Source organism: Pseudooceanicola nanhaiensis DSM 18065 (assembly GCF_000688295.1).
Taxonomy (GTDB): Bacteria; Pseudomonadota; Alphaproteobacteria; order Rhodobacterales; family Rhodobacteraceae; genus Pseudooceanicola; species Pseudooceanicola nanhaiensis.
Map to the genome: position 1 here is coordinate 111596 of NZ_JHZF01000011.1, position 225371 is coordinate 336966.

Annotated in this window: 208 protein-coding genes, 2 tRNA genes and 1 other RNA gene (2 of these 211 running past the window's edge); 109 read left to right on the forward strand and 102 right to left on the reverse strand. The window is 69.2% G+C overall.

From position 1 onward, the window contains the following. The 6 genes from Q344_RS22865 to recN all read left to right on the forward strand — a co-directional run. Nucleotides 1–599: the 3' portion of a cell division protein FtsQ/DivIB gene (locus Q344_RS22865; RefSeq protein ID WP_036538177.1), read on the forward strand. The gene continues 274 nt to the left of window position 1, outside the view; the window shows 599 of its 873 coding nt (coding positions 275–873); its start codon lies off the left edge, out of view; the stop codon is at nt 597–599. Next, on the forward strand, nt 596–1930 hold the full coding sequence (gene ftsA, locus Q344_RS0101515; protein ID WP_028285088.1) for a cell division protein FtsA: 1335 nt from the start codon (nt 596–598) through the stop codon (nt 1928–1930). Before Q344_RS22865 ends, ftsA begins: the two co-directional genes overlap by 4 nt. Nucleotides 1931–2349: 419 nt before the next feature. Next, nucleotides 2350–3957 (forward strand): cell division protein FtsZ, encoded by a 1608-nt coding sequence (gene ftsZ, locus Q344_RS0101520; protein WP_028285089.1) that lies wholly within the window; start codon nt 2350–2352, stop codon nt 3955–3957. A gap of 226 nt (nt 3958–4183) precedes the next feature. Further along, nucleotides 4184–5104: a UDP-3-O-acyl-N-acetylglucosamine deacetylase gene (gene lpxC / locus Q344_RS0101525; protein ID WP_028285090.1), complete on the forward strand. Its 921-nt coding sequence runs from the start codon at nt 4184–4186 to the stop codon at nt 5102–5104. Between the two features lie 120 nt (nt 5105–5224). Further along, nucleotides 5225–6067, forward strand: a complete 843-nt coding sequence (locus Q344_RS0101530; RefSeq protein WP_156954613.1) for an outer membrane protein assembly factor BamD — start codon at nt 5225–5227, stop codon at nt 6065–6067. 79 nt (nt 6068–6146) lie between these two features. Further along, on the forward strand, nt 6147–7793 hold the full coding sequence (gene recN / locus Q344_RS0101535) for a DNA repair protein RecN (RefSeq protein WP_028285092.1): 1647 nt from the start codon (nt 6147–6149) through the stop codon (nt 7791–7793). 217 nt (nt 7794–8010) lie between these two features. Here the strand turns inward: recN and Q344_RS0101540 are convergent, their stop codons facing one another. Continuing rightward, nucleotides 8011–9801 carry a helix-turn-helix transcriptional regulator gene (locus tag Q344_RS0101540; RefSeq protein ID WP_028285093.1) on the reverse strand — a complete coding sequence of 597 codons (1791 nt, stop codon included), beginning with the start codon at nt 9799–9801 and terminating at the stop codon, nt 8011–8013. Nucleotides 9802–9917: 116 nt separating this feature from the next. Further along, nucleotides 9918–11294 carry an FAD-binding oxidoreductase gene (locus tag Q344_RS0101545; RefSeq protein ID WP_028285094.1) on the reverse strand — a complete coding sequence of 459 codons (1377 nt, stop codon included), beginning with the start codon at nt 11292–11294 and terminating at the stop codon, nt 9918–9920. 157 nt (nt 11295–11451) lie between these two features. Between Q344_RS0101545 and Q344_RS0101550 the strand changes: the two genes are divergently transcribed. Continuing rightward, a complete protein-coding gene (locus Q344_RS0101550) occupies nt 11452–13059 on the forward strand; it encodes a chloride channel protein (RefSeq protein WP_229669174.1) in 1608 nt (535 codons plus the stop codon). Between the two features lie 114 nt (nt 13060–13173). Beyond that, a complete protein-coding gene (locus Q344_RS0101555) occupies nt 13174–14319 on the forward strand; it encodes a glycosyltransferase 61 family protein (RefSeq protein ID WP_028285096.1) in 1146 nt (381 codons plus the stop codon). Here the strand turns inward: Q344_RS0101555 and Q344_RS0101560 are convergent. From Q344_RS0101560 to Q344_RS22870, 5 genes are all read right to left on the reverse strand, one after another. Further along, on the reverse strand, nt 14308–15342 hold the full coding sequence (locus tag Q344_RS0101560; protein ID WP_028285097.1) for an NAD(P)/FAD-dependent oxidoreductase: 1035 nt from the start codon (nt 15340–15342) through the stop codon (nt 14308–14310). The two genes, Q344_RS0101555 and Q344_RS0101560, sit on opposite strands and share 12 nt — an antisense overlap. A gap of 27 nt (nt 15343–15369) precedes the next feature. Continuing rightward, nucleotides 15370–15711, reverse strand: a complete 342-nt coding sequence (locus tag Q344_RS0101565) for a DUF427 domain-containing protein (RefSeq protein WP_028285098.1) — start codon at nt 15709–15711, stop codon at nt 15370–15372. A gap of 118 nt (nt 15712–15829) precedes the next feature. Then, nucleotides 15830–17629 (reverse strand): aminopeptidase P family protein, encoded by a 1800-nt coding sequence (locus tag Q344_RS0101570; protein ID WP_028285099.1) that lies wholly within the window; start codon nt 17627–17629, stop codon nt 15830–15832. 297 nt (nt 17630–17926) lie between these two features. After that, nucleotides 17927–19804 carry a cobaltochelatase subunit CobT gene (gene cobT / locus Q344_RS0101575; RefSeq protein WP_028285100.1) on the reverse strand — a complete coding sequence of 626 codons (1878 nt, stop codon included), beginning with the start codon at nt 19802–19804 and terminating at the stop codon, nt 17927–17929. A gap of 71 nt (nt 19805–19875) precedes the next feature. Beyond that, nucleotides 19876–20325, reverse strand: a complete 450-nt coding sequence (locus tag Q344_RS22870; RefSeq protein ID WP_229669115.1) for a winged helix-turn-helix transcriptional regulator — start codon at nt 20323–20325, stop codon at nt 19876–19878. Nucleotides 20326–20407: 82 nt separating this feature from the next. Here Q344_RS22870 and Q344_RS0101585 point away from each other — a divergent pair, with 82 nt between their 5' ends. Next, complete coding sequence (locus tag Q344_RS0101585; RefSeq protein ID WP_028285101.1) at nt 20408–21010, forward strand: NADPH-dependent FMN reductase; 603 nt, start codon at nt 20408–20410, stop codon at nt 21008–21010. A gap of 218 nt (nt 21011–21228) precedes the next feature. On the opposite strand, the gene Q344_RS0101590 is transcribed toward Q344_RS0101585, so the two are convergent. The 4 genes from Q344_RS0101590 to cobS all read right to left on the reverse strand — a co-directional run bounded on the left by Q344_RS0101590 (nt 21229) and on the right by cobS (nt 24763). Next, nucleotides 21229–21432, reverse strand: coding sequence for a hypothetical protein (locus tag Q344_RS0101590; RefSeq protein ID WP_028285102.1), 204 nt, complete (start codon nt 21430–21432; stop codon nt 21229–21231). Between the two features lie 89 nt (nt 21433–21521). Beyond that, on the reverse strand, nt 21522–21881 hold the full coding sequence (locus Q344_RS0101595) for a hypothetical protein (RefSeq protein WP_028285103.1): 360 nt from the start codon (nt 21879–21881) through the stop codon (nt 21522–21524). 84 nt (nt 21882–21965) lie between these two features. Then, nucleotides 21966–23576 (reverse strand): ABC-F family ATP-binding cassette domain-containing protein, encoded by a 1611-nt coding sequence (locus tag Q344_RS0101600; RefSeq protein WP_028285104.1) that lies wholly within the window; start codon nt 23574–23576, stop codon nt 21966–21968. Between the two features lie 203 nt (nt 23577–23779). Further along, nucleotides 23780–24763, reverse strand: coding sequence for a cobaltochelatase subunit CobS (cobS, locus tag Q344_RS0101605; protein ID WP_028285105.1), 984 nt, complete (start codon nt 24761–24763; stop codon nt 23780–23782). 139 nt (nt 24764–24902) lie between these two features. Here cobS and Q344_RS0101610 point away from each other — a divergent pair, with 139 nt between their 5' ends. The 8 genes from Q344_RS0101610 (at nt 24903) to Q344_RS26000 (ending at nt 30644) form a co-directional block, all read left to right on the forward strand. Beyond that, nucleotides 24903–25445: a sigma-70 family RNA polymerase sigma factor gene (locus Q344_RS0101610; protein ID WP_028285106.1), complete on the forward strand. Its 543-nt coding sequence runs from the start codon at nt 24903–24905 to the stop codon at nt 25443–25445. Then, nucleotides 25442–26134, forward strand: coding sequence for an anti-sigma factor (locus Q344_RS0101615; protein ID WP_028285107.1), 693 nt, complete (start codon nt 25442–25444; stop codon nt 26132–26134). The genes Q344_RS0101610 and Q344_RS0101615 overlap by 4 nt, the downstream gene beginning before the upstream one ends. Before the next feature lie 140 nt (nt 26135–26274). After that, nucleotides 26275–26835: a fasciclin domain-containing protein gene (locus tag Q344_RS0101620; protein ID WP_028285108.1), complete on the forward strand. Its 561-nt coding sequence runs from the start codon at nt 26275–26277 to the stop codon at nt 26833–26835. A gap of 200 nt (nt 26836–27035) precedes the next feature. Beyond that, nucleotides 27036–27506: a peptide-methionine (R)-S-oxide reductase MsrB gene (gene msrB / locus Q344_RS0101625; RefSeq protein ID WP_028285109.1), complete on the forward strand. Its 471-nt coding sequence runs from the start codon at nt 27036–27038 to the stop codon at nt 27504–27506. Nucleotides 27507–27590: 84 nt separating this feature from the next. Beyond that, nucleotides 27591–28013, forward strand: a complete 423-nt coding sequence (locus Q344_RS0101630; protein WP_028285110.1) for an OsmC family protein — start codon at nt 27591–27593, stop codon at nt 28011–28013. A gap of 101 nt (nt 28014–28114) precedes the next feature. After that, nucleotides 28115–29521 (forward strand): cytochrome ubiquinol oxidase subunit I, encoded by a 1407-nt coding sequence (locus Q344_RS0101635; protein ID WP_028285111.1) that lies wholly within the window; start codon nt 28115–28117, stop codon nt 29519–29521. Next, nucleotides 29521–30546, forward strand: coding sequence for a cytochrome d ubiquinol oxidase subunit II (gene cydB, locus Q344_RS0101640; protein ID WP_028285112.1), 1026 nt, complete (start codon nt 29521–29523; stop codon nt 30544–30546). The genes Q344_RS0101635 and cydB overlap by 1 nt, the downstream gene beginning before the upstream one ends. Further along, nucleotides 30546–30644, forward strand: a complete 99-nt coding sequence (locus Q344_RS26000; RefSeq protein ID WP_156954614.1) for a DUF2474 domain-containing protein — start codon at nt 30546–30548, stop codon at nt 30642–30644. Before cydB ends, Q344_RS26000 begins: the two co-directional genes overlap by 1 nt. Nucleotides 30645–30937: 293 nt before the next feature. Here the strand turns inward: Q344_RS26000 and Q344_RS0101650 are convergent, their stop codons facing one another. After that, nucleotides 30938–31561 (reverse strand): J domain-containing protein, encoded by a 624-nt coding sequence (locus Q344_RS0101650; protein ID WP_028285113.1) that lies wholly within the window; start codon nt 31559–31561, stop codon nt 30938–30940. A 74-nt stretch (nt 31562–31635) separates the two neighbouring features. Here Q344_RS0101650 and Q344_RS0101655 point away from each other — a divergent pair, with 74 nt between their 5' ends. Beyond that, complete coding sequence (locus Q344_RS0101655) at nt 31636–31893, forward strand: BolA family protein (protein WP_028285114.1); 258 nt, start codon at nt 31636–31638, stop codon at nt 31891–31893. Here Q344_RS0101655 and Q344_RS26455 read toward each other — a convergent pair whose 3' ends face one another. From Q344_RS26455 to Q344_RS0101670, 3 genes are all read right to left on the reverse strand, one after another. Continuing rightward, complete coding sequence (locus Q344_RS26455; protein WP_051630196.1) at nt 31894–32352, reverse strand: DUF4177 domain-containing protein; 459 nt, start codon at nt 32350–32352, stop codon at nt 31894–31896. A 133-nt stretch (nt 32353–32485) separates the two neighbouring features. Further along, entirely contained in the window at nt 32486–35866 is a 3381-nt protein-coding gene (locus tag Q344_RS22880) for an error-prone DNA polymerase (protein ID WP_084178265.1), read from the reverse strand. Nucleotides 35867–35920: 54 nt separating this feature from the next. Further along, nucleotides 35921–36628, reverse strand: a complete 708-nt coding sequence (locus tag Q344_RS0101670; protein WP_028285115.1) for a DUF1028 domain-containing protein — start codon at nt 36626–36628, stop codon at nt 35921–35923. Between the two features lie 112 nt (nt 36629–36740). Here Q344_RS0101670 and Q344_RS0101675 point away from each other — a divergent pair, with 112 nt between their 5' ends. The 14 genes from Q344_RS0101675 to Q344_RS0101740 all read left to right on the forward strand — a co-directional run bounded on the left by Q344_RS0101675 (nt 36741) and on the right by Q344_RS0101740 (nt 55972). Further along, nucleotides 36741–38324: an ABC transporter substrate-binding protein gene (locus Q344_RS0101675; protein ID WP_028285116.1), complete on the forward strand. Its 1584-nt coding sequence runs from the start codon at nt 36741–36743 to the stop codon at nt 38322–38324. Between the two features lie 135 nt (nt 38325–38459). Next, entirely contained in the window at nt 38460–39407 is a 948-nt protein-coding gene (locus Q344_RS0101680; protein WP_028285117.1) for an ABC transporter permease, read from the forward strand. Nucleotides 39408–39417: 10 nt separating this feature from the next. Next, nucleotides 39418–41301 (forward strand): dipeptide/oligopeptide/nickel ABC transporter permease/ATP-binding protein, encoded by a 1884-nt coding sequence (locus Q344_RS0101685; protein WP_028285118.1) that lies wholly within the window; start codon nt 39418–39420, stop codon nt 41299–41301. Next, on the forward strand, nt 41298–42251 hold the full coding sequence (locus Q344_RS0101690) for an ABC transporter ATP-binding protein (protein ID WP_028285119.1): 954 nt from the start codon (nt 41298–41300) through the stop codon (nt 42249–42251). Before Q344_RS0101685 ends, Q344_RS0101690 begins: the two co-directional genes overlap by 4 nt. Before the next feature lie 125 nt (nt 42252–42376). Then, complete coding sequence (locus Q344_RS0101695; protein ID WP_028285120.1) at nt 42377–42961, forward strand: ANTAR domain-containing response regulator; 585 nt, start codon at nt 42377–42379, stop codon at nt 42959–42961. Further along, nucleotides 42958–44130, forward strand: a complete 1173-nt coding sequence (locus Q344_RS0101700) for a CmpA/NrtA family ABC transporter substrate-binding protein (RefSeq protein ID WP_028285121.1) — start codon at nt 42958–42960, stop codon at nt 44128–44130. The genes Q344_RS0101695 and Q344_RS0101700 overlap by 4 nt, the downstream gene beginning before the upstream one ends. 272 nt (nt 44131–44402) lie before the next feature. Beyond that, entirely contained in the window at nt 44403–45770 is a 1368-nt protein-coding gene (locus Q344_RS0101705; RefSeq protein WP_028285122.1) for a CmpA/NrtA family ABC transporter substrate-binding protein, read from the forward strand. Nucleotides 45771–45858: 88 nt separating this feature from the next. Next, nucleotides 45859–46941, forward strand: coding sequence for an ABC transporter permease (locus tag Q344_RS0101710; protein WP_028285123.1), 1083 nt, complete (start codon nt 45859–45861; stop codon nt 46939–46941). A gap of 43 nt (nt 46942–46984) precedes the next feature. Continuing rightward, nucleotides 46985–48667 (forward strand): ABC transporter ATP-binding protein, encoded by a 1683-nt coding sequence (locus Q344_RS0101715; protein ID WP_028285124.1) that lies wholly within the window; start codon nt 46985–46987, stop codon nt 48665–48667. 35 nt (nt 48668–48702) lie between these two features. Then, on the forward strand, nt 48703–49638 hold the full coding sequence (locus Q344_RS0101720; protein ID WP_229669116.1) for a GAF domain-containing protein: 936 nt from the start codon (nt 48703–48705) through the stop codon (nt 49636–49638). Between the two features lie 10 nt (nt 49639–49648). Continuing rightward, on the forward strand, nt 49649–52078 hold the full coding sequence (gene nirB / locus Q344_RS0101725; RefSeq protein ID WP_028285126.1) for a nitrite reductase large subunit NirB: 2430 nt from the start codon (nt 49649–49651) through the stop codon (nt 52076–52078). After that, the gene (gene nirD, locus Q344_RS0101730; RefSeq protein ID WP_028285127.1) at nt 52075–52404 is read left to right on the forward strand and encodes a nitrite reductase small subunit NirD; all 330 of its coding nucleotides are present in this window, start codon (nt 52075–52077) and stop codon (nt 52402–52404) included. The genes nirB and nirD overlap by 4 nt, the downstream gene beginning before the upstream one ends. Beyond that, nucleotides 52401–55019 carry a nitrate reductase gene (locus Q344_RS0101735; protein ID WP_028285128.1) on the forward strand — a complete coding sequence of 873 codons (2619 nt, stop codon included), beginning with the start codon at nt 52401–52403 and terminating at the stop codon, nt 55017–55019. Before nirD ends, Q344_RS0101735 begins: the two co-directional genes overlap by 4 nt. Beyond that, nucleotides 55016–55972, forward strand: a complete 957-nt coding sequence (locus Q344_RS0101740) for a glycosyl transferase family protein (RefSeq protein ID WP_028285129.1) — start codon at nt 55016–55018, stop codon at nt 55970–55972. The genes Q344_RS0101735 and Q344_RS0101740 overlap by 4 nt, the downstream gene beginning before the upstream one ends. Nucleotides 55973–56075: 103 nt before the next feature. Here the strand turns inward: Q344_RS0101740 and Q344_RS0101745 are convergent, their stop codons facing one another. The 4 genes from Q344_RS0101745 to Q344_RS0101760 form a co-directional block, all read right to left on the reverse strand. Continuing rightward, nucleotides 56076–56276, reverse strand: coding sequence for a YjhX family toxin (locus tag Q344_RS0101745; RefSeq protein ID WP_229669117.1), 201 nt, complete (start codon nt 56274–56276; stop codon nt 56076–56078). A 147-nt stretch (nt 56277–56423) separates the two neighbouring features. After that, entirely contained in the window at nt 56424–57437 is a 1014-nt protein-coding gene (locus Q344_RS0101750) for a YcjF family protein (protein WP_028285131.1), read from the reverse strand. Further along, a complete protein-coding gene (locus Q344_RS0101755; protein WP_028285132.1) occupies nt 57430–57885 on the reverse strand; it encodes a GNAT family N-acetyltransferase in 456 nt (151 codons plus the stop codon). The genes Q344_RS0101750 and Q344_RS0101755 overlap by 8 nt, the downstream gene beginning before the upstream one ends. After that, nucleotides 57882–59297: a YcjX family GTP-binding protein gene (locus tag Q344_RS0101760; protein WP_028285133.1), complete on the reverse strand. Its 1416-nt coding sequence runs from the start codon at nt 59295–59297 to the stop codon at nt 57882–57884. The genes Q344_RS0101755 and Q344_RS0101760 overlap by 4 nt, the downstream gene beginning before the upstream one ends. Nucleotides 59298–59390: 93 nt before the next feature. Here Q344_RS0101760 and truA point away from each other — a divergent pair, with 93 nt between their 5' ends. Next, the gene (gene truA, locus Q344_RS0101765; protein ID WP_028285134.1) at nt 59391–60158 is read left to right on the forward strand and encodes a tRNA pseudouridine(38-40) synthase TruA; all 768 of its coding nucleotides are present in this window, start codon (nt 59391–59393) and stop codon (nt 60156–60158) included. On the opposite strand, the gene Q344_RS22885 is transcribed toward truA, so the two are convergent. Continuing rightward, a complete protein-coding gene (locus Q344_RS22885) occupies nt 60134–61111 on the reverse strand; it encodes a cation diffusion facilitator family transporter (protein WP_084178266.1) in 978 nt (325 codons plus the stop codon). The two genes, truA and Q344_RS22885, sit on opposite strands and share 25 nt — an antisense overlap. A gap of 388 nt (nt 61112–61499) precedes the next feature. Here Q344_RS22885 and ileS point away from each other — a divergent pair, with 388 nt between their 5' ends. Next, the gene (gene ileS / locus Q344_RS0101775) at nt 61500–64496 is read left to right on the forward strand and encodes an isoleucine--tRNA ligase (RefSeq protein WP_028285135.1); all 2997 of its coding nucleotides are present in this window, start codon (nt 61500–61502) and stop codon (nt 64494–64496) included. Nucleotides 64497–65012: 516 nt separating this feature from the next. Continuing rightward, nucleotides 65013–66794 carry a sensor histidine kinase gene (locus Q344_RS22890; protein ID WP_051630198.1) on the forward strand — a complete coding sequence of 594 codons (1782 nt, stop codon included), beginning with the start codon at nt 65013–65015 and terminating at the stop codon, nt 66792–66794. A 13-nt stretch (nt 66795–66807) separates the two neighbouring features. On the opposite strand, the gene Q344_RS0101785 is transcribed toward Q344_RS22890, so the two are convergent. Beyond that, a complete protein-coding gene (locus Q344_RS0101785; protein WP_028285136.1) occupies nt 66808–67773 on the reverse strand; it encodes an aminotransferase class IV in 966 nt (321 codons plus the stop codon). Between the two features lie 63 nt (nt 67774–67836). After that, entirely contained in the window at nt 67837–68595 is a 759-nt protein-coding gene (locus tag Q344_RS0101790) for a DeoR/GlpR family DNA-binding transcription regulator (RefSeq protein WP_028285137.1), read from the reverse strand. A 273-nt stretch (nt 68596–68868) separates the two neighbouring features. Here Q344_RS0101790 and glpD point away from each other — a divergent pair, with 273 nt between their 5' ends. The 8 genes from glpD to Q344_RS0101830 all read left to right on the forward strand — a co-directional run bounded on the left by glpD (nt 68869) and on the right by Q344_RS0101830 (nt 77276). Then, nucleotides 68869–70458 carry a glycerol-3-phosphate dehydrogenase gene (glpD, locus tag Q344_RS0101795; RefSeq protein ID WP_028285138.1) on the forward strand — a complete coding sequence of 530 codons (1590 nt, stop codon included), beginning with the start codon at nt 68869–68871 and terminating at the stop codon, nt 70456–70458. Nucleotides 70459–70488: 30 nt separating this feature from the next. Continuing rightward, a complete protein-coding gene (locus Q344_RS0101800; protein WP_028285139.1) occupies nt 70489–71577 on the forward strand; it encodes an ABC transporter ATP-binding protein in 1089 nt (362 codons plus the stop codon). A gap of 12 nt (nt 71578–71589) precedes the next feature. After that, entirely contained in the window at nt 71590–72672 is a 1083-nt protein-coding gene (locus tag Q344_RS0101805; protein ID WP_028285140.1) for an ABC transporter ATP-binding protein, read from the forward strand. Next, on the forward strand, nt 72672–73541 hold the full coding sequence (locus Q344_RS0101810; RefSeq protein ID WP_028285141.1) for a carbohydrate ABC transporter permease: 870 nt from the start codon (nt 72672–72674) through the stop codon (nt 73539–73541). Before Q344_RS0101805 ends, Q344_RS0101810 begins: the two co-directional genes overlap by 1 nt. Next, nucleotides 73541–74386 carry a carbohydrate ABC transporter permease gene (locus tag Q344_RS0101815; protein ID WP_028285142.1) on the forward strand — a complete coding sequence of 282 codons (846 nt, stop codon included), beginning with the start codon at nt 73541–73543 and terminating at the stop codon, nt 74384–74386. Before Q344_RS0101810 ends, Q344_RS0101815 begins: the two co-directional genes overlap by 1 nt. Before the next feature lie 216 nt (nt 74387–74602). Then, a complete protein-coding gene (locus Q344_RS0101820; protein ID WP_028285143.1) occupies nt 74603–74875 on the forward strand; it encodes a DUF2160 domain-containing protein in 273 nt (90 codons plus the stop codon). Between the two features lie 89 nt (nt 74876–74964). Beyond that, nucleotides 74965–76686 (forward strand): ABC transporter substrate-binding protein, encoded by a 1722-nt coding sequence (locus Q344_RS0101825; protein ID WP_028285144.1) that lies wholly within the window; start codon nt 74965–74967, stop codon nt 76684–76686. A 134-nt stretch (nt 76687–76820) separates the two neighbouring features. Then, nucleotides 76821–77276 (forward strand): methylated-DNA--[protein]-cysteine S-methyltransferase, encoded by a 456-nt coding sequence (locus Q344_RS0101830; RefSeq protein WP_028285145.1) that lies wholly within the window; start codon nt 76821–76823, stop codon nt 77274–77276. Here the strand turns inward: Q344_RS0101830 and Q344_RS0101835 are convergent. The 4 genes from Q344_RS0101835 to Q344_RS0101850 are packed head-to-tail and all read right to left on the reverse strand — an operon-like array spanning nt 77273 to nt 82251. Then, nucleotides 77273–78214, reverse strand: coding sequence for a glycosyltransferase family 2 protein (locus Q344_RS0101835; protein WP_028285146.1), 942 nt, complete (start codon nt 78212–78214; stop codon nt 77273–77275). The two genes, Q344_RS0101830 and Q344_RS0101835, sit on opposite strands and share 4 nt — an antisense overlap. Continuing rightward, on the reverse strand, nt 78211–79971 hold the full coding sequence (locus tag Q344_RS0101840) for a glycosyltransferase family 2 protein (protein ID WP_028285147.1): 1761 nt from the start codon (nt 79969–79971) through the stop codon (nt 78211–78213). The genes Q344_RS0101835 and Q344_RS0101840 overlap by 4 nt, the downstream gene beginning before the upstream one ends. A gap of 55 nt (nt 79972–80026) precedes the next feature. Beyond that, a complete protein-coding gene (locus Q344_RS0101845) occupies nt 80027–80647 on the reverse strand; it encodes a hypothetical protein (RefSeq protein ID WP_028285148.1) in 621 nt (206 codons plus the stop codon). Continuing rightward, nucleotides 80644–82251, reverse strand: a complete 1608-nt coding sequence (locus Q344_RS0101850; protein ID WP_028285149.1) for a peptide chain release factor 3 — start codon at nt 82249–82251, stop codon at nt 80644–80646. Before Q344_RS0101850 ends, Q344_RS0101845 begins: the two co-directional genes overlap by 4 nt. A 123-nt stretch (nt 82252–82374) precedes the next feature. Between Q344_RS0101850 and Q344_RS0101855 the strand changes: the two genes are divergently transcribed. After that, a complete protein-coding gene (locus Q344_RS0101855) occupies nt 82375–82635 on the forward strand; it encodes a DUF7218 family protein (protein WP_028285150.1) in 261 nt (86 codons plus the stop codon). Nucleotides 82636–82672: 37 nt separating this feature from the next. Here the strand turns inward: Q344_RS0101855 and Q344_RS0101860 are convergent, their stop codons facing one another. The 4 genes from Q344_RS0101860 to Q344_RS0101875 all read right to left on the reverse strand — a co-directional run bounded on the left by Q344_RS0101860 (nt 82673) and on the right by Q344_RS0101875 (nt 90703). Then, nucleotides 82673–84016, reverse strand: coding sequence for an HlyD family type I secretion periplasmic adaptor subunit (locus tag Q344_RS0101860; protein WP_028285151.1), 1344 nt, complete (start codon nt 84014–84016; stop codon nt 82673–82675). After that, complete coding sequence (locus tag Q344_RS22895; RefSeq protein WP_229669118.1) at nt 84009–85835, reverse strand: type I secretion system permease/ATPase; 1827 nt, start codon at nt 85833–85835, stop codon at nt 84009–84011. The genes Q344_RS0101860 and Q344_RS22895 overlap by 8 nt, the downstream gene beginning before the upstream one ends. A gap of 451 nt (nt 85836–86286) precedes the next feature. Then, nucleotides 86287–88380, reverse strand: a complete 2094-nt coding sequence (locus tag Q344_RS0101870) for a hypothetical protein (protein WP_028285152.1) — start codon at nt 88378–88380, stop codon at nt 86287–86289. A gap of 115 nt (nt 88381–88495) precedes the next feature. Next, complete coding sequence (locus Q344_RS0101875) at nt 88496–90703, reverse strand: hypothetical protein (protein WP_028285153.1); 2208 nt, start codon at nt 90701–90703, stop codon at nt 88496–88498. Between the two features lie 770 nt (nt 90704–91473). On the opposite strand from Q344_RS0101875, the gene Q344_RS0101880 reads away from it, so the two are divergent. Both Q344_RS0101880 and Q344_RS0101885 read left to right on the forward strand, forming a co-directional pair. Continuing rightward, nucleotides 91474–92103, forward strand: coding sequence for a helix-turn-helix transcriptional regulator (locus tag Q344_RS0101880; protein ID WP_028285154.1), 630 nt, complete (start codon nt 91474–91476; stop codon nt 92101–92103). Further along, a complete protein-coding gene (locus tag Q344_RS0101885) occupies nt 92090–92590 on the forward strand; it encodes a hypothetical protein (RefSeq protein ID WP_028285155.1) in 501 nt (166 codons plus the stop codon). Before Q344_RS0101880 ends, Q344_RS0101885 begins: the two co-directional genes overlap by 14 nt. Nucleotides 92591–92614: 24 nt before the next feature. Here Q344_RS0101885 and Q344_RS0101890 read toward each other — a convergent pair whose 3' ends face one another. Beyond that, nucleotides 92615–93628, reverse strand: coding sequence for a Hint domain-containing protein (locus Q344_RS0101890; protein WP_028285156.1), 1014 nt, complete (start codon nt 93626–93628; stop codon nt 92615–92617). Nucleotides 93629–93781: 153 nt separating this feature from the next. Between Q344_RS0101890 and Q344_RS0101895 the strand changes: the two genes are divergently transcribed. From Q344_RS0101895 to Q344_RS0101905, 3 genes are all read left to right on the forward strand, one after another. Continuing rightward, nucleotides 93782–94561 carry an SDR family oxidoreductase gene (locus tag Q344_RS0101895; RefSeq protein ID WP_028285157.1) on the forward strand — a complete coding sequence of 260 codons (780 nt, stop codon included), beginning with the start codon at nt 93782–93784 and terminating at the stop codon, nt 94559–94561. After that, complete coding sequence (locus tag Q344_RS0101900; protein WP_028285158.1) at nt 94561–95679, forward strand: hypothetical protein; 1119 nt, start codon at nt 94561–94563, stop codon at nt 95677–95679. The genes Q344_RS0101895 and Q344_RS0101900 overlap by 1 nt, the downstream gene beginning before the upstream one ends. Before the next feature lie 77 nt (nt 95680–95756). Then, on the forward strand, nt 95757–96842 hold the full coding sequence (locus tag Q344_RS0101905; RefSeq protein ID WP_084178270.1) for an ABC transporter ATP-binding protein: 1086 nt from the start codon (nt 95757–95759) through the stop codon (nt 96840–96842). 171 nt (nt 96843–97013) lie between these two features. Here the strand turns inward: Q344_RS0101905 and Q344_RS24990 are convergent, their stop codons facing one another. The 9 genes from Q344_RS24990 to Q344_RS0101950 all read right to left on the reverse strand — a co-directional run bounded on the left by Q344_RS24990 (nt 97014) and on the right by Q344_RS0101950 (nt 105309). Continuing rightward, the gene (locus tag Q344_RS24990) at nt 97014–98000 is read right to left on the reverse strand and encodes a type II secretion system F family protein (RefSeq protein WP_028285160.1); all 987 of its coding nucleotides are present in this window, start codon (nt 97998–98000) and stop codon (nt 97014–97016) included. Nucleotides 98001–98010: 10 nt separating this feature from the next. Then, a complete protein-coding gene (locus Q344_RS0101915) occupies nt 98011–98988 on the reverse strand; it encodes a type II secretion system F family protein (RefSeq protein ID WP_028285161.1) in 978 nt (325 codons plus the stop codon). Further along, entirely contained in the window at nt 98985–100364 is a 1380-nt protein-coding gene (locus Q344_RS22905) for a TadA family conjugal transfer-associated ATPase (RefSeq protein ID WP_036538189.1), read from the reverse strand. The genes Q344_RS0101915 and Q344_RS22905 overlap by 4 nt, the downstream gene beginning before the upstream one ends. 9 nt (nt 100365–100373) lie before the next feature. Beyond that, on the reverse strand, nt 100374–101543 hold the full coding sequence (locus Q344_RS0101925) for a CpaE/TadZ family protein (protein WP_028285162.1): 1170 nt from the start codon (nt 101541–101543) through the stop codon (nt 100374–100376). A gap of 10 nt (nt 101544–101553) precedes the next feature. Continuing rightward, complete coding sequence (locus Q344_RS0101930; RefSeq protein ID WP_169739170.1) at nt 101554–102180, reverse strand: TadE/TadG family type IV pilus assembly protein; 627 nt, start codon at nt 102178–102180, stop codon at nt 101554–101556. Nucleotides 102181–102182: 2 nt separating this feature from the next. After that, on the reverse strand, nt 102183–102680 hold the full coding sequence (locus Q344_RS0101935) for a TadE/TadG family type IV pilus assembly protein (RefSeq protein WP_028285164.1): 498 nt from the start codon (nt 102678–102680) through the stop codon (nt 102183–102185). A gap of 4 nt (nt 102681–102684) precedes the next feature. Beyond that, on the reverse strand, nt 102685–104202 hold the full coding sequence (locus tag Q344_RS0101940) for a pilus assembly protein TadG-related protein (protein ID WP_028285165.1): 1518 nt from the start codon (nt 104200–104202) through the stop codon (nt 102685–102687). Continuing rightward, nucleotides 104199–105029: a Flp pilus assembly protein CpaB gene (cpaB, locus tag Q344_RS0101945; protein WP_028285166.1), complete on the reverse strand. Its 831-nt coding sequence runs from the start codon at nt 105027–105029 to the stop codon at nt 104199–104201. Before cpaB ends, Q344_RS0101940 begins: the two co-directional genes overlap by 4 nt. A 91-nt stretch (nt 105030–105120) precedes the next feature. Further along, a complete protein-coding gene (locus tag Q344_RS0101950) occupies nt 105121–105309 on the reverse strand; it encodes a Flp family type IVb pilin (RefSeq protein WP_028285167.1) in 189 nt (62 codons plus the stop codon). Between the two features lie 493 nt (nt 105310–105802). Between Q344_RS0101950 and Q344_RS0101955 the strand changes: the two genes are divergently transcribed. Next, a complete protein-coding gene (locus Q344_RS0101955) occupies nt 105803–106612 on the forward strand; it encodes a helix-turn-helix transcriptional regulator (RefSeq protein WP_156954615.1) in 810 nt (269 codons plus the stop codon). 180 nt (nt 106613–106792) lie between these two features. Here Q344_RS0101955 and Q344_RS0101960 read toward each other — a convergent pair whose 3' ends face one another. The 5 genes from Q344_RS0101960 to Q344_RS22910 all read right to left on the reverse strand — a co-directional run bounded on the left by Q344_RS0101960 (nt 106793) and on the right by Q344_RS22910 (nt 112286). Beyond that, a complete protein-coding gene (locus tag Q344_RS0101960; protein ID WP_211249907.1) occupies nt 106793–107323 on the reverse strand; it encodes a TRAP transporter small permease in 531 nt (176 codons plus the stop codon). 75 nt (nt 107324–107398) lie between these two features. Next, nucleotides 107399–108373, reverse strand: coding sequence for a TRAP transporter substrate-binding protein (locus Q344_RS0101965; protein WP_028285170.1), 975 nt, complete (start codon nt 108371–108373; stop codon nt 107399–107401). A 22-nt stretch (nt 108374–108395) separates the two neighbouring features. Next, entirely contained in the window at nt 108396–109679 is a 1284-nt protein-coding gene (locus Q344_RS0101970) for a TRAP transporter large permease (RefSeq protein ID WP_028285171.1), read from the reverse strand. 11 nt (nt 109680–109690) lie between these two features. Next, nucleotides 109691–111220, reverse strand: coding sequence for an amidase (locus Q344_RS0101975; protein ID WP_028285172.1), 1530 nt, complete (start codon nt 111218–111220; stop codon nt 109691–109693). A 109-nt stretch (nt 111221–111329) separates the two neighbouring features. After that, complete coding sequence (locus tag Q344_RS22910) at nt 111330–112286, reverse strand: LysR family transcriptional regulator (RefSeq protein WP_084178273.1); 957 nt, start codon at nt 112284–112286, stop codon at nt 111330–111332. Nucleotides 112287–112461: 175 nt separating this feature from the next. Between Q344_RS22910 and phnC the strand changes: the two genes are divergently transcribed. The 4 genes from phnC (at nt 112462) to phnE (Q344_RS0102000) (ending at nt 116503) form a co-directional block, all read left to right on the forward strand. Continuing rightward, a complete protein-coding gene (phnC, locus tag Q344_RS0101985; protein ID WP_028285173.1) occupies nt 112462–113286 on the forward strand; it encodes a phosphonate ABC transporter ATP-binding protein in 825 nt (274 codons plus the stop codon). A gap of 64 nt (nt 113287–113350) precedes the next feature. Then, complete coding sequence (phnD, locus tag Q344_RS0101990) at nt 113351–114253, forward strand: phosphonate ABC transporter substrate-binding protein (protein ID WP_028285174.1); 903 nt, start codon at nt 113351–113353, stop codon at nt 114251–114253. Nucleotides 114254–114320: 67 nt separating this feature from the next. Further along, nucleotides 114321–115199 carry a phosphonate ABC transporter, permease protein PhnE gene (gene phnE, locus Q344_RS0101995; RefSeq protein WP_028285175.1) on the forward strand — a complete coding sequence of 293 codons (879 nt, stop codon included), beginning with the start codon at nt 114321–114323 and terminating at the stop codon, nt 115197–115199. After that, entirely contained in the window at nt 115196–116503 is a 1308-nt protein-coding gene (gene phnE / locus Q344_RS0102000; protein WP_028285176.1) for a phosphonate ABC transporter, permease protein PhnE, read from the forward strand. Before phnE (Q344_RS0101995) ends, phnE (Q344_RS0102000) begins: the two co-directional genes overlap by 4 nt. A 201-nt stretch (nt 116504–116704) precedes the next feature. On the opposite strand, the gene Q344_RS0102005 is transcribed toward phnE (Q344_RS0102000), so the two are convergent. The 6 genes from Q344_RS0102005 to Q344_RS0102030 form a co-directional block, all read right to left on the reverse strand. Beyond that, nucleotides 116705–117544 carry an ABC transporter permease gene (locus tag Q344_RS0102005; RefSeq protein ID WP_028285177.1) on the reverse strand — a complete coding sequence of 280 codons (840 nt, stop codon included), beginning with the start codon at nt 117542–117544 and terminating at the stop codon, nt 116705–116707. Continuing rightward, nucleotides 117541–118416, reverse strand: coding sequence for an ABC transporter permease (locus Q344_RS0102010; RefSeq protein ID WP_028285178.1), 876 nt, complete (start codon nt 118414–118416; stop codon nt 117541–117543). The genes Q344_RS0102005 and Q344_RS0102010 overlap by 4 nt, the downstream gene beginning before the upstream one ends. 43 nt (nt 118417–118459) lie before the next feature. Further along, nucleotides 118460–119185: a transporter substrate-binding domain-containing protein gene (locus Q344_RS0102015; RefSeq protein WP_028285179.1), complete on the reverse strand. Its 726-nt coding sequence runs from the start codon at nt 119183–119185 to the stop codon at nt 118460–118462. A 170-nt stretch (nt 119186–119355) separates the two neighbouring features. Beyond that, the gene (locus tag Q344_RS0102020; RefSeq protein WP_028285180.1) at nt 119356–120132 is read right to left on the reverse strand and encodes an ABC transporter ATP-binding protein; all 777 of its coding nucleotides are present in this window, start codon (nt 120130–120132) and stop codon (nt 119356–119358) included. Between the two features lie 101 nt (nt 120133–120233). Further along, nucleotides 120234–121019 carry a phosphate/phosphite/phosphonate ABC transporter substrate-binding protein gene (locus Q344_RS0102025; protein WP_229669120.1) on the reverse strand — a complete coding sequence of 262 codons (786 nt, stop codon included), beginning with the start codon at nt 121017–121019 and terminating at the stop codon, nt 120234–120236. Further along, complete coding sequence (locus Q344_RS0102030) at nt 121016–121453, reverse strand: tellurite resistance TerB family protein (RefSeq protein ID WP_028285182.1); 438 nt, start codon at nt 121451–121453, stop codon at nt 121016–121018. The genes Q344_RS0102025 and Q344_RS0102030 overlap by 4 nt, the downstream gene beginning before the upstream one ends. Before the next feature lie 171 nt (nt 121454–121624). Here Q344_RS0102030 and Q344_RS24995 point away from each other — a divergent pair, with 171 nt between their 5' ends. Beyond that, a complete protein-coding gene (locus Q344_RS24995; protein WP_156954616.1) occupies nt 121625–122161 on the forward strand; it encodes a hypothetical protein in 537 nt (178 codons plus the stop codon). A 19-nt stretch (nt 122162–122180) separates the two neighbouring features. Here the strand turns inward: Q344_RS24995 and ppk2 are convergent, their stop codons facing one another. After that, on the reverse strand, nt 122181–123101 hold the full coding sequence (ppk2, locus tag Q344_RS0102040; protein WP_028285183.1) for a polyphosphate kinase 2: 921 nt from the start codon (nt 123099–123101) through the stop codon (nt 122181–122183). A gap of 167 nt (nt 123102–123268) precedes the next feature. Between ppk2 and Q344_RS22920 the strand changes: the two genes are divergently transcribed. Beyond that, nucleotides 123269–124243, forward strand: coding sequence for a pirin family protein (locus tag Q344_RS22920; RefSeq protein WP_051630201.1), 975 nt, complete (start codon nt 123269–123271; stop codon nt 124241–124243). On the opposite strand, the gene Q344_RS0102050 is transcribed toward Q344_RS22920, so the two are convergent. Then, entirely contained in the window at nt 124240–124752 is a 513-nt protein-coding gene (locus tag Q344_RS0102050; RefSeq protein ID WP_028285184.1) for a DUF421 domain-containing protein, read from the reverse strand. The two genes, Q344_RS22920 and Q344_RS0102050, sit on opposite strands and share 4 nt — an antisense overlap. A gap of 102 nt (nt 124753–124854) precedes the next feature. Between Q344_RS0102050 and Q344_RS0102055 the strand changes: the two genes are divergently transcribed. After that, the gene (locus tag Q344_RS0102055) at nt 124855–125223 is read left to right on the forward strand and encodes an excalibur calcium-binding domain-containing protein (RefSeq protein WP_028285185.1); all 369 of its coding nucleotides are present in this window, start codon (nt 124855–124857) and stop codon (nt 125221–125223) included. A gap of 4 nt (nt 125224–125227) precedes the next feature. On the opposite strand, the gene Q344_RS0102060 is transcribed toward Q344_RS0102055, so the two are convergent. Further along, complete coding sequence (locus Q344_RS0102060; RefSeq protein ID WP_028285186.1) at nt 125228–126871, reverse strand: CTP synthase; 1644 nt, start codon at nt 126869–126871, stop codon at nt 125228–125230. A gap of 182 nt (nt 126872–127053) precedes the next feature. Continuing rightward, entirely contained in the window at nt 127054–127419 is a 366-nt protein-coding gene (gene secG / locus Q344_RS0102065) for a preprotein translocase subunit SecG (RefSeq protein ID WP_028285187.1), read from the reverse strand. A gap of 344 nt (nt 127420–127763) precedes the next feature. On the opposite strand from secG, the gene Q344_RS0102070 reads away from it, so the two are divergent. After that, nucleotides 127764–129095 (forward strand): CapA family protein, encoded by a 1332-nt coding sequence (locus Q344_RS0102070; protein WP_028285188.1) that lies wholly within the window; start codon nt 127764–127766, stop codon nt 129093–129095. Nucleotides 129096–129100: 5 nt separating this feature from the next. Here the strand turns inward: Q344_RS0102070 and Q344_RS0102075 are convergent, their stop codons facing one another. Then, nucleotides 129101–129535 (reverse strand): Lrp/AsnC family transcriptional regulator, encoded by a 435-nt coding sequence (locus tag Q344_RS0102075; protein WP_028285189.1) that lies wholly within the window; start codon nt 129533–129535, stop codon nt 129101–129103. Between the two features lie 112 nt (nt 129536–129647). Between Q344_RS0102075 and Q344_RS0102080 the strand changes: the two genes are divergently transcribed. From Q344_RS0102080 to Q344_RS0102090, 3 genes are all read left to right on the forward strand, one after another. Beyond that, nucleotides 129648–130772, forward strand: a complete 1125-nt coding sequence (locus tag Q344_RS0102080) for a type III PLP-dependent enzyme (protein ID WP_028285190.1) — start codon at nt 129648–129650, stop codon at nt 130770–130772. Between the two features lie 68 nt (nt 130773–130840). Beyond that, nucleotides 130841–133135, forward strand: coding sequence for a xanthine dehydrogenase family protein molybdopterin-binding subunit (locus tag Q344_RS0102085; protein ID WP_028285191.1), 2295 nt, complete (start codon nt 130841–130843; stop codon nt 133133–133135). Further along, nucleotides 133116–134189, forward strand: coding sequence for a DUF2235 domain-containing protein (locus Q344_RS0102090; protein WP_028285192.1), 1074 nt, complete (start codon nt 133116–133118; stop codon nt 134187–134189). Before Q344_RS0102085 ends, Q344_RS0102090 begins: the two co-directional genes overlap by 20 nt. Before the next feature lie 72 nt (nt 134190–134261). Here the strand turns inward: Q344_RS0102090 and metF are convergent, their stop codons facing one another. Beyond that, nucleotides 134262–135128 carry a methylenetetrahydrofolate reductase [NAD(P)H] gene (metF, locus tag Q344_RS0102095; protein WP_028285193.1) on the reverse strand — a complete coding sequence of 289 codons (867 nt, stop codon included), beginning with the start codon at nt 135126–135128 and terminating at the stop codon, nt 134262–134264. A 91-nt stretch (nt 135129–135219) separates the two neighbouring features. Here metF and Q344_RS0102100 point away from each other — a divergent pair, with 91 nt between their 5' ends. Then, on the forward strand, nt 135220–136125 hold the full coding sequence (locus Q344_RS0102100) for a LysR family transcriptional regulator (RefSeq protein ID WP_028285194.1): 906 nt from the start codon (nt 135220–135222) through the stop codon (nt 136123–136125). A gap of 120 nt (nt 136126–136245) precedes the next feature. Next, nucleotides 136246–137034: an inositol monophosphatase family protein gene (locus Q344_RS0102105; protein ID WP_028285195.1), complete on the forward strand. Its 789-nt coding sequence runs from the start codon at nt 136246–136248 to the stop codon at nt 137032–137034. A gap of 202 nt (nt 137035–137236) precedes the next feature. Here the strand turns inward: Q344_RS0102105 and glnT are convergent, their stop codons facing one another. The 5 genes from glnT to Q344_RS0102130 all read right to left on the reverse strand — a co-directional run bounded on the left by glnT (nt 137237) and on the right by Q344_RS0102130 (nt 143542). Then, a complete protein-coding gene (glnT, locus tag Q344_RS0102110) occupies nt 137237–138544 on the reverse strand; it encodes a type III glutamate--ammonia ligase (RefSeq protein WP_028285196.1) in 1308 nt (435 codons plus the stop codon). Between the two features lie 121 nt (nt 138545–138665). Continuing rightward, on the reverse strand, nt 138666–139991 hold the full coding sequence (locus Q344_RS0102115; protein WP_028285197.1) for an FMN-binding glutamate synthase family protein: 1326 nt from the start codon (nt 139989–139991) through the stop codon (nt 138666–138668). Beyond that, nucleotides 139991–140674, reverse strand: coding sequence for a GltB/FmdC/FwdC-like GXGXG domain-containing protein (locus Q344_RS0102120; RefSeq protein ID WP_028285198.1), 684 nt, complete (start codon nt 140672–140674; stop codon nt 139991–139993). Before Q344_RS0102120 ends, Q344_RS0102115 begins: the two co-directional genes overlap by 1 nt. Continuing rightward, the gene (locus Q344_RS0102125) at nt 140674–141543 is read right to left on the reverse strand and encodes a class II glutamine amidotransferase (RefSeq protein ID WP_028285199.1); all 870 of its coding nucleotides are present in this window, start codon (nt 141541–141543) and stop codon (nt 140674–140676) included. Before Q344_RS0102125 ends, Q344_RS0102120 begins: the two co-directional genes overlap by 1 nt. Before the next feature lie 142 nt (nt 141544–141685). Next, a complete protein-coding gene (locus tag Q344_RS0102130; protein WP_051630202.1) occupies nt 141686–143542 on the reverse strand; it encodes a sigma 54-interacting transcriptional regulator in 1857 nt (618 codons plus the stop codon). Between the two features lie 230 nt (nt 143543–143772). Here Q344_RS0102130 and Q344_RS0102135 point away from each other — a divergent pair, with 230 nt between their 5' ends. From Q344_RS0102135 to Q344_RS0102155, 5 genes are all read left to right on the forward strand, one after another. Beyond that, nucleotides 143773–145140: a CmpA/NrtA family ABC transporter substrate-binding protein gene (locus Q344_RS0102135; protein ID WP_028285201.1), complete on the forward strand. Its 1368-nt coding sequence runs from the start codon at nt 143773–143775 to the stop codon at nt 145138–145140. A gap of 3 nt (nt 145141–145143) precedes the next feature. Continuing rightward, nucleotides 145144–145974 carry a nitrate ABC transporter permease gene (gene ntrB / locus Q344_RS0102140; protein WP_028285202.1) on the forward strand — a complete coding sequence of 277 codons (831 nt, stop codon included), beginning with the start codon at nt 145144–145146 and terminating at the stop codon, nt 145972–145974. Nucleotides 145975–146157: 183 nt separating this feature from the next. Then, nucleotides 146158–147066, forward strand: coding sequence for an ABC transporter ATP-binding protein (locus tag Q344_RS0102145; RefSeq protein WP_028285203.1), 909 nt, complete (start codon nt 146158–146160; stop codon nt 147064–147066). 91 nt (nt 147067–147157) lie between these two features. Further along, nucleotides 147158–147628 (forward strand): cyanase, encoded by a 471-nt coding sequence (gene cynS / locus Q344_RS0102150; RefSeq protein WP_036538197.1) that lies wholly within the window; start codon nt 147158–147160, stop codon nt 147626–147628. A gap of 86 nt (nt 147629–147714) precedes the next feature. After that, nucleotides 147715–148176: a nuclear transport factor 2 family protein gene (locus Q344_RS0102155; protein WP_028285205.1), complete on the forward strand. Its 462-nt coding sequence runs from the start codon at nt 147715–147717 to the stop codon at nt 148174–148176. 15 nt (nt 148177–148191) lie between these two features. Here the strand turns inward: Q344_RS0102155 and Q344_RS0102160 are convergent, their stop codons facing one another. The 4 genes from Q344_RS0102160 to Q344_RS22925 form a co-directional block, all read right to left on the reverse strand. Then, a complete protein-coding gene (locus Q344_RS0102160; RefSeq protein ID WP_156954617.1) occupies nt 148192–150204 on the reverse strand; it encodes a capsular polysaccharide biosynthesis protein in 2013 nt (670 codons plus the stop codon). Nucleotide 150205: 1 nt separating this feature from the next. Beyond that, nucleotides 150206–151354, reverse strand: coding sequence for a polysaccharide biosynthesis/export family protein (locus Q344_RS0102165; RefSeq protein WP_188781480.1), 1149 nt, complete (start codon nt 151352–151354; stop codon nt 150206–150208). A gap of 93 nt (nt 151355–151447) precedes the next feature. After that, nucleotides 151448–152740 carry a capsule biosynthesis protein gene (locus Q344_RS0102170; protein WP_028285208.1) on the reverse strand — a complete coding sequence of 431 codons (1293 nt, stop codon included), beginning with the start codon at nt 152738–152740 and terminating at the stop codon, nt 151448–151450. 81 nt (nt 152741–152821) lie between these two features. Beyond that, a complete protein-coding gene (locus tag Q344_RS22925; protein ID WP_051630203.1) occupies nt 152822–153571 on the reverse strand; it encodes a gamma-glutamylcyclotransferase in 750 nt (249 codons plus the stop codon). A 230-nt stretch (nt 153572–153801) separates the two neighbouring features. On the opposite strand from Q344_RS22925, the gene Q344_RS0102180 reads away from it, so the two are divergent. The 5 genes from Q344_RS0102180 (at nt 153802) to nusB (ending at nt 157251) form a co-directional block, all read left to right on the forward strand. Beyond that, nucleotides 153802–154398, forward strand: coding sequence for a riboflavin synthase (locus Q344_RS0102180; RefSeq protein ID WP_028285209.1), 597 nt, complete (start codon nt 153802–153804; stop codon nt 154396–154398). A 5-nt stretch (nt 154399–154403) separates the two neighbouring features. Further along, nucleotides 154404–154964 (forward strand): hypothetical protein, encoded by a 561-nt coding sequence (locus Q344_RS0102185; protein WP_036538199.1) that lies wholly within the window; start codon nt 154404–154406, stop codon nt 154962–154964. A 108-nt stretch (nt 154965–155072) separates the two neighbouring features. Beyond that, nucleotides 155073–156209, forward strand: coding sequence for a 3,4-dihydroxy-2-butanone-4-phosphate synthase (gene ribB / locus Q344_RS0102190; RefSeq protein ID WP_051630204.1), 1137 nt, complete (start codon nt 155073–155075; stop codon nt 156207–156209). Beyond that, nucleotides 156209–156763, forward strand: a complete 555-nt coding sequence (locus Q344_RS22930) for a 6,7-dimethyl-8-ribityllumazine synthase (RefSeq protein ID WP_051630205.1) — start codon at nt 156209–156211, stop codon at nt 156761–156763. The genes ribB and Q344_RS22930 overlap by 1 nt, the downstream gene beginning before the upstream one ends. 5 nt (nt 156764–156768) lie before the next feature. Next, nucleotides 156769–157251 (forward strand): transcription antitermination factor NusB, encoded by a 483-nt coding sequence (gene nusB / locus Q344_RS0102200; protein WP_028285212.1) that lies wholly within the window; start codon nt 156769–156771, stop codon nt 157249–157251. 2 nt (nt 157252–157253) lie between these two features. Here the strand turns inward: nusB and Q344_RS0102205 are convergent, their stop codons facing one another. Then, nucleotides 157254–157616, reverse strand: coding sequence for a hypothetical protein (locus Q344_RS0102205; protein WP_028285213.1), 363 nt, complete (start codon nt 157614–157616; stop codon nt 157254–157256). 415 nt (nt 157617–158031) lie between these two features. Between Q344_RS0102205 and Q344_RS0102210 the strand changes: the two genes are divergently transcribed. Further along, a complete protein-coding gene (locus tag Q344_RS0102210; protein WP_028285214.1) occupies nt 158032–158346 on the forward strand; it encodes a hypothetical protein in 315 nt (104 codons plus the stop codon). A 225-nt stretch (nt 158347–158571) separates the two neighbouring features. Here Q344_RS0102210 and ssrS read toward each other — a convergent pair. The 3 genes from ssrS to Q344_RS0102225 form a co-directional block, all read right to left on the reverse strand. Further along, a non-coding RNA gene (gene ssrS / locus Q344_RS25350) (6S RNA) lies at nt 158572–158726 on the reverse strand. A gap of 306 nt (nt 158727–159032) precedes the next feature. Next, nucleotides 159033–159809, reverse strand: a complete 777-nt coding sequence (locus Q344_RS0102220) for a COG3904 family protein (RefSeq protein WP_028285215.1) — start codon at nt 159807–159809, stop codon at nt 159033–159035. 4 nt (nt 159810–159813) lie between these two features. Continuing rightward, the gene (locus Q344_RS0102225) at nt 159814–161121 is read right to left on the reverse strand and encodes a hypothetical protein (protein WP_028285216.1); all 1308 of its coding nucleotides are present in this window, start codon (nt 161119–161121) and stop codon (nt 159814–159816) included. A 120-nt stretch (nt 161122–161241) separates the two neighbouring features. On the opposite strand from Q344_RS0102225, the gene Q344_RS0102230 reads away from it, so the two are divergent. Beyond that, complete coding sequence (locus Q344_RS0102230; RefSeq protein ID WP_036538204.1) at nt 161242–161703, forward strand: MmcB family DNA repair protein; 462 nt, start codon at nt 161242–161244, stop codon at nt 161701–161703. A gap of 312 nt (nt 161704–162015) precedes the next feature. Here the strand turns inward: Q344_RS0102230 and Q344_RS0102235 are convergent, their stop codons facing one another. Further along, a complete protein-coding gene (locus Q344_RS0102235; RefSeq protein ID WP_028285218.1) occupies nt 162016–162222 on the reverse strand; it encodes a DUF6324 family protein in 207 nt (68 codons plus the stop codon). A gap of 81 nt (nt 162223–162303) precedes the next feature. On the opposite strand from Q344_RS0102235, the gene Q344_RS0102240 reads away from it, so the two are divergent. The 3 genes from Q344_RS0102240 to Q344_RS0102250 all read left to right on the forward strand — a co-directional run bounded on the left by Q344_RS0102240 (nt 162304) and on the right by Q344_RS0102250 (nt 163763). After that, the gene (locus Q344_RS0102240; protein ID WP_028285219.1) at nt 162304–162804 is read left to right on the forward strand and encodes a GNAT family N-acetyltransferase; all 501 of its coding nucleotides are present in this window, start codon (nt 162304–162306) and stop codon (nt 162802–162804) included. A gap of 48 nt (nt 162805–162852) precedes the next feature. Further along, on the forward strand, nt 162853–163593 hold the full coding sequence (locus Q344_RS0102245) for a hypothetical protein (RefSeq protein ID WP_028285220.1): 741 nt from the start codon (nt 162853–162855) through the stop codon (nt 163591–163593). Between the two features lie 93 nt (nt 163594–163686). Then, nucleotides 163687–163763, forward strand: a tRNA-His gene (locus tag Q344_RS0102250). A gap of 42 nt (nt 163764–163805) precedes the next feature. Here Q344_RS0102250 and Q344_RS0102255 read toward each other — a convergent pair. Both Q344_RS0102255 and Q344_RS0102260 read right to left on the reverse strand, forming a co-directional pair. Next, nucleotides 163806–165011, reverse strand: a complete 1206-nt coding sequence (locus Q344_RS0102255; protein WP_028285221.1) for a glycosyltransferase — start codon at nt 165009–165011, stop codon at nt 163806–163808. Further along, a complete protein-coding gene (locus Q344_RS0102260) occupies nt 165008–165307 on the reverse strand; it encodes a DUF6476 family protein (protein ID WP_028285222.1) in 300 nt (99 codons plus the stop codon). The genes Q344_RS0102255 and Q344_RS0102260 overlap by 4 nt, the downstream gene beginning before the upstream one ends. Between Q344_RS0102260 and Q344_RS0102265 the strand changes: the two genes are divergently transcribed. The 3 genes from Q344_RS0102265 (at nt 165306) to Q344_RS0102275 (ending at nt 168269) form a co-directional block, all read left to right on the forward strand. Further along, nucleotides 165306–166322 (forward strand): RluA family pseudouridine synthase, encoded by a 1017-nt coding sequence (locus tag Q344_RS0102265; RefSeq protein ID WP_028285223.1) that lies wholly within the window; start codon nt 165306–165308, stop codon nt 166320–166322. The two genes, Q344_RS0102260 and Q344_RS0102265, sit on opposite strands and share 2 nt — an antisense overlap. Before the next feature lie 188 nt (nt 166323–166510). Beyond that, nucleotides 166511–167407 carry an RNA polymerase sigma factor RpoH gene (gene rpoH / locus Q344_RS0102270; RefSeq protein WP_028285224.1) on the forward strand — a complete coding sequence of 299 codons (897 nt, stop codon included), beginning with the start codon at nt 166511–166513 and terminating at the stop codon, nt 167405–167407. 109 nt (nt 167408–167516) lie between these two features. After that, nucleotides 167517–168269 carry a sulfotransferase family protein gene (locus Q344_RS0102275; RefSeq protein WP_028285225.1) on the forward strand — a complete coding sequence of 251 codons (753 nt, stop codon included), beginning with the start codon at nt 167517–167519 and terminating at the stop codon, nt 168267–168269. A gap of 12 nt (nt 168270–168281) precedes the next feature. Here Q344_RS0102275 and Q344_RS0102280 read toward each other — a convergent pair whose 3' ends face one another. Together Q344_RS0102280 and Q344_RS0102285 are read right to left on the reverse strand one after the other, a co-directional pair. Further along, on the reverse strand, nt 168282–168536 hold the full coding sequence (locus tag Q344_RS0102280; protein ID WP_028285226.1) for a hypothetical protein: 255 nt from the start codon (nt 168534–168536) through the stop codon (nt 168282–168284). Between the two features lie 3 nt (nt 168537–168539). Then, complete coding sequence (locus tag Q344_RS0102285; RefSeq protein ID WP_028285227.1) at nt 168540–170360, reverse strand: M3 family oligoendopeptidase; 1821 nt, start codon at nt 170358–170360, stop codon at nt 168540–168542. Between the two features lie 321 nt (nt 170361–170681). Between Q344_RS0102285 and Q344_RS0102290 the strand changes: the two genes are divergently transcribed. Further along, nucleotides 170682–171509, forward strand: a complete 828-nt coding sequence (locus Q344_RS0102290) for a fumarylacetoacetate hydrolase family protein (protein WP_028285228.1) — start codon at nt 170682–170684, stop codon at nt 171507–171509. Nucleotides 171510–171628: 119 nt separating this feature from the next. Here the strand turns inward: Q344_RS0102290 and Q344_RS0102295 are convergent, their stop codons facing one another. Genes Q344_RS0102295 through Q344_RS0102305 form a run of 3 tightly spaced genes read right to left on the reverse strand, consistent with a single transcriptional unit; the run spans nt 171629 to nt 175423 of the window. Beyond that, nucleotides 171629–173875, reverse strand: coding sequence for a xanthine dehydrogenase family protein molybdopterin-binding subunit (locus Q344_RS0102295; RefSeq protein ID WP_028285229.1), 2247 nt, complete (start codon nt 173873–173875; stop codon nt 171629–171631). Beyond that, a complete protein-coding gene (locus tag Q344_RS0102300; RefSeq protein ID WP_028285230.1) occupies nt 173868–174911 on the reverse strand; it encodes an FAD binding domain-containing protein in 1044 nt (347 codons plus the stop codon). Before Q344_RS0102300 ends, Q344_RS0102295 begins: the two co-directional genes overlap by 8 nt. Further along, nucleotides 174908–175423 (reverse strand): (2Fe-2S)-binding protein, encoded by a 516-nt coding sequence (locus tag Q344_RS0102305; protein ID WP_028285231.1) that lies wholly within the window; start codon nt 175421–175423, stop codon nt 174908–174910. Before Q344_RS0102305 ends, Q344_RS0102300 begins: the two co-directional genes overlap by 4 nt. A gap of 179 nt (nt 175424–175602) precedes the next feature. Here Q344_RS0102305 and Q344_RS0102310 point away from each other — a divergent pair, with 179 nt between their 5' ends. Both Q344_RS0102310 and Q344_RS0102315 read left to right on the forward strand, forming a co-directional pair. Beyond that, nucleotides 175603–176172 (forward strand): TetR/AcrR family transcriptional regulator, encoded by a 570-nt coding sequence (locus Q344_RS0102310; protein ID WP_028285232.1) that lies wholly within the window; start codon nt 175603–175605, stop codon nt 176170–176172. A gap of 177 nt (nt 176173–176349) precedes the next feature. Then, a complete protein-coding gene (locus Q344_RS0102315) occupies nt 176350–176742 on the forward strand; it encodes a GFA family protein (protein WP_028285233.1) in 393 nt (130 codons plus the stop codon). 38 nt (nt 176743–176780) lie between these two features. On the opposite strand, the gene Q344_RS0102320 is transcribed toward Q344_RS0102315, so the two are convergent. Then, entirely contained in the window at nt 176781–177746 is a 966-nt protein-coding gene (locus Q344_RS0102320; protein WP_028285234.1) for an alpha/beta hydrolase, read from the reverse strand. Nucleotides 177747–177759: 13 nt separating this feature from the next. Continuing rightward, entirely contained in the window at nt 177760–178047 is a 288-nt protein-coding gene (locus Q344_RS0102325) for an SCP2 sterol-binding domain-containing protein (protein ID WP_028285235.1), read from the reverse strand. An 85-nt stretch (nt 178048–178132) separates the two neighbouring features. Here Q344_RS0102325 and Q344_RS0102330 point away from each other — a divergent pair, with 85 nt between their 5' ends. The 5 genes from Q344_RS0102330 to Q344_RS0102350 all read left to right on the forward strand — a co-directional run bounded on the left by Q344_RS0102330 (nt 178133) and on the right by Q344_RS0102350 (nt 183342). Continuing rightward, nucleotides 178133–178693, forward strand: a complete 561-nt coding sequence (locus Q344_RS0102330) for a tetratricopeptide repeat protein (protein ID WP_229669121.1) — start codon at nt 178133–178135, stop codon at nt 178691–178693. A gap of 7 nt (nt 178694–178700) precedes the next feature. Beyond that, nucleotides 178701–181703 carry a helicase-related protein gene (locus tag Q344_RS0102335; RefSeq protein WP_028285237.1) on the forward strand — a complete coding sequence of 1001 codons (3003 nt, stop codon included), beginning with the start codon at nt 178701–178703 and terminating at the stop codon, nt 181701–181703. Between the two features lie 19 nt (nt 181704–181722). Further along, entirely contained in the window at nt 181723–182130 is a 408-nt protein-coding gene (locus Q344_RS0102340; protein ID WP_051630207.1) for an RNA-binding S4 domain-containing protein, read from the forward strand. A 56-nt stretch (nt 182131–182186) separates the two neighbouring features. Next, nucleotides 182187–182525, forward strand: a complete 339-nt coding sequence (gene fdxA, locus Q344_RS0102345; RefSeq protein WP_028285239.1) for a ferredoxin FdxA — start codon at nt 182187–182189, stop codon at nt 182523–182525. Nucleotides 182526–182829: 304 nt separating this feature from the next. After that, nucleotides 182830–183342: a CarD family transcriptional regulator gene (locus Q344_RS0102350; RefSeq protein ID WP_028285240.1), complete on the forward strand. Its 513-nt coding sequence runs from the start codon at nt 182830–182832 to the stop codon at nt 183340–183342. 88 nt (nt 183343–183430) lie between these two features. On the opposite strand, the gene arsC is transcribed toward Q344_RS0102350, so the two are convergent. From arsC to Q344_RS0102365, 3 genes are read right to left on the reverse strand one after another with little or no spacing between them, the layout of a single operon-like run. Beyond that, the gene (gene arsC, locus Q344_RS0102355) at nt 183431–183778 is read right to left on the reverse strand and encodes an arsenate reductase (glutaredoxin) (protein ID WP_036538209.1); all 348 of its coding nucleotides are present in this window, start codon (nt 183776–183778) and stop codon (nt 183431–183433) included. Further along, nucleotides 183769–184830, reverse strand: a complete 1062-nt coding sequence (locus Q344_RS0102360) for a quinone-dependent dihydroorotate dehydrogenase (RefSeq protein ID WP_028285242.1) — start codon at nt 184828–184830, stop codon at nt 183769–183771. Before Q344_RS0102360 ends, arsC begins: the two co-directional genes overlap by 10 nt. Then, on the reverse strand, nt 184827–185165 hold the full coding sequence (locus tag Q344_RS0102365; protein ID WP_028285243.1) for a DUF952 domain-containing protein: 339 nt from the start codon (nt 185163–185165) through the stop codon (nt 184827–184829). Before Q344_RS0102365 ends, Q344_RS0102360 begins: the two co-directional genes overlap by 4 nt. A gap of 121 nt (nt 185166–185286) precedes the next feature. Between Q344_RS0102365 and Q344_RS0102370 the strand changes: the two genes are divergently transcribed. Further along, a complete protein-coding gene (locus Q344_RS0102370; RefSeq protein ID WP_028285244.1) occupies nt 185287–186843 on the forward strand; it encodes a bifunctional metallophosphatase/5'-nucleotidase in 1557 nt (518 codons plus the stop codon). 201 nt (nt 186844–187044) lie between these two features. Next, nucleotides 187045–187521, forward strand: coding sequence for a GFA family protein (locus tag Q344_RS0102375; RefSeq protein WP_028285245.1), 477 nt, complete (start codon nt 187045–187047; stop codon nt 187519–187521). A 7-nt stretch (nt 187522–187528) separates the two neighbouring features. On the opposite strand, the gene Q344_RS0102380 is transcribed toward Q344_RS0102375, so the two are convergent. The 4 genes from Q344_RS0102380 to Q344_RS26295 all read right to left on the reverse strand — a co-directional run bounded on the left by Q344_RS0102380 (nt 187529) and on the right by Q344_RS26295 (nt 191536). Further along, on the reverse strand, nt 187529–189325 hold the full coding sequence (locus tag Q344_RS0102380) for an ABC transporter transmembrane domain-containing protein (protein WP_028285246.1): 1797 nt from the start codon (nt 189323–189325) through the stop codon (nt 187529–187531). A 285-nt stretch (nt 189326–189610) separates the two neighbouring features. Further along, a complete protein-coding gene (locus Q344_RS0102385) occupies nt 189611–190084 on the reverse strand; it encodes a DUF2948 family protein (protein WP_028285247.1) in 474 nt (157 codons plus the stop codon). Further along, nucleotides 190081–191349: a UDP-N-acetylglucosamine 1-carboxyvinyltransferase gene (gene murA, locus Q344_RS0102390; RefSeq protein ID WP_028285248.1), complete on the reverse strand. Its 1269-nt coding sequence runs from the start codon at nt 191347–191349 to the stop codon at nt 190081–190083. Before murA ends, Q344_RS0102385 begins: the two co-directional genes overlap by 4 nt. Further along, complete coding sequence (locus Q344_RS26295) at nt 191342–191536, reverse strand: hypothetical protein (RefSeq protein ID WP_036538212.1); 195 nt, start codon at nt 191534–191536, stop codon at nt 191342–191344. The genes murA and Q344_RS26295 overlap by 8 nt, the downstream gene beginning before the upstream one ends. Before the next feature lie 172 nt (nt 191537–191708). Here Q344_RS26295 and Q344_RS0102400 point away from each other — a divergent pair. Beyond that, nucleotides 191709–191783: transfer RNA gene (locus tag Q344_RS0102400), tRNA-Thr, on the forward strand. Between the two features lie 112 nt (nt 191784–191895). On the opposite strand, the gene Q344_RS0102405 is transcribed toward Q344_RS0102400, so the two are convergent. Then, nucleotides 191896–193065, reverse strand: coding sequence for a BaiN/RdsA family NAD(P)/FAD-dependent oxidoreductase (locus Q344_RS0102405; RefSeq protein ID WP_028285249.1), 1170 nt, complete (start codon nt 193063–193065; stop codon nt 191896–191898). A 193-nt stretch (nt 193066–193258) separates the two neighbouring features. Next, nucleotides 193259–193705 carry a VOC family protein gene (locus Q344_RS0102410; RefSeq protein WP_036538213.1) on the reverse strand — a complete coding sequence of 149 codons (447 nt, stop codon included), beginning with the start codon at nt 193703–193705 and terminating at the stop codon, nt 193259–193261. Between the two features lie 91 nt (nt 193706–193796). Here Q344_RS0102410 and Q344_RS0102415 point away from each other — a divergent pair, with 91 nt between their 5' ends. Continuing rightward, nucleotides 193797–194465, forward strand: coding sequence for a winged helix-turn-helix transcriptional regulator (locus Q344_RS0102415; protein ID WP_028285251.1), 669 nt, complete (start codon nt 193797–193799; stop codon nt 194463–194465). Between the two features lie 4 nt (nt 194466–194469). Here Q344_RS0102415 and Q344_RS0102420 read toward each other — a convergent pair whose 3' ends face one another. Then, the gene (locus tag Q344_RS0102420) at nt 194470–195747 is read right to left on the reverse strand and encodes a cytochrome P450 (RefSeq protein WP_028285252.1); all 1278 of its coding nucleotides are present in this window, start codon (nt 195745–195747) and stop codon (nt 194470–194472) included. A gap of 344 nt (nt 195748–196091) precedes the next feature. Continuing rightward, the gene (locus Q344_RS0102425; RefSeq protein WP_028285253.1) at nt 196092–197990 is read right to left on the reverse strand and encodes an acyl-CoA synthetase; all 1899 of its coding nucleotides are present in this window, start codon (nt 197988–197990) and stop codon (nt 196092–196094) included. Nucleotides 197991–198240: 250 nt separating this feature from the next. Between Q344_RS0102425 and Q344_RS0102430 the strand changes: the two genes are divergently transcribed. Beyond that, nucleotides 198241–198849 carry a hypothetical protein gene (locus tag Q344_RS0102430; RefSeq protein ID WP_028285254.1) on the forward strand — a complete coding sequence of 203 codons (609 nt, stop codon included), beginning with the start codon at nt 198241–198243 and terminating at the stop codon, nt 198847–198849. A 6-nt stretch (nt 198850–198855) separates the two neighbouring features. Here the strand turns inward: Q344_RS0102430 and Q344_RS0102435 are convergent, their stop codons facing one another. The 3 genes from Q344_RS0102435 to Q344_RS0102445 form a co-directional block, all read right to left on the reverse strand. Beyond that, nucleotides 198856–199587 (reverse strand): Crp/Fnr family transcriptional regulator, encoded by a 732-nt coding sequence (locus Q344_RS0102435; RefSeq protein ID WP_051630209.1) that lies wholly within the window; start codon nt 199585–199587, stop codon nt 198856–198858. 127 nt (nt 199588–199714) lie between these two features. Then, the gene (locus Q344_RS22940; RefSeq protein ID WP_051630211.1) at nt 199715–200455 is read right to left on the reverse strand and encodes a BUD32 family EKC/KEOPS complex subunit; all 741 of its coding nucleotides are present in this window, start codon (nt 200453–200455) and stop codon (nt 199715–199717) included. Nucleotides 200456–200526: 71 nt separating this feature from the next. Next, nucleotides 200527–200790, reverse strand: coding sequence for a hypothetical protein (locus Q344_RS0102445; protein WP_028285256.1), 264 nt, complete (start codon nt 200788–200790; stop codon nt 200527–200529). A 198-nt stretch (nt 200791–200988) separates the two neighbouring features. Here Q344_RS0102445 and Q344_RS0102450 point away from each other — a divergent pair, with 198 nt between their 5' ends. The 5 genes from Q344_RS0102450 to Q344_RS0102470 all read left to right on the forward strand — a co-directional run bounded on the left by Q344_RS0102450 (nt 200989) and on the right by Q344_RS0102470 (nt 206954). Beyond that, the gene (locus tag Q344_RS0102450) at nt 200989–202293 is read left to right on the forward strand and encodes an amidohydrolase family protein (protein ID WP_028285257.1); all 1305 of its coding nucleotides are present in this window, start codon (nt 200989–200991) and stop codon (nt 202291–202293) included. A 27-nt stretch (nt 202294–202320) separates the two neighbouring features. After that, nucleotides 202321–203307 (forward strand): BMP family protein, encoded by a 987-nt coding sequence (locus Q344_RS0102455; protein ID WP_028285258.1) that lies wholly within the window; start codon nt 202321–202323, stop codon nt 203305–203307. Nucleotides 203308–203465: 158 nt separating this feature from the next. Beyond that, nucleotides 203466–204986 carry an ABC transporter ATP-binding protein gene (locus tag Q344_RS0102460; RefSeq protein ID WP_028285259.1) on the forward strand — a complete coding sequence of 507 codons (1521 nt, stop codon included), beginning with the start codon at nt 203466–203468 and terminating at the stop codon, nt 204984–204986. After that, nucleotides 204976–206019 (forward strand): ABC transporter permease, encoded by a 1044-nt coding sequence (locus tag Q344_RS0102465; protein WP_028285260.1) that lies wholly within the window; start codon nt 204976–204978, stop codon nt 206017–206019. The genes Q344_RS0102460 and Q344_RS0102465 overlap by 11 nt, the downstream gene beginning before the upstream one ends. After that, nucleotides 206016–206954, forward strand: a complete 939-nt coding sequence (locus tag Q344_RS0102470) for an ABC transporter permease (protein ID WP_028285261.1) — start codon at nt 206016–206018, stop codon at nt 206952–206954. Before Q344_RS0102465 ends, Q344_RS0102470 begins: the two co-directional genes overlap by 4 nt. Nucleotides 206955–207009: 55 nt before the next feature. On the opposite strand, the gene Q344_RS0102475 is transcribed toward Q344_RS0102470, so the two are convergent. Genes Q344_RS0102475 through Q344_RS0102490 form a run of 4 tightly spaced genes read right to left on the reverse strand, consistent with a single transcriptional unit; the run spans nt 207010 to nt 210903 of the window. Further along, entirely contained in the window at nt 207010–207771 is a 762-nt protein-coding gene (locus tag Q344_RS0102475) for an SDR family NAD(P)-dependent oxidoreductase (RefSeq protein WP_028285262.1), read from the reverse strand. Continuing rightward, entirely contained in the window at nt 207768–208697 is a 930-nt protein-coding gene (locus tag Q344_RS0102480; RefSeq protein WP_028285263.1) for an SDR family oxidoreductase, read from the reverse strand. Before Q344_RS0102480 ends, Q344_RS0102475 begins: the two co-directional genes overlap by 4 nt. Beyond that, nucleotides 208694–209590 carry a bile acid:sodium symporter family protein gene (locus Q344_RS0102485; protein WP_028285264.1) on the reverse strand — a complete coding sequence of 299 codons (897 nt, stop codon included), beginning with the start codon at nt 209588–209590 and terminating at the stop codon, nt 208694–208696. Before Q344_RS0102485 ends, Q344_RS0102480 begins: the two co-directional genes overlap by 4 nt. Continuing rightward, the gene (locus Q344_RS0102490; protein WP_028285265.1) at nt 209587–210903 is read right to left on the reverse strand and encodes a flavin-containing monooxygenase; all 1317 of its coding nucleotides are present in this window, start codon (nt 210901–210903) and stop codon (nt 209587–209589) included. The genes Q344_RS0102485 and Q344_RS0102490 overlap by 4 nt, the downstream gene beginning before the upstream one ends. Nucleotides 210904–210965: 62 nt before the next feature. On the opposite strand from Q344_RS0102490, the gene Q344_RS0102495 reads away from it, so the two are divergent. Further along, the gene (locus Q344_RS0102495) at nt 210966–211652 is read left to right on the forward strand and encodes a TetR/AcrR family transcriptional regulator (RefSeq protein ID WP_028285266.1); all 687 of its coding nucleotides are present in this window, start codon (nt 210966–210968) and stop codon (nt 211650–211652) included. On the opposite strand, the gene Q344_RS0102500 is transcribed toward Q344_RS0102495, so the two are convergent. After that, nucleotides 211630–213072, reverse strand: a complete 1443-nt coding sequence (locus tag Q344_RS0102500) for a YbaY family lipoprotein (RefSeq protein ID WP_028285267.1) — start codon at nt 213070–213072, stop codon at nt 211630–211632. The genes Q344_RS0102495 and Q344_RS0102500 overlap by 23 nt on opposite strands. Nucleotides 213073–213220: 148 nt before the next feature. Next, nucleotides 213221–214450, reverse strand: a complete 1230-nt coding sequence (locus Q344_RS0102505; RefSeq protein WP_028285268.1) for an amidohydrolase family protein — start codon at nt 214448–214450, stop codon at nt 213221–213223. A 209-nt stretch (nt 214451–214659) separates the two neighbouring features. Between Q344_RS0102505 and Q344_RS22945 the strand changes: the two genes are divergently transcribed. The 9 genes from Q344_RS22945 to Q344_RS0102550 all read left to right on the forward strand — a co-directional run bounded on the left by Q344_RS22945 (nt 214660) and on the right by Q344_RS0102550 (nt 223869). Further along, a complete protein-coding gene (locus Q344_RS22945) occupies nt 214660–215337 on the forward strand; it encodes an HAD family hydrolase (protein ID WP_036538221.1) in 678 nt (225 codons plus the stop codon). 1 nt (nt 215338) lies between these two features. Continuing rightward, nucleotides 215339–216301 carry a sugar-binding transcriptional regulator gene (locus Q344_RS0102515; protein ID WP_028285269.1) on the forward strand — a complete coding sequence of 321 codons (963 nt, stop codon included), beginning with the start codon at nt 215339–215341 and terminating at the stop codon, nt 216299–216301. 115 nt (nt 216302–216416) lie between these two features. After that, complete coding sequence (locus tag Q344_RS0102520) at nt 216417–217727, forward strand: ABC transporter substrate-binding protein (RefSeq protein ID WP_028285270.1); 1311 nt, start codon at nt 216417–216419, stop codon at nt 217725–217727. A gap of 119 nt (nt 217728–217846) precedes the next feature. After that, a complete protein-coding gene (locus tag Q344_RS0102525) occupies nt 217847–218719 on the forward strand; it encodes a carbohydrate ABC transporter permease (protein ID WP_028285271.1) in 873 nt (290 codons plus the stop codon). Between the two features lie 135 nt (nt 218720–218854). Next, nucleotides 218855–219685, forward strand: a complete 831-nt coding sequence (locus tag Q344_RS0102530) for a carbohydrate ABC transporter permease (RefSeq protein ID WP_028285272.1) — start codon at nt 218855–218857, stop codon at nt 219683–219685. 10 nt (nt 219686–219695) lie between these two features. Further along, on the forward strand, nt 219696–220700 hold the full coding sequence (locus Q344_RS0102535) for an ABC transporter ATP-binding protein (protein WP_028285273.1): 1005 nt from the start codon (nt 219696–219698) through the stop codon (nt 220698–220700). Further along, a complete protein-coding gene (locus tag Q344_RS0102540; RefSeq protein WP_028285274.1) occupies nt 220697–221470 on the forward strand; it encodes an L-iditol 2-dehydrogenase in 774 nt (257 codons plus the stop codon). Before Q344_RS0102535 ends, Q344_RS0102540 begins: the two co-directional genes overlap by 4 nt. A gap of 2 nt (nt 221471–221472) precedes the next feature. Beyond that, nucleotides 221473–222939, forward strand: coding sequence for a mannitol dehydrogenase family protein (locus tag Q344_RS0102545; RefSeq protein WP_036538223.1), 1467 nt, complete (start codon nt 221473–221475; stop codon nt 222937–222939). Nucleotides 222940–222942: 3 nt separating this feature from the next. Continuing rightward, complete coding sequence (locus Q344_RS0102550) at nt 222943–223869, forward strand: carbohydrate kinase family protein (protein ID WP_028285275.1); 927 nt, start codon at nt 222943–222945, stop codon at nt 223867–223869. Between the two features lie 39 nt (nt 223870–223908). Here the strand turns inward: Q344_RS0102550 and Q344_RS0102555 are convergent, their stop codons facing one another. Both Q344_RS0102555 and Q344_RS0102560 read right to left on the reverse strand, forming a co-directional pair. Beyond that, the gene (locus Q344_RS0102555; protein ID WP_028285276.1) at nt 223909–224178 is read right to left on the reverse strand and encodes a DksA/TraR family C4-type zinc finger protein; all 270 of its coding nucleotides are present in this window, start codon (nt 224176–224178) and stop codon (nt 223909–223911) included. 59 nt (nt 224179–224237) lie between these two features. Next, a protein-coding gene (locus Q344_RS0102560; protein ID WP_028285277.1) for an OpgC family protein crosses the window boundary here: on the reverse strand, nt 224238–225371 show its 3' portion. Its footprint extends 108 nt past the window's final position; the window shows 1134 of its 1242 coding nt (coding positions 109–1242); its start codon lies off the right edge, out of view; its stop codon occupies nt 224238–224240.

Sequence of the window (225371 nt, forward strand, 5' to 3'; positions counted from 1 at the left end):
TCCGCGAGGTCGCCCAGATCGACTTCCCGGTCTCGTCCTTCGACCTCGACCTGGCCGGGCTGCAGGCCACGATCACCGACATTCCCGCCGTCGCCTCGGCCAGCCTGCGGGTGCGCACCGGCGGCGTCCTCGACGTGCTGGTCCGCGAACGCCGCCCGGTGGTGCTGTGGCGCACCGCGACCGGGCTGGCCCTGGTGGACCGCGAAGGCGTTGTCGTCGGCGGCGTGACCGAACGCAGCAGCCGGGCCGACCTGCCGCTGGTGGTGGGCAAGGGGGCCGACACGGTCGTGCCCGAGGCGCAGGAGATCTTCTCGGCCGCGCGGCCGATCTCGGACCGCGTGCGCGGGCTGGTCCGGGTGGGCGAGCGTCGCTGGGACCTCGTGCTCGACCGCGACCAGCGGATCATGCTGCCGGAAGACGAGCCGGCGCTGGCGCTGGAACGGGTCATCGCGCTGGACCAGGCGCAGGAGATGCTCGACCGCGATCTCGTGACGGTGGACATGCGGCTCGCGCAGCGGCCCACCATCCGGATGAACGAGGGCGCGGTGAAGACCTGGTGGAAGATCAAGGATTTTGTGGCGGAGGCGAACGGGCAATGAGAGATCTATACGAGACGCAGCGGGCGATGCGGAACCTGCGCAAGGCGGCGATGCAGCGCGGCGTGGTGGCGGTGCTGGACGTCGGCAGTTCCAAGATCGCCTGCCTCGTGCTCCGGTTCGACACCTCGGCGCAGCGCATCGGCGGCGACGGCGTCGGCTCGCTTGCCGGGCAGGCCGCCTTCCGGGTGATCGGCGCCGCCACGACCCGGTCGCGGGGCGTGAAATTCGGTGAGATCGAGGCGATGCAGGAGACCGAGCGCGCGATCCGCACCGCCGTTCAGGCCGCGCAGAAGATGGCCAACATCCGCGTCGACCACGTGATCGCCTGCTTCTCGGGCGCAGGTCCCCGCTCCTACGGCCTGTCGGGCCAGGTGGAGGTCGAGGGCCCCGTCGTCAACGAACAGGACGTGAGCCGCGTGCTCGCCGCCTGCGACGTGCCGGATTACGGCGATGGCCGCGAGGTGCTGCACGCCCAGCCGGTGAACTTCGCGCTCGATCATCGTTCGGGCATGAACGATCCGCGCGGCCAGATCGGCACCGAGCTGTCGACCGACATGCACATGCTGACCGTGGACGCGACCGCGATCCAGAACCTTGCCCATTGCGTGAAGCGCTGCGACCTCGAACTCGCGGGTGTCGCCAACTCCGCCTATGTCTCGGGCACCTCGGCGCTGGTCGAGGACGAGCAGGAACTGGGCTCGGCCTGCATCGACATGGGCGGCGGCACGACCGGCATCTCGGTCTTCTGGCGCAAGCACATGATCTATGCCGACGCGGTCCGGATGGGCGGCGACCACGTGACGGGCGACATCTCGATGGCGCTGCAGGTGCCGATGCAGACCGCCGAGCGGATCAAGACGATCTTCGGCGGCGTGCTGGCGACCGGCATGGACGACCGCGAGAAGATCGAGATCGGCGGCGACACCGGCGATTGGGAACACGACCGCCGGACCGTGACGCGCTCCGAGCTGATCGGCATCATGCGGCCCCGGGTCGAGGAGATCCTCGAGGAGGTCCGCCACCGTCTGGATGCCGCGGGCTTCGACCACATGCCCAGCCAGCAGATCGTCCTGACCGGGGGCGCGAGCCAGATCCCCGGGCTCGACGGTCTGGCCAGCCGCATCCTCGGCCAGCAGGTGCGTCTGGGCCGTCCGCTCCGGGTCCACGGCCTGCCGCAGGCCGCCACCGGGCCGGCCTTCGCCTCGGCCGTGGGCATGTGCCTCTTCGCCGCGCATCCGCAGGACGAATGGTGGGATTTCGACCTTCCCATGGACCGTTACCCGGCCCGGTCGCTGAAACGCGCCGTCCGCTGGTTCCGCGATAATTGGTGAGGACGGGGCAGGGCGTGTCCGCGGCCCTGTTACCTTCGCTTAATCCAATGAAAGACAGGCGGAATCCGGCTTGAAGCCGGACGCCGCTGGTGACAATGAGGCAGCGAATCTGTTAATTTATCCACAAGCCCGGAATAGGGCGTTCGGCAGGCGGAGCAGTCGCCCCTGATTTGAAAACGTCGTCCGCGGACAACCGTCGCGGCAACGTCTCGGCCCCCCGGGGACCTGAGCTGCCTCTGTCATGTCTTTGTCACGCCGCAATATCTTGTGGAGTCGCCGATATGACCCAAAAAACACGCAAGAATCCGCCATATATAGTGGTTTTCGGGGTGACGTAGCGCCCGTGCAACGGTATGCTCGGTGAAGTTTATGCGGAAAACCTGCCAACAAGGCCGGACGAGAAACAGGCGGAAACAACGATGACATTGAATTTGACGATGCCGGGGGTCGAAGACCTCAAGCCGCGGATCACGGTGTTCGGCGTGGGCGGTGCAGGTGGAAACGCCGTCAACAACATGATTGAAAAGCAGCTCGACGGTGTCGACTTCGTTGTCGCCAACACCGACGCGCAGGCCCTGGCCCAGAGCCAGTCCCAAAGCCGCATCCAGCTCGGCGTCAAGGTGACCGAGGGTCTGGGCGCAGGGGCCAAGGCCTCGATCGGCGCCGCGGCGGCCGAGGAGAGCATCGAGCAGATCGTCGATCATCTCGCAGGCGCGCACATGTGCTTCATCACGGCCGGCATGGGCGGCGGCACCGGCACCGGAGCGGCCCCGATCATCGCGCAGGCCGCGCGTGAGCTGGGCGTGCTGACCGTCGGCGTCGTGACGAAACCCTTCCAGTTCGAAGGCGCGAAGCGGATGCGCCAGGCGGAAGAGGGCGTCGAGACGCTGCAGCGGATGGTCGACACCCTGATCATCATTCCGAACCAGAACCTGTTCCGGCTCGCCAACGAGAAGACGACCTTCACCGAGGCCTTCTCGATGGCCGACGACGTGCTCTACCAGGGCGTCAAGGGCGTGACCGACCTGATGGTCCGCCCCGGCCTCATCAACCTCGACTTCGCCGACGTCCGCGCCGTGATGGACGAAATGGGCAAGGCGATGATGGGCACCGGCGAGGCCGATGGCGACAACCGCGCGATCCAGGCGGCCGAGAAGGCCATAGCGAACCCGCTGCTGGACGAGATCTCGCTCCGCGGCGCGAAGGGCGTGCTGATCAACATCACCGGCGGCCACGACCTGACGCTGTTCGAGCTCGACGAAGCCGCGAACCGCATCCGCGAGGAAGTCGACCCGGATGCCAACATCATCGTGGGCTCGACGCTCGACACCAGCATGGAAGGCATGATGCGTGTCTCCGTGGTCGCGACCGGCATCGACGCGACCGACAACACCCACGAGGTTCCGGTCCCGCGCCGCAAGCTCTCGCAGCCGCTGAAGCAGCCGGAAGAGGTCGCGCAGGAGGTCGAAGAGGCGCCCGCCATGGTCGCCCAGGTCGCCCCCGCGCCGGTGGAGGCCGCGCCGGTCGCCGCCCGCGCCGAAGAGCCGACCTTCTTCGAGGACCTCGAAGAGCAGGAAGCGACCGCCACCGGCGACATGTTCGCCCCGCGCGCCGTCGCGGGTGACGATCTGCCGCCGCCGGCCTACCAGCCGCGCCCCGAGCCCGACATGCGGGCCGAACCGGCGCCCGAGGAATTCGTCGCGCCGCGCGCGCCGAAACCCGGCACGCCCTCGCCCGAGGCGCTGGCCCGACTGCAGGCCGCCGTGAACCGCACCCCGCGTGCGGTCGAGCAGCCCGCGCCCGCGGCCAGCGAAGGCGAACGCTCGCGCTTCGGCATCAACTCCCTCATCAACCGGATGACCGGCCATGGTGAGGAGCGCGCCCCGGCGCAGGCGGCACGGGCCCAGCCCCGCGTGCAGCCGCCGGTGCAGGCCGCCGAACCGCGCCAGCAGCCCAAGGCCCGCGAGGTCGACCCCGATCAGGAGCGGATCGAGATCCCCGCATTCCTGCGCCGTCAGGCAAACTGAGGGCTGACACGGAAATCGTGACGCTCCGTCACGAGTGAATGCAAGAGGCCGCCGGGCAGGCGGCCTTTTTGTTTCATTCCAAGGGCTTCGCGAATTTCACTCACTCTGCGGTCGGCACCGTTGCAACGTATTACAATCGGTTGCAAAGAGTGAGTTGAGACGAGATAGGCCCGGTCCTACCTAAGGCAAACCAGATTTTCGAAGAATTTGTGACAAGAGGCCAGCCGTGCAGAACACGCTGAAATCCGCAGTGACCTTCTCGGGCGTCGCGCTTCATTCCGGGCGCAACGTCAAGATGGTCGTGCGCCCGGCGGGTCCGCAGCATGGCATCTGGTTCCGCCGCACCGACATCGACCTGGGCGACGTCATGATCCCCGCGCTCTGGGACGCCGTTTCGGACACCACGCTCTGCACCCGGCTCTCGAACGCCGCGGGCGCCAGCGTCAGCACCGTCGAACACGTGATGGCCGCGCTTGCCGGCTGCGGCATCCACAACGCGCTGATCGACGTGGACGGGCCTGAGCTGCCGATCCTCGACGGCTCCTCCGCCCCCTTCGTGCGCGGCTTCCTCGCCCGCGGCGTCCAGGCGCAATCGGTCCCGGTCCGCGCGCTGCAGATCCTGCGGCCCGTCGAGGTTACCGTCGGCAGCGCCAGCGCCCGGCTCGAACCGGCGGCCGATCCCGAGATCGCCTTCCGGATCGAATTCGACGACGCGGCCATCGGCACGCAGGAAAAGTCGCTCGTCATGTCGAATGGCAGCTTCGTGCGCGAGCTTTGCGACAGCCGGACCTTCTGCCGGAATTCGGATGTCGAGGCGATGCGCGCCCGCGGGCTCGCCCTTGGCGGCACCACCGAGAACGCGGTCGTCGTGGACGGCGAAAAGGTGCTCACGCCGGGCGGTCTGCGTCACGCGGATGAACCGGTGCGGCACAAGATGCTCGACGCGCTCGGCGATCTCGCACTGGCCGGGACGCCGATCCTTGGCCGCTATGTCGGCCTGCGCGCCGGTCACGGCGTCACCAACCGCCTGCTGCATGCGCTTTTCGCGGACCCGTCCGCCTATCGCATGGTGACCTGCACCGCGGACCTTTCCGCGCGTCTGCCCGGCAGCGGCATCAGCCGTGCCGAGATTTCCGCAGTCGCCTGAAACCATTCCGGGCATGGCGTTAAGGCGTTTTGCACCGGAATTTTCTGTGCTAGACCGAGCCTCAACGTCCCGCCCCCGTCGGCCGGGGCAGGGAAGAAACGGCAAGAGGTGAGGGTGAGCATGGCAGGCGCTTTCCGGGTGAAGCTGGCAGCCCCTTTGGTCCTGACGATCGGTCTCGCGGCCTGCGGCGGCGTCGAGAAATCGGCGCAGGATCTGCCTCTCGAGAGCTACACCGCAGAACAGATCTACGACCGCGGCGAATTCGAGGTGAATCGCAAACGCTACGAAGAGGCCGCCGGCTTCTTCGCCGAGGTCGAGCGGCTCTATCCCTATTCCGAATGGGCGCGGCGCGCGCTCATCATGACGGCCTTCGCCTATCACAGCGGCGGCATGTATGCCGAGAGCCGGGGCGCCGCGCAGCGGTTCCTCGATCTCTACCCGGCGGACGAGGATGCGGCCTATGCGCAATATCTCCTCGCGCTCAGCTATTACGACCAGATCGACGAGATCGGCCGCGACCAGGGGCTGACCTATCAGGCGCTGCAGGCGCTGCGCGAGGTGATCGAGCGCTATCCCGACAGCGAATATGCGCGGTCGGCGATCCTGAAGTTCGACCTGGCCTTCGACCATCTCGCCGCGAAGGAGATGGAGATCGGGCGCTACTACCTGAAGCGCGAGAACTACGCCGCGGCGATCAACCGCTTCCGTGCCGTGGTCGAGGATTTCCAGACCACGAGCCACACCGCGGAGGCGCTGCACCGCCTGGTGGAGGCCTATCTGAGCCTTGGCCTGACGGACGAGGCGCAGACCGCGGGCGCGATCCTCGGCTACAACTTCCGCTCCACCTCCTGGTACGAGGACAGCTACAAGCTGCTGACCGGTCGCGGGCTGGAACTGAAGGCTGCGGGCGACAACTGGCTGAGCCAGGTCTACCGCCAGATGATTCAGGGCAAGTGGTTGTAACTCCTCGGCCGGGATGTAGGGTGCGTGCTTGCACGCAGCTTCGCGTGCGGGACTGACGATCAGGGGAGAGCGGGCGGCAATGCTGCGCGGTCTGGAAATCCGGGACATGCTCATCATCGACCGGCTGGAGCTCGACTTCCGGCCGGGCCTGAACGCGCTCACGGGGGAAACCGGGGCGGGGAAGTCGATCCTGCTCGACTCGCTCGGCTTCGTGCTGGGCTGGCGCGGCCGCGCGGAGCTGGTGCGCCAGGGCGCGGAGCAGGGCGAGGTCACGGCGGAGTTCGAGCTCGCGGAGGGCCATCCGGCCTGGTCGGTCCTCGAAGAGGCGGGGATCCCCGCGGGGGACGAGCTGATCCTGCGCCGCGTGAACACCGCGGACGGGCGCAAGACGGCGTGGATCAACGACCGCCGCGTCTCGGGCGAGGTGCTGCGCACGCTGTCGGAGCACCTTGTCGAACTGCATGGCCAGCATGACGACCGCGGGCTGCTGAACCCCCGTGGCCACCGCGCGCTGCTCGACGCCTTCGCGGGCCATGACGACCTGCGCGCCGCGGTCCGGTCCGCGTGGCGCGACCGTGCGGCGGCCGACAAGGCGCTGGCGGCGGCGACGGCGGCGCTTTCCGAAGTGCAGGCCGAAGAGGAATTTCTCCGCCATGCCGTCGGCGAGCTGGACAAGCTCGCCCCCGAGCCGGGCGAGGACGAGGCCCTCGACGCGCGCCGCCGCCTGATGCAGGGCGCCGAGAAGCTGCGCGCGGACGTGGCGCGGGCCCATGCCGCGCTCGGCCCGGAGGGGGCCGAGGGCCCCATGGGCGACGCGCTGCGCTGGCTGGAAGGCGCGGCGGACGGCGTCGAGGGGCGGCTCGATGCCGCGCTCGAGGCGCTCGGCCGGGCGCTGTCGGATCTGGGCGAGGCCGCGGACGAGGTGGAGCGCTGCCTCGAGGCGCTGGATTTCGACCCGATGGAACTGGAACGGACGGAGGAGCGGCTCTTCGCGATCCGCGGCCTGGCCCGCAAGCATGACGTGGCCCCAGACGAACTGGCGGAGTTCGCCGCGACACTGTCGGCCCGGCTCTCGGCGCTCGACAACGGTGCGCGCGACATCGCGGCGCTCGAGGCCGCGGCCAGGGCGGCGCGCGCGGCCTACGACACCGCGGCCGGCAGGCTCTCCGCCTCCCGCCGGGCCGCCGCCGGCGCGCTCGACGCCGCGGTGGAGGCGGAGCTCGCGCCCCTCAAGATGGAGCGCGCGCGCTTCGAGACGGCGGTGGTCGCGGCCGAGGCCGGGCCGGAGGGCACCGACGAGGTGTCCTTCACCGTCGCGACCAACCCCGGCGCGCCGGCCGGTCCGCTGGCCAAGATCGCCTCGGGCGGGGAGCTGTCGCGCTTCCTGCTGGCCCTCAAGGTCTGCCTGGCCGGAGACGCGCGCGACGTCACGATGATCTTCGACGAGATCGACCGCGGCGTCGGCGGGGCGACGGCGGATGCCGTCGGCCGCCGCCTGCGCGCCCTGGCCGAGGGCGGGCAGGTGCTGGTCGTCACCCATTCCCCGCAGGTCGCCGCGCTGGCCGCACATCACTGGCGGGTCGAGAAGAGCGTCAGGCAAGACCAGACGCTGTCCACAGTGGTGCCGCTGGATACGGATTCCCGCGTGGACGAGATCGCGCGGATGATTTCGGGTGACGAGGTGACGAAAGAGGCCCGGGCAGCGGCGCGCAGCCTGATCGGCTGATCCCCATGTGCGCTGCCGCCCGGGCCTTGCGACACCAGATAATGTCCAGTGCCTATACCGTGAGCGGTTGGCACCGCCCTTGTCATTTTACGGTTTGAAAACTTGCGCCTCGCGGAGCCTTTCGGCCCTTCGCGATGAGGCGCGACCACTGTAACCGTTCACAGGTCCGAAGCTAGAATCCCTGCCGCTCGGGGGCATCACCCAAATGGGGGACGGCTCACTTTTTCGTTAACACGGTTACAAGATCGAGCACCCTGTCCCAGTGCCGGAAGAGGACGAGACTGCCCGCGCCCTCGAGCTGCTCGAAACGGACCCAGGGGTAATCCCTGGCCCGCTGCGCGACAGTTTCCGGACGGGAATGCAGGTCCTCGGCGCCGTGCAGCATGTGCACCGGGAAATTCCCGCGCAGGTTCTGCATCAGCCGGTCCGAACCGCGCTGGTATCGGAAGCGGAACTCGTCGGCGAGCGCGCGCGGGGTGGCGGGGCACTTCAGGATCTCCTCGGTTCCGGCCAGGATCGCCTCGAGCACCTCCGTCTCGCGCATCAAGGCCTGATCGCACGGGCTTTCGGCCAGCACCGTGCGCAGGAAATCCCCCTCGTCGGTGCGCCGCGCCATGGCGAGCGCCGCGCGGATCATGAAGGGGAGCAGGTTCGGCGTGTAGCGTGCGCTGGAATAGATGAAGCGGTGCCAGCGACCCATGCCCTCGAAATCGTTCGCGTAATCGACGGGCAGCGTGGCGGCGCAGCCGACGACGCCGGTGATCCGGCCGGGAAAGAGGCCGTTCAGCGTCGACGCGTAATTCGCATCCTGCCCCAGCACGACGATCGGGAAGCGCCGGGCGCCCTCGGCATCGGCGATCGCGGCGATGTCGGCCGCCACCGTCTCGAGCCGGGGGGCATCGACGGGCAGGGGGGTCGAGCCCATGTATCCGGGCCGGATGACCGAGATGATCTTCAGCCCCCGGCGGCCCGCCTCGGCCTCGGCCGCGGCAGGCCAGCGCAGCAGGTTGAGGAACGACCCGAGGTAGACCACCGGTTTGCCCTGCGGACAGCCGAGCAGCAGGTAATCCACCTGCCGTCCGTCCGGCCGGCGCAGCGTCCGGAAGGGGAGGCGCTTCAGGGTCGCGCCGCCGCCGCTCCAGCGGGTGCGCGGCACCGTTGCGGGCGTCTCGGAAATCGGGTCGGCCACGTCCATCGCCGACAGCGCGAGCCGCACCAGATCGCCCTGGCTTCGGGTCTCGGTCTTCTGCAGCAGCGACTTGATCTGCGCGCGCACCGTCTCGACCGACCGCTCCCGCCGGTCCGCGATCTCGCGCGGGGACTGGCTCTGCGTCAGGCCGCGGAGCACCTCGATCTCGGAGGCGGTCAGCCCGAAGCTGCGGGCCAACGCCTCGGACAGGCCGGCGGGCCAGCGCAGGTGCGAGGTGACGACAAGGACGAAGGGTTCGCCGATGTCGGGGGTGACGCGGCGGAGACGGAAGAGGATCGCCCGCGTCTCGTCGGGCGCGCCGCGTTCACCGACATGCAGGCGCAGCAGGCGGGACTCGTCCGTGGCTGCGCTGAAGAGCTCGAGAATGCGCTCGCGCAGCTCCTGCAGGTCTTCGGCCACCATCGGCAGCCCGGCCAGTGCGACGCCCCGGTCCAGCCCGTAGATCTCGCGCGCGACGTCGTTCGCGGCGCTCGTCTGGAGAAGGCGGGTGACGCAGAACGCGGCCACCCGGCGATAGGGCGCAAGCGCCTCGTCCTCGGGCCGGGGCCGGTCGTCACGTTCGGCATGGTCGAGGAAATCGGCGAGACGGCGGAAATGCAGCCCCAGATCGGCCCGGGGCAGGCGCAGGGGGCCCTCGCGCCCGGTGCCTTGCCGCACCGGCGCGATGAGCTCTTCCCAGTCGTCGAGGAGATCGCCATAGCTCAATGGATCGAGGGCCACACCGTAGATGCGGCTGACGATCCTGTCTTCGATGCAATCCCCATCGGACGGCTGTCCCGTGACAGTCGCCTTGTTCATTCTGATGTACCCTTCGGGGGGCAATCTGCCCAACCCGACGGTTTGTTGGCAAGAAAAACTAGTTTCGCGTGGCGAAAATCATGCGTTGCCCAGGTCCCGCCGGTCCGGAAGGGGCGTCAGTCCGGCTCGGGCACCAGCTTGCCGGGGTTCATTATGTTGCCCGGATCCATGGCTTTCTTCAGTCGCCCCATCACCGACCAGGCGGCGCCGTGCTCCTGTTCCATGTAGCCGCGCTTGCCGATGCCGATGCCATGCTCGCCGGTCGACGTGCCGCCCAGTTTCAGCGCACGCTCGACCATGCGGGAGGCGGCGGCGGTCGCGCGGGCCTCCTCCTCGGGGTCATTCGGGTCGAACATGAGAATCGCGTGGAAGTTTCCGTCGCCCACATGGCCCAGGATCGGGCCGGTGACCCCGTGGGCCTCCAGATCGGCCGTGGTGGCTTCCACCGCCTCGGCCAGCCGCGAGATCGGGACGCAGACATCCGTCACCACCGACCGGCAGCCGGGGCGCAGCGCGAGGATCGCGTAGAAGGCGTTGTGTCGCATGGTCCAGAGCGCGGAGCGGTCCTCGGGCTTCTGCGCCCAGGCGTAGCCCGAGCCGCCGTGATCCTCGATGATCGCGCCGAAGGCCTCGGCCTGTTCCGCCACCGCGCTGTCCGAACCGTGGAACTCCACCAGCAGATGCGGCTTTTCGGGAAATTCCATCCCGGCATAGGCGTTCACCGCCCGGACCGATGCGGTGTCGATGAACTCGATCCGCGCCATGGGGATGCCCATCTGGATCGTGTCGATCACCGCCGCGACCGCGTCGCCGATCCGCTCGAAGCCGCAGACCGCCGCGCTGATCGCCTCGGGCTGGCCCTGGAGGCGCAGGGTGATCTCGGTGATCAGGCCCAGCGTGCCCTCGGCGCCGACGAAGAGCCCCGTGAGGTCGTAGCCGGCCGAGCTCTTGCGCGCGCGCGTCCCGGTGCGGATCACCTCGCCGTCGGCCAGCACCACCTCGAGCCCCAGCACGTTGTCCCGCATCGTGCCGTAGCGCACCGCCGTGGTGCCCGAGGCCCGCGTCGCCGCCATCCCGCCGAGCGAGGCATTGGCGCCCGGATCGACCGGGAAGAACAGCCCCGTGGCACGCAGCTCGCGGTTCAGTTCCTCGCGGGTGATGCCGGGCTGGATGCGCACGTCCATGTCGGCCTGGTTGACCTCGAGCACCCGGTTCATCCGGCTGAAGTCCACGACGACGCCGCCCCGCACCGCCTGGCTCTGCCCTTCGAGCGAGGTGCCCGTGCCCCAGGCGGTCACCGGGCAGCCGTGGCGCGCGCAGATGCGGACCAGTTCGGAGACCTGCCCGGTCGTCGTGGGGTAGGCGACCGCATCCGGGGGCGTCGGGGGAAAGTGGCTTTCGCTGCGCCCGTGCAGGTCGAGATCCGACTTGGACAGCGTCAGTGCATCGCCTAAGAGGGCGGAAAGTTCTTTCAGGGCGGCGTCATAGGCCATGTGGCGGTTCCCCGGGAGCGTTAAGATCGGGTATGTGTAAGGGATGGCGCGTCCGGGCGAAAGAGCGGGTAAAGACTCGGCGGGAGCGGCCCGGGGCCTGATCCAGGCGCTGTCGGGCCATGCGCTCGCGCATGTGCGGCGCGCCTGGCAGACGCTCATGGAGCGCGGGCCGAGCCAGTTCCAGTTCTGGCTGATCGCGCTGGCCATCGGGATCGCGGCGGGCTTTGCCGCGCTTCTCTTCCGCAAGGGCATCGACCTGCTCCAGCAGACGCTCTACGGGACCGAGGACGTGCACCTGCTGCATTCCTTCGCCGAAACCCTGCCGTGGTACCTGATCCTGCTGATCCCGATCGGCGGCGGGCTGATCGTCGGGCTGATCCTCGACCGCTTCACCCCGGACGGGCGCGTACGTTCCGTCGCCGACGTGATCGAGGGCGCCGCCCTGCGCGAGGGCCGGGTCGAGAGGCGGGCCGGTATCGCCTCGGCCGCGGCGTCCTTCATCACGCTCAGCTCGGGCGGCTCCTCGGGGCGGGAAGGGCCGGTCGTGCACCTGGCGGCGGTGATCTCGACCTGGGTGCTGAACCGGATCCGGGCGGACGGGGTGACCGGGCGCGACCTTCTGGGCTGCGCGGTGGCCGCGGCTGTGTCGGCCTCGTTCAACGCGCCGATTGCCGGGGCGCTCTTCGCGCTCGAGGTGGTGCTGCGGCATTTCGCGATCCATGCCTTCGCCCCCATCGTCATCGCCTCGGTCGCGGGCACGGTGATCAACCGGCTGGAGTTCGGCGGCGTGTCGGAATTCATCCTGCCGCCCGATTCCATGCTGCGCTTCTACGAGGAGCTGCCCGCCTTTCTTCTTCTCGGCCTGATCTGCGGCGTGGTGGCCGGGCTGGTGATGCTGGCGATCTTCGCGGCCGAGGATTTCGCCAGCGACGTCCAGCGGCGCACCCGCCTGCCGCGCTGGCTGCGGCCGACGGTGGCGGGTGCCATGCTGGGGACCATCGCCATCGCCTTCCCGCACATCATCGGCGTGGGCTACGAGACGACCTCGCGCGCGCTGACCGGGGACATGCTGCTGCACGAGGCCATCGTTTTCGCGGCGATCAAGACCGCGGCGGTGGCGATCACCATCGGCGGACGGATGGGCGGCGGGGTCTTCTCGCCCTCGCTGATGGTGGGCGCGCTCACCGGGCTTGCCTTCGGCCAGATCGCGACGGGGCTGTTCCCCGAGGTCTCGGGCTCGGTCACGCTCTATGCGCTGGCGGGCATGGGCGGGGTCGCGGCGGCGGTGCTGGGCGCCCCGATCTCGACCACGATGATCGTCTTCGAACTGACCGGAGACTGGGCGACCGGGCTTGCCGTGCTGGTGACCGTCTCGATCTCGACCGCCATCGGCACCCGGCTGGTCGACCGGAGCTTCTTCCTGACCCAGCTGGAACGGCGCGGCATCCACCTTGCCGCGGGGCCGCAGAAATACCTGCTGTCGATGTTCCGCGCCTCCTCGGTCATGCGTTCGGCCGGATCCGAGCGGGGCGCACCCGAGGCGCGGTGCTGGGAGATGATCGAGGCCGGGACCTACCTCGATGCCGCGGCCACGCTGGAGACCGCGATGCCCGTCTTCGACCGCTCGGGCGAGCCCTTCCTGCCGGTCGTCGGCCTGCAGGGCCCGGGAAAGCCGCCCGAGCTTCTGGGCGCGGTGTTCCTTGTCGACGCGCTGAAGGTCTACAACGGCGCGCTTGCGGCCACCGCGGCCGAGGAACATTCCTGACCCCCGGTGCCGGGAAGGCGCGCCGCGGGCGCAGGGGCGCCGCCGCGATTGGCAGGGCGGACCGGCGCGGCTAGGCTGGCCGGCGACGCGACAGCCCGGAGCGCCGGAGGCGGCATGAGCGACGAGACACCCGATCCGAACGATCCCGCCGGCCAGCCCCTTCCCGGGGGCGGCTGGTCCGAAGCGCTGCTGGAGCTGTCCGGCGCGCTGGTCGTGCCGCCCGTCGAAAGTGCCTTCGTGCAGGAGGCGGGCGTGCTGCATGCCGACGGGCGCTACTGCGCGGAAGGCGCGCTCTGGCGCAAGTGGCGGCCGCTGACCACCGCGCCGGCGGCGCCCACGGGCGATCTGCAGGACCTCGCCGGGACATGGATCTGGGGCGGCGTGCTCTGGCAGCATTTCGGGCATTTCCTGGCCGAAAGCACCGTGCGGTTCTGGGCGATCCCGCAGGTGCCCGGGGCGGCGGGCCTCCTCTTCGTTCCGAAGCGTCCCGGGGTGGGCGATCAGGTCGCAGGCTTCCAGCGCGCCTTCGTGGATCAGATGGCACCGAACATGGAGATCCGCGTGGCCACGGCGCCGGTGCGGGTCGAGCGGCTTGTCGTGCCGGGGCAGGGCTTCGGGCTGGGCCCGATCATCCGCGGCACCCGGGTCTTCCGCGGCGCGGTGCACGAAAGGTTCGGGGCCGGGATCGCAGCGGAGGGGCCCGGGCGGCTCTATGTCTCGCGCTCGGCGCTCGGCACCGGGCGGGGCGGGTTGATCGGCGAGAGCCGGCTCGAGGAGTATCTCGCCGCGGAGGGCTACGAGATATTCCACCCCCAGAAACACCCGATGAAGGTGCAGATCGCCCGCTACAAGGCCGCGCGGCAGGTGATCGGGGCCGAAGGCTCGGCGCTGCACCTGTTCGCCATGCTCGCCCGCCCGCACCAGCAGGTGGCCGTGATCCTGCGGCGCCGTTCGAGCGCGTCGAACTTCATCGAACAGCACATCGAGAGCTTCGGGGGACGGGCGCCGCACGCCGTGCAGGCGCTGCGCCGGATCTGGATGCCGGAGGGCACCACCGCCAAGCGCATGGGGCTGGGCGAGATCGACTTCCCGCAGGTCGAGGCCGAGCTCGCGGCCGCGGGCTTCGTTTCGGGCCGGGCCGGCTGGCGCGACATGACCGACGCGGAGGTCATGGCCCTGATCGGCCGCCGCGCGCAGAAGATGACGCCGCAGCTCACCCGCTCTCGCCGCCAGCGCCGCGCCGCGGCCTCAGTCGAGTAGGCCCGCGATCCGCTCCGCGATGACCGGGGCCAGCGCGACGCCGGGGTGCCCGCAGGCGAGGTAGAGCCCCTCGATCCCCCCGGCCGGCTCGGCAAGGCAGCCGGAGGCGGTGCGCGGCATCGGCCGCGCGGCGATCCCGGCGCTGGCGATCCGCCAGTTGCGCAGGTCGGGGAACCAGCGCTGCGCCACCGCCATCTTCTCGGCCGCCAGCGCGTCGAGCTCGCGCTCCGACTCGGGCCGCCACGTGGCCGCGACAAGGAAATGATCCGCCCGCCGGTCCTTGCGGATCTCGAGCCCCGGGCCGGAGAGCGCCAGAGTCGGCGCGGGCCCCTCGGCATAGAGCGTGATGAGCGCGGATGGCGAGCTGCCGATCTCGGGCGCCGTGACGCCGCCGGGCAGGAGCCGCGCGATGCCGGTCCCCGTGGCAAGGACGACGACCTCGGCGGGCAGAACCGTCTCGGCGGTCCGGAGGCCGGTGACGCGCCCGTTCGCGGTTTCGATCCCCAGCACCGAATGGCCGTAGAGCAGCGATGCGCCATGTTCGCCCGCGTCCTGCGCCAGCCGGGCGGCGGCGAGGCCGGGGCGCAGGAAGATGTCGCGCGGGGCATGGGCGGCGAGCGGGGGCACCTCGTCCAGATGCGGGGCAAGGCGGGCGATGTCCGCGGCATCCAGCGCCTCGACCTCGATCCCGAGCGCGCGGCGCTCGGCGATCATCGCGGCGGTCTCGGACTCGCTCTCCTGCCACGCGATCGCGCCCTCGCCGCTGACGAAGAGCTTGCCGTCGAGCGCGTCGTTCAGCACGTCGTAACCGGCGCGGCCTTCGGCGCGCACCGCCGCCGCCTCGGGCGAGGGCGCGCGGCGGCCGGCGATCTGCGTCAGCCAGCCGAAGGAGCGCCCCGAGACGCCCTGTCCCGCGCTCATCGCCGCGTCGATCAGCGTGATCTCGTGCCGCCCCTCGCGGGCGAGACGATGCGCCAGCACCGCGCCGACGATACCCGCGCCGACGATCGCGACGCGGGCCATGTCAGGAAAGGCCCCGCGCCGGCATGGTCAGACCCGCTCCACGGTCACGCTGTCGGAGGCGTAGAAGGCGAGGTGATCCTTGATCCGCTCGGCCTCGGGCAGGGGGGATTCATAGCTCCAGGCGGCGTTGGTGAGCTCGGAGCTCTTGGTGACGATGGAATAATAGCTGGCGTCGCCCTTCTTCGGGCAATGGGTGGCATGGTCGGTCCGGTCGAGGAAGGCCATCGCGACGTCCTCGCGCGGGAAGTAGATGACGAAGGGATAATCGCCCTCGCTCAGTTCCAGCGCGTCGCGGCTTTCGGCGAGCACGGCGCCGCCGGCGCGCACGGTCCAGGTTCCCTCGGCCTTGCGTATCCTGATGTCGCTCATTTCCTGTGCCCTCCCCTCGGCGTCTCCAAGGCGTCGTGCCTTGTCGGTGTAACAGGCGTATGTCGTGATGGTCGGCCCCCCGCAGGACGCGGCGGCGCTTGCCGGTGCGCCGATCGCGTCAGATCGGCTCGGTGACGCGATGCAACCACATCGCGGTGGCTTCGTCCAGACGCGGCGCAACTTTGTTGCGGACCTGCGCATGGTAGTCGTTGATCCAGCTCCGCTCGGCCTCGGTCAGCAGGGCGGGCTCGATCAGCCGGGTCTCGATGGGCACCCAGGTCAGGGTCTCGAATTCCAGCATCTCGCGGTCGTCCGCGCCTGCAAGCTCTGCGGCCGGCTGCACGACGATGAGGTTCTCGATCCGGATGCCGAAGGCGCCTTCGCGGTAATAGCCGGGTTCGTTCGACAGGATCATCCCTTCCTGCAGCGGCACCCCCGAGATGCGGCTCAGCCGCTGCGGGCCCTCGTGCACGCAGAGATAGGTGCCCACGCCGTGCCCGGTGCCGTGGTCGTAATCGAGCCCGGCCTCCCAGAGCGGGCGCCGCGCGAAGGCGTCGAGGTGCATCCCCGCGAGCCCCTTCGGAAAGCGCAGGCGCGAGATCGCGATCATGCCCTGCAACACGCGGGTATAGCAGGCCTTTTCCTCGGCCCCCGCGTCGCCCACCACGAGGGTGCGGGTGATGTCGGTGGTGCCGTCGAAATACTGCCCGCCCGAGTCGAGCACGATCAGGTCGCCCTCCTGGACCGCCCGGTTGGAGGCTTCACTCACCCGGTAATGCGGCAGCGCGCCGTTCGGGCCCGAACCGCAGATCGTGTCGAACGAGATGTCGAGCAGCGAATTCGTCTCGGCCCGGAAGCCTTCCAGCGCCGTGACGATGTCGATCTCGCGCATCCCGGCCTTCTCGGCCGCCTCGTACCACGCCAGCAGGCGGCACATGGCGGCGGCATCGCGCAGGTGCGCCTCGCGGGTGCCCGCGATCTCGGCCTCGGACTTGCAGGCCTTGGGCAGGATGCAGGGGTCGGAGCCCGTCGCGGTCTCGACCCCGCCCTCGGCCAGTTCGGCCTGCACCCAGACCGGGCAGGACCCGGTGTCGATCCGCACGGGACCCGAGAGGCGGCGCAGCAGCGGGCCGAATTCCTCGACGCCATGCAGCCGGACCCCGGTGCCGAGGTGATCGCGCAGCGCCGCGCCGATCTTGCCGGGGGCGGCCAGCAGGTCGACCGAGGCATCGTCATGCAGCACGGCGAAGCAATGCGGCACCGGGTTGCGCGGGATGTCCGCGCCGCGGATGTTCAGAAGCCACGCGATGCTGTCGGGCAGGGTGATGACCGCCGCCCGGTGCCCGGCGTCCGAGAGCTTCGCGGCGAGCCGCGCGCGCTTCTCGCCATGGGCCTCGCCCGCGAATTCGATGGGGTAGGGGGATATCTCCCCCATGGGCGGGGCGGGCTGGTCGTCCCAGACCCGGTCGACGAGGTTGTCGCAGGCGACCAGCTCGATCCCGGTGCCGTCCAGCGCCGTCCGCAGCGCCTCGACCTCGGAGACGGCGTGCAGCCACGGGTCGAACCCGACCCTGCCCCGCCCGAGCTTGTCCTTCAGCCAGTCGCCCGGCTTGACCTCGGGCCAGTTGACCGGCGTGTAGGCAGAGAGGTCCACCTGTTCCTTGACCTGCACCCGGTAGCGGCCGTCGACGAAGACGCCCGCCACGTCCTTCAGCGCGATGGCGAAGCCGGCCGAGCCGGTGAACCCCGTCAGCCAGGCCAGCCGGGCGTCGTGATCGGCGACGTATTCGCCCTGATGGGGATCCGCACGGGGGATCATGAACCCGTCCAGCCCCTCTGCCGTCATCGCCTCGCGCAGCGCGGCGAGCCGGGCGGCGCCCTTGTCGGTTTCGGAGGCGGTCTCGAAGGTCTGGAACATGTGCAGGCTCTCGGCTGTGGGGATGGGCGCAAGGGACCAGCATATCGGCCTGGGCGCAAGGGGGCGTGAGGGAAGGGCAGGGCGCGCGCCCCGGGCGTCGCCGGTGCGACGTCAGTGCCGCCTCGGGCGGGGCATCACGGCGATCGGCCCGGGCGATGAAGGCCGGGGCCCGCGTGTTCGGGCCCCCGAGCCACGGAGCCGGCCCGCGCATCCGGCCGGGCGTTCAGCGTGGCGGGACGGGACGATCGCGGCGCAGGCGTTCGATGCGGCAATGCCAGCCGGACGGCTGCGCCCGGCTCAGGACGCCTTGCGGATCCCCGCGAAACGGGCGCGGGCCCGGGGGTCGGCGTCGAAGAGCGCGGCGAGCTGTTCGGTCATCGCACCGGCCAGCTGCTCCACGTCGGTGATCGTCACCGCGCGGTCGTAGTAGCGGGTCACGTCGTGGCCGATGCCGATGGCCAGCAGCTCCACCGCCTTGCGCTTCTCGACCATGGAGATCACGTCGCGCAGGTGCTTCTCGAGGTAGTTCGCCGGGTTGACCGAAAGGGTCGAGTCGTCCACCGGCGCCCCGTCCGAGATCACCATCAGGATCTTGCGCGCCTCGCGGCGGCCGATCATCCGCTTGTGCGCCCATTCGAGCGCCTCGCCGTCGATGTTCTCCTTCAGGAGGCCTTCCTTCATCATCAGCCCGAGGTTCGGGCGCGCCCGGCGCCAGGGCGCGTCGGCGGACTTGTAGACGATGTGGCGCAGGTCGTTCAGGCGACCGGGCTGCTGCGGGCGGCCGTCGGCCAGCCATTTCTCGCGGCTCTGCCCGCCCTTCCAGGCGCGGGTGGTGAAGCCGAGGATCTCGACCTTCACGCTGCACCGCTCCAGGGTCCGCGCCAGCACGTCGGCACAGATCGCGGCGATCGAGATCGGGCGGCCCCGCATCGAGCCCGAGTTGTCGAGGAGGAGCGTCACGACCGTGTCGCGGAACTCCATGTCCTTCTCGACCTTGAACGACAGCGGCGTCGTCGGGTTCGCCACGACCCGTGCGAGGCGGCCCGCGTCGAGCACGCCTTCTTCCTTGTCGAATTCCCAGGACCGGTTCTGCTGCGCCTGCAGGCGGCGTTGCAGCTTGTTCGCCAGCCGTCCGACCGCGCCCTTGAGCGGTTCGAGCTGCTGGTCGAGATAGGCGCGCAGGCGCTCCAGCTCGACCGGGTCGGCGAGGTCCTCGGCATTCACCTCCTCGTCGTTCTCGGCGGAATAGACGAGGTAGTTCGGATCGGCCTCGGAGGCGGGCGGCGGCGGCGGCGGCTCGAGCGGCGCCTCGCCGTCGGGCATCTCGGTTTCCTCGCCCATCTCCTCGTCGGCCATGTCGTCCATCGAGACCTGCGCCTCGGTCGGGTCCTGCTGTTCGTCCTGGGACTGCTCGGGGCTGGCCTCCGCGTCCTCGTCCTCCTGCTCGTCATTGCCGGTGGAGTCGGGCTGGTCCTCTTCCTCACCGTCCTCGGTGGCCTCGTCCGGGGCCTCCTCGTCCGAGCCGTCGGGGTCCTCGCCCAGCTGGTCGCCGTAGCCCAGCTCGTCGATGATCTGCCGGGCGAAGCGGGCGAATTCACGCTGGTCGGCCAGCTTGTCGTTCAGGTCTTCCAGCGTGGTGCCGGCCTGGGATTCGATGAACCCGCGCCACAGCTCCATGACGTTCTGCGCGCCCTCGGGCATCTCGCGGCCCGTGGCGAGGTGGCGGACGAGGTAGCCCGCCGCCACCGGCAGGGGCGCGTCGGCGGCCTGCTTGATCTGTTCATAGCCCATCCGCCGCGCCTCGGCGCCGATCTTGGCGTCGATGTTCTTGGCGGTGCCGGGCATGTCGCGCGCGCCCATGGCCTCGCAGCGGGCGGTCTCCATCGCCTCGTAAAGCTCGCGCGCCATCTCGCCCGGGGGGGAATATTTCGCGTGGGTCTTCGCGTCGTGGTAGCGGTGGTGCAGCGCCAGCGCGTCGGCGGTGCCGCGCGCCATCAGCACCTCTTCCTTCGACATCCGGCGGCTCACCTGCGGCAGGCGCACCGTGTCGGCGGTCTTGCCCGAGGGATCGACCGAATAGGTCACGTTCAGCTCGGGGTCATGCGCCATGACCTTGGTGGCCTCGGCCAGGGCCTTCTTGAACGGATCGGCGGGATTGTCGCTGGACTTGCTCATGCGTTTGGTAAAGCACTCCCCAGTGTCATCGGCAAGAGGGGTTCGCCGGGTCCAGCTGTCGCCGAGCCCGCTCACCCGTTCTCCCGGGCATCATAGGCGGCGCGGGCCGCGCTGATCTCGTCCATGTTCGTCACCGTCCAGCAGGCGAGGTGGCTGATCGGCACCAGGAGGTCGCGGCCCAGCCCGGTCAGCGCGTATTCCACCTGCGGCGGGCGCGAGGGCGTGACCGTGCGGCTGACGAAGCCGTCCCGCTCGAGGTTGCGCAGGGTCGAGGTCAGCATCTTCTGCGAGATGTTCCCGATCCCGCGGCGCAGCTCGTTGAACCGCATCGAGTTCTCGCCGAGGTAGGAGACGACCAGCACGGTCCACTTGTCCCCGATCCGGCTGAGCAGGTCGGAGACGGCGGTGCAGCTGCCCTCGGGGCCATGGAAACGCTTGACGCTTTCCTCGCAGGGAGAGGCCTCTGTGTGCACCCGCGCAACCGGTGTGCGGTGAGTGAGGGCGGAATCGAACGGTTTCAAAAAGGTGCCTCCTTGCGACTCGTGGCGGGTTCCATTTTATCCGTGGTTACCAAAAGAAACCATCCCTTCCGGAGATTGTGACATGACCACCAAACCCCGCATCGCCGTCATCGTCGGCACCACCCGCCCGACCCGCTGGGGCGTGAAGCCCGCCGAGTGGATCAAGGGCAAGATCGAACAGGACGGCCGCATGAGCGCGGATATCCTCGACATCGCCTCCTACGACCTGCCGTTCTTCGATGAGCCCGCCTCCAATCGCTGGATGCCGTCGCAGAACCCTCAGGCCGTGAAATGGCAGCGGGATCTCGACCAGTACGACGGATTTGTGTTCGTCGTCGCGGAATACAACCACTCGATCTCCGGCGCGCTGAAGAATGCCTTCGACCAGGCCTTCAACGAATGGAACCGCAAGCCCGCCGCCGTGGTCGGCTATGGTGGCGTCGGCGCGGCGCGCGCGGTCGAGCATCTGCGCGCTATCGCGGTCGAAGTGCACATGGTGAACGTGCCGAGCGCGGTGCATATCGCCGGGGGCGAATTCGTCCGGGTCCACCCGCTGGGTGGCGTCGAGGACGACATCAGCGCGATCGAGGACAAGCTGAACACCAATGCGATGATCGACGATCTCTACTGGTGGACCGACGCGCTGAAGACCGCCCGCGCCGCAACCCGCGCCGAAGCGGCCTGAGCCCTTCCGTCAGTCTCCGGTCAGCAGCGCCTCGCTGCATGACCGGGGGCGGGCGTGACGCCGGGTTTCCGCCCGCAGCGCGCGCCCTTCGTCGGTGACACGGGCGGTGCGGGCGAGGCGGACGCGACCTCCGTCCAGCCGCCGGCCTGCCGGCGTTCAGCATGGGCGGTGTCCAGCCCGCTGTCGCGTGCATCGGCCAGGGCGGTCGTAACGAGCCCCTATTCCAGTTTCCGGCATTCCATCGCGAGCCGATCGAAGAGCATGACGCTCTCCGGGTCTCCGATGACATAGGCTTCGGCGAGCAGCTGCATGTCGCGGCGCAGCTGCGCGATCACGGCCTTGCCTCCCGCACCGGCCATCTTCTCGAACCGCCGGGCGAGCGCCTCGGAATTCTCGGTCTCGCTCAGGTAGCCGGGTATCACCTTGCCCGCGTCGACGACGCCGAACCAGAGGGCGGCGCAGCGGCCGGCGTCCTCGGAAGAGGCGGTCGCGGGCAGGGTGCTGGCGAGTATCAGGACAAGAGCAGCGAAAGACAGGCTGAAAGCGCCCGTTCGGACAGCCGACCGGCCTGTGCCGCGTCGCGCGGATGCGATCCGTTCCGCGCCCGGGTGAGCAGGAGCGCCTGCGCCGTCTTGGCCTCCACGCGCCGGTTCAGGACGGCGCGCCCGTCCGCGGGGTGCATCGTGGCCTCCAAAAGGTCGATCATCCGGGCGCGCTGTTGCCGCGTGCGCTCCGAGGCCGGCGGGTCGACGATCCACTGATGCTCCATGAGCGCCGACAAGCGCCCCGTGCAGGCGGCGAAGTCCATGGTCGGGTTGGCTGCGGTCGCGGGAAGGGCCACCGCCGGTGAGATGGGCAGGAACAGGGCCATGAGGGCCAGACATGTTCGCAAACCGCTCATGATTTGGACAATACGCCATGTGGACCGCCGATCAATCGTGCAAAATGTAAACCTTTAACGGGTGTGGCTCCCGCGAGGGCCCGCGGTGGCTGCCATGGACAACACCCGGTCCACCCCGATTTGTTCCATGAAATAACTATCGTGGCTGACAATTACGAGGGCGCCGTCGTAGCCGAGCAGCGCCGCTTCGAGGGCGGTCAGGGCGTCGAGATCGAGGTGGTTGGTCGGCTCGTCGAGGATCAGCAGCTGCGGCGGCACGGCGCGGCCCAGGGTGCAGGCGAGGCCTGCCCGCAGCCGTTCGCCCCCGCTCAGCGTGCCGACCTGCCGCAGCCCGTCGTCCGCGCGGAAATCGAACCGCGCCAGCGCGGCACGGGCGGCATTGTCGGTGGTCCCGGGATCGAGCCTGCGGACGTTCTCGAGGATCGAGGCGCCGGGGTCGAGCAGGGTCACGCTCTGGTCGAGGCGCGCATGCGGCACGAGGATCTCCGCCCGGCCCGACAGGGGCTGCAGCGCACCCGTCAGCAGCGACAGCAGCGTCGTCTTGCCGCTGCCGTTCGGCCCGGTGACGGCGAGCCGCTCGGGCCCCGTCACGGTGAGGTCGAGACGGCGGACCGGCGGCTCCGCGGGATCATGGCCCCCGGTCAGCGCCTCGGCCCGCAGGACGGTGCGCGCGGCCGGCAGTCCGCTGGCCGGCAGGTCCATCGCCACCGGGCGCAGGATTTCGACCTTCTCGCGCGCGGCGTCGAGCGCGGCCTCGCTCTCGGCTCGCCGGGCGTCGCGGAGCCGGGCATGCGCACCGCCCGAAGCCTCGCTCCGCTCCTTCATCGCGTCGAGCAGGATTTTGGGCTGGTCGCCCCTGGCCCGCTTGCGCTTTCCCGCCCCGTCGCGCCGGGCCTTGCGCTCGGCCGCCTGCCGGGCGCGCCGCGCGGCCTCGTCCCGGCGCTTCGCGGCTTCGGCGAGGTCGTGTTCGGCCGCCTCCAGTTCGACGGCCTTCTGCGCGCGGTAGGCGCCGTAATTGCCGCCGTATCGGATCGCGCCCAGGGCGGAGAGCTCGACGATGGCGTCCATCCGTTCGAGCAATGCGCGGTCGTGGCTGACGACGACGGCGCCCCCGGTCCAGTTTTCGAGGAGCGCGGCCACCGCGTCGCGGCCCGCGCGGTCGAGGTTGTTGGTCGGCTCGTCCAGCAGAAGGAGGTCGGGCGCATCGAAGACCAGCGCCGCCAAGCCCGCGCGGGTTCGCTGCCCGCCCGACAGGGCGGCAAGCGGTGTCTCGGGCGGGATGTCGAGGTCGAACCGGGCGAGGGCGGCGGCGATGCGCTCGGCCAGCGTCCAGTCCGCGCGCTCGAGATCGGCGAGCGAGGCGGTGCCGGCCTCGGCCCGCGCCAGCACCGCCAGCCCCGCGCGGGCGGCGAAGAGGTCGGCGATGGTCCCGCCGGCGGCGCCGGTTTCCTGCCGCAGCAGGCCGATGCGACCGTCGAGCCGGACGACCCCGCGCGCGGGCGCGAGCTCGCCCGCGATCACGCGCAGCAGGGTGGATTTCCCGGTGCCGTTGCGACCGACGAGGCCGCAGCGTTCGGCGCCGAAGCGGAGGGTTATGTCGGAGAGAAGCGGGCTGCCGTCAGGCCGGGTGAGGGACAGCTCGGACAGGGTGATGAGGGAGGGCATGGACGGACTTTCGGTGCGGACGCGGAAGGGCGAAGGCGGCGAAAGTGCGATCCATGTCGAAAATGTCCTCTGGCTTCTGGACCGGGGATCTAGGCGGTGGCGCTGCGAAGTTCAACAGCCACCTCCGCCCGACAGCAGAACGCCGCCCGGGTCACAGGGTCCCGGACGGCGTCTGCAGGTCTCTGATGAAGGGCGGCGGCCCCTCAGCTGGCCATCGAGGCGGCGCTCTCGGGCAGTTCCTCGTCGAAGCAGCGCTGGTAGAACTCGGCCACGGTCTGGCGTTCGAGCTCGTCGCACTTGTTGAGGAAGGTCAGCCGGAAGGCATAGCCGATGGAGCGGAAGATCTCGGCGTTCTGGGCCCAGGTGATGACGGTCCGGGGGCTCATCACGGTCGAGAGGTCGCCGTTCATGAAGGCGGTCCGGGTCAGGTCCGCGACGGTGACCATCTGCTTGACGGTCTTGCGGCCCTTCTCGTTGTTGTAATGCGGCGCCTTGGCGAGGACGATCGCGGTCTCGGCGTCGATGCTGAGGTAGTTCAGCGTCGCGACGAGCGACCAGCGGTCCATCTGCGCCTGGTTGATCTGCTGGGTGCCGTGGTAGAGCCCGGTCGTGTCGCCGAGACCCACGGTGTTCGAGGTCGCAAACAGCCGGAAATACTTGTTCGGCGTGATGATCTCGTTCTGGTCGAGCAGCGTGAGCTTGCCGTCATGCTCCAGCACGCGCTGGATCACGAACATCACGTCGGCGCGGCCGGCGTCGTATTCATCGAAGACGATGGCGACGGGGTTGCGGAGCGCCCAGGGCAGGATGCCTTCGTGGAACTCCGTCACCTGCTTGCCGTCGCGCAGCTTGATCGCGTCCTTGCCGATCAGGTCGATCCGGGAGATGTGGCTGTCGAGGTTCACCCGCACGCAGGGCCAGTTCAGCCGGGCCGCGACCTGTTCGATGTGGGTCGACTTGCCGGTGCCGTGGTAGCCCTGGATCATGACGCGGCGATTGTGGCCGAAGCCCGCGAGGATCGCCATCGTCGTGTCGGGGTCGAACTTGTAGGTGCTGTCGATCTCGGGCACCCGGTCGGTGCGTTCCTCGAAGCCCTTCACCAGCATGTCGCTGTCGATGCCGAAGACATCCCGAACGGAAACTTCGTCAGTCGGTTTGGCGTTGATATCGCTCGATCCGTCCGCCATGCTCGCCATGTCCTTTTCGTCCCACTCGGATTTGCACGGCCCGTGGTGCCTCATATCCAGGGCGGACACAAGAGTGTGGGGCGCAAAACCATAACCCGGGCGGGTCAGAACGGGAAACGAGGGGGAGGTGTCCGGGCGCATGAGCAGCCGGGAAGAAATCGAGGAGCACATCGCGCGCTGTGCGCTCGGCGACCGCGAGGCCTTCGCGGCGCTCTATCGCGCGACCTCGGCGAAACTCTTCGGCGTCTGCCTGCGTGTGTTGAATTCGAGGGCCGAAGCAGAGGACGCGCTACAGGAGATTTACGTCAAGATCTGGCGGAATGCCGACCGCTACAAGGCGGGCGGCTACAGCCCGATGACATGGCTCATCACGATCGCCCGAAACCATGCAATCGACCGGCTCAGGGCGCGGCGCGCCACCGGCGGTCAGATGGAGGAAGCCGAGCTCGTGGCCGATGCCGGCCCGGGACCCGAGGCACTTGCCATCGCCGAGTCCGAGCGCGGCCGGATCGTCACCTGCCTGGCCGAACTGCCCGATGACCGGGCCGAGGCGGTCCGGCTCGCCTACCTGCATGGGGAGACCTATGCGGACCTCGCGGCGCGTTTCGACGTGCCGATCAACACGATGCGGACATGGCTGCGACGCAGCCTGATGAAACTGAAGGAGTGCCTCCTGCGATGAGCGGCGAAGGCGACATGCGCGAGGACGACAGCGTCCAGGCCGGGGAATACGTCCTCGGGCTGATGGACGCCCCGTCCGCGCGGGCCTTCGAGGCCCGGCTCGCCGCCGAACCCGCCCTGCGCGGGCTCGTCGCCGCATGGGAGGACGACTTCGCCGCCCTGGCCGCGGACATCCCCGAGGACGCGCCGCCGCATTCCGTCTGGCACGGCATCACGTCAGAGCTGTTCGACGCGGGCGAGAAGCGCTCGATCTGGGCGCGGATCGGGCTGGGGCAGATCCTCGTGGGCGCGGCCGCCGCCGCGCTGATCGCATTCGCCGTGATGCAGGCCGGGTTGCTGAGCCCCGGCGCCACACCCGAATACCGCGCCGAGGTCGCCGCCGCGGACCAGAGCCTGCTCTTCACCGCCGAGTTCGACAACGAGAGCGGCAGCCTCAGCCTGACCCGCGTGGCGGGGCAGGCGGCGCCGGGACGCTCGCTCGAGATCTGGCTGATCGCGGGCGACGAGGCCCCGGTTTCGGTCATGGTCTGGCCCAGCGACACGGAGACCGAGGAGATCGTGCTCCCGGCCCCGATCGCCGCCGCGCTGCCGGGCGGCACCTTCGCCATATCGGACGAACCCGAAGGCGGCTCTCCGACGGGCGCGCCCACGGGCGACGTGCTGGCGACGGGGCAGGTCGTCCCGATCTGATCGCGGGGGCCGGGCCTCACGCAACGTCACGCAAGTGTGAACCCCGCGGCGATCGAAAAGGAAACCGCTCCGCGTGCCGGCCCGTAACTCCTCCAACCGGGTCAGGAGGCCCGGCCCAGACAATGTGGAGGAAACACCAGATGACTTTCAGAACCGCCCTGACCGCCAGCGCCGCCGCCATCGCGATCGCCACCGGCGCCCTTGCTGCCAGCCACGGCAATCCGATGGTCGGCGGCGCCGAGATGTCGCCGGACAAGACCATCGTCGAGAATGCCAGCGCATCCGCCGACCACACCACGCTCGTTGCCGCCGTTCAGGCCGCCGACCTGGTCGAGACGCTGTCGGGCGAAGGTCCGTTCACCGTCTTCGCGCCGACCAACGCGGCTTTCGAGGCGCTGCCCGAGGGCACGGTCGAGGACCTGCTCAAGCCCGAGAACAAGGAGCAGCTCGCCAAGATCCTGACCTGCCACGTTGTCGCGGCCGAAGCGATGTCGGACGCCATCAAGGGCATGATCGACGATCACAACGGCACCCATCCGGTCGAGACCGTGGGCGGCTGCACGTTGCAGGCGACCTACGAGGGTGACACCATCATGCTCGAGGACGAGACGGGCAACACCGCCACCGTCACCATCGCGGATGTCGACCAGTCGAACGGCGTCGTGCACGTGATCGACGCGGTGATGCTGCCCCAGATGTGAGCCGGACGGGCGGCCGGATACTCCTCTTTCCGGCTCGTCCGCTGCTCGCGGATCGCGGCGGGGTATATACGCCTCCACCCGGGCTCCCGCCGCGGTTTTTCTTGTCACCCCGGTCGCCGCACCGCCATCTCGGGCGGTACGGCAGGGCGCCGCGAAGAGGCGCGCGCCCGGGCCGGCCGATCCGATCCAGGGAGGACATCATGAACCGCAGGACCTTCTCGGCCGCCGCCCTTCTGGCGCCCCTCGCGATCTCGCGCGGCGCCCCGGCCGCCGCAGCCCGCAGTTTCGAGGTGCAGCGCACCGAGGCCGAATGGCGCGCGATGCTGTCGCCGCTGGAATACCGGGTCATGCGACAGGAAGGCACCGAGCGTGCGGGCACCTCGCCGCTCACCGACGAGAAGCGCGCCGGCACCTATCTCTGCCGGGGCTGCGACCTGCCGCTCTACCCGAGCGACACCAAGTACGACAGCGGCACCGGCTGGCCCAGCTTCTGGAAGGCGCTGCCCGAGGCCATCGAGACCAAGCAGGACCGCAAGCTGTTCATGCTGCGGACCGAATGCCACTGCCGCCGCTGCGGATCGCACCTCGGGCACATCTTCGAAGACGGCCCGCAACCCACGGGCAAGCGCCACTGCATCAACGGCGTTTCGCTGAAATTCGTCCCGGCCTGAGCGGAACCGCCCCGACACCCTTCCTGTTGATCCCGGCAGGGCGCGCATCGGGCGCGCCGCCGCAGGACAAGGGAGATTTCAGCGATGAAACGCAGCGGATCCGCCGTCTGGCAAGGTGACCTCAAGACCGGGAAGGGGCATATCTCGTCCCAGTCGGGTGTGCTCGACGACGCGCAATACGGCTTCAACACCCGTTTCGAGGACGGCCCCGGCACCAACCCCGAGGAACTGATCGGCGCCGCGCACGCGGGCTGCTTCTCGATGGCGCTCTCGAACATCATGGGCGAGGACGGGGTGACACCCGATCAGATCGCCACCAAGGCCTCGGTCACGCTCGAGCAGAAGGACGACGGCTTCGCGATCACCAAGGTGCATCTTGACGTGACCGCCGCCGTTCCGGGCATGTCGGAGCAGGATTTCCAGGCCGCGGCCGAGAAGGCGAAGTCGGGCTGCCCCGTCTCCAAGCTGCTGAATGCCGAGATCACGATGGACGCGCGCCTCGCCTGACGGCACGGCCCGGGGCGCGGCCCAATGGTCGCACCCCACTTGGTTTACGCCGCACATGCATTACCCTCTCGCAAGACCTTCACCTTGCGAGGGGTTCCGCGATGGACACGTTTCTGGGCTTTGACGCGATCCTGCTGGCACGCATGCAGTTCGCCTTCACCGTCGCGTTCCACTTCATCTTCCCGGCCTTCTCGATCGGTCTTGCCTCCTACCTGGCCGTGCTGAACGCGCTCTGGCTGCGCTCGCGCGACGAGATCTGGCTGCGGCTCTTCAATTACTGGGTCAAGATCTTCGCCGTGGTCTTCGCCATGGGCGTCGTATCCGGCATCGTCATGTCTTACCAGTTCGGCACCAACTGGTCCGTCTTCTCGGACCTGGCGGGGCCGGTCATCGGTCCGCTGATGGCCTACGAGGTCATGACCGCCTTCTTCCTCGAGGCCGGGTTCCTCGGGATCATGCTCTTCGGCCGCCAGAAGGTGGGGGACGGGCTGCACATGATGGCGACCGCCCTGGTCGCCATCGGCACCGCGATCTCGGCCACGTGGATCCTGTCGGTCAATTCCTGGATGCACACGCCGCAGGGCCACATCATCGGCGAGAACGGGCAGTTCCTGCCCGCCGACTGGATCGCGATCATCTTCTCGCCCTCCTTCCCCTACCGCCTCGCGCATGCGCTGACCGCGGCCTATCTCACCACGGCCTTCGTGGTCGGCGGGGTGGCGGCCTGGCACCTGCTGCGCGGCAGCCACGACAACCGCGGGGTGCGGCGGATGTTCTCGATGGCCATGGGCATGGCCGCCGTCGTCGCGCCGCTGCAGATCTACATCGGCGACGCCCACGGGCTGAACACCTACGAGCACCAGCCCGTGAAGGTCATGGCGATGGAGGGACATTTCGAGAGCCATCCCGACGGGGCGCCGCTGATCCTCTTCGGCATCCCCGACCAGGAGGCCGGTGTGATGCGCTATTCCATCGAGATTCCAAAGCTCTCCTCCCTGATCCTCGAGCATGACCCGAACGCGCCCATGGCCGGGCTCGACACCGTGCCGGCCGAGGAGGAGCCCCCCGTGGCGGTGGTCTTCTGGGCCTTCCGGATCATGGTCGGGATCGGCTTCGCGATGCTGGGCGTGGGCATGTGGGCGCTCTGGGCGCGGTTCCGCGGGCGGCTCTACGATTCGCCCTGGCTGCTGCGCTCGGCGGTGGTCATGGGGCCCTCGGGCTTCGTCGCGGTGACGGCGGGCTGGTTCACGACCGAGGTCGGCCGCCAGCCCTACACGATCTACGGCCTGCTCCGGACGGTCGACAGCGCCTCGCCGCTCGGCGCCTCGGCCGTGGGAATGTCGCTCATCGCCTTCATCTGCGTCTATTTCGCCGTCTTCGGGGCCGGGGTGCTCTACCTGCTGCGGCTGATGGCGCATCCGCCGGAACCGGGCGAGCCGGAGGCGGACGAGGTGCCGGGACCGATCCGGACCGGCGGCATGAGCGCGGCGCAGCAGGAGGGCATGTGATGGGACTGGGCGTCGATTTCGACCTGACCGTGGCCTGGGCGCTGGTGCTGGCGCTGGCGGTCTGGATCTACGTGGTGCTCGACGGGTTCGACCTGGGGATCGGCATCCTCTACCCGCTCTTCCCGAAGAAGCGCTCGCGCGACCTGATGATGAACGCGGTCGCCCCGGTCTGGGACGGCAACGAGACCTGGCTGGTCCTGGGCGGCGGCGGGCTGATGGCGGCCTTCCCGTTGGCCTACGCGATCCTCCTGCCCGCGCTCTACCCGCCGATCGTGGCGATGCTGCTGGCGCTCGTCTTCCGCGGCGTGGCCTTCGAGTTCCGCTGGAAGACCACGAGCCGCTTCGGCCGGCGGTTCTGGGACATGGCCTTCTTCGGCGGCTCGCTGGTGGCGGCGCTGGCGCAGGGGATCACGCTGGGCGCGCTGCTGCAGGGCATCGAGGTCGAGGGACGCGCCTATGCCGGCGGCTGGTGGGACTGGCTGACGCCCTTCTCGCTGCTCTGCGGGGCGGCGGTGGCGGCGGGCTATGCCTTCCTCGGCGCCTGCTGGCTGGTGCTGAAGCTCGAGGGCGAGGACCAGACGCCCTTCCGCCATCTCGCGCGGGTGCTGGGGCTGGTGACGGTGGGCTTCATCGCCGCCGTCTCGCTGGCGACGCCGTTCCTCGAGGCCGATTACTACCAGCGCTGGTTCACCTGGCCGCAGATGCTGGCCGCGGCCCCCGTGCCGATCGCGGTGGCGGCGATCACGCTGCTGCTGGCGCGCTCGCTCCTGCACGAGGGCCGCGACTGGCTGCCCTTCGTGCTGGGCCTCGCGCTCTTCGGGCTGTGCTTCCTGGGGCTCGGGCTCTCGATGTGGCCCAATGTCATCCCGCCCGACGTGACGATCTGGGACGCCGCGGCACCCGAGAAGAGCCAGGTCTTCATGGGGGTGGGCGCCTTGGTGCTGCTGCCGATCATCCTCGGCTACACGGGCTATGCCTACTGGGTCTTCCGCGGCAAGCTCGACCCGGAGAAAGGCTACCACTGATGTGGAGCCGTCGCCTCCTGTGGTTCGTGGCGCTCTGGGTGGCCTCCGTCTCGGTCCTCGGCCTGATCGCCTACGCGATCCGCTCCGTCATCCTCTGAGCCCGACGCGCGCCGCTCGTGCCTGACGGCACGTCGCCCCGCCCGCCGTCCCGCAGACCGCGCCCCCGCCTTCCTCTGGTCAATCTATCCTCGGGGGGGTGAGGCGCCGGAGAGCGGGCTTCCAGTGGAAGCCCGCGGCGCCGAACGGGCGGAGCCCCGGGAATTTCGACGCCCCTGCTTCCTCTTGCCGAAAATATCCTCGGGGGGTGAATTGGCCGCAGGCCAAGAGGGGGGCAGACAGCCCCCCTTTCCGCGGCCGGCCGCGCGCGCGGCCGGCGACCGCTTTCGCAGTCCTACTTGAAGTTCCGGCTGTCCTTGATCTGGTCCCAGGCCCAGACCACCTGCTGGAGCTGCTCCTCCTGGCTCCGGTCGCCGCCGTTCATGTCCGGATGCAGCACCTTGATCAGCGCCTTGTAGGCCTTGCGCACCTCGGCCTTGGTCCAGTGGTCCTTCGCCTCGAGGATCTCGATCGCCTGGCGCTCCTTCGGCGGCAGCCGCCGCCCCGCGCCGCCGCCCTTGCCGGGGTTGCGGGTCGCGTTCTCGCCCAGCACCTGGTGCGGGTCCTCGATGCCGAGCCGCGCCCAGGCCCGCGCCTCCGGATCGCCCATGGGCTTGGTCTGCCGGTCCCAGACCCGGTCCTTCGACTGCTGCGCGTTGATCTCGGCCTCGGTGGTGCCGTCGAAGAAGTTCCACTTCGTGTTGTACTCGCGCACGTGCTCGCGGCAGAACCAGTAATATTCGTCCAGCACGTCCGGCGCCTTGGGCGCACGGTACTTGCCAGCTTCCTGGCAGCCGGGATGTTCGCAGAGCCGCGTCGAGGTCTCGGAGGCCCCCGACATGCCGCGACGGCCCCGGGTGTTCTTCTTCTTCGCCGATGATACGGACATGTCGAATCCGAAGGGATCTGGCTTGGGCATCGCGCTTCCTTTCCGAGTCAGGCCGTGCAGTTTAAGCTCTTGGCACCGAGATTGAAGGGGTGAGACAGAAAAATATGTCCAGAACGGCAGAGATCCGCGGCCGCCTCGAGGCGGCCTTCGACCCGCGTGAGCTGGAGGTGATCGACGACAGCGAAAGCCACCGGGGCCACGCCGGGTATCAGGAAGGCGGCGAGAGCCACTTCAAGGTCAGGATGCGCGCCGAGGCGCTTGGCCGGATGGGCCGGGTCCAGCGGCACCGGGCGGTGCATGCGGCGATCGGATCGGACCTCATGGCCCGGATCCACGCGCTGGCGCTGGACCTCGGCGCCTGATCACTCGGACCGGGGCGAGGGGGCCGGGTTCTCCGGCACCTCGGCCTCGGGCAGGACGGGGGCGTCTGGTCCGGCTCCGGCCTCGGGGTCCGCGGCGGGCGCAGGCGCGGCTGCCGGTTTCGCCCGGCTGAGCACCGGCTCGGCCGGGGTCGGCCTCCGGGTCTCGGCGCGCGCCTCCGGCTCAGGCGCGGTCTCGAGCAGCTTCGGCTGGAAGGCGTCGAGGCCCTCTTCCGCAGGCCGGCGGAAGACCAGCAGCGTCCGGAACGCCTGGCTGGTCGAGGTCAGCCCCTGGCGCTCTTCCGAGGGCAGGGTGTCGGCGCGCAGGTATTCCCAGCCCTCGTCGGCAAGCTCGTTCATCACGGTCTCGATCGCATGGGCGAAACGGGCCTCGGGGGTCTTCAGCCCCTTGGCCTTCTGTCCGCGGGTCGGGGCGGGGATGACCCGGTAGTGATAGCGCATCGACGGTCCTTCGTTGCCGTGGGGCCGGGTGGCCCGGCGTGGCGCCCAGAATGACGCGCCGCCGCGCGGGGTTCAACTGGCTGCGTGGCGCACCGGCGCCGGCGTGCCGTTCCGGTCACTGGCGCGCGCCCGGTCAGCGGCGCTCCGGTCCCGATCCCGATCCCGACCCCTGCTCCGGGCCGGGCAGGGGGGCCGTCTCCATCCCCGGGGTCAGCATCGGGCGCAGCAGCGCCAGCGGATGCGCCTTGAGCGACAGGCGGAGGGCGACGAAATCCTCCACCACCTCCTCGCCCAGCGTCATCTGCGGCAGGAGGGCGGCGGGCTCGGCGATCCCCTCGCCGTCGATGTCGCCCGAGAACAGCGGCAGCTCCCGGCCCGGGGCCAGCGCCTTGGCCTCCCAGAGCGCCTCGCGCCGCGACAGCCTGAGCGCGGCGAAGGCATCGGCCTCGGCCAGCCGTTCCAGCATCGCGGGCGAGACCCCGGCCCGCCGCCAGACGTCGCTCACCGAGCGGTAGCCGTTGCCGCGGGCGGCGGCGATCCAGGCGGCTTCCTCCTCGGCCATGCCCTTGATCTGGCGGAAGCCGAGGCGCAGCGCGAGATCGCCCCGCCCGGTGCGCTCCATCGCGTTGTCCCAGTAGGAGGCGTTGATGTCCACGGGCCGCACCTCCACCCCGTGCTCGCGGGCATCGCGGACGATCTGGGCGGGCGCGTAGAACCCCATCGGCTGGGAGTTCAGCAGCGCGCAGGCGAAGATGCCGGGATGGTGGCGCTTGATCCAGCTCGAGGCATAGACCAGCAGCGCGAAGGAGGCGGCGTGGCTTTCGGGGAAGCCGTAGGACCCGAAGCCCTCGATCTGGGAGAAGCAGCGTTCCGAGAAATCCGCGTCATAGCCGTTCCGCGCCATGCCGCGCATGAAGCGGCTCCGGAACTCGCTGACGTTGCCGTGCTTCTTGAAGGTGGCAAGCGCCCGGCGCAGGCGGTCGGCCTCCTCGGGCGTGAAGCCCGCGCCGATGATCGCGATCTGCATCGCCTGTTCCTGGAAGAGCGGCACGCCGAGGGTCTTGGACAGCACGCGGCCCAGCTCGTCCGAGGGGAATTCGACTTTCTCCTCGCCGTTCCGGCGGCGGATGTAGGGATGCACCATGTCGCCCTGGATCGGACCGGGGCGGATGATCGCGACCTCGATGACGAGGTCGTAGAAGCAGCGCGGCCGCATCCGGGGCAGGAAGTTCATCTGGGCCCGCGACTCGACCTGGAAGACGCCCACCGTGTCGGCCTTGCAGAGCATGTCGTAGACCCGCGGATCCTCGGGCGGGATGGAGGCCAGCGTGTGGTCGATCCCCTCGTGGCTCGCCAGCAGGTCGAACGCCTTGCGGATGCAGGTCAGCATCCCGAGCGCCAGCACGTCGACCTTGAGGATGCCCAGCGTGTCGATGTCGTCCTTGTCCCAGCAGATGACCGTGCGGTCCTCCATCGTCGCGTTCTCGATCGGCACCAGCTCGTCCAGCCTGCCTTCGGTGATGACGAAGCCGCCGACGTGCTGGGAGAGGTGGCGGGGGAAGCCCTCGATCTCGTGCACGAGCTGCATGGTCTGCATCAGCCGCGGATCGCGCGGGTCGAGCCCGATCTCGCGGAAGCGCTCCTCGGCCACCGCGTCGGCCGAGAAGAAGCCCCAGAGCTGGGAGGACATCGCCGAAATGGTGTCCTGGGTGAGCCCCATGGCGGCGCCCACCTCGCGGATCGCGCGCTTGCCGCGGTAGTGGATGACGGTCGCGCAGAGGCCCGCCCGGTGGCGGCCGTAGCGGTCGTAGATGTGCTGGATGACCTCCTCGCGGCGCTCGTGCTCGAAATCCACGTCGATGTCGGGGGGCTCGTCGCGCGCCTCGGAGACGAAGCGCTCGAAGACCATGGTGCCGACTTCCGGAGAGACCTCGGTCACGCCGAGGCAGTAGCAGACGACCGAATTGGCCGCCGACCCCCGGCCCTGGCAGAGGATGTCGCGCGACCGGGCGAATTGCACGATGTCGTGGACGGTCAGGAAGTAGGGCTCGTATTTCAGCTTGCCGATCAGGGCGAGCTCATGGGCCAGCAGGTCCTTCACCTTCTGCGGCGCGCCGTGCGGGTAGCGCCATTTCATCCCGGCGTGGGAGAGCCGGGCGAGCCGGTCGGCGGGCGTCTCGCCGCCCGCGATCTCGGAGGGGTATTCGTAGCGCAGCTCGTCGAGCGAGAAGGTCAGCCGTTCGGCCAGGGCCCCGGCCCGGTCGACGGCGTCCTCGTGGCCGCGGAAGATGCGCCGCATCTCGGCTTCCGGGCGCAGCCGCTGCTCGGCATTGGCCAGCGCCCCGCGGCCGAGCGCCTCGACCCGGGTGTGCAGGCGGATCGCGGTCAGCACGTCGGCCATCCGGCGGCGGGCGGCGACATGCATCACCGGGCGGGCCGAGGCGAGGGTGGGCAGGCCGAGCCGCTCCGCCTCGCGCGTGAGCGCGGCAAAGCGGGCGCTGTCCTCGCCTTCGTAGCGGGGGGAGAGCAGGAGGTGCAGGCGCCCCGGGAAGAGCGCCGAGAGGCGGGCGGCATGGCGGCGCCAGGCGGGGAGGGTGATGCTTTCCTGCCTCTCCAGGCCGGGGCCCTCATCCTCCGCCATGCCGGGAATGTCCGTTGTTCCTCGTTGCTCCGATCCGCTCGCGCCGGTGATGTCGGTGCCACGATCGTCCCGATCGTGCTTCAGGGGGCTGTCGGTCCCACCCTCGACGCCGCCCTCGGGGCCGGGCGCGATCCGATGTTGCGCTTGCGGGCAGGGCGGGGCGGGGGATTGAGCAGGCATAATCCCGACCTCCGCGGGCCGCACCCTCCCCGATCCGGGGGCCTGCTGCTCACGCAAGCCCCCCCTCCAGCCCCCCCGCGCGACAGGTTCCCTCTCCCCGCCGGGGAGAGGGTCGGGGTGAGGCCGGTCTGTTGCCGCCCCGGCCCGAGCTGCGGGCATCTCCCGGCCGTCAGGGTGAGAGGGGGGCGCGCCATCGCCGCCATCCCCCGTCCGCCCCGCCTCGACCGGGTGCAGCAGCGCCTCCAGCCCCTCGGTTCCGATCTCGGCAAGGTCCGCGAGCCGCACCAGGCAGCTGCCCTTCTCGGCCCGGAGACGCCCGCGCGAGATCAGGCGGCAGAGCCGGCCCCAGCCCGCCCGGTCGGCGGCGAGCAGCGTCACCTCGACCCCCTCCTCGAAGCGCATCCGGGCGCCGGGAATCAGCCGCGGCACCACCATCTCGGGTGGCGGGGGAAACCCCTCGGGCGCGGGCGGACCGATCAGGCCATGCGCGGCGTCGAAGGCCCGGCGCTCCTCGACCCGGCGGCGGATCTCGCGTGCTTCCTGATGGGCGCGGACGATCCCCGCGACCGAGTTCTCGTCCGCGATGGCCACCGCGGCGATCCCCAGCTCGGCCGCGCGCATGACGTATTCCTCGGGATGCGCCGCCCCGGTGAGAAAGGTGAAGTTCGAGGTGATGCAGAGCTCGGCGAACATGCCGCCATTATATTCACCTTTTGTTCTCTTTTGGAGTCCCCTCCGCGGGTGACCTCACGCCTTCGAGGCGGCCTGCTCCGCCAGCACCTCCATCTCCTCGGCGCGCGGGCGCCGGTGCGGGTCGTTCAGCACCGGCACCACGTCGCACCAGCCGGCATAGGGCTGCGATTGCGCGCGCTCGTAGAGCGCGCGGAGCGCGGCGAGCGGCGTCTCGGACATGTCCACCCGCAGCGTCAGCGGCGGCGCATCCGGCGAGACCACCAGCAGCGCGGCCGATTGCAGGCCACGGGAATCACTGCCCGCCGCGGCGCCGGCGTCGAGCGCGGCAAGCAGGCGCTCGGCGAAGGGCAGGGTGCTCGCGAGATAGGCATCGCGGGCCGCCTCCAGCACCTCTTCGCCGGTCAGCAGGTTGCCGGCCACCACCAGACCGTCGCCCTGCCGCGCGCCCGCGGCCGGAACCGAGGCCGCGCCGGTGAAGGCCCCGGTCCCGCCCCGCGCGTCGAGCGCCGAAAGCTGGCGATAATCGCGCCCCGCGTCGGGCGAAACCATTGCGTCGACGGCCTTTTCCGCGCTCGCCCCGTCGCCCATCATCGCCAGCACACCCTCGCCCCAGAGGGTCGAGGGCGCGGTTCCCTGGCTGGCCGACATGCCGACCCCGGCCACCCCGCGCAGCACCCAGCCGCCGACGCAGAGCGAGCCTGTCGCCGCCGCCCCGCCGAGGATGCCCGTTTTCGCGTCACGGGCGAGAATGGAATAGGTCATGGAAGCCTCCGTCGAACCTGCCTCTTGAATTTATCATGACAATTCGCACAACTTCAATTTATCATGATGAATAAGGGGCGAGACCGACGCCCGCTGCCAAGGAGAGAGGCTGATGCAACAGGGAATGCTCAACTGGACACGCCGCGGCGTGCTCGCCGCCGGGGTCGCGATGTCGATGGCCCTGGGCGCGACCGCCCCCGCCACCGCACAGACGCCGCCGGGCGTGCTGATCGTGGGCCAGATCGCCGAGCCGAAGGCGCTGGACCCGGCCGCGGTGACGGCCGTCAACGATTTCCGCATCCTGATGAACGTCTACGACGGGCTGGTGCGCTACAGGGACGGCACGCTCGAGGTCGAACCGGCGCTGGCCACCGCGTGGGAGATCAGCGAGGACGGCACCGAATACACCTTCACCCTGCGCGAGGGCGTGCGCTTCCACGACGGATCCGACTTCAACGCCGAGGCGGTGGTCTTCAACTTCGAGCGGATGCTGAACGAGGATCACCCCTACCACGACACCGGGCCGTTCCCGCTCGCCTTCTTCTTCTCCGCCGTCGAGAGCGTGGAGGCGGTGGACGACCTGACGGTCAGGTTCACCCTGAACGAACCCTACGCGCCCTTCCTGTCGAACCTCGCCTATCCGACCGGGCTGATCGTCTCGCCCGCCGCGGTCGAGCAGCACGGGGCGGATTTCGGCCGGAACCCCTCCGGCACGGGGCCCTTCACCTTCAAGGAATGGCGCTCGAACGAGGCCGTGGTGGTCGAGAAGAACCCCGAGTACTGGGACGGCGCGCCGGAGCTCGACGCCGTGGTCTTCCGCCCGATCACCGACGCCAACACCCGGACGGCCGAGATGCTGGCGGGCGGGATCGACCTGATGGTCGAGGTGCCCCCCGTCTCGCTTTCGGAATTCCAGGGCGAGGGGTTCACGGTGCATGAACAGGCGGGGCCGCACCTGTGGTTCCTGATCCTGAACGCCAAGGAGGGGCCCTTTGCCGACAAGCGGGTCCGGCAGGCCGCGAATTACGCGATCAACAAGACGGCGCTGGTCGACAACGTGCTGGAAGGCACCGCGGATGTGGCCGCCGGCCCCACGCCGCCGGCCTTCGCCTGGGCCTACAACGAGAGCCTCGAGCCCTACCCATACGATCCCGAGAAGGCCAAAGCGCTGCTCGCGGAGGCGGGGGTCGATGACCTCTCGCTCACCTTCTACGTGACCGAGGGCGGCTCGGGGATGCTCGATCCGGTCGCCATGGGGACGGCGATCCAGGCGGACCTGAACGCCGTGGGCTTCGACACCGAGATCGAGACCTACGAGTGGAACACCTTCCTGGGCGAGGTGAACCCCGGGCTCGAGGGCAAGGCCGACATGGCCGAGATGGCGTGGATGACGAACGATCCCGACACGCTGCCCTATCTCGCGCTCCGGACCGACGCATGGCCCGACAAGGGCGGCTTCAACTCGGGCTATTACTCGAACCCCGAGGTCGACAAGCTGCTCGAGGCGGCGCGCGTCGCCACCGACCAGGAGAAACGGGCCGAGCTCTACAAGCGGATGCAGGAGATCGTGCAGGAGGACGCGCCCTGGGTCTTCGTCGCGAACTGGAAGCAGAACGCGGTGACCTCGGAGGCGGTCGAGAATTTCGCGCTCCAGCCGAGCTTCTTCCTGCTGCTCGATGACGTGGTGAAGAACTGAGGGGTTTCGGGCCGGCAGGGCCGGCCCGACCGACGCGCCGGCCTGCGGCCGGCGCGTGCCTCCGGCGGGAGTATTTCCGGAAAGATGAAGCTCGGGGGCGGCGCCCCTGATCGAGGACGGCCCGGGGGAGGGCGAATGGGAAGCTACATCGTCAAGCGGCTCTTGTCGGCCATCCCGGTGCTGCTCGGGATCACCGTGATCGTGTTCCTGATCATGGCGATGATCCCGGGCGACCCGGCGACGGCGATCCTCGGGAGCTACGCGACGCCCGAGAACGTGGCGAAGCTGAACCGGGACCTCGGGCTCGACGAGCCGCTTGTCGCGCGGTATTTCATCTGGCTCGGCAACATGCTGCAGGGGGATTTCGGGCGGTCCTTCTCGCTCAACCGCCCGGTGCTCGACGAGGTGACGGAGCGCTTCATGGCGACGCTGATCCTGGCGGGGACGTCCTTCGTGCTCTGCGCTCTGTTCGGCATCATGGCGGGCGTCGTCTCGGCCGCGCGGCAATATGGCTGGGCGGACCGGGGGATCACCTTCGCGGTGCTCCTGGGGATCTCGATCCCCAGCTTCTTCCTCGGCATGATGATGATCCTGATCTTCGCGGTCCACCTGCGCTGGTTCCCGGTCTCGGGCATGTACGCGATCTATGGCGGGGGCGACCTGGCGGACCTGCTCCATCACCTGGTGATGCCCGCCGTGGCGCTGTCGGTCGTGGCGACGGGCGTCGTGGCACGGCTCGCGCGGTCTGCCATGCTCGAGGTGCTGCGGCAGGATTTCATCCGCACCGCGCGGGCCAAGGGCGTGGGCGAGGGGCGCGTCGTCTGGCGGCATGCGCTGAAGGCGGCGATGGTCTCGATCATCCCGGTGCTGGGGATCCAGGCGGGGTTCGTGCTCTCGGGGGCGGTCTATATCGAGATGGTGTTCCAGTGGCCCGGCGTCGGGCGGATGCTGGTGGACGCGATCCTCAAGCGCGACATCCTGCTGGTGCAGGGCGGCGTGGTGATCGTCGCGGCCTGCTACGTGCTCTTCAACATCGCGGTGGACGTGGCGCAATCGCTGCTCGACCCGCGGATCAAGACGTGAGGGGCCGGGGATGAAGACGGTTCGACTGATCTTCCGCAACCGTCTCGCCGCCGCCGGTCTGGTGGTGCTGGGCATCGTGGTCCTGCTGGCCATCCTGACGCCGATCCTGCCGCTCGCGGATCCGGACGTGACGAACACCGCCAACCGCTTCCGGCCGGTCTTCGCGGAAGGCCATCTCCTCGGCACCGACCACCTCGGGCGGGACCTCCTGTCGCGGCTCCTCTGGGGGACGCGGCTGTCGCTCGCCGTGGGCTTCGCGGCGGCGGTCTTCGCCGCGGTGATCGGCGCGGGGTTCGGGATCGTCTCGGGCTATTTCGGGGGCGCCACGGACAACGTCATCATGCGCGGCATCGACATGCTGATGGCCTTTCCCTACATCCTGCTGGCCCTCGCCATCGTGGCGGCCCTGGGGCCCGGGCTCTTCAACGCGCTGATCGCGGTCGCGGTGGTGAACATCCCCTTCTTCGCGAGAAACATCCGCGGCGTGACGGTGGGGATCGCGCACAAGGAATTCGTCGACGCTGCGCGGCTCGCGGGCCTGTCGCACACCAGGATCATCCTGTCCGAGATCCTGCCCAACGTGATCCCGGTGATCGTCATCGCCATGTCGACGACCATCGGCTGGATGATCCTCGAGACCGCCGGGCTCTCGTTCCTCGGGCTCGGGAGCCAGCCGCCGCAGGCCGACCTCGGTTCGATGCTGGGCGAGGCGCGCGGCGCGCTGATCACCAACCCGCTGACCTCGATCGTGCCGGGGGTGATGATCCTGGTCATCGTCATGAGCATCAACCTGCTGGGCGACGGGGTGCGGGATGCGCTCGACCCCCGGCTGCGGTCCGGCGCGCTGACGCGGCCGAGGGCGGCGACGGTGGTGGACCGCCGCGCGCCGGTGCCCGCGCCCCGTGCGGAAGGGGTGCTGACGATGACCGATCTGGAGACGCAGTTCCACGTGGGCGCGCGGGTCTACAGGGCAGTGAACAAGGTCTCGCTGCATGTCGCGCCGGGGGAATGCCTCGGCGTGATCGGCGAGAGCGGGTCGGGGAAATCCGTCACGGCGCTGTCCGTGATGGGGCTGGTGGCCTCGCCGCCCGGGGTGATCACCGGCGGCTCGGTGCGCTTCCGGGACGCGGAGCTGATCGGCGCGACCTACGGCCGGCTCAGAGAGCTGAGGGGCGACCGGGTGGCCTATATCTTCCAGGACCCGCTGGCGACGCTGCATCCGCTCTACCGGGTGGGCGACCAGCTGGTGGAGGCGATCCGGGTGCATCACAGGATCCCGCGGGCCGAGGCCTGGGATCGTGCGGTGGCGCTCCTGAAACAGGTGCGCATCCCTAACCCCGAGAGCCGGGCGCAGAGCTATCCGCACGAGATGTCCGGCGGCATGCGCCAGCGTGTCGGCATCGCCATGGCGCTGGCCAACGATCCGGACGTCATCATCGCGGACGAGCCGACAACGGCGCTCGACGTGACGGTTCAGGCGCAGATCCTCTCGCTGCTCGACGATCTCAGGCGCGAGCGGGGTCTGGCCATCGTCTTCATCACCCATGATTTCGGCGTGGTGGCGCAGCTCTGCGACCGGGTGGCCGTCATGTATGCCGGCAGGATCGTGGAGGAGGGGCCGACCCGCGCGGTGCTGGACGCGCCCGCGCATCCCTACACCCGGCGGCTCATCGCCTGCGTGCCGGAACTGGGCGCGGGGCGGCGCAGGCTCGAGGCGATCCCGGGCCTGCCCCCGGCGGTGGACCGGCTGGAGCCCGGCTGCGCCTTCGCGCCGCGCTGCCTGAAGACGGAAGCGGTCTGCGTGACCCGCGAGATCGGGCTCGCGCAGGCGGGGAACCGGGCCGTGCGCTGCCTCTTCCCCGAAACGGACCTGAAACGGGAGGCGGCGGAATGACGGATGCGCTGCGGCTGGAGGGCCTGTCGAGGGAGTTCCCGGTGGGCAAGCGGCTCTTCGGCAAGCCGAAGGGGATCGTGCATGCGGTCCGGCCCGTGGACCTGAGCGTGGAGGCGGGCGAGACCCTCGGCATCGTCGGTGAATCGGGCTGCGGGAAATCGACGCTGGCGCGGATGCTCGTGGGGCTCCTGCCGCCGACAACCGGGCGCATCGAGATCGAGGGCAAGCCGCTCGACACCGCCGATCCGGCGGCCTTCGGCAAGCGCATCCAGTATGTCTTTCAGGACCCGATATCCTCGCTGAACCCGCGCAAGACCATCCGGCAGGTGATGGAGGCGCCGCTGAAGCGGTTGCACGGGATGGACCGGGCAGCGCGCGAGAGGCGGATCGCCGAGATTTTCGACAGCGTGAACCTGCGGGAGGAGTTCCTCGACCGCTACCCGCATGAATTCTCGGGCGGGCAGGCGCAGCGGATCGGGATTGCCCGGGCGCTCGCGGCGCAGGCGCGGATCCTGATCCTCGACGAGCCGGTCTCGGCGCTCGACGTCTCGGTGCAGGCGCAGGTGCTGAACCTGCTCGCGGATCTGAAGCGCGAGCTGGGGCTGACCTACCTCTTCATCTCGCATGACCTCGCGGTGGTGGAGGCGGTCTCGACCCGGGTCGCCGTGCTCTACTTCGGCTCGGTGGTCGAGGTCGGGCGGGCGGAGGACATCTTCCGCGCGCCGAAACATCCCTACACGAAGCTCCTCGCCGACAGCGCGCCGGTGGTGGGGCGCCCGCTCTCGGCGCCCGAGGGCCGCGAGACCGAGCTGCCCGATCCCCTGAACCCGCCGCCCGGCTGCCCCTTCGCACCGCGCTGCCCGCGCGCGACCGAGGCCTGCACCGGGGCGATGCCCGCGCTCGAACCGCAGACGGGGCACCGCGTGGCCTGCATCCATCCGCTCGGCTGATCCTGCCGGGCGGGATGCTGCGCTGCCGCATTTTTGGGCTGACCGCACGGAATTCGCGCATCTCACCGGCACGTGGCAGGGCCTCCCGCTTTACTCGAAGCGCGGCGCGCGCTGATGGTGGGGCCATGTCGAACGCCCTCTCCATCATGGTCGTGGAAGCTGATCGCGAGCGCGCGATGCAGATCGTGGACAGCCTGCGCGAGGCGGGCGATTTCGATATCCAGGTCATTTCCGAGCCGACGAGCCTTGCCCGCCAGATCCAGACGAAACAGCCCGACGTGGTGCTGATCGACATCGCCAACCCGTCGCGGGATTCGCTGGAGGAACTGGCGCTGGCCTCAGGTCCGCTCGACCGGCCCGTCGCGATGTTCGTGGACCGCTCGGACGAAGGGCTCTCGGCCGCGGCGATCGAAGCCGGCGTCTCGGCCTACGTGGTCGACGGGATGCAGCCGGCGCGGGTGAAGCCGATCCTCGACGCGGCCATCGCGCGGTTCCGGATGTTCCAGCGGATGCGGCTCGAGCTCGCCGAGACGAAGAAGGCGCTGGAGGAGCGCAAGGTGATCGACCGCGCCAAGGGGATGATCATGAAGGCGCGCGGCGTGGACGAAGACCAGGCCTACGCCATCCTCCGGAAGGCCGCGATGGACCAGAACAGGCGGGTGGCCGACGTGGCGGCCGCGCTCGTTTCGACCGTGGGGCTCCTGTCGTGAGAGCCGCGACGCTTTCGGTGGGCTTCATCCCGCTGGTGGATGCCGCGCCGCTGATCATCGCGCAGGAGATGGGCTTCGCGAGCGAAGAGGGTATCGCGCTCGATCTCCGCCGCGCGCCCTCGTGGTCGTCGCTCCGCGACATGCTGAGTTTCGGGCAGGTGGATGCCGCGCATATGCTGGCGCCTGTCCCGGTGGCCGCGGCGCTCGGGATCGGCGGGGCCGGGGCGGCGCTGGCAGCCGTCTCGGTGCTTTCGGTCAATGGCGACGTAATCGGCGTCAGCCGGGCGCTGGCCGACCGGCTCCGCGAGGTGGGCCACGATTTCGCCTTCGACGATGCCGAGGCCGCGGGGCGCGCCCTGATCGCCGCCGCCGGCGGCCGTCTCAGGATCGGCGTGCCGTTCCCGTTCTCGATGCACGCGGAGCTGGTCTATTACTGGCTTTCCGCCCTCGGACTGCCCGCGCCGCAGGGGATCGACATCCGCACCGTGCCGCCGCCGCTGATGGCCGAGACCATCGAGGCGGGCGAGATCGACGCCTTCTGCGTGGGCGAGCCCTGGGGGTCGAAGGCCGTGGAGAACGGGGTGGGAGAGCTCCTGCTGCCGGGCTCCGCGATCTGGGCCTTCGCGCCCGAGAAGGTGCTGGCGGTGCGCGACGACTGGGCGCGGGCCGAGCCGCAGCTGCTGAGCCGGCTGGTCCGCGCGGTCTGGCGGGCGGGGCGCTGGCTGGCGGACCCGGCCTCGCGGACGCTGACGGCCGAGCTTCTGAGCCGGGCGGAATACCTCGACATCGCGCCGGAGATCCTCGACCGGTCGCTGTCGGGCCGGCTGGTGATCTCTCCGCGCGGCGACATGCGCGAGGTGCCGGGCTTCGTGGAGTTCCACGCGGGCGCGGCGAGCTTCCCCTGGCGCAGCCAGGCGGAATGGATCGGCCAGCAGATGGCCGCGCGCCTCGGCCTCGACCGGGCGGCGGCGGGACGGGCGGCGCGCGGGGTCTTCCGGAGCGACCTGCACCGAGAGGCGCTGGCGGGGACGACGGCGGATCTGCCGGGGGCGTCCTCGAAGCTCGAGGGCGGGTTGGCGCGGGACACGGCCGTCGCCTCGGGCTCGGGGCGGCTGATTCTCCGCCCGGACGGGTTCTTCGATGGCCGGGTTTTTGATCCCGAAGGCTGAAACCTGCCCATCCCTTGTGCAGTCGCGGCATGGGGCGGGGCCGGAGCGGACCAAAAGGGCCCGGTGCACCTGAAAACCTTTGCCTGACGTCTCTGCCTGCGGGAAACAGGACACATCGGCAGGCAACGGGGCCCACCGACCAAGACCCTCCCACCGACCGGGATCATTCTGAGCAAAGCCGCTCGACCGTCCGTTTCATCCGAAACGGAGCGTGTCAGCGGCTTTTTTGTTTTGCCCCGGTCCTGCCGGGATACCGAGACGGAGACCTACCGATGAAGACCATTCTTCTGGGCCTGACCACCGCACTCACCCTGACGGGGCCCGCCTTCGCACAGATGCTGGAGCTCGAAAAGGACGAGCTCACCTTCGGGTTCATCAAGCTGACCGACATGGCGCCGCTCGCGGTCGCCTACGAGCAGGGCTATTTCCTGGACGAGGGGCTTTTCGTGACGCTCGAGGCGCAGGCGAACTGGAAGGTGCTGCTCGACGGCGTGATCGGCGGCACGCTCGACGGCGCGCACATGCTGGCGGGGCAGCCCCTGGCCGCGACCATCGGCTTCGGCACCGAGGCGCATATCGTCACGCCCTTCTCGATGGACCTCAACGGCAACGGGATCACGGTCTCGAACGAGATCTGGGAGCAGATGAAGCCCCATATCCCGACGGATGCCGACGGCAGGCCGCAACACCCGATCAGTGCCTCCGCGATGGCGCCGGTGGTCGAGAAGTACAAGGCGGAAGGCAAGCCCTTCAACATGGGCATGGTCTTCCCGGTCTCCACCCACAATTACGAACTGCGCTACTGGCTGGCCGCCGGCGGGCTGAACCCGGGGTATTACTCGCCCGAGAACATCTCCGGGCAGATCGGGGCGGATGTGCTGCTGTCCGTGACACCGCCGCCGCAGATGCCGGCGACGCTCGAGGCCGGCACGATCTACGGCTATTGCGTGGGCGAGCCGTGGAACCAGCAGGCGGTCTTCAAGGGGATCGGGGTGCCGGTCATCACCGATTACGAGCTCTGGAAGAACAACCCCGAGAAGGTCTTCGGCATCACCGCGGAATTCGCGCAAGAGAACCCCAACACCACGCTCGCCGTCACCAAGGCGCTGATCCGCGCGGCCATCTGGCTGGACGAGAACGACAACGCCAACCGCGAGGCGGCGGTCGAGATCCTGGCGCGGCCCGAATACGTGGGCGCCGATGCCGAGGTGATCGCCAATTCGATGACCGGAACCTTCGAATACGAGAAGGGCGACACCCGCGCGGTGCCCGATTTCAACGTCTTCTTCCGTTATCACGCGACCTATCCGTTCTATTCGGACGCGGTCTGGTACCTGACCCAGATGCGCCGCTGGGGCCAGATCGCCGAGGCGAAGCCCGACAGCTGGTACGACGAGATCGCGAAGTCGGTCTACAAGCCCGAGATCTACCTCGAGGCGGCGCGGATGCTGGTCGACGAGGGGCTCGCCGACGAGGCGGATTTCCCCTGGGACAGCGACGGCTACAAGGCGCCGACGCCCGCCGCCGACATCATCGACGGGATCGCCTACGACGGGAAGGCGCCGAACGCCTATCTCGAGAGCCTGCCCATCGGGCTGAAGGGCGCGCAGATCGTCGTCGGCAACGACATCCAGGGCTGAGGCACGCGGATGGCGGACGGCGCTCGCCCGTGACCGGGCATCGCCCCGCCCGCCGTCCCGTCCTCCCGAGCATCCGAGGGACAGCACCATGACCACCGTCGATCAGACTTTCGCCGAGACGACCGACCGCGCGGCGCGGCGGGCGCGGCTCTTCACCCGCATCAACAAGGCCGACAAATGGTTCCAGGTCCTCGGCCTCGCCTGGATCACGCCGCTCGCCAAGGCCGCGGCCGGAGACAATCCGCGGGCGCAGATGAAGGAGATCTGGCGGCTGCTGGGCATCCCGGTGCTCGCCATCCTGCTCTTCATTGCCGCCTGGGGCCTGCTCGCGCCGAAGGTCGAGACCTCGCTCGGGGCGCTGCCGGGACCGGCACAGGTCTGGGAGGAGGCGGTCAACCTCAACCGCGACGCGCAGGCCAAGGCCGCGAAGGAAGCGAAGTTCGCGGAGATGGTTGAGCGGCGGAACGAGAAGCTGATCGCCGCGGGGCGCGCGGACGAGGTGAAGGACGTGGCCTATACCGGCGCGCCCAGCTATTACGATCAGATCTGGACCTCGATCCAGACCGTCTTCTTCGGCTTCCTGCTGGCGACCGTGGTGGCGGTGCCGCTCGGCATCGCCTCGGGGCTTTCGCCGACGACCAACGCGGCGCTGAACCCGCTGATCCAGATCTTCAAGCCGGTGAGCCCGCTGGCCTGGCTGCCGATCGTGACGATGGTCGTCTCGGCGGTCTACGTGACGAACGACGGGATCTTCGCGAAGAGCTTCCTGATCTCGGCCATCACGGTGACGCTCTGCTCGCTCTGGCCGACGCTGATCAACACCTCGCTGGGGGTGGCCTCGATCGACCGGGATCTGGTGAACGTCTCGCGGGTGCTGAAGATGAACACGCGGACCAAGATCACCAAGCTGGTGCTGCCCTCGGCGCTGCCGCTGATCTTCACCGGGCTGCGGCTGAGCCTCGGGGTGGGCTGGATGGTGCTGATCGCCGCCGAGATGCTGGCGCAGAACCCGGGCCTGGGGAAATTCGTCTGGGACGAGTTCCAGAACGGATCGTCCTCCTCGCTCGCCCGGATCATGGTTGCGGTCTTCACCATCGGGATCATCGGCTTCCTGCTCGACCGGGTGATGTACGCGCTCCAGACCCTCTTCACCTTCTCGAACAACCGGTGAGCGGCGCTCAAGCGGCGCAGCGGTAGCGCAAAGGGAAAAGACCATGGGTATTCTCAAGTTCGACAACGTCTCCAAGAGCTTCGGCGAGGGCCTTCACCGGACCGAGGTGCTGAAGGGCATCGACCTCGAGGTCGCGGAGGGCGAGTTCCTCGTGCTCCTCGGTTTCTCCGGCACGGGCAAGACGACGCTCGTAAACCTGATGGCGGGGCTCGAGCAGCCCTCGGCCGGCAGCGTGACCTTCAAGGGCAAGCCCATCACCGGGCCGGGGCGCGAGCGGGGGGTGATCTTCCAGAACTATTCGCTGATGCCCTGGCTGACGGTGAACGGCAACGTGCGGCTGGCGGTCGACACGGTCTTCCCCGAGCTTCCGAAGGCCGAGCGGCAGGCGAAGGTGGATCACTACGTCTCGATGGTGGGGCTCGCGCACGCCGCCGGCCGGCGTCCGGCGGAGCTGTCGGGCGGCATGCGCCAGCGGGTCAACGTGGCCCGCGCGCTCGCCATGTCGCCGGAGGTTCTGCTGCTCGACGAGCCGCTCTCGGCGCTCGACGCCCTGACGCGGGCGAACCTCGCCGACGAGATCGAAGGGATCTGGGAGGCCGACCGCAAGACCTGCGTGCTGATCACCAACGACGTGGACGAGGCGATCCTGCTCGGCGACCGGATCATCCCGCTGAACCCCGACGGGACGCTGGCGGAGCCCTTCAGGGTGGAGCTTCCGCGCCCCCGTGACCGGGCGGCGATGAACCATGACGAGGCGTTCAAGGCGCTCCGGGCGAAGGTGACGACCTACCTCATGGACGTCGGCATCGAGGCCAAGGTCGAGGGGTCGCGCATCCTGCCCGAGGTCACCCCGATCCACGGCATGCCAAAGGCGCAGGTCGCCGCGCGGCAGGGGATGATCGAGCAGAACTTCCTGAGCTTCGAGCAGCTCCACAAGATCTACCCGACGCCGAAGGGCCCGCTGACGGTGGTCGAGGATTTCAACCTCAAGCTCGACCGGGGCGAGTTCATCTCGCTGATCGGCCATTCGGGCTGCGGCAAGTCCACCGTGCTGACCATGGCCGCGGGGCTCAACGCGATCTCCCAGGGGGTCATCAAGCTCGACGGTTACGAGGTGAAGGGCGCCGACCCCGAGCGCGCGGTGGTCTTCCAGTCGCCCTCGCTCTTCCCGTGGCTGACGGCGAAGGAGAACGTGGCTGTCGGTGTCGACAAGGTCTACCCCAGGGCCAGCCTCTCCGAGCGGCAGGACGTGGTGGAATACTACCTCGAACGGGTGGGGCTCGCCGAGGCGATGGACAAGCCCGCGAGCGAGTTGTCGAACGGGATGCGCCAGCGGGTCGGCATCGCGCGGGCCTTCGCGCTCTCCCCGAAGCTGCTGCTGCTGGACGAGCCCTTCGGCATGCTCGACAGCCTCACCCGCTGGGAGCTGCAGGAGGTGCTGATGGAGGTCTGGGACCGCACCAAGGTCACCGCGATCTGCGTCACGCACGACGTGGACGAGGCGATCCTGCTCGCGGACCGCGTCGTGATGATGACCAACGGGCCGCAGGCGACGATCGGCAAGATCCTCGACGTCGACCTGCCGCGGCCCCGGACCCGCAAGGCGCTGCTCGAGCACCCGGATTACTACCTCTACCGCGAGCAGGTGCTGAATTTCCTCGAGGAATACGAGCACGGCAAGCAGGGCAAGTCCGAAACGGACGCGCGCAAGGCCGAGGCCGCCTGAACCGCCCGACCCACGCCACCACCGCAAAGGAGCGCATGATGGATGTCGCAGCCGACACGACCGAGAAGACCTTCATCCAGATCGCCGAGATCTGGGTCCCCGAGGGCGACCGCCTGGTCCATGGCGGCGGCGATTACGGCGGGCTCGGCGCCTTCGAGGCGACCTCGCGGCGCGAGAGCTTCGCGCAGGGCGAGGGCCTGCCCGGCAAGGCCTGGGCCGAGGCGCGGCCCGTGGTGCTGAAGGGCTTCGACGGATCGTACTTCAAGCGGACCGAGGCCGCGGCCGAGGCGGGGCTGACCGCCGCGGTGGCGATCCCGGTCTTCGCGGGGGCGGTGCTCAAGGCGGTGCTCGTCGTGCTCTGCGGGGACGACGACGCGCGGACCGGGGCGATCGAGATCTGGTCCGAGACGGACGGGCTGATGATGCTCGACGACGGCTATTACGGGGCGGCGAAGCATTTCGAATGGGTCTCGCAGCACACGCATTTCCCGGTCGGGCAGGGGCTGCCCGGCGGGGTCTGGGCGGCGCGGACGCCGATCCTGATGCGCGACCTCGGCTCCGGCTATCGCTTCATCCGGGCCGACAGCGCGGCGAAGGCGGGGCTCACCACCGGACTCGGCCTTCCGATCCCGCTGCCCTCGGGGCGGAGCTGCGTGCTGACGCTGCTCTCGGCCAAGGGCACCCCGATCGCCCGGCGGTTCGAGCTCTGGGACGCCCGCGCCTCACGGGTCGGCAAGGACGGCGGCGCGGTGCTCGCGGATGGCATCTGCGCCCGCGAGGGCCCGCTCTGGGACGAGGACAACCCGCGCCGCGTCACCGCCTGGCAGGGGCTGATCGGCCGCGTTCTGGGCTCGGGCCTGCCGGTGGCGGAAAGCGCTGCGCCCGGCCTTCCCGGGGGCTACGGCGCGATGGTCGCGCTGCCGCTCCATCAGGGCGGAGAACTCGCCCACATCGTCGCCTGGTATGTCTGAGGAGGACGTCATGCAGAAACTGGTCGTCATCGGCGCCGGAATGGCCTCGGGCCGCGTCCTCGAGCACCTGTTCGAGGCGGACCCGGACGCCTACGAGGTCACGCTCTTCAACGCGGAGCCGCGCGGGAACTACAACCGGATCATGCTCTCCCCCGTACTCTCGGGCGAGAAGAGCTATGGCGAGATCGTCACCCATGATGACACGTGGTACGGCCGGAACGACGTGACCTGCCGCTTCGGCGAGAAGGTCGTCGCCGTGGACCGCGCCCGCAAGGTGGTGATCGGCGAGAACGGCGAGGTGCCATATGACAAGCTCGTCTTCGGCACCGGCTCGTCGGCCTTCATCATCCCGTGCCCCGGCCATGACCTGCCGGGCGTGGTGGCGTTCCGCGATCTCGAGGACACCTCGGCCATGACGGAGGCCTCCGCCCGCCCGGGCGCGAAGGCCGTGGTGATCGGCGGCGGGCTCCTCGGGCTCGAAGCCGCCGCCGCGCTGCGGCTGCGCGGGATGGAGGTGACGGTGCTGCACCTCATGGGCCACCTGATGGAGCGGCAGCTCGACGAGGCGGCGGGCTATCTGCTGCGCAAGGACCTCGAGCGGCGCGGGATCACCGTGATGACGCAGGCCTCGACGAAGGAGATCCGGGGGCAGGGCCGGGTGGAGCAGGTGGTGCTGGAGGACGGCACGGTGCTCGAGGCCGACATCGTGGTGATGGCCGTGGGCATCCGCCCGCAGGTGCAGCTGGCGAAGGAGGCCGGGCTGGCGGTCGGCCGCGCGATCCAGGTGGACGCGCAGATGCGGACCTCGGACCCGGACGTCTTCGCGGTCGGCGAATGCGTCGAGTTCGAGGGCCATCTCTTCGGCCTCGTCGCGCCCCTCTACGACCAGGCCAAGGTGCTGGCGAAGACGCTGCTGGACGAGGAGGAGACCTTCGCCGTCAAGGAGCTCTCCACCAAGCTCAAGGTCACCGGCTGCGACCTCTTCTCGGCGGGCGATTTCGCGGAAGGCGACAGCCGCGAGGACATCGTCTTCCGCGACCCCGCGCGCGGGGTCTACAAGCGGCTGGTGCTGGAGGACGACCGGCTGGTCGGCGCGGTCATGTACGGGGACACGGCGGACGGGAACTGGTTCTTCAGCCTCATCAAGGACGGCACCGACGTGTCCGGCATGCGCGACACGCTGATCTTCGGACCGGCCTACCAGGGAGGCGCCTCCGCGGACCCTCTCTCAGCCGTTGCAGCCTTGCCGGATGATGCGGAGATCTGCGGCTGCAACGGCGTGTGCAAGGGAACCATCGTGGCGGCCATCGAAGGGGGCGCCGGGGACCTGCCGTCGCTCAGGGCCAAGACCAAGGCCAGCGCCTCCTGCGGGACCTGCACGGGGCTGGTGGAGCAGCTTCTGGCCGTCACCCTCGGCGACGGCTACGCGGCCCCGGCGGCCCAGCCGGTCTGCGGCTGCTGCGACCTGACCCACGAGGAGGTCCGCCGCCTGATCAGGGCGAAGGAGCTGAAATCGCAACCGGCGGTCTGGCAGGAGCTGGGCTGGAAGACGGTCAACGGCTGCCATGTCTGCCGCCCGGCGGTGAACTTCTACCTGCTCGCCGACTGGCCGCTGGAGTACAGGGACGATCCGCAATCGCGCTTCGTCAACGAACGCAACCACGCCAACATCCAGAAGGACGGCACCTATTCCGTCATGCCCCGGATGTGGGGCGGGATGACCGACGCCAACGAGCTGCGCGCCATCGCCGACGCGGCCGAGAAATACGGCGCGGCGGTGAAGGTCACCGGCGGCCAGCGGATCGACCTGCTGGGCATCCGGAAAGAGGATCTGCCCGCGATCTGGTCCGATCTGAACGACGCGGGCATGGTCTCGGGGCACGCCTATTCCAAGGGGCTCCGGACGGTGAAGACCTGCGTCGGATCGGACTGGTGCCGTTTCGGGACGCAGGATTCGACCGGCCTCGGGATCAGGCTGGAAAAGCGGCTCTGGGGGTCCTGGACGCCGCACAAGGTCAAGCTCGGCGTCTCGGGCTGCCCGCGGAACTGCGCGGAGGCGACCTGCAAGGACATCGGGATCGTCTGCGTCGACTCGGGCTACCAGATCGGCGTCGGCGGCGCGGCGGGGATGGACGTGAAGGAGGTCGAGCGTCTTGCCGAGGCGGCGACCGAGGCCGAGGCGATCGACCTCGTCGTGGCCTTCGTCCAGCTCTACCGCGAGAACGCCAAGTACCTCGACCGGCCCTACAGGTGGATCGCCAAGGTCGGGCTCGACTGGGTGAAGGCGCAGGTGCTGGACCCGGAGGTCCGCGCGGGCCTCATCGCGCGCTTCGACATCTCGCAATCGGTCTATCAGCACGATCCCTGGGCCGATCACGTGCAGACCCGGCGTGCCGCCTATGCGCCGCTCGCCGACCTTTCTCTGGAGGCCGCGGAATGAGCTGGATCGACATCGGCGCACTGGAGGACGTGCCCCTCCGCGGCACCCGGCTGGTCAAGACGAAGCTGGGCTGCATCGGCCTTTTCCGCACCGGCGAGGCCGAGGTCTTTGCCGCCTCCAACACCTGCCCGCACAAGGGCGGGCCGCTGAACGAGGGGATCGTGCACGGCAGGCGGGTGACCTGCCCGCTGCACAACATGGTCTTCGACCTCGAGACCGGCGCCGCGCAGGGCGCCGACGAGGGCCGGATCGAGACCTTCCCGGTCCGGATCGAGGCGGGGCGCATCCTGCTCGACGTCACCGCGCTCGCCCGGAGCGCCGCGTGAGAGCCGCCACCCGCTCCACCTGCGCCTATTGCGGCGTGGGCTGCGGCGTGTTGCTGACCCCCGACGGGCACGGCGGGCTCGACGTGCAGGGCGATCCGGACCACCCCGCGAACCGGGGACGGCTCTGTTCCAAGGGCGCCGCGCTCGGCGAGACCGTGGGGCTCGACGAGCGGCTCCTCGCCCCGCGCCACCACGGCCGGGAGATCGGCTGGGACGCGGCTTTGCAAACCGTCGCCGACCGCTTTGCAAACACGATCGCGCGGCACGGGCCCGACAGCGTCGCCTTCTACGTCTCGGGCCAGCTCCTGACCGAGGATTACTACGTCGCCAACAAGCTGATGAAGGGCTTCATCGGCTCGGCCAACATCGACACGAATTCCCGCCTCTGCATGGCCTCGACCGTTGCGGGCCACCGCCGCGCCTTCGGGACGGACACGGTGCCCGGGACCTACGAGGATCTGGACGAGGCCGACCTCGTGGTGCTCGTGGGCTCCAACCTCGCCTGGTGCCACCCGGTGCTCTACCAGCGGGTGCTGGCGGCGCGGGCCGCGCGCGGGACGAGCATCGTCGTGATCGACCCCCGGAGGACCGCGAGCTGCGAGCAGGCGGACATGCACCTCGCGCTGGCCCCCGGCAGCGACGTGGCGCTCTTCAACGCCCTGCTGGTGGCGCTCCGGGAGGGCGGGGCGCTCGACGAGGGGTTCCTGCGGCATGTCGAGGGGTTCGACGACACGCTGGAGGCGGCGCTCGCGGACGATCCCGCGAAGACGGGGCTGTCGGCGGAGGAGATCGACGCCTTCTGCCGGATGTGGATGGGGACGGAGCGCGTCGTCACCGTGTTCTCGCAGGGCGTGAACCAGAGCGCGCAGGGCAGCGACAAGGTCAACGCGATCCTCAATTGCCACCTCGCCACGGGCCGGATCGGGCGGCCCGGCATGGGCCCCTTCTCGGTCACCGGCCAGCCCAATGCCATGGGCGGGCGCGAGGTGGGCGGGCTGGCGAACACGCTGGCCTGCCATCTCGAGCTGGAGGACCCCGCGCACCGCGCCGCCGTGCAGGCGTTCTGGGAGAGCGGGCCGCTGCCGCAGGCGCCGGGCCTGAAGGCGGTCGAGATGTTCCGCGCCGTGGGGCGGGGCGACATCAGGGCGCTCTGGATCATCCACACCAATCCCGCCGTCTCGATGCCCGACGCCGACGCGGTGAAAGCGGCCATCGCGGGCTGCGACTTCGTCGTGGTGAGCGACGTGACCGGCGCGACCGACACGGCGCGGCTGGCCGACATGCTGCTGCCCGCCACCGCCTGGGCAGAGAAGGACGGCACCGTCACCAATTCCGACCGCACGATCTCGCGCCAGCGGGCGGTCCTGCCCGCCCCGGGCGCGGCGCGTCCCGACTGGGCGATCCTCGCCGAGGTCGGCCGCCGGATGGGCTTCCATGCCGCCTTCGATTACGCGGGCCCGGCGGAGATCTTCCGGGAATACGCCGCGCTTTCGGGGATCGCCGCGCAGATGGGGCGCGATTTCGACATCTCCGGGCTGGGCGCCCTCGACGAGGCGGGCTATGCCGCGCTGCCGCCGACCCGCTGGCCGGTGAGCCCGGGGCGCAGCGGCGGGCGCTTCTTCGGCGACGGGCGGTTCTTCCACCCGGGCGGCAAGGCCCGGATGCTCCCCGTCACGGCCCGGCCCCCCGCCGCCAGGGTCGGCCGGCGCTATCCGTTCCGCCTGAACACCGGCCGGATCCGCGACCAGTGGCACACGATGACGCGGACCGGGCTCTCTCCCCGCCTCTCGGCGCATCTGGCGGAGCCGTTCCTCGACCTCCATCCCGAGGATGCCGCCCGGCTGAAGGTCTCCGCCGCCGACCTCGTCCGGGTGAAAAGCCCCGAGGGGCAGGCGATCCTGCGCGCCCGGATCACCCGCGACGTCGCCCCGGGGCAGGTCTTCGCGCCGATGCACTGGACCGGAGAGACCGCGCCCTCCGCCCGGATCGACGCGCTCGTCGCCGCCGTCACCGACCCGGTGTCGGGCCAGCCCGAAAGCAAGGCCGCCGTCGCCGCGGTCGAGCGGTTCGACGCGGCGTGGTACGGCTTCGCCGTCTCCGCCACGCCGCTCGCGCCGGAGGCCGAGTACTGGGCCCGCGCCCGCACCCCCGCCGGCTGGCGGGCGGAGCTCGCAGGCCGCGCCCCGGTCGCCGACTGGGAGGCCGAGGCGCGCCGCCTTTTCGGACTGCCCGACGCGCCCCTCCAGTCGCTCATGGACGCCCGCCGGGGCTCCGCGCGGCTCGCCTTCCTCGATGGCGACCGGCTGATCGCGGCGCTCTTCGTCTCGCGCGCCCCGGTCGCGGTGATGCGCGACTACCTCGTCACCCTGCCCGGCACGGCCGTGCCCGAGGCGCTGACCGGGCGCACCCCGGCCGACCGGCCGGACCCGGGGCCGGTGCTCTGTTCCTGCTTCGGCGTGGGGGTGAACACGATCCTCACCGCCGTCGAGACGCAGGGGCTGATGAGCGTCGACGCCGTGGGGCAGGCGTTGCAGGCCGGGACGAATTGTGGATCCTGTCGCTCGGAGATCGCGGGCCTGATCGCCCGCGCGCAGACGAAGGAAGCCGCCGAGTGAGCCTTGCCACCCACGTCCGCACCCTGGGAAGGGGCCCCGGCCGCTCCCGCTCGCTGACGCGGGAGGAGGCGGCCGAGGCCATGGCGCTGATGCTCTCGGGCGCGGCCGAGCCCGAGGCGGTCGGCGCGCTCCTGATGCTGCTGCGGATGAAGGGCGAGACGGCGGAGGAGATCGCGGGCTTCACCGAGGCGGCGCAGGGTGCCCTGCCGGACCTGGGGCCGGTGGACCTCGACTGGCCGAGCTATGCCGCCGGGCGGACCCGCGGGCTGCCGTGGTTCCTGCTCTCGGCCCGGCTGGTGGCGGAGGCGGGGCATCGGGTGCTGCTCCACGGCTGGAACGGGCCGGACGGGGCGGTGCGCGACGGGCTGGCCCGGGCCGGCATCGCGGTGGCCGAAGGGCCCGAGGCCGTGCCCGCGCTGCTCGACCGGGACCGGATCGCCTATCTGCCGCTCGAGACGCTGTCGCCCGCCATCTTCCGGCTGCTTGGGCTGCGGCCGGTCTTCGGGCTGCGCTCCTGCATCAACACGACCTGCCGGATGCTGAACCCGGCCCGCGCGGCGGCTTCGGTGCAGGGGGTGTTCCATCCGCCCTACCGGCTGCTGCAATCGGACGCGGCGCGGCTGCTCGGCTGGCGGGCGCTGACCGTCATCAAGGGCGGCGGCGGCGAGTTCGAGCGGCATCCGACGAAGGAGATCGCGCAGTTCGGGCTGCGGGACAGCGCGGCGTGGGAGGCCCCGGCGCCGGCTTTGATGGCGGACACGCGAAGGCTCAACGACGGCCAGGAAGACCCGGGCCTGCTGACGGCGCTCTGGCAGGGCGATCTGCGGGACGCGTTCGCCGAGGCCGTGGTGACCGGCACCGCGGCGCTCGCCCTCGACACGCTGGGCGTGGCCGGGCCGGAGCAGGCGGCGCGCGAGCTCTGGGCCGCGCGCACCCGCTCGCGCGCGGCCTGAGACCGCCCCCGGGACGAACCGGGAGCCGCCGGGGGGCGGAGCCATGGCACCGGCGGGATGGCGCGCCCCGGAGCCGCCGGGCCACGCGCCATGCCGCCTCCCGTCATTCCCTGTTGTCCGCCTGCGCCCGGACCGAGCGGCGGCCGGGCGCCGTGATCCGGCAGGGCCCCGCGTTCCGCGACCCGGTGAGCCGCCGGCGCCGGAGCTTCGCGACGAGCTTGAGGGTGCAGTCGACCGGCAGGCTGCCGTCGCGGATGAAGCAATCCTCCGCGACAAGCCGCCCGTTGGAACCACGTGGATGCAAGTCAGGGATCGCGCCGTTTGCCGCGGGCGATCCTCGTGTCCGTCCCGGCGGGACGGTCAGTGCGTCTGCACAAGCTCCGGCATCTGCAATTCCCGTCTCGGGGTCAGGAGAGACGACTTTCCGCCCGGCGGCCGCGACCGTAAAGCCTCAGCCGTCGCTGCGGCCGAAGAGACCCGTCAACGCCCGCTGGATGATGCCCGCGACCGAAGGGCGGCGCTTGGCGGTGAAGGGCAGGGGGCGGCAGACCTCCATCGCGGCGACACCGACACGGGCGGTCAGCGCGCCGTTCACCACCCCCTCGCCGAAGCGGCGGGAGAGGCGGGCGAGCAGCGTGCCGCCGAGGACCGAGCCGATGGTGTCGTCGCCGACCGCAACCGCGCCGGTGGCGACGAGATGGGTCATCACCGCGCGGGTGAGCCGCCATGAGCCGAGGGTGCCGGAGCGGCCGCCGTAGATCTCGGCGATCCGGCGGATCATCCGCAGGTTCGAGGTCAGCGCCGTCGCCACGTCCGCCAGCGCCAGGGGCACCACGGCGGTCACGGTGGCGACCTGCCGGGCGGCGGCCTCGACCTCGCGCAGGGCAGCGGCATCGAGGGGGGCCAGAAGCTCGGTCTCGGCAAGGCCCAGCACGGCGGCGGCGTCGAATTGTTCACCCTCGCGTTCGCGGAAGCGTTCCAACCCCCATTTCAGCTCGTCCCGGCCCGCGTAGAGCGCGCCGAGGCGTCCGGCCAGGGCGCGCGCGCGCTTGAGATCGGCCGCGACGAGCACCGCCTCGGCCTCGGAATGGAGCTGGTCCATGCGCGAGAGGCGCGAGAAGGCAGCGATCTCCTTCACGACGATGGCAAGGCAGACCAGCAGGAAGACGGCGATCAGCAGCGTGACGGCATAGCCGAGAAGCGGGTAGGCGGCGATCAGCCCCACGACCGCCTGCCAGGCGGCGATGGAGATGAAGGTCGCGAGCAATGCCCCGGCGAGGCTCCAGAACCACCGCGCGAGGCGCGAGGGTTTGCGGGCGGCGAGCACCGCCACGGTCTGCATCGCCCGGCCCTCGGGGCGCGGCGCGGGATCGGGCACCGGGGGCGCCTCGCCGGGGCCAGGGGCCTCGGTGCTGCCGTCGAGGTCGATCAGGACCGGGCCGCGGCGTCTTTCCTCGTCAGCCATGAAGCGCATTCCTTTCCCAGACGAACCGGATGTCCGGCAATCCCTCGTCGTTTCCCCGCCCGTCGGTGCGGTCCGCTTCCCGGAACCCGCGGGCCTGGTAGAAGCCGCGCGCGGTCCGGTTCGCCTGGAAACACCAGAGTGAAAGGCGGTCCGCCTCGGCCTGCGCCGCCGCGATCAGCCGCGTGCCGATGCCGCGGCCCCGCGCGCCGCGGGCGAGGTAGAGCGCATGGATCTCCTCTCCCTGCCGGGCAAGGAAGCCCGAGACCGCGCCCGCATGTTCCGCCACGATGGTCCAGCCGCGGTCGATGAGCGTTTCGGCAAACGCCACCTCCTCGGCGCGGGAATGGATGCGGGGCATCCACTCCGTCTCGTCGATGAAACCCGAGAGGATCCCCGCGACGCTCCCCGCGTCGAGCGGGCGGGCCGGGCGCAGCAGAAGCTCGCTCACAGCCGGTCCCCGATCAGGAACTGCGCCGCCCGGTCAAGCCGGATGTGCGGCGGGCCCTCGCCGGGTTTCAGCCGCAGGGGCGCGGGGGCGAAGGCCATCACGTTGTAATCGGCGTCGAGCCAGTGTTCGGCCAGCGACCGGGCGGGGTTCAGCAGGCGCTTCGGATCCTCGGGCAGCTCGCCCGGATAGAGCGCGGCCTGCCGCCCGGTGGAGAGGAGCCGGCCGCGGACGCAATCGACCTCGGCCCCGTTGTGGCTGACGGTTTCCTCCACCGTGGCGCGGAGGGCGGCGATGGACATCGCCGCGGTCTCGGCCCCGGCGAAGGCCGCGCGGTCGGAGGCGTCGCGCAGCAGCGCCTCCATGATCGCGGTGAGGCGTCCGTGCTGGGTGTGATGCAGGTGGTCGGCCTTGGTGGCGGCGAAGAGGATCTTCTCGACCCGCTTGCCCATCAGGAGGCTCGTCAGGAAGCGGTTCCGACCGGGCCGGAAGGCGCCGAGGATGTCGGCCATGGCGCGGCGCAGCTCCTCGACCGCCTGCGGGCCGCCGTGGATTGCCGAGAGCGCGTCCACCAGCACCACCTGCCGGTCGATGCGGGAGAAATGGTCGCGGAAGAACGGCTTGACCACCCGGTCCTTGTAGGCCTCGAACCGCCGCTCCATCTCGCGCCAGAGGCCCTTGCGGGGGGCGTTCTCCTCCACCGGCAGGGGGGCGAAGGTGAGCGCGGGAGAGCCCTCCATCTCGCCCGGCAGCAGGAACCGGCCCGGGGTGATGTCGGCATGGCCCGCCTCGCGCGCGGCGACGAGGTAGGCCTTGTAGGCGTCCGACAGGGCGCGGGCGTCGGGTTCTTCCCATGTCTCGCGGCCCCGCGCGGCGTCGGCGGCGGCGAGGAAGTCGCGCGCCTCGTCGCGCTTCTCGGCCCAGTCGAGCACGTCGCGGGACCACTTGGCGTAGCTTTTTTCCAGCAGCCCGAGGTCGAGCAGCCATTCGCCGGGGTAATCCACGATGTCGAGGTGGATCGTGCGCGGCCCGGAGAATCCGCCGAGCAGTCCGGTGGGCCGGACCTTCAGTGACAGCCGCAGCTCCGAGACGGTGCGCGTGCTCTCGGGCCAGAACGGCTCGGCCGCGGTGATCGCGGCGAGGTGGGTCTCGTAATCGAAGCGCGGGATCGTGTCGTCGGGCTGGGGCTGCAGGTAGGCGGTCACGATCCGGCCGTCGGCCTGGGCCACCAGCTGGGTCATCCGCGCGCGGTCCATCAGGTTCGCGACCAGCGAGGTGATGAAGACCGTCTTGCCCGACCGCGCGAGGCCCGTCACGCCCAGCCGGATGACGGGTTCGAAGAAGGTGCCCGAGATCGAATCCCCGACAGCCTCGACCCGGCGGGTCACCCCTTCGGCCAATGCGCCTATCACCACGTGCCTGTCCCGTTCCTGCCTGTGCCTTTCGGCACAAGATAGAGGCGGGCGGCGGCACTTGCCAGTGCGGGGGGCGCACGGTAACCGATTGGGATGCCGCGCTACGCCCTGAAGATCGAATACCACGGAGCCCCCTTCGCCGGATGGCAGAGGCAGGCGGACCAGCCCTCGGTGCAGGGCGCGGTGGAGGCGGCGCTTGCGCGGCTTGAGCCCGGGGAGCACAGGATCGCTGCGGCGGGCCGGACCGATGCGGGGGTGCATGCGACGGGGCAGGTGGCCTCGTTCGACCTTGCGAAGGGGTGGGATCCGTTCCGGCTGTCCGAGGCGCTGAACTATCACCTCAAGCCGCAGCCGGTGGCCGTGGTGGCAGCTGCGCGGGTGGCCGATGACTGGCACGCGCGGTTCACGGCGGTGGAGCGGCGGTATGTCTTCCGCCTGTTGATGCGCCGCGCCCCCGCGACCCATGACGCGGGGCTCGTGTGGCAGGTGAAGCAGCCGCTGGACGTCGCGCCGATGCGGGAGGCGGCGGCGCACCTGATCGGCAAGCACGATTTCACCACCTTCCGCAGCTCGATCTGCCAGGCGGCGAGCCCGGTGAAGACGCTGGACGAGATCACCATCGAGGAGGTCGCGGGCTTCTCGGGCCCCGAGCTGCGGTTCTTCCTGCGGGCGCGGTCGTTCCTGCACAACCAGGTGCGCTCCATCGTCGGCACGCTGGAGCGCGTCGGCGCCGGGGCCTGGGCGCCCGGCGACGTGAAGACGGCGCTGGAGGCCGCGGACCGTGCGGCCTGCGGGCCGGTCTGCCCGCCGCAGGGGCTCTACCTGGCGGGTGTGGGTTACCCCGAGGATCCCTTCGGCTGACCGGGGGCCGCGGGGGGCACGCCGATGCCGAAGGGCGCGCCGCTCTGGCTCTCCTTCGCCTGCGCCTCGATGAAGACATGCATGACTTCGGGGAAGGTCTCGCGGATCCGCGTCTCGAGCCGTGAGACCGTCGCCTCCACATCGGCAAGCGAGGCGGTGTCGCGGAAATCGAGGCTGATGTTGGCGAGCACGTTCTGCGGCCCGAGGTGGATCGTCCGCAGCTCGTTCAGCCCCGCGACGCCCGGCTCCTCGCCGATCATTTCGCGGATCGCGTGGCGCGTCTCGCGGGTGGCGGCCTCGCCGATCAGCAGGCTGCGCGTCTCGTAGGCGAGCCCCGCCGCGGCCAATGCCAGCACCACGGCGATTCCGATGGAGGCCGCGCCGTCGGCCGTGTGCCAGCCGAGATGCTGGGACAGGAGCAGGCCGATCATCGCGATGACGAGGCCCAGCAGGGCGGCGCTGTCCTCGAAGAGCACGGTGAAGGTGGTCGGGTCCTTCGAGCGCCGGATCGCCTGCCAGAGCGAGCGCCCGCCACGGGTCTTGTTGAAGGCGCGGAGGGCGACGATCCAGGCCGCGCCCTCGAAGAGGATCGCGAAGCCGAGAACCACGTAGTTGATCGTGTAGCTGGTGATCGGCTCGGGGTGCAGGATGTGCTGGACGCCTTCGTAGAACGAGATGCCGGAGCCCAGGCCGAAGATCAGGATGGCGACGACGAAGGACCAGAAATAGACCTCCATCCCGTAGCCGAAGGGGTGGACCTCGTCCGGGGCGCGGCGCGACCGGCTCAGTCCGAGCAGCAGGAGGCCCTGGTTGCCGGTGTCCACGACCGAGTGGATCGCCTCGGACAGCATCGCGGAGGAGCCGGTATAGGCCGCGGCGATGAACTTGGTGACCGCGATGGCCGCGTTTCCGGCGAGTGCCGCGTAGATGACGAGCTTCGAGTCACCGGCCATGGGGGGATCCTTCGTTCGGGTCGGGTGCGGTCAACCGGCACAGGGCGCGGCGGTTCCGCCCGGGAGCCTAGCGCGGGGGCGGGTCGGGCGCCAGACGAGGTGTGGCGGGCGCTCGATCCCCGGCGCGCGGCGGGGCAGGACGGGCGATACGGCCCCCCCTGCGTTGCCCGCAACGCGCGAGATGCCGGTCGAGGCGCGGCCGCGACCTCCCGCCTCTGGACCCTCGTGACCTCGGCGCGTATAAGCCGCCCCATGGTCCGGGACGTGGCGCATATCCATCGAATTAGCCGCCCGGCGGCCTGACAGCTCGTCGGGACGCCGGGACAAGGCGCATGGGAGCGCCCGCGCCGCTTTCCCCCTCACATCGCGACAAGACGAAGGACCGGACATGTCCGCCGAGACACCCGACTACAAAGACACGCTCAACCTGCCGAAAACCGATTTCCCGATGCGCGCGGGGCTTCCCAAGCGGGAACCCGAATGGCTCGACCGCTGGGCGAGGATCGGCGTCTACGACCGCCTGCGCGAGAAGGAGGGCCGCACGCCCTTCACGCTCCACGACGGCCCGCCCTATGCCAACGGCCACCTCCACATCGGCCATGCGCTGAACAAGATCCTCAAGGACATGATCGTCCGCTCCCGCCAGATGATGGGGCATGACGCGCGCTACATCCCCGGCTGGGACTGCCACGGCCTGCCGATCGAGTGGAAGATCGAGGAGCAGTACCGCGCCAAGGGGCTCGACAAGGACAAGGTCGACGTCGTCGACTTCCGCCAGGAATGCCGCAAGTTCGCGGAGGGCTGGGTCGATATCCAGCGCGAGGAGTTCCAGCGCCTCGGGATCACCGGCAACTGGGCCGAACCCTACCTGACGATGAACTTCCACGCCGAGCGGGTGATCGCCGAGGAATTCATGAAATTCCTGATGAACGGCACGCTCTACCAGGGCTCGAAGCCGGTCATGTGGTCGCCCGTCGAGGAGACCGCGCTGGCCGAGGCCGAGGTCGAGTACCACGACAAGGAAAGCCCCACCATCTGGGTGAAGTTCCGCGTCGCCGAGTTCGAGCTGCCGGACATCGTCCTGTCGGACGAGGAGGCGACCGACGAGAGCCGCGAGGCGGTGGCCGCGGCCGAAGAGAAGGTGTCGGCCGACCTGACCGGCGCCCATGTGGTGATCTGGACCACGACGCCCTGGACCATCCCGTCGAACAAGGCGGTGGTCTATGGCGAGGAGATCGCCTACGGCCTCTACGAGGTCACCGGCACGCCCGAGGAATGCTGGGCCGAGGTGGGCGACCGCTTCATCCTGGCCGACAACCTCGCCGCCGAGGTGATGGGCCGCGCGCGGCTGGAAGAGGGCCAGTACCGCCGCCTCCGCGACGTGCGCCATTCGCAGCTGGCCGGCATGCGCCTGAGCCACCCGCTCGCCGGCGCCGAGGGCGGCGATGGCGAATGGGACGACCTGCGCGACTTCCGCGCGGCCGAATTCGTGACCGACACCGAGGGCACCGGCTTCGTGCATTGCGCGCCGTCCCACGGGATGGAGGAATACGAGCTCTACCGCGACCTCGGGATGCTCGAACAGGTCATCACCTACAACGTGATGGACGACGGCTCCTTCCGCGCGGACCTGCCGTTCTTCGGCGGCAAGCGCATCCTGCGCGCCAAGGCCAAGAACGGGAGCTGGGAGGGCGACGCCAACGCCGCCGTCATCGCCAAGCTGACCGAGGTCGGCGGGCTGCTGGCGCGGGGCCGCATCAAGCACTCCTATCCGCATTCCTGGCGCTCCAAGGCGCCGGTGATCTACCGCAACACGCCGCAATGGTTCGCCGCGATCGACAAGCCGGTCGGCGACGGGCAGGACGAGAACGGCACGACCATCCGCGAGCGCGCGCTGACCTGCATCGACAAGGTGGAATGGACCCCGAAATCGGGCCGCAACCGCCTGCATTCGATGATGGAGGCGCGGCCCGACTGGGTGCTCTCGCGCCAGCGGGCCTGGGGCGTGCCGCTCACCTGCTTCGTGAAGAAGGGGGCGCTGCCGACCGATCCCGGGTTCCTTCTGCGCGACGAGGCGGTCAATGCCCGCATCGCCGAGGCCTTCGAGGCCGAGGGCGCGGATGCGTGGTATCTCGAGGGGGCCAAGGAGCGGTTCCTCGGGGCCGACCACGACCCGGCGGAATGGGAGCAGGTCTTCGACATCCTCGACGTGTGGTTCGACAGCGGCTCGACCCACGCCTTCGTGCTGCGCGACCGCGCCGACGGGACCGAGGACGGGATCGCGGACGTCTACCTTGAAGGCACCGACCAGCACCGCGGCTGGTTCCATTCCTCGCTCCTGCAATCGGTCGGCACCACCGGCCACGCGCCCTACCGCGCCGTCGTGACCCACGGGTTCACGCTGGACGAGAAGGGCAACAAGATGTCGAAGTCGCTCGGCAACACCATCCTCCCCGAGGAGGTGGTGGAGCAATACGGCGCGGACATCCTGCGGCTCTGGGTGGCGCAGGCGGACTTCACCGCCGACCAGCGGATCGGGCCGGAAATCCTGAAGGGCGTGGCCGACGGCTACCGGCGGCTCCGGAACACGATGCGCTTCCTGCTGGGCTCCCTGAGCGATTTCCGCGAGGAGGACCGTGTCGCGCCCGAGGACATGCCCGAGCTGGAACGCTGGGTGCTGCACCGGCTGGCGGAGCTCGATGAGCGGGTCCGGACAGGCTATGAGAGCTACGATTTCCAGGGCGCCTTCCAGGCGGTCTTCAACTTCGCGACGATCGAGCTCTCGGCCTTCTACTTCGATATCCGCAAGGACGCGCTCTATTGCGACGGCGAGACGCTGCGGGCGAAATCCGCGCGCACGGTGCTGGATCTGCTGTTCCACCGGCTCACGACCTGGCTCGCGCCGATCCTCGTCTTCACGATGGAGGAGGTCTGGCTGGAGCGCTTCCCGGGCGAGGACAGCTCGGTCCACCTGACCGACATGCCCGAGACGCCCGCTTCCTGGCGCGACCCGGCGCTGGCGGAGAAATGGGCGCAGGTCCGGGCCGCGCGGCGCGTGGTCACGGCAGCGCTCGAGGTGCAGCGGACCGACAAGGTCATCGGCGCCTCGCTGGAAGCGGCTCCGGTGGTCCATGTCGAGGACGCGGCGATGCGCGAGGCGCTGCAATCGGTGGCCTTCGAGGATGTCTGCATCACCTCGGACATCACGCTGACCGGCGATCCGGCGCCGGCCGAGGCCTACCGCCTGCCGGAGGTCCCCGGGGTCGGTGTGGTCTTCGAGAAGGCCGACGGCGAGAAGTGCCAGCGCTGCTGGAAGATCCTGCCGGACGTCGGCACGCACCGGCATCCGGGCGTCTGCGGACGCTGCGACGAGGCCCTGGGCTGACCCTCGGGCGGCGCGTGATGGCGGATTGAAGAGGGCGGGGGAGACCCCGCCCTTCTTGTTTCGGGCTCGCAATATATCAGGCAATGAATGCGTTTCGGATCGGGAATGACGTGATCCGATCGCCGTTTTGTACAATCCGACTGCCGGACAGTCGGGGAGGGCAGGGCACGGGCCTGCAAAAAGCGCAGTGGCGGCGATGTGTTTCCCGGCATGGCGGAGATGCTTTGCCTGTGCTTTTCTTTTTGCGGGCAAAATCCGGGCGGATCCTGCGGATTTGACCGCCCCCGGTGTCACCGTCCTGCGGGGGTGCGGAAACAATCTTTAAGCATGAAACATATTGTCCATCCCAGATTCATTCAGCATTTGCAACGTGTTACACATAGGCGCCTGTTCTCTTCCCGCGTGCCATAGCCCCTTGACCGTGGCGGCGCCGCAAATTGATAAAGCTCCTGATAGTCTTGCTTCGCCTCGGCGAGTATTTTCACCGGTCAGTCGGGGTCTGGAATGAGTTGCCTTTTGTCGTATCAGAGTGATCGCCTGCTGTTTCCGATCCTCGGCATTGCGGCCTCCGCGGTTCTGGTTCTGCTCTGGCTGCTCCGGTACAACGATTTCGATGGAAAGCGCGATTTCGCGATCGCCTTCGTCGCGATGCTCTGGTGGCTGCTCGCCGGCAGCCGCGAGGTCACGGTGCAGGCGGTCGAGTGCAAGGCGCTCTGGGCCAGCATCTCCTGGCCCGGCCTCGCGCTGGTTCCGGTCGCCTGGTGCTTCTTCGTTTCGACCTACCTGCGCGGCGGCCCCTGGATCGGGGAGCGGCTGCGCGACGTGGTGATGATCACCGTGCCCCTTCTGGCCGGCGCCCTCGCCCTGACGAACCCGTGGCACGGCCTGTTCTACAGCCCGGGCTCGACGCTCGACCCGGCCACGGGGCAGGTGGACTACGACCACGGGCCGCTCTTCTACCTCATGGTCGTGGTCACCTATCCCTTCGTCTTCATCGCGCTCGGCACGACGCTGCTGGCCTTCAAGGGCGCCGCGCCGCGCATCTGGCCGTTCCTCGCGATGCTGGTCCTCGTGACGCTGATCCCCTTCATCGCCAATGCCGCCTATGTCTTCGCGGACTTCACCGTGGCCGGGTTCGACCCGACGCCGCTGACCTTCGCGCTGGCGCTGGTGGTCTTCTCGTGGCTGCTGGCAAACAACCGGATGATGGACAAGGCCGCGCTCGGGCGTGACGTCCTCTATTATACCTCGAGCGAGCCGGTTCTCGTGGCCGACACCAACCGCCGTGTCGTTGCCTGCAATCGGGCGGGCCGGGCGGTGTTGTTCGCCACGCCGCCGGCACCGGGAAACGAGGAGGGCGTCCTGCAGGCGCCCGTCCTGGACGTTATCGAGGGGCTGTCGCAGACGGTGTCCGAGCTGAAGGGCGGCATTGTCGAGATCGGCAACCGCATCTTCGAGCCGCGCGCGGTGCAGGTGCGCGGGCCGATCCGCAGGTATGACCGGATCCTCGGCTGGAGCATCAGCTTCATCGACATCACGGAACGCGAACGGCAGGCGCAGGCGCTGCGCAAGGCGCTGGCCGAGGCCGAGGCGGCGATCGAGGCGAAGGACGAGTTCATCGCGGTGGCCAGCCACGAGCTGCGCACGCCGATGACCTCGCTTCGGGGCGGGGTGGACCTGCTGCTGAGCGGCGTTCTGGGCGAGTTCCCCGAGACCGCGCGCCAGATCCTCGAGCTCGTGCGGCGCAACGGCGACCGGCTGTCCGAACTGATCGAGGCGCTGCTCGACCTGCAGGCGATCGAGAACGGCGCGCTGCGCCACGACCCCGCGCCCACGGACATGCGCGCCCTGATGGCCGAAGCGGTCGAGGAGCACCGTGTGATTGCCGACGCGCAGGGCGTCCGGCTGGAGCTGGTGCCGGGACCGGCGCAGAACGTGATCCACGTGGACGGCCTTCGGCTGCGCCAGATCATCGACAACATGCTGTCGAACGCGGTCAAGTTCTCGGAACCCGGCGGCCGGGTCCGCTGCTACGTCGATTTCGCGGAGTGCGGGGTGCGGCTGTCGGTCGAGGACGAGGGCATCGGCATCCCGGCCGGCGCGGAAGAGGTGGTCTTCGGACGCTTCACCCAGCTCGACCGCGGCTCGACGCGCAAGGCGGACGGGCTGGGGCTCGGCATGAACATCTCGCGCCGGCTGGCCCAGCACATGGGCGGACGGCTGGCCTACGAGCCGGCGCCCGGGGGCGGTACGGTCTTCCATCTGGACCTGCCCGCCGTGCCACCGCAGGCGGCCTGACCCGGCCCGTGGCTCAGGGCTGGGTGCGGCTGTCCGCCGGGGCCGCCCGGCGGGCCGACTGGGCCGCCACGTCCTGCGCCACCATCTCCTTGTAGAGCCGCTGGATCTCGGCCGTGACGGGGCGTTCGCCCGAGCCGATCGGCTTGCCGTCGATCTCGGCCACCGGGGTCTGGGCGCCGAAGGTGCCGGTCAGGAAGGCCTCGGAGGCGCCGTAGGCCTCGTAGAGCGAGAAGTTCTTCTGGTGGATCGGGATGCCGTTCTGCTCGCAGAGTCGGATCACGTTGGCCCGGGTCACCCCGTTCATGCAGTAATCGCCCGTCGAGGTCCAAACCTCGCCCCGCCGGACGATGAAGAAGTTGCAGGCGTTGGTCGTGTTCACGAAGCCATGCGGGTCCAGCATCAGCCCCTCGTCGGCGCCCGCCTGTTCGGCCTGCAGGCAGGCGATCACGCAGTTCAGCTTGGAATGGCTGTTGAGCTTCGGATCCTGGCTCATCGGCAGGCCGCGGACCTGCGGCACGGTGGCAAGCCGGATGCCGCGGGACTGGAGCGCGTTCACCGGCTTCGAATGCTCCATGATGATCACCAGCGTCGGCCCCGACCTGCTGAGGCCCGGGTGCTGGAAGGGCTTCGCCTTGACCCCGCGGGTCAGCATCAGGCGGCAGTGGACGTCGGTTTCCATCCCGTTCGCCTGCGCGGTCTTCTCCAGGGCGGCACGGATGCCGTCGCGGTCCATCCCGACATCGAGGCTCACGCTCCGGCAGCTGTCGAAGAACCGGTCCATATGCGCGTCGAAGAAGGCCCATTCGCCGTCATAGAGGCGCATTCCCTCCCACATGCCGTCGCCCAGCAGGAAGCCGCTGTCGTAGACCGAGACCCTGGCCTCGTCCCGGTGCACCAGTTCGCCGTTCACGTAGATCAGGATATCGCGGTTCCGCGCGTCCTCGTCGGCGTCGTGGGTGGTGTGGGCGCTCTCTGGCATGGGGGCTCCTGGGTTGCTCGGCCGGAGGCTGGCAGCTCGCCCGGGATTGTCAACGAGGCAGGCTCAGGCGACCACGACCTGCGTGCCCCATTCCTCGCAAGAGGCGGCAAGCTCGGCGGTCAGCGGCCGGTCGGTGAAAAAGGTGTCGATCTGCGCGAGCGAGGCGATCCGCGCGGGGGCGGAGCGCGTGAACTTGGAATGGTCGGCCACGAGGAAGGTCCGCCGCGACTGCCGGATGATCGCCTGGCTGACGCCGACCTCCTGGATGTCGAAATCGAGGAAATCTCCGTCCCGGTCCAGTGCGGAGCAGCCGATCACGGCAAGGTCGAACTTGAACTGCCGGATCGTCTCGGAGGCGAGGTTGCCGACGAGCCCGCCGTCGGCGCGCCGCAGGTTGCCCCCGGTCACGAAGATCTCGCAATCCGGGTTGGCCACGAGGATGTTCGCGACGTTCATGTTGTTGGTCACGACCATCAGGTTGCGGCGCCGGACGAGCTCCTGCGCGACCGCCTCGGTGCTGGTGCCGATGTTGAGGAAGAGCGAGATGTCGTCGGGGATCCGCGCGGCGCAGGCCCGGGCGATGGCCGCCTTGGCCTCGGGGTTGAGCGAGCGGCGCTCCTCGTAGCCGATGTTGATCGTGCCGGAGGGCAAAACAGCGCCGCCGTGGACCCGCTCGAGCCGACCGGCATCGGCGAGCTCGGTGAGATCGCGGCGGATGGTCTGCAGCGTCACGCCGAAATGCGCCGCGAGCCCCTCGACGGTGACCTTGCCGTCGCGGCGGACGATTTCGAGGATCTCGGGCTGGCGGAAGGTCTGCGACATCGGGCTTTCGTGTGTTTTCGCCAAGCTGTCAGGTTTGCGCGCTGCGAACAAGCTTGGCCGCCCGGAGCAGGGGCGGGGGGCCTGCGGCTGTTGCGGTGCAGCACGGCAACGAAGGGTGTCGCGCCAGCGCGCATGTGCGAAGCGAACAAGGGTATGGCCATATCTTTCATGGATTTGCGGCGAAACGAACAGAAACGAAAATAAACCATTGCCGAACCGCGTGCGCTTTGCGATAAATCGCAAATGGAGTGAGTCAGGGGGCTCTGTGTGCACATGGCCGAGGCCGGCATCACCGACATCTTCGTCATCGGCGGCGGCATCAACGGATGCGGCATCGCGCGGGACGCGGCGGGGCGGGGCCTCTCCGTCCGGCTGGCCGAGATGGGCGATCTGGCCTCCGCGACCTCCTCGGCCTCGACGAAGCTGTTCCACGGCGGTCTGCGCTACCTCGAGTATTTCGAGTTCCGGCTGGTCCGCGAGGCGCTGATCGAACGCGAAGTGCTGCTGAACATGATGCCGCATATCTCCTGGCCGATGCGTTTCGTGCTGCCCTACCACCGCGGCATGCGCTTCGATGCCTCGGCGCCGGCCTCGCGGCTGCTGGCCGCGGCGATGCCCTGGATGAAGGGGCGGCGGCCCGACTGGCTGATCCGGCTCGGGCTCTTGATGTACGACACGCTCGGCGGGCGGAAAATCCTGCCCGCGACGAAGGTGCTGGACCTTGACGACAGCCCCGAGGGGCGGCCGCTCAAGCCCGAGTTCCACAAGGCCTTCGAATATTCCGACTGCTGGGTCGAGGATTCCCGGCTTGTCGTGCTGAACGCCCGGGACGCGGCGGCGCGCGGGGCGCATGTGATGACCCGCACCCGGGTGATCGAGGCCGCGCCCGAGGACGGGCACTGGCGGATCGAGACCGAGAACACCGAGACCGGCGCGCGGCGGACGCATCACGCGCGGGTCCTCGTCAACGCGGGCGGGCCGTGGGTCGCGGACGTCCTGCGCCACAAGGTCCGGGTGAACGCCAGCGCCGGGGTCCGGCTGGTGCGCGGCTCGCATATCGTGACCCGGCGGCTCTTCGAGCACGACAAGTGCTACTTCCTGCAGGGCGCCGACGGGCGGATCATCTTCGCGATCCCCTACGAGACCGACTTCACGCTGATCGGCACCACGGATGTGGAGCACGCGGATCCGGACAGCGCGCCGGTCTGCACGCCCGAGGAACAGCGCTACCTGCTCGATTTCGCGAACCGTTACCTGCGGGATCCGATCTCGGAGGACGACATCGTCTGGACCTATTCCGGCGTCCGGCCGCTCTACGACGACGGCGCCTCCAGCGCCACGGCGGCGACGCGGGACTACACGCTGACGATGGACAGGGCGGGCGGTGCGCCGGTGCTGAACGTCTTCGGCGGCAAGATCACCACCTATCGGCGGCTCGCCGAAAGCGCGATGGAGAAGATCGGCGCGCATTTTCCCGGCATGCCCGGCCCCTGGACCAGGGGCGCCGTGCTGCCGGGCGGGGATTTTCCGGTCGGCGAGGTCGCGGACCTGATGGCGCGGCTCGGGCAGGACTATCCCTTCCTGACGGATTTCTGGGCGCGGCGGCTGATCCGGGCCTACGGCACCGACGCCTGGCGGCTCCTCGGCGATGCCAGGAGCGCCGCCGATCTGGGGGAGGCGTTCGGTGCAACCTTGACGGGTGCAGAGATCGAGTGGCTCATGTCACATGAATATGCCCGCACCGCCGAGGACGTGATCTGGCGGCGCAGCAAGCTGGGCCTGCGGCTGAGCGACGGGGAGGTCGCGCGGCTGGAGGCCTGGATGGCGGACCGGAGGCAGGCGCTGCCGGCGGCGGCGGAATAGGAACGACTGGCCCGAGGGAGGAGGACCCCGATGGCTCTGGAACTGAAAGGTGTCGCGAAGTCGGTGGAGGGGCAGACCCACATCCACCCGACCGACCTGACGCTCGAGGGCGGCACGATGAACGTGCTGCTCGGGCCGACGCTTGCGGGCAAGACCTCGCTGATGCGGCTGATGGCGGGGCTCGACGTGCCCTCGGAAGGCCGGGTGTTCTGGAACGGCACGGACGTGACCGGCGTGCGGGTGCAGGACCGTGGCGTCGCCATGGTCTACCAGCAGTTCATCAACTACCCGACGATGAGCGTCTACGAGAACATCGCCTCGCCGATGCGGCTGATGGGCGTGAACCGGGTCGACCTCGACCGCCGGGTCCGCGAGACCGCCGAGATGCTGAAGCTGACGCCGATGCTCGACCGCAAGCCGCTGGAGCTGTCGGGCGGCCAGCAGCAGCGCTGCGCGCTGGCCCGCGCGCTGGTGAAGGACGCGGGGCTGGTGCTGCTCGACGAGCCGCTCGCGAACCTCGATTACAAGCTGCGCGAGGAGTTGCGGGTCGAGATCCCGCGGATCTTCGAGGCGTCGGGCGCGATCTTCGTCTATGCCACGACCGAGCCCGAGGAGGCGCTCCTTCTCGGCGGCAACACCGCCACGCTCTGGGAGGGCCGGGTGACCCAGTTCGGACCCACGGCGCAGGTCTATCGCCGGCCCGTGGATGCGACCACCGCGCGCGTCTTCAGCGATCCGCCGATGAACTTCCTGCAGGTGTCGAAGACCGGCGCCCGTCTGATGTTCGGCGACGGGCAGAGCGCGCCGGTCTCCGGCCGGCTGGCTGATCTTCCGGACGGGCGCTACACCGCCGGGTTCCGCCCCAACCACCTCGAGATCCGCCAGCACAGCGCCGAGGCGCTGCGCTTCACCGCGCGGCTGAGCGTGACCGAGCTGACCGGGTCCGAGACCTTCGTGCATCTCGACCACCACGGCGAGCCCTGGGTCGGCGTGGTGCACGGCGTGCACGACCTGCCCCTGGGCGAGGAGATCCCGGTCTGGCTCGATCCGCGGCACGTCTACATCTTCGGCGCCGGAGGCGAGCTGATCGTGCCCGCCGCCTATGCGCTGGCAGCCTGAGGGGAGGGGAGAATGGCCAAGATCACACTCGACAACCTCGCGCATTCCTACCTGCCCCATCCGAAGGGCGAGGCGGATTTCGCGCTGAAGGAGCTGAACCACGATTGGGAGGACGGCGCGGCCTATGCGCTGCTCGGCGCCTCGGGCTGCGGCAAGTCCACGCTGCTGAACATCATCTCGGGGCTGCTGGTGCCCACGCAGGGACGCATCCTCTTCGACGGAAAGGATGTCACCGCGGCGCCGACGGCCGCGCGCAACATCGCGCAGGTGTTCCAGTTCCCGGTGGTCTACGACACGATGAGCGTGCGCGACAACCTGGCCTTCCCGCTTCGCAACCGGGGTCGGGACGAAGCCTATGTCGCGGAACGGGTTCAGGAAATCGCGCGGATGATCGGCATGGAGGACATGCTCGACCGCAAGGCGCGGGGTCTGACGGCGGATGCCAAGCAGAAGATCAGCCTGGGCCGCGGGATGGTGCGCAAGGACGTGAACGCACTGCTGTTCGACGAGCCGCTGACGGTGATCGACCCGCACATGAAATGGGAACTCCGGACCCAGCTCAAGAAGCTGCACGACGATTTCGGGCACACGATGATCTACGTCACCCACGACCAGACCGAGGCGCTGACCTTCGCCGACAAGGTCGTCGTGATGCATGACGGGCGCGTGGTCCAGATCGGCACGCCGGAAGAACTGTTCGAAAGGCCCGAGCACACCTTCGTCGGCTATTTCATCGGCTCGCCGGGCATGAACGTGATCCCGGCGCGGGTCGAGGGGAACCGGGCCTATATCGACGGATCCCACGTCGAGCTGGCGCATGGCTACGGTCCGCTCGGCGGCAAGGTCGAGATCGGCATCCGGCCCGAATATGCGCGGCTCTCCCGCACGGAGGGGTTGCCCGTGAAGGTCCGCCGCGTCGAGGATGTCGGCCGCCACAAGATCATCCGGGCCGAGTTCTTCGGCCACGAGATCAACGTCATCGCCGGCGAGGACGAGGCCATCGGCCCGGACATGACCCGGGTGAGCTTCGATCCCGGGCGCGTGAACGTCTACGCCGACGACTGGCGCGTCGCGCCGCAGGGGAGGGCCGCGTGATGGACAAGACACCGAACAACAAGGCGTGGTTCCTCGTCCTGCCGGTGGCGGTGCTGGTGGCCTTCTCGGCGGTGATCCCGCTGATGACGGTCGTGAACTACTCGGTGCAGGACACCTTCGGCGGCAACCAGTTCTTCTGGGTCGGCCTCGAATGGTACGAGGAGATGCTGCATTCCGAACGGATGTGGAACGCGCTTGGCCGGCAGCTGGCCTTCTCGGCGATCATCCTCGCGATCGAGGTGCCGCTCGGCGTCTTCGTCGCGCTCAACATGCCGAAACGGGGCTTCTGGGCCAGCTTCTGCCTCGTGCTGATGTCCCTGCCGCTGCTGATCCCGTGGAACGTGGTCGGCACGATCTGGCAGATCTTCGGCCGGGTGGACATCGGGCTTCTGGGCCACACGCTCGCCGCGCTCGGGATCGAGTACAATTACACGCAGGACGCGGTGGCGGCCTGGGTCACCGTCATCGTGATGGACGTCTGGCACTGGACCTCGCTGGTGGCGCTGCTGGCCTATGCCGGGCTGCAATCCATCCCCGACGCCTATTACCAGGCCGCGAAGATCGACCAGGCGAGCCGCTGGAAGGTCTTCCGCTACATCCAGCTGCCCAAGATGGCCGGCGTGCTGATGATCGCGATCCTGCTCAGGTTCATGGACAGCTTCATGATCTACACCGAGCCCTTCGTGGTCACCGGCGGCGGCCCCGGCAACGCGACGACATTCCTGTCGATCGACCTCGTCAAGATGGCGCTCGGTCAGTTCGACCTCGGCCCGGCGGCGGCCTTCTCGATCATGTATTTCCTCGTGATCCTGCTGATCTCCTGGGTGTTCTACACCGTCATGACCAATCTCGACCGGGAGGGGCGCTGATGACCGATCTCGCCGTGAACGCGCCCGCCAGCCGCACCCGTGGCCGGGTGAACGGGAAGGCCCTTGTGATGGGGCTCTACCTCACCTTCCTGCTGCTGCCGATCTACTGGCTCGTGAACATGAGCCTGAAGACCAATGCCGAGATCCTCGGCACCTTCTCGCTCTGGCCGCAGAACCCCACGCTGGCGAATTACCGGACGATCCTGACCGATCCGTCGTGGTACATGGGCTACGTCAACTCGCTGATCTTCGTGGTGATGAACACCGTGATCTCGGTCCTCGTGGCGCTTCCGGCGGCCTATGCCTTCAGCCGCTACCGCTTCCTCGGGGACAAGCACTTCTTCTTCTGGCTGCTGACCAACCGGATGGCCCCGCCCGCGGTCTTCGCGCTGCCGTTCTTCCAGCTCTATTCCTCGGTCGGGCTCTTCGACACCCATATCGCGGTGGCGCTGGCGCATTGCCTCTTCAACGTCCCGCTCGCCGTCTGGATCCTCGAGGGCTTCATGCGCGGCGTGCCGAAGGAGATCGACGAGACCGCCTATATCGACGGCTATTCCTTCCCGCGGTTCTTCGTGCGGATCTTCATGCCGCTGATCTCGTCCGGGATCGGGGTCGCGGCATTCTTCTGCTTCATGTTCTCCTGGGTCGAGCTCTTGCTGTCGCGGACGCTGACCAGCGTGGAGGCCAAACCCATTGCCGCGACGATGACCCGCACGGTCTCGGCCTCGGGGCTCGACTGGGGCGTGCTGGCGGCGGCGGGGGTGCTGACCATCGTGCCCGGCGCGCTCGTGATCTACTTCGTGCGGAACTACATCGCCAAGGGCTTCGCCCTGGGGAGGGTGTGATGGGGCGCGCGATGCAGAGCGAAGGGTTGCGCCCTCCCTCGGGCGGGCGCTCCAACCCTCTTTGGTCCGCGAGGCATCGTCACGCGCCTGCCGGGATGTCGGTGCTGAACGATACCAATGCGCCCTCCCGGGGGGGAGGGAGGGCGCGGCCCGGCCTGCGGCGGGGCCAGTCGGCACGAACGAAGCGCCAATACCAAACCGGGGAGGCCCACTGACATGGCATGGATGGCATGGACCTGGCCGACGGCGATCTTCTTCGCCTGCATCGCGGCCCTTCTCATCCTCTTCACGATCCTCGCGATCCGCTCGCCCGAGACGCCCCGCACCGGCGTGCTCCGGATCGAGACGACGCGCGGCGACCGGCTGTTCATCAGCCTTCTGGGCTCCGCCTACATCAACCTCGCGTGGCTGGGCCTGATCGGCGTCTACCAGCCCGCCGCGCTCATCCTTTGCCTCGTCTATGCCGCGGCGGTGTTCCGCTGGGTCTAGATGCAGGTGCCCCCGCGCGCCCCGGAAGGAGGAGACCGGGACGCGAGACAAGCCATCCTCGAAACGAAGGTTCAGCCAGGGAGGACACAATGAACCTGAACTTGAGAAACACGACAGCGATATTCCTGCTGCTCGCCGGACCCGCCTTCGCGGAGATGGAGGACGCGACGGCATTCCTGGACAGCGAGATCGGCGATCTGTCGAGCCTCACCCGCGAGGAGCAGGAGGCCGAGATGCAATGGTTCATCGACGCGGCCAAGCCCTTCGCCGGGATGGACATCAAGGTGGTCTCGGAAACCATCACCACCCATGAATACGAAAGCAAGGTGCTCGCCCCCGCGTTCAGCGCGATCACCGGCATCAACGTCACCCACGACCTGATCGGCGAGGGCGACGTGGTCGAGAAGCTGCAGACGCAGATGCAGTCGGGCGAGAACATCTATGACGCCTACATCAACGACAGCGACCTGATCGGCACCCACTGGCGCTACCAGCAGGCGCGCAACCTGACCGACTGGATGGCGGGCGAGGGGGCCGACGTGACCTCTCCGACGCTCGATCTGGAGGATTTCATCGGCCTGCAGTTCACCACCGGTCCGGACGGCAAGCTCTACCAGCTGCCCGACCAGCAATTCGCGAACCTCTACTGGTTCCGCTACGACTGGTTCACCGACGAAAAGACCATGGCCGATTTCAAGGAGGCCTATGGCTACGACCTGGGCGTGCCGGTCAACTGGTCGGCCTACGAGGACATCGCCGAGTTCTTCACCGGGCGCGACATGTCCTACATGGGCGGACCCGCCTCGGACGTCTACGGCAACATGGACTACGGCAAGAAGGACCCGAGCCTCGGCTGGCGCTTCACCGACGCCTGGATGTCGATGGCCGGGATGGGCGACAAGGGCGAACCGAACGGCCTGCCGGTCGACGAATGGGGCATCCGGGTGAACGAGAACTCCCAGCCGACCGGGTCCTGCGTGGCCCGCGGCGGGGCGACGAACTCTCCGGCGGCGGTCTATGCGATCGAGAAATACACCAAGTGGCTGAACGAGTACACGCCACCGGCCGCGGCGGGCATGACCTTCTCCGAGGCCGGCCCGGTGCCCGCGCAGGGCAACATCGCGCAGCAGATGTTCTGGTACACCGCCTTCACCGCCGACATGGTGGCCGACAGCGCGACCGCGGTGCTGAACGAGGACGGCACGCCGAAATGGCGGATGGCGCCCTCGCCGCACGGGGCCTACTGGGAAGAGGGCATGAAGGTCGGCTACCAGGACGCGGGCTCCTGGACGCTGATGGAAAGCACCCCGGTGGACCGGGCCAAGGCCGCATGGCTCTACGCCCAGTTCGTGACCTCGAAGACGGTGGACGTGAAGAAATCCCATACCGGGCTGACCTTCATCCGCGAGAGCACGATCCAGCACGACAGCTTCAGCGAACGCGCGCCGAAGCTGGGCGGGCTGGTCGAGTTCTACCGCTCTCCGGCCCGTGTCCAGTGGTCGCCCACGGGCACCAACATCCCTGATTACCCGAAGCTGGCGCAGCTCTGGTGGCAGAACATCGGCGACGCCTCCTCGGGCGCGAAATCGGCGCAGGAGGCGCTGGATTCGCTCTGCGAGCAGCAGGAACGGGTGCTGGAGCGGCTTGAGCGCGCCGGCGTGCAGGGCGATCTGGGGCCGAAGCTGAACGAGCCGAAGGACCCGCAGGAATGGCTGGACGCCGAGGGCGCGCCGAAGCCCAAGCTCGACAACGAGGACCCGGAGCCGGAGACCGTCTCCTATGACGAGCTGATCAAGTCCTGGCAGAACTGAGCCGGGGCGCCGCGGCCCTCCGGGGCCCCGGCTCCTTGAAACTTCCGCCGGCCGGGCCCCCCCCGGCCGGCGGATCGCGTGCGGGGGGCGCTCTCGCGCTTGCCGCCGGGGCCCTGCGGGCGCAGGATGCGGGGATGAACGTCATGGTCGTCGAAACCCCCGTCGGACCGCTCAGCCTTCATGAGGAGGACGGGGCCATCACCCGCGTCTCGTGGCGCGGGGCGGCGCCCGCCGGACGCTCCGAGGTGCTGGAAGAGGCCGCCCGGCAGCTCGCGGCGTATTTCGCGGGGACCCGGCGCACCTTCGATCTGCCGCTCGCGGTGCAGGGGAGCGCGCTGCAGCGCGCGGTCTGTGCCGAGATGGCGGCGATCCCCTTCGGCGAGACGGTCACCTACGGCGACATCGCGCGGAGGCTCGGCCGGCCCGCGCAGGCGATCGGCCAGGCCTGCGGCGGCAATCCGATCCCGGTCATCATTCCCTGCCACCGGGTGCTCGGCGCCTCCGGTCTCGGCGGGTTCTCGGGCGAGGGCGGGGTCGAGACCAAGGTGGCGCTGCTGCGCCACGAGGGCGCGGCGGGCCTGCTGATCTAGTCCGGGAACTGCCGCGCGCGCGCGGCGTCGAGGTCGAGGCGCGCCCGGCGGAGCAGCCCTTCGGTCGCGAGCGCCTCGAGCAGGGCCGGTCGGGCGGTGCAGACCTCCTCGAAGAAGGCGCGCAGGCCGGGTTCGCCCGCCTCGGCCTCGATCGCGGCCAGCATCTCGTGCAGGGTCAGCCCGCCCTCATCGGCGGGGCGCGAGGGCTTCAGCTCGGCCCGGTAGGAGCCGCGCGCGAGACGGAAGCGGTAATGCGCGAGCCAGGTGTCGGCGTCGGGCGCATGCATGTGGCAGAGCGCGATCCCGGGCAGTTCCGCATGGCCCGGGTTGCGCGCGCCGTCCCGCAGCAGGTTGTGGATCCGGAACTCCGCCCCGGAGAGCGTCGTGCGCACGAAGAGCTTGCCCGCCACGTGGCTCAGGAACCCGCCGTCGAGCCCGCGGGCATAGGTCGGGAACAGCCGTTCGGTCTGGGCGCGGCGGGTCGGTCGGTCGATGGTCATCGCCTTCAGCGCCCAGTCGGGCGGCGCGATGTCCCCGGCCGGGGCCAGCGCCTCCACGGGCCGCATCCGGGCGGTGAGGGTGGTCTCGGGCAGGGCGCCCAGGATGGCGCCCACCTCGCCCTCGGGCAGCAGGAATTCGTCCACGTCGATATGGCCCAGCCATTCGACCTCCGGCTTGCGCGCCAGCACGCGGCTCGCGTTCACGGATTGGCGGACCTGATGCTTCTCGGGCCGCCGTCCGTGCTTTTCCCAGTATCCCGCGCCGGTCGGTGTGACCCGCACCCTGGGATGGGCCTTGAGCCGCGCGTGAAGCGCCGGGTCGGGCGCATCGAGATGGATGTAGAGCCGGTGCGCGCCCAGCTCGATATGCCAGGCGGCGAAGTTCAGCACCGCGCGCGCGGGCGCCTTCACCGTGGTGACGAGGCCCCAGCGGGTCACGGTGCCTCGGGCGGCAGGTCGCCGAATTCCGCCAGCACCGCGGCGTCGAGGTCCATCTCGCGGGTGATCAGCATGCCGCGCGCCTTGAGCGCCGCGACCAGCGCGGGCCGCGCGGTGCAGACCTCCTCGTAGAAATGCCTCAGGCCGGCTTCTCCCTCCGTCTCCTCGAGATAGGCAAGCACATCGGCGAGGCGGAAATCCTCGGCCTCCTTCTTCCGGTAGGAGCCGCGGTCGAGCCGGAAGCGCATCTTGTCGCGGAAGACCTCCCAGCTTGCCGCGTGGGCGTGACCCAGGCGGACCCCGTCGAGCGGCAGGCTGTTGGCGACCGCGGCGCCGTGGGACAGGGGATGGTGGATCGCCAGGCGGATATCGGGAAGCCCGGTCCGCACGAGGTATTTGCCCTCCAGGTGGCTGATGTAGCCGCCCCTGAGATGCGCGCCGTAGGTCGGGTAGATCTCGGTCAGCACCGCGCTGTCGCGCCCCGCCATCCGCGCCGTGGTCTTGAACCGGGCCGGGGCGGTCGGATCGGTCGCGGCAAGGCGCTCGACGGAGGGCAGGGTGAGCACGGCGGTGCCCGGGTCCACGGCCGCGAGGCTGGTGGCCAGAGGCGCATCGGGCAGGATGAATTCGTCCACGTCGATCTGCGCGAGCCAGTGGAGGTCGGAGCCTGCGTAGACATGGCCCGCGTTGGCGACCTGCCGGATCTGGTGCGCCTTGGGCCGCCGGCCGAGGCGCTGCCAATGGGCGGCATCGCAGAGGATGACCTCGACCGCGGGGTGACGGGCGAGCCATTCGCCCTTGGCGCCGTCCGCATCGTCGAGGCAGAGCGTCACCCGCGCGGCACCGAGCTGCAGGTGCCAGGCGGCGAACCGGGCGAGGTCGGGCAGGGGGGCAAGGGCGGTGGTGACGGTGCCCCATCGAAGCGCCGCCGGGTCGGTTTCGACCCGCGCGGTATCGACGGGCACCGGGCGCGGCGTCTCGGGTGCTGCGGCCGCGGCGGCCTTGCCCGCCCGCTTGGCCTCGCGCGCCTCGCGCATCAGGCGCAGGCGGCGGAAGACGTTCCGGTCATCGGCATTCAGCGCCTCGAGCAGGTGATGCGCGAGCGGGGCGATCACCGGGTCCTCGGCGGCGTCGAGCCAGATGCGGCCCAGCATGTTCACGTCGAGCCCGCCCCCGACGATGGCATAGGCGTCCATCCCGAGCGCCAGCGGTGCATCGGCCCGCCGCGCGGAATGCGGCACGTCGGGCGCGTCGCCCGAGAACAGCCGCTCGGTCTCGTGCAGCTTCATCGTGTTGAAGAGCACGTTCATCGCCGTCCCGGTGACCCGCTGCGCCAGCGTCACGCCGTGATCGCCGAAGGTGGTCACGGACGAGACGAGCCAGCGCGCGTCGAGGTTGTCGATCAGGAATCCGGCGTGATCGGCCCAGAGCTCGACGAAAAGCGCGACGGTGCCGGGCGGCTGGTCCCGGCGGCGGAGGTTCGCGATGAGCATGGCATTCAGCATGCAGATCGCCGGGCGCCCCTCGAATTCTCGGTGCAGTTCCCGTGACTTGGCGGCAAAACCTGATGTGGAGCGCCGGATCGCCGCCGGGGGCTTTCCGACGGTGGCGCGCCGCAGCGGGGTGAGGTCGGTGCCCGGCGCAGGCAGGGCTTCGCCGGGGGCAAAGGTCATCTGGTCGCGCCGGCCCTCCATCTGGGCGAGCACGGCGTCGAAGCCGCCCGGATAGGTCAGCCGCTTTGGCCCTTGGTCCTGCATGGCGGGAAGATGCGGGCTGGCCGTCCGCCGCGCAAGCGGCTCTCGGGCCCGTGGCTCAGGAGGCGGGTCCGGTGGCGCTTTGATGCAACTCGGGGCGGAACCCGTGGCGCAGCGCGGCGATGGTGGGTTCGGGGGTCAGGACCGTCACCATCCCCTCCGGCCGGGTGAGCGGAGCGCCGTAACCCTCCGGGCTGTAAGGATGAATGCCGCGCGCGGTGACGAGGTGGGGCCGATCCTGCCAGAGGAGGAAGGCACCCTCGGGCAGGCTGTCCGCCGCCGCCGCGTGCCGGACCTGGCTGCGGTCGCGGCGAACGCGCGCTTTGTGCAGGCAGGCGTCCATGTCCGGGGCGAAGGCGCGCACTCCGGTCGCCTTTGTCCAAGCCTCGCGCCAGGCGGTGAAGGCCGGACGGCGGCAGTAGGCGCAGGGGCGATGACCGGCCGCGAGCGCGACCGCCTCGTCGAGGAAGAAGAGCTCGGTCCAGCGTCCGGGCGTCATCGGAACGCGGTGGAAATCCTTGAACTGCAAGGCGCAGGTGATCCAGGCCTTGTGCCGCCACCGGGCGGTGCCGAGCCGGCGCTGGTCGTCGTGCAGAACCCCGCGGTTGCCGGTGAAGGTGCCCCGGGCCGGGATGGCCCGGATCTCTCCGGTCGGCAGCACGCGGTTCTGGAGCGTCACACCATCATTTCCTTCGTCGCTGTCAGCGTGATTTCGGGATGGTCGCGTTCCACCCGGTCGATGTCCCATTGCAGCCGGGTCAGGTAGACCGGGTCGCCGTCGTTGTCGTAGGCGATGTGCTGCTTGTTGATATTGGCAAACTTCTCAATGGCTTGCTTGTCGCCCTTGATCCACCGGGCCGAGGTGAACTGCGAGGGCTCGAAGCGCACCGGAAGCCCGTATTCCAGCTCGATCCGGCTGCCCAGCACTTCGAATTGCAGCGCGCCCACGACACCGACGATGAAGCCCGAGCCGATCATCGGCTTGAAGACCTTGGCCGCGCCTTCCTCGGCGAATTGCATCAGCGCCTTCTCCAGGTGCTTGGCCTTCAGCGGATCGCCCGCCCGCACCCCCTGCAGCAGTTCCGGCGCGAAGGACGGGATGCCCGTCACCTTCAGCACCTCGCCTTCCGTCAGCGTGTCTCCGATCCGGAGCTGCCCGTGGTTCGGGATGCCGATGATGTCGCCGGCCCAGCCCTCGTCGGCCAGTTCCCGGTCCGAGGCGAGGAAGAGCACCGGGGCGGAGACCGTCATCGGCTTCTTGGTCCGGACGTGGGTCAGCTTCATCCCGCGGGTGAAATGGCCCGAGGCGAGGCGGACGAAGGCCACCCGGTCGCGGTGCTTGGGGTCCATGTTGGCCTGCACCTTGAACACGAAGCCCGAGACCTTGGTCTCTTCCGGCGCGATCTGGCGGGGCTCCGCGGACTGGATCTGCGGCTCGGGGCCGTAGGTGCCGATCCCGTCCATCAGCTCCTTCACGCCGAAGGAGTTGATCGCGGAGCCGAACCAGATCGGCGTCATGTGTCCTTCCAGCACCGCCTGGGGGTCGAGGGTGGGCAGAAGCTCTCGCGCCATCTCGACCTCTTCGCGGAGCTTCTCGAGCAGCTGCGCGGGGACGTGCCTTTCGAGCAGCGGGTCGTCCATCCCGTTGATCTCGATCGAATCCGCGACCTTGTTGCGGTCCTTGCGGTCGATCAGTTCCAGCCGGTCGCGCAGCAGGTCGTAGCAGCCGATGAAGTCGGACCCCGTCCCGATCGGCCAGGAGGCGGGCGTGACGTCGATCGCGAGGTTTTCCTGGATCTCGTCGATGATGTCGAAGGTGTCGCGGCTTTCCCGGTCCATCTTGTTGCAGAAGGTCAGGATCGGCAGGTCGCGCAGGCGGCAGACCTCGAACAGCTTGCGGGTCTGGCTCTCGACCCCCTTCGCGCCGTCGATGACCATCACCGCCGCATCCACCGCCGTGAGCGTGCGATAGGTGTCCTCGGAGAAGTCCGAGTGGCCGGGCGTGTCGACGAGGTTGAAGCGGAACGTCTTGTAATCGAAGGACATCGCCGAGGCGGAGACGGAGATGCCCCGGTCCTTCTCCATCTGCATGAAGTCCGACCGCGTGCGCCGCGCCTCGCCCTTGGCGCGGACCTGGCCCGCCATCTGGATCGCGCCGCCGAAGAGCAGGAACTTCTCGGTCAGCGTCGTCTTGCCCGCATCCGGATGCGAGATGATCGCGAAGGTGCGGCGACGCGCGATTTCGGGCGGCAGGGCGGGGCGGTTCTGGGCGGTGTCGAGCATGTGGCGCATATAACAGGCCGCCGGAAAACGGCAAGCGGCGGCGTGGCGCCCGGCCGGGTCCGTCATGGGAACCCCGGCGGGGGCGGGATGGTTTTCCCAAGGAGTGAGCCGAGGAGAACGATCATGGCCAAGAACCACGCCAACAGCATCAAGGACGACAAGCTCTACGAGGATCTGCGGGACGAGGGCTATTCCAAGGAGAAGGCCGCCCGCATCGCCAACGCCAAGGCGAACCCGGACCAGCATCCCTCGAAGAAGGGGGGCAAGCAGCCGCCCTACGAGGATTGGACCAAGGAAGAGCTCTACGACCGGGCGCAGGAGATCGGGATCGAAGGGCGTTCGGACATGACGAAGGACGAGCTGATCGACGCGCTCCGGGACTGAGGAGGACCGGCGGGGCGCGCGGCGCCCGCCGGGATGGCTATTGCTCGCGGAAGGCGCGTGAGAAGCTGTCGGTGATCGGTTTCGTCAGGTAGTCGAAGAACGTCCGCTCCTGCGTCTGGATCATCACCTCGACCGGCATCCCCGGCGTGGCGATCATGCCGGGCACGCGCTCCATCTCCTCGGGAGAGATGGTGACGCGGGCCAGGTAGACCTCCTGCGGGATGCCGGCGATCTCCTCCCGGAGAGCATCGGCCGAGACGTAATCCACCACCCCGTTCAGCACCGGCGTCGTGCGGCGGTTGAGCGCCGAAAGCCGCACGATCGCGTCCTGGCCGAGGGTGACGCTGTCGATCTCGGTCCGGGCGATCTGCGTCTCGATGATGAGGGGCGCATCGGCGGGCAGGATCTCGGCGATCGCCTTGCCCGGTTCGATCACGCCGTTCTCCGTATGGTAGTGCAGCCGCACCACGGTCCCCGACACCGGCGCGCGCACCACGGAGCGGTTCAGCACGTTGCGCGCCTTCCGGGACTTTTCCCGCACGCTCTCCAGCTCGGCCGCGATCGGGCCCAGCTCGTCCAGCGCGGCCTCGCGGTGGACCGAGCGGACGCGGTCGATTTCGGATTCGTACTTCAGGATCATCTGGCGCACCTCCTCGACCTCGGATTCCATCCGGGCGAGCTGGCCGTTCGCCTCGGCCTGGGTGCGGCGCAGGGCATTGACCTCGGACTTGCGGACCAGCCCGCCGGCGAGCAGTTCGGATTTCGCGTCGATGTCCTCCTGCAGGATCGCGCTGCGCAATTCCAGCGAGTCGAGCTGGGCGGAGTAGCCGCGGTCGCGGATCTTCAACGCCTCGATGTTGCGCTCGAGCAGCGCGATGTCGTTGAGCATCGACTTGCGGGTGATCTCGAAGGTGAGCTGCTGGCTGTCGAGCAGGGCCGCGATCTCGCCGTCGCTGCGGGCGGCCTCCAGCACGCTCTCCGAGAACAGCAGCCGGTCGACATCGCCGTATTCCGCCAGCAGCCGGTCCGACGTCGCCTGAAGCCGCATCTCGCGCAGGAAGAGCTCGCGCTCGTTGGCCTCGGCCGAGGTCTGGTCGAGCGTCAGCAGCTCGTCCCCGGCCATGACCTTCTGGCCCTCCTGCACGAAGATGCTCTCGATGATGCCGCCCTCGAGGTGCTGGACGATCTTGTTGTGCCCGGTCGCCACGAAGCTGCCCGGCGCGATCACCGCGGCGGCGAGCGGCGCGGTGAAGGACCACCATGCGAAGCCGCCGAAGGCCACGACCATCAGCAGGAGCCCGATCACGGCATGGCGCCGGATCGAGCGCGGCACCTCTCCATACCAGTCCCCGGCGGGATCCTGCAGGGCTAGATCATTCATTGCCAAGTCTCCCCGTCCCGCCGGATCCGCCGACGGGCGGAGCCTTGGGACCGTTCAGTTTCGCCATCACCTGTTCCCGCGCGCCGAAGAGCGCGATGCCGCCGTCGGCCAGCAGCATGATCTTGTCCACGACCGACAGCAGCGCGGGCTTCTGGGTGATCACCACCACCGTGATCCCGTGCGCGCGGGCGTGCTGGACGGCGCGCGCCAGCGCCTTGTCGCCGGCCACGTCGAGGTTCGAGTTCGGCTCGTCCAGCACCACCAGCCGCGGGTTGCCGTAGAAGGCCCGCGCCAGCGCGATCCGCTGCTTCTGCCCGCCCGAAAGCGGCGCGCCATCGGCGGCCACCCGGGTCTCGTAGCCATGCGGCAGCGAGGCGATCATGTTGTGCACGTCGGCCAGCGTCGCGGCGTGGTGGATCGCCTCGTCGGTGGCGTCGGCCCGCATCCGGGCGATGTTGTCCTTGATCGTACCGGGAAAGAGCTGCACGTCCTGCGGCAGGTAGCCGATGCTTTCGCCGAACTGCCGCGGGTCCCAGTTGCGGATGTCCATCAGGTCCAGCCGGACATTGCCCGAGGTGGGCAGGATCGAGCCCACGAGCATCTTGCCCAGCGTCGTCTTCCCGGCGCCGGAATTGCCGATCACCGCCAGCGTCTCGCCGGGGTTGAGCGAGAAGGAGATGCCGTTCAGCACGACCTGCTTCGTGCCGCCGGGCACGTAGAGCAGCCGCTCGACATCCAGCCGGCCCTCGGGGTTGGGCAGGCGGAGCTTCTCGAACTTGTTCTCGGTGGAGCGCATCAGCGTGCCGATCCGCGCGGCCGCGCCCCGGGTCATGATGACGGTGTTCCAGCCCTCGATCGCGCCCTCGATGGGTGAGAAGGCCCGGCCCGCGATGATCGAGGCGGCGATCACCATGCCTCCGGTCAGGTAGCCGTCGAGCGAGAGGTAGGCCCCCCAGCCGAGGATCGCGACCTGGGTCAGCAGGCGCACGGTGCGCGAGACGGCGGCGAAGCTGACGTTGCGGTCCTGTGCCCGGACCTGCGCGGTCAGCGAGGCGGCGGTGTCGCGGCCCCAGATGCGCACGGCCTCGGGGATCATCGCCATCGCGTTGATGACCTGGCTGTTGCGCGCCATGGACTCGAGGTGCTGGTTCGCCTTGGCCTGCGCCATGTTCGCCTCGCCGAAGAGCGCGGCGGTGGCGCGCTGGTTGATCAGCGCGATGACGGCCAGCAGGGCGGCGGTGACCACCACGATCATCCCGAGGTCGGGGTGGATCAGGAAGATCGCGAGGATGAAGAGCGGCGCGAAGGGCACGTCGAGGAGCGCGAGCAGGGTGGGCGAGACGAGGAAGCCCCGCACCGTCTGAAGATCGCCCAGCGTCTGGTATTCGCGCCCGGTTCCGTGCAGCGAGGCATGGGCCGCGGCCTGCAGCACCGGTGCGCCGAGGCGCGAGGCGACCTCGACCGCGGTGCGCATGAGGATGTAGCGGCGGATGGCGTCGAAGATCGACTGGAAGACCACCGCGCCCACGATGATCGCGGTCAGCATGACGAGCGTGTCGGTCGAGCGGCTGGTCAGCACCCGGTCGCTGATCTGGAACAGGTAGATCGGAATGGCGAGGACGAGGACGTTGGTCGCCAGGGTGAGCGCGAAGACGACGAGCAGGTTGCGCGACACCGCGTTGCGGGCCTTGCGCAGCATCCGGTCGTGACGCTCGGGGTCGCGGCGGCGGTGGAAGGGATCGCGGGGATCCCCCGGCCCGCCCGAGCCGGGTGCGCGCTTCATCGGCTGGTTCGCCTTCGCCTCGACCGTCTCGCCCATCCCTGGCACCGGGCGGGCGGGCGCGTCGGGGCCGCGCGCCTCGGGCGTGGCACGCGCGGTGTCGGAGGGGGGCGCCTCGGCGGTGTCCGCGTGAGCCGTCGGGGCGGTCTCTGCCGGCGCTTCGCGCGCTTCGGGTCGGGGGGCTTCCCCTGGGGTGGGCGCTGCCTCGGGGGCTTCCGTCGAGGCGGCGGGCGCCTCTGCAGAGGCGGTCTGCCCGGGCTCAGCGGTGGCGGCAGGTTCGGAACCCGAAGGGGCTCCGGCGGCCGGGGTCTCCGTCGCAGAGGAACCGGCCCGATCGGCGTCTTCCGGTGCAAGGACCGGGTGCTTCAACACCAGGACCGGCCGTGCGGCCCCGGCCCGATCCCGGGCATCGTCTGACGGAGGCTGCGGGTCATCGAGTGACCGCGCGAGGAACTTGCTTGCAGGTGCATTCATGGGGAATTTCCAGTTGTCAGAGGACCGAGCCAGCCATCAGGTCATAGGCGTCCGCGGCGACGTGCTCGGTGGATGGCCCGAACTTGTCGGCCATCTTCTCGGCGATGCCGGCCTTGGTGTCCTCCATCAGGAAGGCGACCGCCTCGCTGGCGAGGCCGGTCTGCGGGGTCTGGGGCAGCTCGGGCTCGTCGATCAGCCCGGCCTGGTGGATCAGGAGCTCGGAATACCCGGTCTCGGACATCACCTGGGAATCGACGCCCCGGGCGGCGATGGTCGCGGCGTTCATCAGCGCGTTCGATCCGGCGACGACCTCCATCCCGGCGGGGGCGCCGGCGATGCCGATGTCGTCGTTGTCCGAGGCCATGATGACCTGCTTGACCGTGTTCGACTGGATCAGGTTGCCCTCGATCTTCAGCACCCGGGCCTGTTCCAGCCCGGCGAGCGCCGGGTCGCTCATCAGGCGGTCCTGCATCTCGCGCAGGCCGATGTCCGGATCGCTCAGAAGTTCGGCCAGCGACGCCGACAGCTCGGCCTGGGTGTCCACGCCGGCCGTGGTCAGCCGGGCCTGGTTCATCAGCAGGTTGTCGGCCGCGCTGTCATGGGCCTCGTCGCCCGCCACGGCCGTCGCGGGCGGGGCCGCGGCCGGGCCGGGCTTGCCGTCGATCAGCACGTCCTTGTCGGCTTGCACCGCGCCGGCCTTGGCGGCGCCGGTGTCCGTCACCATGCCGCCCGAGGCCGCGACCGTCTCCGCGGCCGGACCGATGTCGATCTGATCATCGTCGCGCAGCACGAGGGTCTGCTGGATGGAATCGATCTGAAGGAAGTCGCCGGTGATCAGGATCAGGTCATAGGCGAAGCCGCCGGTGACCAGCGCGCTTGCGTTCACCAGCGTGTTGTCGCCCAGGATGAAGGCGGAATTCGCGGCCCCGACCGCCAGCCCGAACATGTCGTTGTCCATCAGCTGGATGATCTGTTCGACGTAACTCGAGATGTAGAGGTCGCCCTTCACGACATCCATCGTGATCCACTTGGGACCCGCGCCCTCGGGATCGCGGCCCGACTGCCAGGTGGCGGCGCTCGCCGCGGTGTCGACCTGCACGCTCTGGAAGACGGCGCCCGGTGCCGGGCTCGCGCCTGTCCCGGTGTCGTGGTTCCGGTAGGCGGCGACCTGGCTGATGATGTCGTGGCTCATCCACGTGCCGCCGACGGCGATGATCGGGGCGTCGACCAGCGAGATCGAGAGGTGCGCCTCGTTGACGAGGAGGTTGCCGCCGGTGACGAGGCTGTGCCCGTCGGGCATGTCGTCGGGGCTGTGCCCCCGGGGCAGGTCGCGCGCGGCGACCGCTGCCGCCGCGCCGCCGTCCTCGCTGTCGGCGCGGTGGTGGGCGGGCAGGAGGTCATCCCAGGCGGGCAGGGTGGCCGCTTCGTGGCCGTTCAGCAGCCGCAGCGGCATGAGATCGCCGCGCATGAGGACGGTCTCGAACCCCGCGGCCTCGGCGGGGGCGAAGGCGGCCAGTGCGGCGGCCAGCGCGCTCACCGCTTCCGTATCGGGCACCTCGCCCGGGGCGAAGCCGCCAGGGGCGTGCACGGACAGCGAGAGGGCGCCCAGCTCCTGCATCTCGCGCGCGTGCTGGGCGGGGTCGCGGAATGTGCCCTCGCCCAGCCGGTCGTTGTCGGAGAGCCGGACCGACTGGATGACCACGGTGATCATCGAGCCCGGGGCCAGCGGCACCGGGTCGGGGCGGAGGATCTCACTCTCGCCGATCGTCCAGCGGAGCCCGTCGGCCAGGGGCACCTGCGGGACGGCATGGGTGAATTCCAGCGTCCACGGCGCCACCGGATCCTGCGGGACCGAGACGGAATGCAGCGGCGTGAAAAGCTCGCCCCGGAACTCGACCGAGTCCGGGACGGGCATTGGCTTGATTTCGGCTTCGCGCAGCGTGAATTTCTGCTCCACCTCTGCGTCGACGGTGTGGAGCGGACCCAGCTCCACATCGTCCCGCAGCGCCTTGAAGGTGTCGTAAGCCTCGCGTTGACGGAGCTCTTCGATCTTCTGGCCGAAGAGGCCGATGAAATGCGCGATGGCGTCGGATGTCCGGTCTGCGACCATGTTCGGACCCAATCGTTCAGCTACTGGTGCCACGAAATGCGGCGGAAAGGATTTCTTTTCAAAAGCTGCGCCGGGCCCGAAGGCCCGGGCGCTGTTTTTCCGTGAGCAGGCGTCGTCAGCCTTCCGAGTCGTCGCCGGCGTAGGACGAGGTCATCGACCCGCCGACCATCGTCATGTCGACCGTGTTGCCGAGCACGTTGGCGCCCATGACGATCGACTGGTTGAAGGCCGAGGTGTCCACGACCGCGGCGGCCGAGGCGTAGGATTCGCCGGTCACGTAGCCGTCGTCTCCGTTGCTCGAGCCCCAGGTCCCGGCGCTGCCACCGGCGCCACCGGCCCCCGAGTAGGCCCCGTCGGCATCGCCGCCAGCCACGGCGCCGCCGGCGGAATCGCCGCCGTAGGCCGTCGCTGCCGCACCGCCGGTGGTGCCGCCCATGGCGTCGGCGTAGCCGCCTGCGCCGCCCATGCCGCTGTCGTTGTCGGCGCTCGCGTCGCCCGACCCGGCCGAGTTGGCCTCGCCGTCCGCGTCCGCCGCGCCGCCGTAGCCGGCGATCGCTTCCGCCATGCTGTCGGCCGTGCCGTCGGTGTCGGATTGCGAGAAGACGCTGGCGTAGCCGCCATCGCCCGAGGCGCTTGCGACATCGGCTTCACCGGTGCCCGAACCGGCCGAGTCGGCCGCCGAGTCGATGGTGCCGCCTGCGCCGCCGGTGCCGTCGGCCGCCGAGTTCGTCTCGGACGAACCGTCCGCCATGCCGTCCGCGGCGTTCGAGCCGCCGGCCCCGCCGGTCGCCGCCGTGTCCTGCGCGCTGTCGGCCGTGGTCTCGACGTCGCCGCCGTTCTGGGCCACCGAGGGGTCGCCCGTCGACTGGTTGCCGTTGCCGTCGGCCATCTGGTCGCCCCCGGCCGTGCCGCCGGTGCCGTCGCCCGCATCGGTGTCGCCACCGGACGAGCTGCCGCCGCCGCCGGTCTCGGCCGTGCTGTCGCCGCTCGAGAGCTCTTCGTAGAGCGCCGCGATGGCCGCCTCGACCAGGCCGCCGAAGCCGCCGTCCGCACTGTCGCCGCCTTCGCCGTCGGCGTCGTTGTCGGCGGCGTTGCCCACGTTGGCATCGGCGTCGTTGTCACCGCTCGACACGTCGTCGGAATCGGTGGTGCTGTCGCCCATGGCGCCGTTCAGGCCCAGCCCGATCGCACCCGCATCGCCACCGCCGGCGCCGTCGGCGTCGGCATCCGCATCGGCCTGGGTGTCGGTGTCGTTGCTGCTGTCGGTCTCGTTGTCGCCGCCATCGGCTTCGCCGGCGGAGTCGGCACCGGAGAGCCCTGCGCCAAGCCCGAGGCCGATCGCCCCGGAATCGCCGCCGTCGCCCGCGTCGCCCTCGTTATCGGCCATGCTTTCGGCCGTCGCGTCGCTGTTGGCATCCGAGGTGCTGTCGCCCCCTTCGCCGCCGTCGCTGTCGTTGTCGGTCGACGCGCCGGAGAGGCCGACGCCAAGGGCCAGCCCTTCGGCATCGCCGCTGTCGCCGCCGGTGCCGCCATCGGCATCGGCCGCCGCGTCGCCGGTTTCGCCGCCCGCGGCCATGCCCATGCCGCCGATGCTGTTCGCACCCTCGCCTGCGCCGCCTTCGGACCGGCCGCCGTCACCGGAGGCGCCGCCGTCGGACGCCGCACCGATGCCTTCGGCGGCATTGGCGTTGCCGCCGTAGGCGCTGCCGTTCTGGTGGAAGTCGGCATTGTTGGAGACGGTCGCATGGTGCAGCACGTCGTTGTCTTCCAGTTCCGAGGACTGGAAGTTGATCGACGCCATGTCGTTGCCGGCGCCGCCGAGCGAGCCCGACATGTCGATGTCGTCGCCCGGGTTGCTCTCGAGATCACCATTGGCGGTCAGGACGTCCCCGTCGAATTCCGCGTCGTCGCTCAGGTCGATGTCGACCCAATCGTCGTCGCGCGGGATCCATTCGCCGCCGCCGAAGTCGATGTTGACCTCGTTCGCGTTCGAGTTGTCATTGTTGCCGTTGGTGTTGTCGACCGACTGGGCCTGATCCTGGTCCTGGCCTTGTCCCTGGTCCTGACCCTGGCCCTGGTCCTGTCCTTGACCCTGGTCCTGTCCCTGTCCCTGATCCTGGCCTTGTCCCTGGTCCTGACCCTGGCCGTTCGTGTTGGTGTCGGTGGTGTCGACGTTGGTGTCCTGCGACTGTTCCTGAGCGTTCAGGTCCGCGTTCACCTCGGCTTCGTCGACCTCGATGGTCGTCTCGAAGTCCGCGTCGATCGTGTCGATGTTGACTTCCTCGAAGTCGGCGACGTTCACTGTCTGACGGTCTCTACTCATTTTCATATTCCTTGGAAAAAATGGGCCACCGGACCGCAGGTCATCTCTCACGCGGCATGTCGGTCGGCCTGTTTGGTGCGAATCACGGAAGTTGGATGCGACGGACCGCTTCCGCGCCGGTCCGATTCTCTTTGTGGCTGCCCTCCTTTCCCTGCGGACCGCGCCGAAATTGGCCGATCCTGCAGGCGGTGCACCGGCCCGGATCGGACCATCGGCGCAGCTGCCTGGCACTGGAAAAGATCGTGGCGGAAGGTCCGTTCGGTGCCTATTCACCGGACGATTAGGATCTGATTTCCGAAAACATAACGATCTGGAAATTAATCAATTGTTATGAATTCAGCTGGTCCGGGCCGGGCCCTGTCCGGGGCAGAAACCTCAACCAATTGCCAGCATCACCGGCCAACGGAAGGCCTGCGAAACCGCGCCGGGGCCGAGTCTAGACTGAAAGTTCTAGAACCTTGACGTCGGGTGCCATCCAAGGGCGTAATCCTATCACGACGAGCCCGGGCACCCTACGGGATTGCGGCTCAAAGCGGTATTTCAGGCCGTCCCGACCGCCAATCCGTGCCCTGGTGACATCTTTTTCAGCGCCTCATGCGCCTTTGGTTTTTTTGCGCGGATTTCGCGTGCGACATATTGATTTGATCCTGGGGGCCACAATGGATTTCAAACGTGTCCCGTTGCCGGCGGACGTGGCGGATGAAACGCGCCGCGTCGGACTAGCGGTGATCGGCGGAACCCTTTTCTGCACGTCCCAGACATGCAGTCACATGGAGATGGAGTTTCGGACGCGCTGCGTCCAGGCGGTCTCCCTCGACAGGCTGGAGAGCCTTTATCCCGACTATCCCGACCTGCGGCTGCTGATCGTGGACGAGGACCTGGCCGACGACCTGCTCGAACGGGCAGACGCCTACCGGGCGCTGAACCGGACGGCGATGATCGCGCTCGGCTACCGGGACGTGGAGATCGCGCGGCACCATTACGGACGGACGCGGGAGGCCGGCGGCGCGCCGATCGGCTATCTCTCGATGAACGCGCCCATGGAGGTGCTGCTGTCCTCGATGCGGATGCTGTTTCACGGCGAATACTTCCTGCCGCAGGGTCTGCTGGGCATTGCTCCGCCCGGCACGCCGGCTCCGGACACCGCCGCGCCGCCCGCGCCTGCGGCCACCGGCGCCGAGACCTGCGAGAAGCTCTCGCGTCTCACGGGGCGGGAGAAGGAGATCCTCGAGCTGGTCTCGAGCGGCAACAGCAACAAGCAGATCGCGCGGCAGCTGGGCATCACCGAACACACCGTGAAGCTGCACATGCACAACATGTTCGGGAAGTTCGGCGTCTCGAACCGCACCGCCGCGGCGAACATGTATTTCGCGGCCCAGTCCCAAAATGCTCTCCGCTGATCCCAGGCGTCAGTTCGAACGCCTGCTGCTGCGCACCGGCGAGATGAACTACATCTGGACCAACACCGAGAGCCTGCTGATCCACCTGATCGCGGGGCTCGCCGGGGTCGACAAGGAAACCGCGGTGGTGATCTTCCTGACCCTCAACACCACCCGGGCGCGCATCGACCTGGTGGAGCGTCTGGCCAAGATGGACCGCCGCGACGCCGAGGAACGCGACGAGGTGCTGTCGCGGTCGCGCGCGCTGTCGCGGCTGTCGGGCATCCGCAACCACTTCAACCACTGCATCTATTCGTTCGATCCCGAAAGCGGGAATGCTCACACGATCCTGATGCGCATCTCGGACCGCAAGACCGGGCTGAAGATGGGGCGGACGGATCCGGTGGACGATGCGGAACTCGCCCGGATCGAAGGCGCCATCGCGGAGCTTGTGGCGCTGAACCGCGATCTCTGGGGGCTGATCCGCGCGCGGAGCTACCCGGCGTGAGGGCCGGAGCGGGGCAGGGGGCGCCTAGCCCTCCGAGGCCGCGCGCAGCACGCGGGCGACGTCGGGACGGTTCAGGACGTTTTCCTGCACCTCGAAATCCAGATGCGCGGCCTTGGCATGGCTCGGCAGCACCGCCGCGAGCTTCGCGTCGATCTCGGGCGGCAGCGCGGCCCGGGTTCGGGTGTCGACGAGCAGCGTCTCGGCCGCGATCCCCTCGGCATAGATGATCTGGTGCCGGTCGAAGAGCAGCTGGTAATATTCCACGAACCCGCCATCCAGCCGGGTGATCGTCTCGCCGTTCAGGAGGTGCCGGACCTTCACGAGAAGCTCGGACCGGCCCACGCCGAGCGCGTCCTCGCGCTGGTAGACGAAGAGCCGGTGGTCGGGGCTCACGACAAGGTCGTGGTCGTTGTTCAGCGTGCCCGCGCGGATCAGGACCGGCGCGAAATCCCCGGTCGCCCGCACGGTCGAATGGCCGATCCAGCGCACCTGCTGCACGCCGTCGTCGCGGGTCAGGACCCGGTCGCCGACCTCGAGCTCCTCGATCGGCTTCTGCAGGCCCGATCCCATCGTGATATGCGTGCCGCGGGTGAAGGAGACGCAGGCGACCTCGGCAAAGCGGCGGGCCGCGCCGCGGGTGTCGATGCCGACCAGGCGGTAATCGGTCCGTGGGCGCAGCGGCACCAGCGGCAGCGCGAAGACGCGGGCGGCATGGCCGCGGGCGTCGACCTCGACCAGCACCAGCACCTCGGCCGTCTCGCCTGTGTCGGACATGAAGGTGAGGCAGCTGTCGAGGTGCAGCGCATTGCCGGGGCTGCCCGCCTCGGTCGCGGGACCCAGCCGGATCGCGCCGCTCTCGTCGCTCTCGATCTCGACCCGGATGCGTTCGGCATCCTCGGCGATGTGGTAGATGTCGTCGGGGATCAGCTCGGCCGCGAAGCTCAGTTCGTCGCCCATGTTGACGCCGTGCTCGACGGTGAAGTCGGCGGCCCGGTGGACCGGGATGGAGGCGGCGGGTTTGGCGATGGCACTGATCATTCTGTCTGCTCGGATTCTGTCTGTCTCGTCCCGCGCGGGAGCGCTATGCTCCGCGGTGTAACGGCCGAATGCGGCGGGAAACGGGCGAGTTTTCGGAACTTTGCCGTCGCTGCCGTGGCCGGGAAAAGAGAGAAGAACCGAAAGGAACGGTATATGGATCTGGGGATCAAAGGCAAGACGGCGCTGGTCTGCGCGTCGTCCAAGGGGCTGGGCCGCGGCTGCGCGATGGCGCTGGCCGCCGAGGGCGTGAACCTCGTCATCAACGCCCGCGGCGCCGAGGCGCTCGAGGCGACCGCCGAGGAGATCCGCGCGGCGCACGGCGTCGAGGTGACGGCAGTGGCCGCCGACATCACCTCCGAGGAGGGGCGCGCGAAGGTGCTCGAGGCCTGCGGTCAGATCGACATCCTGGTGAACAACGCCGGCGGTCCGCCCCCGGGCTTCTGGCCAGACTGGGAGCGCGAGGATTTCATCGCGGCGCTCGATGCCAACATGCTGACCCCGATCGCGCTGATCAAGGCGCTGGTGCCCGGCATGATCGACCGTGGCTGGGGCCGGGTGGTCAACATCACCTCCGCCTCCGTCCGTTCGCCGATCGCGCAGCTTGGCCTGTCGAACTCGGCCCGCGCCGGGCTGACGGGCTATGTCGCCGGCACCTCGCGTCAGGTCTGCGGCAAGGGTGTCATCATGAACAACCTGCTGCCGGGCAGCCACGACACCGACCGGATCAAGGCGCTGACCGAAAGCACCCGCCAGCGCGAGGGGATCACCATGGACGAGGCCGTCGCCAAGCGGAACGCGGCCAACCCCACGGGCCGGATCGGCACCGCCGAGGAATTCGGCGCGACCTGCGCCTTCATGTGCTCGCAATACGTGGGCTTCATGGTCGGCCAGAACATCCTGCTGGACGGCGGGGCCTTCAACGCGACCCTCTGATGGCCGCGGGCTTCTCGCTGAAGGACCAGCTCTTCAACCCGGCCAAGGTCGCGCGCCTTGGCCGGGAGATACACGCCGCCTGGCCGGCTTTCGACGCCGCGCTCTTCGAGCGGCGGGTCTGCGCCCGCCTGCCGGAGCTCGAGCTCAAGGCCCGCATCGCCTGGATCGCCGCGGTGCTGGACGAGATGCTCCCGCCGCGGTTCGACCACGCGGCCGAGGTGATCGAGGCGGCATTGCCCGACCCGCTCGATCCCGCGCTGACCGACAACGATTTCGGCGAGTTCATCTACGCGCCCTATGGCGAGGTAGCGGTCCTGCGCGGGCTCGAGGAGCATCGCGACCGCCTGCTCGAGCTGCTTGAGGCGATCACGCAGCGCTTCTCGATGGAATACGCGATCCGCCCGGTGCTGAACCGCTGGCCCGACGCCGGTTTCGCCCGGATGCAGGCCTGGGCCGGGCACGGGAACTATCATGTCCGGCGGCTGGCGAGCGAGGGCGCGCGCCCGCGATTGCCATGGGGGATCGGGCTGCGGGGCGACCCCCTCCGCGGCCTGTTGATCCTCGACGCGCTGCACGGCGATCCGACGCGCTACGTGACGCGCTCGGTGGCGAACCATCTCAACGACGTCGCCCGGATCGACCCGGAGGCGGCCCTGGCGCGCGTCGCGGCCTGGCGCAGGGCCGAGCGCCAGAGCCCGGCCGAGCTGGCCTGGATGACCTCCCACGCCCTGCGCGGGCTGGTGAAGGCCGGCCATCCCGGCGCGCTCGGCGTGCTGGGCTTCGATCCGGGCGCCGAGGTCGCCTGCCGGATCGACATGCTGACGCCCGAGGCCGCGATCGGCGGCACGCTGGCCTTCGACGTGACGCTCGAGGCCGGGACGGAGCTGCCGGTGCTCGTCGACTGGCTGATGGAGTTTCCCGCGGGTGGCGGCCGCCGCGGTCCGAAGGTCTTCAAGCTGAAGAAGACCGTGGTCGCCCCCGGGCAGCCGGTCGCGGCACAGGTGCGCTACCGGCTGAAGGGGGATGCGACGACATTCCGGCTGCGCCCCGGTCCCCACGCCGTGGCGGTGCAGGTGAACGGCCGGGTGCTGGCGCGCGCGCCCTTCGCGCTCGGCTGAGACGCCCGGTTGCGCTCCGCCCTCCGCTTGCGTAATCCCGGTCCGACCCCGGAGCCGTTCCGGGAAGGGGGCAAGACGTGACCGGGCAGGCACCGCGACTGGACATCCGCAACCTCACCCGCCGCTACGGCGGGCGCGCGGTCGTGGACGACGTGTCGCTTTCGGTCATGCCGGGGCAGGTGACCTGCCTGCTGGGCCCGTCGGGCTGCGGCAAGTCGACGACGCTGCGGATGATCGCGGGGGTCGAGACGCAGGATTCGGGCGTCGTTCTGGTCGACGGACAGCCGATCTCGGACGGGGTCCGGAACCTGCCGCCCGAACAGCGTCAGATCGGGCTGATGTTCCAGGACTTCGCGCTCTTTCCGCATCTGAGCGTGGCCGACAACGTGGGTTTCGGCCTCAAGGGCCCGAGGGCCGAGGTCCGCGCCCGTGTCGAGGAGATGCTTGCCCGGGTCGATCTCGGCCGTTTCATCGACGCCTGGCCGCACGAGCTCTCGGGCGGCGAACAGCAGCGCGTGGCGCTCGCCCGCGCGCTGGCGCCGCGGCCGCGGATCATGCTGATGGACGAACCCTTCTCGGGGCTCGACAACCGCCTGCGCGACGGCATCCGGGACGAGACGCTGGACGTGCTGAAGGAAGCGGGCACTGCCGTCCTGCTCGTCACCCACGAGCCCGAAGAGGCGATGCGGATGGCCGACGAGATCGCGCTGATGCGCGACGGCCGGATCGTGCAGATGGGCGCGCCCTACAACATCTACAACGCGCCCGTGGACCGCGAGGCGGTGGCCTTCTTCAGCGACATCAACGTGATCCGCGGCGTGGTGCGTGGCGCGCTGACCGAGACGCCCTTCGGCCAGTTCCTCGCCCCGGGCGTGCCCGACGGGGCCGCCGTGGACATCGTGATCCGGCCGCAGCACCTCAAGATCGACTTCGATCGCAACGGCTCCGGCCCGCTGCCGACGGCGCGGGACGGCACCCCCGCCCGCGGCATCGTCCAGCGCGCGCGTTTCATGGGGAACGAGAGCCTCGTGGAATTCCGCATGGATCACGACGGCTCGCTGATCCGCGCCACCGTCCCCAACGTCTTCCTGCCGCGCCCCGGCAAGCCGCTCTGGCTGACCATGCGCCGCGACCGCTGCTTCGTCTTCCCGGCCAAGGCCTGAGACCGCCCGCCTCCCTCCTCTGGTCCATGGATCCCGGGGGAGGCGCCTGACGGCAGCCGTGGCGGCATCGTTCGGGGATCGCCGCAGCAGCGGAGGCTCATGCTGTGCGCAGGACGCGGCCACGCTTTGGCCTCGAAAGCCCACTGCGCGGAGGTCGCAGCGTAGCGTGGCTCACATCACCGTCACCCAGCGGATCGCGATCGGGGTCAGCATGATCAGCAGGAGCACCGGCATCATGAATCCGGCCAGGACGCCCGACATCTTGACGGGAAGCTGGTTGGCCTTGGCCTGGGCCTGGAGCTCGCGGTCGGTGCGCATCTCGGTCGCGTAGGTCTCGAGCGCCTGGGACACCGGGGTGCCGAACTCGGTCGCCTGCTGGATCACGTTGGCGAAGGACGCCATCTCTTCGACCCCGGTCCGGCGTTCGAGCTCCGCAAATGCGCGATCGCGGGGCTTGCCGGCGTGGATCTCGAGCTGGAGGATCGTGAACTCGTCGGCAATCGGGGGGCAGAAGCGGCCGATTTCATGCGCCACGCGGGTCATGGCGGCGTCAAAGCCGAGGCCGGCCTCGATCGCGACCTGCAGCAGGTCGAGCGCGCCGGGCATGCCCCGGCGGATCGCCTTGCGGCGGTCCTTGACCTTCTGCCGCAGCCAGAGGGACGGGCCGTAGAAACCGGCCACGACAAAACCGACCGCGACGAGAAAGACCTGTGCGGTCTCGAGCCGGGAGGCGGGTTCGACAAGCCGCGCGACGGCGGAGGGCAGCGCCGCGCCGAACCAGGCCACCCAGATGAAGAGCGAGGGCAGAATGAACGCGAGCGCCGTTCGGACCATGAAGTAGGTCCGGACCGCGCCGGCACCGTGATACCCCGCCTGCCGCAGCCGCAGGGCGATCTTGCCCCGTTCCTGTCCCGAGCGCGGCACGAAGAGCCGCAGGGCCCCGGTCGGGTCGTTGTCCCAGGGGCGCACGATCTGGCTGCCCGCGCTGTCCGGCGCCGCGGCCCGGATGCGGCGCTGCTGCGGTGTCGGGCCGGACCGGACGGCGGCACCGATCCCCAGGACGGCGATGAACAACCCGGCGCCGACCATGACCTGGACCAGCAGGCGCGGGTCCGACGGGATCCCGAGAGCGGCGAGATAGGTGGTGACCTGGTCCATTGACGTGTCCTCAGAAATCGAAATTCGTCAGCCGGTTCAGGATGACGGCCTGAAGCGCGGTGAGGCCGAGCACGATCGCCGCGACCGGCAGGAAGACCGGGTGATCCTTCACGTCGAGGAAGAAGGACGGCGTCGAGCTGTAGATCGTGCCGAAGATGAGGAAGGGCATCATGGTCAGGATCAGCCCCGAAAGGCGGCCCTCGGACGAGATGGCCCGGATCTTCTTGCGCATGTTCAACCGGTCGCGGATGACGCGCGACAGCACCGTCAAGACGCGGGCCAGGTTGCCGCCGGTGCCGTGCTGGATGCCGACACAGACGCTCAGGTAGTGCGCGTCCTCGCTGTCGACCCGCTCGGCGAATTCCCGGAACGCCGTCGCGAGGTCGACGCCGTGGCGGATGCGGTCCTCGAGCAGGCCGAATTCGCTGCCGACCGGATCGGGCATGTCGCGGGCGACACGGCGCAGGGTGACGTTCAACGGGTGGCCGATCCGCAGCCCCCGCGCCATCATGTCGAGCGCGTCGGGCAGTTGTTGCGACAGCTTGGCCTGCCGGGCGATGGCGATCCGGTCGATGATGGCATAGGGCAGGCCGAGGCCGAGGCCGAGGGCCAGGCTCATCGCTGCGGGCGCGGGCGTCCAGGTCGAGGCGATGAAGAAGATGCCGCAGGCGAGGGCCGCGGAGATCGCCAGAACCGCGCCCGGTCCGAAGGGCAGGTTGGCGCGCGCCAGCGACCTGCGCAGCCCGCCGACGGGGCCGCGGGCGCGCTTGTCGCCCCTGGGCTGGTTGCGCAGCAGGGCCTCGACGATCCTTTCCTCGTCGAGGCCGCGCGCGATCATGCGCATCCTGCGGTTCCGGCTGCGCGCCGCGCCGGCTTCGCCGTTGATCACCTGGCGCACGCCCTCGAACGTCATCAGGCCGCCGAGCAGGATCATCAGGTAGAGCACCACTTCCGACTGGTGCAGGCCATCGAGAAACGCGAAGCTCATGTGGGCATTCCTTCCTGCGCAAAGGTGTCGGCCGACAGCTCGACCCCGTTGGCGACCAGCTTGTCCATGAACTTCGGACGGATGCCGGTGTAGACCATCTCGCCCAGGACCTCGCCGTTCTGGCCCTTGCCGCGTTTGCGGAAGGCGAAGATGTCCTGCATCGTCACGACGTCGCCCTCCATCCCGGTCACTTCCGAGATGCTCATCACGCGCCGGCGGCCGTCGCTGAGGCGGGAGAGCTGGACGATCACGTCGACCGACGAGGCGATCTGCCCGCGGATCGTGCGCATCGGGATGTCGGCGCCCAGCATCGTCACCATCTGCTCGAGCCGGCCGAGCGCATCGCGCGCCGTATTGGCGTGCACCGTGGTCATCGACCCGTCGTGCCCGGTGTTCATCGCCTGCAGCATGTCGAAGCATTCCGAGCCGCGCACCTCGCCCACGATGATCCGGTCGGGCCGCATCCTGAGCGCGTTGCGCACGAGGTCGCGCTGCGTGATCGCGCCGGAGCCCTCGATATTCGGGGGCCGGGTCTCCAGGCGGACGACATGGTCCTGCTGCAATTGCAGCTCGGCCGCGTCCTCGATCGTCACGATGCGCTGGCGCATGTCGATGAAGGAGGACATGGCGTTCAGCATCGTCGTCTTCCCCGACCCGGTGCCGCCCGAGATCAGGACGTTCAGCCGCGCCTCCACCAGGCCGCGCAGCACCTCGGCGGCCCCGGGCGTCAGCGCGCCGGCCTGCACCAGCCGGTCCAGCGAATAGGGCTGGCGCGAGAACTTGCGGATCGACATCGACGGGCCATCGACCGCGCAGGGACGGATGATCGCGTTGACCCGGCTGCCATCGGCCAGGCGGGCGTCGACCCATGGCTGGGATTCGTCGATCCGCCGGCCGATGGACGACACGATCTTGTCGATGATCCGCAGCAAGTGGCGTTCGTCGCGGAACCGGACCTGGGTGCGTTCCAGCATGCCGAAGCGTTCGACGTAGACGTTCTCGTGGCTGTTCACGAGGATGTCGTTGATCGTCGGATCGGCCAGCAGCGGCTCGAGCGGGCCGAGGCCGGTGACCTCGAAGATCAGCTCCTCGACCAGTTTCTGCATCTCGTCCGGCCGCAACGGGCGCCCCTGTTCCGCCAGGAGTTGCGTGACGAGGCCCGCAATCTGCCGCTTCAGTTCTCCGGCCTCGACCTTGTCGATCATCGCCAGGTTCAGCCGGTCCAGAAGCGCCTCGTGCAGGCTGCTCTTGAGTTCGAGCCAGTTCTGCAGCGCGACGTCGATCTCGGGCTGCGCGGGGGCTGCGGGGGCCGCCGGTTTCAGCGGCACGACCTTTGGCCTGTCGTCCTGCTTCCGGCTGAGGAATTCGTTGAACATCTCGCCCCCTTACTCTGCGGTCTTTTTGTTTTCGGTTGCCGAACGCGCGATCAGCCGCGCAAGGCGCCGATAGGCCTTGCGCGACTTTCCACGGCGGCTGGCACTCGGTTGGCCGAGGTCGACCGCCCTCCGTTCGGCGCGGCGATCCTCGTGGTTCCAGAACGCGACCTTCAGCCCCAGCAGGTCTTCGGCATCCTTCAGCATCTCCGAGCCGAAGATCGGCTTCTTTTCGCGGTTCATCACCAGGTCCACCGGCAGCGAGACCGAGGTCTCGCGGTAGAGATCGACGATCCGCTTGGCCTGCCGGATGCAGGGGACCGAGCCGTCGGAGACCAGGACCAGGCGGTCGGCCGCCTCGATGACCGGCGCGATCCAGTCGAGCGTGGCACGCGGCATGTCGATGATGACGTAATCGTAGGCGCCGCGCAGCGCGGCGAGGATCGCCGTCACGAGTTCGGGCGTCATCGAGGTCAGCGGAACGAAGACCGCCGGCGCGGTAATGACGTCGACGCCCAGGCCGCTCGACTGCACGGCGCGCGTGATGCGTCCGGGCTCGGGCAGGCCGTCGAGCGACAGCAGGTCGAGCATCCCGCCATTGTCTTCCAGGTCGAAAAACGTCCCCGCATTGCCGAACTGAAGGTCGAGGTCGAGGAGTGCAACCCGCGGCGGCGGCGCGGTCCGCTTGTGATCGGCGGCCAGCGCCACGGCGAGGTTCGCGGCCACGGTCGTGCCGCCGACGCCGCCCCGGGACTGGGCCACGGCCAGGATGGTTCCGTTGCGTGCGGGGGCGGCCGAGGGGTCGCGGCCCCGGTCGAGAAGCGCCGTCAGGATGTCGGTCAGCGCCGCGCCGTCGACATCGACCGGCAGAACATCGGTGGCCCCGGCCTCTGACAGGGCGCGGGCGCGGGCGAGCGGAAGGTTCTCATCGGCCAGGGCGATGAAGACGGTCCGTCCCCCCGCAGCGGCGACACACGCGGCCAGCGCCTCCAGTTCGTTCTGTGTGCCGTCGGTTTCAAACAGCACGACCGGGTGGCCCGCGACCGTTTCGGGCCCGGCCTTGGCCAGGTCCGAGAGGCTGGGCGTTCCGGCGGCCACGACGGGCATCGCACCGAATTGCGACATCCGCCGGTCGTCGCCGACGAAGAGGATGCTGTTGGAAATGCTGCGTGCGTGGATCATGAGAGGGCTCCTATCCATCGGTCCCGCTGGCGAGGTCCTCGCCCGGCAGTGAAATGCTGATCGTCCGGTACTGCGGCGTGCCGGTGAACCCGCCGGTCCCGCCGCTCAGCATCGTCGCCATGGCGCCGATCGGGGCCGAGAACCGGAAGGCGGGCAGCGTCAGCTCGACGGTCACCTGCGGCACGTAGGGGCCGCCGAGGTAACCGAGGTTCGGGTCCTGGGTGTAGATGAAGGTCAGGTCCGAGATCTGCGTGCCGCCCGGCAGGGCGGGGGAAATCCGGGTCCAGATCTCGTTGGCGGTGGCGTTGCCCGCATCCCCCGCGCAGCTCACGCTCGCCTGCACCGCGCAGGCATTGGCCACCGCACGACAGTTCGTGCCGAAGCGCGGCGCCGGCGAGGCGGTGCCGACGGTGATCCGGTCGGGCACCCCCGCGCAGGCGGCCGGGCGCACGGTGGCGATGCGCGCCGCGACCTGGGTGCTCTTCTCGGCGATCAGGTTGGTCGACGCGAAGATGCCGAAATCGAAGAGCTGGAACAGCATCAGGAAGAACAGCCCGACGACCATCGAGAATTCGACCATCGCCGCGCCGCTGTCGTCGCGCCGGAACCGGGCGAGCCGGTGTATGATGGCCCGCACGCTCATCCGCCGTAAATCCGTGCGCTGTCGGCGACCGTCGTCGTGAGCTTGGTGATCCTGGCGCTGAAGATGTCGAGCACGAAACCCAGCGGAAACTGAAGCGTGACCTGCGCGGCGACCGTGGCCACCGGCGCGGGCGAGGTGCGATAGGTGCCCGCCACGCAGCTGTAGGTGGCGGTCACGGTGTCCACCGTCATCTGTTTCGGCAGGACAGGCGTGCCGGAACGGTCGTTTTCGATCATGGTCTTCAGCGTCGCCTCGTACCCGCTCAGGCTGCCGCCGGTCAGGCAGATGTCGATCGGCGCGATCCGCGCCAGGTAGCGGCTGGCGTCGCGAACGCCGCTGATCGTCGACTGGTAGCCCCAGTAGAGCCGGCCGAATTCGATCATGATGCCGAAGAAGAGGATCATCAGCGGCAGGCAGAGCACGAACTCGACCACGGCCGCGCCGTCTTCGGACCGGCGGAAGCGCTTGAGGAGGGGGGCGAGAGACCAGCGCACGTCGTCACCGGTAAAGCTGCACGACATCGCGGAACACACCGCCCGCGCCGGCCGAGCCGTAGCCCGACACGCCGGCCGTGCCGATGACCTCGACCCAGAGGTCGAATGTCGCCGGGGAGCCGGTCCCGGCCCCGACCGGCTCGGTCATGAACATCTCGACGAATTCCTCGACGGGTACGTTCGTGGTCGTGCCGTTGATCGGGTTCGCGGTGCAGTCGACCGCCGCCGCGATCACCACCCGGCGTTTCGGATCGCTCGACACGTTGGCCGAACACTGGGCGATGCCGGTCTCGTCCCGGCCGTCGAGAATGGCGCCCCCGGTCAGGCCCGCCGTCCTGGCATATTCGATCTCGGCCACGTAGACGCCGTAGCGCGTGCCGGCATAGGCGGCCGGGACATGCGGTGTCAGGTGGGAATCCTCGCCCGCGTCCAGCACGCCGTTGCCGTCGCCATAATTGGTGTCGATGTAGAGGTCGTAATCCCAGGTGCCATCGCCGAACCGGGTGCAGGTGCCGGCGGCAAAGCAATCGTCATGCGGAAGGCCGATGGAGTTGGTGGAGACGTCCGGGTTGTCCTTGAAGCAGCCGCTGGCCTCGGGCGCCAGGCCCGAGATGATGTTGGGCGCGACGGTGTAGTTCGGGTTGTTCCTGTAGCTGTTCATGATGCCGGTGAACTGGTCGAACCGCGTGTTGAAAGCCGAATTCTCGAGCCCCACCTTCTGGCCCGGTTCGGTCGTCACGCCGCGCTGCGAATAACAGCGGGTGACGTTGCCCTCGGCCCCGATCAGGCAGCCGATCAGCTTCGCGCCGGTCAGGCCCGCACAGGTGACGCCGACCGCGCTGGCCGAGATGTCGAGGAAGCCGAAGTCGCCCGGCCCCCAGGCCGCGCCGTTGCCGCCCGAGCGCAGCAGGATGCCGTCGCCGATGGACGACGCCCGGGTCGAACTCCAGCCGGAGGGCACGCAGAACATCAGGGGCGTGACGTCGCAGGCCTCCATGGTGAAGCCGGCGATTGCCTCGGCCGAAACCGTTGCGGTCGCGGGCCCGGTGGCCCCGACCAGCGCCCGCGTCGCCCGCAGGAACAGCGTGTCGATATTCGCGGGCGTCGCCACGACCCAGGCCATCGTCGCCTCGCGCTGGTCCGTGGTGATGAAGGCGGTCGGCGCGACCGTGTCGTCGTTCGGCAGCCCGTCGAGGAAGGTGAGCGTGTAGTCCACCGCGCCCGAGAGAGTCCCGTCGCCGCCGTAGGCCTGCGTGTCCGAAATCATGAGCGCGGCGGCGGCGGTCGCGCGGGTGATGCTGTCGGCGCGGCCGTCCAGCTCTCCGGCGGCGGCCAGGGCCACGCTGTCGGCGAAGCTCTGCAGGTCGCCCTGCGCCACCTGCACCCGGCCGAGGTCGAAGACCAGCGCGACCAGCCCCAGGATCGCGACAAGCGAAGCAATCCAGAGGACCATCACGCTGCCGGCCTCGTCCCGCACGAAGCGGGGGAGCCGGACCGGGTCGTGACGCAGGCGGAAGGTCATTTCAGGAAGACCTCTTCCGCCACGTTGCCACGGCGCACGATGATGCTGGGCCGGCGCGGCGCGGCGGCCGGTTCTGCCTCGACCACGACCTCGGTCAGCGCTTCGGGTTCCGGGTCCTCGGTGTCGAAAAGGTCCGCGAGGTTGATCTGCTCGAGCGGCTCGAGGTCCGCCGCATCGGCTTCCCGAAGGCTGAGGCTCAGACGCCCGGCCCGTTGGGCAAGCGCGAGTTTCTGCCCCTCTTCCGGGCTGATCTCGACGGTGATCGTGCGGGCGACGACCGGCTGATCCTGCTGTTCCTCCGCGGTCTGGTCGATGCCGACCACGCGGACGTTCTGCAGGACGGTCACGGCCCGCATCTCGGCGCCGTTGCCCTCTGTCATCACGATGTCCACCCGGTCTCCGGGCGTGACGAAGCCGCCGACCGCCGTGGCCGCGTCGACGCTGATGGCCATGGCCCGGTGGCCGGGCGTCAGCTTCTGGACGATGGTGACCCGTTCACCGGGGGCGGAGAGCTTGGCCGCGAGGATCGGTTCGCCGGGGAAGATCCGGCCAAGCGCGCGGCGCGGCGCCGCGCCGGTGACGGCGTCGATCCGGGTGTAGAGGCCCGGCATCATCGCGGACCGCGGCCAGGACTGGGTGGTGAGCATGGTCGGCGCGATGGCCTGACCAAAGGGAATTTCGGCCTGGGCGACGACGACGTCGATCATCTCGACATCCGGCATCGCGGTGGCGCTGTCCGGCCCGACCGCAAGGTTCATCGCGGCGAATGAGCCGGCACCGGCCAGCGCGGTTCCCAGGAGGATGGTGGCGAGTGATCTGAACTGCATGGGAGGTCTCCAAACTGCTTGGCGGGCAAGAAGATCTTGGACGAAAAGGTCTTCCGGAAGCCGCGCGGAGGCGGCTTCCGGACGTCGGTGCTCAGCAGGTGCCGTGCGTACCGGCCGGATTGATCGTGCCGCAGGCCTTGGTCGCGTTTGCGCCCGCTGCGGTGCCCATGGTGGAGAAGGTCGCGACGCCAATGCCCGCAGCGACCAAAAGCGCGATGGCGTACTCCACCATGGCCGCGCCGGATTCGTCTTTCTTGAAGCCTTTGATAAACTTGATCATTTTTCCGTGCCCTTTAAGTGTTTGGTTAAATGACGCCTGCAGCGCCCGATCGATTTCGACCGCAGCGGCCGAAAATCTCCATCAGCCTACGCGGCCAAGATCGGCCGGGCATCGGCCCGCAGTGCGAAATTTACAACCAGGGGCTGCGATTGATTTCGTCGACAAACGGCGGTGAGGAGAAAATTAGACGTTCCAGCGAACGCTACGTCCCGCCGCGCGAATCACTGTTTCGGGGTCATTTGCGACGGAGATGCGACAATCCTTAAGATTCGGTTAACCTTGTCTCTCATCCGCCAACACTGCGAGCCGCACCGGCCGACACCTTTCCGAAGCGTAAAATGTAATTTGGATCAATGGTTTGCCCGGCGCGTCCGGCTGCCGCGCCAAGGTCCGGGCACGCGGCTCCGAAAATATCCTTTGTTTGTCCACAAAGTTGCCAACATTCTTTCAGCAGGCACTTAAAGGCGGCTTGGCCGCTTGGAGGCACCCAATTTTGAATACGCATATTACCCAGTTCAGCGGGGAACAGACCCGTGGTTCGCTCAACGTCGTCGCGCTGTGGATGCATGCGACCGGCAGTGGCGCCGCATTCGGCGATGTCCTCTCCGTCTTTCAAACCCTGGTCGGCGCAAGCGGCGCCCAGATCGTCCGGCAGATGCGTCACCCGGCGCAGACCCGCATGATCGCCCGCCACGACCAGAGCGCCGGCAAGCTCTTCGAACGTCCCGTCGTGAGTTTCTGTGCGGCGCTCTTCGGCGACATGTCGCACCACGTGAAGGCGGGCAGCCTATGGCGCCTGACCGACGCGCGGCCGGACCGTGACATCCTGCATAACCTTGAGGAAATGGGCCTCAAGGAAGTCTGCATTCTGGTCCTGAACACAGAGACCGATTTCACCGACTACTTCGAGCTGCACCTGTCGCGCCCCCTGCCGGACCATGATCTCGCCCTGCTGGAGATACTCGGCCCGATCCTGGCCGAGGGCTGGAAGAAGCGGGCTCCGGGCTGCATCGAAGCGGCCATCGCAGGACGCCCGTTCCCGGTCGCGCAACGCGGGCAAGAGGCGAGCCGCCCGCTCCTGGGGTCCAACAACCCGGCCGGGCTGACCCGATCCGAGTTCCGGATCTGCACGCTGATCCAGTCGGGCCGCCTGCCCGACGAGATCTCCGAGATGCTGGGGGTCAGCAAGTCCACGCTCCGGTCGCACATGCGCGCAATCTACCTCAAGACCGGGGCATCGGGGCAGGTCGAACTGGTGCACCTGCTGCACGGGCGCCAGAGCGGGGCAGGGGGGATGACATAGGGCACGGCACGGGACAGGCGATCGTCGCTGCGCCTTGATTGCAGCTCCCGGGAGCACGACGGAGCCCGGGCCCCGAGTCTGCTCACTGCCGATCTTCGCCGGGAGGTTCTGCCTTCGGGTCGGTGAGGCCCACTCACGCACCCAAGCTGCAGTCACCTCATGACCATGACCCGGTGGGCCTCAATCCAGGCCGGCGACGGCATCGGTGGTGTCAGGCGCCTCGAGCCTGTCCTCCGCCCATTGCGCGGCGAGGTGGACCAGGATGATGATCATGGCGATGGGCACGACCACGGCGATCCAGACCATGGCGATGCCCAGGGTATCCGCCGTCAGCCCCGCCTGCCGCGCCAGATAGCCTTTGGCGAGCCCCCCGCGCAGACCCATGAAGGAAAACCAGATGACCGGCAGGATGAAGCTCAGCACCGCGGCCGAGCGGATGGCCTCGGACACCAGCCCCATGAGGGCCGGGCGCGGCGGGAACACGCTCTTCATCAGCACCGCGTCCGAGCGGCCCTTGAACGACAGCGTCGTGCCCAGAAGCCCGGTCCAGACCATCATGTAACGCGCCACGTCCTCGGTCCAGATCGGCGGGGACGAGAAGACGTAGCGCGCCACGACCTGGATCATGACGGTGATGAACATGCCGGCCACGGCACACATGGCGACGCTGCGGGCGACACGGTGCAGGCCGTTGCTGAGGCTGATGATCATATTGCTCAAGGCGTGCAGCTCCGTCTGATCTGCAGAAAAGTCGTGGGGCGCCGGTTGCGGCGCCCCGGCATCGGCTCAGCGGGTGGCGTCGGACAGGTCCGTCCAGACCTTCACGTCATCCGACGGCATCAGGCCGGAATCGTAGACCTGCTTGGACCGCTCGCGGAAAGCGCCGCGCTCCTCGTCGGTCAGGCGCTGCACGGTCACGCCCTTCTCTTCCAGCGCCTCGAGCGAGGTGCTCGAGACCTCGTCAAGCCAGGCCTGCGTGGCCGCATTGCCGGCCGCGATGGCTTCGGTCACCGCGCTCCGCTCCGCGTCCGACAGCCCGTCGTACCACATCTTCGACGCGATCACGGCCCGGATCGGGATGATCGTGCGCGAATCCGAGAAGTTCTTGACGAAATCGGTCTGACCGAAGGAGATCGGCACGAAGGGCGAATTCAGATAGCCGTCGATCACGCCGGTCTGCAGGCCCGCGGGCACTTCGCCCCAGGGCACGACGGTCCCGGTGGAGCCCCAGGCCTTGTACAGCGCGATCTGCGCGTCATCCAGGGCCCGCATCCGCAGATCGGCCATGTCCGCCGGCGTGCGCACGGCGGCATCGGTGGTGATGATGCCCGAGGAGGGGCCGATCGGAACGATGGCCAGCAGCATGACGTCCTGGTCTGCCACGGCCTCGTTCACGCGGTCGAAGATGCTGCCGTCCGCAAGCGCGCGCTGCATATGCGCCGCATCGTCGAACATGTAGGGCAGGCGCAGCCCGTAGATGAACGGATCGACCTGCGCGATGGCGCGCACATCCGACAGCGACAACTCCAGCAGCCCGGTCGAGAGCTGATCGAACTTCTCGGCCTCGTTGCCCACGGAATCCCGCGGCATCTCGCGCACCTTCATCCCGGCCTTCTCCAGAACCTCGCTGAAGCCCATGACCCAGTTGTAGGTGCCCGAAACCTCCGGATCGGGTGCCCCGTCGAGCGCGATCTTCACTTCGGCCGAAGCGGCCGAGGCCGTCGCCATGAGCGCGGCCAGCGCAATATGTTTCAGTTTCATTCTTGGTCCTCCCTGAATGGTGTCAATCGACGGAAAAGCCGGCAAGGCGCGGCAGCCAGAGGCAGAGTTCCGGCCAGTAAGCGAGTGCGAAGAGCAGCAGGACCTGCACCGCCACGAAGGGCAGCGCGGTATAGGCCAGTCGCCAGTAATTGAGGTTGGTCAGCGCCGAGACGACGACCAGGCATTTGCCAAGCGGCGGTGTGATCAGCCCGACACAGAGGTTGAAGCACAGCACGATCCCCAGGTGGGTCGGGTTGATCCCCTGCTCCAGCGCCTGCGGGGCGAACAGCGGGATCAGCAGCGTCAGCGCGACGGGCGTATCCATGAACATGCCCGCGACCAGGAAGATGCAGAGCAGGAAGAACAGGTACTTGGTCCCCGTCAGGCCAAAGCTCGCGACCCAGCCGGCCAGGGCCTCGCTCCAGCCCAGCTGGCCCGCCAGGAACCCGAGGATCGAGATGGCGGCGAGGATGATGAAGATCGTGCCGGTCAACCGTGCGGTCGCCTCAAGCGCGTCCAGGATCATCCCGCGGCTCAGCCCGGTGTAGAACTGCCCCGCGATCAGCGCAAAGAGCACGGCCACCGCAGAGCCTTCGGTCGGCGTCGCGAGGCCCAGCACCAGGCTGCCCAGGATCACCACCGGCAGCAGCAGCGCCGGGGCTGCGCGCAGCAGGCTGGGCCAGAACCTGGGCAGATCCGGCGACGGCCCGCCCGGATGATTGCGCACCCGCGCGATCACCGCGTTCAGCGCCATGAGGGACAGGGCCAGAAGCACGCCGGGAATGACGCCAGCGGTGAAGAGGGCAGCAACGGAGGCCCCGGTCAGACCGCCGTAGATGATCATGATGATCGACGGCGGAATGATCGGCCCGATCATCGACGAGGCCGCGGTGATCGCGCCTGCGTAATAGCGGTCGTAGCCCCGTTCCTCCATCTCGGGCACGAAGGTCCGCGACAAGGCCGCACTGTCCGCGATGGCAGAGCCCGAGATACCGGCGAAGAAGACGCTCGTCAGGATGTTCACGTGCCCCAGCCCGCCGCGCAGCCGCCCGACGATGGACAGGGCAAAGTCGATCAGGCTGCGCGTCACGCCGGCCCGGGTCATGATCTCGGCTGTCAGGATGAACAGCGGCATGGCCATGAAGGCGAAGACATCGAGCTGCGCAAAGATCCGCTGCGGCATCACCGAAAGGAACTGCGCCTTGCCCGCCAGGAGGAAGGCAAAGACCGACACCGCCCCCATGAGGTAGGCGAAGGCCGTGCCGCTGATCAGGAGCAGGACGAAGAGGACGGGGAGCAACCACATGATCGAGGACCTCAGACGGCGGTGCGCACGGACGCGTCTGCGCCGGTGCGTGTCGGGTGAAGGACGGGCGGATGCGTCACGATAGACCGAAGCGCGGGCGTCACGGCCCGCAGCTTCGACAGGTCGGGACGCGGGCGGGCGGTCTCGGGATCGGCCTCGAGGAAGGCTTCCATGCTCCGTGCCACGGCCAGCAGATCGGTGTCGCCGCGCGCGGCCCCCAGCATCTGAAGCCCGAACGGCATTCCCGCCCCGTCCCGCCCGGCGGGCAGCGTGATGGCGGGGCCTCCGCTCAGCGAACCGCGATAGGTCAGCGCCAGCGAGCGGTAATAGATATCCATCTCCTCGCCGTCGACATGGGTCACGTGCGGCGCGCTCCAGGGCCCGGGCGAGACGGGAACTGTCGGCGTGAGGATCGCATCCAGCCCTTCCATCCGTGCGTTGAAGGCGCGCAGGATGCGGGTCTGTTCGGCGTGCGCCCAGCCCCGGTCGGTCAAGGTGAACCGGCGCCCCAGATCGAGATTGGCGTGGATCGTCGCTCCGAAAAGCTCGGGCGCCTCTCGCGCCGGCCCGTCGAACGCCGTCAGGAAGCTTTCGGCGCGCAGGATGTCGAAGACCCGGTCCATGCCGCCGAGGGCCATATCGACTGCGCGGCACTCGGCCACATGCGGCGCGATCGCCTCGATGCGATTGCGGAATGTCGCACGGATATCCGGATCGACGGGGGCACCGCCGAAATCCTCGGAATAGCCCAGACGAAGCGTGTTCAGGGGCCTCTCTGGCAGCCTGTCGAACCGATCCGCGGGATAGGACATCGACAGCGGATCGTTCGGATGGCCCCCATGCACCGCGCGCAACAGCAGGATCAGATCCTCCACATCCCGCGCCATCGGCCCAAGGACCGAGATCCCGGACCACCCGAGCGGCCGCGTCGGATGCGCCACGACGTCGACCGAAGGCCTGTAGCCGACGATGCCGCAGATCGCGGCCGGCAGGCGCAGCGATCCGCCGGTGTCCGAACCGGTGCAGATCGGCAGCAGATCCGCGGCCAGTGCGGCCGCCGACCCCCCCGAGGAGCCGCCGACGGTCAGCGACGGATTGAACGGGTTGCCGGTCGCCCCCCAGACCGGGTTGCGGGTGTTCCCGCCGGCCCCCAGCTCGGGCACGTTGGTCTTGGCCAGCACGATCGCCCCCGCCGCCCGCAGCCGCGCCACCATCGGCAGATCGGTGCCTGGCACATTCGCGACGGCGCGGGGACTGCCATGGGTGGTCAGCAACCCGGCGGTGTCCTGCAAGTCCTTGACCCCGAGCGGCAGACCGTCGAGCGTTCCCCTGGGGGCACCATCCCGCCAGCGCGCCGTGGCCGCGGCAGCTTCGGCCACGGCCCGTTCGGTGTCGAAGGCGGTGAGCGCGTTGATGAAGGGGTTCACGCGCGAAATATGCGAAAGGCAGGCCTCGAGATAGGTGCTTGGGGTCAGTTCCCCCCGCGCAAAGGCAGCCAGAACCATTCGGGCCGAAAGCCCGGTCGGTGTCGCATTGTCCATATTCTCTCCAACCGGCCCTCGCGATGCGTGAGCGCCAGCCTCTCCCTGAAACTCTCGTCAAGGTATGATGAAGGTTTCGGCAACAATAATGAGTTTTTCGCCCGCAACCTTAACCAAACGGAATGGTTTGTCCGTGCTCCGATACCTGGCCCAGACATTTCATGAACAGCGCGAAGGCATTGTTGTTCTGCTGCCCGCCCGTCTTCCAGAAGCATCGCGCTTCGGACAGGAAATCCCCGGTATCCAGTGGCAGCACCACCAGATCGCCCCGCGCGACATGGGCTTTGGCAAGGCTCTGCGGGAACATGCCAAGCGTCGGCATCTGCTGCAGAAGCTCGAGGTTGAGCGACAGGGACAGAGACGAGATGGTATTGCCCGGCGGCGTGACCCCGCGTTCGGCAAACATCGCGTCCACGGCCCGGCGCGCCACCGAATCCGGCTGTGGCAGGATCCAGGGCCAGCGGACCGCTTCGATCCAGGCGATCTCCGCCATCTTCGCCAGCGGATGATTGCGCCCGGCGACGACCACCAGCGGTTCGGTCAGCAGGACCGTCTGGTCGATCCCCTCCAGATCCTGCGGCTGCCATGTCCGGGCAATCAGCAGATCGAACTGCCCCGCATCCAGCCGCGGATAGAGCGAGACAAAATGCCCTTCGGTGATCGACAGGCTCGCATTCGGCGCCGCGTTCTTGAACAGGGTGATGGCCTGGGGCAGCACGATCGGCGCCACGGAACTGACCACGCCGATATTGACGGTGCCTGCAACGCCGCTCGCCATCGCCTGCAGGTCGAACTCGGCCCGGTCCAGCTGGTTGAGCACCTGACGCGCATGATCCGCCAGCCGCCGCCCGACCGGGGTCAGATGCAGCCGATTCCGCTCGCGCCGGATGATCGGGGTGCCGACGATCTCTTCCAGCTCGGCAATCTGCTTGGAGACCGCAGGCTGCGTGACATTCAGCTCCGCCGAGACGCGCGCGACAAGGCGATGCTCGGCCAGGCCGTGGATCACGCGCAGATGGCGGAGCGTCAATTGCCGGACGAGACCCCCGCGTTGCAAATTCGCCATGACCGCTGCTCCCCGTCCCAAGCGCCGACACTATGCCGCCTGCAGCTGCGATTTCAACATCAACGCAGGCTGCCTCGGCCGGGCCGCGCGCGCGGCGTTACAAAACTTTCACCGCGTCTTCACATCCCCGTGTCCGGCCAGCCGTAGCACGCCCCCCAGAACTTGGGGGTTACCTGTGCTGCAGATCGAGCAACTGACGAAGCAATTCGGCCGGAACACGGCCGTGGACCGCGCGACGATCGACGTCGACCGCCCGATGATGATCGGCATCATCGGCCGCTCCGGGGCCGGGAAATCCACCCTCCTGCGGATGCTGAACCGGCTGACCGACCATTCGTCCGGCGCCATCCGTTTCGAGGGCCGCGAGATCACCGCGCTGCGGGGGGCCGAGAAGCGGGCGTGGCAGGCCGAATGTGCGATGATCTTCCAGCAGTTCAACCTCGTGCCGCGGATGGACGTGGTCTCGAACGTGCTGCACGGCACGCTGAACCGCCGCTCGACCTTCGCGACGCTCTTCAACCTCTACCCGGCGCAGGACATTCACCGCGCCATCGACATCCTCGACCGGCTCGGCATCGCCGAGCACGCGCCGAAACGGGCCGAGGCGCTTTCGGGCGGCCAGCAGCAGCGCGTCGCCATCGCACGCGCGCTGATGCAGGATCCGAAGATCATCCTCGCCGACGAGCCGATCGCCTCGCTGGACCCGATGAACGCGCAGGTGGTGATGGACGCGCTCCGCCGCATCCACGAGGAGGACGGCCGGATGGTGATCGCCAACCTCCACACGCTCGACACCGCGCGGCGCTACTGCGACCGGGTGATCGGGATGCGCGACGGGCGGATCGTCTTCGACGGCACGCCCCGGCAGCTCACGACCGGCGCCGCCCGCGACATCTACGGCGCCGATGCCGGCTTCTCCGAGGCCGCGACATCGACCTCCATCGAAAGCCTGAGCCCGGTGCAGATCGCGGAGATCCGCGAGGCCGAGGCGCAGGCCTGACCGAAGAGCTTCCAACCGCCGCGCGGGCAAGGCCCGGCGGCCCATCGAAGAAGGGACACATGACATGAAGACACTGATCGCAGCCGCCCTGGCGACGACCGCCCTGGCCGCGCCGCTGGCCGCCCAGGAGATCTCGGAATTCCGCATCGGCATCCTCGGCGGCGAAAACGCCCAGGACCGGCTGAACAGCCACGAATGCCTGAAGAGCTACACCGAGGAAGCGCTCGGCGTTCCGGTCAAGCTCTTCGCGCCCGCCGATTACAACGGCGTCATCCAGGGCCTGCTCGGCGGCACCATCGACATGGCCTGGCTGGGCGCCTCCGGCTACGCCAAGACCTATCTCGACGATCCCGAGGCGGTGGAGCCGGTGCTGGTGAAGGTCAACCTCGACGGTTCGCACGGCTACCACTCCATCGGCTTCGCCCGGAAGGACAGCGGCATCACCTCGCTCGAGGACATGCAGGGCAAGAAATTCGGCTTCGGTGACCCGAACTCGACCTCCGGCTACCTGATCCCCTCGATCGAGATCCCCGAACAGACCGGCGCCTCGATGGAGAACGGCGACTACTTCGGCGAGGTCGTCTTCACCGGCGGCCACGAGCAGACCATCGTCGCGGTCAACAACGGCGACGTCGACGGCGGCGTGACCTGGGCCGACGGGCAGGGCAACTGGGAAGACGGCTACAACTCGGGCGCGCTGCGCAAGGCCGTGGACGCGGGCCTCGTCGACATGAACGACCTCGTCGAGATCTGGCGCTCCAAGCCGATCCCGGAAGGCCCGGTGGTGCTCCGCAAGGCGCTCCCGCAGGAGGTGAAGGCGACCATGACGGCCCTCGTCGACGGCATGTACGACAAGGACCAGGAATGCACCTACAACATCTCGGCCGGTGAATCGCTGGGCTTCGACCCGATCGACCACGACGCCTATCTCTCGATCATCGCCGCGCGCAAATCGCAGTCGAACTGATCGTGACCTTCGGGCGGGTCTCCCTCGGGACCTGCCCGTTCCATATCTTGCAAGGGGCCCTTCCGCCATGGCAGAGCTTTCGAGCGACGGTCGTCTCGCCGATATCCGCGAAGACTACCTCGCCCTGACACGGCGCAAGCGCCTCTATTCCGGCATCCTGCTGTCGCTCTTCGTGGCGCTGATGGCCTCGGGCTTCATGATCGCGGACGCCCGCAACGCGGGCGGGTTCTGGGACGGCATCGCCAATGTCTTCGTCTTCCCGAAGATCGTGATCGCCGAGGCCTGGGAGAAGCGGGCCGAACTGCCCGCCCATGTCGTCGAGTACTTCCCCGCGCTGCTCGAGACGATCAACATCGCCGCCGTCTCGACCCTGATCGGCACGCTGATCGCGGTCGTGCTGTCGATGCTCTCGACCCGCGGCCTGGCCCGCTGGCCGCGCCTGATCCCGCTGTTCCGGCGGCTGATGGACGTGATGCGCGCGGTGCCCGAGATCGTCATCGCGCTGATCCTGATCTTCGTCCTCGGCGGCGGGCCGGTGCCGGCGATGATCGCCATCGCCTTCCACACCTCGGGCGCGCTCGGCAAGCTGTTCTCGGAGGTGAACGAGAACGCCTCGCTCAAGCCCGTCGAGGGGCTGGCCTCGGTCGGTGCCAACTGGTCCCAGCGGATGGCGCTCGGCGTGGTGCCGCAGGTGTCGCCGAATTACCTGAGCTACGCGCTGCTGCGGTTCGAGATCAACATCCGCGCCTCGGCCATCCTCGGCTTCGTCGGCGCGGGCGGGATCGGCTACGAGCTGAAGAACGCGATGACATGGGGGGCGGGGAAGTACGACGACAGCGCGGCGATCTTCCTGATGCTGTTCCTCACGATCGTCGCGGTGGACCAGGTCTCCTCCGTGGTCCGCAACCGGCTGGCACACGGCCGCGCCTCGGAGATGCTGGCATGAGCATGATCGCCGATACCCCCGCCACCATGAAACCCCGGGCCGAGGCGCTGTTCCGCCGCAAGCGGCTGACGGCGGTCGCGATCCCGGCGCTGGTGCTGCTCTACCTGACCTATGCCTTCTTCGCCTTCGACGTGCCCGGCCTGCTCGGGCGGGCGAGCCTCGACAATGCGCGGGCGCTGGTGGCCGACACCTACAGCTACAAGACCCACGTGACGCGCGACAATGCCGACGGCGGCCTGCGGATCGCCATCGAGGGCGAGCGCAAGGGCACCTACGCGGAGGGCACCGGGCCGGACTGGGTGCAGTTCGGTGACACGACCACCGTCGATCTGGGCGACGGCAGCGTGGTGACCTTCGGCGAGGATGTCTCGATCGACGTGCCGGGCTACGGCATCGTCCGTGCGGAGCCGGGGGCCGGCGGGGTGAACGCGACCTTCCCCGAAGGGCCGATGCCGGACTTCGTCAACGCCTCGAAGAACCGGGTGACGATCACCACGCCGAACGGCCGGCTGACGATCACGCGGCGCGCGTCCGAGGCGTTCCGCTATGCGACGGGCTGGGAGCTGTTCTTCTTCACCCTCGACAGCCCCTACCACGGGCTGAGCTTTGCCCAGCTCGCGGTGAAGACCTGGGAGGGCGAGGGCGGCGCGATCCTGCATGACATCTGGTTCAACCCGATGTGGCGGCATGGCGACGTGGCCTGGGCGCTGTTCGAGACGATCCTGATGGCCTTCCTCGGCACCTTCGGCGCGGCGCTCGTGGCGCTGCCGCTGGCCTTCCTCGCGGCGAAGAACTTCACGCCGCTGGTGCTGGTCCGTCAGGTGGCGCGGCGGCTCTTCGACTTCTGCCGGGGCGTGGACGCGCTGATCTGGACGATCATCCTGGCCCGCGCCTTCGGACCGGGGCCGCTGACGGGGGCGCTGGCGATCCTGGTGACGGATACCGGCAGCTTCGGGAAGATGTTCTCGGAGGCGCTCGAGAATGTCGACGGCAAGCAGATCGAAGGCGTGCAGTCGACGGGCGCGAAGCCGGTCCAGCGCTACCGCTTCGGGGTGATCCCGCAGGTGACGCCGGTGCTGCTGAGCCAGGTGCTCTACTTCTTCGAGAGCAATACCCGCAGCGCCACGATCATCGGCGCGATCACCGGCGGCGGCATCGGGCTCCTGCTGACGCAGGCGATGATCACCCAGAAGGACTGGGAGGAGGTGACCTATTACATCATCCTCGTGATCCTGATGGTCTTCGCCATGGATGCCTTCTCGGGCTGGCTGCGCCGCCGGCTGATTTCGGGCGGGGACAGCTGATCCAGCGGAGCGGCCCGCAGGCGGGCCGCACACGATGCTTTTGCGATCCGGCCGGGGGCCGGATCGCGCTGCCTCCGGCGGGGATATTTGTGGCAAGAGGAAGCAGGGCCGCGGCGCTCCTGCCTTCCTCTGGTCAATGTATCCCGGGGGGAGTCGGGCCGCAGGCCCGACGGGGGGCTGGCCCCCCTCCACCCCCGGGGGTCAGCGCATCGGGAAGAGGCGGGGCCGGATCCGGGCGCGGGTGTTGCTCGGCAGGTGGCTGTTGAGCCGGCGGTTCACCCTGCCGAAGATCCAGATGATCATCAGCGTCAGCGCCATGAAGTAGACCGCGAGCACCGGGTAGGCGATGAAGGGGTTGAAGGTCTTGTCCGCCAGGTAGCTCGCGTAATAGAGCGCGTCGCCCTTCTGCTGCCAGGCCGGGAAGGACGAGAAGAAGACCAGGGTCGTCGCATGGAACAGGAAGATCGCCTCGTTCGTGTAGGCGGGCCAGGCAAGCCGCAGCATGGTGGGCCAGGTGATGCGCCGGAACTTCCGCCAGCCCGAGAAGCCGTAGGCGTCGGCCGCCTCCAGATCGCCCTTCGGGACGGAGCGGAGCGCGCCGTAGAAGATCTCGCCCGAATAGGCGGAGGTGTTCAGGAACAGCACGACCAGCGCCCCGGCCCAGGCGCGGGTGATCCAGGAGGTCGCGATGTTGATCTCGACGATGCCGAGGTTCAGGTCGATCCCGGCGCGGGGCAGGAGCGTGAAGGCCTCGTAGAACAGGAAGAACTGGATGAAGAGCGGCGAGCCGCGGAAGACGAAGGTGAACCACTCGGCCGGCTTGCGCAGGAGCAGGTTCGCGGAATTCCGCGCCAGCGCGATCCCGGTGGCGAAGAAGAAGCCGAGCGCGAGCGCGCAGATCGCGAAATAGAGGTTCCAGATCAGGCCCGAGCCGATCAGCACCACGTGATCGCAGAAGGTGAAGTCCGACCGCGGCAGCAGGCGTTCGCCGAGGCCGATCGAGCGGAGGGCATAGGCCTGGAAGGTCTCGACACAGGTCATGCGCGGCGCATCTCCTCGCCGGCCATGGTGGCCTGCCCGTGGGACAGGCGGCGGGTCAGCCGGGACAGCACGATCTCGGAGACCCTGGTGAGCATCAGGTAGAAGACCAGCAGCGCGAGGAAGTACCACAGCCGCCAGTCGCCATGCGGGTAATCGTAGGCAGAGGTCTTCATCCCGCCGAGTTCCCGGCCCCAGTAGACGATGTCCTCGATCCCGAGGATGAACAGCAGCGGCGTCGCCTTGATCAGCACCATCCAGAGGTTCGACAGCCCGGGCAGGGCGTAGATCCACATCTGCGGCACGAGGATGCGCCACGTGGTCTGGCGCGGGGTCATGCCATAGGCCTCGGCGGTCTCGAGCTGGGCGCGGGGGACCGCGTTCATCGCGCCCGACAGGACGTGGCTCGCGAAGGCGCCGAAGACGAAGGCGAAGGCGGCCACGGCGAGGATGATGCCATAGGTCTCGTGCACCCATTGCGGCGACGAGGAGAGCGGAAGTTTCGCGGCCGAGCAGACGACGAAATCGTTGCCCTGCCGGACGGGCGCGTCCCAGTCGGGGCATTTCACCTGGTGGCGGAGCCACTCCAGCCCCTGGTCGAGGGCGAGCGGCACGAAGAGGAAGAAGGCGATGTCCGGCACGCCGCGCACCAGCGCCGCGTAGCCCTTGCCGAGCCAGCGCAGCGGCGCGATCGAGGACCGCGCGCCGAGCGCGCCGAGAAAGCCCATGGCCAGCGCGCAGGGCACCGTCACGAGCATCAGCCCGATCACGAGAAGGAAGCTCTGATAGAAGAGGAGGTGCTTGCCCGTGGTCAGGTAACAGACCATCCAGCGGGCGCCCTCGAGGCTCTTCGGATCGGCGCAGAATTCGAACATGGCGGAATGCGTCGCGGGGCCCCGGAGGGCCCCGCCTGTCGGCTCAGTAGGTGACGGTGTCTTCGCCGAACCACTTCTTCAGCAGTTCGTTGAGCGAGCCGTCCTCCTTCATCGAGGTGATGGCCGTGTTGAACTTCTCTTTCAGCTCGGTGTCGCTCTCGCGCAGGCCGAGGCCCACGCCGCCGCCGAGCTGGACGTCCTCGCCGACGAAGATCAGCTCGCCGCCCGATTCCTCGACCACCGGCTTGAGGTAGTCCTTGTCGGCGAAGACCGCATCGGCCTCGCCGTTGCGGACGGCCGCGACGGTTTCATCGGGGGTGGCGAACTCGACCAGCGTCGCGCCGCTCTCGGCCACGTGGCCGGCCTGGATCGTCGCGGTCTGCGCGGCCACGACGCCGCCGGTCAGGTCGACGCCCTCGTCCATCGCGACATAGGCGGAGGAGGCCGGCGGGTAGTAGTTCTGGGTGAAGTCGATGACCTCGTCACGCTCGTCGGTGATCGACATGCCCGCGATGATCACGTCGTAGTTGCCCGAGACGAGGTTCGGAATGATCGAATCCCAGTCGTTGGTGACCCATTCGCAGGTCAGCTCGGCGCGCTTGCAGAGCTCGTCGCCGACCTCGCGCTCGAAGCCGCCGACCTCGCCCTTGTCGTCGATCAGGTTGAACGGAGGGTAGGCGCCCTCGGTCCCGAGGCGGATGGTGTCCTGCGCAAGCGCCATCCCGGCGCCGAGCGCCAGCGCGGCGGTGGAGAGGATCAGGGTCTTCATATTCTATACTCCCGTTGAATTGGGCGGCTATTCGTGCCGCTTCTGAGGATCGAGACTTGGCGGATATCGCCGACAACACAAGGTTTTTCTAGCCGGACGCCGGGTCCCTGCCGGGCTGACGATGCGTCAGGGCGCATTCCCGCCCGGGCCGGGCCCGCGGGCCCGGGCGCTCAGCCCGGGGCGGTGGCCGACAGGAAGCCGCGCAGGCGTTCGGTCTGCGGGTTCCCGAACAGCTGATCGGGCGGGCCTTCCTCGATGATCCGGCCCTGGTGGAGGAAGACGACGCCGTCCGAGACATCCGCGGCAAGGCGCATGTCATGGGTGACGAGCAGCATCGTGCGCCCCTCGGAGGCGAGGTCCTTGATGACCTTCACCACCTCCTGCTCCAGCTCGGGATCGAGCGCCGAGGTCGGTTCGTCGAAGAGCAGCGCCTCGGGCTCCATGCAGAGCGCCCGCGCGATGGCGGCCCGCTGCTGCTGGCCGCCGGACAGCTGGGCGGGCCAGGCGTCGGCCTTGTCGGCGATCCCCACCTTGTCCAGGTAATGGCGCGCGCGCTCCTCGACCTCGGCCCGGTCGCGGCCCAGCACCGTCACCGGCGCCTCCATCACGTTCTGCAGGATCGTCATGTGGGACCAGAGGTTGAACTGCTGGAAGACCATCGAGAGGTTCGTGCGGATCCGCAGCACCTGCTTCGCGTCGCCCGGACGCCGCGCCATGCCCTCGCCCTTCCAGTGCACCGCCTCGCCCTTGAAGAGCACCTCGCCCTGCTGGCTGTCCTCCAGCAGGTTGGCGCAGCGCAAGAGGGTGGACTTGCCCGAGCCGGAGGAGCCGATGAGCGACACGACCTCGCCCTGCCGGGCGATCAGGTCGACCCCCTTGAGCACTTCCAGCGCGCCGTAGGATTTGTGGAGTTCGCGGATCTCGATGACGGGGGCGGTCTGTGTCACTGCGGCGGTCTGGTCCGGCTGTTGGCGTTCGGGGGAGTAGGGCGCAGATCGTGGCGAAATGCAACGATCGCGGGGTGATGACGTCGCGCGCCGCCGCGGAATCAGGCAGGCGGCAGGGACGAGGCGGGCGGCGGTTCGGGGATGTCCTTTTCAAGGTAGGCCTCGGGCGGGATCCAGGTGAGGCCGGTGATCCCGATGGTCCTGCGGTCGGCTGCCGGCATGCGCTCGATCGCGCGGCGCACGGCGGCGGCGATGCGCTCGGCCTCGGCGCCCCGGGCAGAGATCAGCGGCAGGCCCGGGGAGGGGGCGGTCCGGCCGATCTCGGTGACCTTCGGGGCGAGGCTGTCCCATAGGCTCATCAGCCGCCAGGTCTGCGCATCGACGAAGCAGATGTCGGCCCGGCCCTCGGCCACCGCCCGGACCGATGCGCGATGCGCGCCGGTCTCGAGGTAATTTCCGAAGCGGGTGCCATGCGCCCGCGCGGTCTCGAGCGCCGCGGCCCAGCCGGATTGCGAGATGGCGTCGTTGAGCGCCAGCGTCAGTCCGGGCCAGTCGGCGCTGTCCGTCCGCGCGTCGTCGGGCCGCATCAGGATGACGGAATTGTAATGCCCCGGCGGGCAGCCCGGCAGCGCGTAATCGGGCGTGCCGATCAGCGTGACGCTGTCGTGCAGCGCCTTGCGGTAGGGCAGGCCGCAGGTCTGCGACAGCACCAGGCCGGGGTGGCGCCAGTGATCCCAGAGCGATCCGGCGCGGGTCAGTTTCTCGGGCGCCTCGATACCGTCCTGCCGGAGGGCGTCGCGAATGGCCCCCCAGAGGGCGTTGGTGGAGCCGGCGATCTCGGCCCGGTCGTACATCGGCAGCGATGCGATCGGGCCCGCGGGGCTCACCGCTCCGCGACCCTGAGCCGGGCCGCGTTGCTGTCCTGATCGGTGATGCCGAGAAGGCTGGCGACGAGGCGCATGATCGCGTCCTCCTCGCTGTCGCGTTCGCCGTCCTCGAGCGCCACGGACCACAGCGCCTCGATCACGCCGATTCGCTCGGACAGCGGGATCGCGTCCTTGATCGACCGGGTGAAGCGCACGGTGTCGGGCGCCTGCGCCTCGAGCGTCTCGGCCTGGGTCACGAGGTCCTCGGCCCCGGGCGCGTCGAGTGCGTAGCGGGCCCGGGCGATCCGCAGGATCCGCCCGCGTTCCGCGGTGTCGTAGCGCCCGTCGCTGCGTGCGATCCGCACGAGCAGGGCGGTGAGTGCAAGCCGGGCATCCCTGTCGGGAAGGCTGTCGGGCTCGGACTGGGTCAGGCGGGAGATCAGATCGGCAAACATGGGCGGAACATAGGCCGCTATCCGGGCGCGGCCAATCCGGAAAACATCACCTCCGCGTCACCCCGGGGGAGGGGGGCGACGGGTCGGCCCTCAATCCGCCACATTCTGTCCGAAAAAATAACCGATTACCTTTGCAATCTGGGATTGCGGGAAATGAGACTGGAGTTGGCGATGCCCCGGAGTATCACGGGTGTTCAGGCTGATCGCGAGGCCGAGATCCTGGACATGCTGAAGGCGCTGTCGCCGAAGGACCTGTGCGATCTCGCGCGGCGGCTCGACCGCTCGACGATGACGCCGGCCGTGCTGAGCTGGATTTCCGCACAGCGCAGCGTCGACCTCGGGACTGCCATGAGCCTGTTCATGAACGCCCAGCCCGACAGTTTCAATCACCTCGAAAAGGACGCCGTGCCCGAGCCTTACCGCAGGCTCTGCGCGGCGCTCGACGCGCTCTGCCAGCGGATCAACTGCGGCTATTACCTGCCCGACCCGCAGCGCCCTCTCGACAAGGTCCGCGATTTCGTCCGCTGGATGGGCGATCAGGAGGCCGACGCGCGCTCCCGCCGCAAGGGTCGCTGGGTCTTCAACCCGGTCACGGTCGCGCCGATGATCTCGGACATCCGCTTCGATGCGCGCCGCCACAAGGCAAAACCCGCGCGGGGCGAGCGTCCGGGCCTCTTCCGCAAGGTCTTCAGCTCCCAGTCGGCCTGACCGCGCGGCGTCGCGGCGCTCAGTATTTCGACGGCACGTAGAGCTCGGGCGGCAGCGTCGAGCGTTCGTAATTCGGGTTGAAGACACGGTCCGGCAGCACCGCGTCCTCGTGCGGCACCTCCTCGTAGGGGAAGAGCGTCAGCAGATGGTCGATGCAGTTCAGCCGCGCCCGCTTCTTGTCGTTGCCGGGCACGATGTACCAGGGCGCCTCGGGGATGTTGGTGCGCTCGAACATCTCTTCCTTGGCCTTGGTGTAATCCTCCCACCTGATGCGGGACTGCAGGTCCATCGGCGACAGCTTCCATTGCTTGAGCGGATCGTGGATCCGGATGAGGAAGCGCATCTGCTGCTCCTCGTCGGTGATCGAGAACCAGTATTTCACCACCTTGATGCCGGAACGGACCAGCATCCTCTCGAATTCGGGCACGTCGCGGAAGAAGTCTTCCACCTGCCTGTCGCTGGCAAAGCCCATGACCCGCTCGACGCCCGCGCGGTTGTACCAGCTGCGGTCGAAGAGGACGATCTCGCCACCCGCCGGCAGGTGCGGCACGTAGCGTTGGAAATACCATTGGCTCATTTCCCGGCTCGAGGGTGCGGGCAGCGCGACGGTGCGCACCACGCGCGGGTCCAGACGCTGGGTGATCCGCTTGATGACGCCGCCCTTGCCGGCGCTGTCGCGCCCCTCGAACAGCACGACGACCTTCTCGCCGCTCGCGACGACCCAGTCCTGCAGCTTGATGAGCTCCGCCTGCAGGTGCAGCAGCGCGCGGAAATACTCCGGCCGCGGGATCGAGGGGCCGTGCGCCTTGCGATAGATCTCGCGGATCTTCATCGAGAGCACCGCGTCCTCCATCTCCAGCTCGACCTCTTCGTCGAACGAGTCCATGAGCTCCGCCTCGAGCCAGTCTTCTGCGGTCTTCTCGGTATCTGCGGGGGACATGCGGGCTCCTCTGGAATGGCGGATGCGGCCCGCGGGCGGGCTGATCTGGCTCCATAGAACATCCTTCCGTAACGCTTTTGTAGCCCCCTCCTGTGCATGGGTGCGGAATTGCCGGAGGGACCGTGCGGCGCCTAGTCTGAGGGCAACCCATCACAGGAGACCGACCGATGAGCTGGAATCCCGCCCTCGACCCGGACTGCCCCAAGGGCGATGCCGTCGACGCGATCGAGACCCTCATCGTGCCGCGCGCCCGCGACCTCGGCGGGTTCGAGGTGCGCCGCGCCCTGCCGGCGCCGCAGCGGCAGATGGTCGGCCCCTTCATCTTCTTCGACCAGATGGGCCCGGCCGAGTTCCTGACCGGGCAGGGGATCGACGTGCGCCCGCATCCGCATATCGGGCTGGCCACCGTCACCTACCTGATGAAGGGCCGCATCCATCACCGCGACAGCCTGGGCACCGACCAGTGGATCGAGCCGGGCGAGGTCAACCTGATGACGGCCGGCTGGGGCATCACCCATTCGGAACGGGTCGACGGGGCGACGCGCGAGAAACCGCATTCGCTCTTCGGCATCCAGACCTGGCTGGCGCTCCCCGAGAAGGAGGAGGAGACCGAGGCCGCCTTCGTCCACGCGCCGAAATCCGACCTGCCGCTGCTGGAAGGCGAGGGGAAGCAGGTCCGCCTGATCCTCGGGGACGCCTGGGGCGAGACGGCGCCGGTGCCGGTCGCCTCCGAGATGGTCTATGCCGATGCGTTGCTCGAGGCCGGCGCCGCGATCCCGCTGCCCGACAACCACGAGGACCGGGGCGTCTACGTCCTGGAGGGTGCGGTCGAGATCGCCGGCCAGGTGTTCGAGCCGGGCCGGATGATGGTCTTCCGCCCCGGCGACAGGATTTCCATGAGGGCCGGGGACAGGGGCGCACGCATCCTGATCCTCGGCGGCGCGACGCTTTCGGGGCCGCGCTACATCTGGTGGAACTTCGTCGCCTCCTCGCGCGAGAAGATCGATGCCGCGAAGGAGGCCTGGCGGGCGGGCGACTGGTCGCATGGCCGCTTCAGGCTGCCGGAGGGGGACGACCAGGACTTCATCCCCGCGCCCGAGGACATTCCCGGCGCCCGGCCCCGCCCGGTGCGCTATCCCTAGGACAGCCGGTCGGGGTGCGGGACATCTTCGTCGGCGTCGAGCACCGAGAACGAGCCGTCGCTTTCGAGGATGATCGCCCCGACTTCCCCGGGCCGTGTGCGCCCGCCATGGGAGCGCAGGACGGTCATCAGCTCGTCCTCGGTCACGCGGACCCGCCGCATCGCGTCCCGGCAGAACTCGCCTTTGCGGAGCAGCATCGTGGGCTCGGACCGCACCACGTTCGCGAAGCCCTGCCAGCGGACCGAGACGAACGCCACCGCGAATTGCAGCGCCGCGAGCAGGGTCAGCGCCGCGATGCCTTCGGCCAGCGCGACGTCGTTCGACAACAGGATCGTCGCGAGGGTCGAGCCGATGGCCACCGTGACCACGAGGTCGAAGGCGTTGAGCTTCGCGAGTGTCCGTTTGCCGGTCACGCGCAGGAGCAGGATGAGGTAGACATAGGCGAGGCTGCCGATGAGCAGCACCCGCCCGACGCCGCTCCAGCCCTGGAAGAAGATGTCTTCGGTCATGGGTGGACAATGGATGGCGGCGGGGGTTGTTCCAGAGCCGCTGTTGTGGCCGGGTCATTTCCCCGCCATGATGTCGCCGAAACCCCGCGTCAAGCTGCACGAATGACCGTCCACCGCTTCGACAGAAACCGCCGCCGTCTCCGCACCGGGACCCCCCGGCCGAACGCGCATCCTGGCGGCCCGACCCGCGCCAGACCCGCTTGGCGGACCCGCGCCGCGGCGATCTTCGTCTGCCTGATGTTCGGATGGCTCGCCTGGCGCGTCGCGGCGGAGCTGCTCGTGCCGCGCCCCTTGCCGGTCATCGTCAACCGCGGCACCGCGGCGGCGGACCTCGATTGCTCGGATTTCGAGACCCGGCTTCAGGTCCTCCGCTTCATGTCCCGGCACGGCGGCGCCGCAGGCAGGCATGGGCTCGACGGGGATGGCGACGGGCTGGCCTGTGAGTGGCTGCCCTGGCTGACGCTCTGGTAGCGGCTCACACCAGCCGCGAGACATCCCTTGCCGCCCGGACGAAATCCCGGAACAGCGGATGCGGATCGAAGGGCTTCGACTTCAGCTCCGGGTGGAACTGGACGCCGATGAACCACGGGTGGTCCTTCACCTCGACGATTTCGGGAAGGCGCCCGTCCGGCGACATGCCGGAGAACGAGAGCCCGCATTCCTCGAGCTTCTTGCGGTACTTCACGTCCACCTCGTAGCGGTGGCGATGCCGCTCTTCGATCGAGGTGTCGCCGTAGACCTCGGCCACCTTCGACCCGTCCGCCAGGGCCGCCGTATAGGCGCCGAGGCGCATGGTGCCGCCCTTGTCGTCGTCCACCTTGCGCTGCACCGCGTGGTTGCCCTGCACCCATTCCTTCAGGTGATAGACCACCGGCTCGAAGCGGCGCTTGCCGGCCTCGTGGTCGAATTCCTCCGACCCCGCCGTCTCGAGCCCCGCGAGGTTCCGCGCGGCCTCGATCACCGCCATCTGCATGCCGAGGCAGATGCCGAGATAGGGGATCTTCCGCTCGCGGGCGAATTGCGCGGCCTTGATCTTGCCTTCCGTGCCCCGCTCGCCGAAGCCGCCGGGCACGAGGATGGCGTGGTAGCCCTCGAGATGCGGCGCCGCGTCCTCGTGGTCGAAGATCTCGGCGTCCACCCATTCGACGTTCACCTTGATCCGGTTGGCCATGCCGCCGTGGGTCAGGGCCTCCTTGATCGACTTGTAGGCGTCCTCGAGCTGCGTGTACTTGCCGACGATGGCGATGTTCACCTCGCCGTCGGTGTTGTGGATCCGGTCGTAGACATCCTGCCAGCGGGCGAGGTCGGGGCGCGGCGCGGGCGAGATCTGGAAGGCGTCCAGAACCGCCTGGTCGAGGCCCTGCTCGTGATAGGCCAGCGGCGCCTCGTAGATCGACTTCAGGTCATAGGCGGGGATGACGGCCTCGGGGCGGACGTTGCAGAACAGCGCGATCTTCTCGCGCTCCTTCTCGGGGATCGGATGTTCCGAGCGGCAGACGAGGATGTCGGGCTGGAGGCCGATGGAGCGCAGCTCCTTCACCGAGTGCTGGGTCGGCTTGGTCTTCAGCTCGCCCGAAGCCGCGAGCCAGGGCAGGAGCGTCAGGTGCATGAAGATGCACTGGCCGCGCGGCTTGTCCTGGGAGAACTGGCGGATCGCCTCGAAGAAGGGCAGGCCCTCGATGTCGCCGACCGTGCCGCCGATCTCGCAGAGCATGAAGTCGACCTCGTCCTCGCCGATCGAGATGAAGTCCTTGATCTCGTTGGTGACGTGCGGAATCACCTGGATCGTCTTGCCGAGGTAATCGCCGCGACGCTCCTTATCGAGCACGTTCTGGTAGATGCGCCCCGAGGAGACGGAGTCCGTCTTGCGCGCCGCCACCCCGGTGAAGCGCTCGTAATGGCCGAGGTCGAGGTCGGTCTCGGCGCCGTCGTCGGTGACGAAGACCTCGCCGTGCTCGAAGGGGCTCATCGTGCCCGGATCGACGTTCAGGTAGGGGTCGAGCTTGCGGAGCCGGACGGTGAAGCCGCGCGCCTGCAGGAGAGAGCCGAGCGCCGCCGAGGCGAGGCCCTTGCCAAGCGACGAGACCACGCCACCCGTGATGAAGATGAACCTAGCCATGTGCTCGAAGCTCCCGTGTATTCTGGCTTGCGTGACCGGACATGCTCGCGAAATCCGGTGCCGGACACGCTTTGAAAAAAGCGCGTACCACGGGATTTAAGAGCTAACAGATTCGCCCGGCCTTGGCAACAAGACCGCAAGATGATGTTGGGGTGGCAGGTCCACCCGCTAGTTTTGGTGGATCAATCGGCCGAGGGCGTCAGCGCGCCGTCATTCGACGACGGCGGCGGCACCAGGCTGCCTGCGCCACCGGGCACGCTGGGCGTGTCGGGCTCTGCCGGGGTCTCCGTCGCGGCCGGGGCCAGGCGGTCGAGGACCGAGCTGCCGGCGCTCTTCTCCGCGGCGATGATCGTCAGGATCATCGAGGTGCAGATGAAGGCCGCCGCAAGGACCCAGGTCACCTTGCCGAGCGCGGAGACCGGCGGACGCCCGCCCGCCGTCGCGGCGCCGCCCATGCCCAGGCCGCCCCCTTCGGAACGCTGGAGCAGCACCACGCCGATCAGCGAAAGCGCGAGGATCAGGTGGACGATGAGGACGACGTTTTCCATGTCTTCGGCCTGTCGGTTCGGGTCGGTGGCACGTCGGTATCACGCCGGAACGCACCGGCATGACCGCCGCGGCGGTATCGGCGCTATCTATGGCAGAGCGCCGCGGGCTGCAACCCCGTAGTCCGCCCCCCGGCCGCTGCGTCAGAAGGCGCCGCGACGCCGTCTTCCGGGCGGGGCCGGAGCCGCGCGCGCGTCCCGTGCAACCCCGGGGAGGCGCCCGTCCGGCTGGCGCAATTGGGCGACATCGGCTGGCGGCCGCCGCGTCACCTGCGAAAATGTCTTTGCAGAACGGCGGGTTCGGGGGAGGTAAGGGGAAGTTGCTGACCCAGTCCCGGACGATGCCCATGCGGATGCCCAAGAGCCTGCCCTTCACTCCCGCCGACGTTCTGCAGGTCGGCATGCGGGCCCGGCGCCCGGTGATCCGGGGTGTCGTCAATCTGGCCGAGCGCTTCGGCTTCTGGAAACGGCCGCGCGCCCGGGGGGCGACGGCGACCGAGGAGATGGGCGCGCTCGACCATCTCAACTGGATCTACAAGTCCCGGAATCCGCTGGAGGAATACGAACAGGCCTTCGGCGACATGCGGATCACGCCCGGCGCGCCGAAGCAGATCGAATTGCCGGGCGGGTTCGACATGATGACCCGGCTCCGGATCGGCGCGGCCGGCGATATCCTGCGTTCGCCCGGGATCGAGGCGTCGCAGGACAGGATCTACGAGCGGATCGAGGATCTGCTCTTCAGCCGCGACATCGCCTATGCCAATTTCGAGTCCCCCGTGACCGACCAGCCGCTGGTGGAGGAGGTGATCGGCGATGCCGGCCCGCCGCTCGAATGCTGTTCGCGCGCGCAGTTCGAGGTGCTCTCGGGCCACAAGGGCCGCCGCTTCGACGTGCTGAACACCGCGAACAACCACGCCTTCGACATGGGGGTCGAGGGGGTCGAGACCACGCGCGAGGTGATGGCCGCGGCCGGGATCCTCGCCGTCGGAACGAACGACACGCCCGACGAACACGGCCGCGCCCGGTTCATCGAGGCGCGGGGGATCAAGGTCGGGCTGGTCTCGGACGGGTTCGGCCTGAACGGTCACGAGCTGCCCGAGGCGGAGCGCTGGCGGATCAACGTCTCGAAACTGCTGTCGAAACGCGCGCCGCCGGACCTGGGCCTGCTCAAGCGGCAGATCGACCATTGCCGGGCCGAGGGCTGCGATTTCATCCTCGCCTCGATCCACTGGGGGCACGAGTTCGAATTCTTCCCGCGCAAGGTGCAGGTCGACACCGCGCGGGACCTGGTCGAATACGGCGCGGACAGCATCCTGTGCCACCACCCCCACGTGGTGCAGCCCTGGGAGGTCTATCGCACGAAGCGCGATCCGAACCGGCAGGCGGTCATCGCCTATTCGCTGGGCAGCCTGACATGGGGTTTCATGGCGCCGCACATCGTGCTGAGCGCGATCATGAACATGCGGCTCGAGAAGGGGCGGATCGGCGGCGAGACGAAGACCTACGTGGCCGCCGCGCGGGTGACACCGGTCGTGCGGACCTACCGGCGCGAGCGGGGCGAGATGGTGACCCGGATCGAGAAGCTGTCCGAGCTCGAGCCCGGGCGCGGCATGCGGGAAGGCTATCTCGAGCGGATCCGGGCCCATGCGGCCCTCGTCTTCGGCGAAGACCAGCTCTGACGCGCTCAGGGCGCGCGGTCGATCTTCGTGGACAGCTGGATGAGGCTCTCGGAAAAGCGCACCCCCGGGGCGTCGCCGATCCGGTCGAGGATCCGGTCCAGCCGTTCGGTATCGGGCGCCGCGATCCGGATCATCAGGTCGTAGCGGCCCGACAGGGTGTGCACCTGTTCGACCTCGGGCATGTCGCGCAGGCGGGTGAGCAGGGCGGGCGTCGCCCGCGCCTCGACCGAGACGAGCGCGGTGGCCCGCAGCGGGGGCGCAAGCGCGCGGCCCCGCCGGATGGTGTAGCCCGCGATCAGCCCCTGCGCCTCGAGCCGTTCGATCCGGGCCTGCACCGTGGTCCGTGCAAGCGACAGGCGCCGGGCGAGGTCGGTGACCGGCAGGCGGGCGTTCTCGGTCAGCAGTGCGAGGAGGGCACGGTCGGTGTCGTCGAGTTGCAAGTCGGCCTCGGCATTATGACGAATCTTCACGACAGTATGGGCAGAACGACCAGAGAAATCGACGTGAATTCGGGTGATCCTGATGCGGAGCAGGATCACGAAGAGGCAACGTATGCGCGATTTCCACATGTCCGACCCCGTGGCCCATCTCCGGCGGATGCAGCCGGACACGGCCGTCATCTACTTCTGCCCCGACGTGCTGCAGGCCACGGCGCGGCGGTTCCTGACCGGGTTTCCGGGCCTTGTGACTTATGCCGTGAAGGCGAACGACCGGACGGAGGTGCTGGAAAACCTCTCCGCCGCCGGGATCGAGGCCTTCGACGTGGCAAGCCCCGCCGAGATGGCCGCGGTGCGCCGGATCGCGCCCGGGGCGGCGCTGCATTACAACAACCCGGTGCGGTCGCGCGACGAGATCGCGGCGGGGCAGGCGGCGGGCGTCGTGTCGTGGTCGGTCGACGATCCGGCAGAGCTCGACAAGATCGCCGTGGCGGCGCAGGGGGCCGAGGTCGCCGTCCGCCTGAAGCTGCCGGTGCCCGGCGCCGCCTACGATTTCGGAGCGAAATTCGGCGCGGCGCCCGATCTGGCCGAGGCCCTGCTGCGGCGCGTGGCCGACCTCGGCCTGCGCCCCGCGATGACCTTCCACCCCGGCACGCAATGCGAGGATCCGGCCGCATGGGTGGCCTATATCCACGCAGCGGCCGAGGTGGCGCAGCGGGCGGGCGTCCGGCTGGCACGGCTCAACGTGGGCGGCGGCTTCCCGGCGCATCGCGGGCGCGCGGCGCCCGAGCTTGAGCGCATCTTCACCGCCATTGCGGAGGCCACGCGCTCAGCTTTCGGCGCGACGCCGCCCGCGCTCGTCTGCGAACCGGGCCGGGCCATGGTGGCCGAGGCCTTCACGCTGGCCGCGCGGGTGAAGGCGGTCCGCGCCGATGGCAGGGTCTACCTGAACGACGGGCTCTACGGCGGGCTGTCCGAGCTGCGCGACATGGGCCCCCTCGACCGGCTGCGGCTGGTCGCGCCCGACGGCACACCGCGCAGCGCTGCGCCCGAGCCCCGCGTCGTCTTCGGGCCGACCTGCGATTCCCTCGACCGGGTGCCGGGCACGCTCGACCTGCCCGGCGATGCGGCCGAGGGCGATTACCTGCTCTTCGCCGGGATGGGGGCCTATTCGCTTTCCATCGCGACGCGGTTCAACGGCTACGGGCTGGGCGATCCGGTGACCGTCGCGGAACTCTGATCCCGCACGCTCTGGACAAGGAGGCGCCAGCCGTTAGGGTCCGGGGAAACGGCAGGAAAGGGCGCGTCATGGAGAAGTTCGGCAAGAGCCAACCGGTCAAGCGGTTCGAGGATCCCCGGCTGGTCTCGGGCCTGGGTGGATACATCGACGACGTGGCTCCCGCGGGCGCGCTGCATGCCGTCGTCGTGCGCTCCCCTGTGGCGCATGGCACGATCACCTCGGTCGATCTGAGCGCCGCGCGCGCGGCCGAGGGCGTGCATCTCGCGATCACCTCGGAAGACCTGCACAAGGGCGGCGTCACCGGCCATCTCAGCGCCACGCGGATGAAGAACCGCGACGGCAGCGAGGCGGCGGGCCCCGAGCATCCGATCCTCGCGGAGGGCAGGGTGCGCTACGTCGGCGAGCCGATCGCGCTGATCGTGGCCGAGACGCTCTCGGCCGCGAAGGACGCGGCCGAGCTGGTCGAGATCGAGATCGACGAACTGCCGGCGCAGATGACCATGACCCGCGGCGACACCGACCTGCACGAGGGCGTGCCCGGCAACCTCGGCGTCGACTGGTCCGAGGGCGACGGGGACAAGGTGGCCGAGGCCCTGAAGGGCGCGGCCCATGTGATGCGCGCCACCGTCATCGACAGCCGCTGCATGGTCGTCGCGATGGAGCCGCGCGGCTGCGTCGCGGAATGGGACGGCACGCGGATGCACCTGTCCTTCGGCGGGCAGGGCGTCTGGGGCCCGAAGAAGGAGGTCGCCACGCTCTTCGGGCTCGAACCCGACAACGTCCGCGTGACCCATCCCGATGTCGGCGGCGGCTTCGGCATGAAGGCCAAGATCTATCCCGAATACATCGCCTGCTGCTTCGCCGCGAAGGAGCTGGGCCGCCCGGTGCGCTGGATCGCGGACCGGACGGAATCGATGCTGTCGGACAACGGGGCGCGGGACCTGGAGCACGAGGTCGAGATGGGCTTCGACGCGGACAACCGCCTCGTCGCCTACCACGTGAAGACCCGCTACAACCTCGGCGCCTACAACTCGAACTTCGGGCAGGCGATCCAGACCTTCCTCTTCGCGCGCGTCTGCACCGGCGTCTACGACATCCAGGACGTCTTCCTCGAGGCCGAGGGCTATTACACCAACACCGCCCAGACCGACGCCTATCGCGGCGCCGGCCGGCCCGAGGCGATCTTCCTGCTGGAACGCTCCATGGATCTCGCGGCGCGCGATCTGGGCGTCGACCCGTGGGAGCTGCGGCGGCGGAATTTCATCGGCAGGGACAAGTTCCCGTACAAGAGCTTCTCGGGCGAGAATTACGATGTCGGCGACTTCAACAGGGTGCTCGACACCGCGGTCGAGAAATCCGGCCTGAAGGGCTTTGCCGAGCGCCGCGCGAAATCCGAGGCCGCGGGCAAGCTGCGTGGCTTGGGGCTTTGTTATTACATCGAGTCTATCCTCGGGGATCCGAACGAGGCCGCACAGGTCGAGTTCACCGAGGAGGGCACCGTGAACATCTACGTCGGGACGCAGTCGAACGGGCAGGGGCATGAAACGGTCCACGCGCAGTTCCTCTCGGACCAGACCGGCATCCCCGCAGAGCTGATCCGCGTGGTGCAGGGCGACAGCGACCGGATCGAGACCGGCGGCGGCACCGGCGGCTCGCGTTCCGTGACCACGCAGTCGAACGCGACGCTCGCGACCGTCTCGACGATGATCGAAGCCTTCACCGGCTTCCTGGCCGAGGTGATGGAGGTCGATCCCGACAAGATCAGCTTCGATGACGAAAGCTTCCGGATCGAAGGCTCGAACGCCGCGCCCTCGATGCTCGACGTCGCGGACTGGGCGCGCGAGAAGGGCCGCAGCGACCTGCTCAGGCACCGCGCCACGGCGAAGCTTCCGGGTCGGTCCTACCCGAACGGCGCGCATGTCGCCGAGGTCGAGATCGATCCCGAGACCGGCAAGACCGACCTCGTCCGCTATACCGTGGTCGACGATTTCGGCAATCTCATCAACCCGATGCTGGCCGAAGGCCAGGTGCATGGCGGCGTCATCCAGGGTGCGGGCCAGGTGCTGATGGAAAAGGTCGCCTTCGACGAGGACGGCCAGCTTCTGACCGCGACCTTCATGGATTACGCCATGCCGCGCGCCCAGGACGTGCCCTTCATCTCGTTCACCAGCGAACCGGTGCCCTCCACCGCGAACCCTATGGGCATGAAGGGCTGCGGCGAGGCCGGGACCGTCGGATCCATGGCCGCCGTGACCAACGCCGTGGCAGATGCGCTGGCCTGCCGGGGCGTGACCCAGGCCGACATGCCCTTCACACCGGACCGTGTCTGGACGATGCTGAACCATGCTGAGGCGGCTGAGTAACAGGATACTCGCCCGGCTCTGGCCGGGATACCTCGAACGGGCGCGGCGTCCGCACAAGGCGCGCGGGCGCGGCCCCGTCACGCATGTGATCATCCTCGACGGCACGATGTCCTCGCTCGCCCCGGGCGAAGAGACGAATGCGGGGCTCACCTACCGGCTGCTGTCGGATCGGGGTGGCGCCGACCTCTCGGTCTATTACGAGGCCGGGATCCAGTGGCAGACATGGCGCCACGCCTGGGACGTGATCGTCGGCAAGGGGATCAACCGCCAGATCCAGCGCGCCTACGGCTACCTCGCCTCGCGCTACCGGCCGGGCGACCGGATCTTCCTGTTCGGATATTCCCGCGGCGCCTTTGCCGTGCGGTCGCTGGCGGGCATCATCGACCGGGTGGGCCTGCTGCGCTCGGGCGCCGCGACCGAGCGGAACGTGCGGACCTGCTACCGCCATTACCGCGCGGGCGCGGTGAGCGAGGCGGCCGAGGCCTTCGGCCGGGCCTATTGCCACGAGGACGTGCAGGTCGAGATGATCGGCGCCTACGACACGGTCAAGGCGCTCGGCATCCGGCTGCCGCTGCTCTGGTGGCTGACCGAGAAGGATCACATGTTCCACAGCCTGCGCCTCGCCGGCTGCGTGAAGGCTGGCTATCAGGCGCTGGCCTACGAGGAGACGCGCGAGGCCTACGAGCCGCTCCTGTGGAACTCGGAAGACGACTGGCCGGGCCGGCTGGAACAGGTCTGGTTCGCGGGAACCCACGGCGATGTCGGCGGACAGCTTGGCGGAGCGCAGGAGGCGCGGGGGCTCTCGAACATTCCGCTGGTCTGGATGCTGACGCAGGCCGAGGCCTCGGGGCTCGACCTGCCGGAGGGCTGGCGGGCGCGCTTCCCGACCGACGCGAATGCGCCCTCGATCGGGACATGGCAGGGGCTGGGCAAGCTCTTCCTGATGCGCAGGCGGCGGACCGTGGGGCTCGACCGGTCGGAGCGCCTGCACGAAACCGCGGTGGCCCGCGGGCTCCGGATGCCGGCGCCGAAGCGCCGTCCCGTGGAAGCCTGACAGGGCGGGGGAAACGGAAAGCGCCCGCCCCCGGGGGGGGGCGGGCGCCTGTCTCATTCGTCCGCGAGTGATTCAGGCAACGTTTTCCAGCCGCATCTCGGGCGTGACGCCGATGGCGTGGCAGACATCGCGCGTCAGTTCGGGCTTGTTCAGCGTGTAGAAGTGAAGGTTTTCCACCCCCTCGGCCATCAGGGTCGAACACATCTCGGTGCAGAGCGCGGTGGCCAGAAGCTCCTCGCGGCCGTCGCGGGCGGCCTTGTCGAAGGCCTCGTCCATCCAGCCGGGCACCGAGGTGCCGCAGTTCAGCGCGAAGCGGCGCATCCCCTTCCAGTTCTCGATCGGCATGATCCCCGGCACGATCGGTCCCGTGATCCCGGCCTTGTCGCAGGCGTCCCGGAAGCGCAGGAAGTGCTCGACGTCGAAGAAGAACTGGGTGATCGCCTCGGAAGCGCCCGCCTCGAACTTGCGCTTCAGGTAGGCGACGTCGGCGGCGCCGTCCGCCGCGTCCGGGTGCTTCTCGGGATAGGCGCCGACACGGAGGGTGAACTTGCCGGTCGCCGCCAGCGCCTCGATCAGCTCGACCGAATTCTCGAACCCGCCCGGGTGGACCGAGAACTGGCCCTCGCCCTTCGGCGGATCGCCCCGGAGCGCGACGATCTCGGTCACGCCGGCGGCGGCGAAGCCCTCGGCGATCTCCATCGTCTCTTCCTTCGTCGCACGCACGCAGGTGAGATGCGCCGCGACGTTCAGGCCGAGGTGCTTGTGCAGCGTGGCCACCGCGTCGCGGGTCAGGTCGCGGGTGGTGCCGCCCGCGCCGTAGGTCACCGAGACGAAGCGCGGTTTCAGCGGCGAGAGCACCTGGACGGTGTCCCAGAGGCGGAACGAGGCCTCGAGGTTCTGGGGCGGGAAGAATTCGAAAGAGACGCGTGGTGCGGACATGGGGATACTCCGGATTTGACCCTCTTGTGGCAAAATCCGCGATGTGAGACAACTTCATCATTCTCATTGAGAATATGAAAAGGGCTCACATATGCACATCGAGCTGCGCCACCTCAGAACGGTGCGGGCCATCGACCAGGCGGGCGGCCTCGCGCGCGCGGCGGACATGCTGAACATCACCCAATCGGCGCTCTCGCACCAGATCAAGGGGCTGGAAGAGCAGACAGGCGTCGAGCTTTTCGTCCGCCGTTCCAAACCCTTGCGGCTTTCGGCGGCGGGTGAGCGCTTCCTGCGCGCGGCCGAGCGGGTGCTGCCCGAGATCGACGCGCTGGCGGCCGAGTTCGAGACCCTGCGCGAGGGCAGCGCGGGCCGGCTGCACATCGCCATCGAGTGCCATGCCTGCTTCGAATGGCTCCTGCCGGTGCTGGAACAGTTCCGCCGCGCCTGGCCCGACGTCGATGTCGACATCCGCCCGGGGCTCGCCTTCACGGCGTTGGATGCGCTGGAGCGGGAATCGGTGGACCTGGTGATTTCCTCCGATCCCGAGGACGTCGCGGGCATCACCTTCGCGCCGCTCTTCGATTATTCCCCCGTCTTCATCGCGGCCGCTGGCCATCCCGCGGCCGAGAAGCCCTATGTCGAGCACGAGGATTTCCGCGGCGAGACCCTGCTGACCTACCCGGTCGACCGTTCGCGCCTCGACGTCTTCACGATGCTGCTGGAACCCCACGGGGTGGAACCCGCCGCGATCCGCCGGGTCGAGCTGACCGAGATGATCCTGCTGCTCGTCGCCTCGGGGCGCGGCGTGGCGGTGCTGCCCGACTGGGTGCTGCGCGAGGTGAAGTATCACAGCGACTACATCACCCGGCCGATCACGGTCAAGGGCCTCACCCGCCGGATGTTCGCGGCAATGCGCGAGGACGACATGGCGAAACCCTACATGGCCCACGTGGTGCGGCTGGCCCGGACCGAGGCGGTGAAGCTGCAGCGGGCGTGAGAGCGGGGGCGGGGCGATCCCCGCCCTTCATCGGTTGACGGGGCGGGGCGCATGGCGCAGACCCTTGGCAAGGCGGAAGGCGCGGTCTATACGCGCCGCCTTGACCCACAGGAGAGCCCGATGCCCGGAAGCGCGAACCTCAACATCATGCTCAAGGCCGCCCGCAAGGCGGGCCGCAGCCTCGTGAAGGATTTCCGCGAGGTCGAGAACCTGCAGGTCTCGATGAAGGGCGCGGGCGATTTCGTCAGCCGCGCCGACATCGCGGCGCAGGCGATCCTGAAGGAGGAGCTCCTGGGGGCCCGGCCGACCTATGGCTGGCTGGCCGAGGAGGAGAAGGAGATCGACGGCGAGGATCCGACCCGCCGCTGGATCGTCGACCCGCTCGACGGGACGACGAACTTCCTGCACGGCCTGCCGCATTGGGCGATCTCGATCGCGCTCGAGCACAAGGGTCAGATCATCTCGGGCGTGGTCTACGACGCCGCCAAGGACGAGATGTTCTTCGCCGAGAAGGGCGAGGGCGCCTGGATGAACGACCAGCGGATCCGCGTTTCGGGGCGGAGCCGCATGATCGAGGCGCTCTTCGCAACGGGCCTGCCCTTCGCGGGCCGCGGCGATCTGCCGGAGGTCCTGCAGGATCTCGCGCGGATCTCGCCGGTCTGCGCCGGGGTGCGCCGCTGGGGCTCGGCCGCGCTCGACATGGCCTATGTCGCCGCGGGCCGTTACGAGGGCTACTGGGAACGCCGCCTGAACGCCTGGGACATCGCCGCGGGCGTGATCATCATGCGCGAGGCCGGCGGCTTCGCCGAGCCGATCGACCCCGAGGGCAACCTCATCGAGGACGGCGCGGTGATCTGCGGCAACTCGAACCTCTTCGACGCTTTCGCCAGGATCATCCGCAAGGGCTGAGGCCCCGCTTCCTCTTGCCCCAAATATCCCCGCCGGAGGCTTCGCCCGCAAGGCGGGCGAAATCCCCGCGTCCCCCGAGGTCTTGCGCTGCCCTTCGGGCATCGCCCGGGAAATCGCGGCCGAATTCCTCCCGCAGGGGGAGGCCTTCGGCCGCGATGCCTCCGGCGGGAGTATTTCCTGAAAGATGAAGCGTGAGGGCGCGTCAGACGTCGAGCGTGTGCGCCTTCTCCCAGGCGGAGAAATGGCCCATGTAGCTGTTCCACTCCTGCATCCTGAGCTTCATGTAGGCCGCGGAGACCTCCGCGCCGAGGGCTTCGGTCAGGGCGGTGTCGGCCTCGAAGGCGCGCAGCGCGTCGAGCAGGTTGAGCGGCAGCCGTGGCGCGTCCTTCGCGAGGTGGCCTTCGGCGTACATGTCGATGTCGAGGCGCGGGCCCGGGTCGGCCCCGGTCTCCAGCCCCGAGAGCCCGGCCGCGATGATCGCGGCCTGCAGCAGGTAGGGGTTGGCGGCGCCGTCGGGCAGGCGCAGCTCGAACCGGCCGGGGCCGGGGACCCGCACCATGTGGGTGCGGTTGTTGCCGGACCAGGTCACCGTGTCGGGCGCCCAGGTGGCGCCGGAATGGGTGACCGGCGCGTTGATCCGCTTGTAGCTGTTCACCGTCGGGTTGGTGATCGCCGTCATGCCGCGGGCATGGGTGACGATGCCGCCGAGGAAGGCCATCCCGCTGGGCGAGAGACCGAGCGCGTCGTCCGCGTCGGCGAAGACGTTCGTGCGGCCCGTCCTGTCCCAGACCGAGATATGCGCGTGGCAGCCGTTCCCGGTGAGCCCCTCGACGGGCTTCGGCATGAAGGTGGCGCGCAGGCCATGCGCCTCGGCCACGGATTTCACCATGAACTTGAAGAAGGAATGGCGGTCGGCGGTGACGAGGGCGTCGTCGAACTCCCAGTTCATCTCGAACTGGCCGTTCGCGTCCTCGTGGTCGTTCTGGTAGGGGCCCCAGCCGAGCGCGAGCATGTGGTCGCAGATCTGGGCCACGACGTCATAGCGGCGCATCAGGGCCTGCTGGTCGTAGCAGGGCTTCTCGGCGGTGTCGTGCGGATCGGAGATCCGGCTGCCGTCGGGCATCAGCAGGAAGAACTCGGCCTCGACCCCGGTCTTCACCCGGTAGCCCGCGGCCGCGGCCTTCGCCACCTGGGCGCGGAGCACGTTGCGCGGGGCCTGCGGGACGGCGTCCCCCTCCATCGTGCAATCGGCGGCCAGCCAGGCGACCTCGGGCTTCCACGGCAGCTGGATGACGGAGGCCGGGTCGGGCACCGCCAGGATGTCGGGATGCGCGGGCGTCAAGTCGAGCCAGGAGGCGAAGCCGGCAAAGCCCGCGCCGTCCTGCTGCATCCCGGCGATGGCCTGCGCGGGCACCAGCTTGGCGCGCTGCGCGCCGAAGAGGTCTGTGTAGGAGATCATGAAGTACTTCACGCCGTTCTTCTCGGCGAACCTGGCGAGGTCCCTGGTCATACGTCGTCCCTTTCCCTGTCGGCGGGGTCGTTTGCCCCCGCGCCCCTGTCGTCGCGCCTTGCCGCGGCATCGTTCGCGCCGGGGGCGGGCCGGGCTTCGGCGCGGCCCCCCCGGTGCGCCCTCACATCCCGCCCTTGCCGGGCCACCAGTCGGTGCCGGCCAGCGGCACCTGCGCCATCGCCGCGGCCTCCATCGTCAGCGCGCAGAGATCCTCGGGCTCGAGGTTGAGCAGGTGGCTCTTGCCGCAGGCGCGGGCGATGGTCTGCGCCTCCAGCGTGAGAACGGCGAGGTAGTTCTGCAAGCGCCGACCCGCTGCCACGGGGTCGAGCCGGGCGGCAAGTGCCTCATTCTGCGTCGTTATGCCCGCCGGATCGCGGCCTTCGTGCCAATCGTCATAGGCGCCCGCGGTGGTGCCGAGGGCGCGATACTCCTCCTCCCACCGGGGGTCGTTGTCGCCGAGCGCCACCAGCGCGGCGGTCCCGATCGAGACGGCGTCGGCGCCGAGCGCCAGCGCCTTCGCGACGTCCGCCCCGGTCCGGATACCGCCCGACACGACCAGCTGCACCTCGCGGTGCAGGCCAAGGTCCTGCAGCGCCCGGACGGCCGGGCGGATGCAGGCCAGCGTCGGCTGGCCGACATGTTCGATGAAGACGTCCTGCGTCGCCGCGGTGCCGCCCTGCATCCCGTCGAGCACCACGACATCCGCCCCCGCCTTCGCGGCGAGCGCGGTGTCGTAATAGGGCCGGGCGCCGCCGATCTTCACGTAGATCGGTTTCTCCCATCCGGTGATCTCGCGCAGCTCGAGGATCTTGATCTCCATGTCGTCCGGTCCGGTCCAGTCCGGATGGCGGCAGGCCGAGCGCTGGTCGATGCCCTGCGGCAGGTCGCGCATGCCGGCGACCCGCTCGGTGATCTTCTGACCCAGCAGCATGCCGCCGCCGCCGGGCTTGGCGCCCTGTCCGACGACGATCTCTATCGCATCCGCACGGCGCAGGTCGTCCGGGTTCATCCCGTAGCGCGAGGGCAGGAGCTGGTAGACCAGCATCGCGGAATGGCCGCGCTCCTCCTCGGTCATGCCGCCGTCGCCGGTGGTGGTCGAGGTCCCGGCCAGCGTCGCGCCGCGGCCGAGGGCTTCCTTCGCCTGCCCGGAGAGGGAGCCGAAGGACATCCCCGCGATGGTGATCGGGATCTTCAGCTCGAGCGGTGTCTTCGCGAAGCGGCTGCCAAGCACGACCCCGGTGCCGCAGGCCTCGCGGTAGCCCTCGAGCGGGTAGCGCGAGATCGAGGCACCAAGGAAGAGCAGGTCGTCGAAATGCGGCACCCGACGTTTCGCGCCGCCGCCGCGGATGTCGTAGATGCCGGTGGCCGCGGCGCGGCGGATCTCGGACATGACCTCGGGGGTGAGGGTCGCGGAATACCGGGGCAGGGTGCGTGGGGTGTCGTCCATCAATAGGCGCCTGCGTTGTCGACGTGGAAATGGTAGAGCTGCCGGGCCGAGCCATAGCGCCGGAAGCTGCCGGGATCGTGGTCAAGCCCGGCGGCCGCCAGCAGGCGTCCGAGCTCGGCGCGGTGGTGGTCGCGCATCTCCTTCTCGACGCAGTCGGCGCCCAGCGATTTTACCGACCCGCGCACGTAGAGCCGCGCCTCGTAGAGCGAATCCCCGAGCGCCTCGCCCGCGTCGCCACAGACCACGAGGCTGCCCTTCTGCGCCATGAAAGCCGACATGTGCCCCACGTTGCCGCCCACCACGATGTCGATGCCCTTCATCGAGATGCCGCAGCGCGAGGCGGCGTTGCCCCGGACCACCAGCAGACCGCCATGGCCCGAGGCGCCCGCGTATTGCGAGGCGTCGCCGTCGATCACCACGGTGCCGGACATCATGTTCTCGGCCACGCCCGGCCCGGCCGAGCCGGTGACATGGATACGGGCCTGCTTGTTCATGCCGGCGCAGTAATAGCCGGTGGAGCCGTTCACGGTGACGTCGATCGGCGCGTCGAGCCCCACGGCGATGGCATGGGCGCCGCGCGGGTTCAGCACCTCCCATTCGGTCTGGTTGGTGTGCGCGGCCTGCGCCTGCAGGGCGGCGTTGAGGCTGCGGAGGTCGTCGGTGGCGAGGTCGTGGCGCTGCATCAGGCTTCCCAGAAATAGACTTGCGCGGGCTCCGGCTCCCACACCCGCGCGGTCTCGATGCCGGGCAGGGCGGCGAGGGCGCGATATTCCGATCCGAAGGCCACGTAATCGTCGGTCTCGGCCATGACGGCGGGCTTGCAGGCGACCGGGTCGCGCAGCACGCCGAAGCCCGTCCGGGTGCCCACCACGAAGGTGAAGAACCCGTCGAGATCGTCGAGCGCCGAGGTCAGCGCCTGGCCGAGGTCCTTGCCCGCGGCCATCTCGCGCGTGAGGTAGGCGGCGGCGACCTCGCTGTCGTTCTCGGACGAGACGGTGACGCCGGACCGGGCCAGGCGGCGGCGCACCGAATTGTGGTTCGAAAGGGATCCGTTGTGCACGAGGCACTGGTCCGGGCCGGTCGAGAAGGGATGCGCGCCGTCGGTCGTCACCGCGCTTTCGGTCGCCATCCGGGTGTGGCCGATCCCGTGGGTCCCCTGCATGCCGTCGAAGCCGAAGCGGCGCGACACGTCGGCGGGGCGGCCCACCTCCTTGAAGATCTCGATGCGGGTGCCGGCGCCCATCACCCGCAGGCCGGGGGTGGCGCGCAGCAGCGCCTCGGCCTCGGGCGCCGCCTCTTCGGGCAGCGTCAGGACGGCGTGGCTGTCGATCACCCGGATCTCCGCACCCGGGATGTCCAGCGCCGAGAGGCGGGCGGGGTCATCCGCCTGCACGGTGATCTTGATCCGGCCCGCGCGTTCCGCGCCGTAGATGGCGAGGCCCGCGCTGTCCGGGCCACGGTCGGACAGCGTGACCAGCATCCCGGACAGGTGCTGTCCGAGCGCCGGGCGCAGCGCCTCGGTCTTGGTGAAGAGGCCGACGATTCCGCACATGACGGGGTTCCTCGAATCGTGGTGTCGAGGCTGAAGGTAAACAGCGGAAAAACCCACTGACAGGGAAAAATGTTTCCCGGTGGGAATTATGCGTCCCGCTGCCGAATGCGTGGGCGCCGCCCCGCACTCCGACCGCCTCCGCTCAGCCGCCCTCGGCTGCCCACATCTCGGGGGTGATCCCGAACTTGCGGATCCGCGAATAGAGGGTCGTCTGGCGCAAGCCCAGCATCTCGGCCGCGCCGCCGGGGCCTGCGACCCGCCCGCCCGTCAGCTTGAGGCAGGCGACGAGGTTTTCCACCTCGGCCGCGCGGAACTCCTGTTCGGTCAGCACCTTGCCGTCCGGCCGCCGGGCGGGCGGCAGAGCGGCGTCCAGCCCCTCGATCCGGAGCTTGTCGCCCGTCGAGACGATGAGGGCCCGTTCGATGACGTTCTCGAGCTCGCGCGCATTGCCGGGCCATGGGTAGGACATGAGCTGCCGGATCGCCCCGGTCGTGATCCGGGGTTCGGCCCGGTTGGTGCGGCGGCAGGCGAGGCGCAGGAAATGGGCGGCCAGCAGGGGAATGTCCTCGGTCCGTTCGCGCAGCGGGGTCAGGGCGATCGGGAAGACGTTCAGGAAGAAGTAGAGGTCTTCGCGGAACCGCCCCGCCATCACCTCGCGCGAGAGGTTGCGGCTGGTGCAGGCGATGATGCGGAGGTTCAGCCGGCGTTGCCGGTCGTCGCCGATCCGGGTGACGGTCTGGTCCCGGAGCGCGTTCAGCAGCCGCCCCTGGAACTCGAGCGGCAGGTCGGCGATCTCTTCCAGAAAGAGTGTCCCGCCATGCGCCAGCTCCAGCCGCCCGGCCTTGTCGATGCCGCGCCCGTTGACGCGGATCTGGCCGAAGAGCTCGGCGTCGATGTTCTCGGGCAGAGCCGCGCAATCGAGGCGGATCATCGAGCGCCGCCGCCGGTCCGACGCCTTGTGCACGGCCGCGGCGATCAGGGATTTGCCGGTGCCGCTCTCGCCGGTGATCAGCACGTTGGCATCCGTCGGCGCGACCAGCTCCACCTGCTTCAGCGTCCGCTGGATGGCGGGCGCCTGGCCCACCACGTCGTAATGCGCCCGGGCCGAGCTGATCTCTTCCTGGAGATAGGCGTTTTCCTGTTCCAGCCGGTCCCGGAGGGCGTCGACCTCGGCCATCGCCTCGTGCAGCCGCCGTTCGCTTTCCTTCCGGTCGGTGATGTCGCGGAAGATTACCACGGCCCCGGCCAGCACCTGACCGTCGTAGATCGGGGTCGAGACGTATTCGACCTGGATCGGCCGGCCGTCCTTGCGCCAGAACACCTCGTCCTCGACCCGGCTGACGCGTTCGTTGCGGAAGGAATGGTAGATCGGGCAGTCGCGGTGGTCGTAGGGATCGCCGTTGAGGTGGCGGTGGTGGATGATCGCATGGGTGTCGCGGCCGAGCAGGTCCTCGGCCGACCAGCCCAGCATCTCCTGCGCGGCGCGGTTGACGAAGGTGGTCTGGCCGTCGGCATTGATGCCGTAGATGCCCTCTCCGGCGGCATCGAGGATCAGCTGGTTCTGGCGCTCGAGCTCGGAAAAGAAGGTCTGGGTGCGCTTCCATTCCAGCAGGCCCGAGCGATGGAGCACGGCGGTTTCCGTCCGGTCCTGCCGCGCCTGCAGCTCGTCCAGCCGCACCAGCGCAACCAGAAGGCGCGAGCCGTCCGGCGTCTCGACGAAGGCGCCGGTGAGCTCGCAGGGGCAGGCGTCTTCGCCCGGGCAGCGCAGCCGGAACTCGCGCGTCCAGTAGCGCCCGTAATGCTGCACGGCATCGGCGAAGACGACGAGCTCGCCCGCGTCTCCATCGAGGAAGGTCAGGAAGCGTTCGCCGACGGCACCGGGACCGAGCAGGCGCGCGGCATCGGCGTTCGCGGCGCAGATGCGGTCGGTCGCGGGGTCCACGCTGAGCGCGGGCCAGGGCCAGAGGTCGAGGATCGAATCGGGGGAGAGGTCCGTCATGCGGAGAGGATACCGCAACGCAGCATCGGCGTTACGAAAATTCATAAATTACGAAAAATCGTAAAAACCGGCTTCGGGAGGATAAGGTCAACTATCTGAATACGTTGGAAAAAGAAGTTCGCACAGCTTCGTCACCTCGGCATTCTCCCCCTCATCAAACCCGTTAACCTGTCTTCATCAAGACGCGGTCACTCACCCAAGGCCGGGCGTCAACACGGGAGACGGAACCTATGAAGAGCTTGGGAAACCCATTCGATCACGCCTCGGACCTGCGCCACGGCGCCGGGTGCAGCTGCGCCGGCTGCAAGCAGACGGCGGCGGCCGGCGCGGCACCCGAGACCACCGACGCGATGCTGGAACGCGCGGTCGAAAGCGCCGTCGTGCGCTCGATGTTCGGCCAGAACGACCTGAGCCGCCGGTCCTTCATGGGCATGGTCGGCGGCGGCACGGTCGCGGCGGCGCTCGCCTCGGTCTTCCCGCTGGACAAGGCCAAGGCCGCGATCCTCGACACTCTCGGCACGCCCGAGAAGACCGACCTCAACATCGGTTTCGTGCCGATCACCTGCGCCACCCCGATCATCATGGCGCAGCCCCTGGGCTTCTACGAGAAATACGGGCTGAATGCGCAGGTCATCAAGACCGCCGGCTGGGCCGTGGCGCGGGACAAGTCGCTGGCGGGCGAATACGACGCCTCGCACATGCTGACGCCGATGCCGCTGGCGATGACACTCGGCGCGGGCTCCACCGCCGCGCCCTACATCATGCCCGCGGTCGAGAACATCAACGGCCAGGCGATCGTCCTGCACAACGACCACAAGGACAAGCGCGACCCCAAGCAGTGGAAGGGCTTCACCTTCGGCGTGCCGTTCGAATATTCGATGCACAACTTCCTGCTGCGCTACTACGTCGCCGAGCACGGGCTCGATCCGGATGTCGACATCCAGATCCGCGTGGTCCCGCCGCCCGAGATGGTCGCGAACCTGAGCGCAGGGAACCTCGACGGCTACCTCTCGCCCGACCCGTTCAACCAACGCGCGGTCTGGGAAGGCATCGGCTTCATCCATGTCCTGACCAAGGAGATCTGGGAGGGCCACCCCTGCTGCGCCTTCGCCGCGCCGCTGTCCTTCGCGGAAGAGCTTCCCAACACCTACGGCGCGCTGCTGAAGTCGATCATCGACGCGACGCAATATGCCCGCGACCCCGCGAACCGGAAGGAGATCTCGGAGGCCATCGCGCCGACGAACTACCTCAACCAGCCGGTCCCCGTCATCGAACAGGTGCTGACCGGCACCTATGCCGACGGCCTGGGCGAGGTGAAGCAGGTGCCCGACCGCATCGATTTCGACCCCTTCCCCTGGCACTCCATGGGCGTCTGGATCCTGACCCAGATGAAACGCTGGGGCTATATCGAGGGCGACGTCGACTACAGGGACGTGGCCGAACGGGTCTACCTCGCCGCCGACTGCCGGAAGATCATGAACGATCTCGGCTACGAGGCGCCGGAGGTCACCTACAAGTCGCACACGATCATGGGCAAGACCTTCGATCCCGCGAACCCGGAGGGCTACGTGAAGTCCTTCGCCATCGGCAAGGGCTGATCCATGACGCTCTCGCTGAACCAGAAGGCAGCGCTCCTGTCGCTTCTCCTGCTGGCGGTCGGCCTCCTCGTGTGGGAGGCCGCCATCCCCGGCCAGAAGCCGCTCTCGGAGATGACGGAATACGAACGTCTCACCGGGGGCGGGGCGCAGAAGGCCGGGGTCCCTCCGCCCTCGCAGGTGATCGCGAAGGCCTGGGAGCAGCTGTCGAACCCGTTCTACGACGCGGGCCCCAACGACAAGGGGATCGGCATCCAGATCGGCTATTCGATCTACCGCGTCCTGACCGGCTATGCGCTCGCCGCCATCGTGGCCCTGCCGCTCGGCTTCCTGATCGGGATGTCGCCGGTGGCCTACCGCGCGCTCAACCCGTTCATCCAGGTGCTGCGCCCGATCTCGCCGCTCGCCTGGATGCCGCTCGCGCTCTTCATCATCCAGGACAGCGAGGCCTCGGCGATCTTCGTCATCTTCATCTGTTCGATCTGGCCCATGCTCATCAACACGGCCTTCGGTGTCGCCGGAGTGCGGTCCGACTGGGTGAACGTCGCGCGCACCCATGAGCTCGGACCGCTCAAGACCGCCTTCACCGTGATCCTGCCGGCCGCCGCGCCGACGATCATCACGGGGATGCGGATTTCCATCGGCATCGCGTGGCTCGTCATCGTCGCGGCCGAGATGCTCGTGGGCGGGACCGGCATCGGCTATTACGTCTGGAACGAGTGGAACAACCTCGACCTCACCTCGGTCATCTTCTCGATCCTCATGATCGGCGTCGTCGGCATGCTGCTGGATTCGGCCTTCGGGGCGCTTCAGCGGGCGGTGGCCTATGCGGAGTGAGATGACAGAGCGAAGGGCGGCGCCGGCCCGCGGGGTGGCGCCAAAGCGCCGGTCGCCGTTGGCGCGCCATTGGTCCGAGCGCCAATGGCGACGGGGGGCGGGCCGGCGCTGCCCGGCGTGCCGCCGGGCGGGAGCCCATCCCGGAGCGCACGCCTCCATCACCCAGAATTCGAGGCATCCGACATGAGCAAACCCTTCCTGAGCGTCGAGAACCTGACCCAGTCCTTCCCGGACGGCAAGGGCGGCACGATGACCGTCTTCGAGAATGCCACCTTCGGCGTGGAGGAGGGCGAGTTCGTCTGCATCCTCGGCCATTCCGGCTGCGGCAAGTCGACGATCATGAACATCCTCGCCGGGCTGGCCGAGCCGACCTCGGGCGTCGTCAAGATGGACGGCTTCGAGGTCTCCGGCCCCTCGCTCGACCGCGGTGTCGTCTTCCAGAACTATTCGCTGCTGCCGTGGCTCTCGGCGCTCCGCAACGTGATGTTCGGCGTCAAGGCGCGCCATCCCGACTGGTCCAAGGCCAAGGTCGCGGAGCATTCGGAGACGTACCTTTCCATGGTGGGCCTCGACGGCGACGCGATCCATCGCAAGCCCGCGCAGCTCTCGGGCGGGATGCGCCAGCGGGTCTCCATCGCGCGGGCCTTTGCCAACCACCCGAAGCTTCTTCTGCTGGACGAACCCTTCGGCGCGCTCGACGCGCTGACCCGGGGCACGATCCAGGAGGAGCTTCTGAAGATCTGGGGCGGGACCAAGCAGACGGTCTTCATGATCACCCACGACATCGACGAGGCGATCCTGCTGGCCGACCGCATCCTCTTGATGACCAACGGCCCGCTCGCCCGCGTGGCGGAATCGGTCGAGATCACCATCGACCGGCCCCGCAGCCGGACCGGGATCGTCGAGCATCCGAACTACTATCCGATCCGCAACCACCTCGTGCACTTCCTCGGCCGCCGGTCGAAGGAACTGGCCGGTCAGCCCTCGAACGGGGCGCCGCAATCGCCCGAGACGGTGCGGATCGATTTCACCTCGCCCGGGCCGGACGATGCCGGGGACGAGAGCCTGCGGCTGCGTGCCGTGACCAACTGACCCCGCGGCCTCCCGCCGCTGTCCCAGACCCGCGGCGGGAGGCCGCGGGACCATGCCGTGCGGCCATGGCCGCGAACCCGAGGAAAGACCCATGAAAGACAATTACGAGGTGCCCAAGATGATGACCAAAGAGGACGTCACCATGATGATCCTGTCGGCCAAGAAACAGGCCGGCATGACCTGGGAGGAGATCGCGGAGAAGATCGGCATGTCGCCCGTCTGGACCCACTCGGCCTGCATGGGCATGAACGCGATGCCCGCGGAGAAGGCCGAGGCGCTGTCCCGCGTCATGTCGCTCCCGCAGGAGGCGGCGAGCGTTCTGGCCGAAAGCCCGACCAAGGTCTGGGAGCAGGCGGTGCCCACCGATCCCTGCATCTATCGCCTCTACGAGATCGTCGGCGTCTACGGCCCCACCATCAAGGCGCTGATCCACGAGAAGTTCGGCGACGGCATCATGTCGGCCATCGATTTCGACATGCAGATCACCCGGGTGCCGAACCCAAAGGGCGATCGCGTGAAGATCGAGATGTCGGGCAAGTATCTCGGCTACAACAGCTGGTAGGCGGGCAGGGCGCGCGTGCCCTGCCTCCCCCCCCTCCGGCCGGGGCGCTCTCGTCCCGGCCGGTCCCCCGATCCGAAGGCCCTGCCATGTCCCGCCCCCCGCTTCCCCCCTTCACCGAAGAGACCGCGCTCCGGAAGGTGCGCATGGCCGAGGACGCGTGGAACACGCGCGATCCGGACCGGGTGGTGCTGGCCTACACCCCGGACACCCGCTGGCGGAACCGCTCCGACTTCCTCGCGGGGCGCGACGAGGTTCACGCCTTCCTCACCCGCAAGTGGCAGCGCGAGCAGGAGTATCGCCTGATCAAGTCGCTCTGGGCCTTCACCGAGGACCGGATCGCCGTCCGTTTCGCCTATGAATGGCACGACGCAGAGGGGCGGTGGTTCCGGTCCCACGGCAACGAGAACTGGCGGTTCGACCCGGGCGGGCTGATGGCCGAGCGTCACGCCTCGATCAACGATGTCCCGATCCGCGAGGGGGAGCGGCTGTTCGCATGGCCCTCCGGCCCCAGGCCGGAGGAGGTCGCGCCGCCGCCGGGCCTGTTCTGAGGGAAGGGGCCGGCCTCAGCGCCAGAGATGCGCGCGCGAGGCCAGAAGGCCCTGCAGCTTCGACAGCAGCCGATTGGCGGCGCCGGGATGGGCGACGCGGCCGGTGGCGAGGCGGTCGATGGCCACTTCGACCGGGCAGGGGCGGCCCGAGACCGGGTCGCGGTAGCGCGGGTAATCGATCAGCGTGGCATGGACGAGACCGGCGAGATCGGGGCGCGCGCGGCGGCGGGGCGGTATCTCGCCGTGGTCGGTGGTCAGGCCCCAGCCCGCGTAGAACGGGGCGCCCGTGGTGTGGACCGGCGTGCCGCGCAGCAGCGCCTCGAACCCCAGCAGGGACGTCATCGTCCAGAGCGCCGCGACATGCGGCAGCAGCGCGATCGGGTCGGCCCGGGCCAGCACGGCATCGGCGAGGCCCTCGAGCGCGTCCTGCGGGATCGCGCCGGGACGCAGCCCCGCCTCGACGTCCGGATGCGGCTTGTAGAGGATCACCGCCCCGGGATTGGCCGCGCGGGCGGCCTGCAGGAGGCCCAGGTTGGTGTTCACCGCGCCCGCGCCGAGCCGGATGGAGGCGTCATCCTCGACCTGTCCGGCGACGAGGATCCGGCGGCCTTCGGGCAGCTCGGGCAGGTCGCCGCCCAGATTGTATTTCGACAGGCCCAGCGAGACGAGGCGCGCGATCAGCCGCTCGGCCCGGTCCTGCTGGTCCGGGCGCAGGGTGGCGCGTTCCGCGATCAGGCGTTCGAGGCGGCTTTCCCGGCCCGGGTCGTAGTAGATGCCGAGATCGTCGAGCACGAGCGACAGCGGCGGCACCAGCTCCGCGCCCAGCCCCCGGGACCGCAGGAAGCCGTCCTCGACCCGCACGACCTCTCCGATCTCGCCGGCGCGGTTGGCCCAGCACATCCGGCGGCGGGGCGGCGCGGGGCGGTCGGCGAAGCTGACGCCCGCGGGCCCGCCGAAGAAATCCCGCAGGACGGGGCGCTTCCAGAGCCGCATGCCCGACGCGACCCAGCCGTGCCGGTCCTCGCGCCAGGCGCGGGTCTCGGCGGCGAGCTGTTCGAGCGCATCCTCGAAGGTGCAGAGCCGGTCGCGCGCGGGATCGTACCAGAGCGGATAGTCGATCATCGCCCCCGCGAAGAGCTGGGCACGGGTGAGCGCCCGGTTCCGGCGCGGGAAGGGCAGGGGGTGGCGGTCGTCGGTGAGGCCCCATCCGGCATAGAAGGGGCGGCCGAAGACGACGGGGCGGTGGCCTGCGAGGATCGCCTCGAACCCCATCTGGGACGACACGACATAGACCGCGACGGCGCCCTCCATCAGCCTCCACGGAGAGACCGGATCGGTGCAGAGCGTGACGCGCTCATTGGCATCGGACGGGCCGAAATAGCCGGGGCGGAAGCCGCCCTGCGTCTCGGGGTGGGTCTTGATGACGATGCGGCCCGCCGGAAAATCCTCCTGCGCCCAGTAGAGCATCTCGCGGAAGGTGTTGCGGTCGGCCCCTCCGAACCGGACCGAGGCGTCGCCCTCGGTCTGGTCGATCACCAGCACGTAGCCGGGGTCCGGGACAGGCGCCTCCGGATCAAAGCCGGTGTATTTCGTCAGGTGCGCCTCTCGCATCCGGGCGATGCCGCCGCGGGCGCGGTCAAGGAGCGCGGTGTCGTCGAAGGGCGCGGTGGCAAGCAGGGTTTCGAGTTCGGTGGCCGCGTCGCCCTCGAAATGTGCGCCGCCGCGATCGGCCACCAGCCCGATCGGCGGGTCTCCGGCGCGGCCCGGGCGGAGCGAGCGGAGGAAGGCGTCCTCCACCCTCAGCAGCCCCGCGCCGCTGCGCGCGGCCATTGCCTCTCCGCGGGCGGCACGGGGGGACCGGCCCCAGACCGCGATCAGGTCCTCGGGCGCGGGTCGGCCGAGCCGCAGGTCATGGCCCGCGAGCCCGAGGATCCGCCGGATGCGCCGTTCCCGCAGGAAGCCCGCGCTGAAATAGCGAAGCCGCCGGGGGGGTGCCCCGGCGGCCGTGTCATCGCGCCGCTCCGGCACGTCAGAGATCGGACAGGTTGGTCCCGGCGTCGCTGATCGTGTTGACCGCCGAGAGCGAGCCGGTCAGTGCCGAGATCGTCTTGTTCCACTGGGTGAAGGGCGCCTCGGTCACGTAGAGCGTGTCGCCGTCGCGGATCACGAAATCCCGAGCCATGAACATGCCGTTCGGCTTGGTGAGGTCGAGCACGTAGACCATCCGCTGCGCCCCGACGAGGTCGTTGCGGCCCAGCACCGTGTTCGCGATCTCGGCCGGCTCGTTGCGGAAGACGAAGACGCCGGTCGGGTCCGAGGAATTCGCCCGCAGGCCGCCGACCTGCGCGATGGCTTCCAGCCCCGACAGGGTCTGGGTCTCGAACGGGACCCGGCTCTGCGAGCCGGTGGCGCCGAGCGCGGTGAAGGAGCGGGTGTCCTCCTCGACGAGGATCCGGTCGCCGCCGCGCAGCGCGATGTCGTATTGCGGGTTGGAATAGAGGTCCTGGAACCAGATCGTCGACCTGTGCCCGCCGCGCAGCACCGTGATCTTGGCGATCTCGGGCGAGACGGTGACACCGCCGGCGCGCGCGATCATGGCCGACAGCGTGCGGGTCGGGCGCTCGATCGCATAGACTCCCTGGCCGCCGACGGCGCCGACAAGCGAGACGGTCGAGCCGTCGCCGGCCACGCGCCGCACCTCGACCTGCGGGTCTGGCGTCTGGTCCTTGAGCTTTTCGGTGATGATGCGGCGGACGGCCTCGGGCGTGTTGCCCGCCGCGCGGACCCGGCCTGCGTAGGGGACGAAGATGAAGCCCGACCCGTCGACCTGCACCTCCTGCAGGACGGTCGCGTTGCTGGTCTCGCCCGCCAGAAGCCCGTCGTCGACGTTTTCCCAGATCGTCAGGCCCAGCGTGTCGCCCGGGTTGATCGTGTCCGACCCGAGCGTGCCGGCATTGATGAAGCCCTGGCTGAAGCCGAGCGCGGGGACGAGCGCGGTGGCGCGCGTCACCCGGTCGTTGACCGAGACCACGAAGGCGTCGCCCTCGCGCTGGACCGAGCCTGCGAAGATCTCGCTCTTGTTGGGACCGACGCGCGGCAGAAGCCCGCAACCCGCCGTGCTTGCGATCACGGCGAAAAGGGCGATGGATCTCGCCCAGCGTTTTGTCAGGTTAAGCACTGCCCGGTCTCCTCGACCTGTTTTTTTGCCTCAGCTTTTTCGGCCAAGGTATCGGGATACGGGCGTTAATGCCAGTCCGGGGGTGGCGGCGCGTCAGGTGATGGCGCGCAACTGTTGCCGCGGGGCCGCGGTGCCGGATTTCAGCGCGTCATAGGGATCCTCGTCCGACAGCATCATGTCGACCACCAGCCTGAGCAGCTGCCGCCGCCCGCGCGAGGAATAGAAACCGCCCGCAACCTGGCTGGTTTCCAGCAGATAACGCCGGTAATCCTGATAGGCGCGGCGGTCCGGACGGGCGGCGCCGGCGAAGAACTCGGGCAGCGGCTGGTCCGAGACGAACTCGGGCTTGGCATAGACCGCGCGGCCGAAGACCTTGAGCGGGATCCCGCGGAAGAGCACCTGCTGCGCGGCGGTCGAGTTCACCGTCACGGCGGTCCGCGCGTCGTCGAGCAGCTGCGCCAGCTTGCCGCCCCGCACGTAATGCACCCGCCCCTCCAGCCCGTGCATCCGGGCCAGGCGCCGGATCTCGCGCCGGATCGGCACGCGCCCGTCCTCCAGCGGATGCGCCTTGATGACGAGGTGATGGTGCATCGGCGCGCCGCGCGCGAAGCCCGTCATCACCAGCTCGAGGAATTCGGTCATCGAGCCGAAGGGCGAATGCTTCCGGAACGAGCTGTCATGTTCGAGCTGCAGCAGCGCGAGGTGATAGGGAAAGCCGCCGCGCCGGATCCGCAGGCTCGCGATGCGGCGGTCGATCGCCTGGAACGGCATCAGCAGGAGACGGCGCAGGTAGAGCTGGAATTCCTTGGTCACCGGCAGGTCGCGGTGCGGGCGGAAATTGCGGTAACCGCCGTTCCGCAGCATCACGAACCAGTGGTAGAGCGCGCCGTAGAAGATGTGCTGGCGCATGTCGCCCCAGCGGGCGGGGGGCAGGGGCGTGTCCATGTCCGAATTCTCGAGCGCGTGGCGCATCTCGGGCACCGACATGGACATCAGACGCGAATTGCCGTTCGAGCCGCCGCGCTCGTAGGTCACCCAGTAGGGCCGCATGTAGCCCTCCTCGAAGACATGCACGCGCAGGCCGGTGGCCCTGGCGCGGGTCACCGCCTCGGCATGGATCGCGCGGGTGTCGCCGTAGAGCACGATGTCGGTCACGCGTTTCCGCGCCACGAGGTCCGAGAAGGTCTCGGGCCAGTCCTCGACCCGGCCGCGGTATGGGATGAAGCTCGCCCGGTCGGACCAGAAGAACTGGTCGCCCGCGTTGAAGCCCACGCGCCACACCTCGGCCCCCGCAAGACGCAGCATGCGGCCCAGCCGGTTGAAATACGGCCCGTGGGGTCCCTGCAGGAACAGGAAGACCCGGTTCTTTCCGGTGATCGCGGTCATGCGTTACCCTACCCGAGTTCAAAGTCCTACGCGTAATCGGGTCGGTTGATAACCACGCGTATTGGCAAAAGTGAGGCCGCCTCAGGGCGATTGTTGCCCGGATGTGTCCGCGCGGTAGCGATCGACCTCGGCCATGAGCGCGCTGAGCTCGGGATCCTCGATCCGCAGCGCCGTGAAATGGTCGAGCATGTTCTTGAGGTAATCGTAGCTCGTGCCCCGGAGGCCCTCTCCGGTGGCGGCGGCGCGGACGATCTCGGCGCGCGTCAGGTCGAGCCGGATCATCTCGGCCGTGGGGTCGGCCACGAAGCCCAGCACCTCGATCTCGCCCGCCGCGGTGCGGGCGGGCAGGAAGGCGGGGATGTAGCAATGCGAGATCATCTCGCGCCGCCAGAGGATCTCGGTCTCCCGGTCGACCGTCCCGGCGGGGATGCGGAAGGCCACGCCCTCGCAGCTGCCGCCCGGGACGAGCCCCGCCATCACGCCGGGCGCGCCGGGGCTGCCGCGCGCACCGAAGGTGTCGTAGAGCACCATGCCCCGGCTGTGCCCGATCACCGTCGCGCGCCGCACCTCGTCAAACAGCAGCGCCGGATCCCACATCAGCGAGCCATAGGCGAAGACCCAGAGGTCGCGGTCCATCCGCCCCGCGAGCGCCGCATGCCGGTTCGCCTCGCGCGTGGCATCCGTATAGCGCCAGTCGGCGGGCCGCCCCATCTCGCGCATCCGCGCGTCCACGTCCTCGGGCATGAAGTCGCGGAAGAACGAGGTCTCGGGGTCCTGGATCATCCCGGCAAGGCCGGGATGGTGGCGGAAGGCGTCGGGGGGAAGGGGCATGGTCACCTGCGGCGGAGTCGGAAGGGCAGGTTGGCGGGTCGCGCGGGGAAAGGAAAGGTGTGATGGGCCGGCGCATGTCCGGCTTGCGCCTCTGGAAACGGCGGATGGCGCATGCAGGCGCGCACCCGGTGGAAGTGGGCGGCCGGGGAGGGGGAGATTGACGCCGCTCCCTTGCCACGCCCGCGCCGCCCGTTTACCTCGGTCCCGAGACCCCAAGGAGCCCGCGTCCCATGTTCACAGGCATCGTCACCGATATCGGCACCATCCGCGAGGTGGAGAAACGCGGCGATCTGCGCGCCCGCATCGCCACCAGCTACGACACCGACGGGATCGAGATCGGCGCCTCGATCGCCTGCGACGGTGTCTGCCTGACCGTCATCGAGACCGGGCCCGACTGGTTCGACGTGGAGATCAGCGCCGAGACCGTCGAGAAGACGACCGTGGGCCACAACGGCTGGCCCGAGGGGCACCGGATCAACCTCGAACGCGCGCTGAAGGTGGGCGACGAGCTGGGCGGGCACATCGTCTCGGGCCACGTCGACGGCGTGGCCGAGGTGATCTCGATGGTGGACGAGGGCGACAGCACCCGGCTGACCTTCCGCGCGCCGCAGGCGCTCGCGAAGTTCATCGCGCCGAAGGGCTCGGTCGCGCTGAACGGCACCTCGCTGACGGTCAACGACGTCTCCGGGGCCGAGTTCGGCGTGAACCTGATCCCGCACACCAAGACGGTGACCACCTGGGGCGACGTGAAGCAGGGCGACGCGGTGAACCTCGAGGTCGACACGATGGCCCGCTACGTCGCCCGCCTGCGCGAGGTCGAAGGCTGAACGCCATGGCCGATCCGCTGCCCGGCATCGGCCACAACAACGGCCCCAGCATGGACGAGGGCCGCGCCTGGCGGGTGCATGCCTGGACCCGCGCGAAGGCGCAGGCGCAGGAGAAACTGCCGGTGGAGATCGTGCGCCTGCGCCTGCGCCGCGCGGCCGAGCTGGGCATGTCCTACCGCGCCTATGCCGCGATCCGCGCCAGCGCGGGCCGGGATCCGGCGGCGCTGGTCTTCTCGTCCAACGCGCTCGGCCTGCATGTCGGTTCCAGCCTCCGCCCCGAGGTCCACGACCGGATCGCCGGTCTGCGTGCCTGCCTGCGGATCGGCCTGCTGACCGCGCCGCTCGATCCGGTGGCGCTGACGGAGGCGCTGCCGCTCGACCGGCTCTACCGCGCGCCCGGCCCCCATGCCCGCTGGCCCGTCCTGCGCGAGACGATGGCGCGGGTGCAGGAGGGCCGGCCCGCCGCCGCCTTCGTGCTCGTCGGCGCGGCCCCCGGAGAGGCCGAATGGGCCGCGGCCGGCAAGCTCGGCGCCTACCTGCCCGCCGAGGCCTATTTCACCGCCTGATGGCCTGCACCCGCGCACAGGCTCTCCGCCACGTGAATTCGCCGCGTAAGACTGGCAAATCTTCGCCCGTTGGATTATCTCGCCCCCAGCATTGACGAGGAGTGTCCCATGCCGGAATCCGCCACCTATGAAACTCCGGGCCCCGTCGAGGAGAACTGGCGCGACGCGATCTCCTCGGTCGAGGAGATCATCGACGACGCGCGCAACGGGCGCATGTTCATCCTGGTCGACCACGAGGACCGCGAGAACGAGGGCGACCTCGTCATCCCGGCGCAGATGTGCACGCCCGACGCGATCAACTTCATGGCCAAGCACGGCCGCGGGCTGATCTGCCTCTCGATGACCGGCGAACGTGTCGACCAGCTGGGCCTGCCGCTGATGGCCTCGCAGAACTCCTCGCGTCACGAGACCGCCTTCACCGTCTCGATCGAGGCGCGCGAGGGCGTCTCCACCGGCATCTCCGCCCATGACCGCGCCCATACCGTCGCCGTCGCCATCGACGCCGCCAAGGGCGCGCAGGACATCGCGACGCCGGGCCACGTCTTCCCGCTCCGCGCCCGCGAGGGCGGCGTGCTGGTGCGCGCGGGCCATACCGAGGCGGCCGTCGACATCTCGCGGCTGGCCGGGCTGAACCCGTCGGGCGTGATCTGCGAGATCATGAACGAGGACGGCACCATGTCCCGGCTGCCCGAGCTCGTCGCCTTCGCGCAGCGGCACGGGATCAAGATCGGCACGATCTCGGACCTGATCGCCTACCGCCGCCGGCACGACAACCTCGTCCGGGTGCGCAGCGAAAGCACCGTCACCTCGGAATTCGGCGGCGAGTGGACGCTGCGGATCTACACCGACTCGACGCAGGGCGCGGAGCACATCGCGCTCATCAAGGGCGAGGTCGAGGGCGACGACCCGGTGCTGGTGCGGATGCACGCGCTTGATCCGCTCAAGGATGTCGCGGGGCTGGGCGGGCCCGGCCGGGCGCATGAATTCGCGGATGCGATGAACGTCATCGCGCGCGAGGGCCGCGGCGTCGTCGTGCTGCTGCGCGACACGCACATGCGTCTCGCCACCGGGGGCGAGGTCAGCCCGCAGGTGCTCAAGCAATACGGTCTCGGGGCGCAGATCCTGTCGTCCCTCGGCATCCACAAGATGGAGCTGCTGACCAATTCGCCCAAGCCCGCGGTCGTTGGGCTCGAGGCCTACGGGCTGGAAATCACCGGCACCCGCCGGATCGAGGGAGACGCCTGATGGCCGGTTCGGAAACCCACTACACCCTGCCGCGCGGCAGCTTCGAGCGGCCCGCCAAGGTGCTGATCGTCGTCGCGCCCTACTACAAGGACATCGCCGACGAGCTGATCGCCGGCGCCCGCGCCGAGATCGAGGCCTGGGGCGCCACGCACGAGCTGATCGAGGTGCCCGGCGCGCTCGAGGTCCCGACGGCCATCGGCATGGCGGCGCGGATGTCGAATTTCGACGCCTTCGTCGCGCTCGGCTGCGTGATCCGCGGCGAGACCACCCATTACGAGACCGTCTGCAACGACAGCTCGCGCGGGCTGATCCTGCTGGGCCTGTCGGGCCACGCGGTCGGCAACGGCATCCTCACGGTCGAGACCCGCGAGCAGGCGCTGGCCCGGGCCCGCGTGGCCGAACAGAACAAGGGCGGCGGTGCCGCCGCGGCGGCCTTGCATCTGCTCGCGCTTTCGCGCAAATGGGGCGCTCCGCGCGCCGGGGTGGGATTCCGCCCCTCCGAACCCATGGGGGAGGACACGGTGATCGCCTCTCTCGACGAGCTCAGGACCTGACGACCATGACCGGTGAAGCCCCTGCCGTTTCCGGCAACCAGAAGCGCAAGATGCGCAGCGCCGCGCGGCTTTACGCCGTGCAGGCGCTGTTCCAGATGGAGGCCGCGGGGCAGACGGTCGACAAGGTGATCGTGGAATTCGAAGACCACCGCTTCGGCGCGGTCTACGAGGGCGACGAGATGCAGGAGGGCGACACGTCGCACTTCCGCAAGGTGATGCGCGACGCGGTCAGCTGGCAGGCGAAGATCGACCAGATGACCGACCGCGCGCTGGTGGCGAAATGGCCGATCGCGCGGATCGACCCGACGCTCCGGGCGCTCTTCCGCGCCGCGGGTGCCGAGTTTGTCGAGGGCGATGCCCCGCCGCGCGTGGTGATCGTGGAATACGTCGACATCGCCAAGGCCTTCTTCCCGGACGGGAAGGAACCCAAGTTCGTCAACGCCGTGCTCGATCACATGGCCCGCGAGGCCCGGCCCGAGGCGTTCTGACCTCACCGCAGCGTCGCGCGCTCCGGCGTACCGCGGCCGCGCTCCGGCACCACGATCATCCGGCTGCCGTCCACCCAGATCTCGTGGCAGTAGGTCCGGGACCGGTCGCCGTCCTTCACCACGTTGAAGCAGTACCACGGTCCGCTCCAGGTCCAGGCCCCGGTGACCGGCGTGCCGTCTGCCAGCGTGCCTGCGAAGGTCCAGTCCCGCCCGATCCGCAGCGCCGCGCCGGCGGTCACGACCGTCCGGCCCGCCACGCGCTCCATGTAGTCACGCTCGCTGCGCACCTGGCGGAATTCGCCGGGCGCAGGGGTGGCGGAAACGGCCACGGCAATCGCAACTGTCACCAGGCTTGCGGATCGCATGGGACCCTCCGCAAATCGAGGACAATCTGGAGGCCGAGCCTATCACGGTTTCGTCGGATGCGACGATCCCCGGGCCGGTCGCGGCGGCGCGCGTTGCGAAAATGCCCCAAGGGCAGGAGCGGCTCGGGCCCGCGCCACTGTTGCCACGGCGGACCCCGTGCAGCGGCTGTCGGCGGCCAGCGTCAGAGGGATCCTCCGGCGGTGTGCCGGGATCCGGAATTGACCTGTTCTTAAGGCTCTTCACCGATCCTGCGACTGCATCCGGATGCGCCGGAGATCGCCAGGTCCATGAAGATGCCGGTCGGCGGATCGCCGCCCGCGGGGGGGCGTCGCCGGGGGGCGCGACACCGGGTCCACTGGTCATCTGCCAGGATCGGCATATCCTGTCATCCGACACACGGCAAAGGAGGGCCCCATGCCCAAGCTCGTCCGTCTCTACATCAACAGCGTCGCCATCGGATTCGCGGTGGCTGCCCTCTTCGCGGCAGCCCTCGTCGGTTTCGACGTCGGCGGTCTCGGCCATCTCGTGCAGGGGGAAAGCGGCTTGCTCGCGCTCTTCCTGCTGTGGTTCTTCAACGGGATCGTCTTCTCGGGCGCGCAGTTCGCCTTCGCCATCATGAGCATGGCCGAACGTCCCGAGCCGCCCCGCCGCGGCCGCGCCATCCGTATCACCGGAGAGCGGGCCCGCATCCGCGTCGCGGCAAAGGCGCCGACCACCCGCCGCCGCTGACGGCCGCGGACGGAAGCCCGGAGACCGCGGCCCCGGCTGCGGGTCCGGCTCCCGTAGCTGTGGATCATCCCGGGCGACCGCGGCGCGGATTCGTTTTGAGAGCCTGCCGTACGCGCAGCCTGCGTCGCACCGGCGTCAGAGCGTGTGTGCGAAATCCCACCCCACGCACGTCGCGTGCCCGGATCCGTTCCGGACACGGCCAAGCCTGAGCTGGGAAGGGAAAGCGGCGGAACCACCACAACCGTTGGTTAGTGCATTCCCGAGGACCTGTATATACAGGTGGGCGCCAGGTAACCGGACCAGGGCCCGGACAGAGCCAGCTCCCTCGGATTTGCTTAAGGCCACCGGAATGTAACCGTACACGGGAAGGGCAGAACCGCCTGAAGCCCATCTAGGCGCGGCCGGGGGGCTCGGCAAGGGGGGATCGGCCCGGAATTCGCCAGGCTCGGCCGGGCAGCGATCCTCCGCCCGGGGCCGGATGGGGCAGGGACCCGCCGAAGAAGACCTCGACCGCCTGCACCCGGCCCGCCGCCACGGGGAAGACCTCGGTGTCGGGGAACCGCCCGCCGTCCGATGCGACAGCTTCGCAGATCACGCAGACGCCTTGCCGATAAGCGCCTCCGCGGCGTCGCGGTCCCCGGACGCCACGGCGGCAAGGACGCGGGCGACGGTATCGCGCGGGTCGGTCATGCGGCGTCCTCGGCGGCGGTGACCAGCCGGAACTTGGTCAGCTCCTCGGGCAGGAGAAGGTAGATCTCGTCCGGCGGGGTCGCGAGGCCCGGGGCCATCATCATCGGATCGACGCCCATCTCGTCGAGATAGCGCATCACCGCGCCCTGGCCGCGCTGGATGTCCGAGACGGCGGTGAAGGCGGGCAGGAGGGTGTTCTCGCCGAAATAGTGCTGGTGCACGCCGATGCGGGCCCCCGCCTCCGCGCGCCGTTCCACGCCGCCCGCGAAGAGATAGGGGCAGGCCGAGAGGCAGATGTCGGTTCCGCGCATCCGCGTGTCGAGCCCGGTGTCCCTGAGCGCCCGCCCGAGCTCCAGCGCGTCCGAGACCGAGCCGCCGGGCGAGTTCAGGATCACCTCGGGCAGACGCCCCTCCCATGTGCCGATCCGCTCGGTGAGCAGCTTCTTCAGCCGCGCCCCGTCGCCCGGCGCGATCGTCCCGGTGAGCAGCAGCGCGCCGCCCTCGGTCTCGAGCGTCAGGCGGTCCGGCATCGGGCCCGAAGGCCGCGTGTCGGGTCCTCCGGGCGCGGGGCGGGTGGCCGGGAAGCTGCCGGGGTCATAGGTGCGGGTCTGGTCGCCCGGCCGCGCCGGCTGGTCGAAATCGGGCACCGCCGGCCCCCGCGACGGCAGCGAGAAGTCGCGCCCGAGATCGCCGAAGACCAGCAGCCCGGCGAGGCCCAGCTGGAAGACGAGTATCGCGGTCAGCGCGCGGCGGGTGGTCGGGGTGGCACGCACCGGATCACGCCTTCCGCGCCGGGGTGGGAACCTCGTGGACCCGCGGGACCTCGTCCGGGGTCGCCGCCGGGGCCGGCGGGCCCTGACGCGCGGGCGGTTCGGGCGGATCGAGCGTCATGTCCACGGCTCGGGCGGCCTGCAGCGCGGCGCGCATCTCGGCCACGGTCATCCGGTCCTCGATCGGCGTGCCCTCCTTCGAGGCGCGGATCGCGCCCTGCGTGACGGCGAGGATCAGGACCAGGACGGCCGGAAGAAGGTCGATCGCGATGGCCCCGGCCCAGGAGGGAATGAAATTCCGGGCGTAGAGGATCACCGCGTCGGCGGCGGAGACGGGGGTGTAGGTCGTCTCGGCCGGGGGCGGCATGGCGATCACCTCGGAGGCCGCGCGGTCGAGCGTCTCCGCGCGCTGCTGAAGCACCTGCAGCACCGAGTCGATGGTCGCGCCCTGCGCCACGCGGTTGTCCTCGGTCGCGCCGTCGAGTTCGGGCAGGACGACGGAGGCCGAGAGATCCTGCGCCGCCCGCTGGACGAGGGGCGCGACGGACAGCTGACGGAGCTGGGTGATGATCCCGGCGAGCCGCACGGCGAGCTCCGAGAACTCGACCGAACGGCCCTCGACCGGGCCGGGCTCCACCGTCAGGGCCCGCATCCGCGACAAAAGCTCGTTGCCCGTCGTGAAGGCTGCCTCGACCTGTTCCGACTGCGCCGCGATCTGCTGTTCGAGCGCCGAGAGCTCGGCCGCCTTCTGGCGCAGGACCCGGAACACCGCCCCGCGGCCCGCAAGGCCCGAAAGCGCGCCCGCGGCTTCCTGCTCCGAGAGATCCTCGAAGCTCTGCCGGGTGCGGGCGACGTCGCGCTCCAGCGCCTGCGCGGTGATGGCGATCTCGTGCGAGCGTTCGAGCGAGCCCTGGTAGTCCTGCACCGTCTCGGCCATGTGCTGTTCGACCGCCGCCGCGCCCGCCAGCGCCGCCGCGTTCAGCCAGGACGACATGGCGACGATGGCCAGACAGCCGAGCCCCATGGCCCCGAAGAGCCCGAAGCGCGCCCGGGTCGTGCGCATCGCGGGCAGCAGCCGCATCATGTAGGACCAGAAGACGAAGATGCCGACCGAAACGGCGGTGGAATAGGCGATGGCCGCGAAGCTCTGCATCGCGCCGTCGCCGTCGAGCAGCGTCGAGACCCCCAGATAGGTGTAGATGCCCGAGGCCACGGCCAGGACCCCGAGCGCGGTGCCGGTGAAGGTGTCGAGATGGCCGAGGTGCCCCTCGAGCTCGCGCGCCTCGTTGGCGCGGCTGTTGGTCCGGTCAGTCATCTGGCCCCCCGCCGTGTGAACAAGCACTTAACATAGGGCGGCGAGGCGGCTTTGGCCAAATCACGGTGCCGCGGGTTGCGTTTGTTCACCTAATGTTCGATATTTCCGGTGATGACGGACATGTCGACCACCCTCTCGCCGGCGCCGCAGCCGGGCCAGATCCTCGCCCGCGGGGTCTGCCGCTTCCTGTCGGACGCGCTCGATTTCGCCTGTCTCGAGGAATTCGTCCCCGAGCGTGGCAAGCGGGTGGACGTGATGGCCTTGGGCCCGAAAGGGGAGCTCTGGGTCGTGGAATGCAAGTCGAGCCGGGCGGACTTCATGTCGGACCTGAAGTGGAACGGCTATCTCGACTGGTGCGACCGGTTTTTCTGGGCGGTCGACGTGGACTTCCCGCTTGAGCTTCTGCCGGAGGAGACCGGGCTGATCATCGCGGACGGATACGGGGCGGAGCTGCTGCGCGAGGCGCCCGAGGTGCCGCTGGCTGCCGCGCGGCGCAAGGTCCTGACCCGGAAGTTCGCCCGCGACGCGGCGCGGCGGCTTCAGGGCTGGCGCGATCCGCGGACGGGCCTGGCGACGGAGTAGGGTCGGGTCGGAGCGGTTGCTCCGCCCTGTCAGGCGTGGTCTTTCGATGGCGGGCACATGCCCGGGCCGGCGCGACGGGCCCGCGTGGCTTTCGGCGCAGGACCGGGCCGGGGCAGGGGATCCCGGCGCGGCAGGTGCCTTTTGCCGATGGCGGGGGGCGGTCTCAAGCCCGGCCTGCCCCTGGCGAGGCGGCAAGTGGCCCGTTCCGAAGGGGACCCGAAAAGATGCAGGCCGGGTTTGACCCCGGCCCTCCTGCGTGCCCGCGAGGCACTCCGGTCTTTCCCGGGGCCCGGGACCTGCGGCGCTCGCCCGTTACCGGCGCTTGCCCTTGCGGGCGCCGTTCTTCCGGGCCGCGTCGGCGGCGGCCTTGATCTCTTCCGCGATCTCGAGCGCCTCGTCCGGTTCGAAATCCATCGGGATCTCGATGCTGCCCGCGTCGATGAACAGCCGCACCATGCCCTGATCGGTCGGCCCGATCTGGAGGTTCGCCTCGATGTCGCGTTCGGTGTCGATGCCCATGGTTTGCTTCCTCTACGAATGGCCGAGCCAGATACGCCGCACGGGGTTGAAATGCAAGCGTGCAGGGGGTGGGATCGCGCCATGACCGGTCCCGCGATCCGCCCCTTCATCCGCGCCGACCTCGACTGGCTGGTGGCCACCCACCACCGGCTCTACGCGCAGGAGGCGGGGTTCGATGAGACCTTCGGCGCGGTGGCGCGCGACGCCGCGCAGCAGCTGCTCGACCGGGCCGACCCGCGCGAACGTGGCTTCGTGGCCGAGGTGGCACAGGCGCGCGTCGGCTCGATCTTCTCGACCCGCCTCGATGACGACACCGGCCAGGTGCGCCTTTTGCTGATCCTGCCGGACTGGCGCGGCAGCGGGCTCGCGCCGCGAATGCTGGCCGCGGCTGAAGGCTTCGCGAGGGCGCAGGGCTGCACCCGGATGCGGCTCTGGACCCACGAAAGCCACGCGGCCGCCTGCGCCCTTTATGCGCGCGAGGGCTGGCGGCGGGGTCCGCGCTGTCCGGTGCACAATTACGGGCACGATCTGGTGGAGGTGAGGTGGGACAAGGACTTGGCTGAAATTGCCTTGCCCGATTGATTGAATCGGTGATGCAAGACGGCCAGCTACGGGATCGGTGAGACGTGGATGACGCTGCAGGCGGCGGAGTTCGTCGACGGCCTGCTGGCCCGCGTCGCCGGGCTCGACACCGGCACCTCGACCGACAGCCTGTCCACGGACGGGCTCTTGAACCTGGTGGGCTTCGGCGAGACGCCACTCACGGACACGACATGGCAGGCACGCAACCTGTCCGCCGACATCGTCTCTCTCGCCCGGGCCGCCCCGAACGTGCTGGAGGCCGCGCTCTTCTCGACCTACGAGCTGCGCGCCGGAGAGAGCTACCGCGTGCGCTGCGACCCGCAGGAGGTGCTCAGGATCGAGGGGCCGCGCAGCCTGCGCAACGTGGCGCTCTATTCCGACTGCCCGATCGAATTCGACGCCGACGTGACGGTCGAGATGGCGCTGATTCTGTCCAACCTCTCGGCGCTGCTCGGCGATCCGGGGCCGTTCGCGCTCTCGGACCGCTTCGCGCTCGACAGCAGCGCGGATTGCCGGCCGGGGGACGGGGCGCGCATCTTCCTCTTTCTCGACACGAAGGTCGCCGCCGGGATCCCGGCGCTGGTCGACCCGGTCTCGCCATTCGGCGCCTACCTGCAGACGACGTGGTACGAGGTGGGCGGGCTGGTGACGCTGGTGCAGGGCACGCTGGCGCCGCTGCTCATCACCCTGTCCGACGCGCTGACCTTGACGGGCGAGGCGCTCGGGCTCGCCAAGGTCTGCCTGCAGCCTCGCATCATGCTCCAGAGCGACACGGTGCAGCTGAAGTAGACCCGTCGCGGCGATTGCCTTTCGGTCAGTGCGAGAGAGCCGCGCCAACCCTCTTGCAATCACCGGCGCGGGGGGCTAAATCGCCCCCCACGTGCCGCCTTAGCTCAGTTGGTTAGAGCGCTGGATTGTGGATCCAGAGGTCCCCTGTTCAAGCCAGGGAGGCGGTACCATCTCCCCCCAGACCCAGACCCAGACCCGGACCGGACCTCACCTCAGACGATGCCGTCGAGGATCGCCGCGAGGCGCTCCGTCGCCGCCTCGATCCGCAGGGGGGCAAGCGCATCGGGATTCCGCGGCCGGTCGGGCTGGCGGCCATGCGCCATGGTCTGCTCGACGATGTCGGCGGCGCGGGCGATCTCGTCCGCGCGCAGCACCTCTCCGGCGCCCGCGGCGGCGTAGAGCGCCTGCAGCTCCGGGTTCGGAACCTGTTCGAAGAGGATCACCGGCCGGCTCGACTGCAGGATGTCGAAGGTCTTGAGCGGCAGCCGCAGGGTCGAGCGCTGCGAGACGGCCAGCAGCATGTCCGCCGATTGCATCAGCGCGCCCATGCCCGCCTGCGGGATCCGGTCGATCACCCGGATCAGCTGCGCCGCGGGCTCATCGGGGTCCGGGCCGCCGCGGGGCTGGGCGGTCAGCACGAGGCGCACCCGGTCGGGTCCGAGGCCGCGGCGGGCCAGTTCGCGCGCCAGTTCCACGATCGGGGTGGCCGAGACGTAGGGCCCGAAGCTGCCGGGATAGAGCAGGGTGAAGACGGGGAAGGGCGCCATCGGCGGACTTGCGAAGATGGCGCCCGAGATGGCGTTGCGGATCGCGTGGAAACGCGCGGGCGACAGCTCGGGATACCATGCGCGGTAGGCGTCGCGTGCGCGTTCGGTGTTCAGGATGACCGCCGCCGCCTGTCGCATCAGGCGCCGTTCGGCCGGCCCTTCCAGCGCCCGGGTCCAGACCGGGCGGCGGGGCCCGCGCTGGTCGCAGGGCATCCACGGGTCGCGGTGGTCGATGACGAGCGGCAGGCCATGGGCCCGCGCCAGCCGCCCGGCGGCGAGGCAGAAGGCGTTCGGGGGCGCGTTCACCATGATCGCGTCGGGCGCATGGGCCCGGATCGCCGCATGGCCCGCGCGGATCATCCGGGGCACCTGCGCCAGCGCCTCGCCGAAGGGCAGCCATTCGGAATGGAACGGCGGATCCACGTTCGGTTCGGGGTCGAGCGGCAGGGGCACGCGGCGGACCGGCGCCGTGGCCGCGGCCTCCGGGGCGGGCGCGCCTGTCAGGACCTCGGGCGTGCCGTCGCGCAGCGTCAGGATCACCGGCGCCCAGCCATGGGCGGGCAGATGCGCGGCGAAGCGGGCGGCCCGGATCGCGCCGGTGGCGCGGGAAGGCGGGTATTCGGGGCAGATGTAGAGGAGCCGCCGGCTCATTCCGCGAGGTCCAGGGTCTGTTTCAGCCGGCCCGTGACGCGGTCGTAGACGAAGAGGCGCCCGTCCGCGCTCACCACCAGCACCATGCCCTCGGCCAGGGTCACGGCCGTCGGCGTCGCGCCGTCGGGCAGCGTGATGTCGGCGGGCAGCGGCGGGGCGGTGTCGCGGAAACGGATGACAATCAGCGCGATGATGAGTATCAGCCCAGCCAGCATCACGCCGGTCAGGACCGTCACCAGCAGCCGCAGGAAACGCAGGTTGGCCGGTTCCGGCACCGGGTCCTCGGAATTGGCCATGAACGACACCCTTACCTTCCGGATCGCCGCCGATCCGCCCGCCCGCCTTGATAAGGCGCTGGCCCGCGATGTGCCAGAGGCCGCATCCCTCTCGCGCACCCGGCTGGCCCGGCTGATCGCCGAGGGGGCGGTGCGCGTGGCGGGCAGCGTCGCCGCCGATCCCAAGGCGAAGGTGGCCGAGGGTGACGAGGTCGAGATCACGCTGGAGCCCGCCGCCGAGGTCACGCTGGCGCCCGAGGCGATCCCGCTCGACATCCGCCACGAGGACGACGACCTGATCGTGGTGATGAAGCCCGCCGGGATGGTCGTGCACCCCGCGCCGGGCTCGCCCGACGGCACGCTGGTGAATGCGCTGCTCGCGCATTGCGGCGACAGCCTCGCCGGGATCGGGGGCGAGCGGCGGCCGGGTATCGTGCACCGCATCGACAAGGAGACGAGCGGCCTGCTGGTCGTCGCCAAGACCGACCTCGCCCATCACGGGCTGGCCGCGCAATTCGCCGACCACTCGGTGGAACGTGCCTATCTCGCGCTCTGCCACGGGGTCCCGGATGCCGGAGAGCCCCGGCTGCGCGGCCTGCGGGGCGTGAGTTTCGAGCCCGGCGCGGTGATGCGGATCGCGACCGAACTGGGACGCCACCGCTTCGACCGCCAGAAACAGGCGGTCATGTGGGCGGGCGGACGCCGCGCTGTCACGCGGGCGCGGGTGCTGGAGCCCTTCGGCACCTCGGCCGCGCTGCTGGAATGCCGGCTCGAGACCGGGCGCACGCACCAGATCCGGGTGCACATGGCCTATACCGGCCACGGCCTGATCGGTGACCCGGTGTATGGCGGCCGCAAGCGCCTGGCCGCGGGCCGGCTGAGCGAGGCGGCGCTGCGCGGCGCCGAGGATTTTCCCCGCCAGGCGCTGCACGCGGCGATCCTGGGCTTCGTCCATCCCCGCAGCGGGCAGGCGCTCCGGTTCGAGGCCGACATGCCCGCCGACATGCAGGCGCTGCTCGACGCGCTCAGGGGATGAAAGATCGCATTCCGTTACCGCTCACACACTTCCGCGTGAGATGGCGGTAACTTTTCGAAACTACCGTCGGAAGTTCGACGTTGGGCCGTTATGAATCAGGACGCAGGGTTCTTGAACGCCTGCCGTCGCCTACCTATCTGGATGTTAAGCCCATAAACATTGGGCGCCAGGGATGAAAAGGACAGGGTGTGAGCAACTACGCAAATCTGCCGGCCCCGACGCCGGAAGGCGGTCTGAACCGCTATCTTCAGGAAATCCGGAAGTTTCCGCTGCTGGAACCGGAAGAGGAATACATGCTGGCGAAACGCTGGGTCGAGGATCAGGACACCTCGGCCGCGCACCAGCTCGTCACCAGCCACCTGCGGCTCGCCGCGAAGATCGCCATGGGCTACCGCGGCTACGGTCTGCCGCAGGCCGAGGTGATCTCGGAGGCCAACGTGGGCCTGATGCAGGCGGTGAAACGCTTCGATCCCGAGAAGGGCTTCCGCCTCGCCACCTACGCGATGTGGTGGATCCGCGCCTCGATCCAGGAATACATCCTGCGGTCGTGGAGTCTCGTGAAACTTGGCACGACCTCGGCGCAGAAGAAGCTTTTCTTCAACCTCCGCAAGGCCAAGGCCCGCATCGGCGCGCTGGAAGAGGGCGATCTGCGCCCGGAGAACGTCAAGCAGATCGCCAACGATCTTGGCGTGACCGAGGACGAGGTGATCTCGATGAACCGGCGGATGTCGGGCGGGGATGCCTCGCTCAACGCGCAGGTCGGGACCGAGGGCGAGAGCTCCATGCAATGGCAGGACTGGCTCGAGGACGAGGACGCCAACCAGGCGGACGATTACGCCGAGCGCGACGAGCTCGACGCGCGGCGCGAGCTGCTGGTCGAGGCGATGGACGTCCTGAACGATCGTGAGCGGGACATCCTGACCAAACGCCGGCTGTCCGAAGAGAACATCACGCTCGAGGACCTGTCGGCCGATTACGGCGTGAGCCGCGAGCGGATCCGCCAGATCGAGGTGCGCGCCTTCGAGAAGCTGCAGAAGCGGATGCGCGACCTTGCGAGCGAGAAGGGCATGATGGCCACGGCCTGAGGCCATGCACAGGGGGCCGGCGCGCATGGTCGTGCCGGCCCGCTCGCGTTAAACACCACGAAAACCGCGCTGCCTATTTCCTCCCCGGGGTCACTCTCGGGGAGTTCACATGTCGGATCGGCATCTCGTCATCGCAGGGCAGGGGCGTGCCGGAAGCACGCTCTTCTACAACATGCTGCGCCACTGCCTGCGCGATTTCCATCTACCGGAGGGCGAGACCAGCGCGGTGAGCTGTCTGAACCGCCCGGGCAACGCCTGCACCAAGCGGCCCTTCGACATTCTCCAGATGCCCCGGATCGCCGCCGCCTTTGCCGGGCGGAAACGACTCGACCTGATCGTCACGCTGCGCGACCCGCGGGACATCCTGACCAGCCGGCACCGCGCGGTCCCGGGGGAGTATTTCTACGGGGCCGACCGATGCTACCACATCTATCCCGACCGGGCGCCCACGCTGACCGCGCCCGGTTTCCTGCAGGTGCACAAGGCCATCCTCGAGACCGCGCGCTCCGGTCTCTTTCCGCAGGGGATATTCTACCTGAAGTATGAAGATCTGGTGGCCCACCCCGAGGCGGTGCAGGACCTCCTGGCCCGCGACTTCGGCCTGCGGTTCGAAGGCGACTTCCGCGCCTTCACCGAACAGGGCGTGACGGCCGAGCTCGACCGTGCGCTCAACGGTCTTCGCCCGCTCGAGGCCGGGCGGATCGCGAAATGGCGCGCGCCCGAACACCGGGCACGGATCGTCGAGCAGTTCACCCGTTTCCCGGTGCTGCACGACATCCTGATCTCACTGGGATACGAGCGCGACCGGAGCTGGTTCGACGCGATCTCGGACGCATCCGCCGCGCAGGCGCCCGGCGTCTAGGGCTGCCGGGCCCTACTCCGACGGCGCGTCTTCGGGCGCCGCCCGCCGGCTGCGACGGGCCTTCAGTCCCCGCCACCAGGGGCCGACGTCAAGCCAGGCCAATGCCGCGCCGAGCGGGATCATCCAGAAGCCGAGGATCGGCAGGAAGCCGAGAAAGCCCAGGCAGATCAGGATGATGCCGAGGACCACGCGGGTCCCCGGCGGCAATGTCCTGCGGGCCTTGACGAGGAAGCGATGCCCTCGGGTCTTGAGGGAACGCTGCGCCACCTGTCAGCCCTCCATCGCCTCGAGCTCGTCGATCATGTCCGAGATCATCGACAGCCCCTTGTCCCAGAACGCCGGATCCGAGGCGTCGAGCCCGAAGGGCGCGAGCAGCTCCTTGTGGTGCTTCGAGCCGCCCGCCTTGAGCATCTCGAAATACTTGTCCTGGAAGCCTTCGGGGCTCTCCCGGTAGACCGCGTAGAGCGCGTTCACCAGCCCGTCGCCGAAGGCATAGGCGTAGACGTAGAAGGGCGAATGGATGAAGTGCGGGATATAGGCCCAGAAGGTCTCGTAGCCCTCCATGAAGTCGAATGCCGGCCCGAGGCTTTCGGCCTGAACCGACATCCAGAGCGCGTTGATGTCGTCGGGGGTCAGTTCCCCGCCGCGCCGGGCCTCGTGCAGCTTGCATTCGAAATCGTAGAAGGCGATCTGGCGCACGACCGTGTTGATCATGTCCTCGACCTTGCCGGCCAGCAGCGTCTTCTTCTCTGCATCGTCCCTGGCGTTGTCGAGAAGGCGGCGGAAGGTCAGCATCTCGCCGAAGACCGAAGCCGTCTCGGCCAGCGTCAGGGGCGTGGAGGACAGCATCTCGCCCTGGTCCGCCGCCAGCACCTGGTGGACGCCGTGTCCCAGCTCATGCGCCAGGGTCATCACGTCGCGCGGTTTGCCGAGGTAGTTGAGCATCACGTAGGGATGCACGTCGGTCACGGTGGGATGGGCGAAGGCGCCCGGGGCCTTGCCGGGCTTCACGCCCGCGTCGATCCAGCCCTTGTCGAAGAAGGGCGTCGCGATCTCGGCCATGCGGGGGTCGAATGCGCCATAGGCGTTCATCACCGTCTCGCGGGCCTCGGTCCAGTTGACCGTCCGGGTCTCTTGCGCGGGCAGCGGCGCGTTGCGGTCCCAGACCTGCATCCGGTCGAGCCCCAGCCATTTCCGCTTCAGCTCGTAATAACGGTGCGACAGCTTGGGGTAGGCGTCCACCACCGCGTTGCGCAGCGCCTCGACCACCTCGGGTTCGACATGGTTCGACAGGTGCCGCGCGGTCTGGGCCGAGGGCATGCCCCGCCAGCGGTCGATGACCTCCTTCTCCTTGGCCTGGGTGTTGTGGACCCGGGCGAAGGTGCGGATGTTCTCGGCGAAGACGGCGGCCAGTTCGCGTGCCGCGGCCTCTCGCAGGTCGCGGTCCTGTTCGGTCAGCAGGTTCAGCGTGCCCTCGATGTTCAGCTCTTCGCCGTTCACGTGGAAGGTCAGCCCGGCGATGGTCTCGTCGAAGAGCTTCTCCCAGGCGTCGCCGACCACGCCGAGGTCGTGCAGGAACTTCTCCAGCTCGTCCGAGAGCTGGTAGGGCTTCATCGCCCGGATGCGGTCGAAGACCGGCTTGTAGCGGGCGAGGTCCGGGTTCTCGGCAAAGAGCGTGTCGAGATGGTTGTCGGGCAGCCGGTTGAGCTCGAGCGTGAAGAACACGAGCGGCGTGGTGAAGGTGGTGATCCTGTCCTGCATGTCGGACATGAACTTCGCCCGGCCCGCGTCGGTGGTCAGCTGGTAATAGCGCAGGCCCGCGTAGGACATGATCCGCCCGGCGACCGACTGGATCCGCTCGTTCCGCTTCACGCAGTCGAGGAAGGCGGGGGCGTCGAGCGTGTCGAGCTTGCCCTCGTAATCGGCCGCGAAGGAGCGGCAGGCCTCCTCCAGCCAGTCGAGGTCACGCTTCACCTCGGCCGCATCGGGCGCGGTGTAGAGGTCCGACAGGTCCCATTCCGGCAGGTCACCCAGGTTCTTGCCCCCGGAACTGGCGTTGGCGTCGCGAAGGGGGAAGGGCAGGGTGAGCATGGGCAGGGTCCTTTCGGTTCTGGTTGAGGCAGAGATAAGGCGGGGAAGGGGGCGCCTCAACCCCGGGGCCGCGCGCAGGCGACGGATCATCGGCCTCGGCCGGGCTCAAGTCCGGCTTCCCCCGCGGTCCCGGGCGCCCGCCCCTCGGCCCCGGCAGGGTGCGCGGCCGCATGCACCCTTCCCCTCGCCACCCCGCTTCGGCGCAGGCGTCAGGCAGGCCGTGGCCGCGCGCCGGACGCCGCCCGAACACGGCATGCCGCGCCCCCTTGCGCTTCCCGCCCCCTTCGGCAACCCTCGCCGCGCAAACCAAGGGAGGGACCCATGAAATTCCTGCGCTACGGCGAGATCGGGGCGGAGAAGCCCGGCGTTCTGGACGCGGAGGGCCGCATCCGCGACCTCTCGGGCGTTCTTCCTGACCTGACCGGAGAGGTCCTGGCCGCCCCGCCCGCCTTCGACATCGACACCCTGCCGCTGGTCGAGGGCAGCCCCCGCCTCGGCGTGCCGGTGGCGCGGATCGGCAAGATGATCTGCATCGGCCTCAATTACTCCGACCACGCCGCCGAGGCCGGGATGCCGATCCCCGCAGAGCCGATCGTCTTCATGAAGGCGACCTCTGCCATCATCGGCCCGAACGATCCCGTCCACCTGCCGCGCGGGGCCACCAAGGGCGACTGGGAGGTCGAGCTGGGCGTCGTCATCGGCAAGACCGCGAAATACGTGAGCGAGGCCGAGGCTTTGTCCCACGTCGCCGGCTACACCATCGTCAACGATGTCTCCGAACGCGCCTTCCAGTCCGAGCGGGGCGGGCAATGGACCAAGGGCAAGAGCTGCGACACCTTCGGCCCCGTCGGCCCCTGGGTCGTCACGCCGGACGAGGTCGGGGACCCGCAGGCGCTGGCGCTGACCTGCGACGTGAACGGGGAGCGGCGGCAGACCGGCTCCACCGCCTCGATGATCTTCGGGGTGGCGCATGTGATCTCCTACCTCAGCCAGATGATGCGGCTGGAGCCCGGCGACGTGATCGCCACCGGGACGCCCCCGGGCGTCGGCATGGGGATGAAGCCGCCGGTCTTCCTCAAGGCGGGCGACGTCATGGAACTGGCGGTCGAGGGGCTCGGCACGCAGCGGCAGGAGGTCTTTGCCGACTGACCCGTCTCCGGCGCGCGCAGCGGCGGGAAGAGGGCAGGGCGGACATCTTTGCAAAGCGGCCGACGTCGGTTTGCAAAGCCCGCGGCGACGGAATACCCCGCCGCCGCGGGCATCCGGGGTCAGGCCCCGGCCAACAGGTCCTCGATCCGGATCGGGAAGCGCCGGACACGTGTCCCGGTCGCATGCCAGATCGCGTTGGCGATGGCGCCGACCGAGCCGGAGATGCCGATCTCGCCCACGCCCTTCACGCCGATCGGGTTCACGTAAGGGTCGTCCTCGTGGACCGTCAGCACCTCGAGCCCGGTCACGTCGGCATTCACCGGGATGTGGTACCCCGCGAAATCGCCGTTCACGATCCGCCCGGTGCGCTTGTCGAAAAGCGCCTCCTCGTGCAGCGCGAAGGAGATCCCCCAGATCATCCCGCCCATGAGCTGGCTCTCGGCCAGCCGGGGATTGATGATCCGCCCTGCCGCGAAGGCCCCGACCATGCGGGTCACGCGGACCTGGAAGAGCTCCGGGTCCACCTTCACCTCGGCGAAGACCGCGCCGTGCGAATACATCGCGTGCCGCGCGGCGTCCTCGGGCGGGCGGGCGGCCTTGCCGGTGCCCACGACCGCCGCGCCGCCGTTCCGGGCGATGATGTCGGCGAAGCTATCGCGCCGGCTGTCGTCCTCTTCCGCAACGAGCCAGCCGTCCCGCGCCACGACGCCGGTGTTGCCGGTGCCGAAGAGCGGGCTGTCGGGGTCGGCCGAGGCGATCCCGGCCAGCTTCGCCACCGCGTCGCCGCCGGCCGCATGCAGCGCGCCGCCGGCGGTCGCGGTGTGGCCCGAGCCGCCCGCCACGCCGCCGTCCGGCAGGTCGGAATGGCCCGAGCGGAACTCCACCCTGTCGAGCGGCAGGCCGAGCGCATACGCCCCGATCTGCGCCAGCGCCGTCCAGGCGCCCTGGCCCATGTCGGCGGCGGCGGTCTCGATCAGGCCGGTGCCGTCGGGCAGGAGCGTCGCACGCGCCTCGGCCGCGAACATCGGCGCGCCGAATAGCGCGGTGCCCATGCCCCAGCCGACAAGCTTTCCGTCCGCGTCCTGCATCCGGCGCGGCTCGAGCGGCCGGCCCTCCCAGCCGAAGCGCTTGGCACCTTCGGCGTAGCATTCCCGCAAGGCCTTGGAGGAATAGGGCTTTCCGGTTCCCGGCTCGGTCTCTGCATAGTTCCGGAGGCGGAAGTCCAGCGGGTCGATCCCGGCCTTCTCGGCCATTTCGTCCATCGCGCTTTCCAGCGCGGCGGACCCCGAGGCTTCGCCCGGTGCGCGCACCGGGCCGGGCGTGCCGGTGTCCACCCGCACCGCCTCGAAGGCCGAACGGAGGGCGCCGGCATTGTAGAGCCCCTGCGAGGCATAGGCGGCGGGCTCGATGAAATCGTCGAACGAGGAGGTCGTCGCCAGCGACTCGTGATCCAGCACGGTCATACGCGCGTCGCCGTCGATCCCGATCCGGATCCGCTGGCGCGTCGCGCCCCGGTGCCCGGTCGGCCCGAACATCTGGTCGCGCCGGAACATCAGCTTCACCGGGCGCCCCAGCTCCCGCGCCGCCATGATGGCGAGGATCTGGGGGCCGTTGGCGATCGCCTTGGAACCGAAACCGCCGCCGAGATAGGGGCTGCGGATGGTGATGTCCCCGGGCGCGATGCCGAAGTAATAGGCGTAGGCGCCGCGGGTCAGCACGACGGCCTGGGTCGGGATGTCGAGTTCGAGCTTGCCGTCCTTCCATTCGGCGACGAGGCAGTGGCTCTCCATCGCGTTGTGGTAATTCTCGGCCGTCTCGTAGGTGGCGTCGAGCGCCTGGTCCGCCGCCGCGTGCCCGGCGGCAACGTCGCCGTGTTCGAAATCCCTGGGCAGGCCGAAGGGCGCGTCGCCCTTGGGCTTGAAGGGCTCGTTTCCGTCCAGTCCGACGCGGGCGGGCTGCGCCTCGTATTGCGGCTTCAGCAGGCGCGCGCCCTCGGTCGCGGCCTCGAGGCTTTCGGCGACGACGAAGGCGACGGGCTGGTTTGAATATCTCACTTCGTCACTTTGCAAAGCCTCGAAGCGGAAGGCGAACATGAAGGGTTTCGCATCGGGATCGCCCGCGAGCGGGGGCCGGTTCCACGGGGTATAGACCGCGACGACGCCGGGATGGGCGAGCGCCGCTTCGGTGTCGAGCGCCGTGACCCTGCCGCGCGCGATGGTGGCCGGGGCGTAGACCGCGTGCAGCATCCGGTCCGGTTGGTTGTCGGCGGCGAAGGTCGCGGTGCCGGTGACCTTGGCGATCCCGTCGCGGCGGGTGGTCGGCTGGCCGGAGTTCGAGCCGAACCTGGGCATGATGACGTCAGGCATGGGCGGGCTCTCCGAAGGTCGAGGCGGGCAGGGCGGGCATCCGCGCGGGTGTTCCGGCGGCGGCCAGCGCCAGCGCGCGGGTGGCGGTGCGGCGGGCGAGGTCGATCTTCCAGGCGTTCTCGCCCGAGGGGGCGGCATCTTGCAGGGCGCGCTCGGCCGCCTGCGAGAAGAGCGCGGCGCCGGGGGGCTGAGCTGTCAGCATCGCCTCGGCCTCGGCCACCCGCCAGGGTTTCGCGGCCACCGCGCCAAGGGCGAAGCGGGCCTCGGCGATCGTGCCGTCCTCGATCCGGAGCGAGGCGGCGCAGGAGGCCAGCGCGAAGGCGAAGGAGGTCCGCTCGCGCACCTTGAGATAGCGGCTGTTGGCCCTGAACGCCCTGGCCCCGGCGGGCAGGCGGATCGCGACGATCAGCTCTCCGGGGGCGAGGGCCGTCTCGGTCTCCGGCGTGTCGCCGGGCAGGTGGTGGAACGCGGCCATGGCGATCTCGCGCTGGCCCGAGGGACCCGCCACCTCGACCACCGCGTCGAGCGCCGCGAGGGGGACGGCGAAATCCGAGGGGTTCGTCGCGATGCACCTGTCCGACCAGCCGATCACCGCGTGGTTGTGGGTCTCGCCGCCGATGGCGGCGCAGCCCGTGCCCGGGTCGCGGCGGTTGCAGGGGCTCCAGGGATCCTGGAAATAGGCGCAGCGGGTGCGCTGGACGAGGTTGCCGCCGACGGTCGCCGCGTTGCGGAGCTGGCCCGAGGCGCCGGAGAGGATGGCCTCGGCCACCATCGGGAAATCGGCGGCGAAGTCGGGATCGTGGGCGAGGGTGGAATTCCTCACCAGCGCCCCGATCCGGGTGCTGCCGTCCGGCAGGCTCTCGATCCCGTCGAGCCCGGGCAGGCGGGTCACGTCGATCACCTTCCCCGGCGCCATGGCCCCGGTCTTCATCAGGTCGACGAGGTTGGTCCCGCCGCCGAGCCAGGCCGCGCCGGGCTCCCAGGCCGAGAGCGCCTCGTCCAGGGAGGCGGGGCGGATGTAGTCGAAGAGGTTCATGCGCTGGCCCTTTCGTCCGCGTCCGAGGCGGTGTCGGCGTCCGCCATCCGGCGGGTGGCGTCGAGCACCGCCTCGGTGATCCCGTGATAGGCGGCGCAGCGGCAGAGGTTGCCGCTCATCCCCTCGCGGATGCGCTCGGGGTCGTCGCCGGCATGGCCCTCCGAGATGAGACCGACGGCCGACATGATCTGACCCGGCGTGCAATAGCCGCACTGAAAGCCGTCATGGTCGATGAAGGCCGCCTGCACCGGGTGCAGCGTGTCGCCGGTGGCGAGGCCCTCGATGGTGGTGACTTCGGCGCCGTCGAGGGTGACGGCGAGGGTCAGGCAGGCGTTGACCCGCCGGTTGTCGATCAGCACCGTGCAGGCGCCGCACTGGCCGCGGTCGCAGCCTTTCTTGGTGCCGGGCAGGGCCATGCGCTCGCGCAAGAGGTCGAGCAGGGTCACCCGCGGGTCGTCGAGCGTTACCGCCCGTGCCTCGCCGTTGACGGTCAGGCTGATGGCGTGGGACATGCATCCTCCATTGGCTTACATTCGGATTGAATCGTCGTGGGATTTCGGGATTTCGGGGCGTGCGCGGCGAAAGCCCGTCAGGTATCGGCCGGGGGCAGAAAGAGGGACTTCGTGTCCTGCCCTCGGGTAAGGAATATACGGAGGCACCCTCCGTTTAGCAAGGGGGACGTTCGGACGTCATGGCAGAGGCCCGCCGAAAGCCGCGCGCGGATGCGCTGAGGAACCGCCGGAGACTGGTCGAGGCGGCCAAGGAGGTGCTGGGCCGCGGCGGGCCGGAGGCGAGCCTGGAGGCCGTCGCAAGGGCCGCGGGCGTGGGGATCGGCACGCTCTACCGCAACTTCCCGACGCGCGAGGCGCTCTTCCAGGCGGTCTACCGGCACGAGGTGGAGCAGCTGATCGCGCTGGCCGGGGATCTGGACAGCGGCGACCGGGTCGCGGACCTGAGGGCATGGACCCATGCGCTGATCGGCCTGGTGGCGACCAAGCGGGGCCTTCTGGGCGCGCTGGCTGTGGTGCCGACGGATGCATCCCGGGCGATGTACGACGAATCGCAGGTGCAGATGAAGGCGGCGGTCGGCGGGCTGATCTCGGCCGGGATCGCCGATGGCGCGCTGCGCGCGGATGCCGAGGTCGAGGACCTGCTCTCGACGATCTACGGGCTCTGCCATGCCAGCCCGCCCGAACCGGGCTGGGAGGCGCGGGTGCTGCGGCTGATCGACATCTTCATCGACGGGCTCAGGGCGCGATGACAGCCGGGCACGCTCCGGGCCTGCGGTTGTGCGGGCGGGGTCCGCGCGACAGTGGGGGCCAGCCCCCACACCCCCGGAGTATTTCGGGAAAGATGAAGCGGGAAGGGCGTCGCGGCGAGCGGCCTGGAGCCCGGGCTGGCGCGCGCTGCCCATGGCCGGATGAGTGAGGAGGCGGGGATGCGAACCTATTCGGGCGGATGCCGTTGCGGCGCGGTGCGGCTGGTGGCGGAAGGAGAGCCCTACCGCGTGGGGCTCTGCCATTGCCTCGACTGCCGCAAGCACCACGGGGCGCTGTTCTACGCGGCGGCGGTCTTCCCCGAGGCGGCCCTGCGCGTCGAGGGCGTGACGGGACAATACGAGGGCCGTCATTTCTGCCCGCGCTGCGGCTCGCCGGTCTTCGCGCGGAGCGGCGACGAGGTGGAGGTCCATCTCGGCACGCTCGACGCACCCGATCAGCTGGTGCCGACCTACGAGACCTGGGTGATCCGCCGGGAGGGCTGGCTGCCGGACGTCCCGCTCGCCCGGCAGTACGACCGGAACCGCGAGGGCGGGGGGCGGTCCGAGGATTGAGGCCGCCGGAGCCCGAGGGGGGGGCGGCGTTGCGCCCGCTAGGCCCGTGCGGCCGTGGTGCGCCGCGCCGCGTTATGGGCGTCGAAATGCGCGGTGATCGCATCGAAGAGGCGGGCCCGGGTCTCGGGCGTGTCCATCATCACCTCGTGATCACCCGCCTGCACCCGGACCAGCCGCCCGCCGGGCCATTTCGCCATCTGCGCCTCGATCGCGGGCACGTCGACGATGGCCTCGTCGCTGCCGACGAAGGCGATGCAGGGCACATCAGGGGCGGGCATCGACGCCAGCGCGGCGGTTTCGGCCAGCGCCTCGCGCAGCCAGCGCAGCGTCGGGCCTGCCAGGGCGACGTCCATATGGGCCCTGGTCTGCCGGATCATGTAATCGTACATGCCCCGGTCCTTGGTGAGATTGTTGCCCTCGAACGGTTCCACCAGCACGTAGGCGTTCCGGACCGTGCCGGGCGCATAGGCGTTGCCGAAGCCGAGCGCGGTCCCGACGGAGGAGAGCACGCGCGCCACGGGGCGCATCGCCGGGGGAATGGCGATGCCCCACATCGGACCGGTGAAGGCCGCGGCATCCACCGGCAGCCCCTCGTGCAGCGCGCGCAGGCCGATGCAGCCGCCCATCGAATGGCCGATGAGGAAGAAGGGGCGCGGCAGGCCCATCTCGGCCACCGCGGCGCGCATCGCCTGCACGTCGAGCTGATAGTCGGAGAAGGCCCCGACATGCCCCTTCAGCGGCGCCTTCACCAGCCGGTCCGCAATGCCCTGGCCGCGCCAGTCCACCGCCGCCGTGGCATAGCCGCGTGCCGCGAGATCGCGGGCGGCGCGGCCGTATTTCTCGATATACTCGGTGCGCCCGGGGAAGAGGAGCACGGTCCCCCGCGCCCCGTCCGCCGGCCATGCGCCGACGCGGATGCGCACCCCGTCCGCGGCCGTCACCCAGAGGGCGCGGCCCCCTTCGGGTCCGTCGTCGACGTCCGAGAAGAACGGGGCGGCTTCCACGCGGGCGATCCGGTCAGCCCAGGGCCGAGCCGAGCGCCATGGCCTTGCCCATGTCGCCGTCCACCGACAGCTTGCCGGTCATGAAGGCCGAGGTCGGGTTCAGCTCGCCCGACATCATGTCCTTGAAGGTCTCCGCATCCGCGGTGAGCGTCACCTCTGCCTCCTCGTCGCCGACCCGGGCGCCGCTCTGGTCGACCATGATCGCGCCTTCGCCGGTGATGACGAATTTCGCGACGCCGTCGAAGCCGCCGTCCAGTTTCTCGTTGAGCATGGCCGCGGCCGCGTTCAAATCTTCGCTCATTTTCGCGTTCCTTCCTCGAAATCGCCGCGTGAGGGCTTACATGAGCCTCGCGGCACGCTACACTGAAATCGTTATGGGCGCGTCTATGCAGTTTATCAAAAGTGCCGTTGCGGCATTCCTCACCATGGCCTGTCTGGCCGGTACGGTCCATGCCCAAGGCACGGCCCCGGGCAGCGAGGAGCCATCGCTGACAGACCAGTTGCAGGTGGCGTCGCCCGAAGACGCGGCGCGGCTCGAACGCGAGATCCGCATGGACTGGGAGAAATCGGGCTCTCCGGCGATGGACCTGCTGCTCAAGCGCGGCAAGGACGCGCTCGAGGCGGGCGAGCTCGAGCTTGCCATCGGTCATCTCTCGGCCCTGACCGACCATGCGCCCGATTTCGCGGAGGGCTGGCACGCCCGTGCCATGGCCTTCTACCAGGAAGAGGAATTCGGCCTCGCGCTCCACGACCTCGAGGTGACGCTGGCGCTGAACCCCCGCCATTTCGCCGCGATCTACGGGCTGGGCGTGGTCATGGAGAGCCTCGGCCGCGACACGGACGCCTACGCGCTTTACACCCGGGTGCTTTCGTTGCATCCCCACCATCAGGATGCGCTGGAAGGGGTCGAACGCCTCAAGGCCCGCGTGAACGGCACCGAGATCTGAGGCCCGGATGACATCGCTGGCCGAACGGGGCGGGATCACTGCGGTCCTCGGCCCCACCAATACCGGCAAGACCACCTACGCCATCGAACGGATGCTGGGCTATCGCACCGGCATCATCGGGCTGCCCCTGCGGCTGCTTGCGCGCGAGGTCTATGACCGCATCGTCGCCCTGCGCGGCCCCTCCGTCGTGGCGCTGGTCACGGGCGAGGAGCGGATCGTGCCGCCGCGCACCCAGTACTGGGTCTGCACCGTCGAGGCGATGCCCGAGGGGATGGGGGCGGATTTCCTCGCCATCGACGAGATCCAGCTCTGCGCCGATCCCGAGCGGGGGCATGTCTTCACCGACCGGCTGCTGCGCGCGCGGGGGCTGAACGAGACACTGTTCCTCGGATCGGACACGATGCGGCCGACGATCGCGGCGCTGGTGCCCAAGGCGCAGTTCATGCGCCGCGAGCGGATGTCGCAGTTGACCTATTCCGGTTCGAAAAAGATAAGCCGGATGCCCGCCCGCAGCGCCATCGTCGGCTTCTCGGTCGAGAATGTCTATGCCATCGCCGAGCTGATCCGTCGCCAGAAGGGCGGTGCGGCGGTCGTCATGGGCGCGCTCAGCCCGCGGACACGCAACGCGCAGGTCGAGCTCTACCAGAACGGCGATGTCGACTTCCTTGTCGCGACCGATGCGATCGGGATGGGGCTGAACCTCGACATCAACCATGTCGCCTTCTCGTCACTGACGAAGTTCGACGGCCGCCGGATGCGCCACCTCGCGCCGAACGAGCTGGCCCAGATCGCCGGCCGCGCCGGGCGGGGGATGACCGACGGCACCTTCGGCGTCACCGGAGAGGCCTCGCCGCTCGAACCCGAGGTGGCCGAGGCGATCATGGACCACCGGTTCACGCCGCTCAGGAAGCTCCAGTGGCGGAATTCCGCGCTCAACTTCGGCACGGTCGACGGGCTGATCCGGTCGCTCGAGGAGGGGCCGGACGACCCAATCCTGGTGAAGGCGCGCGATGCCGACGATCTCATGGCGCTCAAGCACATGGCCGAAAGCGCCGAGGTGCGGGCGCGGGCGGGCACGGCCACCGGGGTCAAGCTGCTGTGGGACGTCTGCCGCGTGCCCGATTTCCGCGGCATCAGCCACGCCGAACACGCCTCTCTGCTGGAGCGGATCTTCGGCTACCTGCACGAGAACGGGCGCATCCCCGACGACTGGATCGCGCGCCAGATCCAGCGGATCGACCGTGTGGACGGCGACATTGATGCGCTTTCGAAACGTTTGGCCTATATTAGGACATGGACCTACGTCGCGCAGCGCGCAGGCTGGGTTTCGGACGAATCCCATTGGCGCGGAGAGACCCGCGCGGTAGAAGACCGCTTGTCGGACGCGCTCCACGCGCGCCTGACTCAGAGATTTGTCGACCGGCGGACGAGCTTGCTCCTGCGCCGGTTGAAGCAGAAGGAGGCCTTGGTGGCCGAAGTGAACGACAAGGGCGAAGTGACGGTCGAAGGCGAATTCGTCGGCCGTTTGGAAGGGTTCCGGTTCCGGCAGGACAAGAGCGCGGAGGGGCAGGAGGCCAAGGCCGTCGCCCAGGCCTCTGCGCAGGCGCTCGCGCCGCATTTCCACCTGCGGGCGGACCGGTTCTACAATGCGCCGGACACCGAGATCGATTTCACCGAACAGGGCGGGCTCATGTGGGGCGCGGACGCGGTCGGCAAGCTGGCTGCGGGCGATGATCCCCTGCGGCCGCAGGTCGTCGCCTTCGTGGACGAGAGCGCCGGGCCCGACGTGGCCCAGAAGGTGCAGCGCCGGCTTCAGCATTTCATCGACCGCAAGATCGCCGCGCTGTTCGAGCCGATGATCGCGATGAGCCGGGACGAGGCGCTGACGGGCATGGCCCGCGGCTTTGCCTTCCAGATGGTCGAAGGTCTGGGCATCATCCCGCGCCAGAAGGTGGCCGAGGACGTGAAATCGCTCGACCAGGACGCCCGCGGCGCGCTGCGCAAGCACGGCGTCCGGTTCGGCCAGTTCACCGTCTTCATGCCGCTCCTGCTGAAGCCCGCGCCGACCCGGCTGCGGCTGGTGCTCTGGTCGCTGGCCAACGGGCTCGACGAATTCCCCGAGGCGCCGCCGCCGGGGCTGGTCACCGTCCCGGTGCATGACGGCGCGCCCGAGGGCTATCACACCATGGCGGGCTACCGCGCCGCCGGGACCCGTGCGATCCGGATCGACATGCTGGAACGCCTGGCGGACATGCTGCGGAACGAGGACAGCCGCGGCGGGTTCGAGGCGAAGGCCGACATGCTCTCGATCACCGGCATGACGCTGGACCAGTTCGCCGACCTGATGCAGGGGCTGGGCTACAAGGCCGAGAAGGGCGAACGCGAGAAGGTGAAGGCCGGGCCTGACGCCACCGAAACGGCCGGGGAGCCCGACGCGGGTGCCGCCGAGGAGCCGGGCGCGAGCGAGGTCGAGGCCACGCCGGACGCCGGGACCACCGAGACCGGGGGCACGCCCGACGAATCCGGTGACACGCCCGCGGGCGAGACCGGCGCGAGCGAGGTCGAGGCGACGCCCGACGCCGCCCCCGCCGACGCGACCCCGCCGGATGCCGCCCCGGCAGAGCCGGTGACGGAGGCGCCCGAGTCCCGCGCACCGGCCGAGGAAGTGCCGGTGACCGAGGCCGCGGGCGAGGCGGCCGAGGCCGCGGATGCCTCCGCCGAAGCGCCCGAGACCGAGGTCTTCTACACCTTCACCTGGTCGCGCCAGCGTCAGGGCGGCGGACGTCCGCAGAACCAGCGCGGCAAGCAGGCGCAGGGCGGCAAGCCCTCCGGCAAGGGCCGTCCGCAGGGCAAGGGCGGGCCGAAGGGCCAGGGCCGCGACCGCGGCAAGGGTCCGAAGCGCGAGCAGGGGCCGAAGAACTTCTCCTCCGGCCCCAAGCCGTCGCGCGACCGGATCGACCCCGACAACCCCTTCGCCGCCGCCCTCATGGGGCTGAAGGACAAGGGCTGAGCCGGGGGGCTGACCGCAGATGAGCTCCGATCCGCAAGAGGGCCGGGCGAAAGAGAAAATCCGTGTGGACAAATGGCTGTGGCAGGCCCGGTTCGTGAAGAGCCGGAGCCTTGCCGCGGCGCTTGCGTCCGGCGGGCATGTGCGCGTCAACGGGGCGAAGATCGCCAAGGCCTCGCACGCGGTCGGGCCGGGCGACGTGCTGACCTTCCCGCAGGCCAACCGGATCCGGGTGGTCCGCATCCTGGCCCCCGGCACCCGGCGCGGACCTGCCCCCGAGGCGCAGGGGCTCTACGACGATCTGGAACCGGCGGCGCCCGGGACCCCGCAGGACAATGTCGCACCGATCGAGCGGATCGAGGGAAATGCGCGCCCCACGAAGCGTGACCGCAGGAAACTCGATCTTGATCGCCGCCGGGCGCTTGAATGATCCGGGCACGCGGGTTAGCTAGCCGGTGACTACCCACCTCCCGGGGCCACGGCAACATGACCTACATCGTCAACGACAACTGCATCGCCTGCAAATACACCGACTGCGTCGAAGTCTGTCCGGTGGACTGCTTCTACGAAGGCGAGAACATGCTGGTGATCCATCCTGACGAATGCATCGACTGTGGCGTCTGCGAGCCGGAATGCCCCGCCGACGCCATCCGTCCGGACACCGAGCCGGACATGGAGAAGTGGGTCGAATTCAACCGCAAGTATTCCGAGATGTGGCCCGTCATCATCACGCGCAAGGACCCTCTGCCCGGGGCCGATGAGCGCGATGGCGAGGAAGGCAAGCTCGAAAAATACTTCAGCGAGGCACCCGGAGAGGGCGGCTGAGCGCGCGGACCACGTAACGGGCGAGTTTCCGCCGACGGACTCGATCAAATCGGGTCACGACGCGGCGATTACCAAGCGAATTCGGGGCGGTAAGGGTGGATGCCCTTCCGCCAAGCCGCGATTCGTGGTATGGTGTAATCCGCAAATGACAAATGCTGCCTGCTCCCCCCGTTCGCGGATGCTGCTGACCGCAAGACGGACATCCTGATATGCACACCATTCGGCGTGGTGGCCCCAAGGGGCTTCGACGTCGGGTTTTGCGTCGCCGATGCCCGCCCGGGTGGACCAGACACGAGGAAGGACTGTGACCAACATGAAGAAGAACGAATTCCGTCCGAACGACTACGTTGTCTATCCCGCGCATGGCGTGGGTCAGATCGTCTCGATCGAGAAACAGGAGATCGCCGGCCTCCAGCTGGAGCTGTTCGTGATCTCCTTCGAGAAGGACAAGATGACCCTGCGCGTGCCGACGAACAAGGCGACAGAGGTCGGGATGCGTTCGCTCTCGAGCCCCGACGTGGTGTCCAAGGCGATGACCACGCTCAAGGGCAAGGCGAAGGTGAAGCGCGCCATGTGGTCGCGCCGGGCGCAGGAATACGAACAGAAGATCAACTCGGGCGACCTGATCGCGATCGCCGAAGTGGTGCGCGACCTGCACCGCAGCGACGACCAGCGTGAGCAGAGCTACTCCGAACGCCAGCTCTACGAAGCGGCGCTGGAGCGTCTGACCCGCGAAGTGGCCGCCGTCTCGGGTGGCGACGAGGTGACCGCCGCGAAGCAGGTGGACGACGTGCTGGTTTCGCGCGCCGCGGCCTGAACGACGGCCTCTCCGACAGCTTTCAACCGCGCCCCCCGGGGCGCGGTTTTTTCGTGACGTGCAGGCCGCGCTTCAGCCCGTCCCCCGCTCAGAGAAGCTCGAGCACCGCTTCCGGCGGACGGCCCAGCACCGCGCGGCCGCCCTTGAAGACCACCGGGCGTTCGATCAGCCGGGGATTGGCGGCCATCGCGGCGAGGACCGCCTCTTCCGGCGCGCCCTTGAGCCCGAGCGCCTTGAACTCGGCCTCGCCCTTGCGGACCAGCCCGGAGGGCGGCAGGCCGAGCGCCTCGAGCGCCGCGTCCAGCTCTGCCGGCGAGGGGGCGTCCTCGAGGTAGAGGCGCAGCTCGGGCTCCACCCCGTTCTCGCGCAGCAGCGCCAGCGTCTGCCGCGACTTGGAGCACCGCGGGTTGTGCCAGATCGTCACCGTCACAGCCATTCCTCCCGCTGGCAGCCGACCGCCTGGGCCACCGTCTCGAAACCGTCGCGTTCCAGCAGACGGTCGAGCCCGCGGACGATCCCGGGCACCAGCGACATGCCGTGGTAGACCAGCGCGGAATAGAGCTGCACCGCCGAGGCGCCCGCGCAGATCTTGGCGTAAGCCTCCTCGGCCGAGGAGACGCCGCCCACGCCGATGAGCGGCACCTTGCCCTCGGTCAGGGCCGAGAGCCGCGCCAGGACGCGGGTCGACATTTCGAAGAGCGGCGCACCCGAGAGCCCGCCCTGCATCCCGGTCGCGCCCTTCGTCTTCAGCCCGTCGCGGCGCAGGGTGGTGTTCGTCGCGATGATCGCATCGACCCCGGTCACGGCGGCGACCTCGGCCACGTCGGCCAGCTCGGCCTCCGAGAGGTCGGGCGCGATCTTCAGGAAGACCGGCAGCGGCCGCCGCAATTCGTCGCGCGCCGCCATCACCCCGAGCAGGAGCTGCATCAGCGCGACCTTGCCCTGCAGGTCGCGCAGCCTCTCGGTGTTGGGCGACGAGACGTTGACGGTCGCGAAATCGAGGTAGGTGCCGCAGCATTGCAGGACCCGCGCGAAATCGCCCATCCGGTCCGCGCTGTCCTTGTTCGCCCCGAGGTTCAGCCCGATCACCGCATCGCGGGGCCGGCGGGCGAGGCGGTCCCGCGCGGCCTCCATGCCGTCGTTGTTGAAGCCGAAACGGTTGATGACGCCTCGGTCCTCGGTCAGCCGGAAGAGCCGCGGCTTCGGGTTGCCGGGCTGGGGCTTCGGCGTGATGGCGCCGACCTCGATAAAGCCGAAACCGGCCCGGGCGAGCGGCGCCAGCGCCTCGGCGTTCTTGTCGAAGCCGGCGGCAAGGCCCACGGGGTTCGGCAGGTGCAGGCCCGCAAGCTCGGTCCGCAGGCGCGGCGAGGTGATCTGGCCGGGCAGGGGGACCAGCCCCTTGCAGAGCGCCTTGAGCGCGAGCCCGTGGCCGGTCTCGGGGTCGATCCGGTGCAGCGCCGTCAGGCCGATCCGCTCGAGAAGGTTCACGCCATGTCCTCCGGGAAGACATGCGCGCCGTTTTCCAGCGGCAGCGGGCGCGCCCAGAGCACGTCCGAGCGCCGCAGCCTGCGGTAGAGATGCGGGAAGAGCGCGCCGCCGCGGGACGGCTCCCACTTCAGGTCGGGGGCAAGCGTGTCTGCGTCGAGCGCGAGCAGCCAGAGGTCGTCCTCACTCGCGAAATGCTTCGCGGCGGTCTCGGCCGCCTGCGCGGCGGTCGAGAAATGCACATAGCCGTCCGCGACGTCGACGGGGGCGCCGTCGGTCTCGCCGTCGGATTGCAGGAGGGCCCATTCGGGGGCGCGGAAAATCTTGTAGATCAGCATGCGATCACTTGCCCGAGCGATTGACCGATGGTCAAGCGCCTGTCTTGGGAATGTCCTTTGACAGGCGCCACGTAAAGGGGCAGCATTTCCTCATCCGGACCCCTGACACGAGGATATTCCCATGACATTCCGTCTGCTTGCGGGCACCGCGGCACTGGCGCTTTCCGCCGGGACCGCACTGGCCGATTTCCCGCTGACCATCCTGCACACGAACGATTTCCACGCGCGGTTCGAGCCGATCAGCAAGTACGACAGCGGCTGCTCGGCCGAGGACAACACGGCCGGGGAATGCTTCGGCGGGTCCGCACGCCTTGTCACCGCGATCAAGGAGGCCCGCGAGCGGGCCGAGAACTCGATCCTCGTGGACGGCGGCGACCAGTTCCAGGGCACGCTGTTCTACACCTATTACAAGGGCAAGCTCGCCGCCGAGATGATGAACAAGCTCGGCTATGACGGCATGACCGTCGGCAACCACGAATTCGACGACGGCCCCGAGGTCCTGCGCGGCTTCATGGACGCGCTCGACTTCCCGATCCTGATGTCGAATGCCGATGTCTCGGGCGAGCCGCTGCTGGCCGACGTGCTGAAGAAGTCGGTCGTGATCGACGTCAACGGCGAGAAGGTCGGCCTGATCGGCCTGACCCCGCAGGACACCGACGAGCTGGCAAGCCCCGGGCCGAACGTGATCTTCACCGATCCCGCCGGGGCGGTGCAGCACGAAGTCGACCGGATGACCGAGGAGGGCGTGAACAAGATCGTCGTGCTCAGCCACTCGGACTACAACGTCGACAAGCGGGTGGCCGAGAACACCACCGGCGTGGATGTCATCGTCGGTGGCCACACCAACACCCTGCTGGGCGACATGGACGGCGCCGAAGGCCCGTACCCGACGATGGTGGGCGACACGGCGATCGTGTCGGCCTATGCCTACGGCAAGTTCCTGGGCGAGCTGAACGTGCTCTTCGACGACGAGGGCAACATCAAGGAAGCCTCCGGCGCGCCGATCATCATGGACGCCGCGGTGACCGAGGATCAGACCACGGTCGACCGCATCGCCGAGGCCGCCAAGCCGCTGGACGAGATCCGCAACAAGGTCGTGGCCGAGACGACCGAGGCGATCGACGGCGACAAGAACGCCTGCCGCACCGGGGAATGCCAGATGGGCAACCTCGTGGCGGACGCGATGCTGGCCCGCGTGAAGGACCAGGGCATCGACGTGGCGATCGCGAACGGCGGCGGGCTGCGCGCCTCCATCGACAGCGGCGAGGTGACCATGGGCGAGGTCCTGACGGTGCTGCCGTTCCAGAACACGCTCTCGACCTTCCAGACCAAGGGTTCGGTGATCGTCGAGGCGCTCGAGAACGGGGTCTCCCAGCTCGAGGACGTGGCGGGCCGCTTCCCGCAGGTCGCGGGGCTGAGCTTCACCTTCGATCCGGCGGCCGAGCCGGGGTCCCGGATCAGCGACGTCATGGTCGACGGCGCGCCGATCGAGCCCGAGAAGACCTATGGCGTGGTGACGAACAACTACGTGCGGAACGGCGGCGACGGCTACGCGATGTTCGTGGCGGGCGAGAATGCCTATGATTACGGCCCCGACCTGGCCGACGTGACCGCCGAATACCTCGCCGCGCAGGGGCCCTACACGCCCTATACGGACGGCCGGATCACCCGCAAGTAACCCGGTCCCGCATCCCATGCGGGAGACCGCATGCGAGAACGCCCGCCATCGCTGAGTGGCGGGCGTTTTTTGTCACGCAGGCGCGGAGCCTGCCGCCCGCGCGTCGGAAATCCCTTCGGCCATACCCTGTTCGGGTTATATGCCGGAAGCTGCACGTCCCGACATGGCGGGGCGCGCAGGACCGGCGCACGGGAGGAGCGGATGGACGGACGATGCACCTGCGGAGAGGTGACCTACAGGCTGACGGACAAGCCGCTGTTCGTCCATTGCTGCCATTGCACCTGGTGCCAGCGCGAGACCGGCAGCGCCTTCGCCGTGAACGCGCTGATCGAGATGGCCTGCTTCGAGGTCGAGGGGCGCACCGTGGCCGTGCACACGCCGTCCGAAAGCGGTCTGGGGCAGATCGTCCACCGCTGTCCGACCTGTCACGTCGCGCTCTGGAGCCATTACCCCGGCATGGGCGAGGATTTCGCCTTCGTGCGGTCCGGGACGATGGCCGTGCCGGGCGCCTATCCGCCGGACATCCACATCTTCACCGAGAGCCGGCAGCCCTGGGTCGCGCTCGACGGGCGGGTGCCGGTGATGGAGCAATATTACCGCCGGTCCGTGCAATGGCCCGACTGGGCGCTGGAGCGCCGCCAGAAGGTCATCGACCGGGCGATGGCCCGGACGGCCTGAGCGGCGCTCACTCCGCGGCGATGCCGTCGGTGAACTGGAGCCGGGCGAGGCGGGCATAGAGCCCGTCCTGCGTGACCAGTTCGTCATGCGTGCCCTGGCCGACGATCCGGCCCTGGTCCATCACGATGATCCGGTCGGCCTTCTTCACCGTGGCAAGGCGGTGCGCGACGATGATCGTGGTGCGGGCCTCGGCCACGCGCTCCACCGCCTCCTGCACCAGCCTCTCGCTCTCGGCGTCCAGCGCCGAGGTCGCCTCGTCCAGCAGCAGGACCGGCGCGTCGCGCAGGATGGCGCGGGCGATGGCGATGCGCTGCTTCTGCCCGCCGGACAGCATCACGCCCCGTTCGCCGAGCTGGCTGTCGTAGCCCATCGGAAGCCGGGTGATGAACTCGTGCGCGGCGGCGGCCTGCGCGGCGGCCTCCACGGCCTCGTCGCTGGCTTCCGGCCAGCCGAAGCGGATGTTCTCGCGCGCCGAGGTGGCGAAGATCACCGGATCCTGCGGCACCAGCGCGACGAGGCGGCGGAACGCCTGCCGGTTCAGTCGCGCGAGGTCGGTGCCGTCGATCAGCACGCGGCCCTGCTGCGGATCGTAGAACCGCAGGATGAGCTGGATGATCGTGGATTTCCCGGCGCCCGAGGGGCCGACCAGCGCCACCGTCTCGCCCGCGCGGATGGTCAGGTCGATGCCCTCCAGCGCGGGGGCGGAGCTTCGCGCGGGATAATGGAAGCGCACCTTCTCGAAGGTGATCTCGCCCCGGGCGGGCGCGGGCAGGGGCAGGGGGGAGGCGGGGTCCTTCACCTCGTCCTCGGCCGAGAGAAGCTCCACCAGCCGTTCGGTGGCGCCCGCGGCGCGCTGCAGCTCTCCCCAGACCTCGCTCAGCGCACCGACGGCGCCCGCGACCATGACGGCATAGATCACGAACTGGATCAGTGCGCCGGTGGACATCACGCCGGTCCGCACGTCCCGGGCCCCGATCCAGAGCACGCAGACGACGCCGGTGAAGATCAGGAAGATCACGATCATCGTCATGACGGCGCGGGTGGTGATCCGCGTGCGGGCCTTGCGGAAGCTCTCTTCCGTGACCTCGTCGAACTCGGCGCGGGAGAGGTCCTCGTGGGTATAGGCCTGCACGGTCTGGGCCGACAGGAGCGCCTCGGACGCCTTGCCGGACGAGGCCGCGATCCAGTCCTGGTTCTCGCGCGAGAGGACGCGGAGGCGCCGGCCCAGCACGAAGATCGGCACGATGACGACCGGCACGATCAGCAGCACGAGCCCCGCCAGCTTGGGCGAGGTGAAGAGCATCAGGGCCAGACCGCCCACGAAGATCAGCGTGTTGCGCAGCGCGATCGAGACCGAGGAGCCGATGACGGATTGCACCAGCGTCGTGTCGGTGGTGATGCGCGAGAGGACCTCGCCGGTCATGACGTTGTCGTAGAAGGCGGGCGACATGCCGATCATCCGGCCGAAGACGGCCTTGCGGATGTCGGCCACGACGCGTTCGCCCAGCCGGGTGACGAGCGCGTAGCGCAGGCCGGTGCCGACGGCGAGCAGGGCGGCGATCAGGATGGCGGCGGCGAAATACTGGTCCAGAAGCTCGCCCGCGCCGCCGCCGAAATTGTCGACCACCCGCCGCACGGCAAGCGGCAGCACCAGCGAGACCGAGGCGGTCAGCACGAGCGCGATCACGGCGAGGGCGAGCATGATCCGGTAGGGCGCGACGAACGGCCAGAGCCGGGCGAGATTGCCGACGCGCTTGGAGGCGGCGCGGTCCTCGGAGCCTTGGGTGATCGGTTGCCGGGCCATGGGACGTCCTTCGGGTAATTTGCCGGGTGTCTAGAAGGGTGCAGGCGGCAGGGTCAAGGCGTCAACCGGACGCGGGGCCGGCGAGGGGGCGCTTGCCGCCTCTTCCGGCCGGGCATCAGCACGGGGTGTGCCGCATGTGGCTCCGGATCGGAGGATCGTCCGGCACGGGCAATTCTGGCCTGCCGTCGTGCCGGAGGCCGGGGCCGGGCGCGCGCCCGGCCTGCATCTCACCCGTCCCGGCAACCGCCCGCCCCGCCGCGGCGGGCCGGGCGTCGGCCCGACAGTCTATTCGTCGTGTTCGGGCGCCTGTCCGGAGGGCGCGCGGTAGGGCTTCGTGACGTCGCGGAGCCGCAGGTCGAGCGCCTCGACCTTCAGGCGGATCGCGCCGTCGCCGGCCAGCGTCATCAGCACATGGCCGCCCGGCGGCTCGGCATCCGGCACGAAGGTCACCGCGAGCAGCGACAGGATCGTGTCGCGGTCCTTCGGGTCGATCCCCTGGCTCGCGACGGCGGTCACGCCCTCGACCACCAGCACCGATTGCACCCGCTCCGCGCCGTGACGCGCGCGGCCCTCGTCCTCCCAGCGGAAGCGGTTGAGCAGGAGCGCGAAGCGGCGCTCGGTCGGCCGCCAGAGCATCTCGGTGGCCGGAAACACCGCGTCCTGCGCGAGGGCTGAGATGACCGTCAGGTCGCTCTCGTCCAGCGCGCCGAGGTTCAGCGGCCGTTCCGCCCCGTCTTCGAACCGTGCGTCCTGGCTCATGCCTCGTGGATCCTCTCGATCTTGGCGCCGACGGCCGAGAGCTTGTCCTCGACATGCTCGTAGCCGCGGTCAAGGTGATAGACCCGGTTCACGATGGTCTCGCCCTCGGCGGCAAGCCCCGCGAGGATCAGCGACACGCTCGCGCGCAGGTCCGTCGCCATCACCGGCGCGCCCTTCAGCTTCTCGACGCCGGTCACCCGGGCGGTGCCGCCGTGCACGTCGATCCTGGCGCCCATGCGTTGCAGTTCGGGCGCGTGCATGAAGCGGTTCTCGAAAATCTTCTCCTCCAGCACCGAGGTCCCCTCGGCGGTGCAGAGCAGTGCCATCATCTGGGCCTGCAGGTCGGTCGGGAAGCCGGGGAAGGGTTCGGTGGTCACGTCCACCGCCTGGGCCCGGCCGTTGTGGCGCGACACCGTGATGCCGTTCTCGCTTTCGCGGACGGTGATCCCCGCCGCGTCGAGCTTCTCGCAGAAGGCGCCGACCAGGTCCATGCGCCCGCCGAGCAGTTCGACCTCGCCGCCGCAGATCGCGGGGGCCAGCATGTAGGTGCCCAGCTCGATCCGGTCGGCGACCACGGGATGGGTCGCGCCGCCCAGCCGGTCGACGCCCTGGATGGTGATCTCCGACGTGCCTTCGCCCTCGATCTGCGCGCCCATGCGGCGCAGGCAATGCACGAGGTCGACGATCTCGGGCTCACGCGCGGCGTTCCTGATGACGGAGGTGCCCTTGGCCAGCACGGCGGCCAGCAGCGCGTTCTCGGTCGCGCCGACCGAGACGATCGGGAAATCGACGATCCCGCCCTTCAGCCCGCCCTTCGCGGTCGCGTGGACATAGCCATCGCGCAAATCCATCTCGGCGCCGAGCGCTTCCATCGCGCGCAGGTGCAGGTCGACGGGCCGCGCACCGATGGCGCAGCCGCCGGGCAGCGAGACGACCGCGTGCCCCTCGCGCGCCAGCATCGGGCCGAGCACGAGGATCGAGGCGCGCATCTTGCGGACGATCTCGTAATCGGCCTTGTGGTTGTCGATGCCGTGGCTCGACATCGCCAGCACCTTGCCGCCCTGCATCGAGGTGATCTCGGTCCCGAGCGAGCGCAGCAGGGCCGACATCGTCGCGATGTCCGACAGCCGCGGCGCGTTGGTCAGGGTCAACGGCTCCTCGCTCAGCAGCGTCGCCGGCATCAGGGTCAGGCAGGCGTTCTTGGCACCCGCGATCGGGATCTGCCCGTTCAGCTGGCCATTGCCAGTCACCACGATTCTATCCATCGCTGCTCTCCTCGGTCTCGCCGTCGGTGTGTGCCTCGTCGTCCCGGGCGCGGGCCTTCGCCTGTGCCTTCCGCCGCGCGATGTTTGCCTTGAGGGCCTGTTTCAGCCGTTCATCGCGCGATTGTCCGGGTTTCGCCTTGTCGCTCATGTCCGAGAAATAAGGCACCCCCCCTGCAACGTCCAGCATGTCGGCAGGGGAAGCCGGATTTCCCGCCGTCCGGGCCATTTCGGCACCCCGCCCGCCGCGCCTCGGGACCCTGCCGCGAGGTTACGGAGAGGCCGGGAAATTTTCCCGGATTTCGCCACTTCAAAGCCCTTGCACTCCCGCGCGCATCCGGTAAAAGGCCCCTCACCTGATCGCCGCAGTAGCTCAGTGGTAGAGCGCACCCTTGGTAAGGGTGAGGTCGGGAGTTCAATCCTCCCCTGCGGCACCAGTATCCTCCCCGACAATGTCAGCTTCGGAATGTCAGGCACTGGCCGGGATTTGCCTCGCCGACCTTCACCCTGGCGAAGCCTCCGCCTGCGCGGAGCGTCCCGTGGCGCCTCTCAGCCCTTGCGGGCGGCGATGGCCTGTCCGCAGGCCGCGCCCGAAGACCATGCCCACTGGAAATTGTAGCCGCCGAGCCAGCCGGTGACGTCGACCGCCTCGCCGATCGCGTAGAGGCCGGGGCAGGACGTCGCCTCCATCGTCTTGGAGGAGAGGCCGGCGGTGTCGATGCCGCCCGCGGTGACCTCGGCCTTGGCATAGCCCTCGGTGCCGGTCGGGTGGAAGGTGAGGGCGGTCAGGGTCGCGGCGGCACGGTCGAGCGCGGTGTCGGACAGGTTGCCGAGTTCCGTCGCGAGACCGATGCGCCGGGCGAGCGCCTCGGCCAGCCGGTTGGGCAGGTGCTCGGCCAGCGCGGCCTTGAGATGGGCGCGGGGCATCCGGCGCCTTGCGTCGCGCAGGAGGCTCGCCGCCTCGGGCAGGATGTCGAGCGACACCGGATCGCCGGGGCGCCAGTAGGACGAGACCTGCAGGATCGCGGGCCCCGAAAGCCCCTTGTGGGTGAAGAGCACGGCCTCGTCGAACCGCGCGCCGTTCACGCTGGCCGTGGCGGGGGTGGCAATGCCCGTGACCTCGGTGAAGAGGTTGTCCTCGGCGCCCAGCGTGAAGGGCACGAGGGCCGGGCGCGGGGCCACGACGCCCAGGCCGAAATCCCGCGCGATGTCATAGGCGCGTCCCGTGGCGCCCATCTTCGGGATCGAGGGGCCGCCGGTCGCGATGACGAGCTGCCGGGCCGAATGGCCCGCCACGTGGAAGAGGCCGTCGGCATGGCGGATGTCGCCCAATGTCGTGGAGAGCCGGATATCGACGCCGCCCCTGGCGCATTCGTCGAGCAGCATCCGCACGATCTGCTTCGCCGAGCCATCGCAGAAAAGCTGACCGAGGGTCTTCTCGTGCCAGGCGATCCCGTGCGCCTCGACCAGGGCGAGGAAATCCCACTGGGTATAGCGGCTGAGCGCGGACTTGGCGAAATGCGGGTTCTCGGAGAGGTAGCACTGCGGCTCGATCCCGAGATTGGTGAAGTTGCACCGCCCGCCGCCCGAGATCAGGATCTTCTTGCCCGCCCTGTCCGCGTGATCGAGCACGAGCACCGTCGCGCCGGCCTGGCCCGCGGTCGCCGCGGCCAGCAGGCCCGCGCCGCCGGCGCCGAGGATGATCGCGTCGTAGTGCATGGGGCGGGCTCCGTCCGGGGTGCGGGCGGGGTTTAGTCGGTCGCGGCGTCTTCGGCAATGGTGGCGCCGGGCTCAGGGTCCGGGCACCGCGCCCGGGCCCTGCGTGGCCTCCGCCGGGGCGCGAGCGGCGTCCCGGACAACCTCCGGTGGACGGTTCCGGCTGCGAAGGGGCGGAGGCCGGTTCGGGCAGGCTCTATGCGGAAGCCGCTTCCGGGGCCCAGGCGGCCATCGCCCTGTCGACATCCATCCACATGATCTCGAACACATGACCGTCGGGGTCCGAGAAGCTGCGGCCGTACATGTAATCGCCCATTTCAATCGTCTTGCCGGTGTCGGTGCCGCCAGAGGCCAGCGCCTTGTCCAGCAATGCGTCCACGGCGGCCCGGCTCTCGCTGCTCAGGCAGATCAGGTGCTGGGCGCTCTCGGCGGGGCTTGAGACCGGGCGCGGGGAGAAGCCCGCGAACTTCTCGTGGGTCAGGATCATCAGGGTGATCGTGTCCGAGATCACCACGCAGGCGCCGCCCTCGTCGCAGAAGCGTTCGTCGAAGGTGAAGCCGAGCCCGGCGTAGAACGCGCGGGAGCGGGCGATATCGGAGACGGGGATATTGAGGAAAATCATCTGCTTGTAGTCGGTGGACATGAGAATCTCCTAGGTTGGATACTTGTATGGTGGCGATTTAAGTTGTAAAAAGCAACCGAACAGTTTTGATAAGCAACCAAATGGGCGGCAAATGGCTGGCAAACGCAGGTACGAGGATGGCTGCGCCTTCGCGCAATCGCTCGACATCGTCGGGGAACGCTGGGCGCTTCTCGTCATCCGGGAGCTCATGTTCGGCCCCAAGCGCTTCACCGACCTGAAGGCCGACCTGCCCGGGATCGCCTCCAACGTGCTGACCCAGCGGCTGGCCGATCTTGAGGACGCGGGGCTCGTCGTCCGGCGCGAGATGCCGCCGCCGCGGAAGGCGCGGCTCTATGATCTGAGCACGTGGGGGCGGGATCTCGGGCCGGTCCTCGAGGCTATGGGACGCTGGGCCGCGCGCTCTCCGCTGCTGGAAGGGGGCTGGCCGCTCTCGGTCAGCGCCGCGATGATGAGCCTCGGCTCGATGTTCCGCAGCGATCTGGCGGGCGATTTCGAAGGCGTGCTGGGGCTTCACCTGTCGTGGCAGGATTTCACCGTCCGGGTGGCGCGCGGCCGGATCGACGTGGAGCCGGTGCGCGCCGCGGCGCCGCAGGTCACGGTCACCGGCGACCAGAACATCCTTCTGGGCGTGCTCTACATGAAGCGGCCGCTCGCCGAGGCGCGGGCGCAGGGTCTGCGGATCGAGGGCGACGAGGCCGTGCTGACCCGCTTCGCCGCCTGTTTCGAGATGCCGGAGCCCGCCCCGCGGTCCCCGGCCTGAGGGCTCAGATCCGCTCGGGAATGCGGACCGGCAGCGTCTCGTAGCCCTTCACGAAGACCGAATGGGTCCGCGTGGGCTCTTCCATCACCTCGATGGTGGGGAAGCGCTTCAGGATCTCCTCCCAGAGGATGGTGAGCTGCAGCTCGGCCACACGGTTGCCGAGGCAGCGGTGGATGCCGAAGCCGAAGGAGAGGTGCGCCTTCCTGATGTCGCGGCCGATCTGGTAATCGTCCGGGCTGTCGATCTTGGTGTCGTCGCGGTTGCCCGAGACGTACCACATCACGACGCGGTCGCCCTTGCGGATGGTCTGCCCGTGCATCTCCACATCCTCCAGCGCGACCCGGGCCATGTGGGCGAGCGGCGTCTGCCAGCGGATCGTTTCCGAGACCATGGCCGGGATCAGCGAGGGATCGGCGCGCAGCCGGTCGTACTGGTCGGGGTGCTTGTTCAGCGCGTAGACCGAACCCGAGAGCGTGTTCCGCGTCGTGTCGTTGCCACCGACGATCAGGAGCACGACGTTGCCGTGAAACTCCTTCTTCGGCATGTCGCGCGTGCCCTCGCCATGGGCGAGCATCGAGATCAGGTCGAAGGAAGGCGGCCTGGCCTTGCGCTCGGCCAGCAGCTCGTCGAAGGCGGTGAAACACTCCATCGTGGTGTAGAACTTCTGGTCCCAGTCAGTCACCGGCCCGAAGCCGGGCGTGTTGGTGATGATGTCGGACCAGTAGGTCAGCTTGCGCCGGTCCTCGAAGGGGAAATCGAAGAGCGTGGCGAGTGTCATCGCCGTGTATTCCTTCGAGACGAGGTCCACCCAGTCGAAGGTCTCGCCCACGGGCAGCGAGTCGAGCAGGTTGCCCGCGCGTTCCCGCAGCAGCCCCTTCAGCTTGTCGAGGCTGGGCGGCGTGAAGGCCGGGGAGACCTGCTTGCGCTGCTGGTTGTGCTGCGGGTTGTCCATCGTGATGAAGCCCGCGCCGTCGGTGCCGCGTTCCAGGGAATGGGCCCGGCTTTCCGGCGTCTGCAGCACGATCCCCTCGGCCGAGGAAAACCGGCGGTGGTCGGTGTCGATGGCGAGGATGTCCTCGTAGCGGGTGATCGACCAATGTGGCTCGTAGGCGCCGGTCTCGGACCAGTGGACGGGCGCCTCTTCGCGCAGGCGCTGGAACCAGGGCCACATGGTGTCGTTCGCGAAGCGGTCGGCCTGGGCGGCGGTGAACTGGTCGAGCGGCGTGCTGTAGGCGGCTTCGCGGCTCTCCTCGAGGGTGTCGGGGCTGATGGCGTCTTTCATTGCTGGCCTCCCTTCCTGCAATTCCCCGCGCTCGGGGGTCGGGGCCAGTGAAACGCCTCCGCGACCTTACGGCAAGGTAAAGCTGCGGGATGTCACAAGGACGTGGCGGCACTTCGCCGCCGGGTCACCGCGCCTGCGGCCGGAGGGCCGCAGGCGCGGCCGCCGACACTTCGGCATGACGAGGGACAGGGTGCCCCGCCCGTGCCGAGATGCAGGCCGGTCTCGGGCGCGGCACGGCCGGGAGGCCCGAACCGTCCGCCCTCCACCGCCCTCGGGTGGGTGTCCCGCCGAACGAAAACGCCCGGCACATGGCCGGGCGCATCGTCGTCACGGTCTGTCGGCGCTCACTTGGCCCATTCCCAGGGCCGCGTGTAGGTCCCGAGCAGAGCCTCCACCGCGGCCTCGTCCGCGCCGTCCGTCTTGGCGAGCTGCGCGGTCAGCCCGCGTTGCTTGTCGTCCACCACCGCGACCACATGCGTCGGCACGCCGGCCTCGGCGAGCGCCGCGTCGTAGACACGGGCGATCGCCATCTTCCGCAGGTCGGGCTTGAACACCTTGCCGACGGCGGTCTTCGGCAGCTCGTCCATGATCTCGATGTGCTTCGGATGCGCCGCCCGCTCGTGGATGTGGCGCTGCGCATGGGTTTCAAGCTCGTCCACCGTCACGCTGGCGCCGGCCACCAGCTCGACGTAGACGCAAGGCAGTTCGCCCGCGCGCGCGTCGGGCTGGCCGATGGCTCCGGCGAAGGCGACGGCGGGGTGGGCCAGCATCGCCTCCTCGATCTCGGCGGGGTCGATGTTGTGACCCCCGCGGATGATCAGGTCCTTCGCGCGGCCGGTGATGAAGATATACCCGTCCGCGTCGATCCGGCCCAGGTCGCCCGTCCGCAGGAACGCCCGGTTCTCGCCCGGCACATGGTGATAGAGGTCACGGTTCTTCGCGTCCTCGGTATAGGTCGCGCCATCCAGCACGCCGGGGTTCGAGACGCAGATCTCGCCGACCTCGTCCGTGCCGCATTCGCGCAGCTCCTTCGAGGTGTGGTCGAAGATCCGCACGTCCGTATAGGGGAAGGCGACGCCGACCGAGCCGATCTTCTTCTCGCCGTCCGAGGGATTGCAGGAGACGAGGCAGGTCGCCTCGGTCAGGCCGTAGCCCTCGATGATCTCGATCCCGGCGGCGCTCTCGAACCGGTGGAACAGCTCGCGCGGCAGCGGTGCGGAGCCCGAGAAGGCGGTCTGCACCGTCGACACATCGGCATCCACGGGGCGCTGCATCAGCGCCGAGATGGCGGTCGGCACGGTGATGATGAAGGTGATCTTCCACCGCTCGCAGAGCTTCCAGAAATTGTCGAACACGCCCTCGCCGCGATAGCCCGCGGGCGTCGGGAAGACCACGTGCGCGCCCGAGGTCACGCAGGCCATCAGGATCACGTGGCAGGCAAAGACGTGGAACAGCGGCAACGGGCAGATGATGTTGTCGTTCTCTGTATAGAGCAGCGTGTGGCACACCCAGCCGTTGTAGATGATGCCCGAATACTTGTGCTGCGCCACCTTCGGCATGCCCGTCGTGCCGCCGGTGTGGAAATAGCAGGCGACCCGGTCGCCCTTGCTGTCCTCGAAGGCGAGCGTCCCGGGCTGGCGCGCCAGCTCGGCGTTGAAATCCTTGACGTCGGCGTGGTGCTTGCCGGGAACCTTGGGCCGGATGAAGGGCACGATCCAGCTTTTCGGCGGGGTCAGATAGCGGTTCAGGTCCACCGTCAGAATCGTCTTCACGTTCGGCGCGTGGCGCACCGCCTCGGCGGTCTTCTGGGCCACGTCGGTCTTCGGGAAGTTCTTCAGCGTGACGACGACCTTGGCATTGGTCTCGCGCAGGATGGCGCCGATCTGTTCGGGTTCGAGCAGCGGGTTGATCGGGTTCACGATCCCCGCGATCGCGCCGCCCAGCGTCGCCAGCACCGTCTCGGTCGCGTTCGGCAGCACCAGCGCCACCACATCGGTCTCGCCGATCCCGAGCGACCGGAAGAGGTTCGCGGCCTGGCAGGTCTTGGCGTGCAGCTCGCCCCAGGTCAGCGTCTCGGCCTTGTCGGTCGGCCCGGATTCGAGCTGGAAGCTGACGGCGTTGTGCGACGGGAACTTCGTTGCGGTCCGTTCGAGCAGCTGGTTGAGCGTGACCGGCAGGTCGCGCTCGGCCCAGGGCATTTCGTTCTGAAGCGCAAGCGCGTCGGCGCGTCCGGTGAATGGCACGGATATCCTCCCCTATGTCCGTTTTCCCGCTATGCGGGATTTTCGGAAAGATGCGCGGTAAGCGGGTGCGATTGCAAGAATTACGCAGCGGCGGTCCGCCGACGCCGGGGCAGCTGTGCGGCCGCGGCACGTCCGGCGCCAGCGATGTGAATTCGGGCGCCGGTCGGGCGTATCGGCGCGGGATCGCGCTAGTCTGGCCGCACCGGCGTCACGCGCCGACAGGATGCGCCAGCGAGAAGGACCGTGCGGGATGACGGAATATCTGACGATCAGGACGGCCCCCAACCGGGCGGCCGGGGTGGGCGAGGCGCTGCGCAGCGCGCGGCTCGCCGGCGGGCAGGCGCGGGCGCTCGGGCTCTTTGCGCCGCAGATCGGGGCCAGCGTGAACACGATCTTCGCCATCGTTTCCGGCGCGTCAGAGGCGCTCGGACAGGCCGGAGACGAGATCGCCGTGATGGCGGATGTCGCCACGGTCGACCGGCAGCCGGTCGAGCCCGCCTCGGAACGCAACCTGGACCTGCTCGAGGACAGTCCGGCCATGTTCACGAACCGCTGGTTCCACGTCCGTTCGGATCGCGCGGCGGATTTCGAGGCGGCGACCGTCCCGGTCTGGGACGGGTTCGAGACCGACACCAAGTGCAAGGTGATCGGCCTCTGGCACGCGCCGCCGCAGGACGGGGTGACGCGCTACCTGCTGGTGGCGAAATACGACGATCTCGCGGCGTGGTCGGCCTCGCGCTACTTCAACCTCGCGCCGGGCAGCCGGAAACCCGAATGGGCCGAGAGCTTCGCGCGCCGCCGGGATTACATGACCGACACCTCGGTGATCGCGACGCGCTGCCTCGGCGGCAGCGCCTGAGCCGGATCAGCGCCGGACCCGCACCACTTCGAGGTAGCCCGGGTCGAAATGCGACATCTTCTTCAGCCGCTCGGGGTCGGGCAGGTGGACGTGGCCGCGTTCCCATTCCAGAAGCCCCGCCGCCCGCAGCTCCTGCACCGAGCGGTTCACGTGGGTGCGCGAGAAGCCGAAGATCCGGGCGAGGTCCTTCTGTTCGAGCCCCATCGGGAAGCCGTCGTCCTTCACGAAGCCGATCATCCCGTAGCGGGTGTGCAGCTCGCAGAGCATGTGGCCGATCCGTTCCTTCGCGCGGAGGGTGGCCGCGGCGGTCAGCCAGGCGCGGCTGATCTTGGCGTCGACGAGCGAGAGCATCCACAGAAGCCGCGTCAGGTGCGGGAAGCGATCGGTGATCTCGACCAGATGCTCGCGCTTGACGAACTGCACCTTGCAGGCGCCCTGGGCGATCACCGCGTGGTCCAGCTGCTCCAGCACGAAGGCGTGCAGATCGACGAAATCGCCGGGAATGTGCAGCGCCGAGACGATGGGCTCGGGCTTGTGCGTGGCCTGCGAGCGCAGGGCCATGCCGCCGACGACCAGGCAGCTTTCGTCGGGCGTGGGCCCCTGCGCGATGATCGTCTCGCCATGCATGAAGGTCACCGACCGCACCGGAAGCGCGGCAAGGGCATCGAGTTCCTCCGGCATGAGCGAATCCCGCTTGCCGAGGACCAGTGAAAGCAGTTCGGAGGTGGTGGTTGACATCGTTTCGGCAGAAAAAGCCGTGGCTTGCGAGCTGTCAACCCCGTCCCGCCCGGTTTCGCCCGACGGTGACGCATCGGCTTTTCCGCCCGAACGACGCATGGAGCCTGCAAAGGAAGGGAACCATGCCCTAAGGCGCGGCGGAATCGGGGCTCAGGAAGGTCCGGAAGACCAGCTGGCCTGCCTTTACGTCATGGCTGTCCCTGAGCTTCGGCAGGCGCGAAACGAGCGGGTCGAGCCAGCGATACCGCCTCAGCATCCGCGCCGCGTCGCCCCAGACGCCGTCGCGGTCGCGGCTGCGATAGGCCGCGAAGGCGTGGTCGATCTCGGGCCGCGGGCCGCCCGCCACGTCGAAGCAGGAATGTGCGAAGAGCAGCAGGTCCATCGCCTTGGCCCGGCGCAGCTCGCGCGTGGCGCCGAACCGTTCGAAATCGATGAAGGCGATCCGTGTCCCGTCCCACATCATGTCGCGGAGCGAGGGGCGCCCGTGGGCCACGTCGGCGTCATGCAGGCTGTGCAGCGCCTCGGCCCCGGCGCTCAGCGCCCGGTCGCGTTCCTCGCGCGGCGCGTCGCCCGCCAGCACCTGCGACAGCGGCGTGCCGGCATCGCGCACGACCAGGTAATCCGGCCCCTCGTCGACGCAATCGGCAACCGGCAGGCCTCGCCCCGCCAGCGCGTGATAGGCGTTGCGTTCGCGTTCCAGTGCCAGCGCCGGATCGCCCTTCTGGATGCGCCACCGCATCGACAGCGTCTCGGGGTGCTTCACCCAATAGGTCGTCCCGTCGAGCTCGATGCGCTGGATGCGCGCCTCCTCCGCGGATCGCATGGCCGCGCGGAGCGCTGTCAGGTCGGGTGGGGCGGGGGGCGTCATGGCGGGGCCGTTACAGGGATGTCATCTTCCTGTCATATCGGCCGCCTGCCACGGGGTTCAACCGTCGCGCGTCAGGCAGGCAGACGCGCGGCGATGCGCAGCCCGTCCGCGCGCCTCTCGATTCGCCAGCGCCTGGCCGCGATCGGGGTTCCGGCACGGGTCCGGTAGGGCGCAACCGTCAGGGTCTCGGCTGCCAGCGTTCCCGAAGCGGTCGAGCCGTCCGCGAAATGCACCACCAGCGCGCCGTCCCCCGGTGCCGCACCCGGCGGCACGCGTGCCGTCGCGCCGGGATAGAAATGGGTGTGATCGGCCTCGATCTCGGTCGCGTCCTGCATGGGGTCCGAACTGGCGCGGGCGCGGGCAAGGTCAATCGCGACCCTCCCGCGCCCTGCGGCATCACGCGACGCTGGACCTGAGTGCTGAAATCTTGATCTAATGGTCAAGAAAGCGACGCGGAACGGCGGGCGGGTGTGCGGGACAGTGGCGTCCCCGGCCGGGCTCTGCAAACGTCGCCGCAAGGCCGGGGGACAGATGTGCTTGATACCGTAATCAGAAACGCCACGCTGCCGGACGGGCGCCGGGGCATGGACATCGCGATCCGCGCAGGACGCATCGCCGAGGTCGCGCCCGGCATCGACGCCGAGGCGGGCGAGGTGATCGACGCGGGCGGGATGCTGGTCACGCCGCCCTTCGTCGATTCGCATTTCCACATGGACGCCACGCTCTCGCTCGGGATGCCGCGGCTGAACCGCTCCGGCACGCTGCTGGAGGGGATCGCCCTCTGGGGCGAGCTGAAGCCGCAGCTCACCGTCGAGGCGATGGTCGAGCGGGCGCTGCGCTATTGCGACCTCGCGGTGACGCGCGGGCTGCTGTCGATCCGCTCGCACGTCGATGTCTCGGACCCCACGCTCCGGACGGCGGAGGCGATGATCGAGGTCCGCGAGACCGTCGCGCCCTACATCGACCTCCAGCTGGTGGCCTTCCCGCAGGACGGCTATCTCCGCGCGCCCGGCGCGGTGGAGCTCATGGACCGCGCGCTCGACATGGGGCTCGACGTGGTCGGCGGCATCCCGCATTTCGAACGCACCATGGGCGAGGGGGCCGAGAGCGTCGCCGCCCTCTGCCGGATCGCGGCCGAACGCGGGCTGCGGGTCGACCTGCATTGCGACGAGAGCGACGATCCGATGTCGCGCCACGTGGAGACCCTGGCGCGGGAGACCCTGCGCCACGGGCTTCAGGGCAGGGTGGCCGGGTCGCACCTGACCTCGATGCATTCGATGGACAATTACTACGTCTCGAAGCTTCTGCCGCTGATGGCCGAGGCCGAGATCGCGGCCATCGCCAACCCGCTGATCAACATCACCCTTCAGGGCCGCCACGATACCTATCCGAAACGCCGGGGCCTGACCCGGGTGCCCGAGATGATGGCCGCGGGGCTCACGGTCGCCTTTGGCCACGATTGCGTCATGGACCCGTGGTATCCGCTGGGCTCCGGCGACATGCTCGAGGTCGCCTCCATGGGCCTGCACGTCGCGCAGATGACGTCCCGCACCGGCATGCGTGAGGTGTTCGACACGGTGACGGTGAACGCCGCGAACGCCATCGGGCTCGAGGGTTACGGGCTCGCGCCGGGCTGCCATGCCGACCTCGTGATCCTTCAGGCCAGCGATCCGGTCGAGGCGATCCGCCTTCGTGCCACCCGCCTCGTCGTGATGCGCCGGGGCCGGGTCGTGGCGCGGTCCGCGCCTGCCGTGGCCGATCTTTTCGTCGAGGGGCGGCCCGGTTCGGTCGACCCCGCGAGCTATGCGCCGAAGGCCGCGGAGGTGGCCGGGGACTGAATGAAGACCAACAGAGAGGGAATTGAAATGACAAGAAAACTGCTCACCACGCGCAGGACGTTCCTGCAAGGCACCGCCGCCACCGGCCTGCTGCTCGCCGCCCCGCCGGTGATCGGTCAGGCGGTGCCGAAGGTCGCGGGCATCCACGGCTCGCCGGTCGAGAACGCCTGGAACTCGCGCCTGCACGGCGCGATGGTGGAGGCGGCTGCCGAGGGCAAGATCGACTACGTCTTCTCCGAGGGCGTGGCCGGCACCGACTATGTCCGCGCGATGCGGGAATACGCCGAGAGCGGCGTCGACCTGATCGTGGGCGAGGTCTACCCGGTCGAGGCCGAGGCCCGCGAGGCCGCCGCCGATTACCCCGAGGTGGGTTTCCTGATGGGCTCCTCCGGGGAGCCCTCGGGCGAGAACTTCGGCACCTTCGGGACCTGGAACCACGAGGCGGCCTACCTCGCCGGGATGCTCGCGGGGCGGATGTCCGAGACCGGCAAGTTCGGCGCCGTCGGCGCGATTCCGATCCCGGAAGTCAATATGCTGATCAACGGGTTCCGCGCCGGTGTTGATGCGGTGCGCCCCGATGCCGAGCACCTGATCGGCTTCATCGGCACCTTCTTCGACCCGCCCAAGGCCCGCGAAGCCGGGCTCGCGCAGATCGACGCCGGGGCGGACATCCTCTTCGGTGAGCGGATCGGCACGGCGGACGCCGCGAAGGAGCGTGGGATCAAGGCGATCGGCTCGCTGATCGACTACACCCCGCGCTACCCCGAGACCGTTTTCGCCAACGCGATGTGGTACTTCCGCCCGCTTCTTGACGCGGCGCTGGCCGACAAGGCGGCGGGTGAGCCGACGGGGCGGAACTACACGCCCTACTGCCTGATGAAGGAAGGCGGGAACGACATCGTCTATTCCGAGGACATGGTGCCGACGGAGGCCATCGGCCCGATGGAAGAGGCCCGCGCCGCGATCAAGGCGGGCGAGCTCGAGGTGCCGATCGACTTCAACGAGCCGACGTAAGTGGTTGTGAGGACGTCGCTTCTCCTGGGTTTTGGCTGGGACGCGCAGCGGCCCGGCCGGCGCCCGTCCGCCCCCCCGGGCGGGCGCTTTCGCGCCCCCCCGCGGACGGGTGCCGGCCTCTGTTCCGCGCGCAACGCCACCAGCCTGCGGCCTCTGCGATGAAGTCACCCGTCCTTTCCCTCGATCACATCTCGAAGCGCTTCGGCGAGACCGTCGCCAATGACGACATCTCGATCAGCCTCGCGCGCGGCGAGGTCCTCGCGCTCCTTGGCGAGAACGGCGCGGGCAAGACGACCCTCATGAACATCCTCTTCGGCCATTACACCCCCGACACGGGCAGCGTGACGGTCGAGGGAAAGGACCTTCCTCTCGGCCGCCCGCGCCATGCCATCGCGGCGGGGGTCGGCATGGTCCACCAGCATTTCACCCTCGCGCCGAACCTCTCGGTTCTCGAGAACGTCATGTGCGGCACCGAGAGCCTCTGGCGCGCCCGCTCGTCCCGCGCGACGGGCCGCGCGCGGCTGGCCGCCCTGTCCGAGCGGTTCGGGCTCACGGCGGACCCCGACGCGATGGTCTCCGACCTCTCGGTGGGCGAGCGGCAGAGGGTCGAGATCCTGAAGGCGCTCTACAACGAGGCGCGGATCCTGATCCTCGATGAACCCTCGGGCGTGCTGACCCGGCCCGAGGCGGAGAAGCTCTTCGAAACGCTCCGGGGCATGGCCCGGGAGGGGCTTTCGATCATCTTCATCTCGCACAAGCTGGGCGAGGTGATGGCCGCCGCCGACCGCGTGGTGATCCTGCGCGGCGGCAGGGTCGCCGCCGAACGGCTGACCTCCGAAACCTCCAAGGAGGAGCTGGCCGAGCTGATGGTCGGCCGCCGCGTCGAACGCCCCATACGCGAGTCGCGCGAGATGGGCGCGCCGGTGGTCGTGGCCGAGGGGATCGACGTCGAGGAGGGCGGGGTGAAGCGGCTCGACGGGGTGGGCTTCACGCTGCACGAGGGCGAGGTGCTGGGGATCATCGGCGTCTCCGGCAACGGGCAGACGGCGCTCGCGCGGCTGTTGTCCGGGCTGGCACGGCCGACGCGCGGCCGGCTGACGCTGGACGGCGCGGAGGCCGGGGGGCTGAGCCCCTCCGAGCTGATCTCGCGCGGTGTCGGCCGCATCCCGGAGGACCGGAACACGGAAGGCGCCGTCGGCGATTTCCCCCTTTGGCAGAATGCGGTGCTGGAACGGCTCCACGAGGCGCGCTTCGCGCGCGCAGGCTTCGTGAAGGCCGCCGCCGCGAAGGCCTTCTGCGCCGAGGTGATCGGGCGTTTCGACGTCCGCGGTGGCGGGCCTGAGACCCAGACCCGGCTCCTTTCGGGCGGCAACATGCAGAAGCTGATCTTCGGCCGGAACCTCATCGCCGCCCCCCGGGTGCTCATCGCCGCCCAGCCGACGCGGGGCCTCGACGAGGGGGCCATTGCCGCCGTACAGGCGGATATTCTCGACGCGCGGTCGAAGGGATGCGCCGTCGTGCTGATCACCGAAGACCTCGACGAGGCCCTCGCGCTCAGCGACCGGGTGCGGGCGATCGTGCAGGGGCGGCTCTCGCCCCCGGTGGCGACCGAGGGGCTCGACGCGCAGCGGCTCGGGCTGATGATGGCGGGCGAATGGGAGGGGCTCGATGCAGTTTGAACGGCGCGCGAAGCCGCCCCTCTGGCTGACCCTCGGGGCGCCGCTGATCGCCGTGGCGGCGGCGCTGGTGCTCTCGGGGCTGCTGATCGCGCTCTCCGGTGCGCCGGTCTTCGAGGCCTACGGCACCATCGTCACCTCGGCCTTCGGCACGCGGCTGGCCTTCACCGAGACGCTGACCCGGACGACGCCCCTGATCCTGACGGGGCTCGCGGCTGCGGTGGCCTTCCGGGCAAGGGTCTGGAACATCGGGGCGGAGGGGCAATTCTACCTCGGCGCCTTCGCGGCGGTGGCCTGCGCGCAATGGCTCGACCTGCCGGGCGTGGTGATGATCCCGGCGCTGATGCTCATGGGGGCGCTCGCGGGGGTGATCCTGCTGGTGATCCCGGTTCTGATGCGGGTGAAGAGCGGGGTGGACGAGGTGGTGACCACGCTGCTTCTGAACTTCATCGTGCTCCTCTTCGTCTCGCTGGCGGTCGAGGGCTTCCTCAAGGACCCGATGGCCTTCGGCTGGCCCAAGTCGGTGCCGTTGCCCGCCGAGGCGAGGCTCGACAAGCTGGTGCCGAAGACAAGGCTCCACGCCGGCCTCTTCGTGGCACTGGCCTGCGCGGTGGCGGTCTGGGTGATCGACCGTTTCTCGACCTTCGGGCTCCGCGCCCGGGCGGCCGGGGCCAGCGCCGAGGCCGCGACCTTCGCAGGCGTGCCGCTGACCGGGACGCTGATCCGGGTGGCCTGCCTTTCGGGCGGGCTCGCGGGGCTGGCGGGCGCGATCGAGGTGATGGGGGTGCGGGGGTATCTCACCACCGACCTCTCGCCGGGCTTCGGCTATTCCGGGATCGTCGTCGCGATGCTCGCGGGGCTGAACGCGCTCGGCGTCGTCGCGGCGGCGCTTTTCGTGGCGGCGGTCTTCGTCGGCACCGACGGCATGTCCCGCGCGCTCGAGGTGCCGAGCTACATCGCGGACGTGACCGTCTCGCTCTCGCTGCTGGCGATGCTGGTGGCGATCTTCTTCAGCCAGTGGAGGATCCGGCGATGAGCATGTGGGAGATCCTCTTCACCGCGGGGCTCTGGGCCTCGGTGCTGCGCATCGCGACGCCCTTGATCTTCGGGACCCTGGGGGCGCTGCTCTGCGAGAGGGTCGGCGTGCTGAACCTCGGGATCGAGGGGATCATGACCTTCGGCGCGATGGCGGGCTGGCTCGCGGTCTTCAACGGGGCGGATCTGTGGACGGGGCTCGCGGTCGCGGCCATCTGCGGCGGGCTCTTCGGGGCGCTGCACGCGGTGCTGACGGTGAGCCTCGGGCTCTCGCAGCACGTGACGGGGCTGGGGATCACGCTTTTCGCCTCGTCCTTCAGCTACTACCTCTTCCGGCTGGTGGTGCCCGTGCAGGGCACGCCACCGACCATCGAGCCCTTCGGCCCGGCCTTCCCCGGGCTCGCGGGGATCCCCGGCATCGGCCCGGTCCTCGCGGCCCAGACGGCGCCGACATGGCTGGCGATCGGCGCGGTGCTGGTGCTGGCCTGGGTGCTGGCGCGCACACCGCTCGGGCTGGCGCTCCGGATGACGGGAGAGAACCCGCACGCGGCCGAGGCGCAGGGGCTCGATCCGATCGCGCTGCGCTACGGGGCGGTGATCTGCGGCTCGGCCCTGATGGCGGTCGGGGGGGCGTTCCTGACGATGTCGGCCTTCAACTCCTTCTTCCCGACGATGGTGCAGGGGCGGGGCTGGGTCTGCATCGCCCTCGTCGTCTTCTCCACCTGGCGGCCGGGCAGGGCGTTGCTCGGCGCGCTGCTCTTCGCGTTCTTCGACGCCTATCAGCTGCGGTTGCAGACCTCGCTCGGCAAGGCCGTGCCGTATCAGCTGTTCCTGATGATGCCCTATGTGCTGTCGATCGTGGCGCTGGTGATCATGTCGCGGCGGGCGCGGGTGCCACAGGCGCTGATGCAGCCGTTCCGGCGGGGGAGCCGGTGAGGGCGGCGGGGCGAGCCCTGCGCGACGCTGCGGCGGTGTCGGCCGGGCTTGAGCCTTACCCCTCGCCGGAGATCTTCCGCCGCATCAGCCGCTGGTAGAGCGCGGGCGAGGCCCGGTTCACCAGGTATGCCAGCCGCGCGACCCGGCCGACCGGGATGAAGTCCCGCCGCCGCGCGAGGCCGCGGAGGATCACCTCCGCCGCCTCCGCTGGCGTCATGTAATCCACCCCGTCCGCCGCGGCTCCCGGCCGGATGATCCCGTCGGCATCGCGCCCAGCCTGGCCGATATTCGTCGCCACGAAGCTTGGCGCGGCGATGCGCACGGCCACCCCGTGCGCCGCCTCCTCCGCCCGGAGCGAGCCGAAGAAGCCCTCCATCGCGTGTTTCGACCCGGCATAGGCCGTGCGGTTGACCAGAGGCGCGAAGCCTGCCACCGACGAGATCGCGAGGTGCGTCCCGCGGCTCTGCCGCAGCGGCGCGAGGAACCCCCGTGCCATGTTCACCGCGGCGAAGTAGTTGATCTCGAAGACCTTCCGGTGGCTCTCCTCCGAGGCGCGCTCGAACGGCCCGATCTGCGAGACGCCGGCATTGTAGACCACCAGGTCGATGCTCGGCCGCGCCGCCACGATGCCGGTGCAGGCGCGGGCGAGGGCGGGACCGTCGGTGAGATCGACCCGCACCGGGGTGAGCGCCGCACCGGCCTCCAGGCCCTCCGTGGCGATGTCGAGCGCCACCACGTGCCAGCCCTGCGCCTGCAGCCCGGCCGTCAGGGCGCGCCCGAGCCCGCCGTTGCCGCCCGAGATGACCGCCGTCTTCACAGTCCGGCCTCCCTCTGCCAGAGTGCGAACACCTGTTCCGTGGTCAGCTCGGGCGTATAGCCGAAGACCTCGATCAGCGCATCGTTCGCAAGCACGGGGCGGTATTGCAGGAAGCGCACCTGTTCCGGCCCGTAGCGCGACAGCCCGAGCGGCCGCGCCAGCCCGAGCGCCGCCTTCAGCGCCCAGGGCGGAACCCGGCGGACAGGCTTGCCCAGCCGGACGGCGATCTCCTCGACCGAGAGCGTGCCGGATCCGGCCACGTTGTAGATCCCCGGCGGTCCGTCGGTTGCCGCGCGTCGCAGGATCCGCGCGAGGTCCTTCGTCCAGATGAAGACGAAGGGGCTCTCCGCGCCCCGCACCGCCAGCAGCGCCTTGCGGTGGAAGAGTGCGGTGATCTGGTTCTCGGTGCCCGCGCCCAGCACGGTGCCGACGCGCAGGACGACCTGCTCCAGCCCGGGGTGCTCGGCCCGGGCCTCAGCCAGCATCTCCTCGACCTGCCGCTTGTGATCGGCATAGGCGAACTCGGGATTGCCGCGGCAGGGATCGCTCTCGCGCAGCGGCACGGGGTTGTCGGCGTGATAGCCGTAGGCCGCGCCCGAGCTCGTGACGACCAGCCGCCGGACGCCGTGCTTCAGGCAGGCCTCGAGCACGTTGCGCGTGCCGGTCACGTCGACCGCGAAGGCCGCCTCCCGCGCCATCCCCGGGGGCGGGGTGACGATCGAGGCGAGGTGGACCACGACCTCGGGCGCCTCCGCCCCGATCACGCGGGCGGGGTCCTTGCCGGTCACGTCCACGGTGCGGAAGCGCACGATGTCGGGCAGGGGGCCGCGGGCAAGGTCGGTCGCGACGATGTCGGTGCCCTGCATCTCGGCCACCAGCGCGCGGCCGACCATGCCGGCCGCGCCGGTGATGAGGATCCTCGTCATCGCGCGGCCTCCGTCCGGTTCATCACCGCGGCCAGGGCGATGCCCGAGACCGCGTGCCAGATGCCCCAGGCCGCGGCGATCACCGCCATCCCGCCCAGGCCCCCGAAGAAGCCGAAGATCAGAACCAGCCCGAGGCCGGAATTCTGGATCCCCGTCTCGATGGTCACCGAGCGGCGGTCGTAGGGTGTCAGCCCGAAGAGCGTGGCGGTCGCGTAGCCGCCGCCGAGGGCCAGCGCGTTGTGCGCGATCACCAGCGCCGCGATGCCGCCCGCATAGGCCAGGAACTGCGCCCAGTTGGCGGCCAGCGCCAGCACGATGAAGAGCGCGAAGATCCCCATCGAGAGCCATTGCAGCGGCTGGCGCAGCCGGGCCGCCACCAGCGGGCGCCAGCTGTTGAGCGCCACGCCCAGCACCAGCGGCAGGATCAGCATCAGCCCCAGGGTGATCGCCACCTGCACCGGGTCGATCTGCGTCTGTTCGAGGATCGCGCGGGACGGCGCGTAGAGGCTGCCCCAGAAGGCGATGTTGACGGGTGTGAGCACGATCGCCCCCACGGTCGCGAAGGCGGTGAGCGACACCGAGAGCGCCGCGTTGCCGCCCGCACGGTAGGTGATGAAGTTCGAGATGTTGCCGCCCGGGCAGGCCGCCACCAGGATCAGGCCGAGCGCGATGGAGGCCTGCGGCTGCACGATCAGCACCATCAGGAAGGTCAGCGCGGGCAGCACGAGGAACTGCGCCACCAGCCCCGCGATCACCGGTTTCGGCCCCCTCAGCAGGACCTGGAAGTCGCGCGGGCGCAGGTCGATGGCGATGGAGAACATCACCACGGCAAGGATCGCGTTCAGAAGCATCAACGAGGCGGGGGAGAAATTGAGGACCGCCCCGTCGATCATGCCCGCGCCCCCCGGAGCGCCGCGATCCAGCGGCCGACGGCCTTCCGGTAGGTGGCCTTGTCGACGTAATAGGCCATCCGGGGAAGCTCGAGATAGGTCATGCCCCCCGTGGCCCGGTCGAAGCCCGCCGCCTTTTCGGCCCTGAGCCGCGCTGCAGCGTCGCTGCCTGCCGCGAGACCCGTGATGTAGCGCACCACCATCTCGGCCTGTTCGTGCCGGCCCTGCCAGCCGAGGCCCGAGGCCTCGACCATGCCCAGCACGAAGAGGTCGTCGCGCTCCGGATGCATCGCGTTCAGGTAGAGATGCGGCGCGTCGCCCTGCCAGTTCAGCAGCGCTTTTTCGATGAACGGATAGTCCAGCTTGTAGCCCGTGGCGGCGAGGATCAGGTCGTATTCGGCCTGCGTGCCGTCCCTGAAATGCACCGTGTGCCCGTCGAGCCGGTCGATGTCGGGCCGGATCCGGATGTCGCCGTGGCCTGCGTGGTAGAGCACGAGGGAATTCACCACCGGGTGGCTTTCGTAGAGCTTGTAATCGGGTTTCGGGAAGCCGTATTTCTGCGGGTCGCCCACGAACCATTTCAGGATCGCCCCGTCGATCACCCGCTTGATCGGCATCGGCAGCCTGATCGCCCCGCCCAAGGTGTCGGCCGGTTTGCCGAAGACGTATTTCGGCACGAAGTAATAGCCCCGCCGCATCGAGAGGTCGCAGAGGCTGCCGTGGTGGATCGCGTCGACCGCGATGTCGCAGCCGGAATTGCCCGCGCCCACCACCAGCACGCGCTTGCCGTCGAACTGGCGGGGCGAGCGGTAATCGGCGGAATGCAGGATCTCGCCCGCGAAGTCTCCGGCGAAGCGCGGCAGGTTCGGGGTGGAGAGCGTGCCGTTGGCGATCATCAGCCCGGCGAAAGCCCGGGTATGCTCACCTTCGGCGTCGCGCCACGTGACCTCCCAGCCGTCGCCCGAGCCGCCGAGCGGGACGCAGCGCAGCACCTCGGCGTTGAAGCGGTAATGGCGGTAGAGGTCGAAATGCGCGGCGAAGTCGCGGAAGTAGCGCTTCAGCTCACGGTGCGAGGGGTAGTCCGCCACCTCGTCCCGCATCGGGAAGTCGGCGAATTCCGTCATCCGCTTGGACGAGATCAGGTGGGCGCTGTCGTACATCGTCGAGCGGGGGCCGTCGATGTCCCAGAGGCCACCGACATCCGAGTGCATCTCGAACCCCTGGAAGGGGACCCCCTGCTCGGAGAGGACCTTGGCCGCCGCCAGACCCATCGGGCCGGCGCCGACCAAGGCGTACTTGTCACGCGTATCACTCATCACATTGTCCTCCCCCTGCGGCTAAACTTGAACATTTGTTCAATATAAGGCAAGCTGATTTGATGCAGACGGAACATCCCTTTGACCGGAAACGACAAAGGGCGCCCTCGAAACGGGCGCTGGCGACCCGTGAGCGGGTGCTGGACGCGGCCGAACGGATATTCGCGGCGCGGGGATTCGACGGCGCGACGATTCGCGACATCGCGGCCGACGCCGGGGAGCCCGTCGGCTCGGTGCATCACCACGGGGGCGGGAAGGAACTGCTCTTCCACCAGGCCGTTGCGCGGCGCTCGGTCGAGCTGTCACAGGCCCGGCGGGACGCGCTCGAGGCGGCGCGGGCCTCCGGTCCGCTGACGCTCGAACGGGTGCTCGACGCCTTCATGCGGCCCTTCTTCGCGCTGGCGGAGGACGAGCCGCGCTGGAGCGATTACGCCCGTCTCGTCGCGCTCGTGTCGGCCGACGACCGCTGGCGCGGCATCGCGGCGGAATGCTTCGACCCGACGGCCGCGCTCTTCCTGTCCGAGCTCGCGGAGCTGGCCCCCGACCTGACCCGGAGGACGCGGGCGCAGGCCTTCGTCTTCTCGGTCTCGGCCATGCTGTCGCTGCTGACCTCGCAGGGCCGGATCGGCGCGCTCGGCGCGGAGGGGACGGAAAACCCCGGCGCGGGCAGGGCCACGCCGGGGCAGGTCGATCACCTTGTCGCCTTCTGTGCCGCGGGCTTCGCCGTCAGCGCAGATGGACGGCGCTGAGCACCGCGATCTCCATCCCCACGTCGTCGTAGAGCACCATCGTCTCGCCGCGGATCTGGTGCTGCGCGACCGCCGCGAGCGTGTCGGTCAATGTCGTCTCCATCGCGTCCAGAGGCGGCGGGCAGGCCATCCGCGTGGTCGCGCCGGGCTGGAAGTTCAGGTGTTCGCCGCTGGCGGCGAAGACGCCGGTGATCCGGTTGCAGCCCGCGGTGGCGACGTAGCGCGGCTCGGAACTGTCGTTGAGCACCATGTAGGGCTCGCGCGCGTCGTCCACGGCCTCGACCGTCTCGCCCCGCAACAGGTCGAAGCGCCAGTAGGTGTTCACCAGCTGGCTGTCCGCGCGCTGCCGCTCGCAGGTCAGGCCGGGGCGGGTGCGGATGAAGTTCTCGGCCACGAGGCTGCGCTTGTCGGGCCCCTCCATCGCGGGGCGCAGCAGAAGGCTGCCCACCGTCTCGACATAGAGCGGCGCGCCGTCGCCGGTTCCCTGGGCAAGGTAGGCTTCCTCGAGCGCGGGGTAATCCTCCTCCATCGCGATCGGGTAGTCCTGCCCGGTGATGCAATCGGTGAAGCTTGCCGCGTCGGCCATGTAGACCATCATCCCGCTCATCAGCAGGTGCTCGATATCGGTCTCGTCCAGCGTGCCGTCGGTGGTCAGGTCGTAGGGCAGGTCCGATTCGATATGCGCGCCCTCCTGGTCGAGCTGGCGCAGCGTGGTGGCGTCGGTCGCCTCGAACTGCAGCGGCGGCTCGTCCGAGCCGTGGAGCGTGATCACGTTGCTGCCGGGCGTCGCCGCCCAGAGCCCGATCGCGTCGCGCCGGATCTCGCTCGCCTCGGCGGTGGCGTCCCGGCCGAGCCACTGGCGGCGCAGGTGGAAGCCGTGGTCCGGCCAGAGGTCGAGGTGATGCGAGATCCCCTCGCAATCGGCGCAGGGCAGGGTGCCGGTGTAGGTCGCGGGCAGCGTCAGCCCGCGGACGTCGCGCTGCGCCTCCTGCGCGGCGGGCGGCACCGGGGCGCCCGCGGCCCCCGCCGGCTGCGCGACGGCGACCATCTGCATCTCGACCGTCGTGGGCGCGCCGCCGGTGATGACCGGGGTGACGGTGTCCGAGGTGAAGAGCAGCGCGCCCCCGGCGTCCCGCAGCGTCGTTCGGACCACGTAGCGGTGCGTCGGGTCGATGGCCGCGGGGTCGTATTCGATCGAGAAGCGGAACGGCGGACCTTCGGGATCGGGCTGCTCGTCCTGCCCGATGTCGACGGCCTTGCCGCCGGTCGAGGACACATCCTGGATCACCGCGAGAAACACCGCGCCGGGCGGCGGCAGGATCCTCTCGCGGTAGGTGGCCGTGCCGGTGACGGCCTCGGCCGAGACCAGCGTGGGCGCGAGGGCGAAGAGGGCGAGGGCGGTGAGACGTGATAGGAACATGGGGGCGGGCTCCGGGTCTGGACCTCTGGGGACGGGCCGGCGGACGGCCCTGCGGGGATGGTGCGCCCCGGTCCCGCCTCTGTCCAGCGCGACGGGCGGCGGCGGGCACCGTCCTGCGCGACCTAGCGCTTGAGCTTTCCGCTTCAAGCTACTGGCCCGGGGGGAAAAGCCGCTCTGCGGGGCGTTCGAAGCTGAGCCGCCCGGCCTTCATCCCCCAGAGCGGGCGGGCGATCTCGGCCACCGCCATCGCGTCGCTCTCGGAGGGCAGCAGGACGAGGTCGGCCACCGTGCCCGGGGCGATCACGGGGTCCCGGCCGAGCAGGCGGCGCGGCGCCTCGGTCACCATCCGGAAACTCCGGGACAGGTCCTCGGCCGCGCCCAGTTGCGCCACGTTGGCGAACAGGTTCGCCATCCGCGGCAGCGACAGGTCGCCGTAGGGCGTGAAGGGGTTCAGCACGTTGTTGGTCGCCACCGTGCAGCAGACCCCCGCGCGGTCGAAGAGATGCGCGGGCGCCACCCCGCGCGGCACCGCGTGATCGCGGTCCCGGCCGGTCATGAAGAGGTCGGTCGCGGGCAGCACGGTCAGCGCGACGCCCGCGTCCCGCATCGCCGTAATGGTCCGGGCCAGCGGCTCGGGCGGCAGCATCGACAGCTTCGTCACATGGCCGACCGTGACCCGCCCGCCCATGCCATGCGCGTCCGTCTGGCGGATCACCGCGTCGAGGTGGCGCCAGCTGGTGTCGAGGTCGAAGTCGAGATGCAGGTCGAGGTCCACGCCGAACTCCCGCGCCATGTCGAAGACACGCGCGATATGGCCGATGGGATCGCGGTCGGTGTAGGGACAGCCGCCCAGCAGATCGGCGCCGTCGTTCAGCGCGTCGCGGAGGAGCGCCTCGGTCCCGGGGAGGTTCAGCAGGCCTTCCTGCGGGAAGACGCAGATCTGCAGCTCGAGCGCCCAGGCGAAATCCGCCTTGAGCTGCCGGACCGCGTGGAACCCGGCAAGGCCCACGATGGGGTCGATCTCGACCTGGGTGCGGATCAGGTTGGTGCCCTGCGCGATCGCCTTCTCCAGCACGTGGGCGCCGCGGGCATAGACATCGGCCTTGGTGAAGTCGCGCTTCGCGGCGCTGACCGCGGCGATGGCGCCCTGCAGCGTGCCCGCGGGATTGGCGGCGCGTTCGAGCAGGCAGGCCTTGTCGAGGTGCAGGTGGCTGTCCGCGAAGCCGCGGATCAGCCGTCCGCCCCGGGCCTCGAGCGCGGGCGCGTCGCTGTCGATCCGCGGCGCGATCGCGGCGATGCGCCCCTCGGCCACCAGCAGATCGACCGGATCGGCCCCGTCGGCGATCCGGGCCTGCCGGATGACACGGGGGCCGCTCACCTCTGCCCCGCCGGGGCTCGCGCGCCCTGCCGTCTGTTCCGCAAAGTCATGACCTGCCTGCCTTTTCCACCCCGAACCGCGGCGCCGAGTTCAGCCGATCCCCTGCGCCCCGGCAAGCCCCGGAGCCCGGAACAGGCCCTGTCGCGCAACGAGACGGTTGTTTTCGCGGCACCGGACGGGATAGCTGCCCCGGAACGGAGGAGCGTCTGATGCTGCCATACGATCTTGTCATCTTCGACTGCGACGGCGTGCTGATCGACAGCGAGGTGATCTCGGCCCGGATGCTGGTCGAGGAACTGAAGGGCCACGGCGTCGAGGTGGATCTCGCCTATGTGGCCCGGCATTTCCTCGGGCGGAGCTATCCGGTGGTGCTGACCCAGATCCGCGCCGATTTCGGCATCGACCTGCCGGACGGGTTCGAAGCCGATTACCGCGCCCGCCTGCTTGCGGCCTTCGACCGGGATCTCGCGGTGATGGCCGGGGTGGAGGCGGTGCTCGACCGCCTCGCCGTGCCGTTCTGCCTTGCGACCAGTTCCAGCCCGGGACGGCTGGCCTTCTCGCTGAAGCGCACCGGGCTTGCGCCGCGGTTCGAGGGGCGGGCGGTGACGGCCTCCGAGGTGAAGCGCGGCAAGCCCGCGCCGGACCTCTTCCTGCACGCGGCCGAGACATTCGGCGCGGCCCCCGTCCGCTGCCTCGTGATCGAGGACAGTTTCGCGGGCATCCGCGCCGGCCTCGCCGCCGGGATGACGGTCTGGCATTTCACCGGCGGCAGCCACCTGCGCGGGCTCGACCTGCGGGCCGATCCGATGGCCGTGCCGGACGCGGCGCTTGCGTCTTTCGACGAATTCTTCAACCTTTGTCCCCACTTGAGAACGGAGACCGCCTGACATGGCCGGACGGAAGGATGACGACCGCGACGTCTCGCCCCGCGATTTCGCGGCGCGGGCGGCCTGGATGTCCTTCGTGGGCGGGCTGACGCAGGACCAGATCGCGCAGGAGCTCGGCATCTCGCGCCAGCGCGCGCAGCGGCTGGTGGCGCGGGCCACGGCCGAGGGGCTGGTGCGGGTGCGCATCGCCCACCCGATCGCCACCTGTCTCGAGCTGGAGCGCGCGCTCAAGGCGCGGTTCGGACTGGACGGCGCCTGGGTCTCGCCCCGTGCCGGCGGCTCGGCCGATGTGCTGGAGGGGCTCGCGAGCTTCGCCGCGCCGGTGCTGGAGCGCGTCTTCCGCGCCGAGGCACCGCAGACCATCGCGGTCGGCACCGGGCGGACGCTCCGTGCGGTGATCGAGCATGTCGAGAAGCTCGACGGCGCGCATCACAAGCTGGTCGCGCTCAATGGCAACGTCGCGCCCGACGGCTCGGCCACGGCCTACGAGGTCATCGTCCGGCTGGCCGAGAAGATGAACGCGCCGCAATATCCGCTGGCGATCCCGGTCGTGGCGCGGACGCGCGAGGAATACGCGCTCTATCTCTCGATGCCGCATGTGAAGGCCTCGCGCGAGCTGGCGATCGCGGCCGATGTCGCCTTCGTGGGCCTCGGCCAGATCGCCGACGACGCGCCGCTCTATGTCGACGGCTTCATCACCGCCGAGGAACTGGCGAGCCTGCGTGCGGCGGGGGCGGCGGGCGAGATGGCGGGGCATGTCTTCGACGCGTCCGGGCGCTACCTCGACCACCCCGTGAACGAGCGAATCATGGGGGTGCGTCCGACCGTCTCGCACAACCCGGTCTGCTGCATCGCGGCCGGTCCGACCAAGCTCACGGCGCTGCGTGGCGCGCTGGCCGGGGGGCTCTTCAACCAGCTCATCACCGACGAGATCACCGCGCAGGCTCTTCTGGACAAGGCCTGAGCCGGCGCGACGGCGCCATGCTGCACCCGCAGGACCGGGGGCTTGACTTTGCCGTGAAGTAAATCGAGCATATGCTCGTAAGATGGGCAAATGCCCGCGCACGGGAGGAGACCTGATGACACCGAAATTTCGCGCCCTGATGGGAGCGTGCGCCACCGCCGCACTCGCCACGGCGGCGGGCGCCGAGACGATCACCATCGCCACCGTCAACAACGGCGACATGATCCGGATGCAGAAGCTGGCCGACGCCTTCACCGAGGCGAACCCGGACATCGAGCTGGAATGGGTCACGCTGGAAGAGAACGTGCTGCGCCAGCGCGTGACGCAGGACGTGGCCACCAGCGGCGGCCAGTTCGACGTGATGACGATCGGCACCTACGAGGTTCCGATCTGGGGCAAGCAGGGCTGGCTGGTGCCGCTCGACGACCTGCCCGAAAGCTACGACGTGGACGACCTGCTGCCCGCCATCCGCGGCGGCCTGACGGTCGACGGCAGCCTCTATGCCGTGCCGTTCTACGGCGAGAGCTCGATGGTCATGTACCGCAAGGACCTGATGGAGGAAGCCGGGCTCGAGATGCCCGACGCGCCAAGCTGGGATTTCATCAAGGAAGCCGCGGCGGCGATGACCGACAAGGAGGCCGAGCAATACGGCATCTGCCTGCGCGGCAAGGCCGGCTGGGGCGAGAACATGGCCTTCCTGTCGGCGATGGCGAACTCCTACGGCGCGCGCTGGTTCGACGAGGAATGGAATCCGCAGTTCGACGGCGAGGCCTGGAAGGCGGCGCTGACCGATTACCTCGAACTGATGAACGAATACGGGCCGCCGGGTGCCTCGTCCAACGGGTTCAACGAGAACCTCGCGCTGTTCCAGCAGGGCAAGTGCGGGATGTGGATCGACGCCACCGTCGCCGCCTCCTTCGTGACCAACCCGACGGATTCCACCGTGGCCGAGGATGTCGGCTTCGCGCTGGCGCCCGACAAGGGGCTGGGCAAGCGGGGCAACTGGCTCTGGGCCTGGTCGCTGGCGGTGCCCGCGGGGACCGACGCGGAGGCCTCGGCCAAGAAGTTCGTCGAATGGGCGACCTCGAAGGAATATACGGAGCTCGTGGCCGAGACCGAAGGCTGGGCCAATGTGCCGCCGGGCACGCGGACCTCGCTCTACGAGAACCCGGAATACCAGAAGGTGCCCTTCGCGCAGATGACGCTCGAGTCGATCAACGCGGCCGACCCGACCAACCCGACGGTCGATCCGGTGCCCTACACCGGCGTCCAGTTCGTCGCGATCCCCGAGTTCCAGGCCATCGGCACGGCGGTCGGGCAGCAGTTCTCGGCGGCGCTGGCCGGGCAGGTCTCGGCCGAAGAGGCGCTGTCGCGGGCCCAGGCCCTGACCGAGCGCGAGATGAAGCGCGCCGGCTACATCAAGTGAGCTGACGCGCCTTCCCCGGGGCCGCCCCTCCTGCGGCCCCGGGTCTTCCTCCGGCACGGCGCGCTCCGACTTCCCTTGCGGGGAGCCCGTGCCGGACCCTTTCTCGAGGCCCGCTTCCCATGTCCACGAAGGCATCCCGATCCGCGGCACGCGCGATGATCTCTCCCTCGGTGCTCCTCCTGCTGTGCTGGATGGTGGTGCCGCTGGCGATGACGGTCTGGTTCTCGCTCCTGCGCTACAACCTGCTGATGCCCGGGGCGCATCCCTTCGTCGGGCTCGAGAACTACCAGTATTTCGTATCGGATCCCGCATTCACCGATGCCATCGTGAACACCCTGCTGCTGGTTGGCGGCGTGCTGCTGATCACCGTGGTTGGAGGGGTCCTCCTCGCCCTGCTCCTGGATCTGCCGATCTGGGGGCAGGGCATCGTCCGCATCATGGTGATCGCGCCGTTCTTCGTCATGCCCACCGTTTCGGCGCTGGTGTGGAAGAACATGTTCTTCGATCCGGTGAACGGGCTGTTCGGGCATCTGGCCAAGACCATCGGGGTGCAGCCCTACGATTTCCTCGCGCAGGCGCCGCTGGCCTCGATCATCGGGATCGTGAGCTGGCAATGGCTGCCCTTCGCGACGCTGATCCTGCTGACCGCGCTGCAATCGCTCGACAGCGAGCAGCTCGAGGCCGCGGAGATGGACGGGGCGGGGGCGTTCGCGCGCTTCTACCACATCGTGGTGCCGCATCTCGCGCGGGCGGTGACGGTGGTGATCCTGATCCAGACGATCTTCCTTCTGTCGGTCTTCGCCGAGATCTTCGTGACCACCAACGGTGGCCCGGGGACGGCGTCGACCAACCTCACCTACCTCATCTACAAGGAGAGCCTGCTGAGCTTCGACGTGGGCACCGGCAGCGCGGGCGGCGTGATCGCCATCATCCTCGCCAATATCGTGGCGATCTTCCTGATGCGGATGATCGGGAGGAACCTCGATGCGTGACGCTGGCGGAACCGTCGTGACGCGCCGCGGGGCGGCGCGTGCCTCCGGCGGGAGTATTTCCGGAAAGATGAAGCGGGGCGCGGCGCGTCCCATCCAGGGCCGTGCCGGCGGACCCGGTGCAGGGAGGGCGGTCTGATGGCCCGTGCGGTGACCCCGCGCCGGAAGGCGTTCAACACTCTGGCGGCGTGGATCGTGGGGGTGCTCGTCTTCTTCCCGATCCTCTGGATCGTGATCCTGTCGTTCAAGACGGAAGGCGACGCGATCAAGACGCCGCTCGCGGTGCTCTCCGCCCCCTGGACGATGGAGAGCTATGCGGTGGTGCAGGAGCGTTCGGACTACTTCCGGCACTTCTGGAACTCGGTGGTGATCTCGCTGGGCTCCACGGTCATCGGGCTGGTGATCGCGGTCCCCTCCGCCTGGGCCATGGCCTTCGTGCCGGGCAGGCGAACGAAGGACGTGCTGATGTGGATGCTGTCGACCAAGATGCTGCCGCCCGTGGGGGTGCTGCTGCCGATCTACCTGATCTGCCAGTCCCTCGGCCTGCTCGACACGAAGATCGCGCTGGTCGTCATCCTGATGCTGATCAACCTGCCGATCATGATCTGGATGCTCTACACCTATTTCAAGGAGATCCCCCGCGACATCCTCGAAGCCGCCCGCATGGACGGGGCGTCGCTGAAGGAGGAGGTGCTCTATGTCCTCTTGCCGATGGCCGTGCCCGGCATCGCCTCGACGCTGCTTCTCAACATCATCCTCGCCTGGAACGAGAGCTTCTGGACGCTGAACCTGACGGCCGCCAAGGCCGCGCCGCTCACCGCCTTCATCGCGAGCTATTCCAGCCCCGAGGGGCTCTTCTACGCCAAGCTCTCGGCGGCCAGCACGATGGCGATCGCCCCGATCCTCATCATGGGCTGGTTCAGCCAGAAACAGCTCGTCCGCGGGCTCACCTTCGGCGCCGTGAAATAAGGACAGGACCATGGGACGCATCACGCTCGACAAGGTGTCGAAGAGCTTCGGCGAGGTGGAGGTCATCCCGCCGCTGGACCTGACCATCGACGACGGGGAATTCGTCGTCTTCGTCGGTCCCTCGGGCTGCGGGAAATCCACGCTGCTCAGGCTGATCGCGGGGCTCGAGGACGTCTCGGGCGGCGAGATCCGGATCGACCGGGAGCCCGCGACGCATCTGCCGCCCGCCAAACGGCGCCTCGCGATGGTGTTCCAGTCCTACGCGCTCTACCCGCACATGACGGTGCGCAAGAACATCGCCTTTCCGCTCAGGATGGCGGGGCTCGACAAGGCCGAGCAGGACCGCAAGGTCGAGGAGGCGGCGCGGGTCCTGAACCTGACCGACTACCTCGACCGGCGGCCCGGGCAGCTTTCGGGCGGGCAGCGGCAGCGGGTGGCGATCGGGCGGTCGATCGTGCGCGAGCCCTCGGCCTTCCTGTTTGACGAACCGCTCTCGAACCTCGACGCGGCGCTCCGGGTGGGGATGCGGCTGGAGATCTCCGAACTGCACGCGCGGCTCAAGACCACGATGATCTACGTCACCCACGACCAGGTCGAGGCGATGACCATGGCCGACAAGATCGTCGTGCTCCAGGCCGGGCGGATCGAACAAGTGGGATCGCCGCTGGAGCTCTACCGGACGCCGAAGAACGTCTTCGTGGCGGGCTTCATCGGCAGTCCGAAGATGAACCTCTTCTCGGGCCCCGAGGCCGCGAAGCACGACGCCCATACCATCGGGATCCGGCCCGAACATATCGCGGCCTCGACCACGGAAGGGACCTGGCAGGGCCGGGTCGTCGTGTCGGAGCACCTCGGCTCGGACACTTTCCTGCATGTGCATGACACGGGACTTGCCGAGGTGATGACGGTCCGGGTGGATGGCGAGTTCGACGTGCGGCACGGGGACAGTGTCTTCCTCACCCCCGAGCCGGACAAGATCCACCGCTTCGACGCCGCGGGGCTGCGGATCGCATGAAACGGCTCCAGGGAAGACGCGCCCTGATCACCGGCGCGGCCCGGGGGATCGGCGAGGCCTTCGCCCGCGCCTACCTCGCCGAGGGCGCGCAGGTGGCGGTGGCCGACATCGACCTCGGCCGGGCCGAGGCGGCCGCCGTGGACATGGGCGAGGGCGCCATCGCGATCGGCATGGACGTGAGCCGGCAGGAGAGCATCGAGGCGGGCGTCGCCGAGGCCGCGGCCCGGATGGGCGGCATCGACATCCTCGTGAACAACGCGGCGCTCTTCACCGCGGCGCCGCTGGCCGAGATCGAGCGCGCCGATTACGACCGCGTCTTCGCGGTGAACGTGGCGGGCGTGCTCTTCACCATGCAGGCCGTCGCGCGCCACATGATCGAGACCGGCACGCAGGGCGCGATCATCAACATGGCAAGCCAGGCCGGTCGCCGCGGCGAGCCGCTGGTCGCGGTCTACTGCGCCTCGAAGGCCGCGGTGATCAGCCTCACGCAATCGGCCGGGCTGAACCTCATCCGCCACGGGATCAACGTGAACGCCATCGCGCCGGGGGTGGTCGACGGCGCGCACTGGGACGGGGTCGATGCGCTCTTTGCCAGATACGAGGGCAAGGCGCCCGGCCAGAAGAAGGCCGAGGTGGGCGCGGCGGTGCCCTACGGGCGGATGGGCACGGCGGCCGACCTGACGGGCATGGCGGTGTTCCTCGCCTCGGACGAGGCCCGGTACATCGTCGCCCAGACCTACAACGTCGACGGCGGGAACTGGATGAGCTGAGGATGAAGCTTTCGGACGCAAACCTCTCGAACCTGCCGGGCCGGGTGGCGGCCCCGGTCTATGACCGCGCCGCGCTGCGCCCCGGCATCGTCCACATCGGCCTGGGCAATTTCCACCGCGCGCACCAGGCGTGGTATCTCCACCGGCTGATGCAGGCGGGCACGGCGCAGGACTGGGCCATCGTCGGGGCCGGGGTCCGGCCCTACGACGCCGGCCTGCGCGCGAAGCTGATGGCGCAGGACTGCCTGACCACGCTGATCGAGCTCGACCCCTCGGGCAAGTCCGCCGAGGTGGTGGGCGCGATGATCGACTACGTCCCGGTCGAGGAGGGCCACGGCCCGCTCATCGCCCGGATGGCCGATCCCGCGATCCGCATCGTCTCGCTCACCGTGACGGAGGGCGGGTATTACATCGACGCGGCCACCAAGGGGTTCGCGGCGGACCATCCGGACATGGTCCATGACGCGGCCCATCCCGACACGCCGCGCACGGCCTTCGGCGCGATGATCGCGGCGCTGAAGCGGCGGCGCGCGAGCGGGGCGGGGCCCTTCACCTGCCAGAGCTGCGACAACCTGCAGGGCAACGGCGGGGTCCTGCGGCAGACCCTGGTATCGCTCGCGCGGCTCTCGGACCCGGGTCTCGCGGACTGGATCGAAGCCGAATGCAGCTTTCCCAATTCCATGGTCGATTGCATCGTGCCCGCCACGGGGCCGAACGAGCTGGCCCTGGTGCGCGAGTTCGGGATCGAGGACACGGCCCCGGTCACCCACGAGAATTTCCGCCAATGGGTGATCGAGGACGATTTCTGCGCCGGCCGCCCCGACTGGGACCGGGCGGGGGCGACCTTCTCGGACCGGGTGCACGATTTCGAGACGATGAAGATCCGCATCCTGAACGGCGGCCACCAGGTGATCGCCGACCCGGGAGAGGTCATGTCCGTCGCCACCATCGCCGCGGCGATGGCGCATCCGCTGATCCACGGGCTCTTCCGCAAGGTCGAGAGCGAAGAGATCGTGCCCCATGTGGCGCCGGTGCCGGGCTACAGCGCCGCGGCGTATCTCGACCTGATCGACACGCGCTTCGCCAATCCCGAGATCGCCGACACCACCCGGCGCGTCGCCTTCGACGGGTCCAGCCGCCACCCGGGCTTCATCGTGCCCTCGATCCGCGACGGGCTGGCGAAGGGCGCGCCGGTGGAGGGGCTGGCGCTCGTCTCCGCGACCTGGGCGCGCTACTGCCTCGGCATCCGCGAGGACGGCTCGACGGTGGAGCCCAACGACCCGCATTGGGAGATGCTGACCGGCGTCGCGGCCGCGGCCAAGGAACGCCCCGAGGCCTGGCTCGGGATGCGCCAGTTCTACGGCGACCTCGGGGAGCAGGCGGCCTTCGCGAAACCCTTCGCCAAGTGGCTTCGCATGATCTATGCCGACGGCATGGAACAGACCCTGCACGCCTACCTGAACGGCTGAGCCATGAGCCAAGGGCGCATCCTCTGCTGCGGCGAGGCCCTGATCGACATGATCCCGGGCGGGGGCGGTTATGTCCCGCACACCGGCGGGGCGGTCTTCAACACCGCCATCGCCCTCGGACGGCTGGGCGCGCGGGCCGGGATGCTGACCGGGCTGTCGCGGGACATGTTCGGCGCGATGCTCGAGGCGGAGCTTGCCGCCTCGGGCGTCGAGACGGAGCTCGTGATCCGTTCGGACCGGCTGACCACGCTGGCCTTCGTGCAGCTGACCGAAGGCAAGGCGCGCTACACCTTCTATGACGAGAACTCCGCCGGGCGGATGATCTCGGCCGACGACCTGCCCGAGCTGCCGGAGGACGTCGGCACGCTTTTCTTCGGCGGCATCAGCCTCGTCGTCGAACCGGGGGCCGAGGCCTATGCCGCGCTCCTCTCGCGCGAGGCGGCGCGGCGGGTGGTGATGATCGACCCGAACATCCGGCCGGGCTTCGTGACCGACGAGGCGCGGTATCGCGCGCGGCTCGGCGCGATGATCGGGCAGGCGGACCTCATGAAGGTCTCGGACGAGGACCTCGACTGGCTGGTGCCCGGGGCGGCGACGGTGGCCGAGAAGCTCCGGTCGCTGCCGGGGCCGCACGTAACCGTGGTGACGGAAGGCGCGGCAGGGGCGACGGCCTATCTCTCCGGGGGTGGGGCGGTCTCCGTCGCGGCCCGCGCGGTCGAGGTGGCCGACACGGTCGGGGCCGGGGACAGCTTCAACGCCGGGTTCCTGGCCGCGCTGGACGCCCGGGGGCTGCTGAGCAAGCCGGGGATCGCCGGGATCGGCCCGGAGGCGGTAGAGGCGGCACTTGCCCAGGCCAACGCCGTCGCCGCGATCACCGTCTCGCGGGACGGGGCCAACCCGCCATGGGCGGCAGAGCTCGCCTCGGCCTGATGCGCAGCGCGCGGCAGGCCGGGCCCGTGCCGTCGCGCCCTACTTCAGCTGGCTGTCCTTCGATCCGCGCCGGTTGAACCCCGCGCGGGAGACCGGGCGGCCGTCGCGTTCCTGCTGGCAGTCGATGCAGAGCTTCACGCCCGGGATCGCCGTGCGGCGCGCCTCGGGGATCTCCTCCTCGCATTCCGCGCAATGGGTCCGGCTCTCGCCCATGGGGCTGCGGCGCGCCTTCATGCGCTCGAGCTCCTCGGCGATGGATGCCTCGATCTGTTCGCTCACCGCGCCATCGCGGGACCAGCCTCCGGCCATGTCGGGTTCCTCCGTTGCGGGATACACAACTTAGGGTGCCGCACCCCTTCCGTCAAAGGTCAGGCGCTGGCGGCACTGCGCCGCGTGGCGGCGCCCTCGATCGCTGCGGCCTCGCGCTGCGCCCTGCGCGCCCGCCGGCGCTGGTCATCCGCCAGCCACGCGGCGAGCAGCATCAGCGCGGCGCCGAGGAGCGGGTAGAGCCAGACGACGGCAGCCGAGGTCGGGTAGCCGTCCATCAGCACCTGGCCGACGAGCGCCAGCAGCGTCGCGACCGAGAACACCAGGAGCCCCTGCCGTCCGAGCAGGCGGAGCGGTGCGGCCCATGCCGAACCGCAGGCCCGCGTGACCGAGGGCAGGCAGGAGAGCACGTAGACCAGCGCCGCGACGTGCAGCAGGCGGGGCAGGCTGAGATAGGTCTTGTTGTGCGTCACGAAGAGGCGCGGGGCCCCGGCCTCACCCATGCGCCACATCTGGTGGTTCATGAAATCGCCGACCGCAGGCACCAGCCGCCAGGCCAGCACGAAGAGCAGCCAGCCGGCCGCCAGCGCGAAGAGCGGCCGCGAGACCGGCACGAGGCGTTCGTTCAGCCGCAGCCGCAGGCCGATCAGCAGGCCGAGCACGAAGACCAGCTGCCACGAGAGCGGGTTGAAGAACCATTCGCCGTTGCCGGGGAAGTTGATGATGTTCACCCGCGCGACGCCGGCCGCGAACCAGATGCCGACCGCGATCGCGGCCAGCACCATCGGGCGCCAGAGGCCGATCAGGATGGCTGCGGGTGCGAAGATCAGCAGCACGGAATAGGTCGGCAGGATGTTCACGTAGCCGATCTGGTGCCCGAGGGTCACGACGCCGAAAAGCACCTCTTCGGGGTTCTCGAAGACCCCGGCCAGGTTGTGCGGCCGGAAGAGCTGCGGCATGCCGAAGAAATCGGCGCCACCGGCGAAGATCGCGACCGCCCAGAAGGTCAGGAAGATGTGGACGAGGTAGAGCGTCCAGGACCGTTTCCAGACCGGCGCCACGGCGGGCCAGAAGCCGTTCGCGCTCCGCGCCTCGGGCAGGAAGCGGCCCGAATAGGCAAGGCCGGCGGCCACGCCCGACATGACGAAGAAGCCCTCGGCCGCGTCCGAGAAGCCCCAGTTCCGCAGGGTGCCGTGTTCGTAGGGATTGCCCGGCATGTGGTCGATGAAGATCAT

Excerpts from the sequence above, each read along its gene's own strand:
- Q344_RS0102515 (WP_028285269.1), top strand. The coding sequence starts at position 215,339 with ATGGCCGGACGGAAGGATGACGACCGCGACGTCTCGCCCCGCGATTTC.
- Q344_RS0101635 (WP_028285111.1), top strand. The coding sequence starts at position 28,115 with ATGGACACGTTTCTGGGCTTTGACGCGATCCTGCTGGCACGCATGCAG.
- Q344_RS0101555 (WP_028285096.1), top strand. The coding sequence starts at position 13,174 with ATGAGCGACGAGACACCCGATCCGAACGATCCCGCCGGCCAGCCCCTT.
- Q344_RS0101850 (WP_028285149.1), bottom strand. The coding sequence starts at position 82,251 with ATGCTCGACACCGCCCAGAACCGCCCCGCCCTGCCGCCCGAAATCGCG.
- Q344_RS0102460 (WP_028285259.1), top strand. The coding sequence starts at position 203,466 with ATGAAGTCACCCGTCCTTTCCCTCGATCACATCTCGAAGCGCTTCGGC.
- nirD (WP_028285127.1), top strand. The coding sequence starts at position 52,075 with ATGAGCTGGATCGACATCGGCGCACTGGAGGACGTGCCCCTCCGCGGC.
- Q344_RS22930 (WP_051630205.1), top strand. The coding sequence starts at position 156,209 with ATGGCCGGTTCGGAAACCCACTACACCCTGCCGCGCGGCAGCTTCGAG.
- Q344_RS0102115 (WP_028285197.1), bottom strand. The coding sequence starts at position 139,991 with ATGGACGACACCCCACGCACCCTGCCCCGGTATTCCGCGACCCTCACC.
- Q344_RS0102080 (WP_028285190.1), top strand. The coding sequence starts at position 129,648 with ATGCGCGATTTCCACATGTCCGACCCCGTGGCCCATCTCCGGCGGATG.
- Q344_RS26455 (WP_051630196.1), bottom strand. The coding sequence starts at position 32,352 with ATGCGCTATCACTACCGGGTCATCCCCGCCCCGACCCGCGGACAGAAG.
- Q344_RS0101790 (WP_028285137.1), bottom strand. The coding sequence starts at position 68,595 with ATGTCGCAGACCTTCCGCCAGCCCGAGATCCTCGAAATCGTCCGCCGC.
- Q344_RS0101675 (WP_028285116.1), top strand. The coding sequence starts at position 36,741 with ATGCAACAGGGAATGCTCAACTGGACACGCCGCGGCGTGCTCGCCGCC.
- Q344_RS0101685 (WP_028285118.1), top strand. The coding sequence starts at position 39,418 with ATGAAGACGGTTCGACTGATCTTCCGCAACCGTCTCGCCGCCGCCGGT.
- Q344_RS26000 (WP_156954614.1), top strand. The coding sequence starts at position 30,546 with ATGTGGAGCCGTCGCCTCCTGTGGTTCGTGGCGCTCTGGGTGGCCTCC.
- Q344_RS0102330 (WP_229669121.1), top strand. The coding sequence starts at position 178,133 with ATGCAGTTTATCAAAAGTGCCGTTGCGGCATTCCTCACCATGGCCTGT.
- Q344_RS0101630 (WP_028285110.1), top strand. The coding sequence starts at position 27,591 with ATGAAACGCAGCGGATCCGCCGTCTGGCAAGGTGACCTCAAGACCGGG.
- Q344_RS0101860 (WP_028285151.1), bottom strand. The coding sequence starts at position 84,016 with ATGAATGATCTAGCCCTGCAGGATCCCGCCGGGGACTGGTATGGAGAG.
- Q344_RS0101585 (WP_028285101.1), top strand. The coding sequence starts at position 20,408 with ATGACCACCAAACCCCGCATCGCCGTCATCGTCGGCACCACCCGCCCG.
- Q344_RS0102135 (WP_028285201.1), top strand. The coding sequence starts at position 143,773 with ATGAAGAGCTTGGGAAACCCATTCGATCACGCCTCGGACCTGCGCCAC.
- Q344_RS0101855 (WP_028285150.1), top strand. The coding sequence starts at position 82,375 with ATGGCCAAGAACCACGCCAACAGCATCAAGGACGACAAGCTCTACGAG.
- Q344_RS0102305 (WP_028285231.1), bottom strand. The coding sequence starts at position 175,423 with ATGTCCCACGCCATCAGCCTGACCGTCAACGGCGAGGCACGGGCGGTA.
- Q344_RS0102225 (WP_028285216.1), bottom strand. The coding sequence starts at position 161,121 with ATGACTGACCGGACCAACAGCCGCGCCAACGAGGCGCGCGAGCTCGAG.
- cpaB (WP_028285166.1), bottom strand. The coding sequence starts at position 105,029 with ATGCAGTTCAGATCACTCGCCACCATCCTCCTGGGAACCGCGCTGGCC.
- Q344_RS0101975 (WP_028285172.1), bottom strand. The coding sequence starts at position 111,220 with ATGGACAATGCGACACCGACCGGGCTTTCGGCCCGAATGGTTCTGGCT.
- Q344_RS0102545 (WP_036538223.1), top strand. The coding sequence starts at position 221,473 with ATGAAGCTTTCGGACGCAAACCTCTCGAACCTGCCGGGCCGGGTGGCG.
- Q344_RS0102030 (WP_028285182.1), bottom strand. The coding sequence starts at position 121,453 with ATGTTTGCCGATCTGATCTCCCGCCTGACCCAGTCCGAGCCCGACAGC.
- Q344_RS0102405 (WP_028285249.1), bottom strand. The coding sequence starts at position 193,065 with ATGCACTACGACGCGATCATCCTCGGCGCCGGCGGCGCGGGCCTGCTG.
- Q344_RS0102410 (WP_036538213.1), bottom strand. The coding sequence starts at position 193,705 with ATGTCCACCGACTACAAGCAGATGATTTTCCTCAATATCCCCGTCTCC.
- ileS (WP_028285135.1), top strand. The coding sequence starts at position 61,500 with ATGTCCGCCGAGACACCCGACTACAAAGACACGCTCAACCTGCCGAAA.
- Q344_RS0101950 (WP_028285167.1), bottom strand. The coding sequence starts at position 105,309 with ATGATCAAGTTTATCAAAGGCTTCAAGAAAGACGAATCCGGCGCGGCC.
- glpD (WP_028285138.1), top strand. The coding sequence starts at position 68,869 with ATGGCCGAGGCCGGCATCACCGACATCTTCGTCATCGGCGGCGGCATC.
- Q344_RS0101600 (WP_028285104.1), bottom strand. The coding sequence starts at position 23,576 with ATGCCCTCCCTCATCACCCTGTCCGAGCTGTCCCTCACCCGGCCTGAC.
- Q344_RS0101960 (WP_211249907.1), bottom strand. The coding sequence starts at position 107,323 with ATGATCATCAGCCTCAGCAACGGCCTGCACCGTGTCGCCCGCAGCGTC.
- Q344_RS0101750 (WP_028285131.1), bottom strand. The coding sequence starts at position 57,437 with ATGGCTGACGAGGAAAGACGCCGCGGCCCGGTCCTGATCGACCTCGAC.
- Q344_RS0101895 (WP_028285157.1), top strand. The coding sequence starts at position 93,782 with ATGGATCTGGGGATCAAAGGCAAGACGGCGCTGGTCTGCGCGTCGTCC.
- truA (WP_028285134.1), top strand. The coding sequence starts at position 59,391 with ATGCCGCGCTACGCCCTGAAGATCGAATACCACGGAGCCCCCTTCGCC.
- murA (WP_028285248.1), bottom strand. The coding sequence starts at position 191,349 with ATGGATAGAATCGTGGTGACTGGCAATGGCCAGCTGAACGGGCAGATC.
- Q344_RS24995 (WP_156954616.1), top strand. The coding sequence starts at position 121,625 with ATGCCCCGGAGTATCACGGGTGTTCAGGCTGATCGCGAGGCCGAGATC.
- recN (WP_028285092.1), top strand. The coding sequence starts at position 6,147 with ATGCTGCGCGGTCTGGAAATCCGGGACATGCTCATCATCGACCGGCTG.
- Q344_RS0102100 (WP_028285194.1), top strand. The coding sequence starts at position 135,220 with ATGCACATCGAGCTGCGCCACCTCAGAACGGTGCGGGCCATCGACCAG.
- ftsZ (WP_028285089.1), top strand. The coding sequence starts at position 2,350 with ATGACATTGAATTTGACGATGCCGGGGGTCGAAGACCTCAAGCCGCGG.
- Q344_RS0101925 (WP_028285162.1), bottom strand. The coding sequence starts at position 101,543 with ATGATCCACGCACGCAGCATTTCCAACAGCATCCTCTTCGTCGGCGAC.
- Q344_RS0102240 (WP_028285219.1), top strand. The coding sequence starts at position 162,304 with ATGACCGGTCCCGCGATCCGCCCCTTCATCCGCGCCGACCTCGACTGG.
- cynS (WP_036538197.1), top strand. The coding sequence starts at position 147,158 with ATGAAAGACAATTACGAGGTGCCCAAGATGATGACCAAAGAGGACGTC.
- Q344_RS0101595 (WP_028285103.1), bottom strand. The coding sequence starts at position 21,881 with ATGGCCCTGTTCCTGCCCATCTCACCGGCGGTGGCCCTTCCCGCGACC.
- Q344_RS0102465 (WP_028285260.1), top strand. The coding sequence starts at position 204,976 with ATGCAGTTTGAACGGCGCGCGAAGCCGCCCCTCTGGCTGACCCTCGGG.
- Q344_RS0102435 (WP_051630209.1), bottom strand. The coding sequence starts at position 199,587 with ATGTCAACCACCACCTCCGAACTGCTTTCACTGGTCCTCGGCAAGCGG.
- Q344_RS0101800 (WP_028285139.1), top strand. The coding sequence starts at position 70,489 with ATGGCTCTGGAACTGAAAGGTGTCGCGAAGTCGGTGGAGGGGCAGACC.
- Q344_RS0101880 (WP_028285154.1), top strand. The coding sequence starts at position 91,474 with ATGGAGATGGAGTTTCGGACGCGCTGCGTCCAGGCGGTCTCCCTCGAC.
- ntrB (WP_028285202.1), top strand. The coding sequence starts at position 145,144 with ATGACGCTCTCGCTGAACCAGAAGGCAGCGCTCCTGTCGCTTCTCCTG.
- Q344_RS0101610 (WP_028285106.1), top strand. The coding sequence starts at position 24,903 with ATGAGCAGCCGGGAAGAAATCGAGGAGCACATCGCGCGCTGTGCGCTC.
- Q344_RS0102050 (WP_028285184.1), bottom strand. The coding sequence starts at position 124,752 with ATGACCGAAGACATCTTCTTCCAGGGCTGGAGCGGCGTCGGGCGGGTG.
- Q344_RS0102380 (WP_028285246.1), bottom strand. The coding sequence starts at position 189,325 with ATGGCCCGGCAACCGATCACCCAAGGCTCCGAGGACCGCGCCGCCTCC.
- Q344_RS0101550 (WP_229669174.1), top strand. The coding sequence starts at position 11,452 with ATGGAGCGCGGGCCGAGCCAGTTCCAGTTCTGGCTGATCGCGCTGGCC.
- Q344_RS0101830 (WP_028285145.1), top strand. The coding sequence starts at position 76,821 with ATGAACGTCATGGTCGTCGAAACCCCCGTCGGACCGCTCAGCCTTCAT.
- Q344_RS0102260 (WP_028285222.1), bottom strand. The coding sequence starts at position 165,307 with ATGGCCAATTCCGAGGACCCGGTGCCGGAACCGGCCAACCTGCGTTTC.
- Q344_RS26295 (WP_036538212.1), bottom strand. The coding sequence starts at position 191,536 with ATGCTGGACGTTGCAGGGGGGGTGCCTTATTTCTCGGACATGAGCGAC.
- Q344_RS0101565 (WP_028285098.1), bottom strand. The coding sequence starts at position 15,711 with ATGAGCGACATCAGGATACGCAAGGCCGAGGGAACCTGGACCGTGCGC.
- Q344_RS22945 (WP_036538221.1), top strand. The coding sequence starts at position 214,660 with ATGCTGCCATACGATCTTGTCATCTTCGACTGCGACGGCGTGCTGATC.
- Q344_RS0101695 (WP_028285120.1), top strand. The coding sequence starts at position 42,377 with ATGTCGAACGCCCTCTCCATCATGGTCGTGGAAGCTGATCGCGAGCGC.
- Q344_RS0102490 (WP_028285265.1), bottom strand. The coding sequence starts at position 210,903 with ATGAGTGATACGCGTGACAAGTACGCCTTGGTCGGCGCCGGCCCGATG.
- Q344_RS0102205 (WP_028285213.1), bottom strand. The coding sequence starts at position 157,616 with ATGCGATCCGCAAGCCTGGTGACAGTTGCGATTGCCGTGGCCGTTTCC.
- Q344_RS22895 (WP_229669118.1), bottom strand. The coding sequence starts at position 85,835 with ATGGGCGAGACGGTCGAGGCGAAGGCGAACCAGCCGATGAAGCGCGCA.
- Q344_RS0102015 (WP_028285179.1), bottom strand. The coding sequence starts at position 119,185 with ATGAAGACCCTGATCCTCTCCACCGCCGCGCTGGCGCTCGGCGCCGGG.
- Q344_RS0102430 (WP_028285254.1), top strand. The coding sequence starts at position 198,241 with ATGACGGAATATCTGACGATCAGGACGGCCCCCAACCGGGCGGCCGGG.
- Q344_RS22910 (WP_084178273.1), bottom strand. The coding sequence starts at position 112,286 with ATGGCGAATTTGCAACGCGGGGGTCTCGTCCGGCAATTGACGCTCCGC.
- Q344_RS0102530 (WP_028285272.1), top strand. The coding sequence starts at position 218,855 with ATGGCCCGTGCGGTGACCCCGCGCCGGAAGGCGTTCAACACTCTGGCG.
- ppk2 (WP_028285183.1), bottom strand. The coding sequence starts at position 123,101 with ATGTCCCCCGCAGATACCGAGAAGACCGCAGAAGACTGGCTCGAGGCG.
- Q344_RS0102550 (WP_028285275.1), top strand. The coding sequence starts at position 222,943 with ATGAGCCAAGGGCGCATCCTCTGCTGCGGCGAGGCCCTGATCGACATG.
- fdxA (WP_028285239.1), top strand. The coding sequence starts at position 182,187 with ATGACCTACATCGTCAACGACAACTGCATCGCCTGCAAATACACCGAC.
- Q344_RS0101530 (WP_156954613.1), top strand. The coding sequence starts at position 5,225 with ATGGCAGGCGCTTTCCGGGTGAAGCTGGCAGCCCCTTTGGTCCTGACG.
- Q344_RS0102525 (WP_028285271.1), top strand. The coding sequence starts at position 217,847 with ATGTCCACGAAGGCATCCCGATCCGCGGCACGCGCGATGATCTCTCCC.
- Q344_RS0102415 (WP_028285251.1), top strand. The coding sequence starts at position 193,797 with ATGGCTGGCAAACGCAGGTACGAGGATGGCTGCGCCTTCGCGCAATCG.
- Q344_RS0101785 (WP_028285136.1), bottom strand. The coding sequence starts at position 67,773 with ATGCCAGAGAGCGCCCACACCACCCACGACGCCGACGAGGACGCGCGG.
- Q344_RS0102365 (WP_028285243.1), bottom strand. The coding sequence starts at position 185,165 with ATGCTGATCTACAAGATTTTCCGCGCCCCCGAATGGGCCCTCCTGCAA.
- Q344_RS0102130 (WP_051630202.1), bottom strand. The coding sequence starts at position 143,542 with ATGACGGACCTCTCCCCCGATTCGATCCTCGACCTCTGGCCCTGGCCC.
- Q344_RS0102255 (WP_028285221.1), bottom strand. The coding sequence starts at position 165,011 with ATGAGCCGGCGGCTCCTCTACATCTGCCCCGAATACCCGCCTTCCCGC.
- Q344_RS0102375 (WP_028285245.1), top strand. The coding sequence starts at position 187,045 with ATGGACGGACGATGCACCTGCGGAGAGGTGACCTACAGGCTGACGGAC.
- msrB (WP_028285109.1), top strand. The coding sequence starts at position 27,036 with ATGAACCGCAGGACCTTCTCGGCCGCCGCCCTTCTGGCGCCCCTCGCG.
- Q344_RS0102445 (WP_028285256.1), bottom strand. The coding sequence starts at position 200,790 with ATGCAGGACGCGACCGAGATCGAGGCCGATCACACCCATTTCTATCCC.
- Q344_RS0101560 (WP_028285097.1), bottom strand. The coding sequence starts at position 15,342 with ATGGCCCGCGTCGCGATCGTCGGCGCGGGTATCGTCGGCGCGGTGCTG.
- Q344_RS22880 (WP_084178265.1), bottom strand. The coding sequence starts at position 35,866 with ATGTTCGCCGAGCTCTGCATCACCTCGAACTTCACCTTTCTCACCGGG.
- Q344_RS0101840 (WP_028285147.1), bottom strand. The coding sequence starts at position 79,971 with ATGCAGGACCAAGGGCCAAAGCGGCTGACCTATCCGGGCGGCTTCGAC.
- Q344_RS0102120 (WP_028285198.1), bottom strand. The coding sequence starts at position 140,674 with ATGCAGCGCCACGACCTCGCCACCGACGACCTCCGCAGCCTCAACGCC.
- Q344_RS0102540 (WP_028285274.1), top strand. The coding sequence starts at position 220,697 with ATGAAACGGCTCCAGGGAAGACGCGCCCTGATCACCGGCGCGGCCCGG.
- Q344_RS0102295 (WP_028285229.1), bottom strand. The coding sequence starts at position 173,875 with ATGCCTGACGTCATCATGCCCAGGTTCGGCTCGAACTCCGGCCAGCCG.
- Q344_RS0101690 (WP_028285119.1), top strand. The coding sequence starts at position 41,298 with ATGACGGATGCGCTGCGGCTGGAGGGCCTGTCGAGGGAGTTCCCGGTG.
- secG (WP_028285187.1), bottom strand. The coding sequence starts at position 127,419 with ATGGAAAACGTCGTCCTCATCGTCCACCTGATCCTCGCGCTTTCGCTG.
- Q344_RS0102230 (WP_036538204.1), top strand. The coding sequence starts at position 161,242 with ATGTCGACCACCCTCTCGCCGGCGCCGCAGCCGGGCCAGATCCTCGCC.
- Q344_RS0101890 (WP_028285156.1), bottom strand. The coding sequence starts at position 93,628 with ATGATCAGTGCCATCGCCAAACCCGCCGCCTCCATCCCGGTCCACCGG.
- glnT (WP_028285196.1), bottom strand. The coding sequence starts at position 138,544 with ATGACCAGGGACCTCGCCAGGTTCGCCGAGAAGAACGGCGTGAAGTAC.
- cobT (WP_028285100.1), bottom strand. The coding sequence starts at position 19,804 with ATGAGCAAGTCCAGCGACAATCCCGCCGATCCGTTCAAGAAGGCCCTG.
- Q344_RS0101825 (WP_028285144.1), top strand. The coding sequence starts at position 74,965 with ATGAACCTGAACTTGAGAAACACGACAGCGATATTCCTGCTGCTCGCC.
- Q344_RS0102090 (WP_028285192.1), top strand. The coding sequence starts at position 133,116 with ATGCTGAGGCGGCTGAGTAACAGGATACTCGCCCGGCTCTGGCCGGGA.
- Q344_RS0101940 (WP_028285165.1), bottom strand. The coding sequence starts at position 104,202 with ATGACCTTCCGCCTGCGTCACGACCCGGTCCGGCTCCCCCGCTTCGTG.
- Q344_RS0101620 (WP_028285108.1), top strand. The coding sequence starts at position 26,275 with ATGACTTTCAGAACCGCCCTGACCGCCAGCGCCGCCGCCATCGCGATC.
- Q344_RS0102335 (WP_028285237.1), top strand. The coding sequence starts at position 178,701 with ATGACATCGCTGGCCGAACGGGGCGGGATCACTGCGGTCCTCGGCCCC.
- Q344_RS0101875 (WP_028285153.1), bottom strand. The coding sequence starts at position 90,703 with ATGAGTAGAGACCGTCAGACAGTGAACGTCGCCGACTTCGAGGAAGTC.
- Q344_RS0102290 (WP_028285228.1), top strand. The coding sequence starts at position 170,682 with ATGAAATTCCTGCGCTACGGCGAGATCGGGGCGGAGAAGCCCGGCGTT.
- Q344_RS22940 (WP_051630211.1), bottom strand. The coding sequence starts at position 200,455 with ATGACGCCCCCCGCCCCACCCGACCTGACAGCGCTCCGCGCGGCCATG.
- Q344_RS0102420 (WP_028285252.1), bottom strand. The coding sequence starts at position 195,747 with ATGAAAGACGCCATCAGCCCCGACACCCTCGAGGAGAGCCGCGAAGCC.
- Q344_RS0102555 (WP_028285276.1), bottom strand. The coding sequence starts at position 224,178 with ATGGCCGGAGGCTGGTCCCGCGATGGCGCGGTGAGCGAACAGATCGAG.
- Q344_RS0101915 (WP_028285161.1), bottom strand. The coding sequence starts at position 98,988 with ATGAGCTTCGCGTTTCTCGATGGCCTGCACCAGTCGGAAGTGGTGCTC.
- Q344_RS0102340 (WP_051630207.1), top strand. The coding sequence starts at position 181,723 with ATGAGCTCCGATCCGCAAGAGGGCCGGGCGAAAGAGAAAATCCGTGTG.
- Q344_RS0102385 (WP_028285247.1), bottom strand. The coding sequence starts at position 190,084 with ATGAGCCAGGACGCACGGTTCGAAGACGGGGCGGAACGGCCGCTGAAC.
- Q344_RS0102325 (WP_028285235.1), bottom strand. The coding sequence starts at position 178,047 with ATGAGCGAAGATTTGAACGCGGCCGCGGCCATGCTCAACGAGAAACTG.
- Q344_RS0101965 (WP_028285170.1), bottom strand. The coding sequence starts at position 108,373 with ATGAAACTGAAACATATTGCGCTGGCCGCGCTCATGGCGACGGCCTCG.
- Q344_RS0101820 (WP_028285143.1), top strand. The coding sequence starts at position 74,603 with ATGGCATGGATGGCATGGACCTGGCCGACGGCGATCTTCTTCGCCTGC.
- ftsA (WP_028285088.1), top strand. The coding sequence starts at position 596 with ATGAGAGATCTATACGAGACGCAGCGGGCGATGCGGAACCTGCGCAAG.
- Q344_RS0101900 (WP_028285158.1), top strand. The coding sequence starts at position 94,561 with ATGGCCGCGGGCTTCTCGCTGAAGGACCAGCTCTTCAACCCGGCCAAG.
- Q344_RS0102180 (WP_028285209.1), top strand. The coding sequence starts at position 153,802 with ATGTTCACAGGCATCGTCACCGATATCGGCACCATCCGCGAGGTGGAG.
- Q344_RS0102005 (WP_028285177.1), bottom strand. The coding sequence starts at position 117,544 with ATGACCTGTGTCGAGACCTTCCAGGCCTATGCCCTCCGCTCGATCGGC.
- Q344_RS0101710 (WP_028285123.1), top strand. The coding sequence starts at position 45,859 with ATGACCACCGTCGATCAGACTTTCGCCGAGACGACCGACCGCGCGGCG.
- Q344_RS0102170 (WP_028285208.1), bottom strand. The coding sequence starts at position 152,740 with ATGACCGCGATCACCGGAAAGAACCGGGTCTTCCTGTTCCTGCAGGGA.
- Q344_RS0101705 (WP_028285122.1), top strand. The coding sequence starts at position 44,403 with ATGAAGACCATTCTTCTGGGCCTGACCACCGCACTCACCCTGACGGGG.
- Q344_RS0102010 (WP_028285178.1), bottom strand. The coding sequence starts at position 118,416 with ATGTTCGAATTCTGCGCCGATCCGAAGAGCCTCGAGGGCGCCCGCTGG.
- Q344_RS0101715 (WP_028285124.1), top strand. The coding sequence starts at position 46,985 with ATGGGTATTCTCAAGTTCGACAACGTCTCCAAGAGCTTCGGCGAGGGC.
- Q344_RS22905 (WP_036538189.1), bottom strand. The coding sequence starts at position 100,364 with ATGTTCAACGAATTCCTCAGCCGGAAGCAGGACGACAGGCCAAAGGTC.
- Q344_RS0101970 (WP_028285171.1), bottom strand. The coding sequence starts at position 109,679 with ATGTGGTTGCTCCCCGTCCTCTTCGTCCTGCTCCTGATCAGCGGCACG.
- cydB (WP_028285112.1), top strand. The coding sequence starts at position 29,521 with ATGGGACTGGGCGTCGATTTCGACCTGACCGTGGCCTGGGCGCTGGTG.
- Q344_RS0102370 (WP_028285244.1), top strand. The coding sequence starts at position 185,287 with ATGACATTCCGTCTGCTTGCGGGCACCGCGGCACTGGCGCTTTCCGCC.
- Q344_RS0101570 (WP_028285099.1), bottom strand. The coding sequence starts at position 17,629 with ATGTTCCAGACCTTCGAGACCGCCTCCGAAACCGACAAGGGCGCCGCC.
- Q344_RS0102300 (WP_028285230.1), bottom strand. The coding sequence starts at position 174,911 with ATGAACCTCTTCGACTACATCCGCCCCGCCTCCCTGGACGAGGCGCTC.
- nusB (WP_028285212.1), top strand. The coding sequence starts at position 156,769 with ATGACCGGTGAAGCCCCTGCCGTTTCCGGCAACCAGAAGCGCAAGATG.
- Q344_RS0102455 (WP_028285258.1), top strand. The coding sequence starts at position 202,321 with ATGACAAGAAAACTGCTCACCACGCGCAGGACGTTCCTGCAAGGCACC.
- Q344_RS0102105 (WP_028285195.1), top strand. The coding sequence starts at position 136,246 with ATGCCCGGAAGCGCGAACCTCAACATCATGCTCAAGGCCGCCCGCAAG.
- Q344_RS0101680 (WP_028285117.1), top strand. The coding sequence starts at position 38,460 with ATGGGAAGCTACATCGTCAAGCGGCTCTTGTCGGCCATCCCGGTGCTG.
- Q344_RS0102310 (WP_028285232.1), top strand. The coding sequence starts at position 175,603 with ATGGCAGAGGCCCGCCGAAAGCCGCGCGCGGATGCGCTGAGGAACCGC.
- Q344_RS0101545 (WP_028285094.1), bottom strand. The coding sequence starts at position 11,294 with ATGGCCTATGACGCCGCCCTGAAAGAACTTTCCGCCCTCTTAGGCGAT.
- phnE (WP_028285175.1), top strand. The coding sequence starts at position 114,321 with ATGGCAGAGCTTTCGAGCGACGGTCGTCTCGCCGATATCCGCGAAGAC.
- Q344_RS0101615 (WP_028285107.1), top strand. The coding sequence starts at position 25,442 with ATGAGCGGCGAAGGCGACATGCGCGAGGACGACAGCGTCCAGGCCGGG.
- Q344_RS0102145 (WP_028285203.1), top strand. The coding sequence starts at position 146,158 with ATGAGCAAACCCTTCCTGAGCGTCGAGAACCTGACCCAGTCCTTCCCG.
- Q344_RS0102155 (WP_028285205.1), top strand. The coding sequence starts at position 147,715 with ATGTCCCGCCCCCCGCTTCCCCCCTTCACCGAAGAGACCGCGCTCCGG.
- Q344_RS0101655 (WP_028285114.1), top strand. The coding sequence starts at position 31,636 with ATGTCCAGAACGGCAGAGATCCGCGGCCGCCTCGAGGCGGCCTTCGAC.
- Q344_RS0102055 (WP_028285185.1), top strand. The coding sequence starts at position 124,855 with ATGACCGTCCACCGCTTCGACAGAAACCGCCGCCGTCTCCGCACCGGG.
- metF (WP_028285193.1), bottom strand. The coding sequence starts at position 135,128 with ATGTCCGCACCACGCGTCTCTTTCGAATTCTTCCCGCCCCAGAACCTC.
- arsC (WP_036538209.1), bottom strand. The coding sequence starts at position 183,778 with ATGGCTGTGACGGTGACGATCTGGCACAACCCGCGGTGCTCCAAGTCG.
- Q344_RS0102210 (WP_028285214.1), top strand. The coding sequence starts at position 158,032 with ATGCCCAAGCTCGTCCGTCTCTACATCAACAGCGTCGCCATCGGATTC.
- Q344_RS22920 (WP_051630201.1), top strand. The coding sequence starts at position 123,269 with ATGAGCTGGAATCCCGCCCTCGACCCGGACTGCCCCAAGGGCGATGCC.
- Q344_RS0101805 (WP_028285140.1), top strand. The coding sequence starts at position 71,590 with ATGGCCAAGATCACACTCGACAACCTCGCGCATTCCTACCTGCCCCAT.
- Q344_RS0102520 (WP_028285270.1), top strand. The coding sequence starts at position 216,417 with ATGACACCGAAATTTCGCGCCCTGATGGGAGCGTGCGCCACCGCCGCA.
- Q344_RS0102125 (WP_028285199.1), bottom strand. The coding sequence starts at position 141,543 with ATGTGCGGAATCGTCGGCCTCTTCACCAAGACCGAGGCGCTGCGCCCG.
- Q344_RS0101650 (WP_028285113.1), bottom strand. The coding sequence starts at position 31,561 with ATGCCCAAGCCAGATCCCTTCGGATTCGACATGTCCGTATCATCGGCG.
- Q344_RS0101870 (WP_028285152.1), bottom strand. The coding sequence starts at position 88,380 with ATGGTCGCAGACCGGACATCCGACGCCATCGCGCATTTCATCGGCCTC.
- Q344_RS0102500 (WP_028285267.1), bottom strand. The coding sequence starts at position 213,072 with ATGTTCCTATCACGTCTCACCGCCCTCGCCCTCTTCGCCCTCGCGCCC.
- Q344_RS0101885 (WP_028285155.1), top strand. The coding sequence starts at position 92,090 with ATGCTCTCCGCTGATCCCAGGCGTCAGTTCGAACGCCTGCTGCTGCGC.
- Q344_RS0101810 (WP_028285141.1), top strand. The coding sequence starts at position 72,672 with ATGGACAAGACACCGAACAACAAGGCGTGGTTCCTCGTCCTGCCGGTG.
- Q344_RS0102265 (WP_028285223.1), top strand. The coding sequence starts at position 165,306 with ATGAACGACACCCTTACCTTCCGGATCGCCGCCGATCCGCCCGCCCGC.
- phnD (WP_028285174.1), top strand. The coding sequence starts at position 113,351 with ATGAAGACACTGATCGCAGCCGCCCTGGCGACGACCGCCCTGGCCGCG.
- Q344_RS0102085 (WP_028285191.1), top strand. The coding sequence starts at position 130,841 with ATGGAGAAGTTCGGCAAGAGCCAACCGGTCAAGCGGTTCGAGGATCCC.
- Q344_RS0102315 (WP_028285233.1), top strand. The coding sequence starts at position 176,350 with ATGCGAACCTATTCGGGCGGATGCCGTTGCGGCGCGGTGCGGCTGGTG.
- nirB (WP_028285126.1), top strand. The coding sequence starts at position 49,649 with ATGCAGAAACTGGTCGTCATCGGCGCCGGAATGGCCTCGGGCCGCGTC.
- Q344_RS0101540 (WP_028285093.1), bottom strand. The coding sequence starts at position 9,801 with ATGAACAAGGCGACTGTCACGGGACAGCCGTCCGATGGGGATTGCATC.
- Q344_RS0102185 (WP_036538199.1), top strand. The coding sequence starts at position 154,404 with ATGGCCGATCCGCTGCCCGGCATCGGCCACAACAACGGCCCCAGCATG.
- Q344_RS0102275 (WP_028285225.1), top strand. The coding sequence starts at position 167,517 with ATGTCGGATCGGCATCTCGTCATCGCAGGGCAGGGGCGTGCCGGAAGC.
- cobS (WP_028285105.1), bottom strand. The coding sequence starts at position 24,763 with ATGGCGGACGGATCGAGCGATATCAACGCCAAACCGACTGACGAAGTT.
- Q344_RS0101720 (WP_229669116.1), top strand. The coding sequence starts at position 48,703 with ATGATGGATGTCGCAGCCGACACGACCGAGAAGACCTTCATCCAGATC.
- Q344_RS0102235 (WP_028285218.1), bottom strand. The coding sequence starts at position 162,222 with ATGGGCATCGACACCGAACGCGACATCGAGGCGAACCTCCAGATCGGG.
- Q344_RS22925 (WP_051630203.1), bottom strand. The coding sequence starts at position 153,571 with ATGCCCCTTCCCCCCGACGCCTTCCGCCACCATCCCGGCCTTGCCGGG.
- Q344_RS0102060 (WP_028285186.1), bottom strand. The coding sequence starts at position 126,871 with ATGGCTAGGTTCATCTTCATCACGGGTGGCGTGGTCTCGTCGCTTGGC.
- Q344_RS0101670 (WP_028285115.1), bottom strand. The coding sequence starts at position 36,628 with ATGACCTATTCCATTCTCGCCCGTGACGCGAAAACGGGCATCCTCGGC.
- Q344_RS0102070 (WP_028285188.1), top strand. The coding sequence starts at position 127,764 with ATGCGGATGCCCAAGAGCCTGCCCTTCACTCCCGCCGACGTTCTGCAG.
- ribB (WP_051630204.1), top strand. The coding sequence starts at position 155,073 with ATGCCGGAATCCGCCACCTATGAAACTCCGGGCCCCGTCGAGGAGAAC.
- Q344_RS0102495 (WP_028285266.1), top strand. The coding sequence starts at position 210,966 with ATGCAGACGGAACATCCCTTTGACCGGAAACGACAAAGGGCGCCCTCG.
- Q344_RS0102245 (WP_028285220.1), top strand. The coding sequence starts at position 162,853 with ATGACGCTGCAGGCGGCGGAGTTCGTCGACGGCCTGCTGGCCCGCGTC.
- phnE (WP_028285176.1), top strand. The coding sequence starts at position 115,196 with ATGAGCATGATCGCCGATACCCCCGCCACCATGAAACCCCGGGCCGAG.
- Q344_RS0102485 (WP_028285264.1), bottom strand. The coding sequence starts at position 209,590 with ATGATCGACGGGGCGGTCCTCAATTTCTCCCCCGCCTCGTTGATGCTT.
- Q344_RS22885 (WP_084178266.1), bottom strand. The coding sequence starts at position 61,111 with ATGGCCGGTGACTCGAAGCTCGTCATCTACGCGGCACTCGCCGGAAAC.
- Q344_RS0101815 (WP_028285142.1), top strand. The coding sequence starts at position 73,541 with ATGACCGATCTCGCCGTGAACGCGCCCGCCAGCCGCACCCGTGGCCGG.
- Q344_RS24990 (WP_028285160.1), bottom strand. The coding sequence starts at position 98,000 with ATGGACCAGGTCACCACCTATCTCGCCGCTCTCGGGATCCCGTCGGAC.
- Q344_RS0102535 (WP_028285273.1), top strand. The coding sequence starts at position 219,696 with ATGGGACGCATCACGCTCGACAAGGTGTCGAAGAGCTTCGGCGAGGTG.
- Q344_RS0102470 (WP_028285261.1), top strand. The coding sequence starts at position 206,016 with ATGAGCATGTGGGAGATCCTCTTCACCGCGGGGCTCTGGGCCTCGGTG.
- Q344_RS0102285 (WP_028285227.1), bottom strand. The coding sequence starts at position 170,360 with ATGCTCACCCTGCCCTTCCCCCTTCGCGACGCCAACGCCAGTTCCGGG.
- Q344_RS0102480 (WP_028285263.1), bottom strand. The coding sequence starts at position 208,697 with ATGACGAGGATCCTCATCACCGGCGCGGCCGGCATGGTCGGCCGCGCG.